Annotated in this window: 199 protein-coding genes, 1 rRNA gene, 7 pseudogenes and 1 riboswitch (1 of these 208 cut by a window edge); of the genes and pseudogenes, 72 read left to right on the top strand and 135 right to left on the bottom strand. The window is 71.4% G+C overall.

The genetic code is table 11. The annotated features are described in order from the left end of the window. Both AC5L36_RS25095 and AC5L36_RS25090 read right to left on the bottom strand, forming a co-directional pair. Positions 1 to 1,471: the 5' portion of an SNF2-related protein gene (locus AC5L36_RS25095; RefSeq protein WP_441220498.1), read on the bottom strand. The gene continues 5,135 nt to the left of window position 1, outside the view; only the first 1,471 of its 6,606 coding nucleotides appear in the window; its start codon is at positions 1,469 to 1,471; its stop codon lies beyond the left edge, outside the window. Beyond that, positions 1,464 to 6,677, bottom strand: coding sequence for a RecQ family ATP-dependent DNA helicase (locus tag AC5L36_RS25090; RefSeq protein WP_441220496.1), 5,214 nt, complete (start codon positions 6,675 to 6,677; stop codon positions 1,464 to 1,466). Before AC5L36_RS25090 ends, AC5L36_RS25095 begins: the two co-directional genes overlap by 8 nt. Before the next feature lie 515 nt (positions 6,678 to 7,192). Here AC5L36_RS25090 and AC5L36_RS25085 point away from each other — a divergent pair. Both AC5L36_RS25085 and AC5L36_RS25080 read left to right on the top strand, forming a co-directional pair. Continuing rightward, entirely contained in the window at positions 7,193 to 7,546 is a 354-nt protein-coding gene (locus AC5L36_RS25085; protein WP_441220494.1) for a hypothetical protein, read from the top strand. Next, positions 7,546 to 8,220, top strand: coding sequence for a nucleotidyl transferase AbiEii/AbiGii toxin family protein (locus AC5L36_RS25080; RefSeq protein ID WP_441220492.1), 675 nt, complete (start codon positions 7,546 to 7,548; stop codon positions 8,218 to 8,220). The genes AC5L36_RS25085 and AC5L36_RS25080 overlap by 1 nt, the downstream gene beginning before the upstream one ends. Before the next feature lie 26 nt (positions 8,221 to 8,246). On the opposite strand, the gene AC5L36_RS25075 is transcribed toward AC5L36_RS25080, so the two are convergent. The 3 genes and pseudogenes from AC5L36_RS25075 to AC5L36_RS25065 form a co-directional block, all read right to left on the bottom strand. After that, positions 8,247 to 8,444, bottom strand: coding sequence for an Lsr2 family DNA-binding protein (locus AC5L36_RS25075; protein ID WP_441220490.1), 198 nt, complete (start codon positions 8,442 to 8,444; stop codon positions 8,247 to 8,249). A 125-nt stretch (positions 8,445 to 8,569) separates the two neighbouring features. After that, positions 8,570 to 9,069: pseudogene (locus AC5L36_RS25070) on the bottom strand (DUF2637 domain-containing protein); the annotation flags it as partial. A gap of 440 nt (positions 9,070 to 9,509) precedes the next feature. Next, a complete protein-coding gene (locus tag AC5L36_RS25065; protein WP_441220488.1) occupies positions 9,510 to 9,848 on the bottom strand; it encodes a hypothetical protein in 339 nt (112 codons plus the stop codon). A 59-nt stretch (positions 9,849 to 9,907) separates the two neighbouring features. On the opposite strand from AC5L36_RS25065, the pseudogene AC5L36_RS25060 reads away from it, so the two are divergent. From AC5L36_RS25060 to AC5L36_RS25045, 4 genes and pseudogenes are all read left to right on the top strand, one after another. Continuing rightward, a pseudogene (locus tag AC5L36_RS25060) lies at positions 9,908 to 10,304 on the top strand (type II toxin-antitoxin system RelE/ParE family toxin). Then, positions 10,301 to 10,615 (top strand): helix-turn-helix domain-containing protein, encoded by a 315-nt coding sequence (locus AC5L36_RS25055; protein WP_441220486.1) that lies wholly within the window; start codon positions 10,301 to 10,303, stop codon positions 10,613 to 10,615. The pseudogene AC5L36_RS25060 and the gene AC5L36_RS25055 overlap by 4 nt, the downstream one beginning before the upstream one ends. Positions 10,616 to 10,967: 352 nt before the next feature. Beyond that, on the top strand, positions 10,968 to 11,780 hold the full coding sequence (locus AC5L36_RS25050) for a hypothetical protein (protein WP_441220484.1): 813 nt from the start codon (positions 10,968 to 10,970) through the stop codon (positions 11,778 to 11,780). Positions 11,781 to 12,251: 471 nt separating this feature from the next. Next, a complete protein-coding gene (locus AC5L36_RS25045) occupies positions 12,252 to 14,189 on the top strand; it encodes a helicase-associated domain-containing protein (protein WP_441220482.1) in 1,938 nt (645 codons plus the stop codon). 54 nt (positions 14,190 to 14,243) lie between these two features. On the opposite strand, the gene AC5L36_RS25040 is transcribed toward AC5L36_RS25045, so the two are convergent. Next, positions 14,244 to 15,302, bottom strand: coding sequence for a DUF2293 domain-containing protein (locus tag AC5L36_RS25040; protein ID WP_441220481.1), 1,059 nt, complete (start codon positions 15,300 to 15,302; stop codon positions 14,244 to 14,246). A 593-nt stretch (positions 15,303 to 15,895) separates the two neighbouring features. On the opposite strand from AC5L36_RS25040, the gene AC5L36_RS25035 reads away from it, so the two are divergent. Beyond that, positions 15,896 to 16,738 carry an alpha/beta fold hydrolase gene (locus AC5L36_RS25035; RefSeq protein WP_441220479.1) on the top strand — a complete coding sequence of 281 codons (843 nt, stop codon included), beginning with the start codon at positions 15,896 to 15,898 and terminating at the stop codon, positions 16,736 to 16,738. A gap of 223 nt (positions 16,739 to 16,961) precedes the next feature. Beyond that, positions 16,962 to 18,323, top strand: a complete 1,362-nt coding sequence (locus AC5L36_RS25030; protein WP_441220477.1) for a DUF2786 domain-containing protein — start codon at positions 16,962 to 16,964, stop codon at positions 18,321 to 18,323. Positions 18,324 to 18,381: 58 nt separating this feature from the next. Here the strand turns inward: AC5L36_RS25030 and AC5L36_RS25025 are convergent, their stop codons facing one another. Beyond that, positions 18,382 to 18,600, bottom strand: coding sequence for a hypothetical protein (locus tag AC5L36_RS25025; protein ID WP_441220475.1), 219 nt, complete (start codon positions 18,598 to 18,600; stop codon positions 18,382 to 18,384). Between the two features lie 146 nt (positions 18,601 to 18,746). Between AC5L36_RS25025 and AC5L36_RS25020 the strand changes: the two genes are divergently transcribed. Beyond that, complete coding sequence (locus AC5L36_RS25020) at positions 18,747 to 19,208, top strand: nuclear transport factor 2 family protein (protein ID WP_441220473.1); 462 nt, start codon at positions 18,747 to 18,749, stop codon at positions 19,206 to 19,208. Positions 19,209 to 19,213: 5 nt separating this feature from the next. Here the strand turns inward: AC5L36_RS25020 and AC5L36_RS25015 are convergent. Then, positions 19,214 to 19,603: pseudogene (locus tag AC5L36_RS25015) on the bottom strand (nuclear transport factor 2 family protein); the annotation flags it as partial. Positions 19,604 to 19,640: 37 nt separating this feature from the next. Continuing rightward, positions 19,641 to 20,699 carry a sigma-70 family RNA polymerase sigma factor gene (locus tag AC5L36_RS25010; protein WP_441220471.1) on the bottom strand — a complete coding sequence of 353 codons (1,059 nt, stop codon included), beginning with the start codon at positions 20,697 to 20,699 and terminating at the stop codon, positions 19,641 to 19,643. Between the two features lie 204 nt (positions 20,700 to 20,903). Here AC5L36_RS25010 and AC5L36_RS25005 point away from each other — a divergent pair, with 204 nt between their 5' ends. After that, positions 20,904 to 21,128 carry a hypothetical protein gene (locus AC5L36_RS25005; protein ID WP_441220469.1) on the top strand — a complete coding sequence of 75 codons (225 nt, stop codon included), beginning with the start codon at positions 20,904 to 20,906 and terminating at the stop codon, positions 21,126 to 21,128. 8 nt (positions 21,129 to 21,136) lie between these two features. Here the strand turns inward: AC5L36_RS25005 and AC5L36_RS25000 are convergent, their stop codons facing one another. After that, the gene (locus AC5L36_RS25000) at positions 21,137 to 21,940 is read right to left on the bottom strand and encodes a hypothetical protein (protein WP_441220467.1); all 804 of its coding nucleotides are present in this window, start codon (positions 21,938 to 21,940) and stop codon (positions 21,137 to 21,139) included. Positions 21,941 to 21,998: 58 nt separating this feature from the next. After that, positions 21,999 to 22,325: a hypothetical protein gene (locus AC5L36_RS24995; protein ID WP_441220465.1), complete on the bottom strand. Its 327-nt coding sequence runs from the start codon at positions 22,323 to 22,325 to the stop codon at positions 21,999 to 22,001. Between the two features lie 55 nt (positions 22,326 to 22,380). Here AC5L36_RS24995 and AC5L36_RS24990 point away from each other — a divergent pair, with 55 nt between their 5' ends. Then, entirely contained in the window at positions 22,381 to 23,256 is an 876-nt protein-coding gene (locus AC5L36_RS24990; RefSeq protein ID WP_441220464.1) for a hypothetical protein, read from the top strand. A 62-nt stretch (positions 23,257 to 23,318) separates the two neighbouring features. Here the strand turns inward: AC5L36_RS24990 and AC5L36_RS24985 are convergent, their stop codons facing one another. The 21 genes from AC5L36_RS24985 to AC5L36_RS24885 all read right to left on the bottom strand — a co-directional run bounded on the left by AC5L36_RS24985 (position 23,319) and on the right by AC5L36_RS24885 (position 48,069). After that, positions 23,319 to 24,605 (bottom strand): hypothetical protein, encoded by a 1,287-nt coding sequence (locus AC5L36_RS24985; RefSeq protein WP_441220462.1) that lies wholly within the window; start codon positions 24,603 to 24,605, stop codon positions 23,319 to 23,321. Continuing rightward, a complete protein-coding gene (locus AC5L36_RS24980) occupies positions 24,592 to 25,113 on the bottom strand; it encodes a SigE family RNA polymerase sigma factor (protein ID WP_441220460.1) in 522 nt (173 codons plus the stop codon). The genes AC5L36_RS24985 and AC5L36_RS24980 overlap by 14 nt, the downstream gene beginning before the upstream one ends. A gap of 63 nt (positions 25,114 to 25,176) precedes the next feature. Further along, entirely contained in the window at positions 25,177 to 26,019 is an 843-nt protein-coding gene (locus tag AC5L36_RS24975) for a sulfotransferase family protein (RefSeq protein WP_441220459.1), read from the bottom strand. An 88-nt stretch (positions 26,020 to 26,107) separates the two neighbouring features. Beyond that, positions 26,108 to 27,178, bottom strand: coding sequence for a polyprenyl synthetase family protein (locus tag AC5L36_RS24970; RefSeq protein ID WP_441220457.1), 1,071 nt, complete (start codon positions 27,176 to 27,178; stop codon positions 26,108 to 26,110). After that, positions 27,175 to 28,560 carry an alkaline phosphatase family protein gene (locus AC5L36_RS24965; protein ID WP_441220455.1) on the bottom strand — a complete coding sequence of 462 codons (1,386 nt, stop codon included), beginning with the start codon at positions 28,558 to 28,560 and terminating at the stop codon, positions 27,175 to 27,177. Before AC5L36_RS24965 ends, AC5L36_RS24970 begins: the two co-directional genes overlap by 4 nt. Continuing rightward, positions 28,557 to 29,654 carry a metabolite traffic protein EboE gene (eboE, locus tag AC5L36_RS24960; protein ID WP_441220453.1) on the bottom strand — a complete coding sequence of 366 codons (1,098 nt, stop codon included), beginning with the start codon at positions 29,652 to 29,654 and terminating at the stop codon, positions 28,557 to 28,559. The genes AC5L36_RS24965 and eboE overlap by 4 nt, the downstream gene beginning before the upstream one ends. Beyond that, on the bottom strand, positions 29,654 to 30,505 hold the full coding sequence (locus AC5L36_RS24955; protein ID WP_441220451.1) for a TatD family hydrolase: 852 nt from the start codon (positions 30,503 to 30,505) through the stop codon (positions 29,654 to 29,656). Before AC5L36_RS24955 ends, eboE begins: the two co-directional genes overlap by 1 nt. Then, on the bottom strand, positions 30,505 to 31,095 hold the full coding sequence (locus tag AC5L36_RS24950) for an EboA domain-containing protein (protein WP_441220449.1): 591 nt from the start codon (positions 31,093 to 31,095) through the stop codon (positions 30,505 to 30,507). The genes AC5L36_RS24955 and AC5L36_RS24950 overlap by 1 nt, the downstream gene beginning before the upstream one ends. Further along, on the bottom strand, positions 31,092 to 31,931 hold the full coding sequence (locus tag AC5L36_RS24945) for a sugar phosphate isomerase/epimerase family protein (RefSeq protein ID WP_441220447.1): 840 nt from the start codon (positions 31,929 to 31,931) through the stop codon (positions 31,092 to 31,094). Before AC5L36_RS24945 ends, AC5L36_RS24950 begins: the two co-directional genes overlap by 4 nt. Next, the gene (locus AC5L36_RS24940; protein ID WP_441220445.1) at positions 31,928 to 32,794 is read right to left on the bottom strand and encodes an SCO3242 family prenyltransferase; all 867 of its coding nucleotides are present in this window, start codon (positions 32,792 to 32,794) and stop codon (positions 31,928 to 31,930) included. The genes AC5L36_RS24945 and AC5L36_RS24940 overlap by 4 nt, the downstream gene beginning before the upstream one ends. Continuing rightward, on the bottom strand, positions 32,787 to 34,031 hold the full coding sequence (locus AC5L36_RS24935) for an inositol-3-phosphate synthase (protein WP_441220443.1): 1,245 nt from the start codon (positions 34,029 to 34,031) through the stop codon (positions 32,787 to 32,789). The genes AC5L36_RS24940 and AC5L36_RS24935 overlap by 8 nt, the downstream gene beginning before the upstream one ends. A 240-nt stretch (positions 34,032 to 34,271) precedes the next feature. Then, positions 34,272 to 37,556: a ThuA domain-containing protein gene (locus tag AC5L36_RS24930; RefSeq protein WP_441220441.1), complete on the bottom strand. Its 3,285-nt coding sequence runs from the start codon at positions 37,554 to 37,556 to the stop codon at positions 34,272 to 34,274. A 324-nt stretch (positions 37,557 to 37,880) separates the two neighbouring features. Beyond that, complete coding sequence (locus AC5L36_RS24925; RefSeq protein ID WP_441220439.1) at positions 37,881 to 39,074, bottom strand: Gfo/Idh/MocA family protein; 1,194 nt, start codon at positions 39,072 to 39,074, stop codon at positions 37,881 to 37,883. A 30-nt stretch (positions 39,075 to 39,104) separates the two neighbouring features. Further along, the gene (locus AC5L36_RS24920) at positions 39,105 to 40,160 is read right to left on the bottom strand and encodes a substrate-binding domain-containing protein (RefSeq protein ID WP_441220437.1); all 1,056 of its coding nucleotides are present in this window, start codon (positions 40,158 to 40,160) and stop codon (positions 39,105 to 39,107) included. Positions 40,161 to 40,238: 78 nt separating this feature from the next. Further along, complete coding sequence (locus AC5L36_RS24915) at positions 40,239 to 41,303, bottom strand: ABC transporter permease (RefSeq protein ID WP_441220435.1); 1,065 nt, start codon at positions 41,301 to 41,303, stop codon at positions 40,239 to 40,241. Continuing rightward, positions 41,300 to 42,847, bottom strand: coding sequence for a sugar ABC transporter ATP-binding protein (locus tag AC5L36_RS24910; protein ID WP_441220433.1), 1,548 nt, complete (start codon positions 42,845 to 42,847; stop codon positions 41,300 to 41,302). Before AC5L36_RS24910 ends, AC5L36_RS24915 begins: the two co-directional genes overlap by 4 nt. Then, the gene (locus tag AC5L36_RS24905; RefSeq protein ID WP_441220431.1) at positions 42,844 to 44,022 is read right to left on the bottom strand and encodes an ROK family protein; all 1,179 of its coding nucleotides are present in this window, start codon (positions 44,020 to 44,022) and stop codon (positions 42,844 to 42,846) included. The genes AC5L36_RS24910 and AC5L36_RS24905 overlap by 4 nt, the downstream gene beginning before the upstream one ends. Positions 44,023 to 44,201: 179 nt before the next feature. After that, complete coding sequence (locus AC5L36_RS24900; protein ID WP_441220429.1) at positions 44,202 to 45,287, bottom strand: sugar phosphate isomerase/epimerase family protein; 1,086 nt, start codon at positions 45,285 to 45,287, stop codon at positions 44,202 to 44,204. Positions 45,288 to 45,573: 286 nt separating this feature from the next. Beyond that, the gene (locus tag AC5L36_RS24895; RefSeq protein WP_441220427.1) at positions 45,574 to 46,383 is read right to left on the bottom strand and encodes an ABC transporter permease; all 810 of its coding nucleotides are present in this window, start codon (positions 46,381 to 46,383) and stop codon (positions 45,574 to 45,576) included. A 2-nt stretch (positions 46,384 to 46,385) separates the two neighbouring features. Then, complete coding sequence (locus AC5L36_RS24890) at positions 46,386 to 47,135, bottom strand: ABC transporter permease (protein WP_441220425.1); 750 nt, start codon at positions 47,133 to 47,135, stop codon at positions 46,386 to 46,388. Position 47,136: 1 nt separating this feature from the next. Then, positions 47,137 to 48,069 (bottom strand): ABC transporter ATP-binding protein, encoded by a 933-nt coding sequence (locus AC5L36_RS24885; RefSeq protein ID WP_441220423.1) that lies wholly within the window; start codon positions 48,067 to 48,069, stop codon positions 47,137 to 47,139. Positions 48,070 to 48,183: 114 nt separating this feature from the next. Here AC5L36_RS24885 and AC5L36_RS24880 point away from each other — a divergent pair, with 114 nt between their 5' ends. From AC5L36_RS24880 to AC5L36_RS24870, 3 genes are all read left to right on the top strand, one after another. Continuing rightward, positions 48,184 to 49,392, top strand: coding sequence for an ROK family transcriptional regulator (locus tag AC5L36_RS24880; RefSeq protein WP_441220421.1), 1,209 nt, complete (start codon positions 48,184 to 48,186; stop codon positions 49,390 to 49,392). Between the two features lie 258 nt (positions 49,393 to 49,650). Then, positions 49,651 to 50,319 (top strand): DUF433 domain-containing protein, encoded by a 669-nt coding sequence (locus tag AC5L36_RS24875; RefSeq protein WP_441220420.1) that lies wholly within the window; start codon positions 49,651 to 49,653, stop codon positions 50,317 to 50,319. Between the two features lie 19 nt (positions 50,320 to 50,338). After that, entirely contained in the window at positions 50,339 to 50,743 is a 405-nt protein-coding gene (locus AC5L36_RS24870; protein WP_441220418.1) for a PIN-like domain-containing protein, read from the top strand. A gap of 84 nt (positions 50,744 to 50,827) precedes the next feature. Here AC5L36_RS24870 and AC5L36_RS24865 read toward each other — a convergent pair whose 3' ends face one another. The 19 genes from AC5L36_RS24865 to AC5L36_RS24775 all read right to left on the bottom strand — a co-directional run bounded on the left by AC5L36_RS24865 (position 50,828) and on the right by AC5L36_RS24775 (position 73,153). Then, positions 50,828 to 51,337: a hypothetical protein gene (locus tag AC5L36_RS24865; RefSeq protein WP_441220416.1), complete on the bottom strand. Its 510-nt coding sequence runs from the start codon at positions 51,335 to 51,337 to the stop codon at positions 50,828 to 50,830. Next, positions 51,338 to 53,188 (bottom strand): DNA primase, encoded by a 1,851-nt coding sequence (gene dnaG / locus AC5L36_RS24860; protein ID WP_441220414.1) that lies wholly within the window; start codon positions 53,186 to 53,188, stop codon positions 51,338 to 51,340. 69 nt (positions 53,189 to 53,257) lie between these two features. Next, positions 53,258 to 54,583, bottom strand: coding sequence for a WxL protein peptidoglycan domain-containing protein (locus AC5L36_RS24855; protein ID WP_441220412.1), 1,326 nt, complete (start codon positions 54,581 to 54,583; stop codon positions 53,258 to 53,260). A 112-nt stretch (positions 54,584 to 54,695) separates the two neighbouring features. After that, the gene (locus tag AC5L36_RS24850) at positions 54,696 to 55,907 is read right to left on the bottom strand and encodes an Ig-like domain repeat protein (protein WP_441220410.1); all 1,212 of its coding nucleotides are present in this window, start codon (positions 55,905 to 55,907) and stop codon (positions 54,696 to 54,698) included. A gap of 229 nt (positions 55,908 to 56,136) precedes the next feature. Then, positions 56,137 to 56,337: a hypothetical protein gene (locus AC5L36_RS24845; RefSeq protein ID WP_441220408.1), complete on the bottom strand. Its 201-nt coding sequence runs from the start codon at positions 56,335 to 56,337 to the stop codon at positions 56,137 to 56,139. After that, entirely contained in the window at positions 56,334 to 56,624 is a 291-nt protein-coding gene (locus AC5L36_RS24840) for a hypothetical protein (RefSeq protein WP_441220406.1), read from the bottom strand. The genes AC5L36_RS24845 and AC5L36_RS24840 overlap by 4 nt, the downstream gene beginning before the upstream one ends. A gap of 54 nt (positions 56,625 to 56,678) precedes the next feature. Next, on the bottom strand, positions 56,679 to 57,512 hold the full coding sequence (locus tag AC5L36_RS24835) for a hypothetical protein (protein ID WP_441220404.1): 834 nt from the start codon (positions 57,510 to 57,512) through the stop codon (positions 56,679 to 56,681). Positions 57,513 to 57,658: 146 nt separating this feature from the next. Then, entirely contained in the window at positions 57,659 to 58,537 is an 879-nt protein-coding gene (locus tag AC5L36_RS24830) for a phosphate ABC transporter ATP-binding protein (RefSeq protein WP_441220402.1), read from the bottom strand. Between the two features lie 28 nt (positions 58,538 to 58,565). Beyond that, entirely contained in the window at positions 58,566 to 59,573 is a 1,008-nt protein-coding gene (locus AC5L36_RS24825; protein WP_441220400.1) for a sortase domain-containing protein, read from the bottom strand. Next, entirely contained in the window at positions 59,570 to 61,249 is a 1,680-nt protein-coding gene (locus AC5L36_RS24820) for an Ig-like domain-containing protein (RefSeq protein ID WP_441220398.1), read from the bottom strand. The genes AC5L36_RS24825 and AC5L36_RS24820 overlap by 4 nt, the downstream gene beginning before the upstream one ends. A gap of 88 nt (positions 61,250 to 61,337) precedes the next feature. Further along, a complete protein-coding gene (locus AC5L36_RS24815; protein WP_441220396.1) occupies positions 61,338 to 62,486 on the bottom strand; it encodes a hypothetical protein in 1,149 nt (382 codons plus the stop codon). A gap of 169 nt (positions 62,487 to 62,655) precedes the next feature. Further along, positions 62,656 to 65,229: a hypothetical protein gene (locus AC5L36_RS24810; protein WP_441220394.1), complete on the bottom strand. Its 2,574-nt coding sequence runs from the start codon at positions 65,227 to 65,229 to the stop codon at positions 62,656 to 62,658. Further along, complete coding sequence (locus AC5L36_RS24805; RefSeq protein ID WP_441220392.1) at positions 65,229 to 66,851, bottom strand: phosphate ABC transporter substrate-binding protein PstS; 1,623 nt, start codon at positions 66,849 to 66,851, stop codon at positions 65,229 to 65,231. Before AC5L36_RS24805 ends, AC5L36_RS24810 begins: the two co-directional genes overlap by 1 nt. After that, the gene (pstA, locus tag AC5L36_RS24800; RefSeq protein WP_441220390.1) at positions 66,848 to 68,068 is read right to left on the bottom strand and encodes a phosphate ABC transporter permease PstA; all 1,221 of its coding nucleotides are present in this window, start codon (positions 68,066 to 68,068) and stop codon (positions 66,848 to 66,850) included. The genes AC5L36_RS24805 and pstA overlap by 4 nt, the downstream gene beginning before the upstream one ends. A gap of 4 nt (positions 68,069 to 68,072) precedes the next feature. After that, positions 68,073 to 69,134, bottom strand: a complete 1,062-nt coding sequence (pstC, locus tag AC5L36_RS24795) for a phosphate ABC transporter permease subunit PstC (RefSeq protein ID WP_441220388.1) — start codon at positions 69,132 to 69,134, stop codon at positions 68,073 to 68,075. Then, the gene (locus tag AC5L36_RS24790; RefSeq protein ID WP_441220386.1) at positions 69,134 to 69,577 is read right to left on the bottom strand and encodes a hypothetical protein; all 444 of its coding nucleotides are present in this window, start codon (positions 69,575 to 69,577) and stop codon (positions 69,134 to 69,136) included. The genes pstC and AC5L36_RS24790 overlap by 1 nt, the downstream gene beginning before the upstream one ends. A gap of 269 nt (positions 69,578 to 69,846) precedes the next feature. Further along, complete coding sequence (locus tag AC5L36_RS24785; protein WP_441220384.1) at positions 69,847 to 70,578, bottom strand: hypothetical protein; 732 nt, start codon at positions 70,576 to 70,578, stop codon at positions 69,847 to 69,849. An 80-nt stretch (positions 70,579 to 70,658) separates the two neighbouring features. Beyond that, positions 70,659 to 71,525 carry a CHAD domain-containing protein gene (locus AC5L36_RS24780; RefSeq protein ID WP_441220382.1) on the bottom strand — a complete coding sequence of 289 codons (867 nt, stop codon included), beginning with the start codon at positions 71,523 to 71,525 and terminating at the stop codon, positions 70,659 to 70,661. A gap of 44 nt (positions 71,526 to 71,569) precedes the next feature. Beyond that, on the bottom strand, positions 71,570 to 73,153 hold the full coding sequence (locus AC5L36_RS24775; protein WP_441220380.1) for an alkaline phosphatase D family protein: 1,584 nt from the start codon (positions 73,151 to 73,153) through the stop codon (positions 71,570 to 71,572). 119 nt (positions 73,154 to 73,272) lie between these two features. Here AC5L36_RS24775 and AC5L36_RS24770 point away from each other — a divergent pair, with 119 nt between their 5' ends. From AC5L36_RS24770 to AC5L36_RS24755, 4 genes are all read left to right on the top strand, one after another. Then, positions 73,273 to 74,328, top strand: coding sequence for a hypothetical protein (locus tag AC5L36_RS24770; protein WP_441220378.1), 1,056 nt, complete (start codon positions 73,273 to 73,275; stop codon positions 74,326 to 74,328). 11 nt (positions 74,329 to 74,339) lie between these two features. Then, positions 74,340 to 75,959 carry an extracellular solute-binding protein gene (locus tag AC5L36_RS24765; RefSeq protein WP_441220377.1) on the top strand — a complete coding sequence of 540 codons (1,620 nt, stop codon included), beginning with the start codon at positions 74,340 to 74,342 and terminating at the stop codon, positions 75,957 to 75,959. A 247-nt stretch (positions 75,960 to 76,206) separates the two neighbouring features. Next, positions 76,207 to 78,435, top strand: a complete 2,229-nt coding sequence (locus AC5L36_RS24760; RefSeq protein ID WP_441220375.1) for an esterase-like activity of phytase family protein — start codon at positions 76,207 to 76,209, stop codon at positions 78,433 to 78,435. A gap of 24 nt (positions 78,436 to 78,459) precedes the next feature. Then, on the top strand, positions 78,460 to 78,789 hold the full coding sequence (locus AC5L36_RS24755; RefSeq protein ID WP_441220373.1) for a hypothetical protein: 330 nt from the start codon (positions 78,460 to 78,462) through the stop codon (positions 78,787 to 78,789). 24 nt (positions 78,790 to 78,813) lie between these two features. Here AC5L36_RS24755 and AC5L36_RS24750 read toward each other — a convergent pair whose 3' ends face one another. Beyond that, a complete protein-coding gene (locus AC5L36_RS24750) occupies positions 78,814 to 79,329 on the bottom strand; it encodes an FHA domain-containing protein (RefSeq protein WP_441220371.1) in 516 nt (171 codons plus the stop codon). Between the two features lie 146 nt (positions 79,330 to 79,475). Between AC5L36_RS24750 and AC5L36_RS24745 the strand changes: the two genes are divergently transcribed. Continuing rightward, positions 79,476 to 81,101, top strand: coding sequence for an alpha/beta fold hydrolase (locus AC5L36_RS24745; RefSeq protein WP_441220369.1), 1,626 nt, complete (start codon positions 79,476 to 79,478; stop codon positions 81,099 to 81,101). A gap of 34 nt (positions 81,102 to 81,135) precedes the next feature. Here the strand turns inward: AC5L36_RS24745 and AC5L36_RS24740 are convergent, their stop codons facing one another. The 4 genes from AC5L36_RS24740 to AC5L36_RS24725 form a co-directional block, all read right to left on the bottom strand. After that, on the bottom strand, positions 81,136 to 82,458 hold the full coding sequence (locus tag AC5L36_RS24740) for a jacalin-like lectin (RefSeq protein ID WP_441220367.1): 1,323 nt from the start codon (positions 82,456 to 82,458) through the stop codon (positions 81,136 to 81,138). A gap of 65 nt (positions 82,459 to 82,523) precedes the next feature. Then, the gene (locus AC5L36_RS24735) at positions 82,524 to 83,237 is read right to left on the bottom strand and encodes a HoxN/HupN/NixA family nickel/cobalt transporter (protein WP_441220365.1); all 714 of its coding nucleotides are present in this window, start codon (positions 83,235 to 83,237) and stop codon (positions 82,524 to 82,526) included. Beyond that, complete coding sequence (locus AC5L36_RS24730) at positions 83,234 to 83,839, bottom strand: hypothetical protein (protein ID WP_441220363.1); 606 nt, start codon at positions 83,837 to 83,839, stop codon at positions 83,234 to 83,236. The genes AC5L36_RS24735 and AC5L36_RS24730 overlap by 4 nt, the downstream gene beginning before the upstream one ends. A gap of 68 nt (positions 83,840 to 83,907) precedes the next feature. Further along, positions 83,908 to 85,578, bottom strand: a complete 1,671-nt coding sequence (locus AC5L36_RS24725; protein ID WP_441220362.1) for a purple acid phosphatase family protein — start codon at positions 85,576 to 85,578, stop codon at positions 83,908 to 83,910. A gap of 248 nt (positions 85,579 to 85,826) precedes the next feature. On the opposite strand from AC5L36_RS24725, the gene AC5L36_RS24720 reads away from it, so the two are divergent. Next, the gene (locus AC5L36_RS24720; RefSeq protein WP_441220360.1) at positions 85,827 to 86,300 is read left to right on the top strand and encodes a hypothetical protein; all 474 of its coding nucleotides are present in this window, start codon (positions 85,827 to 85,829) and stop codon (positions 86,298 to 86,300) included. A 684-nt stretch (positions 86,301 to 86,984) separates the two neighbouring features. Here AC5L36_RS24720 and AC5L36_RS24715 read toward each other — a convergent pair. Beyond that, the gene (locus AC5L36_RS24715) at positions 86,985 to 89,093 is read right to left on the bottom strand and encodes an MMPL family transporter (RefSeq protein ID WP_441220358.1); all 2,109 of its coding nucleotides are present in this window, start codon (positions 89,091 to 89,093) and stop codon (positions 86,985 to 86,987) included. 133 nt (positions 89,094 to 89,226) lie between these two features. Between AC5L36_RS24715 and AC5L36_RS24710 the strand changes: the two genes are divergently transcribed. Then, complete coding sequence (locus tag AC5L36_RS24710; RefSeq protein WP_441220356.1) at positions 89,227 to 90,528, top strand: sensor histidine kinase; 1,302 nt, start codon at positions 89,227 to 89,229, stop codon at positions 90,526 to 90,528. Continuing rightward, positions 90,480 to 91,124 (top strand): LuxR C-terminal-related transcriptional regulator, encoded by a 645-nt coding sequence (locus AC5L36_RS24705; protein WP_441220354.1) that lies wholly within the window; start codon positions 90,480 to 90,482, stop codon positions 91,122 to 91,124. The genes AC5L36_RS24710 and AC5L36_RS24705 overlap by 49 nt, the downstream gene beginning before the upstream one ends. Before the next feature lie 294 nt (positions 91,125 to 91,418). Here AC5L36_RS24705 and AC5L36_RS24700 read toward each other — a convergent pair whose 3' ends face one another. From AC5L36_RS24700 to AC5L36_RS24685, 4 genes are read right to left on the bottom strand one after another with little or no spacing between them, the layout of a single operon-like run. Beyond that, on the bottom strand, positions 91,419 to 93,566 hold the full coding sequence (locus tag AC5L36_RS24700; RefSeq protein ID WP_441220352.1) for an alpha/beta fold hydrolase: 2,148 nt from the start codon (positions 93,564 to 93,566) through the stop codon (positions 91,419 to 91,421). Further along, complete coding sequence (locus AC5L36_RS24695; RefSeq protein WP_441220350.1) at positions 93,563 to 94,534, bottom strand: beta-ketoacyl synthase N-terminal-like domain-containing protein; 972 nt, start codon at positions 94,532 to 94,534, stop codon at positions 93,563 to 93,565. The genes AC5L36_RS24700 and AC5L36_RS24695 overlap by 4 nt, the downstream gene beginning before the upstream one ends. A 1-nt stretch (position 94,535) precedes the next feature. Then, positions 94,536 to 95,744: a beta-ketoacyl synthase N-terminal-like domain-containing protein gene (locus AC5L36_RS24690; RefSeq protein ID WP_441220348.1), complete on the bottom strand. Its 1,209-nt coding sequence runs from the start codon at positions 95,742 to 95,744 to the stop codon at positions 94,536 to 94,538. Beyond that, positions 95,734 to 95,988 carry an acyl carrier protein gene (locus AC5L36_RS24685; RefSeq protein ID WP_441220347.1) on the bottom strand — a complete coding sequence of 85 codons (255 nt, stop codon included), beginning with the start codon at positions 95,986 to 95,988 and terminating at the stop codon, positions 95,734 to 95,736. The genes AC5L36_RS24690 and AC5L36_RS24685 overlap by 11 nt, the downstream gene beginning before the upstream one ends. Positions 95,989 to 96,265: 277 nt before the next feature. Between AC5L36_RS24685 and AC5L36_RS24680 the strand changes: the two genes are divergently transcribed. Both AC5L36_RS24680 and AC5L36_RS24675 read left to right on the top strand, forming a co-directional pair. After that, positions 96,266 to 96,703, top strand: coding sequence for a GNAT family N-acetyltransferase (locus tag AC5L36_RS24680; RefSeq protein WP_441220345.1), 438 nt, complete (start codon positions 96,266 to 96,268; stop codon positions 96,701 to 96,703). A 60-nt stretch (positions 96,704 to 96,763) separates the two neighbouring features. After that, entirely contained in the window at positions 96,764 to 97,426 is a 663-nt protein-coding gene (locus tag AC5L36_RS24675) for a hypothetical protein (protein ID WP_441220344.1), read from the top strand. Between the two features lie 22 nt (positions 97,427 to 97,448). On the opposite strand, the gene AC5L36_RS24670 is transcribed toward AC5L36_RS24675, so the two are convergent. The 8 genes from AC5L36_RS24670 to AC5L36_RS24635 form a co-directional block, all read right to left on the bottom strand. Then, positions 97,449 to 97,943, bottom strand: coding sequence for a hypothetical protein (locus AC5L36_RS24670; RefSeq protein WP_441220343.1), 495 nt, complete (start codon positions 97,941 to 97,943; stop codon positions 97,449 to 97,451). 118 nt (positions 97,944 to 98,061) lie between these two features. Further along, a complete protein-coding gene (secD, locus tag AC5L36_RS24665; RefSeq protein ID WP_441220342.1) occupies positions 98,062 to 100,251 on the bottom strand; it encodes a protein translocase subunit SecD in 2,190 nt (729 codons plus the stop codon). A gap of 51 nt (positions 100,252 to 100,302) precedes the next feature. Further along, entirely contained in the window at positions 100,303 to 100,665 is a 363-nt protein-coding gene (locus AC5L36_RS24660) for a hypothetical protein (RefSeq protein WP_441220341.1), read from the bottom strand. Between the two features lie 13 nt (positions 100,666 to 100,678). Beyond that, on the bottom strand, positions 100,679 to 101,854 hold the full coding sequence (locus tag AC5L36_RS24655; protein ID WP_441220569.1) for an acyltransferase family protein: 1,176 nt from the start codon (positions 101,852 to 101,854) through the stop codon (positions 100,679 to 100,681). Continuing rightward, positions 101,854 to 104,115: an ABC transporter permease gene (locus AC5L36_RS24650; protein WP_441220340.1), complete on the bottom strand. Its 2,262-nt coding sequence runs from the start codon at positions 104,113 to 104,115 to the stop codon at positions 101,854 to 101,856. Before AC5L36_RS24650 ends, AC5L36_RS24655 begins: the two co-directional genes overlap by 1 nt. A 3-nt stretch (positions 104,116 to 104,118) precedes the next feature. Next, positions 104,119 to 104,856: an ABC transporter ATP-binding protein gene (locus AC5L36_RS24645; RefSeq protein ID WP_441220339.1), complete on the bottom strand. Its 738-nt coding sequence runs from the start codon at positions 104,854 to 104,856 to the stop codon at positions 104,119 to 104,121. Then, positions 104,853 to 105,407, bottom strand: a complete 555-nt coding sequence (locus tag AC5L36_RS24640) for a PadR family transcriptional regulator (protein WP_441220338.1) — start codon at positions 105,405 to 105,407, stop codon at positions 104,853 to 104,855. The genes AC5L36_RS24645 and AC5L36_RS24640 overlap by 4 nt, the downstream gene beginning before the upstream one ends. 82 nt (positions 105,408 to 105,489) lie before the next feature. Continuing rightward, positions 105,490 to 107,094 carry a substrate-binding domain-containing protein gene (locus AC5L36_RS24635; RefSeq protein ID WP_441220337.1) on the bottom strand — a complete coding sequence of 535 codons (1,605 nt, stop codon included), beginning with the start codon at positions 107,092 to 107,094 and terminating at the stop codon, positions 105,490 to 105,492. A gap of 373 nt (positions 107,095 to 107,467) precedes the next feature. On the opposite strand from AC5L36_RS24635, the gene AC5L36_RS24630 reads away from it, so the two are divergent. Continuing rightward, a complete protein-coding gene (locus AC5L36_RS24630; RefSeq protein ID WP_441220336.1) occupies positions 107,468 to 111,442 on the top strand; it encodes a galactose-binding domain-containing protein in 3,975 nt (1,324 codons plus the stop codon). A gap of 110 nt (positions 111,443 to 111,552) precedes the next feature. Further along, positions 111,553 to 112,239: a LuxR C-terminal-related transcriptional regulator gene (locus AC5L36_RS24625; RefSeq protein WP_441220335.1), complete on the top strand. Its 687-nt coding sequence runs from the start codon at positions 111,553 to 111,555 to the stop codon at positions 112,237 to 112,239. A gap of 4 nt (positions 112,240 to 112,243) precedes the next feature. Here AC5L36_RS24625 and AC5L36_RS24620 read toward each other — a convergent pair whose 3' ends face one another. From AC5L36_RS24620 to AC5L36_RS24610, 3 genes are read right to left on the bottom strand one after another with little or no spacing between them, the layout of a single operon-like run. After that, the gene (locus AC5L36_RS24620; RefSeq protein ID WP_441220334.1) at positions 112,244 to 112,957 is read right to left on the bottom strand and encodes a 4'-phosphopantetheinyl transferase family protein; all 714 of its coding nucleotides are present in this window, start codon (positions 112,955 to 112,957) and stop codon (positions 112,244 to 112,246) included. Continuing rightward, on the bottom strand, positions 112,947 to 113,804 hold the full coding sequence (locus AC5L36_RS24615; protein ID WP_441220333.1) for a metallophosphoesterase family protein: 858 nt from the start codon (positions 113,802 to 113,804) through the stop codon (positions 112,947 to 112,949). Before AC5L36_RS24615 ends, AC5L36_RS24620 begins: the two co-directional genes overlap by 11 nt. Positions 113,805 to 113,835: 31 nt before the next feature. Next, positions 113,836 to 116,586 carry an AAA family ATPase gene (locus tag AC5L36_RS24610; protein WP_441220332.1) on the bottom strand — a complete coding sequence of 917 codons (2,751 nt, stop codon included), beginning with the start codon at positions 116,584 to 116,586 and terminating at the stop codon, positions 113,836 to 113,838. Between the two features lie 330 nt (positions 116,587 to 116,916). Here AC5L36_RS24610 and AC5L36_RS24605 point away from each other — a divergent pair, with 330 nt between their 5' ends. Beyond that, positions 116,917 to 117,054, top strand: coding sequence for a hypothetical protein (locus AC5L36_RS24605; RefSeq protein WP_441220331.1), 138 nt, complete (start codon positions 116,917 to 116,919; stop codon positions 117,052 to 117,054). 566 nt (positions 117,055 to 117,620) lie between these two features. Here AC5L36_RS24605 and AC5L36_RS24600 read toward each other — a convergent pair. From AC5L36_RS24600 to AC5L36_RS24590, 3 genes are read right to left on the bottom strand one after another with little or no spacing between them, the layout of a single operon-like run. Further along, a complete protein-coding gene (locus AC5L36_RS24600; RefSeq protein WP_441220330.1) occupies positions 117,621 to 118,862 on the bottom strand; it encodes an NAD(P)/FAD-dependent oxidoreductase in 1,242 nt (413 codons plus the stop codon). A 5-nt stretch (positions 118,863 to 118,867) separates the two neighbouring features. Further along, a complete protein-coding gene (locus tag AC5L36_RS24595) occupies positions 118,868 to 120,139 on the bottom strand; it encodes a deoxyguanosinetriphosphate triphosphohydrolase (RefSeq protein WP_441220329.1) in 1,272 nt (423 codons plus the stop codon). Between the two features lie 9 nt (positions 120,140 to 120,148). Next, entirely contained in the window at positions 120,149 to 120,502 is a 354-nt protein-coding gene (locus tag AC5L36_RS24590; RefSeq protein ID WP_441220328.1) for a VOC family protein, read from the bottom strand. Between the two features lie 328 nt (positions 120,503 to 120,830). Between AC5L36_RS24590 and AC5L36_RS24585 the strand changes: the two genes are divergently transcribed. Then, positions 120,831 to 121,268 (top strand): hypothetical protein, encoded by a 438-nt coding sequence (locus AC5L36_RS24585; RefSeq protein ID WP_441220327.1) that lies wholly within the window; start codon positions 120,831 to 120,833, stop codon positions 121,266 to 121,268. Between the two features lie 130 nt (positions 121,269 to 121,398). Next, positions 121,399 to 121,683: pseudogene (locus AC5L36_RS24580) on the top strand (hypothetical protein); the annotation flags it as partial. 57 nt (positions 121,684 to 121,740) lie between these two features. Here the strand turns inward: AC5L36_RS24580 and ppdK are convergent. Together ppdK and dusB are read right to left on the bottom strand one after the other, a co-directional pair. After that, a complete protein-coding gene (ppdK, locus tag AC5L36_RS24575; RefSeq protein WP_441220326.1) occupies positions 121,741 to 124,425 on the bottom strand; it encodes a pyruvate, phosphate dikinase in 2,685 nt (894 codons plus the stop codon). 178 nt (positions 124,426 to 124,603) lie between these two features. Beyond that, the gene (dusB, locus tag AC5L36_RS24570; protein ID WP_441220325.1) at positions 124,604 to 125,758 is read right to left on the bottom strand and encodes a tRNA dihydrouridine synthase DusB; all 1,155 of its coding nucleotides are present in this window, start codon (positions 125,756 to 125,758) and stop codon (positions 124,604 to 124,606) included. On the opposite strand from dusB, the gene AC5L36_RS24565 reads away from it, so the two are divergent. Beyond that, complete coding sequence (locus AC5L36_RS24565) at positions 125,749 to 126,273, top strand: XdhC family protein (protein ID WP_441220324.1); 525 nt, start codon at positions 125,749 to 125,751, stop codon at positions 126,271 to 126,273. The genes dusB and AC5L36_RS24565 overlap by 10 nt on opposite strands. Positions 126,274 to 126,358: 85 nt before the next feature. Here AC5L36_RS24565 and AC5L36_RS24560 read toward each other — a convergent pair whose 3' ends face one another. The 3 genes from AC5L36_RS24560 to AC5L36_RS24550 all read right to left on the bottom strand — a co-directional run bounded on the left by AC5L36_RS24560 (position 126,359) and on the right by AC5L36_RS24550 (position 128,719). Beyond that, positions 126,359 to 127,738: a glycine--tRNA ligase gene (locus tag AC5L36_RS24560; RefSeq protein WP_441220323.1), complete on the bottom strand. Its 1,380-nt coding sequence runs from the start codon at positions 127,736 to 127,738 to the stop codon at positions 126,359 to 126,361. Positions 127,739 to 127,848: 110 nt separating this feature from the next. After that, positions 127,849 to 128,361 carry an Rv0361 family membrane protein gene (locus AC5L36_RS24555; RefSeq protein WP_441220322.1) on the bottom strand — a complete coding sequence of 171 codons (513 nt, stop codon included), beginning with the start codon at positions 128,359 to 128,361 and terminating at the stop codon, positions 127,849 to 127,851. A 25-nt stretch (positions 128,362 to 128,386) separates the two neighbouring features. Beyond that, positions 128,387 to 128,719, bottom strand: a complete 333-nt coding sequence (locus tag AC5L36_RS24550) for an antibiotic biosynthesis monooxygenase family protein (RefSeq protein WP_441220321.1) — start codon at positions 128,717 to 128,719, stop codon at positions 128,387 to 128,389. Between the two features lie 24 nt (positions 128,720 to 128,743). Here AC5L36_RS24550 and AC5L36_RS24545 point away from each other — a divergent pair, with 24 nt between their 5' ends. The 7 genes and pseudogenes from AC5L36_RS24545 (at position 128,744) to AC5L36_RS24515 (ending at position 133,065) form a co-directional block, all read left to right on the top strand. Then, positions 128,744 to 128,992: a DUF6703 family protein gene (locus AC5L36_RS24545; RefSeq protein WP_441220320.1), complete on the top strand. Its 249-nt coding sequence runs from the start codon at positions 128,744 to 128,746 to the stop codon at positions 128,990 to 128,992. Positions 128,993 to 129,039: 47 nt separating this feature from the next. Next, the gene (locus AC5L36_RS24540) at positions 129,040 to 129,996 is read left to right on the top strand and encodes a metal ABC transporter substrate-binding protein (RefSeq protein ID WP_441220567.1); all 957 of its coding nucleotides are present in this window, start codon (positions 129,040 to 129,042) and stop codon (positions 129,994 to 129,996) included. Further along, positions 129,993 to 130,754 carry a metal ABC transporter ATP-binding protein gene (locus AC5L36_RS24535; protein WP_441220319.1) on the top strand — a complete coding sequence of 254 codons (762 nt, stop codon included), beginning with the start codon at positions 129,993 to 129,995 and terminating at the stop codon, positions 130,752 to 130,754. Before AC5L36_RS24540 ends, AC5L36_RS24535 begins: the two co-directional genes overlap by 4 nt. Beyond that, on the top strand, positions 130,751 to 131,626 hold the full coding sequence (locus tag AC5L36_RS24530; RefSeq protein ID WP_441220318.1) for a metal ABC transporter permease: 876 nt from the start codon (positions 130,751 to 130,753) through the stop codon (positions 131,624 to 131,626). The genes AC5L36_RS24535 and AC5L36_RS24530 overlap by 4 nt, the downstream gene beginning before the upstream one ends. 30 nt (positions 131,627 to 131,656) lie before the next feature. Continuing rightward, a pseudogene (locus AC5L36_RS24525) lies at positions 131,657 to 131,947 on the top strand (ArsR/SmtB family transcription factor); the annotation flags it as partial. A gap of 77 nt (positions 131,948 to 132,024) precedes the next feature. Next, complete coding sequence (locus tag AC5L36_RS24520) at positions 132,025 to 132,435, top strand: Fur family transcriptional regulator (protein WP_441220565.1); 411 nt, start codon at positions 132,025 to 132,027, stop codon at positions 132,433 to 132,435. A gap of 30 nt (positions 132,436 to 132,465) precedes the next feature. Beyond that, positions 132,466 to 133,065, top strand: coding sequence for a hypothetical protein (locus AC5L36_RS24515; RefSeq protein ID WP_441220317.1), 600 nt, complete (start codon positions 132,466 to 132,468; stop codon positions 133,063 to 133,065). A 232-nt stretch (positions 133,066 to 133,297) separates the two neighbouring features. Here AC5L36_RS24515 and AC5L36_RS24510 read toward each other — a convergent pair whose 3' ends face one another. The 5 genes from AC5L36_RS24510 to AC5L36_RS24490 form a co-directional block, all read right to left on the bottom strand. Further along, positions 133,298 to 135,184, bottom strand: coding sequence for an acyl-CoA dehydrogenase family protein (locus AC5L36_RS24510; RefSeq protein ID WP_441220316.1), 1,887 nt, complete (start codon positions 135,182 to 135,184; stop codon positions 133,298 to 133,300). A 49-nt stretch (positions 135,185 to 135,233) separates the two neighbouring features. Further along, on the bottom strand, positions 135,234 to 135,704 hold the full coding sequence (locus AC5L36_RS24505; protein WP_441220315.1) for a DUF6328 family protein: 471 nt from the start codon (positions 135,702 to 135,704) through the stop codon (positions 135,234 to 135,236). 402 nt (positions 135,705 to 136,106) lie between these two features. Beyond that, entirely contained in the window at positions 136,107 to 136,862 is a 756-nt protein-coding gene (locus AC5L36_RS24500) for a sugar isomerase domain-containing protein (RefSeq protein WP_441220314.1), read from the bottom strand. Beyond that, positions 136,855 to 137,589: a TIGR03943 family putative permease subunit gene (locus AC5L36_RS24495; protein ID WP_441220313.1), complete on the bottom strand. Its 735-nt coding sequence runs from the start codon at positions 137,587 to 137,589 to the stop codon at positions 136,855 to 136,857. Before AC5L36_RS24495 ends, AC5L36_RS24500 begins: the two co-directional genes overlap by 8 nt. After that, on the bottom strand, positions 137,586 to 138,542 hold the full coding sequence (locus AC5L36_RS24490) for a permease (protein ID WP_441220563.1): 957 nt from the start codon (positions 138,540 to 138,542) through the stop codon (positions 137,586 to 137,588). The genes AC5L36_RS24495 and AC5L36_RS24490 overlap by 4 nt, the downstream gene beginning before the upstream one ends. Before the next feature lie 158 nt (positions 138,543 to 138,700). Further along, a riboswitch (TPP riboswitch) is annotated at positions 138,701 to 138,818 on the top strand. 53 nt (positions 138,819 to 138,871) lie between these two features. Here AC5L36_RS24490 and AC5L36_RS24485 point away from each other — a divergent pair. The 3 genes from AC5L36_RS24485 to AC5L36_RS24475 are packed head-to-tail and all read left to right on the top strand — an operon-like array spanning position 138,872 to position 141,566. Then, positions 138,872 to 139,444, top strand: coding sequence for an ECF transporter S component (locus AC5L36_RS24485; RefSeq protein ID WP_441220312.1), 573 nt, complete (start codon positions 138,872 to 138,874; stop codon positions 139,442 to 139,444). Continuing rightward, positions 139,441 to 140,817 (top strand): ABC transporter ATP-binding protein, encoded by a 1,377-nt coding sequence (locus AC5L36_RS24480; RefSeq protein ID WP_441220311.1) that lies wholly within the window; start codon positions 139,441 to 139,443, stop codon positions 140,815 to 140,817. The genes AC5L36_RS24485 and AC5L36_RS24480 overlap by 4 nt, the downstream gene beginning before the upstream one ends. After that, positions 140,814 to 141,566 (top strand): energy-coupling factor transporter transmembrane component T family protein, encoded by a 753-nt coding sequence (locus tag AC5L36_RS24475; protein WP_441220310.1) that lies wholly within the window; start codon positions 140,814 to 140,816, stop codon positions 141,564 to 141,566. Before AC5L36_RS24480 ends, AC5L36_RS24475 begins: the two co-directional genes overlap by 4 nt. Before the next feature lie 9 nt (positions 141,567 to 141,575). On the opposite strand, the gene AC5L36_RS24470 is transcribed toward AC5L36_RS24475, so the two are convergent. Genes AC5L36_RS24470 through AC5L36_RS24460 form a run of 3 tightly spaced genes read right to left on the bottom strand, consistent with a single transcriptional unit; the run spans position 141,576 to position 143,617 of the window. Continuing rightward, a complete protein-coding gene (locus AC5L36_RS24470) occupies positions 141,576 to 142,628 on the bottom strand; it encodes a hypothetical protein (protein WP_441220309.1) in 1,053 nt (350 codons plus the stop codon). Between the two features lie 13 nt (positions 142,629 to 142,641). Then, positions 142,642 to 143,067 (bottom strand): hypothetical protein, encoded by a 426-nt coding sequence (locus AC5L36_RS24465; RefSeq protein ID WP_441220308.1) that lies wholly within the window; start codon positions 143,065 to 143,067, stop codon positions 142,642 to 142,644. A 31-nt stretch (positions 143,068 to 143,098) separates the two neighbouring features. Then, a complete protein-coding gene (locus AC5L36_RS24460) occupies positions 143,099 to 143,617 on the bottom strand; it encodes a hypothetical protein (protein WP_441220307.1) in 519 nt (172 codons plus the stop codon). A gap of 180 nt (positions 143,618 to 143,797) precedes the next feature. Between AC5L36_RS24460 and AC5L36_RS24455 the strand changes: the two genes are divergently transcribed. From AC5L36_RS24455 to AC5L36_RS24425, 7 genes are all read left to right on the top strand, one after another. Continuing rightward, entirely contained in the window at positions 143,798 to 144,562 is a 765-nt protein-coding gene (locus AC5L36_RS24455) for a hypothetical protein (protein WP_441220306.1), read from the top strand. 126 nt (positions 144,563 to 144,688) lie between these two features. Continuing rightward, positions 144,689 to 146,389 carry a CehA/McbA family metallohydrolase domain-containing protein gene (locus AC5L36_RS24450; RefSeq protein ID WP_441220305.1) on the top strand — a complete coding sequence of 567 codons (1,701 nt, stop codon included), beginning with the start codon at positions 144,689 to 144,691 and terminating at the stop codon, positions 146,387 to 146,389. Continuing rightward, positions 146,386 to 146,889 carry a hypothetical protein gene (locus tag AC5L36_RS24445; RefSeq protein ID WP_441220304.1) on the top strand — a complete coding sequence of 168 codons (504 nt, stop codon included), beginning with the start codon at positions 146,386 to 146,388 and terminating at the stop codon, positions 146,887 to 146,889. The genes AC5L36_RS24450 and AC5L36_RS24445 overlap by 4 nt, the downstream gene beginning before the upstream one ends. A 4-nt stretch (positions 146,890 to 146,893) precedes the next feature. After that, positions 146,894 to 147,592, top strand: coding sequence for an HAD family hydrolase (locus tag AC5L36_RS24440; protein WP_441220303.1), 699 nt, complete (start codon positions 146,894 to 146,896; stop codon positions 147,590 to 147,592). Positions 147,593 to 147,891: 299 nt separating this feature from the next. Further along, complete coding sequence (locus tag AC5L36_RS24435) at positions 147,892 to 149,298, top strand: peroxidase family protein (protein WP_441220302.1); 1,407 nt, start codon at positions 147,892 to 147,894, stop codon at positions 149,296 to 149,298. A gap of 742 nt (positions 149,299 to 150,040) precedes the next feature. Then, positions 150,041 to 150,568, top strand: a complete 528-nt coding sequence (locus AC5L36_RS24430; RefSeq protein WP_441220301.1) for a hypothetical protein — start codon at positions 150,041 to 150,043, stop codon at positions 150,566 to 150,568. Beyond that, entirely contained in the window at positions 150,565 to 151,482 is a 918-nt protein-coding gene (locus AC5L36_RS24425) for a hypothetical protein (protein WP_441220300.1), read from the top strand. Before AC5L36_RS24430 ends, AC5L36_RS24425 begins: the two co-directional genes overlap by 4 nt. Here the strand turns inward: AC5L36_RS24425 and AC5L36_RS24420 are convergent. Together AC5L36_RS24420 and recO are read right to left on the bottom strand one after the other, a co-directional pair. Continuing rightward, a complete protein-coding gene (locus AC5L36_RS24420; protein ID WP_441220299.1) occupies positions 151,475 to 152,257 on the bottom strand; it encodes an isoprenyl transferase in 783 nt (260 codons plus the stop codon). The genes AC5L36_RS24425 and AC5L36_RS24420 overlap by 8 nt on opposite strands. Before the next feature lie 26 nt (positions 152,258 to 152,283). Beyond that, positions 152,284 to 153,030, bottom strand: coding sequence for a DNA repair protein RecO (recO, locus tag AC5L36_RS24415; RefSeq protein ID WP_441220298.1), 747 nt, complete (start codon positions 153,028 to 153,030; stop codon positions 152,284 to 152,286). Between recO and AC5L36_RS24410 the strand changes: the two are divergent. Then, positions 152,948 to 153,823, top strand: a pseudogene (locus AC5L36_RS24410) (DUF4097 family beta strand repeat-containing protein); the annotation flags it as partial. The gene recO and the pseudogene AC5L36_RS24410 sit on opposite strands and share 83 nt — an antisense overlap. On the opposite strand, the gene AC5L36_RS24405 reads toward AC5L36_RS24410, so the two are convergent. The 9 genes from AC5L36_RS24405 to AC5L36_RS24365 form a co-directional block, all read right to left on the bottom strand. Beyond that, the gene (locus AC5L36_RS24405; RefSeq protein ID WP_441220297.1) at positions 153,775 to 154,863 is read right to left on the bottom strand and encodes an acyltransferase family protein; all 1,089 of its coding nucleotides are present in this window, start codon (positions 154,861 to 154,863) and stop codon (positions 153,775 to 153,777) included. The pseudogene AC5L36_RS24410 and the gene AC5L36_RS24405 sit on opposite strands and share 49 nt — an antisense overlap. 110 nt (positions 154,864 to 154,973) lie before the next feature. Continuing rightward, the gene (gene era / locus AC5L36_RS24400; protein WP_441220296.1) at positions 154,974 to 155,846 is read right to left on the bottom strand and encodes a GTPase Era; all 873 of its coding nucleotides are present in this window, start codon (positions 155,844 to 155,846) and stop codon (positions 154,974 to 154,976) included. After that, on the bottom strand, positions 155,843 to 156,172 hold the full coding sequence (locus tag AC5L36_RS24395) for a cytidine deaminase-like protein (RefSeq protein WP_441220561.1): 330 nt from the start codon (positions 156,170 to 156,172) through the stop codon (positions 155,843 to 155,845). Before AC5L36_RS24395 ends, era begins: the two co-directional genes overlap by 4 nt. A 139-nt stretch (positions 156,173 to 156,311) precedes the next feature. Then, positions 156,312 to 157,658: a hemolysin family protein gene (locus AC5L36_RS24390; RefSeq protein WP_441220295.1), complete on the bottom strand. Its 1,347-nt coding sequence runs from the start codon at positions 157,656 to 157,658 to the stop codon at positions 156,312 to 156,314. Further along, positions 157,655 to 158,122 carry an rRNA maturation RNase YbeY gene (gene ybeY, locus AC5L36_RS24385; RefSeq protein ID WP_441220294.1) on the bottom strand — a complete coding sequence of 156 codons (468 nt, stop codon included), beginning with the start codon at positions 158,120 to 158,122 and terminating at the stop codon, positions 157,655 to 157,657. The genes AC5L36_RS24390 and ybeY overlap by 4 nt, the downstream gene beginning before the upstream one ends. 23 nt (positions 158,123 to 158,145) lie before the next feature. Continuing rightward, a complete protein-coding gene (locus tag AC5L36_RS24380) occupies positions 158,146 to 159,186 on the bottom strand; it encodes a PhoH family protein (protein WP_441220293.1) in 1,041 nt (346 codons plus the stop codon). A 166-nt stretch (positions 159,187 to 159,352) separates the two neighbouring features. Beyond that, the gene (locus AC5L36_RS24375) at positions 159,353 to 159,877 is read right to left on the bottom strand and encodes a SigE family RNA polymerase sigma factor (protein WP_441220292.1); all 525 of its coding nucleotides are present in this window, start codon (positions 159,875 to 159,877) and stop codon (positions 159,353 to 159,355) included. After that, positions 159,874 to 160,959 carry a hypothetical protein gene (locus tag AC5L36_RS24370; protein WP_441220291.1) on the bottom strand — a complete coding sequence of 362 codons (1,086 nt, stop codon included), beginning with the start codon at positions 160,957 to 160,959 and terminating at the stop codon, positions 159,874 to 159,876. Before AC5L36_RS24370 ends, AC5L36_RS24375 begins: the two co-directional genes overlap by 4 nt. 54 nt (positions 160,960 to 161,013) lie before the next feature. Beyond that, the gene (locus AC5L36_RS24365) at positions 161,014 to 162,360 is read right to left on the bottom strand and encodes a serine hydrolase domain-containing protein (RefSeq protein ID WP_441220290.1); all 1,347 of its coding nucleotides are present in this window, start codon (positions 162,358 to 162,360) and stop codon (positions 161,014 to 161,016) included. A gap of 121 nt (positions 162,361 to 162,481) precedes the next feature. Here AC5L36_RS24365 and AC5L36_RS24360 point away from each other — a divergent pair, with 121 nt between their 5' ends. Genes AC5L36_RS24360 through AC5L36_RS24335 form a run of 6 tightly spaced genes read left to right on the top strand, consistent with a single transcriptional unit; the run spans position 162,482 to position 169,904 of the window. Continuing rightward, entirely contained in the window at positions 162,482 to 163,693 is a 1,212-nt protein-coding gene (locus AC5L36_RS24360; protein ID WP_441220289.1) for an ROK family protein, read from the top strand. Beyond that, complete coding sequence (locus AC5L36_RS24355) at positions 163,690 to 164,625, top strand: carbohydrate ABC transporter permease (RefSeq protein ID WP_441220288.1); 936 nt, start codon at positions 163,690 to 163,692, stop codon at positions 164,623 to 164,625. The genes AC5L36_RS24360 and AC5L36_RS24355 overlap by 4 nt, the downstream gene beginning before the upstream one ends. Then, on the top strand, positions 164,618 to 165,430 hold the full coding sequence (locus AC5L36_RS24350) for a carbohydrate ABC transporter permease (protein WP_441220287.1): 813 nt from the start codon (positions 164,618 to 164,620) through the stop codon (positions 165,428 to 165,430). Before AC5L36_RS24355 ends, AC5L36_RS24350 begins: the two co-directional genes overlap by 8 nt. 12 nt (positions 165,431 to 165,442) lie before the next feature. Beyond that, entirely contained in the window at positions 165,443 to 166,711 is a 1,269-nt protein-coding gene (locus AC5L36_RS24345; protein ID WP_441220286.1) for an ABC transporter substrate-binding protein, read from the top strand. Beyond that, a complete protein-coding gene (locus AC5L36_RS24340; RefSeq protein WP_441220285.1) occupies positions 166,708 to 167,748 on the top strand; it encodes a glycoside hydrolase family 15 protein in 1,041 nt (346 codons plus the stop codon). The genes AC5L36_RS24345 and AC5L36_RS24340 overlap by 4 nt, the downstream gene beginning before the upstream one ends. Next, positions 167,748 to 169,904 carry a glycoside hydrolase family 31 protein gene (locus AC5L36_RS24335; protein WP_441220284.1) on the top strand — a complete coding sequence of 719 codons (2,157 nt, stop codon included), beginning with the start codon at positions 167,748 to 167,750 and terminating at the stop codon, positions 169,902 to 169,904. The genes AC5L36_RS24340 and AC5L36_RS24335 overlap by 1 nt, the downstream gene beginning before the upstream one ends. Here AC5L36_RS24335 and AC5L36_RS24330 read toward each other — a convergent pair. Next, on the bottom strand, positions 169,881 to 170,234 hold the full coding sequence (locus AC5L36_RS24330; RefSeq protein ID WP_441220283.1) for an HIT domain-containing protein: 354 nt from the start codon (positions 170,232 to 170,234) through the stop codon (positions 169,881 to 169,883). The two genes, AC5L36_RS24335 and AC5L36_RS24330, sit on opposite strands and share 24 nt — an antisense overlap. Before the next feature lie 829 nt (positions 170,235 to 171,063). Beyond that, positions 171,064 to 171,906 (bottom strand): NAD-dependent epimerase/dehydratase family protein, encoded by an 843-nt coding sequence (locus AC5L36_RS24325; protein WP_441220282.1) that lies wholly within the window; start codon positions 171,904 to 171,906, stop codon positions 171,064 to 171,066. A 74-nt stretch (positions 171,907 to 171,980) separates the two neighbouring features. Here AC5L36_RS24325 and AC5L36_RS24320 point away from each other — a divergent pair, with 74 nt between their 5' ends. From AC5L36_RS24320 to AC5L36_RS24310, 3 genes are all read left to right on the top strand, one after another. Next, positions 171,981 to 172,406 (top strand): MarR family winged helix-turn-helix transcriptional regulator, encoded by a 426-nt coding sequence (locus tag AC5L36_RS24320; protein WP_441220281.1) that lies wholly within the window; start codon positions 171,981 to 171,983, stop codon positions 172,404 to 172,406. A 113-nt stretch (positions 172,407 to 172,519) separates the two neighbouring features. Then, positions 172,520 to 173,311, top strand: coding sequence for a S1 family peptidase (locus tag AC5L36_RS24315; RefSeq protein WP_441220280.1), 792 nt, complete (start codon positions 172,520 to 172,522; stop codon positions 173,309 to 173,311). 65 nt (positions 173,312 to 173,376) lie between these two features. Further along, complete coding sequence (locus AC5L36_RS24310; protein ID WP_441220279.1) at positions 173,377 to 175,800, top strand: beta-glucosidase family protein; 2,424 nt, start codon at positions 173,377 to 173,379, stop codon at positions 175,798 to 175,800. Positions 175,801 to 176,268: 468 nt separating this feature from the next. Here AC5L36_RS24310 and AC5L36_RS24305 read toward each other — a convergent pair whose 3' ends face one another. The 3 genes from AC5L36_RS24305 to hrcA are packed head-to-tail and all read right to left on the bottom strand — an operon-like array spanning position 176,269 to position 179,225. Further along, positions 176,269 to 176,982: a 16S rRNA (uracil(1498)-N(3))-methyltransferase gene (locus AC5L36_RS24305; RefSeq protein ID WP_441220278.1), complete on the bottom strand. Its 714-nt coding sequence runs from the start codon at positions 176,980 to 176,982 to the stop codon at positions 176,269 to 176,271. Positions 176,983 to 177,031: 49 nt separating this feature from the next. Continuing rightward, positions 177,032 to 178,165, bottom strand: a complete 1,134-nt coding sequence (gene dnaJ / locus AC5L36_RS24300) for a molecular chaperone DnaJ (protein ID WP_441220559.1) — start codon at positions 178,163 to 178,165, stop codon at positions 177,032 to 177,034. 37 nt (positions 178,166 to 178,202) lie between these two features. Beyond that, the gene (hrcA, locus tag AC5L36_RS24295; RefSeq protein ID WP_441220277.1) at positions 178,203 to 179,225 is read right to left on the bottom strand and encodes a heat-inducible transcriptional repressor HrcA; all 1,023 of its coding nucleotides are present in this window, start codon (positions 179,223 to 179,225) and stop codon (positions 178,203 to 178,205) included. 165 nt (positions 179,226 to 179,390) lie between these two features. On the opposite strand from hrcA, the gene AC5L36_RS24290 reads away from it, so the two are divergent. Further along, entirely contained in the window at positions 179,391 to 180,014 is a 624-nt protein-coding gene (locus AC5L36_RS24290; RefSeq protein ID WP_441220276.1) for a DUF4870 domain-containing protein, read from the top strand. A gap of 309 nt (positions 180,015 to 180,323) precedes the next feature. On the opposite strand, the gene hemW is transcribed toward AC5L36_RS24290, so the two are convergent. Continuing rightward, on the bottom strand, positions 180,324 to 181,523 hold the full coding sequence (gene hemW, locus AC5L36_RS24285) for a radical SAM family heme chaperone HemW (protein WP_441220275.1): 1,200 nt from the start codon (positions 181,521 to 181,523) through the stop codon (positions 180,324 to 180,326). A gap of 18 nt (positions 181,524 to 181,541) precedes the next feature. Here hemW and AC5L36_RS24280 point away from each other — a divergent pair, with 18 nt between their 5' ends. Beyond that, positions 181,542 to 182,339, top strand: a complete 798-nt coding sequence (locus AC5L36_RS24280; RefSeq protein WP_441220274.1) for an enoyl-CoA hydratase-related protein — start codon at positions 181,542 to 181,544, stop codon at positions 182,337 to 182,339. Positions 182,340 to 182,427: 88 nt separating this feature from the next. After that, positions 182,428 to 183,279 carry a hypothetical protein gene (locus AC5L36_RS24275; RefSeq protein WP_441220273.1) on the top strand — a complete coding sequence of 284 codons (852 nt, stop codon included), beginning with the start codon at positions 182,428 to 182,430 and terminating at the stop codon, positions 183,277 to 183,279. Between the two features lie 57 nt (positions 183,280 to 183,336). On the opposite strand, the gene AC5L36_RS24270 is transcribed toward AC5L36_RS24275, so the two are convergent. From AC5L36_RS24270 to AC5L36_RS24255, 4 genes are all read right to left on the bottom strand, one after another. Beyond that, entirely contained in the window at positions 183,337 to 183,615 is a 279-nt protein-coding gene (locus tag AC5L36_RS24270) for a GlsB/YeaQ/YmgE family stress response membrane protein (protein ID WP_441220272.1), read from the bottom strand. A 50-nt stretch (positions 183,616 to 183,665) separates the two neighbouring features. After that, a complete protein-coding gene (locus AC5L36_RS24265; protein WP_441220271.1) occupies positions 183,666 to 184,163 on the bottom strand; it encodes an NUDIX domain-containing protein in 498 nt (165 codons plus the stop codon). Positions 184,164 to 184,165: 2 nt separating this feature from the next. Continuing rightward, complete coding sequence (gene lepA, locus AC5L36_RS24260) at positions 184,166 to 186,022, bottom strand: translation elongation factor 4 (RefSeq protein WP_441220270.1); 1,857 nt, start codon at positions 186,020 to 186,022, stop codon at positions 184,166 to 184,168. Positions 186,023 to 186,180: 158 nt separating this feature from the next. Next, positions 186,181 to 186,711, bottom strand: coding sequence for a DUF4240 domain-containing protein (locus AC5L36_RS24255; protein ID WP_441220269.1), 531 nt, complete (start codon positions 186,709 to 186,711; stop codon positions 186,181 to 186,183). A 48-nt stretch (positions 186,712 to 186,759) separates the two neighbouring features. Between AC5L36_RS24255 and AC5L36_RS24250 the strand changes: the two genes are divergently transcribed. After that, positions 186,760 to 187,743 (top strand): phosphotransferase family protein, encoded by a 984-nt coding sequence (locus tag AC5L36_RS24250; RefSeq protein WP_441220268.1) that lies wholly within the window; start codon positions 186,760 to 186,762, stop codon positions 187,741 to 187,743. Positions 187,744 to 187,861: 118 nt separating this feature from the next. Further along, complete coding sequence (gene rpsT / locus AC5L36_RS24245; RefSeq protein ID WP_441220267.1) at positions 187,862 to 188,128, top strand: 30S ribosomal protein S20; 267 nt, start codon at positions 187,862 to 187,864, stop codon at positions 188,126 to 188,128. Positions 188,129 to 188,211: 83 nt separating this feature from the next. On the opposite strand, the gene AC5L36_RS24240 is transcribed toward rpsT, so the two are convergent. From AC5L36_RS24240 to pepN, 10 genes and pseudogenes are all read right to left on the bottom strand, one after another. Beyond that, a complete protein-coding gene (locus AC5L36_RS24240) occupies positions 188,212 to 189,237 on the bottom strand; it encodes a hypothetical protein (protein ID WP_441220266.1) in 1,026 nt (341 codons plus the stop codon). Positions 189,238 to 189,419: 182 nt separating this feature from the next. Continuing rightward, a pseudogene (gene holA / locus AC5L36_RS24235) lies at positions 189,420 to 190,394 on the bottom strand (DNA polymerase III subunit delta); the annotation flags it as partial. Between the two features lie 86 nt (positions 190,395 to 190,480). Continuing rightward, entirely contained in the window at positions 190,481 to 192,820 is a 2,340-nt protein-coding gene (locus AC5L36_RS24230) for a ComEC/Rec2 family competence protein (RefSeq protein ID WP_441220265.1), read from the bottom strand. A 161-nt stretch (positions 192,821 to 192,981) separates the two neighbouring features. Further along, positions 192,982 to 193,878: a ComEA family DNA-binding protein gene (locus AC5L36_RS24225; RefSeq protein WP_441220264.1), complete on the bottom strand. Its 897-nt coding sequence runs from the start codon at positions 193,876 to 193,878 to the stop codon at positions 192,982 to 192,984. 112 nt (positions 193,879 to 193,990) lie between these two features. After that, the gene (locus AC5L36_RS24220; RefSeq protein WP_441220263.1) at positions 193,991 to 194,827 is read right to left on the bottom strand and encodes a DegV family protein; all 837 of its coding nucleotides are present in this window, start codon (positions 194,825 to 194,827) and stop codon (positions 193,991 to 193,993) included. Positions 194,828 to 194,852: 25 nt separating this feature from the next. Next, a complete protein-coding gene (locus AC5L36_RS24215; protein WP_441220262.1) occupies positions 194,853 to 195,239 on the bottom strand; it encodes a hypothetical protein in 387 nt (128 codons plus the stop codon). A 35-nt stretch (positions 195,240 to 195,274) separates the two neighbouring features. Further along, positions 195,275 to 195,904: a histidine phosphatase family protein gene (locus tag AC5L36_RS24210; protein WP_441220261.1), complete on the bottom strand. Its 630-nt coding sequence runs from the start codon at positions 195,902 to 195,904 to the stop codon at positions 195,275 to 195,277. Then, positions 195,901 to 196,284, bottom strand: a complete 384-nt coding sequence (gene rsfS / locus AC5L36_RS24205) for a ribosome silencing factor (protein ID WP_173155653.1) — start codon at positions 196,282 to 196,284, stop codon at positions 195,901 to 195,903. Before rsfS ends, AC5L36_RS24210 begins: the two co-directional genes overlap by 4 nt. A gap of 53 nt (positions 196,285 to 196,337) precedes the next feature. Beyond that, on the bottom strand, positions 196,338 to 196,931 hold the full coding sequence (gene nadD, locus AC5L36_RS24200; RefSeq protein WP_441220260.1) for a nicotinate-nucleotide adenylyltransferase: 594 nt from the start codon (positions 196,929 to 196,931) through the stop codon (positions 196,338 to 196,340). A gap of 24 nt (positions 196,932 to 196,955) precedes the next feature. Continuing rightward, positions 196,956 to 199,409, bottom strand: a complete 2,454-nt coding sequence (gene pepN / locus AC5L36_RS24195) for an aminopeptidase N (protein WP_441220259.1) — start codon at positions 199,407 to 199,409, stop codon at positions 196,956 to 196,958. A gap of 94 nt (positions 199,410 to 199,503) precedes the next feature. On the opposite strand from pepN, the gene AC5L36_RS24190 reads away from it, so the two are divergent. Continuing rightward, positions 199,504 to 199,722 (top strand): DUF397 domain-containing protein, encoded by a 219-nt coding sequence (locus AC5L36_RS24190; RefSeq protein WP_441220258.1) that lies wholly within the window; start codon positions 199,504 to 199,506, stop codon positions 199,720 to 199,722. A 9-nt stretch (positions 199,723 to 199,731) separates the two neighbouring features. Here AC5L36_RS24190 and AC5L36_RS24185 read toward each other — a convergent pair whose 3' ends face one another. Next, positions 199,732 to 200,235 carry a helix-turn-helix transcriptional regulator gene (locus tag AC5L36_RS24185; protein ID WP_441220257.1) on the bottom strand — a complete coding sequence of 168 codons (504 nt, stop codon included), beginning with the start codon at positions 200,233 to 200,235 and terminating at the stop codon, positions 199,732 to 199,734. A 355-nt stretch (positions 200,236 to 200,590) separates the two neighbouring features. On the opposite strand from AC5L36_RS24185, the gene trpS reads away from it, so the two are divergent. Continuing rightward, positions 200,591 to 201,568, top strand: a complete 978-nt coding sequence (gene trpS / locus AC5L36_RS24180; protein WP_441220256.1) for a tryptophan--tRNA ligase — start codon at positions 200,591 to 200,593, stop codon at positions 201,566 to 201,568. A gap of 28 nt (positions 201,569 to 201,596) precedes the next feature. Beyond that, positions 201,597 to 203,237 carry a DHA2 family efflux MFS transporter permease subunit gene (locus tag AC5L36_RS24175; protein ID WP_441220255.1) on the top strand — a complete coding sequence of 547 codons (1,641 nt, stop codon included), beginning with the start codon at positions 201,597 to 201,599 and terminating at the stop codon, positions 203,235 to 203,237. A gap of 310 nt (positions 203,238 to 203,547) precedes the next feature. On the opposite strand, the gene AC5L36_RS24170 is transcribed toward AC5L36_RS24175, so the two are convergent. The 8 genes from AC5L36_RS24170 to AC5L36_RS24135 all read right to left on the bottom strand — a co-directional run bounded on the left by AC5L36_RS24170 (position 203,548) and on the right by AC5L36_RS24135 (position 212,322). Further along, the gene (locus AC5L36_RS24170; protein ID WP_441220254.1) at positions 203,548 to 203,958 is read right to left on the bottom strand and encodes a GNAT family N-acetyltransferase; all 411 of its coding nucleotides are present in this window, start codon (positions 203,956 to 203,958) and stop codon (positions 203,548 to 203,550) included. A 62-nt stretch (positions 203,959 to 204,020) separates the two neighbouring features. Further along, positions 204,021 to 205,460 carry a GTPase ObgE gene (gene obgE, locus AC5L36_RS24165; protein WP_441220253.1) on the bottom strand — a complete coding sequence of 480 codons (1,440 nt, stop codon included), beginning with the start codon at positions 205,458 to 205,460 and terminating at the stop codon, positions 204,021 to 204,023. A gap of 72 nt (positions 205,461 to 205,532) precedes the next feature. Beyond that, on the bottom strand, positions 205,533 to 205,790 hold the full coding sequence (rpmA, locus tag AC5L36_RS24160; protein ID WP_441220252.1) for a 50S ribosomal protein L27: 258 nt from the start codon (positions 205,788 to 205,790) through the stop codon (positions 205,533 to 205,535). 12 nt (positions 205,791 to 205,802) lie between these two features. Then, positions 205,803 to 206,117 carry a 50S ribosomal protein L21 gene (gene rplU / locus AC5L36_RS24155; protein ID WP_441220251.1) on the bottom strand — a complete coding sequence of 105 codons (315 nt, stop codon included), beginning with the start codon at positions 206,115 to 206,117 and terminating at the stop codon, positions 205,803 to 205,805. 108 nt (positions 206,118 to 206,225) lie between these two features. Next, positions 206,226 to 206,624 carry a hypothetical protein gene (locus AC5L36_RS24150; protein WP_441220250.1) on the bottom strand — a complete coding sequence of 133 codons (399 nt, stop codon included), beginning with the start codon at positions 206,622 to 206,624 and terminating at the stop codon, positions 206,226 to 206,228. A 127-nt stretch (positions 206,625 to 206,751) separates the two neighbouring features. After that, the gene (locus tag AC5L36_RS24145; RefSeq protein ID WP_441220249.1) at positions 206,752 to 209,457 is read right to left on the bottom strand and encodes an Rne/Rng family ribonuclease; all 2,706 of its coding nucleotides are present in this window, start codon (positions 209,455 to 209,457) and stop codon (positions 206,752 to 206,754) included. 134 nt (positions 209,458 to 209,591) lie between these two features. Further along, positions 209,592 to 210,329: a TIGR03936 family radical SAM-associated protein gene (locus AC5L36_RS24140; protein ID WP_441220248.1), complete on the bottom strand. Its 738-nt coding sequence runs from the start codon at positions 210,327 to 210,329 to the stop codon at positions 209,592 to 209,594. A gap of 58 nt (positions 210,330 to 210,387) precedes the next feature. Further along, positions 210,388 to 212,322 (bottom strand): TIGR03960 family B12-binding radical SAM protein, encoded by a 1,935-nt coding sequence (locus AC5L36_RS24135; protein WP_441220247.1) that lies wholly within the window; start codon positions 212,320 to 212,322, stop codon positions 210,388 to 210,390. A 165-nt stretch (positions 212,323 to 212,487) separates the two neighbouring features. Between AC5L36_RS24135 and AC5L36_RS24130 the strand changes: the two genes are divergently transcribed. The 3 genes from AC5L36_RS24130 (at position 212,488) to AC5L36_RS24120 (ending at position 215,925) form a co-directional block, all read left to right on the top strand. Further along, positions 212,488 to 213,660, top strand: a complete 1,173-nt coding sequence (locus AC5L36_RS24130) for a hypothetical protein (RefSeq protein ID WP_441220246.1) — start codon at positions 212,488 to 212,490, stop codon at positions 213,658 to 213,660. 88 nt (positions 213,661 to 213,748) lie between these two features. Then, complete coding sequence (locus AC5L36_RS24125) at positions 213,749 to 215,197, top strand: cryptochrome/photolyase family protein (protein ID WP_441220245.1); 1,449 nt, start codon at positions 213,749 to 213,751, stop codon at positions 215,195 to 215,197. Positions 215,198 to 215,217: 20 nt separating this feature from the next. Then, a complete protein-coding gene (locus AC5L36_RS24120) occupies positions 215,218 to 215,925 on the top strand; it encodes a hypothetical protein (protein WP_441220244.1) in 708 nt (235 codons plus the stop codon). 54 nt (positions 215,926 to 215,979) lie between these two features. On the opposite strand, the gene ileS is transcribed toward AC5L36_RS24120, so the two are convergent. Both ileS and AC5L36_RS24110 read right to left on the bottom strand, forming a co-directional pair. After that, positions 215,980 to 219,087: an isoleucine--tRNA ligase gene (ileS, locus tag AC5L36_RS24115; RefSeq protein WP_441220243.1), complete on the bottom strand. Its 3,108-nt coding sequence runs from the start codon at positions 219,085 to 219,087 to the stop codon at positions 215,980 to 215,982. 231 nt (positions 219,088 to 219,318) lie between these two features. Next, positions 219,319 to 220,833, bottom strand: coding sequence for an alkaline phosphatase D family protein (locus tag AC5L36_RS24110; protein ID WP_441220242.1), 1,515 nt, complete (start codon positions 220,831 to 220,833; stop codon positions 219,319 to 219,321). 122 nt (positions 220,834 to 220,955) lie between these two features. Here AC5L36_RS24110 and AC5L36_RS24105 point away from each other — a divergent pair, with 122 nt between their 5' ends. Both AC5L36_RS24105 and AC5L36_RS24100 read left to right on the top strand, forming a co-directional pair. Beyond that, positions 220,956 to 221,390 carry a carboxymuconolactone decarboxylase family protein gene (locus tag AC5L36_RS24105; protein WP_441220241.1) on the top strand — a complete coding sequence of 145 codons (435 nt, stop codon included), beginning with the start codon at positions 220,956 to 220,958 and terminating at the stop codon, positions 221,388 to 221,390. After that, on the top strand, positions 221,345 to 222,217 hold the full coding sequence (locus AC5L36_RS24100) for a sigma-70 family RNA polymerase sigma factor (protein WP_441220240.1): 873 nt from the start codon (positions 221,345 to 221,347) through the stop codon (positions 222,215 to 222,217). The genes AC5L36_RS24105 and AC5L36_RS24100 overlap by 46 nt, the downstream gene beginning before the upstream one ends. Here the strand turns inward: AC5L36_RS24100 and ndk are convergent. Further along, the gene (gene ndk / locus AC5L36_RS24095; protein WP_441220239.1) at positions 222,210 to 222,647 is read right to left on the bottom strand and encodes a nucleoside-diphosphate kinase; all 438 of its coding nucleotides are present in this window, start codon (positions 222,645 to 222,647) and stop codon (positions 222,210 to 222,212) included. The two genes, AC5L36_RS24100 and ndk, sit on opposite strands and share 8 nt — an antisense overlap. 74 nt (positions 222,648 to 222,721) lie before the next feature. Here ndk and AC5L36_RS24090 point away from each other — a divergent pair, with 74 nt between their 5' ends. Next, positions 222,722 to 224,020 carry a VOC family protein gene (locus tag AC5L36_RS24090; protein ID WP_441220238.1) on the top strand — a complete coding sequence of 433 codons (1,299 nt, stop codon included), beginning with the start codon at positions 222,722 to 222,724 and terminating at the stop codon, positions 224,018 to 224,020. A 205-nt stretch (positions 224,021 to 224,225) separates the two neighbouring features. Here AC5L36_RS24090 and AC5L36_RS24085 read toward each other — a convergent pair whose 3' ends face one another. Genes AC5L36_RS24085 through AC5L36_RS24075 form a run of 3 tightly spaced genes read right to left on the bottom strand, consistent with a single transcriptional unit; the run spans position 224,226 to position 228,608 of the window. Further along, positions 224,226 to 224,603, bottom strand: a complete 378-nt coding sequence (locus AC5L36_RS24085) for a DUF4233 domain-containing protein (protein ID WP_441220237.1) — start codon at positions 224,601 to 224,603, stop codon at positions 224,226 to 224,228. A gap of 40 nt (positions 224,604 to 224,643) precedes the next feature. Beyond that, complete coding sequence (locus AC5L36_RS24080; protein ID WP_441220236.1) at positions 224,644 to 225,981, bottom strand: bifunctional folylpolyglutamate synthase/dihydrofolate synthase; 1,338 nt, start codon at positions 225,979 to 225,981, stop codon at positions 224,644 to 224,646. Continuing rightward, positions 225,978 to 228,608 carry a valine--tRNA ligase gene (locus tag AC5L36_RS24075; protein ID WP_441220235.1) on the bottom strand — a complete coding sequence of 877 codons (2,631 nt, stop codon included), beginning with the start codon at positions 228,606 to 228,608 and terminating at the stop codon, positions 225,978 to 225,980. Before AC5L36_RS24075 ends, AC5L36_RS24080 begins: the two co-directional genes overlap by 4 nt. Before the next feature lie 71 nt (positions 228,609 to 228,679). On the opposite strand from AC5L36_RS24075, the gene AC5L36_RS24070 reads away from it, so the two are divergent. Then, entirely contained in the window at positions 228,680 to 229,309 is a 630-nt protein-coding gene (locus AC5L36_RS24070; RefSeq protein WP_441220234.1) for a hypothetical protein, read from the top strand. 78 nt (positions 229,310 to 229,387) lie between these two features. Here the strand turns inward: AC5L36_RS24070 and rrf are convergent. Continuing rightward, positions 229,388 to 229,459: ribosomal RNA gene (gene rrf, locus AC5L36_RS24065) — 5S ribosomal RNA — on the bottom strand; the annotation flags it as partial.

The following is a 229,459-nucleotide window of genomic DNA, read 5'->3' as shown; positions in this document are numbered from 1 at the left end:
CACGCATCAGCGGGTCGGGGTGCCCCTCGGCCATCCGCAGCGCGCTGCGGGACATGGCATGCGGAGACGCGGTGAGCTTGTGGGCCAGGCTCCTGCGCCGGCTGTGGTCACCGGGTGCAGTCATGCGGTGCCGGAGGGTGCGCAGGACCAGGTCGTAGAGCTGTCGCTCCGGCGGCGTCAGGTGGACGCCGTGATCCTGCGGAGGCATCCGGTGTACCTTGTCGACGCCGGCCTGCTGCCTGGTGGTGCGCACCACGACGCTGCTGACCAGCTTACGCAGCTCAGGCGCGTTGACTGGCCGGCGTGGATCGCTTCGATGGACGAAGCGGTCGCGAAAGTCACGCTCGGACCGGAACGTGCCCGGCCGCAACAGCTCGACCAGCCGGTACAGCTCCAGCAGGTTGTTCTGCACCGGCGTGGCGGTCAGAAACAGCGCCCGAGGCGCCTGCCGCACGAGTTGGCCGACGACCTCGCGGGTGCGGCGGGCACCGGATCCGGCCAGCCGGTGCGCCTCGTCAACGATGACCAGGTCGAACGGGGCGCCGAGGCGGTCAGCATTGCGCAGCAGAAGCTGCAGGGTCATGATCATGCGGATTTGGCTGAAGGCAGCGCTATCCTGGCCGCTGACAATCACGACGAAATCTTCGTCGAACTTGGTCTTCAGCTCGTCGCGCCATTGTTCGCGCAGCGGTGCCGGGCAGACGATCAGGACGCGCTCCGCAAGGCCGCGCAGCAACAGCTCCTTGAGGACCAGTCCACCCTCGACGGTCTTGCCCAAGCCAACCTCGTCGGCCAGTATGCCGCGTCCGTTCATGCGGGCCAGCACCGTGCGCGCCGCTGCCTCCTGGTGCGGCATGTGCTCGATGTGCGCCGCGTCCACGGCGAGCAACTCCTCGAACTGGTCCAGTGTGGCGAGCCGCTCGCCTTCCAGCCGCATCTGTACGGCGTCGGCCGGATCCCAGCCACGGCTGCGAAGCGCCTCCAGCAGGCTGGAACGGGCCTCCCGAAGGAAACCGACGTCGCCGTGCCACGCGTACTCCTCGCGTTGACGCAGCCGGTACCGCGCTCCGCTGCTCGCCCGCCGCCGCGCCCGAAGTTGACTGGCGCTCTCCCGCCGGGCGGGCTCCTCGCGTTGCGGCAGCGACCGCGACCAGTCACGGCCGCCTGCCGACAGTCCGCGGGCGGGGGTGCGCACCACCAGATCGATCGGGCCGTCGCCCTGCCGCTCCAGCCGGACCAGGTCACCGACTCGGCCGGTGTCCTGCAGGTGCTCAAGCAGCGCCTCGCCGGTCAGCCGGCGCCGGCCGGCAGTCCACACCGCCGGCACCTCGTCGCGGTCCGCGATGAGCACCAGGGCGGTTGAGTGATCGCCGAGCCGGAGGCGGCGCTGCTCGGCCGGGCCGAGCGGTATCTCACCGAGGTTGAGCATCTCCTCGGTGAGCGTGCGTTCGACGGTGACCCGCTCAGACATGCCGGACTCCCAGTCTCGTGCGGCCCGCGTCGGTGATCGTCAGGCTGGTGTAGGCCGTCTGCTCCCGCCGCGCGGCCTCGCGCGTCACCAGCCCGTCGCCGACGAGCCGGTCCACCGCTTCCGTCCACCGCCGGTCGGCCGCGCGTACGTATCGCAGGGCCCCGAACTGGGGGCATCTCCGCAGCCCCGCGCCGAGTGGATGGCCGCCAGGAGTGGTCTCTACACCCAGAACGGCTGCCTTCAGGCCCGTCTCGCCGTAGCGGCCGACCGGCACCGCAGTGGCCCAGGCGATCGCCTGAAGTGCTACTAGGTCCACATTGACCAGATGCTCAGGGTCGGGAACAGCTGAAGCGGGAAGGTCCAGCCACGCCGGCAGGCCGCCGCACGTGTCGCAGGGTTCATGTTCAGGGCCGCAGGCGTACGCGGGGAAGCCGAAGTACGCCACCATCGCCGAGCGGCGGCACCCGCCGTCCTGCGCGTACGAGATGATCGCGTCGAGCTGCCGTCGCTGCCAGGCGTTCCAGCGCCCGACCTCCTGGTCCAGCGCGGCGGCGTCCACTCGGTCGGCCAGTAGCCTGATCCGCCGATAGCGGCGCGACGACGAGAATGTGATCAGCCGGTCCAGCGACCACGCGATGAGATCCCGCTCCAGGTCGTCGGGGTCCAGGCCACGCTCGTCCTGCAGCCGGTCGAAGTCGATCCGGCTGGCGACCTTCGGGCGCAGGTTCAGGATGACCGACAGCTCACGGAACCTGCGGCGCTCGTCGGGGTCAGTCGGCTCGCGGGTGCCTACGTTCACCGTGCCCCGGGCCGAGCAGTCCGGCCGCTGTACGAGCGCGTCGGTGCGCTCCAGCCACGCCAGCAGCACGTTCAGCTCCTCGGGCTCTACGCCGACGGCCTCGGCTGCCTCGTCCGCATCGAAGACGATGTCACCGTTGCGCTTTCGCGCGCTCGCGAGCAGTGCCAACAGCCGGGTCGCCTGGGACAGCCGGGTCTGCCGCTCGGAATCGGTGGCCTGCGACCGCCGCCGCATCACGTCGCCGCCGCTGAACAGCAGCACGCACTCGCCGCGCAGCGCGGGATCGCGGGCGGCGCGGCCGGACTCCTGGACGTAGGCGTCGAGCGACTCCGGCAGGTCGTAGTGCACCACCCATCCGATGTCCGGCTTGTTCACCCCCATGCCGAACGCTTTGGTCGCCACGATGACCTGTGTGGTGCCGGCCAGGAAGTCGTCCTGTACGGCCTCTCGCTGTTCAGGGACCATGCCGGCGTGGTAATGGCGGGCGCCCACGCCGGTGCGCCGCAGCAGGGCGGCCACCTCCTCGGTCACCGCGCGCCGCGAGGCGTACACGATCCCGGGCTCCTTACCCATCGCGGTGACGATGCGCAGCAGCTCCCGGGCGCGTTCCCGTTCGCCGGCCACCCGGGTCACGTGGAATCTGAGGTTTGGGCGGTCCGCTGGCCGCACCACCCGGACGGGGTCGGCGAGCTCGAGCGTCTGTTCGATGTCCTGGCTGACCTGCGGTGCGGCTGTGGCGGTCAGGGCCAGCCGCGGTGCCCGGCCCAGGTGCGCCACCGCGGTGGCCACCCGGCGGAACTCGGGCCGAAAATCATGCCCCCAGGCGCTGACGCAGTGTGCCTCATCCACGACCAGCCCGGCGAGGTCCTGGCTTTCCAGCGCCACCCGCAGCACTGGGTCACGGACCAACCGTTCCGGGGACACGTACAGCAGGCGCACCTTGCCCTCGGCGAGGTCGCGCAGGATCTCCGTCCGCACACTCGACGGTGTGTTGGCCGTGATGCCCTGCACCCCGCGCAACCTGCGGCGCCCACGCAAGTCGTCGAGCTGGTCCTTGATCAGCGCAACGAGCGGGCTGACAACCACCGTCGCGCGGTCCTCCGGCCGTAGCAAGGCGGGAAGCTGGAAGCACAGCGACTTGCCGGCTCCGGTGGGCAGGATCCCGAGCGCGTCGTCGCCGCGTAGGTGCGCGACCATGAGCTGCAGCTGAGCGTCCCGCAGCTGCTCGATCCCGAACAGCAACTGGGCGGCCTCGCGCAGGTTGGCCTGTGGATCCTCGCCGTCGACCAGGCGCAGCCGGGCCACAGTCGCCTGTACGTCGTCGCCGGCCAGCTCCAGCGCCGCGGTCAGGTCCGGTTCGTCGCCGGTTACGAACCTGATGGCGTACCGCCAGGCGTCCTCGCGGTCCCGCGCATGGTGGATCTGAGGCCCACCGTCGTGCCTAGGTCCGGCCAGTGTGGAGAGCAGGATCTGGTTGGCTGCGCTGGGCGACTGCACGCGCCGGTCGCAGATCAGGGCCACACCTCGGTCGGTTTCGGTGCGGATCAGCCGACCGAAGCCCTGGGCCAGCAGGATGGCCGTCTTGGGCACCACGTACTCCAGGAACGGGTCGCCACCGCGGTCGGCGATGGCTCGCGCTCGTGCGCCGACGACCGGGTCGTCGACGTGCGGATAGGGCGGCTTCTCTATCACCAGGTAGCTCAACGTGTCGCCCGGCGCGTCGAAGCCCTGCCAGTAGGAGCGCAGCCCATAGACGACTGTTCCGGGCTCGGAACGGAAGCGCTGGGCGATCTCGGCGGCCCCGGCCTCCCCTTGTATGAGGAGCTGCACGCCTCGCCCGGCCAGCTCGTCGGCGCGCGCGCGTACCCGTTCCGCGACCGCCTGCATCCGGCGTCGGGCGGCGAACAGGGTCATCGCCCGACCGCCGGTCAGTGACAGCAGGCCGACCTGGTCGCGGGCGAGGTCCTCGACGAACTCCCGTTCCTGGCTGGGCACTGGGACCGGCAGGTGGCTGGTGAGCACGACGGCCGACTGGGTGGCGTGGTCGAACGGGCTGGCAAGTTGTCGGCCCTCGAAGATCTCTGGCTCGACACTGCCCGGCTCGATGCGGATACCCAGCCGGGACGCGAGGAAGTCGAAGGTGCCACCGGTGGTGAGGGTGGCACTGGTCAGCGTCACGCTGCGTGCCGGCCGCACGATGGCCTGCCCGAACGCCTCACCCACGTCGATCGGAATGCACTCGAAGGTCCAGTCCGCAGCTGCCGGTTCGTCCCCGCGTCCGTTCTCGTCGGTGGCTGGGATGGAGAGCAGGTAGACCCAGAGCTGCTCGTCGGGCAGCTCGCGGAGACGATCCAGAACTCGTGTGGCCTCCTCGGCGGCGGCCGCGGTCCCACCGGCACGCGCAGCCAGGCTCCTGAGCAGAGCCGACGTTTGCGGCGGCGCCCCGGCCGTGGCCTGACGCGCGGCGGACTCCACGGCAGTCAGCGCATCGGTCAACGGCCGAAGGCAGTCGATTACATCGCGCACCCGCTCGACCAGGTAGCGGAACTCCGGCCGGATCTGGACGATCCCGTAGCGCATTACCGCCGTGTCGTCGGCGCCGCCGTACTCGTGGAGATAGGTATGGGCGGCGCTGGACAGGTCCTCGCACGCCTGGCGCAACTGCCGCGCCAGTGCCGGCAGGTTCCGGCCGCGACGAAGGTCCGGCCCGATGCGCGCGATCCGGCGTAGCTGCCGGTCCAAGCCGGCCTTTCCGTCTAGCCGGGCGGCCAGCTTCAACAGTTCGCGTCGTCCAACCGCCTCGGTCCAGGCGCCGGTCAGGCTGTCTTCCAGCTCGTGGGCCTCGTCGAATACCAGGTCGCTGGCGCCGGCCGCCGACGCGTCGCCGGGGCTACGGCGGCCCTCAAACGCCAGTTTCGCCCACGTCGCCACGAGAGCGTGGTTCGCGACGACGACGCCGGGTCGTTCGCGCATGCTGGCCAGGCGGGTGTACAGGGGACACCGTGTGACCCAGTCACAGTCGTGCCGTTCACACGAGCCGGCGTCGGTGCGCAGCGTGTCCCGCGCTGCCCGGTATGCCGGCCGGGTGGCGGCCACGTCGTGGTCGCGAACGTCGTCCCACACACCGGTCGGGATGAGCGCGAGGGCCCGCACCGCGACGGCCAAGGCGAGCCAGTGGTTCTCATCCAGATCCGGTTCCGAGGTGTTGACCGCGGTGCCCACCTCGCGGGCGCAGATGTAGTTTCCCACCCCGAACAACTGGCGGAACGGCGCGCCGAACAGCCCGCTGCGCTGTAGCTTCTCGACGTCGCGTCGCAGCTGCTGTTGCAGCACCTTGGTGGCGGTAGCGATGACTACTGGCTGGCGGCCCCGACTTGCGCGCCCAGCGGCAGCCGCCAGGTAAGCGAGCGACTTGCCGGTGCCGGTGGGCGCCTCCACAGCAATCCGGCGACCCTCGTCCAGCACCTCAGCCACAGCGGCGGCCATCTCCTGCTGGGACCGTCGGGGGGTGAACGCCAACTCGTCGAGGCGGGACAGGACGTGCCGCACGCCTTCGCGCGCCGATCGATGCTCCGGCGCTTGGGCCGGCGGGCTCAGCAACGGATCGTCGGCGCAGCGCAAGCCCTCCGACGCGTCGGCTGGCAGCGACCCAGCTGGCACGAGCCGGGCGAGGTCGGACCCGCCAGCGACCAGACAAGCACGGGCGAGCTGCCACGAAGGGTCGCTGTGGTCGACCTTCTCGGTCAAGATCCGTACGCAGTCCGCAGCGGCCCGTGCCTGGGCCACGATGCCTCCACCCTCAAGCCCGATGGCGAGTGTGGCGCACAGTTCGCTCAACCCCGCGCTGGAATGGCCCGGACTATGCAGAAGCGCCAGCATGCGCAGGTCGATTCGGACAGCGGGCAGGGCTGCCGCGAGATCGTCGGCATTCGTGACGACACGATCCAGGCCGTAGCCAACGACCGCGGCTGATCCGTCCACGAACTGCCGCAAGGCTTCAGACTGTCCCGGGCCCGTGGATAGGGCAGCGGTCGCGCCGTCGCGCATCCGCACCGCGCCGATGTCGACCAAGCCTTCGGCGGCGTCGGCAACGTGCAGCACGACGATGTCGTCCAGCTGCAGCGGCGCGGGGGCGGGCACCTCATGCCAGGCGTGGCCGGTCGGTTCGTCGCTGTCGACCTGCGTAGCGTGCTCGGGCACTGGATCTTCCGCTTCGGGTGCATCCTCGCCCGCGCGGCGCGCCTGTGCGAGTTGGTAGCCAGCGACAAGCCGACCGGCGCCGTCGAAGGCGAAAACCTCCGGGTACCGCTGGGGAAGGTTGGCCAGGCGTTGCGTGCTGAGAATGACCCCCGCTTGGCGCAGTGCGGTGGCGAGGTCTTCTATCAGCAGCGGGCCCCGGTCGGACAACAGGTCCCGCGCACGTCCAATATTCGGGGGCAGGATTGCGGACAGTACGGCCCCCTCCGAAATTGAAGCAGCCGCATGACCCATTCATGTCGCGGCATCCACTTGCGCTGCGCGGACGGCGTTGTCCAGTGACTTGTTGGCTGGTGTCTTCGATGCGTTTGGCGTCGCCCGGGGCCGCTTACCCAGCGGCCGCGGTGACCGGCAAACCATCATCCCGACCTCGCGGTATCGAGCGTATGCGTTCTGTCGCGAAGCGGACTGCCGTGTCACCCAAGGATGACCGTCTTCTCACCCGGTGGAGCCCTGAAGTCCGATCCCGATCTCCACCCGGGCCGGCCGCGATCGGCCGCTTGACCGATCATCGGCCGGCCGCCCAGCGGGCACCGGCACGGTGGACGGTCCAGCGCAGGGTTCGGGCTTCCCCAGGCGTGTACGCCGCGTGTGGTGGACACCAGTTGCAGGTTGTCGTTTACCTTTGGACGAGACGGCGACGCCGAGGCGAAGGGGGTTTGGCAATGAGCGCGGAAGCAGCTCGTGCCCCGCTCGGCTCGCGCTACGCCGACCAGCGGCCCTACGCCGTGGCTTCACGCCTGGCTGACCTGCATGGGCCCACGAGCGGAGTGGTGCGGCTGGAGCGGCGGCTGAACTGGTCCGGGCAGGCCAGCTACGACCTGGCCAACCCGCGCCGGCTGGCAAGCATGTACGAGACCGTCCTCCGCGAGGCCACCCACCCGGAAGAGTTGGCCGAGTGGCTCGACGGGCCGACGCTGGTGCGCCTGTGGCCGAGCCTGGTAGTCCCGCCCGAGGTGCGGCGGCTGTGGGAGGCCCGGTTTCCTGAGTTGGCCGCTGGGCGCCGGCCAGCTGCGTAGTGAGAGCGGAAGACGCGGCCGTCCACCGGCGACTGGCGGAGATCGGGCTCAGCGCGGGCGGGCCGCACGGGTTCGCATTGGCGGGTGGCCACGCCGTCGCCGCGCATGGCATCCTGCAACGCCCGAGCGAGGATGTTGACCTGTTCGCCGACTGGCAACGGCGAGCGGACTTCCCGGCCGCCGTCGACGAGGTGATGGCCGCGTACCGTGGCGCGGGCTACCAGGTGGAGGTCGACCACCGGACGGAAACGTTCGTCCGGCTGTACCTCGCCGACCCGGCCGAGCCGAGCACGCAGTACCGGGTGGAGTTGGTGGCGAACTGGCGGATGCAGCCGCCGGTACAGATGGATATCGGCCCGGTGTTGCACGCCGACGATGTCCTGGCGGGCAAGATGGACGCTCTGTACAACCGCGCCGCCGCGCGTGACTTCCTGGACATCGACGCGGCGATCACGGCCGGCCGCTACACCCTCGATCGGTTGTGCGTGCTCGCGGAGACCGTCGATGCCGGCTTCGACCGCGCGATGTTCGCCGGCATGCTGCGCCACATCGAACGCTTCGACGATGAGGAATTCGCCGAGTACGGCCTCACGCCAGCGGAGGTGGCATTGCTGCGTGCCCGGGTGGATGCCTGGCGTGAGGACCTGACCTCGTCGCAGCCTCCTGACCAGTAGGCAGCTCGCGAAGCCCCCGGAGGCCGTCAGGTGTGTGCGTGGCGGTACGCCGCACGGATCTCGACGGGGATGCGCCCACCTGAGCTGATGGCCAGGCCCTCGCCGCGGGCCCAGGCGCGGATTTCCGCGTCGGTGGTGGGGTTGGCTCGGGCAGGTCGGCCAGCCGGTCCAGGCCGGGTGCGTCGTTGCCGGGCGTGGTAGCGAAGCTGTTGCGCGTACTGCACCAGCTCGCGCTTGAAGGGCTACCCCCAGCGCGGCCCAGCGGGTCCAGGAGCCGGTCCAGCTCCCCAAGACCTGGTCCCGGGGAGCTGGACCGGTCCGGACTCAGCCGGACTGCGCGGCCGCCAACCGCCGGTGCACGCGCCGGGCGTGCGAGATGTCGGCGCCGGCGGCCAGCGCCAACTCGCGATGATCGGGAGTCCGGCCTTGTTCGATGGCCGCGGCAAACGCCCGCCGCATAGCCTCGACCTTGGTCTCCGGTTCGTCCTGGACGGCCGTGGATTCAGCGGACCCGGCCACCGCCACGGTCCGGGCGAGCGCCAGCTTCACCATCGCCAGGAACCCGAGCGCCGGCAACGCCGCCGCGATCCAGCCGATTACCGACGGCTCGGCCTCGACGACCTGAGCGGCCAGCGAGAGGGCAACCGCGCAGACCAACACGGTCGAGGCGAACAGCACGGGCCGCCCCGCCCGGTGCCGGCGGCGGATCTCCAGGCCCGACGCGATCGACATCAACTCCAAGGTGACTGCATCGGCCCACGCAAGCCATCCCGGCTGGCCATGCCCTGCCGCGACGTCGTGAACGTGGGTGAAGCTCGCCGCTCCCGCCGCGGTGCCGATGACGAGCATGATGGCGACCTGCACCACACCTTCGAGGCGCTCACCGTACGCAGGTCGCGGGCGCTCGGCGGTCACCACGACACCTCCGCGAGCCGAGCCCACTCGATGAGACTGACGACCGTACGCAGAGTGGGGTCGATCGCGACGTACTCGTGTGCCTTCATGACATGGACCTCCGTCGTTCTGGAGGTCCCGAGCGAATGCTAGGGATCTTGCTAGGGAACGGCGCCGTTGCCGTCCGGACGATCCCGGACGGGGCCGGACGGCGATCAATGAAGCCGCACGTCACGGCCCCTGTCCGGGATCAAGCCGACTCAAGATTGATGATCTTGATTGGTCTCATAATCCCTCGGTCGCGGGTTCGAGTCCCGCCCGCCCCACAGAACGCGGAGCAGACGCGCCTGAGGTGCGAGTGGGGCGCAGGCTCTGGAGATAGGGCCGCATCGCGGTTAGGTGCGGACTGCCTGGAAGCCGGAGTCGTCACCGAGGTGGAAGTAGATATGCCCGTTGAGGGTGCGGTTGTCGGTCAGCATGGCCCAACCGCGGCCGTTGACGGGGTCGCCTTCGTCGTTGCCCTCCCAGGTGAACTCGACGCAGCCTTTCCCGTCGCGGGTGGCTTGGCGGCAGTCCATCCACCCCTCGACGGCGATGAATCCGAAGCGTCCGGTTTGGTCTCCGTCGAACTCGATGTAGGCGGGCTCCACCAGATCGATGGTGTCGCTGTCCCAGAGGTCCATGCTCACGATCCGCCACCGACCGGTCAGGCTCGTCGGACTTGCGCTGCTCATGTTGGGGACGGTAACTGACGCGGATCGCGTTGTTGTTTAGTTCGGGCTATAGTTGCTCGGTGCCTCCCGAACCGGCCCGCCGCTGGGCGATCAGGACGACAACCGACGTGCGTGACTGGCTGCGTGCGCTTCGCCAGGCCGACCCGGACACATACCGCTCGGTGAACGTCGCCATCGACATGCTCGCCAAGGTGGGCCCAGGGCTGGGGTGCCCGTTGGTCGACACATTGCAGGGTTCGAGCGTCAGCAATCTCAAGGAGTTGCGACCCCAGGTCCGGCCGTGATGTCGCGATCCGGGTTCTGTTCGTCTTCGATCCCTGGTCGCAGGCGGTACTGCTGGTCGCGGGTAACAAGGCCGGTGAGTGATCGGGGTGGTACAAGGTGGCGATCCCGGCAGCGGAGGTCGCCTACGAGGGCTGGCTGGCCCTCGAAAGAAAACGGCGGGAGGCGCCATGACCGAGTTTCACGACTGGGACGACATCCGTACCGAACTGCATGACGGGGACGACACCGCGCTGGCTGAGGAGCGCGCGCGTACCGAGGCATGGATCAGCGCCGTTCACCTCGCCGAGGAACGCAAGCGGCTGGGGCTCACCCAGCGTCAGGTCGCCGACCTGATGGGGGTAACACCGGGCCGAGTCAGCCAGATCGAAAACGGCGACCTGGACGTTAACGAGGTCGCGACGTTGAGCCGGTACGCGCGGGCGTTGGGCGCCCGGATGCGGATCATCTTCGACTACGGAAACGACCTTCGCCAGATCGCCTGAGCTGTCCCGGCCAGACCCTCATCAGACCCTCCGAAGGCTGCGTGATCTGGCCATCCCTACCGCCAACGGATCACCAGCGACGATCAGGACCGGTTCGCATTCTGCCGCGTCCGGCCCACAGCAAGCGCGTCCCCAACGAGGTCCGGGACGCAAAGGCAGGCGAAGGCTGGAGAGCGTCGCCGCCGCCCCAAGGCATGTGGCGCGAACCGTATGTCGTCGCTGACCTGCCCCCAGACTCGCCCATCGCTGGGCGAGGAGGAGATCTCACCAGTTCGGGCCATCCAGTTTCGCCTGCCTGTCGCCTCGATGACAGAGGCGGGCGGCGATCTGCGCTTGGCACGAGGGTGGGCGCATGTCTGTCATCTCCTCCCTCGGCCGCCGTGCGGCGGCCGTTGTACTGGCGGCGGCTCCGGCCGTCCTTCTCATCGGGGCGCCGGCCCAGGCCGCGATCCCGTCCGGATCCGGCTGGTCGACGTCCTGGCGCTACTACAGCACCAACAGCTTCGAATTCGAAGCCACGCTTCCCGGGGTTAAGGCCTCCGGCTTCGGGGTCGACGTCAACGGCGAGCGCGGCGCGATGGTCACCCTCACCGACACCGCCAACGACAACCGGTGCGCCCGGGTGGTCATGTCGGTTCCCGGTTGGGGCACGCTCGGCGCGGACACCGTCTGTACCACGGGCGACTCGGCGACCGTTGGCGACTTCAACGCCAAAGCCGAGGGGTACATCTACGTCACCATCTACCGCATGTACGTCTTCGGCGGGGACTGGGACAAGATCACCACCTTGGTCATCCCGCCGTCGAAGGACGACCCTGGGCTGCGGACGGTCGACACCGGCGCGTCGTGGAAGTACACATCGGGTTCCTCGTTCACGTACCAGGTGCGACGGCCGAACGTTTTCCTCACCGGCAACGGCCACCACCAGGGCAACAGCCGCTCGGCCTGGAGCGCGGTGCAGAAAACGTCGACCGACATCTTCATCTGCGCATCGGGCAAGGTGTCCGGCCCCGGTGCCACCAAGAGCGGCCAGACGTGCGCGAACAATGGCGTGCAAGCCTTCAACCAGGACGGGTTCACCAATGGCATCAGCGTCGAGGCGTGCAGCGTGCCGGCCTGGAGCGCCAAGCTGTGCCTCTCGACAATCGTGAGCAAGCCGATGTGACCGGATGGCATGACGCCCGGGTCCGCCGGCCGCGGCCGGCGGACCCGGCGCCGACAAAGCCTCCGTCGGCGTCAGCATCAACCACCGCGGCTACCCGCGGCCGCCGTGACGCCATCCGCACCGGCAACGGGACGCCGGCCACGGTCAGAGGCTGTTTCGCATTCCGCCGTGTCAGGCCCATCTCGTCTGCTACACCATTGCCGTCGGGGCGGGCGCGCCCTTGACCGGCTGTAGGCCGGAAATGCGTTAGTGATTCGCATCCGGCAGCACGTTTCCCTCGTACGGCGTACCGCCGCTTGCCGCCAGACGGGTACGCCGTAAGTTGTCCGGGTGCCGTCCCTCGCCGCTCACCTTCACACCCTGAGCCTGGACCAGCTCACCAGTCTTGTCGCGACCCGTCGCGACGCGACCCTCGAACCCGCGCCGAAGACCGCCGACCAACTCGCCGCACGGCTCCTGCACCCCTCGTCGATGGCGGCCGGCTGCGCGTTGCTCACCCTGCCGCAGCTACAGGTGGGCGAGGCCGCCGCCGCGCTGGGCGACGGGTGTACCGCCGTGCGGCTGGCGACGCTGCTGGGCGTACCGGCGGACGACCCGGACCTGGCCGCGGCGCTGCGCCGGCTCACCCAGCTCGCCCTCATCTGGCCGCACGCCGACGGCTTCGCCGCGGCACAACTGAGCGTGGTCTGGCCGCACCCGCTGAATCTCGGGCCCGGCGCCGCCGAGCTGCTCACCACACACAACATGACTGAGCTGCGCAGGCTGGCGAAGCTGTACGGCATCCCGGCCGCCGGCCACGGCAAGAACGAGTTGATCGCCGCGCTGGCCGGCTGGCTGGCACAGCCGGATAACGTGCGCCGCCTCGCGGCGCAGGCCCCCGCCGAAGTCCGTGTCCTGCTCGACATGCTCGCCCGCCGCCCGGCCTCGCCCTTTGGTATGCGAGGAATCATGTTCGGCGCACCCGGGATGCCGGTACCGTGGGCCGCCGAGCGTGGTCTCGTCGTCAGTTCCGGGTGGGGCAGCTGTGATATGCCCCGCGAGGTCGCTTTCGCGCTGCGGAGCGACTACGTCGCTCCGTTCGACCCGCGGCCACCCGCCGTATGTGTCACCCCGGTCGAGCCAGAGGCTGCCGAACAGGAGGCCGCAGCCGCCGCTGTCGAGACCCTCGCCGCGATCACCGCAACCGTCGAGACCATAAGCAGCGGCCCGGTGCCCTTGCTCAAGACCGGCGGCCTCGGCGTACGCGAACTTCGCCGGATCACCAAGTCGTCCGGCTACGACGAGGACCGCACCCGCTTGACTATTGAACTGCTCGCCGCCGGTGGCCTCACTGATGCCTCTGCCACCGGTCTCGCACCCTCCATGAGCTACGAGGAGTTCGCCGCGGCCGATCCCGCCGACCAACTGCTCGACATCGTTCAGACCTGGCTGACGATGCCCGCGTGCCCGCTCGCGCCGGCCGACCCGACCGCGACAACAACCCGTGTCCTCTACTGGGACGAGGCGGAGGAGATCGCCTTGGCCGGCCTGCGTGCCCTGATCTTGCGCACTCTCGTCGACACCGTTCCCGACGGGCAGGCTGCCGACCCCGGCACACTCGCCGACCGGCTGTCTTGGCAGAGCCCAGTCCTGACCGACCCGATCGACGAGGACTTGCAGCGATACGTCACGGGCATCTGGCGGGAGGCGCATCGGCTCGGCCTACTCGCCCAGGGAACAACGACCAGACTCTGCCGCAGCCTAGTGATCGGTGACTTCGACGCGGCCTATCGGCACGCCCAGGCCATGCTGCCCGGCACCCGAAGCTCGGCGATATTGCAGAACGACCTCACCGCGGTAGTGACCGGCATCCCGTCCGCCAATCTCCTGGCCCTGCTGGACACCGCAGCCGCGCCAGAGTCCCGCAGCGGCGCGTGGACCTGGCGTTTCTCGCCGGCCAGCATCCGCGCCGCGCTCGACGCCGGTAACAACGCAGCGGACCTGCTCACCCAGATCACCGAGGTAGCCGAAGGCGGCCGCGTACCCCAAACACTCGCCTACCTGATCGACGACGTAGCCCGCCGGTACGGCCGGGTTCAAGTGCACCCAACCGGCTGCTGCCTGTGCAGCGACGACGAAACCCTGCTCACCGAAATACTCAACACCCGCTCACTTCAGACCCTGCACCTGGTCCGGCTCGCCCCGACCGTGGTCGCCAGCGCGAAACCGCAGGCCGAAACGCTGGCCGCACTACGCGCCGCGGGCCACGCCCCCGCCGCATTCCGCACCGACGGCGGTCCGGCGATCGAGATCCCGCGACGTCGCCACGCCGCTCCACCACCCAACCAGCCAGACAGCGGCGGCATGGCCGCCTTACCACAACTGAACGACCCGGCGCAGGTCGCACGGGCCTTGCTCGGCAAACGCTGACGCCTTGACTCCGGGCTGTCGCAGAATTGGAAGGCCCAGGACGCAGTCCGACCGTCAAGCCGGGTGTCGCCACCGTTCGAGGACGCGGTCGATGTCGTCGCGAATCCGCTCCCGGGCCTGCTCACGTGGCACACCGGCCATCAGCAGTTCGTCGTACTCGGTGTCCTCGTGCCGTACCGAGGCGATCACGGCCAGGGTCACGGCGTCGGGGTCGAGCGCCCGACCAGCGGCGCTACGCCCCACCCGGCCGCTGCTGCGGGTACCGGTATGTCGGCTGATCGCCGCTGCCCGCCGCGGCGGGCAGCCGGGAAACAGCCGGCCGATCTGTTCGGCCAAATCCTGCTGGAACCGCTCGTCCGCGACCTCTCGCCGCTCCCGGTCCCGATCGCGGCGGCGGGCACGGGCCTCCTCATCGGACAGGCACTGCTGCTCCGCCTGCTCGACCGCGGCGTCCTCGACCAGCAGTCCCTGCCGCTCGTAGCGCTTGCGGGAGCGGCTGAACCGCACCACCACCGCCGAGAGCCGGCTGGCCTGTTTCGCACGACGGGTCAGTGCCGCGTCGCCGGCTGGCAGGAACACCAGGTGATCGAGGTCCGCACAGGTGAGGCAGGCTGGCCCGGCATCCTCCATCATCAGCATGTCGGCGTCGGTGCGCCCGCAGCCGACGCAGGTGAACACCTTCAATGGCTGCACCACCACCAGGTCCGGTGGCTTGCTCTGCCGGGTGGTCAGCCGCTCCCGCTGCCGCTCCGGCAGGTCCGCCGGCATCCAATGAGTGCGGTAGGTGAGCTCGAGCGCGGGATCACCGGCGGCGGTGAAGCGCAGCGGCCGCCGGTCGCGCGTGGCGGCCAGGTACTCGACCTCGCTGGGCCGCAGGCCACGGCCGGCCACCCAGCGGCGGAACACCTCCAGCGCGTCGGCGATCCGGTCGGCCGACACCGCCGAGATGGCCTCGAGGTGCGGCGCGCGGCCCTGCCGCCAGTCCGTCACCCGCCCGAGCGGCACCCAGCCCATCCCAGTCAGCACATCGAGCGGGCTCACGTAACGCTGGCGGGTCAGCGCCTGCTCGGCGGCGGTCACCACCCGGCGCTCCATCTTCGAAGCGGGCTGCACGGACGGCAGGCTACCCGGTGCGACGCTCAGCCGGCGATTGGATCGAGTCGTGCCGCCAAGCCATGGAATGCCACGACGCCCTGCCTGGGTACCGTGACTTCCTTGGCTTCGCCGCTGAGATCGGCGTGCCGCCGCTTGGACTCCACCTGGGGTTATGGGTAGACCCTCCTGACGCAGCGTCACCAGCCGCGGGGGGTCGGGCTTTGAGATCTAGGACGGTTAGGGTTGATATACCGCCCACTCTCCAAGATCTCGCATCGTGCGCCGTGCGTATCGTCGCGGCGGTCACTCACGGTCACGGCACCTCGATTCGATCTGTCGCCGCCGCCTCAGAGCGGGGCGTTGTGGACAAACGGCGACCGCGCGCGGTACGACCCGGGGTGAGCGGGACCAGCGGCGGACGGGTGAGGCCGCGGGAGCAACGGCATGGACCACGACGGACGTCGCGGTAGCTCAAATCTGCTCTTGAACTGAGGTTTCGGGGCCGCCGCGCTCCCTGGACAAGGTCGGGTGTTCTTCCGGTGGTCGTCAGAGCGGTGCGATGAGTTTCCGCGTGCTGATTCGTCTCAGTTGACGACTCGAAGGGAGCGGGAATGCGGATCAAGGTCAACGGTGTCGAGTTGTGCGTGGAGACCTCCGGAGACCCGGCGGATCCGCCGGTGCTACTGGTCGGCGTCACCGTGCTGAGCTGGCCGGACGAGCTGTGCGCGGCGCTGGCCGGGCGGTACGTGGTGCGCTACGACCTGCGCGACGCCGGCCAGTCGACGTTCGTCGACCCGGACGCGCCCGCCTACGACCTGCGCGACCTGGTGACCGACGCGTCCGAGCTGCTGGTGGCGCTGGATCTGGGGCGTGCGCACGTGGTCGGGATGGGCGTCGGCGGTTTCGTCGCGCAGCTGCTCGCGCTCGACCATCCGGATCAGGTCGCGTCGCTGACGTTGGTCTCCACCCGTCCGGTCGCGCCCGGTCCGGTCGATCCCGACCTGCCCGACCATGCGCCGGAGGTGATGGGGCAGCTGTTCGGGCGTCCCCAGCCGGACTGGACCGATCGGGACAGCGTGGTCGACTACATGACTGATGGCGCGCGGCTGATGGCCGGGTCGCGAGGATTCGACGAGCAGGACGTGCGCGCGGCCATCGGGTCGGTCTTCGACCGCGCGGGACGGACGGCGAAGGCGCAGCGTGCGAGCCACCTCGGCAGCATGTTCGCGGCCATCGACTGCCAGCCGCGGTGGCGCGAGCGGCTCGGCGGGATCACGGCGCCGACCCTGGTGGTGCACGGGGACGAGGATCCGTTCTTCCCGCACGGAAACGGGGTGGCGCTGGCCGCGGAGATCCCGGGCGCCACGCTGCTCACACTGCCCGGCATCGGTCAGGGCCTGCCGCGCGTGACGTGGCCGGCCGTGGTGGACGCCCTGTTGCGCCACACGTCCTGACCGCCGCTCTGGCCCGAGGGAGCGTGCGGCGTTGACCATCTGGTCGAGCGCTCGACCGGCGGGCGCTCCAGCTTCGCAGCGGGCCGCATGGCGGCAGGCATCCCGGCCCGGTCAGCAACGCGATCGTGGTAACCACCGGCGTTCCCTCGTTCGGGGCACCTGGGCCGGCGGGTCTGGTTGGTAGCTTTTTTGGGTTCGTGTCGTCGGGTGGGGGCAGTGGTCGATGGGCAAGAACAGCCGCGAACGGCACAAGGCCAAGCGGAAGGCCGCGGCGTCGGCACAGCGTCGAAGGGCCGCCGGGACGGCCGGCACTGACGATCCGTTGGGCATGTTCGGCGTGCCACATGTGCCGTCCCAGCGTCGGATCGCCGAGCAGATCATCGACGAGGCGGTCCATGCCCACGACCGGGAAGACACCGACGAGCTCGATCGCTGCCACGCTCTGCTGTCCGCCGGTCCTGGTGGTGCTACCGGCATCCAGGTGGTCAACCGCGCCTTGCTGGCCTCCCTGCTACGCGAGGTCGAGCGCGCGTGGCGGCGCGGCTGGCAGCCGGCCGAGCTGGCACGGGTGGCCCGCCGCCAGCACACCACGCGGCACGGCCGGCTCGTGGTCGACGCCATCGCGGCGCAGATGCGGAGTTACTCCAGGGCGGCCGTCCACCAGCAGTGGCAGTCGCAGTTGTCCACCCTTGACGCGCGGGTGTGGTGGGAGCACGACGACCACTACGTGACCGCGTGGGGCGAGCGGGAGGGCGTCGACCGCGCTGGGATGATCATCACCGTCATCGAGGTGCTCCATCTGCTCGCGACGTTGCCGCCGATCGCACCGGTTGGCCCTATGCCGGGCGATGCCGTCGCCGCCGCGGTGACACCCACCACCGACCTCGATCAGCGGTTGATCTCTCGGGTCCGTGCGTTGCTGGCCAAGGCGGAGTCGACCGAGTTCCCTGAGGAAGCCGACGCCTTCACGGCGAAGGCACAAGAGTTGATGGCCCGTCATCGCATCGATCACACCCTGCTCGTCGCGAAGACGGGCGTCCGTGATCAGCCATCGACCCGCCGCGTGATCATAGACAATCCGTACGAGGCGCCCAAGACATTGCTGCTACAGGTGGTCGCGGAGGCTAACAACTGCCGCGCGGTGTGGACGAAGGCGTTCGGCTTCACCACCATTGTGGGCTTCGCGGCCGATCTGGAGTCGACCGAGCTGCTGTTCACGTCACTGCTCGTACAGGCGACGAGGGCGATGACGCAGGCCAAGCCGAGCGTCGACAGGAGTGGGCACAACACGACCCGTTCGTTCCGGCAGTCATTCCTGACGGCATACGCGTCGCGAATCGGCGAACGGCTCAGCTCCGCCGCCGAGGAGGTCGTGGAAAGGGAAATGACCGCGTCGGCGGGCGCCGCCCAGCTGCTGCCGGTGCTCGCCGCGCGTGACGACGCGGTGCGTGCCGCCTTCGAAAAGCAGTTTCCCGACCGGACACGACAGACGACAGCCGTCAACAGCCGGGCCGGCTGGGCCTCGGGCCGGGCGGCGGCTGACCAGGCCTCGCTGCACGGGCGGCAGGCTGTCGCACACCAGTGATCGGCTGTGTCAGGCCGGCGCCGGGGAGCGACTGCCACACGGAGACGGCGATGTGGTGTCAGCCGGTGCGGCGGTTGCCCCATCGACGCTGACTCTGGACCGAGTCACGACCGCCCGGATACCCGCCCTGACGTTGCGACTGCGGCTGTGCCGACTTGCCCTTGCCCTTGGCACGCCGCTCGGCCCGGTTGGCGAAGACGGGAACGTCCGGCGTCTCCTCACCAGCGCCCGAAGCCTCGTCGGGCTCACCGTCTGGCGGCGTGGCGGTCTCAGGCATCGAAGCCTCCTGGAATAGCTCGGTGCGGCGGCGCGGACGACGCCGACCACAGCGTAACCCGCCGGTCAGCGCGCGGCGGCGCCGTGGCGGCGCGCCGCCTCACATTCCGATGGGCTGCGCCGTCGTACGCACAAAGGAGGAAACAGATGACTGACTTCCAGACCATCGCGGACCGCGTCGAGATCGAGGCGCTGCGCGGCGAGTTCAGCGACGCGGCGATGATGCGCGACCGCGTCCGCCTGGCGTCGCTGTTCATACCGGACGGCGCGCTGCGGATGCCCAACATCCCGGCCGAGCTGATCGGCCGCGAGGAGATCCGTGCCGGGGGCGAGCGCCTTCAGGCCCAGTGGGACTTCTTCGTGCAGAACACGCACCCCGGCACGATCCAGCTCGACGGCGACACAGCGACCGGCCGCACGTACATCCAGGAGATCGCGCGCACGCTCGACGGCCGCCAGGGGATCAACTTCGCCATCTATCACGACCGCTACCAGCGCACCCCGGAGGGCTGGAAGTTCGCCGAGCGGGTCTACGAGGTCAGGTATCTCGACGAGAGCCCGCTGGCGGGCTCGGCTCCCCGAGGTACCAGATCGTCCACAGTGGCCTAACTGGCGAGCGGGAACGAGTGGTGCTCATGGGTGACCACCCACCTGCCGTCCCGCTTGTGCAGGCCGAGCGTCAACCGCAGCCGGTTGGCGGGGTTGGCGGCGAACTCGTCCGCCGTGCCGCAACGCAGCAGCGCGTAGGCGAACGCGACCTCCTCGCCGGCGGTCACGTCCAGCGACTCGATGTCGAACGACGCCCCCTGCGCCTGCCACTCGAAGAAGGGCGGCCACGTCTCACGGTAGGCGTCGATCCCCCGCACGCCTTCGTGCGGCGGCGGCACGTCGAACATCACGATGTCGTCGGCGTGGTCGGCGAGCACGGCGTCGAGGTCGCCGCGGTGCACGGCCTCGGCCCAGCGTTCGATTAGGGTGCGGATCTGTTGTTGGTTGGTGGCCATGTGGGCTCTGTCCTTCCGGTTGCCATGTCGGTCAGGACTACAACCCGGGCCACCCGGCAAACTCATCGCGCGCCGGCGGGTCGTTTTCGGCGAGTTGAGCCGGCAGGCCGAAGCTGGTCAGGTCGGCTTCCAGAAACGAGACGACCTCGGCCACCCGCCGGCCGCGCAGCATGACCAGGTCCAGCCCACAGGGCATGAAGGCGGAGCGGGCGTCGTCCCACATGTACGTGCCGAACGCCAGCTGCCCGTTGGCCCAGACAGGCAGGAAGCGCCAGCGACGCCGGAGGACCCCGTCGAGGAGGAAGCCGCGGATCCCGTCGTGGCCCGTGTACCAGGCCGTGAGCGGCGGCATCGAGTACCGCGCGTCCTCGGTGAGCATGGCCACGATGCCCTCGATGTCGCCGGCCTCCCACGCCGTCGCGTACCGCCGGGCGACCTCCCGCTGCCCCGCGTCGCCGAGCGCGTCGAGGGTGCGTGCCTGGCTGGCCTCCGGCAGCAGGTCGGCGAGGACCTTGCGCGCGCGTTGCAGGGCGCTGTTGACGGCGGCGACCGAGGTGTCCAGCAGGCCGGCGGTTTCGCTCGCCGGATAGCCGAGGACCTCGCGCAGCAGGAGGACGGCCCGCTGCCGGGGCGACAGGTGCTGAAGCGCGGCGACGAACGCCAGCTCCACACTCTCCCGCGCGATCACCCGGGCCTCCGGGCTCAACCCCGCGGTCCAGTCCATCAACCGATCCGGGAACGGTTCGACCCATGCCGCCTCGACCAGCGGCGCGCCCTCCGGGCTCATGTCGGTGGGCAGCTCCCGCCGCTTCCGGCGCTCGACGAGCGTCAGCGCGCGGTTCGTCGCGATCTTGTACAGCCACGGTCTGATGTGCCCGCCGTGGTCGTCGAACCGCGCCAGGCTCCGCCACGCCCGATCGAGGGTGTCCTGGACCGCGTCGTCGGCGTCGTGGAGCGAGCCCAGCAGCCGGTAGCAGTGCGCACGCAACTCCCCGCGCAAGGGCCCGACCAGGCGCCCGAACGCGTCGCCGTCACCGGCTCGCGCCGCCTCCAGCAGCTCCGCCGTGCCGCGCCCGGCATCCGTGCCCTGTCCCATCAGCGCGAGGCTACGCCACCTCCGGCGGCTGGCGGCTGGGGATGAGCGTGGGAGGCCGAACCGTGCGAGCCGAAGCGCTCGACGAGATGGCGCACATGGCCGTCTTCCTGGCCCCCGACCGGGCGAGCGGGATGACCGGCACCACCGTCAACCTCACGATGGTCAGTCTCGACGACTGACCGCCGGGGATGGGACCATGCCGCTATGGCTGGTCCCGATGGTTTCGAATATTCGGTCCGCGCGGATGGCACCGTGCTCATCCGGCACCGGGGTCGGCCCGCCACCACGGTGCGCGGCGGCCGGGCGGCGGAGTTTCTGGCCGAGGTCGAGGAGGGCGACCCGCAGCAGGTCATGGCGCGGTGGACCGGGCAGTATCGCCGCGGCAACGAGCGCACGGCCAAGCACCACCCGCGCAACGCCGGCCGCTGAGCCGCCGCTCAGGTGAGCACGACGCGCGGGATCGGTGCGGTGTCGGCGTTCCACGCGGGCATCGGGCGCACGCTGCGCACCGGGCGGCGGGCCGGGCGGGTGCTGCGGGCTGGGCTCGACGCCTGCCGCACGCGCAGCGCGGCCGAGAGTGCCTCGCTGTCGAGGCTCCGCTTGGCGGCCACGGCGACCTCCGCCGCACGCCACGCCGCACGTTCTACTTCGGACAGTGTTTCGCACGCGCGGCGCAGCCGGTCGCGTCGGGCGACGCGCAGGCGGGTCTCCTGCTCGAACGGGTGGCGACGCGGATCCCATCCGCCCCGACCGGCGATCACGTCGCCAAACTCTTCTGCCGTAAGGTCTCCGCGGCGGTAGGCGGTCGCGGCGGCCCGCTCCAGGTAGCGACGGCGCGCCACGAGCTCATCCACTGTGGATGGTGTATCCGGTACACCAAAGGCCTCCGCCTGAATTGACCGTCGCGCCGCCTCGGTCGCGTCGTCGTAGGCCCGCCACGCGGCCTGCTGGGTGCGTGACACCGCGGCCCACTCGGCGCGCCGCCGCTCCGCCGTGACCGCGGCCCGGCTCGCCGCGACGGCGACCTCCTCCGCGTACCGGCGCAGCTCGGCCTCGCGCGCGGCGGGTGACTCGCGCCGCGCCCTGACCCGCCGCTCAGGTCGCGGCCGGGTCCGCCGCCAGCGGCGCTGGGCGGACACCGCCATCGCCACGAACGGGGCCGCGCCGATCACGATGAGCGCCAGCCAGATGAGGGCGGCGCCACGGACGTCGATCAGGAAACCATGGAAGTCGATATTCACGGAATACACCTCACCCACGGGATAGAGGGGTAACGGGAGGAGGGTCGTGTGCCGGGGGTCAGCGAGCCGGCCGCGGCGGGGCACGCTGGCCCGTCGCCGACCGGTCGGCACTGGTGGCCGTGACCTGCCCGGCGGGCACCGGCGCCTGCGCGACCCGCGGCTCGGCCTCGGGCGCGACAGCGGCGGGAGCCTCGGCCACGGCCGCCGCATCGATCTCTGTGGACACTCCAACCTCGACGCAGACGCTCACCGGCGTCGACACGTCGGGCGGGGTGGCCGCGTGGGCGGACCCCGGAATGGCCAGCACGCCCAGGAGGGCGAGACCCACGGCCAGACGTCCGCGCAGGCGACCCCGCTCGCGGCGGGTGGGCGCGGCGTCGGACATCCATACACGTTATCGCAGTCGGGAACCGGACACGCCACAACGCCGTCAAAAGGAGATGACCATCGCACCCGGCTTTCGCGCGGCTGCCGCCGCATCCCTGTTTTTGCTGGTCGCGTGCGCCCAGGATGGCGGTAACAGCACGCTACCGGCCGGCGCGCCGGAGCCGCGCGACCCGGACACCGTCGCGCTGCGGATCGACCACACCGGCGGCTTCACGACTCCGGGCGACAACGTCGCACGGTTACCCATCGTGACGATCTACGGCGACGGGCGCGCGATCGTCCAGGGCCCGCAGCCCGCGATCTACCCCGGTCCGGCGCTGCCCAACCTCCAGGTGATCAAGATCTCGAGCGCGGACGTGGACAAGCTCGTCGCCCGCGCCACTGGCGCCGGTGTCGGCACCGCCAAAGACCTGGGACAGCCGCCCATCGCCGACGCGCCCTCGACGCGCTTCACCGTCGGCGCCGAGGGTGGTCCGGCCATCACCGAGGTGTACGCGCTGAGCGAGGCCGACAACGCCAGCGGCCTGACCGCCGACCAGGTGGCCGCCCGCACCAAGCTGCGTGACCTACTCACGGCGGTCAGCGACCTGCCCACCACCCTGGGCATCAAGGCCGGTTCGGAGCAGGCGTACGAGCCGGTCACGCTGGCGGCCATCGCCTCGCCGTACGTCGCGCCCGACCCGGCCACCGTCGGCAAGGAGCAGACGGCGGTCGCGTGGCCCGGGCCGGCACTGCCCGGCACCTCGGTCGGCAAGGGCCTGGAGACCGGCTGCGTCACGGTCACCGGCGCCGACACCGCCAAGGTGCTCGCCGCGGCCGGCAAGGCCAACGCCGCCACACCGTGGACATCGGACGGTCGCAAGTGGACGGTCATCCTCCGCCCGCTCCTTCCCGACGAGGCCGGCTGCGCCGACCTGCTCAACCGGTAGGAGCGCGCCAAGGTCTCCGTGAGCGTCGGCGGGCCCACGGAGACCCTCGTGCGCGCCGTGCGTCAGAGCTGGCACTTCCAGATGCCGGGCTTCGGCGCCTTCTCCTCCGGTGACCCGTTGGCGAGCACGGTCAGCTCGTGCCCCACCTCTTGTGCCCACACCGCACCCTCGCCGATGACGGGCACCGGGATCGCCTCGCCCTTCGGACCTTTCCGGTCGGGGTCGGCCGTCGGCACCGGCCCTCGCCGGATCCGGCCGTCGACGTAGGTCAGCACCGTCGGCGACCACCCGGTGGGCACCGTGAGGGCGCTGAACCAGCCGGTGTTACCGACGGCGTTCAGGGTGTCGGTCGGCTCCCCCAGGATCTGGGCGGGGCCGCCCTTGAGCCTCCAGCGCACCGGTGCCATCTCCTGGGTCTGGAAACCCTTGTCCATCTTGGCGCGGACGACGAACCCCAGGACCCAACCGTCGTGAACGGTGAGCGCGCCGCCGCCGTCCCAACCGGTCGGCACCTTCAGCTCGCGGGCACGGCCCTCCTTGGTCCAGAGGTACGGCCGGCCGGGCTGGTGCTCGCCCTTGAGTTTCCCGACCACCGGCCGGGTCTCGCCCACCACGGTGCCGTCGGCGCCTATCCCGTGCGCGAGCGCGTTTTCCGGAGCGGCGAGGACGCGTGGCCTGTCCAGTGCGCCAGCCGGCCACACGACGGCGTGCCACCGGTCGCCCGATCGCGCCGTGCCGACGACATCCCCACGATCGTTGAGCGCGCTCGCCGAGGGATCCTGGAAGCCCTTCGGTGCCGCCAAATTCACGAACCGGCCGTCCCGATACAGCCACACCTGCGCCGGCCGCTTCGGGTCCCCGGTCCGCATCAGCCACGGGCTCCCGAGGACATCGCCCCGGCTGTTGACCGCGACGGCGGCCGAGTCTCCGACCGGCACGCCACTGAGCACCGTGGGAACCTTGTCCTTCCAGAGCACCGCCTGTGCCGCCACCTCCTCCTGGCTGGCCCGGGCATATCCGACGGCATAGCGGCCGGAACCGTCCGCGCCGGCCACCCCACCGGTCGTGGCCCCGGGCGGGAGCGCCAGCGTCTCCACCAACCGGCAGGACACGGGGCGGTCGTCCGCGACCAGTTCCACCGGGTCATCCCGGCGCAGCGTCGCGGCGGCCACCGCGGAGGTCCCGGTGACGATCACCGTCACGGCCGCGGCCACCGCCGCGCGGCGGCTGATCGTCTGGCGACGGCCGGTGCGCCGGGCGCGCTCCACGTCGGAGCCGATCGGCGGGACGTCGGTGTCCCGCATCAACGTACGCAGGGCCTCGCCGGCCCGCTCTTCATCCCACTGCATCTTTCCTCCCCGGTGTGTGAATCTGAACGTCGAGGAGATCCCGCAGGGCGGCCAGGCCTCTGCTCGTGTGGCTCTTGACGTTGCCGGGCGAAGTGCGCAGCGCCGCCGCCACGTCGTCGACCGACATGTCGCAGGCGAAGCGGAGCACGAGCACCGTGCGCTGCGCCCGGGGCAGCCGGGCGAGCGCGGTGCGCAGCGAGTCCCGCTCCTCGACACCGGCCGGCGGCGAGGCGGCGACGCGTTCCGGTGGCTCGGACATCAGCCGCACCCGCGCCCAGCCGAGCCGCTTTTCGGCCAGGTAGGCCCGGACGAGCATCCGGTGCACGTACGCGTCGAGGTTGTCCGCCTCTCGGGCACGCCGCCACTTTCGGTAAAGCGCCGTCATCGTGGCCTGCACGATGTCGTCGGCCCGATGCTGGTCGCCGCACATCAGGTACGCGGCGCGGTGCAGTACGGGTCGGCGTGTGGTCACGAACTCGACGTACTCGCGCTCTTCCTCACCTCGCACGGAACCCTCCCCATCTCCTCACTCCGGAGATGCGGTCGCCGCCGCGTGCGGTTGCAGTGTGGATCAGTCGGGCAAATCGGAAGCAGGCCATGGATCGGACCAGCCCAGCAGCTCGGCCAGCCGCGCGTTGTACGGCACGAAGTAGTCACGCAGCGCCCGAGCCACCTCCTCCGGCGGCCCGCCCCGCTCCACGCGCCGGGTGTGCTGGGCGAACCGCGGCGGCAGGAACGGCTCCAGGTCGAGAAACTCCAGCAGCTCCGCGTACGTCGTCGCGGGATCGGCGTAGAAGTCCTCGCTGCGCACGACCATGATGCGGTCGCGCGGCACGTGGCGAAACCACCGCTCCAGCTGCTCGGCGTACCGCCCGCGGGCCGCGTACGAGTACCGGCGGAGCACCGTGTGGGCGGCCCGGCTGTCCGGACCGGCGCGCAAGGCCCACGCCAGCCGGTCGTGCTCGGCCGCGATCGCCTCGGCGAACGTGAGCGACTCCGCGCCGTACGAACGGGTTTGCAGGTAGTGCGAATACGCCCGTTCGACCGGGTCGCGCAGCAGCGCGATGTACCTCCCGTACGGCAGTGTGGCCGCCGCCCGCTCGGCCGCGCGCGGGTGGAAGAGGTAGTACGGGCTCGCCTCGAAGCTCAGCCGCCCGGCCATCGGCGCCGGGAAGTGCCCGCGGTACCAGCGCTCTCCGCGTCCATAGTGGATGCTGAAGAACTGGATCTCCTTGCCGGTCGCGGCACGGACCTGCGGGTGCTCGGCGAGGTACCGGTGCAGCGATGTGGTGCCGCACCGCTGGCCGCCGATGACGAGGAAGTCGGGCAGCGCGCCGGGGGCGACCGCGCGCGCCCAGGCCCGCGTGCTGCGCACGGCCCGCCGCACGGTGTCGACGGTGGGGCGGCGGCTCATGACACCCACGCCGCTACCATCCGTAGCGCCATGGTCACCTCCCGAACCGTCCCGGAACGGACGGCTCAGAGTCTGCCATACAACGGCGTCAGCGCTGCCTGTTGATCGCCGATCCGGCCAGCCCCACGAGCGCCTCGCGCGCCTCGACGGGGATCGGGGCGTCGGCGAGGGCGGCGACGGCCGCGTCGGCGCGTACCCGGATCATCTGCTCGATGCGCTCCAGGGCGCCGGTGTCGACGATGATGGCGCGCAGCTCCTCGGCGCCGCCGGCGTCGAGATCGGGGTTGCCGAAGAGGTCGCGCAGCCGGGCGGCCTGCGCCCGGTCGGCGCCGCTGCGCGCCAGCGCCATCATCACGGTCGGCTTGCCCTCACGTAGATCGTCCAGGATGGACTTGCCGGTGAGCGCGGGATCGCCGAAGACGCCGAGCACGTCGTCGCGGAGCTGGAACGCGTCGCCGAGCGGGTCGCCGAACGCGGTGTACGCGGCGTGCAGCTCCTGGCCTCCCCCGGCCAGCCCGGCGCCGATCTGGAGCGGCCGGGTCACCGTGTATCGCGCGGCCTTCATCCTGATCACGGTGAGCGCGCTCGCCACCGAGCCGTCGCCGACCCCGGAGACCAGATCGAGGTACTGGCCGGCGATCACCTCGGTGCGCATGTGCGCGAAGACGCCGTATCCGCGGTGGATCTGCTCGGGCGGCAGGCCGCACTCGTGGAACATCTGGTCGGCCCACGCCGCGCAGAGGTCGCCGCAGAGCAGCGCGGTGTTGCGCCCGAAGGAGGCCGAGTCCCCGCGCCACATCGACTTGGTATGCAGCTCCGCGAAGACCTTGTGCACGGACGGCTCGCCCCGGCGCCGGTCGCTGCCGTCCATGATGTCGTCGTGGATGAGCGCGAACGCGTGGAACAGCTCCAGCGCCGCGGCCGCGACCACCACCTCGGGACGGTCGAGGCCGCCGGCGCCGCGCCAGCCCCAGTAGCAGAACATCGGCCGCAGCCGCTTGCCACCCGCGAGCACGAACCGCCGCAGCGTCGCCAGCACCCCGCGCGGCGCGCCGTCCGGCCAGTCCGGGTCCTGCCGGCCGATGAACGCCGCGAGCTCGGCGTCGAAACGCCTGCGCAGATCGTCCAGTTCGGACTCCCGGGCGACCTCGACCGTCATGGCTTCAGCCCGGCCAGGCTGAGCAGGAAGCGCTTGACCTCCGTCGCCGCGAGGTGTGGGCGGGCGGCCGAGCGGTCCGAGCAGATGAGCACCGGCGCGTCGTTCGGGTGGGCCGGGAGGCGGCCGTGCGTGCCGCGCACCGCCTTCGCGCCGGCGTCGAGGCCGACCGCACTCATCAGGTATCGCATGCCGAGCTTTTTGCGGGCCAGAGCGGCGCCCGCCCGCCGCTTGGCCGCGCCCGGATTGGCCGGGTCGAAGAAGAGCTCCGCGGGGTCGTAGCCGGGCTTGCGGTGGATCTCGACAAGGCGGGCGAAGTCGGGAGCGCGGTCGTCGTCGAGCCAGTAGTAGTACGTGAACCAGGCGTCCGGCTCGGCCACCAGCACCAGCTCGCCGGAGCGCTCGTGGTCGAGCCCGTGCGCCGCCTTGCCCGCCTCGTCGAGCACCTCGTCGACACCCTCCAGATTGGAGCAGAGCTTCGCGACGGCGGGGATGTCGGCCGGGTCCTTGACGTACACGTGGGCGATCTGGTGGTCCGCGACGGCGAACGCCCGCGAGGTCCACGGGTCCAGGTACTCCATACCGTCCTGTGTGTACACCCGCAGGAAGCCCTCGCTACGCAGCGTCCGGTTGATGTCCACGGGGCGCCGGGCGTCGGTGATGCCGTACTCGGAGAGGGCCACCACCGTCGCGCCCCGTGCGGCGGCCGCGTCGAGCAGCGGCGCGAGCACTCGGTCGAGTGCCGACGCGGCGGCGGCCGCCTTCGGCGCCGACGGCCCGAAGCGCTGGAGGTCGTAGTCGAGGTGCGGCACGTACACGAGGGTCAGGTCGGGGTTGTGGTCCGCCATGATCTTCTCGGCGGCCTTGCAGATCCACTCCGACGACGGCAGGCCGGCCGTCGGGCCCCAGTAGGTGAAGAGCGGAAAGCCGCCCAGCGCGCCGACGAGGTCGTCGTGCAGCTCGGGCGGATCCGTGTAGCAGTCGGGCTCCTTGCGCCCGTCGGCGTAGTAGATGGGGCGCGGCGTGACCGTCCAGTTGACGTCCGCGCCCATCGCGTACCACCAGCAGACGTTGGCCACGGTGTAGCCGGGCTGGGCCTTGCGGGCCGCGTGCCACAGCTTCTCGCCGCCGACGAGTGCGTTGTGCTGGCGCCACAGCAGCACCTCGCCGAGGTCCCGGAAGTACCAGCCGTTGCCCACGATGCCGTGCCCGGCGGGTGTCTCCCCGGTCAGAAACGTGGACTGCACGCTGCACGTGACCGCCGGCAGCACGGTGCCGAGCGAGGCGTGGAAGCCGGCGTCGGCGACGGCCTTGAGCTTCGGCATGTGTGCCAGCAGCCGGGGCGTCAACCCCACCACGTCGATGACGACCAGTGGCGTGGTCATCGTGCCTCCTCATTCATCAGGGAACGGGCGAAAGCCAGCTCCGCCGCGATGCCCGCGGCCACGTCGGCGTCCGTGCGCGGCCGCTGTTCTTCCGGTAGTACACCCCAGGTGTACGTCTCCACGTCGAAGTGGTCGCAGTATTCACCCGCCAGGAGCTCACGCATCGCGGTGCGCAGGACCGGGACGGTGGAGGTGAGCGGCGCGGCCGGCTCGGCGTGCAGCGGCACGTGGTAGTGCACCCGCCAGGGGCCCTTGAACTCCCGCTCCAGCGCCTCGTCGAGGTCGTCGGCCGCGTCTCCGTGCGCGGAACGGGTCTGGTGCAGGAAGCGCGGCTCGACGTACCCCCGCAGCACGTCCGCCGCGGCGACCGGGTCCGCGGCCTCCAGCGCGGCGGAGACCTGCACCTTCACGATCGGCAGGCCAGCGGCCCGGAGCCGAGCCAGCGCCTCGACCGGCTCCTCCCAGGCGCAGGCCAGGTGGGCCAGGTCGAGGCAGACGCCGAGCCGATCGGTGTCCACACCGGACAGCGCGGCGGCGGCCTGCGCGGTGTTTTCCACGACGCAGCCCGGCTCGGGCTCGAAGGCGACCCGCACCGGCCGGCCGGACCGCTCGGCGATCCCGGCGAGGCCGGCGGCCAGCTCGTCGAGCGTGCGGTTGGCGGCGTCCGCGCGGCCGGAGTCCCACGGCTCCCGCCAGGCCAGCGGCAGCGTGGAGATCGAGCCGCGCGCCGCCCGGTCCGGTAGCAGGTCGACGAGCACACGAGCGAGGTTCAACGTGTAGTCGAGCCGGCGGCGGTCGGTCCAGTCCGGGTAGTAGACGCCGAGCTTGACCACCGGCGCCTGAAACGCCTCGTACGGGAAGCCGTTGAGGGTCACCACTTCCAGCCCGCGCGTGTCCAGCTCGCGGCGCAGGCGCTGCCGCAGCGCGGCGTCGGTGGCCAGCTCGGCGGCGAGCGGAGCGGCCAGCCACAGCCCCAGCCCGAGCACGTCGGCGTCGAGGTGGCGGCGGATGGCGGCGGCGTACGTGTCGAACTGCCGCACGATCCCGTCGAAGTCTTCCGCCGGGTGCACGTTGGTGCAGTAGCTCAGGTGCATCAGCTGCCTCCCCGGAGGATGGAGTTGCCGGCGAAGGTCGCTTCCTTCTCCTCCACATCGGACAAGTCGAGCCGGCCGGACTGGCCGTAGAACGCAACGGGGTTGCGCCACAGCACGAGGTCGACGTCGTCTTCGCTGAAGCCGGCGGCGAGCATCGCGTCGGCGGTGGTGCGGGTCAGCAGCGGGTCGGAGCGGCCCCAGTCGGCGGCGGAGTTGACAAGCATCCGCTCCAGCCCGTACTCCTCCAGGATCTTCACCATGCGCGGCGGCGACATCTTGGTATCCGGGTAGATGGAGAAGGCCAGCCAGCACCCGCTGTCGCGGACCAGCCCGACGGTGACCTCGTTGAGGTGGTCGATGACGACCCGCCCCGGGTCGATGCCCGACTCGGCCACGACCGCCAGGCTCCGCTCGGTGCCCCGCGCCTTGTCGCGGTGCGGCGTGTGGACCAGCGCGGGCAGCTCGTGCTCCACCGCGAGGGCGAGCTGCGCGGCGAAGACCTCGTCCTCCTCGGGCGTCATCGAGTCGTAGCCCACCTCGCCGACCGCGACCACGCCGTCCTTCTCCAGGTAGCGCGGGAGGAGGTCAAGCACCTCGCGGCAGCGCGGGTCGTTGGCCTCCTTGGGGTTGAGCGCGATCGTGGCGTGGTGACGCACGCCGAACTGGCTGGCCCGAAACGGCTCCCACCCGACCAGCGAGTCGAAGTAGTCGGTGAACGAGCCGGCGCTCGTCCGCGGCTGCCCGAGCCAGAACGCCGGTTCGACGATCACGGTGATGCCGGCGGCCGCCATCCGCTCGTAGTCGTCGGTGGTCCGCGAGGTCATGTGGATGTGCGGGTCGAAGATGCGCATCAGAGTCCCTTCAACCGGTCGAGCAGGGCGAGCGCGTCGGGGGCCATGTCGCGGCCGGCCGCCCGGCGCTCCTCGACGAGGCCGGCGAGCATCGTGGCGAGCTCGGCGTCCGCGCGCTCGTCAAGACTGTCCACACTGGAGAGCGGCACGCCCATGAAGACGCATTTGAGCACCGCCTGCCGCCAGGCCGCGTCGTCGAGGTGCCGGGCGTACGGCCCGAGTGCGGCGGCCACCAGACGCGTGTCGTTGGTGCGGATCGCGTCGCGCAGCAGTGGCACGCCCTCGTCCGCGATGGGCAGCAGCGGCAGCGCCTTGAGCACGGCCCGCTTTTCGGCCGCGTCGCCGTAGCGGTACAGCCCTTCCGCCTCGGCCACGACCCGATCCTTCGGTAGCGCGGCGAGCAGCAGCGCCCGCGCCGCCTCGTCGGTGGTCCAGCCGGATGGATCCGCGAGCGGCTCGCGCCCGACCCGGCGCCCGGCGGCGGGAAAGAGCCGCCCGATCGCGCCTGGATCCGCCGCTACGCGCTCCAGCGCCTCGCCGAGCCAGCCCTGCGCGGGTACGGCCGCCCGAAGCTCGGTCACAGTGGTCACGAAGCCTCCCCATCCCGCTCTGCCTTGCGGAGGAACTCGATGGAGTGAGCGGCGACCGTGGGCGCGGCGTGCGAGTGGCGGGGCAGCTCGACGGCGACCAGGCCGCGGTAGCCGGCCTCGGTCAGCGCCCGCAGTACCGGTGGGAAGTCGATCTCGCCGGTGCCGAACTCCAGGTGCTCGTGCACACCCCGGCGCATGTCGTCGATCTGCACGTTGACGAGGTGGTCGGCCACCGCGGTCACGCACTCCGGCACGGACACCGGCTCCAGACACCGGCAGTGTCCGATGTCGAGCGTGATGCCGAAGCCGGGCGGGGCGCCGAGGTCGGCGTGCAGCCGGCGCCACGCGGCGATGTCGTCGACCAGCATGCCGGGCTCGGGTTCGAAGCCGAGCGTCACGCCGGCCGCCGCGGCGAACTCCACGATCTCGGCGCAGCCGCGCACCAGGCGGCTCCACGGGTCGACGACGCCGGCCGGTGTGACGCCGGACCAGAACGAGACCGCCTCGGCGCCCAGGTCGGCACCGACGCGTACGGCCCGGCGCAGGAACTCCAGGCGCTTGCCCGGCTCGTCGTGCAGCAGCGTCGGCGCGTGCTTGTGCCACGGGTCGAGCAGGTACCGGGCACCGGTCTCGATGACCGTCGACAGGCCGAGCCGGTCCAGTGTGGACGCCACGTCGTCGGTGCGGCGCGCCAGGTCGGGCCCGAACGGGTCGAGGTGGTCGGTGTCGAGCGTCAGCGCCACGCCCTCGTAGCCCAGGTCGGCGATGACCGCCAGCGCGTCGGTGAGCCGATGGTTGGCGAAGCCGTTGGTGCCGTACCCGAATCGAAGCGTCATGTCGGTGACACCATCCGGGCGAGACGGCGGGCGAGCGGCGCGATGGCGGCGACCACCACGCCGGCGGCCGGTGCGCCGGCACCGGCGGCGAGCGCGCCCTGGAGCGGTGGCAGGCCGGTGATGCCGGCGCCGACGGCCGCGCGTACCCGGGCGGCGGACGGGTCTGCGGCGACCCGGGCCTGTGCGGCGCCGTAGCCGGCCGCGTACCAGGCGGCGAGCGCGCCCGGCACCGCGGCGGCCGCACCCCGCCCGTTGCGCGCGGCGGGCAGGCCGGCCGACAGCGCCACCGCGGCCGTGCCGGCCAGGGTGGCGGCGGGCAGCGTGCGGTCGGCGCCGGAGACCTCACGGCGGGAGAGCGCCGTCACCGTGTACGTGTGCGCGGCGACCGTCAGCGCCGCCGGCAGCGCCCGGACCACGTTGCCCCGCGACGCGCCGAGCAGCACGTCGAGCCCCCGGCAGGCGGCCATGACGGCAGGGCCGGCGGGGGTGTTCTTGGCCCGCAGGTCGTACGCCCACACCGCGCCGGCCAGCGGGAGTGCGACGGACAGCGCGCGGCGGCCGCCGGCGAGAGCGGCGAGCGCGACGCCGGCGGCGGTCAGGCCGGCCGCGACACCCAGCGCCTGCGGCGGCGTGACCCGGCCGGACGGGATCGGCCGCTCCGGGCGCTCCACCGCGTCGAGCTCGCGGTCGGCCCAGTCGTTGGCGGCCATGCCGGACCAGTAGAGGCACACCGACGCGGCGGCGAGCCCCGCCGTGCGCGGCCCGAGCACGCCTCCCGCCGCGGCGCCCGCGACGACGTCGCCGGGCACGGAGAGCGCGGCCGGCGCCCGGACCAGCTCGGCGAACGCACGGAAGCTAGGCATCGGCGAGCCCGCGGACGAACGACGCCAGCAGCGCCCACTGCTCGGCCAGCGCGTGCGGCACCGTGCCAGCCGGCGCTCGCTCCGCTCGCGCTGGGTCCTGGGCAGATCCGGCTTCGTCCGTCCTCGCCGCTTCGCTCCTCGGATCGGATGTCGCCGGCCCCAGGACCGCACCCAGCGGGTCTTTGAAGAAGAACGCCAGCTCGGTCAGCGGGCCGGTGCGGCCGGACTTGTGCGCGGCGGCGGTGAGCCGGGCCAGGTCGAGCACGAGCGGCGCGGCGAGCGCGGAGTCGCATCCGTGCCAGGTGAACTCCATCCGCATCGACGTGCCGAGGAAGCCGCTGAACGTGATGAGGTCCCACGCCGTCTTGAAGTCGCCGATGTCGTCCACGTACTCGATGCGGGTGTTGCCCTGCGGCTCGTAGCCGAGCGTCTCGCCGAGCACGCGCTGCTTGCTGGTGGCCTTGGCCGCGTTGGCGCCCGGGTCGGCGAGGTTGGCGCCGTCGCCGCCGCCCAGCAGGTTGGTGCCGGACCAGGTGCGCACCCGCAGGTGGCGCATGGCGAACATCGGCGCGAGCACCGACTTGACGAGCGTCTCGCCGGTCTTGCCGTCGTGCCCGGCGTACGGGACGGCGTGGCGGTGGGCGAGGCTGTCGAGTGCCGGCAGCCGGGCACCGGTCGACGGGGTGAAGTCGACGTACGAGCAGCCGGAGGTGAAGGCCGCGTAGGCGTAGAGCGAGCTGGCCGGCAGCACCGTGCCGGGCTCGCCGAGCGCCTGCCGCAGCGCGTCGGCGTCGGCGTGCGCGGGGTGGGCGGCCGCAGCCGGCTCGGTGGACGAGACATTGACCACCACTACGCGTTCCAGGCCGTGGCGGAAGCGAAACGCGGCGATGTCTTCCGCGATGAGCGCGGCGGTCTCGAGCTGGGTGGCGGCCGCCGGCACCGGGCGGATCTCCGGCTCGACGGCCGCCAGCTCGTCGGTGAGCGCGGCGACGAGGCGCGCGGGCACCACGCCGGCGTCGGCCAGCGCCTCGGCCTTCTTGCACAGCCGGGTGGACGCCGGGTCGTGACCGCCGAAGACCAGGTCGGTGAGGGCTGGCAGCGCCGGGCTGCGCAGCTGCTCCAGCTCGGTGACGCAGCCGGTGGGGTCGGCCAGCCCGGCCTTGATCGCCGTCGCGCCAACGATGCTGGTCACGGCGACTGAACCGCGCCCGCCAGCGAGCCATACACCTGTCGCCATAGTGACCTCCCAACCTTGATTAGATACCAGACGATCATTCCCTACCCGGGCGTGCTAGAGGTCGTCTGGGGAAACGTGTAGCGATGCTTTTGGGCCCCGCCCACCCGCCTGCCGAGATGGCACCACCGCGACGGCGTCGGAGTCGGCGGCAACGACGCTGTCCCGGCCCGGCGGGCAGGGCGGACGGGGCTGTGGTGAGCGGGACCGGTCGGCGTCCGTTCCCGCCCTCCACGTCTTGGGTTACGGCGCTGCCGCGCCGAACTCCACCCAGTTGAGGTTGACCAGCGCGGTGGTCGGGCCGCCCGACACCGCACCGAATACCAGGTAGAGCCGCTGCGTGCCGGCCGGGTAGCTGACCGGGAGGCTCTGGCTCGCCCAGGAGTTGGTGCCGCTGGTCGCGTTGAGCGTGGCCGTGGCCACGACCGGGCCGGTAGGCGAACCCGACCGGAGCTCGACCGTGGCTCGAGGCGTGCCGGCGGTAGCGGTGGCACCGCTGGCGTAACGGAAGGTGACCGTGCTGACGCCACCCAGGTTGATCGGGTCGAACGCGATGTGGTCACCCGCGTCGACGCCGGTCACGTGCTGGCCGCCGCCCGTGTCGCCCGTGTTGGCCAGCGTCACGCCCTGCTGGACCTGGGCGAACTCGGCCTGCTGCCGGTGCACCTGGATGACCGCCTGGCCGATCGTGGTCAGCGCCGGCTGCCCGTTGCCGCCCAGGTCGGTGTACGAGGCGCTGATCCCGCCGTACAGGTAGCCGCCCGCGTGGTCGGCGCCGTCGGCCGGGGTGGGCAGCGTACCCGTGCACCCGGTGGTGGAGGTCATCTCGTGGCCGTGCGTGTCGTGGCCGAGCACGAAGGAGACCTTGACCCGGGAGCAGTCGACGGTGCCGTCTTCGGGGTCGGTGACCGACACCGTGAACGGGATCGTGTCGCCCCAGTTGAAGAACGTGCCGGAGACCGGCGACGTCACCGTCACCGACGGCGCCGTGTTGCCCACCACGATCTCGCGGGTCAGCACCGCGGTCTTGCCGGTGGAGTCGGTCACCGTGAACTTCGCGGTGTAGACCCCGTTGGCGGTGTACGTGTACGACGGATTGGGGTCGGCCGAGTCGACCGTGCCGTCACTCGTGAAGTCCCAGGCGTAGGAGATGGACTCGCCCGGGTCCGGGTCGTGCGTGCCCGCGCTGCTGAACTGCACCGTGAGCGGCGCCTGGCCGGACGTCGGGGTGGCGGTCAGCTTGGCGACCGGCGCCCGCGTGCCCTTCACGTACCGAATCATGGCGAGCTGCGCGTCCGGGTTGGCCCGGAAGAAGCCGTCGCCGTACTCCAGGAAGTAGATGTTGCCCTCCGGACCGATCTCCATCTCCATCAGGTTGTCGAAGACGAAGCCGGGCAGGAACTGCTCGACGCCGGTCAGGTTGCCCTTACCGTCGGTCTGCATCACGAACATCTTGTCCCGGGTGAACTCGCCGAAGAAGACCGCGTTGTCGTAGTACTCCGGCAGCTTGGTCTGCGAGTCGAGCTCGGCGTCGTACTTGTAGATCGGGCCGCCGTGCGGGCCGACGCCGCCGGTGCCGATCACCGGCCACTTGAAGTCACACGTGGTCGGCGGGGTGGACAGGTACGCGCCCGCGCACGGGGTCAGGGCGTTGTAGGTGTACCAGAACTGCGGCTGCTGCACCGCCGGCAGCACGCCGCGGCCGGTGTTGCGCGGCGAGTTGTTCACCGGCGCGCCGCAATTGAACGGCTGGCCCGAGGTGCGGGTCACGAAGTCGAAGTCGATGTACGGCAGGCTCGGCGAGTAGCAGTACGGCCAGCCGTAGTTGCCCGCCGTCTTGGTGGCGAACCACCGGCCGGTGCCCTCCGGGCCACGCGTCGCGCTCGGCACCCGCGAGTCCGGCGAGTAGTCACCGACGTACACCATGCCGCTCGCGTCGACGTCGAAGCGGAACGGGTTGCGCAGGCCCATCAGGAAGATCTCCGGACGGGTCTTGTTGTCGTAGTCCTCGGTCTCCGGGAACAGGTTGCCGCTCGGGATCGTGTACGTCCCGTTCGCCCTCACCTTGATCCGGAGCACCTTGCCACGCAGGTCGTTGGTGTTGGCCGAGGAACGCTGCGCGTCGTAGCCGGGGCCCTGGGTGGGCGACTCGTTGATCGGCACGTACCCGTCCGAGCCGCCGGCGTTGGTGTCGTCACCGGTGATCAGGAACAGGTTGCCCTTGCCGTCGAACTTGACCTTGCCGGCGACGTGGCAGCAGATGCCGCGGTCCACGTTCACCCGGATGATCTGCTGCTCGCTGGCGAGGTCGAGGTGCGGCGTCGGCTCCTCCACGAACTTGAACCGGGACAGCTGGTTGTACCCCTTGAACTTGTCCCAGACCGTCGGGTCGGTGCTCGTGGCCGGCGCGTCGCCCTCGTTGACACCGGGCGTGGCCGGGTTGTCGACGGGCGTGTCGAGCTTGGGCGAGTAGTAGACGTAGACCCACTTGTTGTTGGCGAAGTCGGGGTCGATCGTCAGCGTCTGGAGGCCGTCCTCGTCGTGCGTGTAGACCGGGACGGTCGTGATGACCGGGCTGGCGCCGCTCTTCGGGTCGTACAGGCGGATCTCGCCGCCGCGGGTGTTGTGCAGCACGCGGCCGTCCGGCAGCACCGACAGCGACATCGGCTCGCCCGGCTCGTCGTTGAGCGTGACCTTCTCGTAGTTGGCGAGCACTGTCGCGCCGCAGTCGCCCTCGACCACGCCGGCGGACCACTGGATGCCGCCCAGCAGGTGCTTCTTGAAGCTGCCATTGCGGTAGCTCTCGATGGAGTGGCCAAGCCCGGTGTACCACGAGCGGCCGCCCTGGTAGTCCTTGCACCAGGCCACCGGGTGGTCGAAGCCCATCGAGCCACCGGCGTAGCTCTTTTCGTCCACAGTGGCCAGTACGTGTGAGGTGCCGCGGACGTTGGTGGTGTAGTTGTACCACTCCTCGTTCAGCGACAGCTCGCGCGGCACCGTCTCGGTCGACGGGTGCGCCCGGTCGGCGACCTTCACGGTCGCGCTGTCCACCGCCGAGGCGCCGGAGACGCCGGTGCCGAGCACGTTGCGGTAGAACGTCCAGTCCTGCTCGGTCTCGGCCGCGGCGTGCACGCCGACGTAGCCGCCACCGGCCCGGAAGTAGGCCTCGAACGCGGCCTCCTGCGTGGGGTTGAGCACGTTGCCGGTGGTGTTGAGGAAGACCACCGCGCGGTAGTTGGCGAGGTTGTCCGCGGTGAACGCGCCGCCGTCCTGGGTGACGTTAACGGTGAACCCGTTTTCCTGGCCCAGCGCGCGGATCACCCGTACACCGTCCTGGATGGACGCGCGGCGGTTGCCGTCGGTCTTGGTGAAGACGAGCACCTTGTACGACTCGGGCGCGCGAGCGTCGGAGCGCAGCGCCTCGGGGCCGTTTTCCTCCGCCGTGAGGACCTCAGGTGAAGGCGGAGGTGCGGCGGTCGCTGGCACGGCGGCCACCAGCGGGATGGACAGCGCGGTAACAGCGGCCACGGACAGCCACTGAAAGCGGGGCCCCCGCGAAAACGTTCCGCGAAGCCTCACGTTTTCGTGGGGTGCTCTATCGGATGGAGCCATGTAACCCTCCGGGGTCTGGGTGTGGGTTCCCTACCCCTGGCGCGGTGCCATGCCCGCCAAGGTCGTGCGAGCGCGCAGCTTGCTGGTCGTACGGCGCGGCTGATTCTGGGCTCAACCGCGCCGTACGGCCGCCCCGGTGCCCGACCATCCGGACGCGGGGCGCAACCGCGTCCGGACCCTCGCGGGCGGGCCCGAGGTGTCGAAGGTGGGCGCGCGCCACCGCGCCCACGGTGGGTGTGGTCAGGCGGCGACTTCGGCGAGCGCCGGCGCCACCTCTGTCCACGCCGAACCCTGCTCCGCCGAGCGGGTCACGGCGTCCATCACGAGCTGCACCTGAAGGGCGTCGACGAACGAGGGCGTGGGGTCCGCCCCGTTGCCGACGGCCTCCAGGAAGTCGCGCATCTCGTGGGTGAACGTGTGCTCGTACCCGATGATGTGCCCCGGCGGCCACCAGGCCGACAGGTACGGGTGGTCGGACTCGGTCACCAGGATCTTGGTGAAGCCTTGTTCGGTGCTGGACGTGCTGGCGTCGTAGAACTCCAGCTCGTTCATTCGCTCGAAGTCGAACGCGACCGAGCCGAGCGACCCGTTGATCTCCACGCGCACGGCGTTCTTGCGCCCAGTGGCGAAGCGGGTGGCCTCGTACGTGGCCACCGCCCCGCCGTCGAGCCGGGCCAGGAAGAGGGCCGCGTCGTCCACTGTGACCAGTCCGGTCGCCGAGCCGTCCGCCGAGGCGGCCAGACCGGCGGCCGCCGACGGCAGCGGGCGCTCCTTGATGAACGTCTCGGTGAGCCCGCTGACGCCGGTGATCCGCTGTCCCGTGACGAACTGGGTCAGGTCGATGATGTGCGCGCCGATGTCGCCCAGCGCGCCGGAGCCCGCCTTGTCCCGCTGCAACCGCCAGACGAGCGGAAACTGCGGATCCACGATCCAGTCCTGGAGGTACGCCGCGCGGACGTGCCGAACCACGCCCAACCGTCCACTCTCGACGAGGTGGCGCATGAGGGCCACGGCCGGCACCCGGCGGTAGTTGAACCCGCACATGGACCGGACGCCGGCCGACTGGGCCTGGATCGCCGCGGCGACCATGGCCCGCGCCTCCTCGACCGTGTTGGCGAGGGGTTTCTCGCACAGGACGTGCTTGCCCGCCTCGAGCGCTGCGATCGCGATCTCGGCGTGGCTGTCGCCCGGCGTGCACACGTCGATCACGTCGACGTCGTCGCGGGTGATGAGCTCACGCCAGTCGGTCGTATACGCCTCCCAGCCGAGCCGCTCGGCGGCCTCGGCCACCTTCGACTCGTCACGGCCACAGATGACGGACATGCGGGCGCGTGCCGGTAGGTCGTAGACGCGGTTCACGGTGCGCCACGCCTGCGAGTGCGCGGCGCCCATGAACGCGTAGCCGACCATGCCGACCCGCAGCTCTTTATCCATGGTGGACAAGGTGGGTCTCCCCCCGTTACGTCAGAACCCGAGCTTGAGGTAGTTGCTCGCGTTCTCCTTGGTGATGGTCTCGGAGGCGAGGATGATCTCCTTCGGGACCTGTAGCTCGACCAGGTCGGACATGCCCTTGTTCTGGGCGATGAGCCGGGCGAGCGAGATCGCCGACGATGCCATCGAGGGGCTGTACGTGACGGTTGCCTTGAGGACGCCGCTGTCGGCCTGGATCGCCTCGATCGCGGCCTTGGAGCCGGCGCCGCCGACCATGATGAATTCCTTGCGGTTGGCCTGCGTGATGGCGGCCAGGACACCGATGCCCTGGTCGTCGTCGTGGTTCCACAGCGCGTCCATCTTGGGCAGCGCCTGGAGCAGGCTGGCGGCCTCCTGCTGGCCGGAGTCCGCGGTGAACCGGGCGGCACGCCGGTTGGCCACCTTGAAACCGGCCTGGGCCAGCGTGTCGGTGAAGCCCTTCGACCGCTCCTGGGTCAGCTCCAGCTCGTCCATGCCGGCGATCTCGCCGATGATCGGGCTGGCGACGCTCTTCGCCTTCATCTGGTCGATGATGTAGTGCGCCGCGGAGACGCCCATGCCGTAGTTGTCGCCCTTGATCTGGAGGCGGTAGGCGAGCGGGTCGGGGAACGCGCGGTCGAGGTTGACCACCGGGATCCCGGCCTTCATCGCCTCCAGGCCGAACGCGTTGAGCTCCTTGCCGTCGTGCGGCAGCAGCACGATGATGTTCGGCTTCTGCGCGACGAGCGTCTGCAACGCCGCCCGCTGGGCCGCCGCGTCGGCGCCGGCCTCGACGGTCTTGAACTCGACGTCCGAGTACGCACCGGCCTGCGCCTTGGCGTTGCTGGTGATCGCGGCGATCCAGCCGTGGTCGGCCGCCGGCGCGGAGAAGCCGATGGTCACCTTCTGGCCGGGCGCGGCGTTCTGGTTGTTGCCGGCGGCGGCCGTCTGCGGGCCGCCGCTCGGCTCGTCCGGCTCGTTGCTGGTGCATGCGGTGAGCAGGGCTCCCGCGCCGAGCGCGGCCCCACCGAGCAGCATCCGGCGACGAGTCAGGTCGGACGCGTGTTTCATGACGACCTCCGGTATTGGTGTGCAAGGGATCCGGCGGCCGTCCCGGTATCGGACGGTCACCAAGGGTTTATTGGGGTACTAACTGGTGGTGATCTTGCTGTTTTTGGCGAAGAACTGCGTGAGCGACTTGAACTGGATCTGCTGGATCAGAACGGCGAGGACGATGATGCCGCCCTTGACCATGTTCTGGACCTCGGTGGAGAGGTTGTTGATGGCGAACAGGTTGGTGATGGTGGAGAACACCAGCACGCCCAGGAGCGAGCCGATGATCGTGCCGCGGCCGCCGCTGAGCAGCGTGCCACCGATGATCGCCGCGGCGATCGCGTCGAGTTCGTACAGGTTGGCCATAGCCGCCTGGGCGGAGTTGGCCTGCGAGGTGAGCATGACGGCCGCGATGCCGCAGCAGAGGCCGGACAGCGCGTACAGCAGCAGGGTGTGCCGCTTGACGTTGATGCCGGCCAGCCGGGCCGCCTCGGGGTTGCCGCCGACCGCGACGGTACGCCGTCCGAAGGTTGTGCGGTTGAGCAACACCCAGCCGGCCGCGACGACGGCGGCGAGGATGTAGACCAGCAGCGGCACGCCGAGGAAGTCGTTGGCGGCGATGTCGTTGATGAATGTGCTGGTCGATACCTGGGTCTGCTTGTTGGAGATCTGCGCCGCCAGGCCGCGGGCCGCCACGAGCATGGCGAGCGTGGCGATGAAGGCGACCAATCGCCCGTACGAGATGAGGATGCCGTTGACGACGCCGACCCCGATGCCGACCGCGAGCGCACAGAAGATCATGCCGCCGGCGCCGTACTCCTGAGTGGCGAGCGTGGTGCTCCACACCCCGGCGAGCGCGATGATCGCGCCGACCGAGAGGTCGATGCCGCCGCCGATGATCACGAAGGTCATGCCGACGGTGACGACGCCGATGACGGAGGCGAGCTCGAGGATCGTGAAGATGTTGTTGCGCACCCAGGTGCCGTCACTGTAAAGATCTGGCTTGGTGACGATGCCCGCGATGATCAGGATGGCGAGCACGCCGACGAGGGCCAGGTTGCGCCACAGCCCGTCCGTCGAGTCGACTCGCCACCAGCGCCGCTCCTCGGCAGCGGGCTTCTCCGGCTCCTTCACCGGCGCGGCCGTGGTCTGCGCTGTCATATGGTGACCTCCTCAACTTGCAACGATCCCGCCATCACGAGGTCAAGTACGGTCTCTTCGTCGAGCTCGCCGGCCGGTGCCTCGCGGATCACGCGGCCTTCCCGCATGACAAGCACGCGGTCCGACAGGCCCAGCACCTCGGGCACCTCGCTGGAGACCAGGAGGACACCCACCCCCTGGGCGGCGAGGTCGCGGATCACCTTGTAGAGCTCGGCCCGGGCGCCCACGTCGACGCCCCGCGTGGGCTCGTCGAGCAGGAGCAGCTTCGTGTCGCCGAGCAGCCAGCGGCCCACGACCACCTTCTGCTGGTTGCCACCGGAGAGCGTGCGGACGGCCCGGCGCACCTCGCGCGGACGCAGGTCGAGCCGCTCCGCGATCCGGTTGGCCTCGGCCACTTCCCGCCCGACGTTGGTGAAACCGACCCGGGCGTACTCGCTGAAGGTGGAGAGCGTGACGTTTCGATAGATCGGCTCGCCGAGCAGCAGCGCCTGGCTCTTGCGCTCTTCGGGAGCCATGCCGAGACCCGCGCGGACCGCCGCGCCGACATTGCCGGGCCGCAGCACCTTGCCGCCCATCCGCACCGAGCCGGCCTCGGCGCGCCGGGCGCCGAAGATGGTCTCCAGCAGCTCCGAGCGGCCGGAACCGACCAGGCCCGCGATGCCCACGATCTCACCACTGTGGACACTCAGCGAGATGTCGGCGAACTCGTTGGTGCGGGTCAGGCCCTCGACCCTGAGCAGCTCCTCGGCGCCGGTGACCTCGGGCGCGGGCTCCGGGAAGACGTACTCGATGGTGCGGCCGGTCATCCGGCTGACCAGGTCGCGGGTCGGCGTGGTGCGGGCCGGCAGGTTGGCCGCGGTGGTGCGGCCGTCCTTGAGCACCGTCACGCGGTCGCCGATCTCGCGGATCTCCTCCAGGCGGTGCGAGATGTAGATGACCGCGATGCCCTGCGCGGTCAGGCCGCGGATGATCCGGAAGAGGTTGGCCACCTCGTCGTGCGCGAGCACCGCGCTCGGCTCGTCCATGATGATCAGGCGGGCGTCGTGCGACAGCGCCCGCGCCATGCTGACCACCTGCTTGCCGGCCGCGGGCAGCGAGCGGACCAGGCGGCGCGGCGGGATCTCGGCGTGCCCGAGCTTGCCGAGGATCTCGCGGGTGTGGCGGGCCATGTAACCGCGCCGCACGAACCCGAGGACCTTCGGCTCGTGGCCGAGGAAGGTGTTTTCACCGACCGAGAGGTCTTCGACGAGGTCGAGCTCCTGGTAGATGGTGGCGATGCCGGCCTTCATCGCGGCCTGCGGGTTGGCCGGCGCGAAGTCCTGGCCGAGCCACTCGATCTGGCCCTCGTCCGGGCGGTGGACGCCGGCGAGCACCTTGATGAGGGTCGACTTGCCGGCGCCGTTCTGCCCGAGCAGGCAGTGCACCTCGCCGGCGCGCACCTCAAGCTGCACGCCGTCGAGCGCGCGCACGCCCGGGAACGTCTTGACGACGTCGGTGAGGCGGAGGACGACCTCGGCCTCCTCAGGGGTCGTGGGCTCGGTCATGACGCCTGCTCGAAGGCCACGTCGGAACCGAGGACGGCGGCGCCGGTGACGCCTGCCCTGGGTCCCAGTTCGGAGAGGACCACGGGAAGGTTGCCGGTCGCCAGCGGCAGCGAGCGGCGGTAGACGACGCTGCGAATCTCGGCGAGGAGGATGTGCCCGAGGTGGGCGAGGCCGCCGCCGATCACGATCATCGACGGGTTGGCGAAGCTCACCAGCCCGGCCAGTACGCCCCCGACCCGCCTCCCCCCGTCGCGGATGAGGCGGATACAGGTGACGTCGCCCTCGCTGGCGGCCTCGGCGACGTCGCGCGCGGTCACCGCGCCGTTGGCGGCGAAACGCTCGGCGAGTGCGGGCGAAGTGCCGTTGCGCGCGGCGAGCGTGGCGTCCTTGGCGAGCGCCGCGCCGCTGAAGAGCGCCTCGAGGCAGCCGACGTTGCCACAGCTGCACATCGGACCGTGCGAGTCGACCTGGATGTGTCCGATGTCGCCGGCGCAGCCGTCGGTGCCCCGGTAGACGTCGCCGCTGAGGTAGATGCCGCAGCCGATGCCGGTGCCGATCTTCACGAACAGGAAGTCGTCGACCGAGTGGGCCACACCGCCGTGCCGCTCGCCGACCGCCATGATGTTGACGTCGTTGTCCACCACGGCGGGGCAGCCGTGCTCGCGGGTGAGCAGCTCGCGCACCGGAAAGCGGTCCCACCCCGGCATGATCGGCGGGGATACCGGCACGCCGTCGCGGAAGCTCACCGGACCGGGCACGCCGATGCCGACCGCGTCCAGCTTCTCGTACGCACCGTCCACTTTGGCCTTGGCGAGCAGCTCGTTGACCCGCTGGAGGATCACCTTGGGGCCGGAGCGGATGTCGGCGCTCTCGGTGTATGCCGCGACCGGCTCCAGCCGGCCGTTGGTCACCTCGACGTCGACCGAGCTCGCGCCCAGGTCGACCGCGGCGAAGCGCAGCCGAGGGTTGAGCTCTACCAGCGTGGAGCGCCGGCCGCCGCGGGAAGCCGCCATGCCGGCCTCGGCCACGTAGCCGAGCGTGACCAGCCGGTCGAGCTCGCCCAGCAGCCGCGGGCGCGGGATCTCCAGCCGGTCGGCGAGCTCGGCGCGGGAGATCGTGCCGTGGTCGCGCAACAGGCGAAGAAGCCGCAGGTGCAGAGGTTCGGCCGTACGCACGGAGCCCTCCCTCGCAAGGGGTTCACATCGATGCAACGTCGGGGTGTTGTGTCCGACACACTAGGAGCCTTCCGCTCCCAATGTCCAGACCTTTACTCGTTCTGTGACACAACTTTTTTCAAAATCAGCAGAAGTTTTTTGTTACCGGGACGCCCCGTGGGACGTCCCGGCGACGCCCATTACTGCCTGTAGATGGTCAACTCGGACATGTTCTTGTAGCTGATGTCCGCGAACGCCATGGACTGACCGGGGTTGGCCGTGCCGCCGGGCGCGGTGTCCTGCTCCCAGTTGGCGTGGTGGTACTCCTGCTCCCCGATCACCTCGAAGAACTGCTGGAACTGGATGTCACCCTCGCCGAACGGCACCATGTTGTAGCCGTTGGGGACCTCGGGCGCCTTGTCGCCGTCCTTGGCGTGGAAGAGCGGGAAACGCTTGGTCCGCCGCGCCACGGTCAGGATCGGGTCGAAGATGTCCGTCTTCACCTGGCCGGCCGAGTTCGTGTACGTCTTGTGCTTGAACTTCGCCACGTGCGCCCAGAAGATGTCCATCTCGAAGAAGACGTACTTCGGGTCGGTCTTGGCGAAGAAGTACTCCAGGCGCCGCACGCCGGAGGAGCGCGTGGGCCGGCCGTTGGCGTCCAGCGGGCCGGCGTCGAGCAGGAAGCTGTACGCCGCGTCGTGGTTGTGCGTGTAGAGCTTGATGCCCCGCTCCTTGGCCTGCCGGCCGAGCTCGTTCCACGTGTCGGCGGCCGCGTCCCAGTCGGACTGGTAGGCGCTGTTGGTCGGGTCGGAGCCGGTGCCGATGTGCTTCATGCCGAGCGTCTCGGCGATGTCCAGCTGCGCCTGGAACGTGTCGGCGCGGATCTGGGTGTGCGTGCCGTTGGCGACCAGGCCGTTGTCGTCGAGGATCTTGCGGATCTCGGCGGGCGTGATCTGCCGGCCCAGGATCGAGGTGTGCTGGTTGTACCCGGCGAACTCGATCTCCTTGTATCCGATCTCGGCGAGCCGGGCGAGGACCCGCTCGAAGCCGTACGGAATCCCACTGTCGTCGGGCGCGGCGCCGATGCGGTCGCGGACGCTGTACAGGATGATGCCGCGGTTCTGGCTCGGGATCAGCGGCTCCACCGTGAGCTTCTTGTCGCCGAGTGCCGGCGTGTTGGTCTGTAGCACCGGAAGGCCGACGGCGCCGATCGCCGCGGCGGTGCCGGCCGAGGCCTGGAGCAGGCGCCGGCGGGTCAGCGCTTTCTTGGACTGTGGCTCGGTCATATGCCTTCTCCACCTTTCTTCGGCGGCCGGGACCGCCGTCGACGACGAGAGCAGAGGTGTTTAGGACGTGTGAACGGAGAGCGGGTGCGGACGACCCAGCCCAAGCGCCGCCGACGCGCCGGACCTGCATGAATAGGGGGACTCAGAACCGTTTGTGTCTCACGTGTTACGCCTGAGAGCAGACGCTAGCCCGCGTTGTCGCCGAAAGATAGTCCCCAAAGCAACAAACTTTTGATCGGACGGACGAAAGATAGCGCTAGCGTTTGAGAAAGCGCTCTCAACCCACTCACTTGCACAACAAGGCGGCCATCCTGCGCGAAGCGATGGCGAGGCCGGCGACCATCACCGCCAGCAGGTACGCCACATCGAGCCAACCGGTCGCGCCGAGCGTGCCGGTCGTGATGCCGCGCAGCAGGTCGACCGCGCGGTAGAGCGGGGTCACCTCGATCACCCACCGCAGCACGGACGGATACGACTCGGCCGGGACAAAAGTGCCGGAGAAGAGGAACAGGGCGAACTGCGCCGAACCGACAATGTCGAAATCCTGCCAACCGCGCATGAACGTGGAAAGCACCATGCCCAGCGCTCCGAACGCGAACCCGACGAGCACCGCCGCCGGAAACGCGGCCAACGCCCGCAGGCCCGTGGTGAGGTCGAGCGCGAACATGACGACGAGGAACGCGGCCGAGTAGAGCGAGCCACGCACCATGGCCCAGCCGAGCTCACCGAGCGCGATCTCGAAGGGCTGCACGGGAGTGGCGAGCACCCCGTCGTACAGCTTCATGTACTTCATCTTTCCGAAGAAGTTGAACGTGGTCTCCGACAGCGCACCGGACATGGCGGCGGAGGCGAGCATCGCGGGCGCGACGAACGCCGCGTACTCGACCACCTGGCCGCTCGGCAGCGTGAGGTCGCCGACCAGGCCGCCCACGCCGACGCCGATCGACAGCAGATACAGCAGCGGCTCGAAGAAGCCGGAGATCATCACGATCCAGTACGCCGACTTGAGCGCGGCGACATTGCGCTCGGCGACCGAGGCCGAGCGGCGGCCGGCGCCCTCGAAGCTGACCAGCCGGGGCAGCACCAGCGTGACCATCGTCAGACCACCAACCGCTTCTTGAACCGGACGCGGGCGATCGCGTAGCCGCCGCCCGCCCAGAGGGCCAGATAGAGCACGTGCCCGGTAACCGACCACTCGGCCGGCCCGCCGAGCGTGGCGGCGCGGGACAGGTCGACGCCGTGCCACAGCGGCGACGCGTACGCCAGCCAGCGCAGCCCCACCGGCAGCGACTCGACCGGGAAGAACACGCCGGCGAACAGCGACATCGGGATCACCGCGAACCGGAACAGCAGCGCGAGGTAACTGTCGCTGGGTACCGAGGAGCTGTAGGCGAACGCGGGGGCCGCGAACGCCAGCGCCAGCAGCAGCGAGATCGGCAGCACGGCCAGCGCCCACCACGAGTGCAGCGCACCGAACACCGCCGCCACCACCAGGAACGCGACCGCGCCGGTCAGCGCGCGGAAGAGCACGTAGAGCAGGTTTCCGCCGAGAATGCCGTCGAGGCGCACGGGCGTGGCGGCCTGCCCCTCGTACGAACGAACCCAGTTGAAGCTGCTCAGCACCGGCCAGGTCGACTCGAAGATGGCCACCTGCATGACGGTCGAGGCGATCAGGCCGGGCACGATCCAGTCGAGGTAGCGCACGCCGTCCACGCCACCGTCGATGTACTCCCCCACGCCGAGGCCGAAGCCGAGCACGGTGAGCAGCGGCAGCACGAACGTGGAGAGCGCGCTGCCCCGCCACACCCGCTTGTACGTCGTCAGGTGGTACTCGAACACGGCGAGCATGTCAGTCCACCAGCGTACGGCCGGTCAGGTGGAGGAAGACGTCCTCCAGGGAGCTGCGGCGCACCAGCACGCTCGCCGGGGTCAGCCCGCGGCCGTGCACGTCGGCGACCGCGGTGTCGCCGTCGCCCACGTACAGCAGGATGCGGTCGGGCAGCACCTCGATCCGCTCGCCGAGCCCGGTCAGCTTGCCGGCGAAGTCGTCCTGCGAGTCGGCGACGAAACGGAGCTCGACCACCTCGCGCGTGGAGTGGCGCTCGATCAGCTCGCGGGGTGAGCCCTCGGCGACGATGCGGCCGCCGTCCATCACCACGAGCCGGTCGCACAGCTGCTCGGCCTCGTCCATGTAATGGGTGGTCAGCACCAGCGTCACGCCCTGCCGCTTGAGCCGGAACAGGCGCTCCCACACAAGGTGGCGGGCCTGCGGGTCGAGGCCGGTGGTGGGCTCGTCGAGCAGCACGATGTCGGGCTCGTTGACCAGCGCGCGGGCGATCGTGAGCCGCCGCTTCATGCCGCCGGACAGCGGCTCGACCTTGCTGCCGGCCCGCTCGGCAAGCTGCACGAAGTCGAGCAGCTCGGCGGCCCGCTCGCGGGCGACCCGGCGCGGTATGCCGAAGTAGCGGGCGTAGGTCGTGAGGTTTTCCTGGACCGTCAGCTCGGGGTCGAGGTTGTCCAGCTGGGGACAGACGCCGAGCCGCGCGCGGATGGCCGGCCCGTCGCGGGTCGGATCCTTGCCGAGGATGCGCAGCGTGCCGCCGGTGGGCGGCGAGACGCAGCCGATCATGCGCATCGTCGAGCTCTTGCCCGCGCCGTTGGGACCCAGGAAACCGAACGCCTCGCCCGGCCGCACGTCGACGTCGATGCCATCGACGGCCGTGAAGTCGCCGAACCGCTTCACCAGCCCCCGCGCTTGGATGAGTGGTTGGAGTGCAGTCACGACGGGCACCCTAACCCCGCCCTCCGACACGTCCCCAACCACTTTTTGAGGACTTTTGACGCCTCGGGAGAAAGTTCTCTCGGGAGCGACCAAACTTTGCGCTATCTTGGCCGAATGGTTGGAGTGTGGCCCGACAATCGGCACCAGGCGGCGGTACTCCGCCTCCTGCGCGACGGCGGGCCCCGCTCCCGCGCCGAGCTCGTCGACGCGGTCGGACTGTCCCGGTCCAAGCTGGCCGTGGAGATCGACCGCCTCATCGACCGCGGTCTCGTCGACACCGCCGGGCCGGCCGCCTCTCGGGGCGGCCGCCGTTCGTCGGTCGTACGGATCGCCGCGGCCACCCGCTTCCTCGGCATCGACATCGGCGCCACCACACTCGACCTCGCGGTGACCGACGGCGAGATGCGCGTCCTCGGCCGGGTCACCGAGCGCACCGACCTGCGCAAGGGCCCGACCGCCGTGATCAGTCAGGCGCTGGAGATGGTCAACAAGCTGCGCGTGGAGACCGGCACCAAGCGGTTCACCGGCGCCGGCGTGGGCATCCCCGGCCCGGTGAGCTTCCGCGAGGGCATGCCGGTGTCGCCGCCCTTCATGCCCGGGTGGCACCGCTTCCCCGTGCGCGAGACGCTGGCCGCCGAGCTGAGCTGCCCGGTGCTCGTCGACAACGACGTCAACATCATGGCGCTCGGCGAGATGCACGCCGGGATCGCCCGCTCGTTCGAAGACTTCCTGTTCGTGAAGATCGGCGCCGGCATCGGCTGCGGCATCGTCGCGGCCGGCGAGGTCTACCGCGGCGCGACCGGCAGCGCCGGCGACATCGGCCACACGTCCGTCGACCCGCACGGCCCGGTCTGCGTGTGCGGCAACACCGGCTGCCTCGAAGCTTTCTTCGGCGGCGCCGCCCTGACCCGCGACGCACTCGCCGCCGCCCGCTCCGGCCGCTCACCCCATCTGGCCGACCGCCTCCGCGAAGCCGGCGCGGTCACCCCGATCGACGTCTCGGTGGCCGCCGCCGACGGCGACCCGTTCGCGATGGGCATGGTCCGCGACGGCGCACGCCGCGTGGGCCAGGTCCTGGCCGGCCTGGTCAGCTTCTTCAACCCCGGCCTGATCGTGATCGGCGGCGGCGTCGCGGGCATCGGCCACGCGCTGCTCGCCGAGATCCGCTCGGTCGTCTACCGCTCGTCGCTACCCCTGGCCACCGGCGACATGCCGATCGCCCTATCCGAGATGGGCGACGAGGCCGGCCTGGTCGGCGCGGCTCGCATGATCAGCGACCACATCTGCCACGACCAAGGCAGCCCCGCCCTCCGCCCCGCCTGAGCGCAGAGATGGTGTACGCCGGCCCGCTCATGCGGGCGGGAGTACTTGTCGAAGCACCGATGCGGTGGCAATCGCGGTCGATGGCGTACGACGGGCAGGGCGAGCATGTCGGCAGCTCAGCACTTTTGTGATGCCAGCCGAGGCGCAGCCCGGCCACCAACTTGACCTTGAACCGTTGTGAAATGTATTGAATTGAATCCCGGGCGGGCAATGCCGCAGCGGGTAGCGTGTGGCGCAGTACAGGAGGGGGCGATTTGCGTGCCAACGACCGATGCCCGCTTCACTGACGGTCTACTGAACCTCGCGCAGGCCGGCAGGTACCTCCGCGTGCCACAGCAGACCTTCCACAGGTGGGCGCGCGGCTACGTGCGGGGCAAGCCCTTGCTGCATGTCCTAAACCAAGATGCGACACCCCTGCCGGTGACCTTCATCGCGCTCGCCGAGGGCCACGTTCTCGAAGGCCTGCGCGACGCAGGTGTTCGGACGCAGAAGATCCGCCCCGCCCTGGAGAAGCTCCGGCAAGAGTTCGGTCGGGATTATGTCCTCGTGGCGCCTGAGCTGGCCACGGACGGCATCGATGTGCTCTGGGATTTCTCGAAGAGCAGGGCCGGTCAAGGCCTGATCGCCGGGGACACCGGGCAACACGTCTTCAAGGAGATAGTTCAGGACTATCTCCAGTACGTGGCCTGGGACAACGACGGATTCCCGATCAACCTAGTACTTCGCCACTGGCAGCCATCGAAGGTTGCCGTTGACATACGCCGCTCGTTCGGTCAGCCGATCTTCGCCGGCACCGGCGCCCGCGTGGCAGACGTCGCCGGCATGTTGAAGGCGGGTGAGGAAGCTGAGACCGTCGCGGAGGAGTTCGGGATCTCCATCAACGACGTCCGCACCGCCGCCCGCATCCTCCTGGGCCGCGCCGCCTGAGTTCTACATCGACGAGAACATGGCTGGCCGCACGGTACGGCGGTTCGTCAGCGATCTCGGCTACGTCGTCCACACACCATCTTCTGTCTTCGGCCGCACGCGCCTCGACGACGGGCTTGAGGACGAAGACTGGCTGCCCGTCGTCGGAGCGGCCGGTTGGGTCGTCTTTGGGCGGGATCAGCACATCCTCGTCCGCGAGCGCGAGCTCAAGGCCTACCTCGACGCAAAGGTGCACCTGTTCTTGCTACCGGGTGAGGCGACCAGGCAGCAGATCCTCGACCTACTTACCTTCAACCTGGCCGACATCGGCGCACTGGCCGTGGCGCGCCGCCCGGACGTCTACTGGCTGACGCATTCGGGCGTTGTTGACTACCAGACTCGGATCACAGAGCGTGCCCGCAAGCGCCGCCAACGCCGGAAGTAGCGCGGTGCGCTCGGGTGGGTGCCAAGTGACTGCTACCGAGGCCCGGCCCGCTGATGATCTTTCAGTCGGGTTGGGCCCCAAGGGTCAGGCCGGGGTGGAGGCGGCGCTGGCGGCGGCTACCAGGTCGTCTACCGTCGCCTCGTCGGGGGCGGTGCCGGGGTCGTAGCGGACGGTCCAGGTCAGGCCGTCTACGCCGCTGACCCGGCGGGCCACCACGCGGACGCCGCCGCCCTCGGGCAGTGGGTGGTGCTCGGTGTACGCGACCGAGCGGGTCACCCGGGTGCGGACCTGGTCGGGCAGGTCGCCGGGCTCCAGCAGGAGCGTGGAGAGGATGGGCTGGTCGGCGACCACGGTGTAGCCCTCGCGTTCGTCGACGACCGAGGCCGGAGTGACCACCAGCTCGCGGCCGGACCAGACGGCCTTGTGGATTTCGTGCCAGCCGAGGCGGTGGAGGCCGGGGAGCCAGAGGCCGCGGTTTGTCGCCACCACCACGCCGTCGCCGCTCGCCGGGGCCCAGGCGAGGACGCGCTCGTCCTGCTCCAGGGCCGGGCGCTGGCCGGCCGGCAGCTTCGGCTTGCGCCTGAAGAGTGCCACCTACAGACCCCCGACCGCCTGCTCGCGGAGCGCGCGGGCGTGCTGCTCCAGCGAGAAGAGTTCCCCGGCGAGCGCCAGGTACTCGTCCTTGTTGGTCACCGGGTTGACGCGCTGCACCTTCGACTTCAGCTCGCGGATGCGGGCGGCCACCGAGCCGAGCTGGAGGCGGGCCAACGCCACCGAGACGTAGCGGGGGTCGGGCTCGGTGTCGAGGCGTAGCGGCTCCACCGCGAGCTCGCCGACCAGGGCCTTGGCGGCCAGGTCGCCGCAGGCGTCGCGTACCCCCTCGATCCAGACGGCGCCGGCCACCGCGGAGGCCGCGCCGCCCGCGGCGGTGATGGCTTCACGGACCACCACGTGTACCGGGTGGCGGTAGACGTCGGCGGCCAGCGCGTCGAACATCGGGCCGGCCAGCGCCGGCATCTGGAGGGCCAGCTTGAGGCACTCCCGCTCCACCATCGCCTGCGGACTGTCTACAACGGACTCCACCGGAGCGGGGCGGCCGGTCGCGGGCTCGGCACGGCCGGAGGCGGCCGACACCGCGCGCTGCACCGGCTCGATCTCCATGCCGAGGTCGCCGGCGAGCTTCCGGATGTACTCGGGGCGCTTTTCCCGGTCTTTGATTTTGGCGACCAGCGGCGCGGCCCGGCGCATCGCGTCTACCCGGCCCTCGACGGTGTCCAGGTCATGGCGGGAGAGGACCTGCCGCAGCGCGAAGTCGACCAACGGCTCGCGGCGGGCGACGAGGTCGCGCACCGCGAGGTCGCCCTTGGCCAGCCGCAGCTCGCAGGGGTCCATGTTGTCCGGGGAGATCGCGATGAACGTGCGGCCGACGAACTTCTGGTCTTCTTCGAACGCGCGCAGCGCCGCCTTCTGCCCGGCCGCGTCGCCGTCGAAGGTGAAGATGATCTCGCCGGTGAAGCCGTCGGTGTCCATCAGCAGGCGCCGCAGCACGCCGATATGGTCGCTGCCGAACGATGTGCCACAGGTCGCCACCGCCGTGGGCACGTCGGCGAGGTGGCAGGCCATCACGTCGGTGTACCCCTCGACGATCACCACCCGGCCCTGCTTGGCGATCTCACGCTTGGCCAGGTCGACGCCGTAGAGCACGTGCGACTTCTTGTAGATGGGCGTCTCGGGGGTGTTCAGGTACTTCGGGCCGTCGTCCTTCTCGAAGAGCCTGCGCGCGCCGAAGCCGATCACGTCGCCGGTGAGGTCTTTGATCGGCCACAGCAGCCGGCCCCGGAAGCGGTCGATGAGCGAGCCCGAGCGTGCCTCCCGGACCAAGCCCGCGGTGATCAGCTCCTGCGCGTTGTAGCCCTTCTGCCGCAGGTGCTTGGCGAGGTGGTCCCAGGCGTCCGGCGCGAAGCCGCAGCCGTACTGCTGGGCGGTGGCCCGGTCGAAGCCGCGCTCGGCGAGGAACTCGCGGGCCTTCTGCGCGGGCCCGGTGCCGAGCTGCTCGGCGTAGAACTCGGCCGCGGCGGCGTGCGCGGCGACGAGGCGCTGCCGCTGCCCCTGCTGCTGCCGCACCGGCGCCGGGCCGGCCTCGATGTAGCGCAGCTGGATGCCGGCCCGGCCGGCCAGCCGCTCGACCGACTCGACGAACGAGAGGTGGTCGATGTCCATGAGGAACTTGATCGCGTCGCCGCCCTGCCCACACCCGTGGCAGAAATACACGTTTCGGCCCGGCGCGACGGTGAACGACGCCGTCTTCTCGTCGTGGAACGGGCACAGCCCCTTGAGGTTGCCGCCGCCGGCCGCCTTCAGCGTGACGTGCTCGGAGATGACGTCGGCGATCGCGGTGCGCTCGCGAACCAGCGCGATGTCCTCGTCCCGGATGCGGCCAGCCATGACCTACATCCTGCCTCACCCGTCGCGGCCGCCGCCGCACCTCCCTCGCGGGCCCGGCGGCCGCATGGATCAGGCCGGGCGGCGTCGACGGCCGAGTACGCGCAGGCCGGCGCCGCCGCCCACGAGCGCGGCGCCGGCGACCACGAACGCGCCGATCGCCAGGCCGGTGCGAGGCAGGTCACCGCCGCCCCCGCCACCGCCGGGAGGTGGAGAGGTGGTCGGGGTCGGCGAAGCGGTCGGCGTAGGTGTCGCGGCCGGCGCGATCGACACCTGGATCTCCACCTCGGCCGTCGGGCTCGGCTCGATCGCTCCGGGCGCGGCCAGCGCGCCGAGGGCGACGGCGGCCAGCACCACACCCCGGGCGCGTGACCCGGCACCCACGGCCTCGGTCGCGCCGATCAGCTCGGCCTCGGCCGCGAGCCGGCGGGAGCGGCGCCGCCGCCACAGCCAGAGGACGAGCGCGGCCACGATCAGCAGGACGAGGACGACGATCAGCCACGGCATCGCCCACATCGACCGGGATTCGCTCAGCGAGGCCATGTTCTGCCCTTCCAGCTGGGGGTTGACGGTGACCTCGGCGGAAAGCCGGCCAGCCGGAAACACACCCTCCAGCTTGCGGGTGATCCGCACTTCGGAGTCGGGCAGCAGCTCCGGCACGTCGATCACGTCGCTGTTGGCCACGCGCACACCGAGGGGGCCGCGCACCTGGATCCGCGCCTTGCCGGAGAAGCGCACGTTGCCGGTGTTCGCCACGTGGTAGGTCACGGTCATGTCGCCGCCGCCGAACGGGATCGCCGGGTTGGCGTACGCCACGTCGATCTTGGTGATCTGTGCCACCGGCCGCACCGGACCGTCGACCCGCAGGTAGATACGGGAGGCCACCCGGCGCTCGACGTTGACCTGCTGGCCCTCCGCGTTGGTGGTGCTCTCGGTGGCCGAGGCGATCAGGCCGCCGATGTGGTCGCCGGGTTCGGCGTTCGCCGGGATCTTCACCTTGAACGGGATGTCCACCCGCTTGCCCACCGGCACGGTGTACTCCTTGCGGGGCAGCGTGACCCAGGCGCCGACGTCCTTGGGCGGCTGGTTGGCGGGCAGCAGCGCGAAGCCACCGTCGTCGGCGTTGAACGCGTCGGTCGCGTACACCGCGACCTTGAGGGCCTTCTTGCCGAGGTTGCTCACCGCGACCCAGTCGGCCACCTCCTCGCCGGGCTTGAGCCCGTACTCGAACCGGCTGCGCACGGTCGGCCCCTTGGGGCTCGATGGGACGACGCTCCACTTGAAGTCGTCCCCCGGTGCTCTGGCCGCGGCGGCGGCCGGGCTGGCCGGGAGCGCGGCGACGAGCGCCAGCAGGGCGAGTGGCGCCAGCATGGCGCGGCGCATCGATACGAAAGGCATCTCGGTGGCTCCTCGACGGGGTCCGGAAACGGGCATGCGGCGGAGGTGCCGGGGCTCTCGCCCACGACACCTCCGCCTATGTCACCCGTGGCGGGCTCGACCTGTGGTCAGGTCAGGCCAGCGTCAGGGTCAGGGTGGCGGCGTACGAACCCGGCGCCGCGGTGTCCGGCACCGACAGGGTCAGATCGGCACCGCAGGTGAACACACCGGCGCTGCTCGCCGAGGCGGCCGAGCACAGCGTCTTGGTGTCGCCGAGGTTGCTGGTGGCGCCCTCGGTGACCGTGCCCGAACCGCTGGTCTTCGCGGCGGACGGGTCCCAGGTGAGGTTGCCGGCCGGGATCGGCGTCGTGGCCGGGGTGGTGTTGAAGTCCTCCATCTGGCCGGTCAGCGACCAACCCGCGTTGCTGCCGCGGAGGTCGGTCACCGTGGCCGCCTGGAGGTCACCGGTGGCCGAGCCACCGACCGTGCCACCCGCGAGCAGCGTCGTGTTGCCCGCCACCGCGAGGGAGAACGCACCCGGGGTCACGTCGGTGACGATCTCCTGGGTCGCGCCCGGGCCCTCGCCCTCGACCGTGATGGAGGTCGCGGCGGAGGTGGAGGTCTTGAACGCGGCCGCGTCGGCCGGCACGAACGTCGCGGTGATCGAGTGGGTCCCGACCGGGAGCGACGTGGTGGTCAGCGTGGCGATCGCCTCCGCGCCCGACACCGGCGCCGAGCCGATGACAGTGCTGCCCCGCTTGAAGTCCACGGTGCCGGCGGCGTTGTTCGGGTTGACGTTGGCGGTGAGGGTGACCTCGGTGCCCAGGTCGACCGGGCCCGCCGGCGCGACGGTGAGGGCGGTCGTGGTGTCCACGGCCGGGTTGACTGCCGTGGTCGACCAGTTCGCGCCGGTGACGAAGACCGAGGCGCGGAACTCGTCGGCGTGCCGGCCCGCGGTCAGGCTGAAGCACTCCACCACGATCCACCACTCACCGCTGGCCGGCGCGGTGCCGCCCAGCGCCGTGGTGAACGAGCGGGTCGCCCCGACCTCGACCGGCGCCGTGTCGAACCCGCCACCGCCGAGCGACGGCGACAGGTTGTTGTACGGCCCGCCCGGACGCCCGATGCGCAGTGCGGCGTTCTCTCCGAAGCCCGCCGGGCAGGCCGCTGAGGTGGTGCCGCTGGCGAACATCGGGTTGTCGCTCACCGTGCCGCTGGTCTGCGACAGGTTGACGGTGCCGAGTGAGGCAGCCTGAGCCGGGGACGCGACAGCCACGAGTACGCCCGCCGACACGGTGGCTGCGCCCAGCAGCGCGGCCGCGCGAGCGAACCAACGCTTGCTCATGAATCACTTCCTCTCATTGAGGATGATGCCCGGCCGGATCCTGTTGACCCGACCGGCAATCAGGCTGTACACGGGCTGTGACCCGGCAGGCAGGCCAATCTCTCCGCCGAACGTGCGGGAGGCGAATTCTCGGTGTCCGTTCATCAGGCAAAAGTCGTCGTCGGTGACCCGTTCGGACGGTCGGGCATGGGCCGATTTCTCGGACCACGCCCGACGTATCCACAAACGCCTATCGGCGGGTCACCGTGTACGGCACGGCGGCCGACGTCGAGGCATCGAACGCGGCCGTGTAGTCCGGTGTGAACGTGACGAACTCGTCGACGTGCTTGCCCTCGGTGAGGCTGAAGCACTGCACGACGATCCACCATTCACCGGCGGCCGGAGCGGCGCCGACCGCGGTGGCGAATGACCGGTTGGGCTCGACGGTCACGGCACGGTGTCGTATCCGCCGCCACCCAGCGACGGCGCCAGTTTGACGTATTGGCCGCCCGGCTGGCCGATGCGCAGTGCGGCGTTCTCGCCGTACCCGGCCGGGCACGGCGCACTTGTCGCGCTGGCGAAGATGGGGTTGTCGGTGACGCTTCCCTCCACTTGCGACAGGACGACCTCGCCCAGCGACGCGGCCTGAGCCGGTGCGGCGATGCCGACCAGCACACTCGCCGCTACCGCGACCGCACCCGCCAGGGCACCGGCGCGTGCGAGCAGTCGCTTGGTCATTGCGTTTCCTCTCTTGGGAATGACTGGAGAGTGTGGACACTCTCGCGGAAGACGTCAGGCGGACACGGTCCAGGTGTCACCGGCAACGATGATCGGGGTGACGAACCGGTCCGGGTGCTGGCCCTGGGTCGCGCTGAAGCACTCGACGACGACCCACCACTCGCCTTCACCGGGCGCCACACCGCCCAGCGCCGTGGTGAACGAACGGTTCGGCTCGATCGTCACCGGCGCGGTGTCGTAGCCGCCGGCACCCAGCGCCGCCCGCAGGTTGGAGAACGGGCCCTCCGGCCGCCCGACCCGCAGCGCCACGTTGTCGCCGTACCCGGACGGGCACGCCGCCGACGTGGTGCCACTGGCGAACACCGGCGTGTCGGACACCAGGCCGGTCGACTGCGACAGCGTCACCGTGCCCAGGTGCACCACCGGCGCCGGCGGGAGCTCCCATGTGGACCCGGTGACCGTGATGGAGGTGACGAAGCGGTCGGGATGCTGGCCGAGCGTCGCGCTGAAGCACTCCACCACGACCCACCACTCGCCGCTACCCGGCGCCACACCGCCCAGTGCCGTGGCGAAGGAACGGTTCGGCTCGATCGTCACCGGCGCGGTGTCGTAGCCGCCGGCACCCAGCGCCGCCCGCAGGTTGGAGAACGGGCCCTCCGGCCGCCCGATCCGCAGCGCCACGTTGTCGCCGTACCCGGACGGGCACGCCGCCGACGTGGTGCCACTGGCGAACATCGGCGAGTCCGACACCGAGCCGCTCGACTGCGACAGGTTCACTGTGCCGAGCGGTGCGGCCTGCGCCGGTGAGGCCACGCCGACGAGTGCCGTGGCGGTGGCCGCGGCGGTCGCCAGCAGGGCCGCGACGCGCGCGATGAGAGGCTTGCTCATGGACACTTCCCCTCGAAGAGGTTGACTCCCGGGCCAGCCTTTTGGCCGACCCCGGGGTCAAGCGTTCACATGAGCCGTGACTCCGCATGCAGGTCGATGTCTACGCCGAACGTGCGAAAGGGAAACAATCGGTAGACGGCCATCAATCAGCCGAACCGCCCGTGCACGTAGTCGGCGGTACGCGGGTCCTGCGGGTGGTCGAACATGGCCGACGTGGCGCCGTGTTCGACGATGACGCCGGGCGTGCCGTGCGAGGCGAGGAAGAACGCGCACTGGTGCGATACCCGGGCCGCCTGCTGCATGTTGTGCGTGACGATGACGATGGTGACCTCGGACGCCAGCTCGGCGATCGTCTCCTCGATCCGGCGGGTGGAGGTCGGGTCGAGCGCCGAGCACGGCTCGTCCATGAGGAGCACGCGCGGGCGCACGGCGAGCGACCGGGCGATGCACAGGCGCTGCTGCTGGCCGCCGGAGAGCGCGCCACCGGGCGCGCGCAGGCGGTCGCGGACCTCCTTCCAGAGGCCGGCCTTGGTGAGCGTCTCCTCGACGAGGTCGTCGCGCTCACGCCGGGACACCTTGGTGCCGGTCAGCTTGAGGCCGGCCACCACGTTGTCGTAGATGGACATCGCCGGAAACGGGTTGGGCTTCTGGAACACCATGCCGACCTGGCGGCGGGCGTCGGTGATGCGGCGGTCGGCCGAGTAGAGGTCGCGCCCGTCGAGCAGTACCTCGCCCGCCAGGGACGCGCTGGGCACGAGCTCGTGCATCCGGTTGAGGATGCGCAGGAACGTCGACTTGCCACAGCCCGAGGGCCCGATCAGCGCGGTGACCCGGCCGGCCGGCATGGTGAGCGACACGCGGTCGAGCACCTTGTGGTCGCCGAACCAGGCCGAGATCGACTTTGCGTCCAGGGTGGCCAGGCCGTCGCGGACCGGGCCGGTGGCCAGCGCCGTGGCGGTCAACGGCGCCGGCGCGGGAGCCTGCGGCGCCAGGTCGACCAGGGTGGGGTCTCGCAACTCGGTCACGGCACTGTCCTCACTGGAGTTTCCGGGTTCACAGCAGGTTCGGCAGCAGGCGCGCCGCCTGGTCGGCGATCGCGAAGCCGAAGGCGCCCAGCACGGGCGCGCCGACGATCCAGGTCTGCCAGCCGCCCCACCGCGCCCGCAGGTAGGTGACCGCGAGCGTGCCCAGCAGCAGCGCCTGGCCCCACAGCATCAACGGCGTCCACGCCGCCGGGTCGGTGGCCATCGCCGCCTCCGCGGGCGGCAGCGCCGCGGCACCGAACTTGCGCGGCGGCGCGGGCTGGGCCGGCGTGACGAGGTCGGCGTCCACCCGCAGGATGTCGCGCGGTATGAACGGGTCGCCGTCAGCCGTCGTCAGCGTCAGCCGCCCCTGCCCCGCGGCCAGCGGAGCCGGCGCCGGCTCGCCGGGATGGCGCAACCCGCGGACCACGTACGTGTGCTCGCCCTGCCCGGTGACCACCTTTATCTGGTCGCCGGGCAGCAGCAGGTCGAGGTCGCGGAACGGGCCGCCGTACGACGAGCGGCGTCCCATGAGGACACTCGTGCCGGCCTGCCCCGGCAGCACGCTGTCGCGGCGATGGCCCGGACCCTGGCGTAGGTTCTCGCCGCTGGTGCCCTCGACGACGACCGCGCGCAGCCCGATCGCCCTGATTTGCAGCACCGCCACCGGCGAGCCGGGCTCCACCACCGTCTCCTTGGCGACCTCACCGCTGTCGGTGAACTCCGCCCGGGTCTGGCCCACCGGTGCCGTGCCGCGCGCCAGCTCGGCCCGGAAGTCGGCGAACGCGGTCTGCTGGTTGCGCTGGTACTGCAACTGCGACACGAGGATCAGGTGTACGACGAAGCCGAGGGCGACCACGGCGAGGATGCTCAACGCGATGCCCGGCACCTGAAGGGCGAGCCGGATCGACGGCTGGGACGCCGGTGGCGGCGTCGCGGCCGGCTGGGGCACGGCCGCCGGTGTACTGGGCGGCGGCACGGGAGCCGCCGGCTCGCGAGGAGGGCTCGCGGCCGGCGACGGTTGGATCGTGACCGTCATTCGCGCTCGTCCGGCCAGTTCACCGGCTCGGGCTGCGGGCGGCGGCGCCGGGTCAGGACCATCGCGCCGGCACCGGCGCCGATGAGCAGCAGTCCGGAGGCGCCGATCGTGATGAGCGGGGTACCGGTGCTGGCCAGCGAGCCGCCACCACCACCGTCGCCATCCCCGTCACCGTCACCGTCACCGTCACCGTCGTCATCGTCCGGCGTGACGATCTCGTACTGGACCGCGGCCGAGGTCGACGCCGTGAACTTGTCGGCGCTTTCCGTGGCGGGTGTGAAGGCGGCCGTCAGCGTGTGCTGGCCCAGTGCGAGCGCACTCGTCTTGAACTCGACCGTGCCGTTGCTGATCGGGCTGGCCTCGAGCACCGTGGTGCCGTCGCGGAACTGGACCGTGCCGGTCGCGCCCGCCGGGGTGACCGTCGCCTTCATGGTGACTTCACTCGCCTCTTCCGCCGAGTTCTCCGGCGTGACCACGAGCGTGGTGGTCGTCGTGGCGGGACCGCTCGGCGCCTCCCCGATCTGGTACGCGTTCTCGATGTCGGTGCTCGTCCCCTGTTCCGCGGGTGTCGTGGGTTGGAAGGTGGCCTGGAAGTCGTACCTGCCGTCCGGCAGCCCACCCGCCGCGATGGTGTGCGTGGCGGACCCGCTGGCGACCGCGACGGCAGAAATCTCCGTCCACTGTGCACCGGAGACGCCGTTCGGCCGCCGCTCGAACCTGACCGACCCCGCCGCCGCGACGCCGGGCTCGTCGATCGTGACGGCCGCGGTCAGCGTGACGGCGGCGCCGGACGGAGCGGGACCGGTGGGAGCCACGGTCAGCACCGTGTCCGACGGCTGCGCCACCGTGCCGCGCTTGACGGTGACCGGCACGCCCGGCGACGACGACTCCTGGAACGCGTTGGCATCGGTGGGGCGGAACGTCGCGGTCAACGTGTGCTCGGCCACGGCGTTGGGGTCCGGGCCGGGGTTGCCCGGCAGGGTCACCTCCAGGGTCGCCGACCCGCTGGCCACCGGGCCCTCGCCCAGCTTGACGACCTCACTGCCGCCACTGCCGTCCGAGGTGGTTCGGAAGAACTCCACCTTGCCGGCGGCCGTGCCGGGCGTCACCGTGGCGGTCAGGGTCGCCGGGTCGCCCTCCGTGATGTCGCCCTGGGGCGACACGGCCAGCGTGGTGGTGGTCGGCTGGGCGTTGTTGCCCGCCTCGGTCGACCAGTTCGCGCCGGAAACGAAGATCGACGTGCGGAACTCGTCGGCGTGCCGGGTCGGCTCCACGAGCCGGAAGCACTCCACGACGATCCACCACTCACCGTCCGCGGGGGGTGTGCCGCCGAGCGCGGTGGTGAACGAACGGGTGGCACCGACCTCCACGGGAGCGGCGTCGAACCCGCCGCCACCGAGCGACGGCGCCAGGTTGGCGTACGGCCCGCCCGGCTTGCCGATGCGCAGCGCCGCGTTTTCCCCGAAGCCGGTCGGGCAGGGCGCCGAGGTGGTCGCGCTGGCGAACATCGGGTTGGCGCCGACCGTACCGCTGGACTGCGACAGCGTGATCGTGCCGAGCGACGCGGCCCGCGCCGGCGTGGCCGGTCCGATGAGCACGCCGGTCACCAGCACGCAGGCGGAGACCAGGGCACCCGCGGCGAGCGCGAGCCAGCGGCGATGCCGTTGCCTGCTCATTGCTTCACTCCTCCGTTCGACGGCGGTCCGGGACGCCAGCGTCCGGGCGACCGCGTGCGGCCGCCCGGACCCTTGGCTGAGCTACGGGTCAGGAGTTGAACCGGAGCTGGTCGTAGCCGCAGGCGGCGTCGAGCGGCGCCACCTGGGTGGTGCGCCGGCCGAAGCCGAACAGCTCGACGACGTTGAACGTGTTGCCACCGCTCGTGACGGTCGCGGAGCAGACGTCCGAGCCGGGACCGACGAACGTGTCGGCGATCTCGGCGTTGCCCAGGTCCGCGGTCGGCACCACGTTGTACACGTCGCGGCGCAGCGTGAAGTTGGTGTTGACCACGAGGGTGGTGCGGTTGAACGGCTGCTCCGCGGCGCTGAGGCCGGTCAGGTAGACCTCACCGCGGCGGTCGGCCACGGTGACGCCCGTCGCCGCCTGGATCGTCGCGGCCCGGCTCTGCGCGATGAACTGCCCGGCCGAGAACGGCACCACCTGGTTGAGGTTGCCGTTGAGGACCGTGCCGTCGTGCTCCTGCACGCGCGGGAGCACCGGCGTCACGGGGCTGCCGGTGGCGAGGCAGGGGTAGTCACCCAGGGCGATCTCCGCCTCGGTGAGCTGCATCCGCTGGGTCCAGAACTGCCAGGTGCCCGAGTCGGCCTGGATCATCCGCGGCTGCACCGGGATGCCGGTGATGTTGGTCGAGAAGCACCGGTAGACCCGCTGCATCTGGGCGAACGAGATGTTGCGCGGCAGGTCGCCGTTCACGTTGATGCCCAGCGTCATCGCGTCCACGCCGAACGGGATGTACGTCAGCGAACCGGTGTTCTGCGGGTTGGTGCCGCCGCCGTAGCTCGACGACCGCGCGAAGTCCACGCAGCCCACGACGTTTGCGCCCTGGTAGAAGCCGGCGCCACCGTGCGTGCCGCCCAGGTCCTCACCCTCCGAGGCGCGCAGCGACTGGCGGCCGGCGCCCGAGCCGTTGGGCCGGTTGAACGTGCAGTTCGTCGCCTTGGTCTTGATCGTGGAGGGCTGCGGGCGGGCGTCCCAGGAGGCGATGGTAGCGCCGCCCTCGACCGCGACACCCAGCCCGTTCAGGACGTCCTGTGTGGTGTCCGAGCCGGTGCCGGCCAGGGTCCGGTAGTTCGTGACCGGCGACGGGTCGGCGACGGCCGGGGTGGCCGCCATCGCGACGGCGACCGCGGCGCAGAAGCCGACCACCACCGCGTTGCCGATCGTCTTGACCTTCATGTGTGCTCCCTTTCTGCGGGGCAAAACACTCGAGCCCGCCTCCATGCCAGACGAGCCGGGGTTATCGTCGCTTCGCGTGTCCGACCGCCGAAACCGATGCCAGACAAACGTTTCGCCGGTGCTGTCTCTCGCCAACACGTAGGCCGGATGAACGAGTCTTGGCCAATAGTCATTTCGGGCCCGCCTTGCCTCTTCGCGCCGCGAGGCGCTGCATGACAGGGCCGGCGACGCCACCCACGAGGCCGACGATCAGCGCCACGACGAGCAGAAACCGGATCATCCCCAGTGGACTGCCGAGCGTCGTCTGCGCCACCGGCGCCGCGGGCGGCTGGGTGGCCGGCGTGGTCAGCGACGCCGACGGCGGCAGCCCGCTCGCAGGTACGCTCGCCGGCGCGGTCGGCTCCGGGCTGGTCGAGGTCTGGTCGCTCGGCGCCGGCGTCGTGGGTTGGACCCAGTTCTCCAGCTTGTCGGCCGCGATCATCGTCTGTTCGCGCATGGCCTGGGTCAGCGGCACGTACCCTTCGGGCAGCTGCCCGTCGGTCGGCCCGGGCGTCTGCCCCGCACCGGCGGCGTACCGCAGGAGCTTGGCGTAGTCCTTGCGCGCGTCCGCCGGGTCGCTGGTGTCGGCCACCGCGTACGTGATGGTGGTCAGCGGGTACGCGTCCGGGGTGGCCCACGCCTTGGCCGGATCGACGACGCGGACGCCGGGCACCTGGCCCTCCACCGCCGTCGCGACGGCCGCGGTCATGCCCTGGGCGTCCGGGCGGCGGCAGTCGGTGGTGGCGAACTTTCCGTCCGCGCCGCGCACCGCCTTGCAGAGCTGTGCCGTGAAAAGACCGTAGCGGGCGGCGGAGGCGGAGTCCGTTATGGACATCGCGAGCCGCGCACCCGGCTGCTGGCGCGGGATCGCGTCGAAACGCGGGTTGTTCGGGTCGAAGTTGGGGTTGGCCGAACCCGTCGTCATGGTGCTGCCGGCGGCCTTCACGTCCGCGCGCAGGGTTTGCAGCGCCGCCTCGGTCATGCTGCCCATGTAGGGGCGGTAGCCGAAGGTGCAGTTTTGCACGTGGTCGTAGTCCGGCGCCGGGCCGGTGAAACACCGCGTGTCAAGCTTCGGGTACGTGTCGAGCGTCGAGAACGACACGCCCTTGTACGCCGGGTTGACGACCATGCCCTTCTCGTCCGGGACACCGGACAGCCACGCCTTCGCCGCCGGGTCGGCTTCGATCCACCGCCACATGTCCCGCGCGGCGATGGAGCTGCCGACCGACACCATCAGGCCGTTGAGTGTCGCGGCCTTCCGGGCGGTCCAGTACGCGAACGTCGGGTTGAGGTCGACGAACTCGGGGTCGAACCTGATCGACTGGAAGTTGTTCGCCAGCTCGTTGGGCGGCGTCTGGCTGGCCACGTCGAGCGTGTACGAGAAGGTCAGCATCTTCGCGACCAGGCGCGGTGTGAGCTTGATGTCGGAGATGGCCAACCCGGCGAGCGCGTTGACGTCGGGCGGCAGGTCGCCCTCGACGAGATCCCGCAGGTTCGCGTCGACGTTCACGGCGATGACCGGTGCGCTGACCGCCACCGGCGCGTGCAGGACCGCGGGAGTGCTGGACTGCACCCCCTCGGCGGTGAACCCGACACCCGGCCCGCCGGTGCCGGGCGCCAGCACGCGCGGCCCGACCTCGAAGTCGCTGATGCCGGAGTAGCCGAAGACCGGCCCGTCACCGGCGCAGAGCACCGGCTGCCACGAGGTGATCGCCTCGGCGATGAGCTCGGTGCCCGCGGTGGCACGCTCGGCCTTGGTGAGCGAGCACGGGCTGGCGACCGGGTCGAACTCCAGCGGGACGACGATCCGGTTCTTCCACAGCGCCGGCACGAACGGGCTGCCGTGCACGGCGGTGGCCGGCTTGCCGTCGTACGGCTGCTGGTGGCCGCGGGGCACGATGACGATCGAGCACTTCGGTGCCGGCTGCTGCTTGTTCTCCAGGTCGGTGTATCCGGCGCCGCAGCCCAGGTGCGGCGCGAGCGCCGCGTTCTGCACCTCGAAGACGGCCCGGCCGTTGCCTGAGCCGTCGCTCAGCGCGTAGGGCACCTCGTTCGTGGTCGTCGTCGAGAAGTACTGGGCCAGCACCTCCACGTCCGTCGCGGTCCGCTCGGTGAACGGCGGGACCGGGCTCTTGATGACCGGGAACGGTTCGTTCGGACCGCCGTTGGGGGTGGCCCGACCGCCGATCGGCCGGAACGGCACGACCTGGGCTTCCTTGGGAAGCTGCTCGTCGGTGTCGTCGGCCGGGTAGCCGGCGACCAGGCTCTGGTACCGGGCGCGGCTGCTCGCCTCGAGGCTCGTGCTCGAGTTGACGCCGGTGCTGTTGGGGATGGCCGGCGGGGTGAACTCGACGCCGAACTGGCACGTCTCGCGAAGCTTGAGCCCCTTCGGATCGTCCGCCGCGTCAGGGTCGCCGTAGCACTGCATGATCTGGAAGTAGTCCGACGCGAGCAGGCGGTTGCGCGGCGTCGGCGTGGCGCCGGTCCACGTGATCACGATGGCCTGGTTGGCCAGGTCACGGGTCTGCGAGACGGTGATCTGCAAGCCTTTGAACTCGCCTTCGCCGACCGTCACCGTCACGGCCGACGAGCCGGCGGCGCCACCACCGCCGCCCACCTCCACCTGGCCGCGCGCCGGCTCCACCACGAAGAGCAGGCTGGCGGCGACGAGCGCGACCATGACGGCCGCCACCCTCCGGCGCATCAGGTCCGCTCCTGCCGGTCACGGCGGCCACGCAGCGAGGCGGCCAGAAATGGCGGGCCGAGCACGAGACCCACGAGGAGCACCCCGGCGATCAGCATCATCGTGTGCCGCATCCGCCAGCCGCCCTCACCGTCCAACGCCACCGGCACGGCCGCGACCTGCTCGCCGTCGCCGGCGCCCGCCCCGTCACCGGCGGGCAGGCCGGTGTCCGGATCGACCGCGCCGGCGCTCGCCGTGGGGTTGGCTCCGGGCGCGGTGGGAGCGGTCGTCGCACCGTTGTTGTTGGTGTTGTTGCCGCCGCCGCTGCCGGCGCACCGGGCCGACGCGACGACGGGCGTCGCCACGTTTCGCGCTCCCGCGGTGCCCTCCGGGTTCTGCCGCGGGCCCTTGCGGTCGCAGTCGGACGGTTGCTTCGCGTTCTGTACCAGCGTGTTGGCGCCGCTGCGGGAGAACGTCGGGTTGTTGCAGTTGGCGATGACGATGCTCGACTTCGGTGCGCCGGGAATCCGCTTCACCTGCTGCATCCCCGCGTCGACAAGGTTGATCGGCAGCGGCGAGTAGCCGAGCACCTCCGCCTGCTGCTGGCCCTCGCAGAGGAAGTAGTTCGCGAACGAGCTCAGCGTGTAGCCCCGGTCCTGGTCGACGCCGAGTCCTTCGGTGACCGGGATCAGCATGTACGAGTACGACGACAGCGGGTAGGTCCGCTTGTCGGTCGAGGTGTAGACGCCGTCGAGGATCTGGGTCAGGTAGTTCGCGGTGCCCCTGTTGGTGTTGATCCGCGCCTTGGTCAGGGCGACGGCCACATTGGACGCGGTCGGCTCGATGTAGTAGCCGGCCGCGTTCAGCAGCTTCACCACCGGAAAGCGCGCGTTGAGGGCGTACGAGTACTCGACGTACGTGATCGAGCCCTCGGCGTTGTCCTGCGCCACGTACCCGGCGACACCGGTCGAGCCGCTCTGCCCGATGAAGCCGTCGCTGGCCCGGAACGGGTAGTTCGACGTGAGGCCGCAGGGCGCCGGCTTGTTGAACTTCCGGCAGTACGCGTTCCAGATCGACGAGTGCTGCTTGCTCATCCAGAGGGTGAACTGCGCGCTCGTGCCGGAGCCGTCCTGCCGCACCACCGGCCGGATGGCGCGGGCCGGCAGGTTGAGGCCGGGGTTGTCGGCCTTGATGGCGGGATCGTTCCACCGCTTGATCTGGCCGGTGAAGATGCGCGACACCACCTCGCCGGAGAGCCGCAGGTTGGTGACCCGGCGGCCGCCGATCTTGAGGTTGTACATGAACGCGGTGCCGCCCGCGACGATCGGCATGTACGCGTACTGGCGGCTGGGTGGTGCGTCCACGCCGCCGAACGCGTCCTTCAGGCCGTACGGGATCTCCGATACTCCGAAGTGGACGGTGCCGCTGCGGAACTGCGCCCGGCCGTCACTGGAACCCGTGGATGCGTAGTTGATGTATATGCCGCGCTGCTGGACGTTGCGCCGCCAGTTGTCGATGGCGTTGGCGCTCCACGTCGAGCCCGCGCCGTTGATCGGCACGAACTTGGGCGCGGCCGCCGCGGGCGGTGCCGCCCCGAGCACGATGGCGACCGTCGCGACAGCGGCCATCAGTGTTCTCTTCATGACCCAGCCTTGTCGGTGTGGAGGAGGTCGGGCCGCCGGGCGTTGTCCCGAGCGGCGAAGCGCACCGCGTCACGCCGGGACCCGCGGGCACGGCGGCGGCGTTGGCCGCGGCTGAGCTGCCCGGGCGCCCGGCCGCCAATCAGGCGGGCGAACACGAAGAGGAGCAACACCAGGACCATCAGCACCGCCGCCGCGCCGAACGCGCGGGCGATGAGGCCGGGCTCGCCGGTCCGCACCATCTGGAACGTGTACAGCGGCAGCGAGGTCTGTGCCCCGCTGGCCGGGTTGGCGTTCAACGTCTGGGCGAAGCCGGCGGTGAGCAGCACCGGTGACGTCTCGCCGATGCCCCGCGCGGTGCCCAGGATCACCGCGGTCGTGATGCCGGACCGGGCGGTGGGCAGCACGACGTGCCAGATGGTCCGCCACTGCGACGCGCCGAGGGCGAGCGCCGCCTCGCGGAGAGTACCCGGCACGAGCCGGATCACCACGTCCGCGGCGCGGATGATGATGGGCAGCATCATGACGCTCAGCGCCAGCCCGGCGGCCATCCCCGACTTGTCCACGCCGAGGCCGAGAATCACCATCGCGAAGATGAACAGACCGGCCACAATGGACGGCAGGGCGGTCATCGCCTCGACGATGATCCGGACGAACCGGCTGAACGGGCCGGGCACCTCGCTGAGAAACACCGCGCCGACGATGCCGAGCGGGATCGTGATGGCCAGTGCGATGCCGATCTGCTCCAGCGTGCCGACGATGGCGTGTTTGACGCCGCCCACGCTCAGCGGCTGGAGTGGCCCGGCCAGGCCCATGTCCTCGTAGTAGAAGTTGAGGTGCACCAGGGCCTGGCGGCCGCGCCAGAACGTGTACCCGACGACCAGGACGAGGCCGATCAGCATGACGAACGCCAGGCTGTGGATGAGCGCCGCCGCCAGCCGGTCGCGCACGGTGGGCCCGGACTCGTCGAGCGAGACAAGCAGCGTGTAGATGCCGAGGAACAGCAGGTACGACACCACGACAAAGCCGAGGATCGCGTCGAACGGCGCCAGCTGGGTGAAGATCACGGAGGAAAGCGCGATCGCGGAGGCGGCCGCCCCGATGACGGCGAACACGCCGCTGCGCCGGGTGTTGCTGATCGTCCGGCGCACCTCGGGCACCGCCGGCTCGTCCCGCCGGGGCAGGTGGGTCTCGGCCACGCGCACGTCGGTCACGGTCATGTCCTCACGCCTCGCTCGCCGCGCCCGAACGGCTGCGGCTGATGATGATTCCGGCCGCGAAGTTGACGATCAGCGTCATGCCGAAGAGCACCAGGCCGGCCGCCATCAGCGCCGACAGCGCGATACCGGCGTCGTCCGAGTACCGCAGGGCGATCAGCGCCGCGATGGAACCGCCGCCGGTCTGCAAGATGTGGGGCTGGATCACGAACACCATGGAGATGACCAGGAAGACGCCGATCGTCTCGCCGAGCGCGCGGCCCAGGCCGAGCATCGTGCCGCCGATCATCCCGCCCCGGCCGAACGGCAGCACGACCGAGCGGATCATGCCCCACTTCGTGGCGCCCAGCGCGAACGCGCCCTCCCGCTCGCCGAGCGGCGCCTGGGAGAAGACCTCCCGCATGACCGAAGCGATGATCGGTGTGACCATCATCGAGACGATGATCCCGGCGACGAACGTGGACGAGGTCAGCGCCGTCGGGCTGGCCGAGGGGTCGCGGGGGTTGTAGTCGTCCACCTGGAAGAGCGGGATCCACCCGAGGTAGGTGGTCAGGAACCGGGGCAGCCCGTCGCCCAGCTCGCCGCGGACCAGGATGTGCGGCTGGAGCAAGAAGAAACCCCAGATCCCGTACACCACGCTCGGCACCGCGGCCATCAGGTCGACGAGGTTGACGAGGACCGGCTGGAGCCGGCTCGGCGCGTACTCCGAGATGTACAGCGCCGCGCCGCCGGCCAGCGGGACCGCGATGCTGATCGCTACGAGCGCGATGAGCACGGTGCCGACGAGCACGCCGGCCACGCCGAAGTTGAGCTGCGCCGGCACCCAGTCCTGGGTGGTGAGGAAGCCGAAACCGACTGCCCGCACCGCCGGCACCGCCCGTACGCCGAGGAAGAGGCCGACGAGCAGCATGACCGCCAGCACCACGCTGCCACCGGCTCGCGCGATCACGCGAAACAGCACGTCGGACCGGGCGCGGCGCAGGCGGATCCGGCGCGGCGAGTCCTCTGGGCCGTCCGGTGTGGACGGTGTGACGGTGACGGAGGACAGGTCGCTGAGCGCTGCGGTCATCAGCCCGCGTTCCGCAGCTCTCGGCCGGGCGGCGGCTCGGCGACGCTGGCCCGGCGGCGTCCACGTCGGACACTCCGGGTGCCGGCGATCACCTGCGCGCTCGGCACCGCCTCCAGAAACCGTTCCAGGTTGTACGTGCACTCCCGGGCCCGCAGGTAGGAGCGGCTCGACACGGCGACCGGCTCACCGTCCAGGTCGATCCGCCAGGTCCACTGCCCGGTCAGGTCGACGGTGGTCTCCACCGGCTTCGCGCGCTCGTAGTTGGCCTGCAAATCAAGCACCGACTGGCGGCAGGCGCCGTACGTCGCGTGGTAGGTGGTGCCGCGACCAAGCGGACGGTTGTTGGGCGAGACCAGCATCCACAGGATGCCCTCCCCCTCGTCACCGTCCTTCGACTCGGGCATGGGCGCGGCAAGAAACACGAACCGTGAATGCTGCACCATGATCCCTTCCGAGGTGCGCCACAGAGGGCGCGTGGCTGACCGCCTCCCCAACTGACTCGCAACGGTCAGTGAGATCAGCCTCGACATGAACGATGACTCACCGAGCAGTCCTGTACTCACGCCGGACATGCAAGAAGTGAACAGCGGGTAAGGCAGCATCCACCGTTCGGATCATCTCGTTGGCCAACCGCACGTCTGCCTGCCGTTTCGTCGCGGTTTTAGTAGTTTTTCTTCGGCTGACATCGACGCGCTGGCATCTGATGCCGGGCTCAGGACATCCGCCGGCGCCAGCTGAACAGGGCCACGCCGCCTACGAGCGCGAGCACCAGAAGCACGCCGCCGGTCCACAGCACGCTCGACAGCGGCGAGCCCTCACCGGAGCGGTCGTTGCTGGCGAGGCGCGGATCGACGGTCGCGCCACCGGTCACGTCCGGACCCGGCGCGCCCTCCGTGCCGACCGGCGCGGCACCGGTCACCTCCGGTCCCGGGACGGTCGGCGGCACGGGCTGGCCCTGCGGGGGCGCGTCCAGCGGCGCCGCGCCTTTGACCGGCGGGCCGAGCTTCCATCTGCGCCCGTTCACCGTGATCGGGGTGATGAAGCGTTCCTGGTGCATGCCCAGCGTCTCGCTGTAGCACTCGACGACGACCCACCATTCGCCGCTCTTCGGCGCGCCGGCGAGCGCGGTGGTGAACGAACGGTTCGGCTTGACGGAAACCGCCTTCTTGTCGTATCCGCCGTCGGTGACCGGCTTGGCCACGTTCGAGTAGGGCCCGCCGGGCGGGCCGATGCGCACCATCGCGTCGCTGCCGTAGCCGGTCGGGCACGGCCTGGACGCCGACGCGCTGCCGAAGATCGGGTTCTGGTCGACGGTGCCGGTGCTCTTCGAGAGCTTCACCGAACCCAGTGGCGCCGCGCCGGCCGGTGCCGGAAAGGCGATCGCGGCAAGGGCGGCGACGGCGATGGCGGACAGGGCTGCGAGGCTGGCGCGGGCTCGAGTCACACCGACGGTCTATTCACCCCGCGCTACCGCCATGTCAATGCCAATCGCGCGCCGGACACACAACAGGTGAACGGGATCGGTCAGGCGAGCCAGCCGCGGACCTTCTTGCGCCGGGCGCGCTTGGCGGCGTCGGGCAGGTCGGCCAGCGCCGTCTCCCCCGCGACCTGCTGACGGGCGTGCAGCAGCCCGTACGTGAACGCGTTGCCGCCCTCCCGGAACGCGCGCATGCCGAGGTCGCGCAGGACCGCGCGGGTGACCACCGTGTCCTGGTGAACGCCGAGCACGTCCTGGAGCGCCTTGAGCTGCTTGGCCAGCTGCTGGGCCGGCTTGCGGTCGAGTGGCTCGGCCGCGTACCGGGCCCGCTTGTAGGCCTTTCGCGCCTCGTGCAGCTGGACGTCCCGCTCGTGGTCGTCGGCCGCGTCCGCGCCGTCGAGCATGCGGTCGGCCCGGCGCACCGCCTTGCGGACCCGCTTGCGCACCCACCCGTTACCCCGATCCGCCGCGGCGCCGACCATCGCGTCGACCTCCCCGAGGAGCTTGGCGTACCGGTCGCCGTCGAGCGCGCCGCGGACCCGTTCCATCGCGTCCGAGGTGTCGTGGCCGAGGTGCTGCTGTATCCGCGCCTCGACCGGGCCGACGACGAGCTGGCGCGGCTCGGCCCGCACGGCTCCGGCGAGCCGGGCCGCCATCACCTGGCCGTCGCGCACCGGCCCGAGCTTGTCGGCGAGCCACTTGAGCTCGCCGCGCAGCGCGTCCACCCGCTCGCGCTCCCACATGCCACGGAACGACCGGAGCGTGCTGCGCAGCCGCCGGATCGCCACGCGCATGTCGTGTACGGCGTCCTCGTCGCCGTCGCGTACCCCCGGCTCGTTGGCGGCGATGGCGTCGCGCTGGGCGCGGAGATAGGCCACGACGGCGCCCGCCGCGCCCGATGGTGTGGCGGTCATTCCGATCACATACCCGACCGGAACACCCGCCACACCATGCTCCGTCAGGCAGCCACCACTCCCGGGCGACCCGCCTCGACGGCGAACGACGCGCTCGTGCGGACCGGGGCCTCACGGACCTCGATGGTGTCCACCACCCGCACGTCGGTGCGCCACGACTCGCGGGTCACGTCGCAGCGCAGGTAGCCGCGCTTGAGCCCGTCGAAGTAGCGCACGTGCGGGTTGAGGATCGGGTTGGCCTGCTTGAGCGGCGCGTCGAACGCGACCGGGAAGTCCGAGCTGATGGAGGTGCCCACGAACTCGGCCGCGACCACCGGGGAGGCCGGGTCGTCGAAGTCGAGCTTGAGGTCGCTGATCCAGGTGGAGTGGATGTCACCCGCGAGGACGACGGGGTTGTCCACCCGCTCGTCGGCGAGCAGCCGCAGCAGCCGCTCCCGCTGCGGCATGTACCCGTCCCACTGGTCGAGGTTGACCACCGTGGGCGGCGGCTGGCCGGTCGGGTTGGGAAAGCGGGTGCGGCTCATCATCACCTGCTGGGCGATGACGTTCCACCGGGCCGGCGAGTGCACGAGGCCACGCGCCAGCCACCGTTCCTGCTCGTCGCCGGTGAGCGTGCCGGCGGTGTTGCCGGCGCCGAAGGGCTCCGGACCGAGGTCGCCGGGACCGGGCTGGTCGGTGCGGTACTGCCGGGTGTCGAGCACGTTGACCCGGGCGAGCAGCCCGAAGTCGAAGCGCCGGTAGATGCGCATCCGGTCGCGCCCCGGGCGCAGGTGGGCCCGGATCGGCATGTGCTCGTAGTACGCCTGGTACGCGGCGGCCCGCTGCCGGGAGAACTCGTCCGGCGTCTGGTGCGCCGCGCCCGAGTCGAGCTCGTCGACAAGATCCGCGTAGTTGTTTTCGGTCTCGTGGTCGTCCCAGGTCACCACCCAGGCGCCGGCGGCGTGGGCGGCGCGCAGGGCCGGGTCGCCCTTGTACTGCGCGTGCCGGTTGCGGTAATCGTCCAATGTGCGCAGTTGGTCCAGGCCGAGCGTCTCCGGCGTGGTGTGCCGCCGGTCCGCGAAGCGGCTGTCCGGGTCGTACTCGTAGATGTAGTCGCCGAGGTGGAACACCACGTCGAAGTCTTCGCCGGCGAGGCCGTTGTAGGCCGGCCAGTACCCGTTCTGGAGGTCCTGGCAGCTGGCCACGCCGAACCGCAGCCGGTGCGGCCGGGCGTGGGGATGCGGCGCGGTCTTGGTCCGGCCGACCGGGCTGAGGTGGCCCTGCGCCTTGAAGCGGTAGAAGTACTCGCGTCCGGGCTCCAGCCCGCGCGCGTCCACGTGTACCGAGTGTGCGAGCTCCGGCCGCGCCCACGCCGTGCCGGAGCGCACGACGCGGCGGAAGCGCTCGTCCTTGGCCACCTGCCAACCCACCTGGACCGGGCGGGACAGCCCGCGGTCGCGGACCAGCCGCGTCCACAGGACCACCGCGTCCGGCAGCGGGTCGCCGCTGGCCACGCCGAGTGGGAACGGCGTCGCCGTGTCTGAACCATGCGCCGACGCGGGGAGTGCCGAGCCGGCCGCGAGGGTGGAGGCACCCACCGCCGCGACCGCGCCCGCCAGCACCTGACGCCGGTTAGCTGTAAGATCCATTACGCCAATATCGCGAGTGGAAATGAGCCGGCACAACCGCGCGGCGCCCAATTATCCGTTCATTGGGAATTCACCATCTGTCCACTGTCGGGGTTGACCGCTCCGACCACCATCGGGCCGTGAAGCGCCGTCTCTGGATCATCGTCGCGACCGTTGTCGTGCTGGCCGTCGTGGGTGCCGGCATCGGGTGGCACCTGGGCATGGACCGCCTCGACACCGTGCGCGGCGTGGTCGGTTCCGAGAAGGCGGCGTTCTTCGCCGACCAGCGGGTGAAAGACGCCCTCGCCAGCCACGGGCTGCGCGTGGAGATCGACCCGCGCGGCTCCCGCGAGATGGCCACCACCGTGCCCCTCGACCGGTACGACTTCGCGTTTCCCGGCAGCGAGCAGTCCGCGGAGCAGGTAAAGCGGGCCCGTGCGGCCACCGGCACGTACACGCCGTTCTGGTCGCCGCTCGCCGTCGCCACGTTCACGCCGATCGCCGACCTGCTGGCGGCGGAGGGCGTGGCCAGCCGGGCGTCCGAGGGGCACTGGGTGCTCGACTTCGGCAAGGTCCTCGACCTTGCCCGGCGCGACGTGCGCTGGGACCAGCTCGAGGGCAACGTGGCCTACCCGGCCCGGCGCGACGTGCTGGTGACCACGACCCACCCCGGCGACTCCAACTCCGCGGGCGTGTACGCCTGGCTCGCCCTCCAGCAGCTCGGTGGCGGCGCCAAGGCGCTCGACGAGGTGGTCAAGCTCTTCACCGACCAGGGCGGGCTGGAGCGGTCCACGGAGGACCCGTTCGAAAAGTACCTCTCCCAGGGGCTCAACTACGCGCCGCTCGTGCTCGTCTACGAGGCGCAGTACGTCGACGCCGGACAAGCCGGCACGCTGCCGCCGAACGCGACGCTCGTCTACCTCTCGCCCACCACGCCCAGCGCGCACACGGTCGTCGCCTTCGACGGCGCCGGCGACGAGGTGGGCCGCCTGCTCGCCAACGACCCGGAGCTGCTCCGCCTCGCCGCCGAGCACGGCTTTCGTACCGCCGACGAGGCCGCCATCGCGTCGGTGCTGGCCCGCGTGCCGGCCGGCGGCGCGGCGCTCCCGGCGAAGCTCACCGACATCGTCCCCGCGCCCGCGCCCGAGGTCGTCGACTCCCTCCTCGCGACGCTCGACCAGCGCCTTCGACCATGACAAGGACTTCCGTGCGACGTTTTCTGGCTCCAATACTGGGTTTGGCGCTGCTGGCCGGCGCTTGCGACACCCCGACACCGCAAGCCTCCGAGGGCCCGTTCAAGAAGGGCTCCGGCACCCTCCGCGTGCTCGCCGGCAGTGAGCTGCACGACCTCCAGGCGATCCTCGACGACGTCAAGGCCGCCACCGGCGTGACCGTCAAGCTCACCGAGATCGGCACGCTCGACGGGATCGAGCGCGTGGCCAGCGGTGCCGCCGTGCGCGACCAGGACGCGATCTGGTTTTCCAACAACCGCTATCTGGAGCTGCACCCGCAGGCCTCCGGCCGCATCGACGTGAGCACCAAGGTGGCCAACTCCCCCGTCGTGCTCGGCCTACGCGCCAGCAAGGCCAAGGCGCTCGGCTGGGACCAGCACCGTCCAACATGGAGCGAGATCGCCGAGGCCGCCGGCGCGGGCAAGTTCACGTACGGCATGACCAACCCGGCCGCCTCCAACTCCGGCTACTCGGCGCTCGTCGGTGTCGCCGCCGCGCTGGCCGGCACCGGGCGGGCGCTGACGAGTGCCGAGATCTCCGCGCTGACGCCGCGGTTGCAGTCCTTCTTCGCGGGTCAGTCGCTCACCGCCGGTTCGTCCGGCTGGCTCGCCGACGCGTACGTGCAGCGGCAGTCCGGCGGCGCACCGATCGACGGCCTCGTCAACTACGAGTCGGTGCTGCTGTCGCTCAACGAGGGCGGCAAGCTCAAGGAGCCGCTCACGGTGGTCTACCCTGCCGACGGCGTCGTCACCGCCGACTACCCGCTCACGCTGCTGGCCGGCGCCAACGAGCAGGCCCGCACCAACTACGCGGCGGTCGCCGACTACCTGCGCCGCCCCTCCACCCAACGCAAGATCATGGAGACCACGTTCCGCCGGCCGGCCGTGCCCGGCATCGCGCTGAGCAAGTCGTTCGGCCCCGCCGACGGCGGCCTTGTCGAGCTGCCGTTCCCGGCCCGGTACGACGACGCGACCGCGCTGGTGACCGGCTTCGGCGACAGCCTGCGCAAGCCGGCCCGCACCATCTACGTGCTCGACACCTCCGGCTCGATGAAGGGCGCTCGCATCAAGGGCCTACAGAGCGCGCTGCTCGGCCTCTCCGGCGCGGACAACTCGCTCTCCGGTGAGCTGACCCGCTTCAACGGCCGCGAGCAGGTCATCATGCTGCCCTTCAGCACCACGCCGAAGGCACCCCGCCGCTTCGACCTGCCGGCCACCAACCGCCAGCCGGTCACCAACCAGATCCGCGGGTACGTGCGTGGTCTCGCCGCGGCCGGCGACACCGCCATCTACGACGCGCTCACCCGCGCGCTGGAGCTGGCCAAGCAGCTCGACGGCGCCGACCCCAACCGCTTCACCTCGATCGTGCTGCTCACCGACGGCGAGCGGACGGTCGGCCCGAAGCTGCCGGCCTTCAAGACCTACCACGCCAAGCTGCCCGCGAAGGTCAAGGCGATCCCGATCTTCACCCTGCTCTTCGGCGAGGGCAACGTCCAGGAGATGACCGAGGTGGCCCGCGTCAGCGGCGGCCGCACATTCGACGCCCGCGGCGGTTCGCTGGCCGGCGTCTTCAAACAGATCCGCGGCTACCAATAGTTTTGAGCTACCGCGATGTCCGCCGTGGTCCGGACCGTCGCTCCCGCGGCCTCGCCCTCCGCGTGCGGTCCCGCTCACCCCGGCGGCTGCGCCGGGCCTACAGGGTGGGCTTTCGACGACTGGAACACCAGTGCTGTCAAAACGGCCGGATAACAGCACTGGTGTTCCAGTCGTGCGCGCAGAGTTCACGTGGCGTTTGGCACGGTGTTCCACCGAGGCGGACGGAGGGGGTTTGCATCAGGCCGTGATGACCTCCTCGAAACGCGTCCGGGCCGCCGTGTTTGCGGTGGCCACGGCCGCGACACTCCCGGTGCTGCCGGCGTCCTCCGCCTCGGCGGGGTGGGCGGCGCCCGGCGCGTCTTGCGCGCCGGACGCTTCGCTGATCGGTTTCTCCGACGCCCTCGACAAGACCACCTTCGCCGGCACGCCCGTGTCCGGCCTGTCGGCGCTCGCGCTGACCCGTTCCTCGCGCGGGCTCGCGCTGGTCGACAACATCGGCACGACGCCGGCCCGGGTGTACGACGTGGACCTGGACGCGGGCCGGCGCGGGGTCTCGGCCGAGGTGCGCGGCATGACCGTGCTGACCCGGCCGGACGGCACGCCCTACAACGGCGGCGACTTCGACGGTGAAGGCCTTGTCGCCGAGCGTGGCGGCAAGACGGTCCTGGCCAGCTCCGAGCGGGAGCCGTCGATCCGGCGCTTCCGGCTCTCCGACGGGCGCGAGATCGCCAGCCTGCCGGTACCGGCGCGCTTCCAGGTCACGCCGGCCGGCGAGGCGGCGGTCAACCAGACCTTCGAGGCGCTGACCGCCACCCCGGACCACCGCACGCTCTACGCCGGGATGGAGGGGCCGCTGTCCGGCGACGGGCGCGACGCACAAGGGCGTGGCCTCCAGCGCGTCATCCAGTACGCGGGCCGCGAGGGCGCCGGCTACACGCCGGTCTCCCAGCTGGCGTACCGGACCGACCCCAACCTCGGCCTCGTCGAGCTCGTGGCGCTCGGTGACGACCAGCTACTCGCCATGGAGCGCGGCTTCACCGCGGGCGTGGGCAACACCGTGCGGCTGTACCGCGTCACCGCGACCGGCGTGCCCGACGTCACGGGTGTGGCCTCGCTGTCTACGCTCTCCGACCCGCGTGCGTGGCTGGGCAAGGAGCTGCTCGTCGACATCGCCGACTGCCCGCCCTCCGGCGCGGTGGCCAAGCAGCCGCAGCCCAACCCGCTGCTGGACAACATCGAGGCGATGGCGCTCGGCGAGGCGCTGCCCGGCGGCCGCCGGCTGCTGTGGCTGATGTCCGACGACAACGGCGGTGCCACCCAGATCACCCGGGTGTACGCGCTGTCGGTCAAGCTCCGCCCGCAGCCGGAGCTTCGCAGCCGGGCCATCCTGTCCGCGACCGCGTACCAGCCGGGCCCGATCTCCGGCACGCAGCTCGCGCCCACCCCGGTCAACGGCATCACGCCACCGTTCCCCGGTCAGCCGATCCCCGGCTTCTCCGCGGTGATACAGGGGAACGACGGGCGCCTGCTCGCCATGCCCGACAACGGCTTCGGCGCGAAGAACAACTCGGCCGACTTCCTGCTGCGGGCCTACTCCGTCGAGCCCCGGTGGGGCAGCAACGAGGTGAAGGTCAAGGGGTTCATCAGCTTCCGCGACCCGTCGCACAAGGTGCCGTTCCCGATCGTCAACGAGAACACCGCCGACCGCCTCCTGACCGGCGCCGACTTCGACATCGAGTCGCTGGCCCGGGACTACCGCGGCGACCTGTGGATCGGTGACGAGTTCGGGCCGTACCTCGTCCGCACCGACCGGACCGGCAAGGTGCTCCAGGCGCCGATCCCGCTGCCGGACGGGGCCAAGTCGCCGCAGTCGCCCGACCTGGCGCCGGGTGAGACGCCGACCGTGCCGGCCAGCCGCGGCTTCGAGGCGATGGCGGTGAGCCGCGACGGCAAGTGGCTGTACCCGATCCTGGAGGGCGCCAAGACCGACGACGCCGACCAGCGGCGCCGCATCGTGTACGAGTTCGACGTGCGGGCCAACCGCTACACCGGCCGCACGTGGTGGTTCCGGGTCGCCGATCCGTCCCTTGTGGTCGGTGACGCGGGCGTGCTCGACGGCCGCCGGCTCGTACTGATCGAGCGGGACAACGCGATGGGCCCGCAGTCGGTGGTCAAGCGTCTCATGGTCACCGACCTCGACGAGGTGGGCGCCGACGGCTACCTGGGCCGGCGCACCGCGGTCGACCTGATGCGCGTCGCCGACCCGCACGGCGTCTCCTCCCCGGCGCGTCCCAACGAGTACGGCGTGGGCGAGCTCTTCAGCTTCCCGCTCCAGTCGGTCGAGTCGGTGCTCCCGCTCGGCGGCGACCGCGTGCTGGTGGCCAACGACAACAACTTCCCCGGCAACGACGGCCGCATCCCCGGCCGCGCGGACGACACCGAGCTGATCGTCCTGGACGTTCCCGGACTGCGGTAGGTCCACGATGGACGGCCCCGGCGGGTGCGCCGGGGCCGTTCCGTCTCCTACGCTGGACGCGTCGGTCACGACGATCGACGCGGACCTGGGGGCGCGCTCTCCGCCGATCTGCCGCTGCGCGAGCTGGTCATCCGCAACCGCGCCGACGACCGCGGGCTGCTGGGCATCAGCCGCTTCGCCCAGCTGGAGCGGCTACATATGGCCGGGGTGCCGAGCGACGAGGAGATCGCCGAGTTGCGACAGCTCCCGCGGCTCGCCCGCCTCACCATCGCCGATCCGGAGAGTGTGGCGGCGCTGGCCCGGCTGGAAAGCCTCGACGTCACGGTCGACGTCGCCGATCCGCCGCCCGCCTGACGGGCCGCAGCCTGGCGAGGCCGGTCAGGCGACCACGCGGAGGCGCTGTAGGCCGAGGTCGAGCACGTCGCCGGGGCGGAGCGGGGTCTGCACCTGGAGGCGCCAGCCGTTGATCCGGGTGCCGTTGGTCGAGCCGAGGTCGACCACCATCCACTGCCCCTCGACCGAGGTGAGCATGGCGTGCCGCCGGGACACCGAGTCGTGGGCCAGCCGCAGGTCGCAGCCGAAGTCGCGGCCGATCACGTAGCGCCCCGGCGCGGGCGGCAGCCGCAGGTCGAGCTGGGCCGCCTGCCGGGCCCCGAACGTGCGCTCCCACCAGGTCTGGAAGGCTGCCTCGGCGCGGGCCCAGAAGCCGGCGGGCGGCAGGTCGCCGACCGCGGCGTCGAGGTCACGGCGGCGGCGGGCGTCGATCACCACGCGTAGCCGGTGGAGGAACGTGACGTCGGACAACCGCCCCTCACGAGCGCTGTCACGCAGCGCGCGGACCGCCCGCAACCGCTCGCGGTGGGATATCCGCGCCTGCTCGGGGTCGGCCGTCATCGCCCCATTATCGACGCTGCCCTCTGTCAAGCCCACCCCCGATTTCCGGGGTTGTCAATTCCGCGTCACCGTTTTCACTTACGCCACGCATACGGCGGCGCCGATGTACTTTCGCCGACTCCTTTCTCGAAGTTGGAGGTCTGCGAATGGCTCAACGTGCGTCCCTGACCACGCGCGCGGCCGCGGTGGCGGTCGTCGCCGGGCTCGGGCTGACGGCGCCGGTCACCGTCGCGCCAGCCGCTGCCGCGGAGAGGCCACCCACGACGGTCGACTGGAAGCCGTGTCCCACCTACTCCGACGAGGCGCTCCGCGCCATGGTCCCGCCGGACCGGCTGGAGCGCTTCACGGCGCTGCTGGCCCGGCTGGAATGCGGCACGGTCAGCGTCCCGCTGGACTACCGCCGACCGCACGGCCGCACGATCACGGTAGCGCTCACCCGGCTCAAGGCTCGTGACCAGGCACACCGGCTGGGCAGCCTCGCGCTCAACCCGGGTGGGCCGGGCGGCAGCGGATACCTCATGCCGGTCGAGCTGCTGACCATGACCGACACGAACGCCGGGCTCAACGAGCGGTACGACCTGATCGGCTTCGACCCGCGCGGCGTCGGCTACAGCACCAACATCAACTGCCCGCCGCCGAGCGGGGACCCGGGCCCGCGGCCGGTCGGCCCGATCACGAAGGAGGCCGCCCGCCGCCTCTACGACCTGGAGGTGAGCGCCAACGCCGCCTGCGGGCGGTCGGACCCGGACTTCCTGGGCCAGCTCACCACCGCCAACGTGGCCCGCGACCTCGACCGCATCCGGGCCGCGCTAGGTGAGCGAAAGCTCAACTTCCTGGGCGTCTCGTGGGGCACCTGGCTCGGCGTGGTCTACCGCAGCCAACACCCCGGCAACGTCGGCCGCATGTTCCTGGACAGCGTCGCCATCCCCAGGTTCAGCCTCGTGGCTTTCGAGGACGGTCGCCAGGCGGCGGCCGAGCGCAACGCGCGGCGGATGGCGGCGTGGATCGCCCAGCACCACGACACGTACGGCTTCGGCACGACGGCGGAGCAGGTGCGTGCCGCGATCATCGCCCTCCGCGCGGACTACGACGCGAACCCGCGGCGGTTCACCGATGTGGACATGCCCGTCGACGGCTCGTTCATCGCGCTGTCCGCCAGCCAGGACGCGCCGATCTGGCCGCTGGCCAGCCAGGTGCTCAAGGAGCTGCGGGACGCGACCGGCCCGACCGCGCCACCTACGGTCAAGGAGGTGCTCGGCGGGGAGCCGGAGGGCGAGCCGACCGAGCCGCCGGCGGACCTGCCGGAGCGGTTCAACCGGACGATGAACCAGGCCGCGTTCTGCAACGAGGACCCCAGCCGGCTCGGCTTCGACGCCGCCTGGGCCGCGTACCAGGAGCGCCTCGCGCGCAATCCGCTGACCGCGCGGGCCGGCGGCTTCTCGGCGGGGTGTGCCGGCTGGCCGCTGCCGGTGCAGACCGTCCAGCTCCGTCCCGGCGGCGGTTCGCTGGTGCTGTCCGGGCACCGGTGGGAGACACCGTCTCCGTACGAGTGGACGCTGGAGACCAAGGCCATCGTCGGCGGCAAGGTGTACACAGTGGACGACGACGTGCACGGCTCGGCGCTGATGGAGCCGGCCTGCGCCACCGATGTCGTGTCCTATTTCGACACCGGCCGGATCGACGGCGGCTGCGCCGGCGTGCCGGTGCCGACCGGCCCCGAGGACCGGTCGGCGCAGTCCCTGCGAAGTGCCGGCGTCGAGTCCCGGATCTGACGCCGTAACGGCTGAGGGCGGTGGAAAGCCGCCCTCAGCCCGCGGCCGGCACGCGGGTGTAGATCACGCCGAGCTTGTCGACCTCCGCACCCGACCGGCCGTGGAAACCGGCGATCTGCCAGCCCGCCGGCGCGGTGTAGGTGACGATGTTCGCGGTCGTGGAGCCGCCCGTGAGGGTACGGCCGAGGTTCGTCGTGAAGCGGGCGTAGAAGATCCGGGTGCGACCGTCCTTCTGTCCCGAGTGGAGGGTGGCGGAGGCAATGTGCTCGCCGGCGCCCAGCGTCAGGGTGCCCAGCGTGCCGCCGGAGCCGCCGTGGTCGAACGCGACACCACCCGCCGTCGTGAGCCCGACCGCGTCCACTCTGGCACCGGCGCGCAGGCGTAGCTGGCCGACCCGCTGGCCCACGGGCACGGCGGCGACGTCGGTGAACGGGGTGCCGTGCGGCCCGCCGGACACGTCGCTGAGCGACAGGTCAGGGTGGAGCGTCCACCGGAACCCGGCCGCGATCGGGTAGTGGTCGGAGAGCATCTCGCCGTCGGTGGTGCGGAAGCCCGCGTTCTCGTTCCGGTACCAGTCGAGGCCGAGCGTGACGTACCGGCTTCCCCGGTAGAGGATCTTGTCGACCACCTCGCACGCGTCCGTGACGCTCGCGTCGTCGCACACTAGCGCCGGGCTGCCGGCCGCCGGCGGGACGCCCCCGCGCTCCTCCTGGACCCACGCGTCGGTAAGGCCGTTGGCCGCCACAAGGTCCCGGATGTTGTCGCCGGCGCGGGTGTACCGGGTGTTCGTGTCGCCCGCGACCACGACCGCGTTACCCGCCGAGTTGGCCGCGATGAACGCGGAGAGCTCGGAGATGTTCGACCGGCGGGCGGCCAGGTCGGCGTCCGTGGTGCCCGCGTTCGGGTGGAGGTTGTAGAAGTCGACGTACACGCCCTCCGCGAGCCGCTTCCGCGACCAGGTGAAGCCCTTCGGGGTCAGGCAGTCGGTGCCGTTGCACGCGTTCCAGTCGTCGCGGGTCAGGTCGGAGTACGGGAAGTCGGAGAGCGTGTTCAGACCATCGCCGAACCCTGCGCCGCCGCTGGTCGGCGTGCGGTGCGGGTGCGTGTCGTTCGCGTACAGCGCGGCGTGGTAGTTGAAGTCCTCCTGGACGTGCACGATGTCGTACGCCCCGATCCGCTGGCCGATGATCGGCGTGTTCTGCTCCGGGTTTCCGTCTCCCAGGCCCAGCGGCAGGCCCGCGACGTTGTAGGTCAGCACCGAGAAGGTGCCCGAGGCCGGTGGCACGGCGGCGGCCGGTGCGGCGGTAAGGCCGGCGACGCCGAGCGCCGCTACGCCGACCATGGAAACGAGCTTCATCGCCGCACGCTATCAAGTATGTGAATATTTCTCACTACCACTGGGTGACGAAAGGGTGGCGCCGGTCAGGCGGCGAGCACGGAGACGGCGGCGACAAGGTAGAGGGCGCCGCCGAAGCAGACCCCGGCGCCGGCCAGTGCCGGCACCCAGGCCGTCGACCATTTCCGGGCACGGCCGGACAGCAGCGACCACCCGCGCAGGCTGAGCACGCCGACGGCGGTGAGGGTGGCGGCCATGCCGGCGCCGAACGCGATCACCAGCACCACCGCGCCGAGCGCGCGGCCGGTGAGCAGCCCGCTCACCAGCACCACGAACGCGGACGGCGACGGCAGCAGGCCGCCGGAGAGGCCTAGCGCCACAAGCCCGCGCCGCGACCACGGAGCCTCCGTCACGTGGTGATGGTGATGATGATGGTGGCGGCGGTGGCGAACGTGGCGCCACAGCAGGTGGGCGCCGACGGCGATCACCACCACACCCGCGACCACCTGCATCCACGCGGTGACCGTCTCCGTGCCCAGGGCGGCGGCGCTCGACAGGCCCACCCAGACCAGCGCGAGCACCAGCACCGAGAACGTGTGCATCAGCGCCACGATCAGGCCGAGCCGCAGGGCGTCGCGATAGCGGGCGTGGGTGCCCACGAGGTACGCGGCGGTGACGCTCTTGCCGTGGCCGGGCGCGACCGCGTGGGCGGCGCCGACGGCGAGCGCGGTGACCAGTGCCAGCCAGAAGACGGCCCGCCCGTCGAAGAGCGTCACGAGCCGGTTGTCGAAGGCGCTCATGCCCGCCGCCGCCGGAGCGCGACCAGCAGGACGAGGCCGAGCAGGAGCACGGCCCCCGTCCCTGCGGCGAGGGTGAGGACCGAGCGCCGCACGCCCCCGCCCGAGGCGTTGAACGTGATGTGCTGCATCGGTGCCGCGGCGGTGAAGAGCGCCTGGTCCGGCGATGCCGGGGTGTCGGCGCGGAGCATCGTGCGGTACGCGTCGTTGAGGTCCGTCAGCGCGGTCACCGTGATGTCGACGTCGACCACCGGGCCGGGGCAGTCGAACGTGAGCCGGGCGCCGTCGGCCAGCACGTCGCCGAGCGCGGCCAGGTCACCGGCGCACTTCCGTCCACTTTGGCTGACCGCGATGCGGCCGAGCAGGTAGTCGCGTACACCCGGCGAGCGCCGCAGCAGCTCCGCGCCGGTCACGTCCGGGCTGGCGCCGTCGAACGCGCCGACGTGGCGGCCGAGCGCCACCCAGTCGTCTTCGGCGGCGTGCCAGGACACGGCGACCCGCGAGCCGTCGGCACTGACCCGCGCGGTCGAGGGCGGGCCGAAGGGGTGTGCGCTGGCGGGAGTGGCGGCGAAAAGGACCGCCGCGGCGACGAACGCGAGCTTCAACCGGACCTCCGTCCAGGATGGACACGCGTGGACCCGCCGCCACACACCGGCGGCGGGCCCACGGCGCGTCACTTCGTTACGGTGATGACCGGGCTGGTGATCTGCTGGTTGGGGCTGTCCAGGTAGACCACGTGGGTGCTGCCGGCCTTGGCGCTCGGCGGCAGCTCGAACGTGTACGACAGTCGGCCCAGCTCGTCCGCCGTCTTGTAGCCGACGAAGACGCCGTTCTTGCCCTCTTCGGCCTTGGTGTTGCGCAGGTAGACGGTCACCTTCTCGCCCGGGTCGTACCCGTACGCGGTGACCTTGAGGCGACCCTGCGTCTCGACGGTGGTCTTGTTGACCACGACCTGCTCGCCGACGGTGTTCTGCGGCGTGCGGATCTCGTTGACCGTGCGCTCACCGTCGTCGTTCTTGCGGATGAGCACGCCGTCGTGGTGCTGGCCGTTGGCGTAGCGGGCCTCGTAGCGGATCGTGTCGGCGGTGACGTCGACGAGCTGGTAGAGCTGCGTGTCCTGGCTCTTGCTCATGATGTCGGCGCCGTTGCCCGTCCACACCGAACCGTCCACGTCGTACATCTTGCCGCCGGAGACGGAGACGGCGTAGACGGTGCTGTCGTGCACGGTCACCGACTTGCGCGACGCCGTCGTGCTGCCCCGGCCGTACGTGTGGTCGTGGCCCTGGAGCACGAGGTCCACGCCGTACTTCTCGAACAGCGGGCCCCACTGCGCCCGGACGATCGGGTTGTTGCGCCCGGAAGCCGTCGAGTACACCGGGTGGTGGAACGTGACGACCGTCCACTTGTGCGGGTTGGTCGCGAGCACGCTCTCCAGCCACGCGGTCTGCGCGGCCATCACGTCGGGGATGCTCTGCACGTTGCTGTTCAGGCCGACGAAGCGCACGCCCTGGTAGTCCACGTAGTACGCGGTGCGGTCCAGCGCCGGGTTGTCACCCCACGCCGGGCCGTTCTTCGGGTACGGGAACTGCGGCGCCCAGAACGACGACAGCGAGCTTCCGCTGTACTCGTGGTTGCCGGTGATCGAGATGTTGTTGATCTGGCCGTCGATGAAGCTGCCGGCCTTGTACCACTGGCCCCACTGCTCCTCGCTGTTGGCGGAGTCGATGAGGTCACCGGCGTTGACGATCGCCTTGGCCTGCGGGCGGTCGGCGAAGGCCTGGCGGAAGACGCGCGGCACCGCGGTGTCGATGTAGTTCTGCGCGTCGCCGTAGTAGATGAACGAGAACGGCTGGAAGTCGGCGGCCGCGGTGGTGAAGTCGATCCACTCGCTCCAGTTGGTGCCGTCGCCGACCCGGTACGTGTAGCGGGTGTTCGGCTTCAGGTTGGTGAACTCGGCGGTGTGGTACGTCGAGGCGTACCCGAGCGAGGTGTTGACCGGCGTCGTGGCGATCGCCTTGACGTTGGTCACCGCCCCGGTCGGAGGCGCCACCTGGCCGAGCGCCTTGGGCGCTTCGAGGATCTCCGCCTGCGCCCACTCGGCGGTGGCCTCGGCACGCCAGGTGACCCGCTGCGAGGTCGCCGGCGTCTCGGTCGGCGTGAGCATGATGCGGTCCGGCACCGGCGACGGCTTGTGGATCTCGGCCGCCGGGTGCTTGCCCGGCGCCGCCTCACCGAACGCCGACGGCCCGATCGCGAAGCCGCCCGCGAGCAGCGCGGCGGCGCCGATGCCGGCGAGCATCGCGCGCCGTGGCCCGGTCGCCCACGGTCTTCTCTGGTCAGACAATGCTGGTTCACCCCTCGGGGTAGAAGGACAGCGGCCACCACCAGCAAGCGGTGGCTCGACGGGCATTGAGCCAGCGGCAGCCAACGGCTCCGCGACAGGCGCCTGGCCGAACGGTGAACTCATGATCGACACCAGCAGCCCGTATGCCCGTTTCGACCGATTTTCCAGTACTGTTCATCCGGCGGCGAGCGGCACGCCGTCGGGCCGTGATGCCATGTTCGAAGATCGATTTCTAGGATGCGGTCGCGATGGTCACCTCACTAGGCGCGCGGGCCGCGGGCCTCCTGCTCTCCGCCGCGCTGCTCGGCGCGTTCGTCACCGGCGCGTCCCGCCCCGACGCGACGGTCAAGGGCGACGGCTTCATCGACGCGGAGACGCCCGGCGTCCTCAACATCGAGGCCGGCGAGTGCTTCGACGACCCGACCTACGACGTCTCCTTCGCCGACGTGATCGTGGTCTACCGCCCCTGCGTCGAGGGCGCGCAAAACCAGTCGTTCGGCTTTTTCCAGGTCCCCGACGGCCCCTGGGACGAGCCGGCACTGCGAGCGCTCGCCTGGGACGGCTGTCGCGCGGCCCAAACCCGCCGCTGGCCCGCCGGCGACCCGGGCGTCTCGCTCTACCCCGTGCTCCCGACGGCCGAAACCTGGGCCGACGGCGACCGCACGGTGATGTGCGTCCGCTACCGCCCGACCGGCCGCCTCTCCCCCGCCGACACCCGCTGAGACCCCATTCTTGGAAGCAGATTTGCCCACGTCCGCGTCAGCTGCGGACCGCACGCTCCCGCGGGCCGCCAGGTCCGCGGTTCAAGCCCACAACCTTCCGCGTAGCGCCAGCTCGGAGAAGCTGCCAGGCCGCCGCTCCCACAGCCTCACCCGTCACGCTCACCCCGGGTCAAGCCGCGCACGGTTCGTTTGTCCACAATGCCCCTTACCGAGGCGCCAGGCGCCGGACCGGACAGAGGTGCCGTCACCGCGAGTAACCGCGACAACCACACCTACCCCGCAGGCAGCCGTCCGACAAGGTCCGGCCCCCCATGGGCTTGCGACGCGGACCTGGCAGTGCGGGTCGGGGATCTCGGCGAGCGCCAGCTCGCCGCCGACCCGCGCGTACTCCGGCGGGAGCGGCGGTCCGCAGCTGACATGAACCCGGGCAAACTCCAACTCGAGGCACACCACGACGGCGCCACCCTGAACCCGAAAGATCTTTAGAACAGTTAGGGTCGATACTTGATCGGCGGGCCACCTTGCAGATCGCGGTCACCTGGACCCCCTCCAGGGGGACTAAACGACCACGATCGCCAGGACCTCGCCGATCAAGGCCTCGCGACAAACACGCTGGCAGTCTCTTGTCTGGCCGGTCTTTCCGGGTCCGCGCGCGTGGCGGGCGGACCCGGAAGGCGTGTGGCGTCAGACGCGGCTGAGCATGGGCGGCGCCGGTGTTTCGGCCGAGGGTGCGGCGGCCGGGCGGCTGGGCCACCAGATCTTCTTGCCCAGGTGCACCGACAGTGCGGGGATCAGCAGGCTGCGGACCACGAACGTGTCGAGCAGTACGCCGGCCGCGACGATCACGCCGATCTGCACCGACGGCACGAGTGGGAGGATCGACAGGGCGGCGAACGTCGCGGCGAGCACCAGGCCGGCGCTTGTGATCACGCCGCCGGTGACGGTCAGGGCGTGCAGCACGCCGCGTTTGTGGCCTAGCTGGCCGACCTCCTCGCGGGCGCGGGTCATCAGGAAGATGGTGTAGTCGACGCCGAGCGCCACCAGGAAGAGGAACGTCTGGAGCGGTAGGCCGTCGAAGAGCTTGGTGTAGCCCATCGCGTCCAGGACGAAGGCGGCGGCACCCATCGCGGCCGCGTAGGAGAGGACCACGCTGCCGATCAGCAGTAGCGGGGCCACCAGCGCGCGCAGCAGCACCACGAGGATCAGGAACACCACCGCGAGGATCAGTGGGATCACCACCCGCTCGTCCCGCCGGGACGCGGCCGCGGTGTCGAGCTGGATCGCGGTCTCGCCGCCGACGAGGGCTTCCGCCCCGGGGACCGCGTGCACGGCGTCCCGGATCCGTTCCACGGTGTCCTTGGCGGCCGGGCTGTCCGGTTCGGCGGCCAGCACCGCGCGGACCATCGTCCACTGCCCGTCGGAGGAGCGTTCGTGCGCCTGCACCGACGCCACGCCCTCGACGCCACGTATGGCCGCGGTCACGCCGTCCGCCGTGGCGGATCGCGCGGTGATTTCCGCCGGTGCGGCCGAGCCCTCCGGGAAGTGCTGCGCGATGAGCTTCTGGCCGGTGACCGAGCCGACCTCATTGGTGAACGTCTCGCCTCCGGGCAGCCCCATGCTGAGGTTGCCGACGCCGAGCGTGAGCACCGCGAGCGCGACGGCGGTGCCGACCCACACGGCGCGCGGACGCCGCCCGACGAACGCCGCCACGCGTCCCCACACGCGGTGGTCCTCCGCCACGTCGTGGCCGACCGCGTCCGGGGTGTAGCGCGGCACGAACGGCCAGAAGAGCCACCGTCCGAAGAGGACGAGCACGGCCGGCAGCAGCAGCGTCATGACGAGGAACGCGGCGGCGATGCCGATCGCGCCGACCGGGCCGAGGCTGCGGGTCGAGTTGAGGTCCGCGGCGAGCAGGCAGAGCAGGGCGAGCGCGACCGTCGCCGCGGAGGCCAGGATCGCCGGGAACGAGCGGCGCAGCGCGACGCCCATCGCCTGGTGCCGGTCGCGGTGGCGGCGCAGCTCCTCGCGGTAGCGGGCGATCAGCAGCAGCGCGTAGTCGACGCCGACGCCGAAGACAAGCACGGTGAGCACGCTCTGCCCCTGGAAGTCGACGGTCAGCCCGGCGTGCTTGGCCAGCAGGTAGACCACCGCGCTCGCCACCTGGCTGGCCACGCCGACGCAGATCAGCGGCACCAGCCACAGGATCGGGCTGCGGTAGGTGAAGAGCAGCAGCAGCGCGACCACGCCGGCGGTGACCAGCACGAGCGTGATGTCCATCCCGCCGAACGCGTCGAACAGGTCGTCGGTGGCGCCGGCCGAGCCGGTCAGGCCGGTACGCAGGCCGGCCGGTGGCGCGTTGGCGAGCTGGTCGCGTACCGCGCCGGTCGAGTCGGTCTGCTGGTCCTCGTCTCCGGCGAGCGGGAAGGAGATCAGCAGCGCCTTGCCGTCGTCGCTCACGATGGCCGGCGGCACCTCGCCGCCCTCGGCGTACCGGGCGAACGCGGTGCGGTCCGCCTCGGCCTTGGCCCGGTCGGCGCCGGTGAGGCCGCTGTCCCGGGCGTAGACCGCGACCGCGACGAGCCGGTCGGAGCCGGGGAAGGCCGCCTCGGCGCGTTCGTACGCCTGCGTGGCCTCGGCGGTGCGCGGCAGCCACGCCACCGCGTCGTCGGTGACCACGTCGGCGAGCTTGACGGCGAGCGGCCCGACCGCGGAGGCGATGGCGAGCCACAGCGCGAGGGCCAGAAACTTCGTACGCCGGCCGGACGGCAGTCTGGTGATCCAGTGCCACGACATTTTGGGTTCCTCCTCTGGATGACTGCCTCCGATCCTTCGGCCGGTGCCGCCGCCGGACACTGGGCACAGCACCCCGAGGGGGGTGGGCCTAGCCCTACCGGCAATCGCCGGCCGGTCGGCCAGAATGGGTGGCGTGAACGAGGAGCTGACCCGCTTTGTGAGCCGCGGCCTGGCCGCGAGCGTCCGGAGCTTCGTGGTGGGTCTGGTCTTCTACGTCGGCGGGATCGTGCTCCTCGTCCTGTCGATCGTCTCGATCTCGTTCATCTCGGTCTTCGGCGTCGGCATCTTCCTCGTGCCGCTGGTCACCGTCGCGGTCCGCGGGCTCGCCAACGAGCGGCGCAAGCTGGCCGGCCAGTGGTCCGGCGTGGAGATCCCCGCGCCGTACAAGCCGCGGCCGCCGATGGAGTCCTTCGGCGTGGTCGGGGCCTGGCAGCGCTGCCGGTGGATGCTCGGCGACCCGGCCACCTGGCGCGACCTGCTGTGGCTGCTCAGCTCCCCGATCACGCTGGCGCTCGGCATCCTGCCGGCGGCCATCGTCGGATACGGGGTCGAGGGCATCCTGGTCATGCCGACCGTGCTCCAGTTCGTCGACGGCTACCACTACGGGCCGGGCTGGCTGATCGACATCCCGTTCGAGGGCATCGTGGCGATCCCGCAGGGCGTCCTCGTCCTCGCGCTCGGCCTGGCCGCCGCGCCGGCGATCCTGCGGCTGCACGACCGGTTCGCCAAGCTGCTGCTCGGCCCCACCCGCCAGGCGGTGCTCGACCAGCGGGTCCGGGTGCTCACCCGGACCCGCGCGGAGACCGTCGACGCGCAGGCCGCCGAGCTGCGCCGCATCGAGCGCGACCTGCACGACGGCGCGCAGGCCCGGATCGTGTCGCTGGGCATGAGCCTGGGCCTGGCCGAAGACCTTGTCACCCGCGACCCGGTCGCCGCGCAAAAGCTGCTGGCCGAGGCACGCGACGCCAGCGACAAGGCCCTGTCCGAGCTGCGCGACCTGGTCCGCGGCATCCACCCGCCGGTGCTCGCCGAGCGCGGCCTCGACGGCGCGGTGCGCGCGCTCGCGCTCACCCTGCCCATCCCGGTCGAGGTCGACATCGAGCTGGCCGGGCGCCCGCAGGCGCCGGTCGAGTCGGCCGGCTACTTCGCGGTCGCCGAGGCCCTCGCCAACGTGGTCAAGCACAGCCACGCCACCCGCGCCTGGGTGCTGGTCCGGCACGACGGCCGCAGCCTCGGCATGACGGTCAGTGACGACGGGATCGGCGGCGCCAACCCCGAGGGAGGCACCGGCCTGCGCGGGATGGAACGGCGCCTGGCAGCATTCGATGGAACGGTCGCCGTGAGCAGCCCGCCCGGCGGCCCGACCGTCGTGACCATGGAGCTGCCGTGCGAGTTGTCATCGCCGAAGACCTTGCCCTCCTCCGGGACGGGCTGATCCGGCTGCTCAACGCGTACGACTTCGAGGTCGTCGAGGCGGTCGACAACGGCCCCTCCCTGCTCCCCGCGCTCCTCAAGCACCGCCCGGACGTCGCCGTCGTCGACGTGCGCCTGCCACCCACGTTTACCGACGAGGGACTCCGGGCGGCGATCGCCGCCCGCGAGCAGGTGCCCGGCATGCCGGTGCTCGTGCTGTCCCAGCACGTCGAACAGCTGTACGCCCGCGAGCTGCTCTCCGACCGCACGGGCGGCGTCGGCTACCTGCTGAAGGACCGCGTCTCGCACGTGAGCCAGTTCGTCGACGCGGTCAAGCGCGTGGCCGCCGGCGGCACCGCGCTCGACCCCGAGGTGGTGGGCCAGCTGCTCGCCCGCCGCTCGGCCGAGGAGCCACTGAAGGCACTCACGCCGCGTGAGCGCGAGGTGCTGGGCCTGATGGCCGAGGGACGCTCCAACAACGCGATCGCGAGCCGCCTCTTCGTCACGGACAAGGCGGTCGGCAAGCACATCAACAACATCTTCACCAAGCTCGGCCTGCCACCGTCGGACGACGACAACCGCCGCGTGCTCGCCGTGGTCGCCTACCTGAACGCCTGAACCCCAATCACAGTTTTGGCGGGAGCGCAAGCAAAACCGGTCGTCCGTTCGCACGAAGCGTTCCGGGCTTCCAGGTGCGATGTTCGAGGGGCCAGTCGCTGCGTCTGGGCTTACCGCCGGAGCGGCCGGCGGCGACCGTGGGCGAGACCACGCCACGGGCCCTCGCCCACGGTCCCCAATGGCGAAACCCGGCGTGCGTTAACCGGCGCTGTGCCCACGAAGTGAAGCCAGGTCCCGCCCGCCCGCCGCGGCAACGGCGGGCGGGCGGGGGGCCTCTTCCCGCGCCCCGCCGGTCTACGGGTAGAGGCCAGCCAGCACGGTGGCGGTCTGCACCGGGTTGGTCACCACAAAGTAGTGACCGCCGTCGACCACATGCGTGCTGGCGACCATCGACGGGCGGAGGCGGGCGGCGACGCCGGGCAGCGTGCAGAGTGTGTCCTCGGCACCGACCAGCACGTGCACCGGCGTTTCCAGCGACGGCGTCCACTCGTCCGGCACCAGCGACAAGTCACGCCGAAAGCGCGGGAGCAGCAGCCGCCCGACCTCGTCCGCCGTTAGCGTGGTCGGCGGCATCAGCCCGCTGCGGGTCAGGTCGGCCACCAGCTCCGCGTCGTCCTGCGCGCGGATCGCCTTGGCGGTCGCACCGGACAGCGGCGGGGCGGAGAGCACCACGTGCGCCGGCTCCAGACCGGCGCCGGCGCGGTTGGCGACCTCGGCCGCGACGAGCGCGCCCAGGCTGTGTCCGAAGAGGACGGTGCCTTCCGTCAGATAGGGCGTGATCGCCTTCCACCAGGCGTCGGCCACGTCCGGCACGGTGACCGGGCCGCGCAGGTTCGCCTCGCCGGCGACCACCCGCCACGACTCCGGCAGGTGCTTGGCCAGCCGGGTGTACGAGCCGGCCGAGCCCCCCGCGTACGGCAGGCAGATCACGGTCCGCCCCTGCCCCTCGCGGAGCACCCGCAGCGTGACGTCGACCTCGCCGGTACGCAGCTTGAAGCGGGCCAGCTTGCCGGTCGACGTGACCGGGAGCTGGTCGACGACCTCGATGACGGCCGGGCGCTTGAAGACCGGCAGCTGGTCGCGGAAGGCGCGGCGGGCGGCCGAGCGCAGCACGGCCCGGTCGACGCCGTTCTCCGGCACCAGGTACGCGACCGCCTGCTCCAGCCCGCTCGTGTCCCGCGCGCCCACGACAGCGACCTGGGAGAGCCCGTCCACATCGCGGGCGGCGGCCTCCACCTCGAACGGCGACACCTTGAACCCGCCCACGTTGATGAGGTCGTCACGCCGGCAGATGTACTCCAGGTCGCCGTCCGCGGCGCGGCGCACGATGTCGCCGGTGTACGCGCCGCCGTCGGCGAACGTGCGGGCGGTGGCCTCCGGGCGGTCGAGGTAGCCGGCCGCGACCGAGCCACCGGAGACGTGCAGCCGCCCCTCGACACCGTCGCGCACGATCTCGCCCTGGTCGTCCCGCACGGTGATCCGCACGCCCGGCACAGGTATGCCGGTCGATCCGGGACGGCTGCCGTTGGTCGCCACCACGATGTGCAGCACCTCGGTCGCGCCGAGCCCGTTGACCAGCGGGGCGCTGCACACCTGGGCGAACTCGCCGCACATCGGCGCGGGCAGGTGCTCACCGGCCGAGACGGCGAGCCGCAGCGAGTCGAACGCGAGCGCCTCGCCGTGCCGGACCCGCTCCAGCAGCGCGGCGTACACCCGGGGCACCGAGCACAGCACGGTCGGCCGGTGCGCGGCGAGCGTGGCGGCGACCCGGAAGACGTCCGGCGGGCCGGCGCTGAGCACCGTGCGGGCGCCCGCGGCGAGCGGGAAGAGCAGCGAGTTGCCGAAGCCGTACCCGAAGGAGAGCTTGGCGGTGGAGAGCACGGTGTCGGCCGGCGAGAGCGCGAGGATCCGGCCGAATCCACTGAGGACACTGTCGATGCCGGCGCGTGTGTGCAGCACGCCCTTGGGCTGGCCGGTGCTGCCGGACGTGTACTGGATCAGCACGACGTCGCCGTCGCCCTGGTGCGCGGGCGCGGGGATCTCGCCGTCGTAGGGCGCCATCCGGTCGGCCCGGCCGCGGGGCAGGTCGAGGGCGCCCGTGGCGGGCAGGCGCTCTTCGGCCCGCTCGTCCAGGTGCAGGTACGTGGCGGAGCAGTCGGCCGCGATGAACTCGATCTCGGCCGGGGTGAGCATCGGGCTGACCGGCACCGGTACGCCACCGGCCCACCACACGCCGAGGATCGCCACGACCGTGGCGATCGAGTCGTCGGCGACGATCAGCGCGTGGCTGCCCGGCCGGAAGGCGGAGCCGTCGAGCCGTGCCGCGTACGCGTGCACCGCCCGGGCCAGCTCGGCATACGTGACCTGCCCGCCGGCGTCCACGTACGCGGTCGCGTCGGGCTTACCGGCGGAGAGCAGGTGCTCGACGATGTTGTTGTTCACGATGACGAAACCTCCAAGCTGGCCGTGCTCCCGCACGGCTCGACCGCGAGGGCGAGGATGTTCGTGGGGCCTGAAGCGGTGGCGCAGATGGCGGCGGCACCCACCACCGCGAGAAACCCGCCCGCCGCGCCGAGGTCGCCGAGCACCCGCTCGACGTGCCAGACGGGGAAGGGTTGTCCGGACGCGAGCGCGTCGACGAGCTGCGTGTCCAATGTGGATATGACGAGGCCGTCCGGGCGGGTCTCCGGCCGTGCGGCGGCCTGTATCACGCGGGCTGTCGCGCGGACGAGGTCGGTGCGGTGGCAGTCGCGCAGCGTGACGCCGGGCCCGCCGGCCGGGTCCAGCGCGAGGCAGGCGGCGCCCTCGGCCGGGGTGAGGTGGTCCTGGGCGGCGGTCAGGCTCCAGCGGGTCACGGCCGCCGAAGCGCCGACGACCGCGGCGCCGGCGTCGCCGGAGGCGATGAGCCGCATCGCCTCCGCGATCGCCGAGATGCCCGCCGTGGCACCGCCGGTGAGGGTGAGGTTGGGCCCGGCGAGGCCGAGGCGGATGGAGACGGTGGCGGCCGGCCAGTTGTACGCGGACGCCGGCCCGAGCGCGGGCGCGACGAAGCCAGGATCCAATGTGGACGCTTCGGCGCACACGGTGGCGTACTCCGGCAGCCCGGCCGTGGAGCTGGCCCACACCACCGCCGTGGTGTCGTTTCGCGCCTGCGCCTCAGGGGTGTCCGCGGCCGACCCGAGGGCGAGCAGCGACTCGTGCGGCACGCTGCGCAGCCCGCGGGAGCCGGCGCGGGCCGGCACGCGGGGTTCGACCGGCCCGTACACGGCCCGCTCCACCGGTGCCAGCACGGTGTCCGGCGCGGTGAACCGGCGCACCGGGGCGGTGACCGGTGCGGCGGAAAGGCAGCGGGCGAGCCCCGCCAGATCGTCCACTTCGGACAGCCGGAGGCCGGCGCCGCGAACTGTCACGCTAGCCGGCATCGGGCGTCCCCTTCCCCAGGAGCACGGTGCAGACCGCACCGCCGAAGCCGTACGCCTGGCTCAGCACCCGGCGCACCGGTCCCCGCCGGCCACCCGGCTCCACGAGGTCGACGCCGGCGCACTCCGGGTCGGGGTCGAGCAGCGTGACGTTGCCGGGCACGAGGTCATGCGCGAGCGCACGTACCCCGATAACGGCCTCGAGCACGGCGGCCGCGCCCTCCGCGTGGCCCAGCTGTCCCTTGACCGAGGAGACCACCGGGCGCCGCCGGCCGCCGAGCGCCTTGGCGACCGCCCGGGCCTCCACCGCGTCGTTGGCCGGGGTTCCCGTGCCGTGCGCGCAGACCCAGTCGACGTCGTCGGGCTCGACCCGCGCGCGGTCGAGGCAGTTCTGGATCGTGACGATCAGGCCGGCGCCGTCCGGGTGCGGCTGGGTCAGGTTGTGCGCGTCGGCGGCGGACGCGGTGGCGAGCACCCGGGCGAGTGGCCGGCGCCCCCGGCGGGCGACCCGTTCCGCCCGCTCCAGCACGAGCACCGCGGCGCCCTCGCCCGGCATCGTGCCCCTGCGTCCCGCGTCGAACGGCCGGATCTCGTCGCCGGCGAGCGCCCGCATCGACGTGAAGAACGCGAACACCTCCAGCGACAGCTCGTCCGCCCCGCCACAGATCGCCACGTCGACCTCGCCGGAGGCCACCGCGGCGGCACCGGCGGCGATCGCCTCGTTGCCGGCGGAGCAGCCCGGCGCGAGCAGCACCGCGGGACCGTCCACTGTGACCACCTGGCGGACGGCGGCGAGCAGCTCGTCGGGGCGCGCCCAGGCCCGGTCGGCCACGCCGAGCGGTCCGCGCCCGATCGCCCGGTCCAGCAGCGGCCGGGTGCCCATGACCGTCCCCACGAACAGTCCCAGCCGTCCCCGCCGCCGGTGCGCCGGCAGGCCCGCGTCGCCGAGCGCCTCCAGCGTGGCGGCGGCCAGGTAGCGGGCGGCGAGCGACTCGTGCGGCGGCACCAGCGAGTCGAGCGCCGCCACCGCGCCGGGTGGCACCTCGGCCGCCCGTTGCGTCGGGTAGCCGGACAGGTCGTATCGCGTTACGGGCCCGGTGAGCACCCGGCGGTCTTCGATGGCGCGCCACAACGCGTGCACGCCCAGCCCGGCGGGCGAGACCGCGCCCACGCCGGACACCGCGACGCCGTCACGGTCCAACGCTCAGTCCCCGGCTGCGCAGTATGGCGATGGCCCCGCCGAGGTCCCGCATGCCGGCCGCCTCGTCGTCGGTGAGCTTCAGACCGAGCTGCCGCTCCATCCGTACGACGAAGTCGACCTTCTGAAGCGAGTCGACGCCGAGATCCTCGTAGAAGGCCGCGCCGTCGGTGATCTCCTCCGCCGGTACGTCGAACACCTCGGCCGCCATCGCGCGCAGCCGCGTTGCGGACGTCTCCTGTGGCATGGTCTCTCTCCCCTTACCGCGTACTGCCTCCCCAGGCCCGGTACTTGCGGTCAACCGTCTTTGGGAGCGGCCAGATTCGCCGGAACGATCAACCCCGGGGATCAGACAACGGGGCCGCCGCGGCCGGTCGCACACGGCGTGCGTCGTTTGGGGTGCGGAGCCGCGACCAGGGCGCGTCCCGCGGTTTGGTCTTGCACACCGGACATGGCGGCGGAGGTCGGGGATTTTGGCGCACGCGTCCTCGACATACAGGGCGCCGCCGGGCAAGAGTGTAGTGATGAAGATCCGCGCCGGCCGGCTGGACGACGCCGAGCGACTGCTCGCTTTCTGGACCGCGGCGGCCCATGGCCGCAGCGTGAGCGACGACCTTGCCGGCGTTACCCGGCTGCTGCGCCACGACCCGGAGTCGGTGCTGATCGCCGAGTCGGACGGCGCGTTCGTCGGCACGGTGATCGCCGCATGGGACGGGTGGCGCTGCCACATCTACCGGCTCGCGGTCTCCCCCGACCACCGCCGCCAGGGCATCGGCCGCGCGCTGCTCACCGCCGCCGAGGAACGCTTCGTCGAGCTGGGCGGCCGCCGCTCCGACGCGATGGTTGACGACGGCAACCCGGGCGCCCACGAGCTCTACCGCACCGCCGGTTATATGCCTGATTCATCCTGGACGCGATGGATTCGCCCACTAGTCCGGGCGGACGGTAATGCCCGTGACTAGAGCGGCCACAAGGGGGAAACTGAGAGGAGTCTGACCCGCACCTGTGGCTTGGAGGTGCCCATGACGACCGACGTCCACCTGCCCGACTCGATGCCGCTGCTGTCCCGCGGCCGCCACCGCAACCCACGCAAGGGTGCCTGCTTCATGGAGATGGCGTCCTACCTCGCCGGAGAGCGGTGGAGCGACCACCCGGCCTGCACACACCCGCTGCTCGCCTCGCTCGCCCGCCTGGTCAACGACCACACCAGCGACCCCGGCCGCCAGCGCCTCGCCGAGCTGATCCCCTCGGTGATCGGCCTGACCAGCGACGACGTCCGGTGGGACGCGCTGATCGCGCTGCGCGCCGCCGAGACCGCCCTCCCGGTCGTCTCCGCCGAGATGCAAAACGCGATGGCCGTCTCGGTGCTGAGCGGAAACCGCCTGCTGGCGGGCCTCGACGGCCGCCCGCCGGACACGCTCAGGCCGTCCAGCCGGGGTGCGTTGCTCCGCGCGCCACTCGCGGCACGCTGGGCACACCGGTTCACCTACGACGTCTCCGTGTCCCGGAGGATGTACCAGCGGCATGGCGCGCCGCGCACCGTCGAGTTCGCGGTGCAGGGCATCGCCAAGGCGTGCATCCCCGACCCCGACACGACGCTCCGCGACCTGCTCGCCGGCGCGATCGACGACGTGGTGGCGGCCCGGCCCGCGGCGACCGTGAGCCACTCCGCGGTGCGCGCCTGACGCGGGCGACGCCGCGGTCGGGTCAGGAGTCGTCTTCCTCCTCCTGCTGAGGGGTGTCCCCCTTACGGAGGAGCGCTTCTGGGCGGGCCAGGACGGTGACGCGGTAGGAGAGACCGACGTTCGACCAGATCTCCCCGTGGAGGCTCAGGCATAGGCCGACGCCGTCGAGGCCGACCGGGTGCTCGAAGAAGTCGACCTCGGGCTCCCCGATCGCGCCGACCAGGCCCTGCGTGCCGCGGTCGGTGGCGGGCACCTGCACCAGCCCGACCGTGAGCTGCACCTCGACGTCGTCGAGGGCGTCCACGTCGTACCAGTGGGTGTCGGGCAGAAAGAGCTGCGAGTCGACCATGCGGCGCCGGTAGTTGGGGCCCATCATGCCGGTCTCGCCGTCCGGCTCTTCGCCGATCCAGGCCATCCCGGCGTAGTCACTACGCAGCCGCCGGCTCTCCGTGTGGAAGTCCGTCACGACGGTGTCGATGCGCGGCTGGGCGACGAGGTGCACGTCAGCGTCGGTCACTGTGTCTCCTGGTTCGCTCGTTCGCGTGGCGCGGAAGGCGCCCCCGCTCACGTGCGGCACCCTAGCAGGGTCGCGGCGGCGCCCCGCCCCCGCCGCGACCCGCACCGCTCCGGTCCGTCTAGGGCTCCAGTTCGACGGCCAGTGGGGTGGCTACGAACACCGACGAGTAGGTCCCGACGACCACGCCGATCAGCAGGGCCAGCGCGAAGTCGAACAGCGAGTCGCCGCCGAGCGCGACGAGCGCGACAAGCACGAAGATCGCGCCCAGGCCGGTGCTCACCGTGCGCGGCACGGTCTGTAGGCAGGCCCGGTTGGCGAGCGTCGCGAACGCCGGCCGTTTGCGGCCGCGGGGGCCGGCCCGGACCAGCTCGCGGACCCGGTCGAAGACGACCACCGAGTCGTTGACCGAGTAGCCGATGACGGTGAGCAGCGCGGCGAGGAAAACGCCGTCGACCGGACGGCCCAGCCAGGCGAAGACGCCCAGCAACAGCAGCACGTCGTGCGCCATCGCCGCCACCGCGGACAGGCCCCACCGCCAGTGGAAGCGCACCGCCAGGTATGCCAGCTGCGCGGCGAGCGCGACTACCAGGGCGACCACGGCCTTGCGGCGCAGCTCCTCGCCGAGGCTGGGGCCGATGCGGTCGTCCCGCTCGCGCCGGACGTCGCCTCCCCCGGCCTCGGACAGCTCCTGCCGCACGCGTGCCTCGGTCGCGTCGTCGAACGAGCCGGCGCGAACGCTCACCCCCGATGTGCCCTGAGCGTTCACGACAGCACGTGGCAGGCCGGCCCCGACCACCGCGGCCCGCGCGGCCTCGGGGCTCAACGACGCGCTCGTCGTGTACGTGACGAGCCGGCCACCGGTGAACTCGACACCGAGGTTGAGCCCGCGCACGGCGATGCCGGTCACCGCGAGCGCGACGGCCAGCGCCGAGATCGCGAGCCAGCGGCGCCGGCGGCCCATGATGTCGGGTTCGCGGCGGGCGAGGGCGCGGCGCACCCAGCCGGTGTGTGCCAGGCCGGTCCACCGCGGCCGGCGGGCGAGGCCGAGCGCGCCCTCGGTGAGCACGCGGCTCAGCACGAGCGCGGTGAACATCGACACGAGCACGCCCACGGACAGCGTGACGCCGAAGCCGCGTACCGGCCCCGCGGCGAGGAAGAACAGCAGTCCGGCCGCGAGCAGCGTGGTCACGTTGGCGTCCGCGATCGCCGACCAGGCTTTGGTGAACCCGGTCCGCAGCGCGGAGCGTGGCGTGCGCCGGCCGGTCGCGTACTCCTCGCGGGCCCGCTCGAACACGAGTACGTTGGCGTCGATCGCCATGCCGATCGCCAGGACGAAGCCGGCCAGTCCCGGCAGGGTGAGGGTCGCGCCGAAGGCGAGCAGGGTGGCGTACGAGATCAGCCCGTAGGCGCCCAGGGCCAGCGCTGCCATGAGGCCGACCAGCCGGTACGCCGCGACGACGAACAGCGCGGTGGCCAGCACCCCGATGATCGCCGCCCGCGCGGAGGCCTCGATCGCCTCCTGGCCGAGCGTGGGCCCGACCGTGCGCTGCTCGATGATCTCGACCGGCGTGGGCAGCGCGCCGGCCCGGACCAGCAGGGCGAGCTCGCGCGCCTCGGCCGCGGTGAACGTACCGGTGATGCGGGCCCGGCCGCTGGCGTTGCCGGTGCCGCACGGGGTCTCGGTGTCCACCTCGGCGGACACCAGGACCCGGTCGTCCAGCACGACGGCCACGCGCCGGGTCGGGTCGCCCTGCGGTGCGCAGGCGGCGGTGCCGGTCAGCTTCGCCCACGCGGCCTTCCCGGCGTCGCGGAAGTCGAGTTGTACCTCCCAGCCACTGAACTGTCCGCGCCCGGCGACCGCGTCGGCCACCTGGTTGCCGGTGAGCGCGGCCGGCCCGAGCTGGAGCTGCTGCCCCCGCTCGTCCGGCAGCGTCTGCCCGCCGTCCACAGTGGATCCTGGAGCGAGTACCGGGCGGAAGGTGAGCTGGGCGGTGCGGCCGATCACCTCGGTCGCCTGGCGCGGATCGCTGACGCCGGGCAGCTCGACGATGATGCGGCGTTCGCCGGCCCGGGCCAGCGTCGGCTCGGACAGGCCGAGCGCGTCGACGCGGCGGCGGAGCACCTCGACCGCCTCGTCCGTGGTTTCGGCGGTGGCCTTGGCCAGCTCGCCGTCTCTCGTTTCCAGCACTATCTGGGTGCCGCCGCGCAGATCCAGCCCGAGCCGCGCCGGCCGGACGGCGATGAGCCATCCGGACACGACGATGACGACAAGGGCGAGGACGGCGCGCGCGGCATTGGCGCGCGACACGATGACTCTCCTCGCTTGGGTGAAAGGGTGAAGTGGACTCGACGCGTGCCGTCAGGCAGGCGGAGCCCGGCCCCGGAAGGCGAGGAGTGGCGCGCCGACCGCTCGCTCCACTGTGGAGCGCAGCGGGACGGACCAGCCGGCCACGGGTGGCGCGAGCGTCGCGATCGCGGCGGCCGTGACGGCGCCCGACACCGGTGCGGACGCGGCGGCGGACCCGATCGCCGCGACGACGGCGAACGCGCTCGGCCAGGCGGAGGTCGCCGCGAACCGCCCGGAAGCGGCGACGCCCGCGCCGGCGGCTGTCGACGCGGGCGATGCGGGCCGCGCGGTGGGCGGCGGGACGAGGAGCGTGACGAAGAGGGCCAGGAGCAGGGGCAGCGCGGCGACCCGTCGCGGGTGCGCCGAATCCGTCACGCTCGTGAATGTATCAAGCGCGCAGGCCGAAAAGGAACCTTGTGGGGCGCGTGCGCCGCACGAGCAGCTCGTAGGCGGCCACCGTGATGGCGTACGTGACCGTGACGAGCACCGCATACTTGATCGGGATCCCCGCGTCCCAGCGCACGACGACATAGGCGACGGCGACGAGGATCGGCTGGTGCAGCAGGTACAGCGGCAGCGCCGCCGTGCTCACGTAGCCGGACAAGCGCCCGCCTCCCGGCGTGTCCGATGTGGAGCGCGTTGGGCGGTCGAGGAAGCCGGCGATGGCGACGAGGGCGCACCAGCCGGTCAGCCCGTAGAGCGTTCGGGCGGCGATCGCCACCCCGGTCATGTCGGTGAACGGGTCGTCCGCCGACATGAACGCCACCGCGCCGACCGAGAAGAGGGCGATCGCCAGCACACCGGCCAGCCCGGCCGCGCGGCGCATCGCCTCGCGAAATCGCCGGTCGGCGGCCAGCACCACGCCGTACACGAAGAACAGCAGGTATGCCCAGCGGCTCCAGCCCGCGTAGGACTCTTCGAGCCCCACCAGCGCGCAGAGCACCGCGACCGGCACGGCCGGCAGCAGGATCGCGCCGCGGCGCCGCGCCGCGGTGGCCAGCCGATCCAGGACCTGGCGGCCGGAGTCGCGCGGGAGCCAGGCCGCGACCGGCGCCAGCATCAGCGAGAACGCGAGCAGCAGCACCACGAACCACAGGTGACCGGTCTCGAAGTGCTCGCCCTGTAGGACGAACGGAAACTCGGACAGGTCCAGGTGTACGTCGAAGAACCGGGGCAGGAAGCGCGGGTACGACTCGTCGGAGCCGGTCTCGCCGCGCAGCCGGAGCCACTGCGGCAGCGGGACGAGCGCGACCGTCACGAACACCAGCGGCACACCGAGCCGGCGCAACCGCTCCGCCGCCATGCCCGCTGGGCCGCGGCGGCGCAGCGAGTGCCACACGCCGAGGCCGGCGACCATGAAGAGCATCGGCATCGCCCACACGACGGCCAGCCCGGCGAAGATGGTGATCGCGCCGGTCGTCTCGGGGTTCTTGACGTAGAAGTCGTCGCGCGCGTCGAAGACCAGCGCCGAGTGGAAGAACACGAGCCCCATCACCACGAACGCGCGGATCGCGTCCAACTCGGACCGGCGCGCCGGTCGCACCACGTCGACGGCCATCGCCATCACTCCCACCGGACCAGCGTGGAAGCCGCCGTGCCGGCCAGGCGGCGGGTCACCGCGGCACCGGCGAGGGCGCCGACGAGCGCCGCCACCGGCACGGTCAGGACGAGCACCACCCACGAGGGGTTTCGGGCAAGCCCCGGCCCGGCCCCGATGCCGATGGTCATCTGGTCGGAGAGCACCTGGAAGAGGGCGAGCCCCGCGGGCAGGCCGACGATGCCGGCGGCGAGACCGAGCGCGGCCCCGCCGCTCGCCGACTGGGCGAGCGTCTGCCGCACGGTGAACCCGACCGTGCGCAGCACGCCGAGCACGCGGGCCCGCTCCCGCGCGCCGCTGAGCAGTGCGGCGGCCAGGTTGGCGAGGCTCACGACGAGCACCAGCCCGGCCATGACGAGCATCGAATAGGTGAAGAGGGCGAGCTCGTCGGGGTCTGACTCGATGGGGCGCACGATCGCGGCCGGGCCGAGCTTGTCGCGCAGCGCGGTCGCGAGCCGCTCCGGCGTGCCGCTCCCGGCGGAGACGAGGAACGCGTCGGGTGTGGCGCCGGGGAGCATCTCGGCCCGGTACATCAGCACCTCGCCGGTGTCCTCGGTCTCGCTGTACCAGCCGACGATCCTCAGCGAGAGCGGTGTCTCGCCGGCGCGGATGTCGACGGTGTCGCCGACGTCGAGGTCGAAGCGCTTCAGGAAGCCGTATCCGGCGAGCGCCTCCCCCGCCGCCCGCAGCGGCTGGCCCTCGCGGAGCACGAAGCCCGCCCGGGCCGGGTCGCCTCCGATCGCCCGGGCCAGAAACGTCGCGTCGCCGAGGGTCGCCCGCCGGTCGGTCTGGGTGTACCAGCTCGCGACCTCGGGCATCGCCGACAGCGCGGCGGCTGTGCCCGCACCGTCCGTGCCGTCGCCGGCCACCACCGCGTCGTACGGGTCGCCGGAGCGGGCCGGGTCGGTGACGAACCTGTCCATCGTGGACAGGAAACCGGCGGCCACCACGACCGCGGCCACGGCGATGGCGAGCGCGGCGGCGGTCAGCGCCGACCGGGCCGGCCGGGCCAGCACGCTGCCGAGCCCGAAGCGGGTGGCCGGCCCCAGCCGCGTCCGCTCCAGCAGCCGGGCGACGCGGGCCGGCGCGGCCGAACGCGGCGGCGCGTCGCGGAGCACGTCGGTGACCGGCTGGCGGGCGGCCCGGCGCGCGGGCAGCACGGTCGCGGCGGTCAGGATCACGCCGACGAACGCGACCGCGACAAGCAGCGACACCACGCTCACCCGAAAGCCGCCGCGGCCCATCGCCGCGGAGAGCCCCACTTGCAGGGACGGTGCGATCAGCGTGCCCGCCACCCAGCCGAGGACCGCGCCGGCGACACCGAGGATCAGCGTCTCGCCGAGGAGGCCGCCGATGATCTGCCGGTTGGTGTATCCGACCGCCTGGAGCAGCGCGATCTCGCGGCGCCGGGCCAGCAGCCGCGCGGCCGCCGTGCCGGCCACGACGAACGCGGCGGCGAGCAGGACGAAGACGCCGAACGCGGCGAGTGAGGCACCGAAGATGAGCTCCCGCGCGAGGATGTCGGCGCGGGTGTCCGGCCACGGCTGCACGCCGTCGACGCCGGCGCTGCCGCCGAGCCGGGCGGCGGCCGCGTCGGCTGCGTCCGGGTCGGTGAGCCGGGCGATGAGCAGCGTGTGCCGGTCGGCCACGTCGGGCGCGAGCGCCCGCAGCCCGGCCTGGTCGACGAAGAGGCGGATGGGGTCGCAGTCGGGATAGAAGCAGTCGGTGAGGTCGACGGCGGTGCCGACCACGGTCAGGGTCGCCGGGCGGCCGGCCACGTTGACCTGTACCCGATCGCCGTCGCGGACCCCGGCCTCGACGGCGGCCGCGCGGTCGAACACGACCTCGCCCGGCGCCGACGGCCAGCGTCCGGTGCGCAGCTGGGGCGCGCCCGGCGCGGAGGCCGGCGGGAGCGTGTCGACGCGTGCCTCGACCGATCCGTCGCCGAGCGTGACGTCGCCCGTGGTGTAGGTGGTGACCGGGCCGGTCGCGGCGAAGGCGGCGTCGCCGCGCAGCCCCTCCAGCACGACCGGCTCGCCGTAGACCACCAGGTCGGGGCGGCCGGAGTCGCGGTAGATGTCGTCGACTTGCGGGCCGCCCTGGCTCTGCACGGACAGCCCGGCGACGACGGCAGCCGCGGCGAGCGCGGCCACCAGCGCGGTGGCGCCGGCGGCGACCTTGCTCCGCCCGCGCAGCCCGGACATCGCCAGGCGAAGGGTGGCCGACACGGCTCAGCCCTCCAGGTTGATCAGGTTGGCGTACGTGGGGCGCTGCTTGGTGCCGCTGAGGTCGCGCTCGTCGACGATCTCGCCGTCGAGCATCGTCACCACCCGGTCGGCCGCGGCCGCGACGCGGTGGTCGTGGGTGACCAGCACGATGCTCTGGCCGCCGTCGTGGCGGCGGCGAAGCAGGTCGAGCACGACTTCGGCCGACGCCGAGTCGAGGGCGCCGGTCGGCTCGTCGGCGAGGAGCACGTCGGGGCCGTGCACGACCGCACGGGCCAGCGCCACCCGCTGCTGCTGGCCACCGGAGAGCTCGGCGGGCGCGGCGTCGGCGGCGTCGCCGACACCCAGCTCCTCGAGCACCTCCAATGAGCGGCCGCGCGCCTCGCGGCGCCCGACGCCCTGGAGCACCAGGGGCAGCTCGACGTTGCCGATCACGGTCATCGTCGGCACGAGGTTGAGGAACTGGAACACGAAGCCGACGTGCCGCCGGCGCAGCAGGGCCCGGCCACTCTCGTCGCGGTCGTCCAGGCGGGTGCCGGCCAGCCACACCTCGCCGCTGTCCGGTCTGTCGAGGCCACCGAGCAGGTGCAGCAGCGTCGACTTGCCGCAGCCGCTCGGCCCGGTGATGGCCACCCAGTCGCCGGGGGCCACGGTCAGGGAAACGTCTCGCAGGGCGGCGTGCTCCCGGGCTCCGCCGCGGTAGGTCCGCTTGAGCGCGCTGGCGCGCAGCAACGGGTCGGTCATGGCTGGTCTCCGTCCGGCTTCGTCTGGGGAAGGATCTGGGTGAGCTGCTGCTCGCACGCCTCCAGCCAGCGCAGCTCGGCCTGAAGGTGCAGCGCGGTCGCCTGGAGGAGCAGGCCGCTCACGCTGCCCGGCGCGGCCTGCCCGGCCTGGCGGTCGAGGTCGCGCAGCGCCTCGTAGCACCGCTGCCGGTGATCGGCGATGATCGCGCGCGCGTCGATGCCCGGGATCACACTCGCGGCGAGCCGGGCCGTGACCAGCCTGAGCAGCACGTCCGGCTTGACGATCGGGGTGTCGGGGCGCTCGGCCAGGAACTCGCGCAGCGCCTTGGTGCCGGTGTCGGTGAGCCGGTAGACCTTGCGGTCTCGCCGATCTCCGCCCGACGCGGGTGTGTAGGTGACGAGGCCGTCCTTTTCCAGGCGACCGAGCGTGATGTAGATCTGCCCGACGTTGACCTCCACGCCGGCGCCGGCGAAGAGCTCGTCGTAGCGCCGACGCACCTCGTACCCATGCGCGGGGCCGGCCGCCAACAGGCCGAGCACGACGTGTTTCATGGACGCTCCTCCAATACCTAACAGCTAGAGTTTAGCTGTTAGGTATCCCCTGTCAACGGGGCACTCACCTGCGAAAACGGCCTTAGTCGCCGTGGAGACCGCCAGCCGCGGTGTGGATGAACACCGCCGTCACCTCTTCGGCCGTGGCGAGATCCGCGACGTACCCGTCGACCGGTTTGACCGCGCCCGCCAGCAGCTTCGCCTCCCGCCGCTGGCCGAAAGCGACCACGCTGAGGTGGATCGGGCGGGCCGGATCCTTCGCCCGCTGGAGCCCCGCGGTCAGCTGCGCCAGGGTCATGCCCTGCGCGTCGCCCTCGTTGCGCCCGTCGGTAAAGATCAGCACCTGCGTCGACACACCCGGTTCGGCGGCGTCCCGCCCGGCGATGTACGCGGCCAGGATGGTGTCGTAGAGGCCGGTGCCGGTCTGCCGCGCGGCCAGCCGGCTGACGGCCGCGTCCATCGCGGCGCGATGCCCCGCGGCCAGTGGAGCGGTGGGGAGCACCACCCGGTAGTCACGTGGCGGGTCCAGCGCCAGGCCGAACTCCCAGATCCCCACCCGGCTGTCGTCCGGGAGCAGCCGGCCCAGCGCGCGGCAGCCCTCGCGCACGAGGTCGATCAGCTTGGCACCAGAGCCGGGCGCCTGCTGCCCCATCGATCCGGACACATCCACGACGGCCAGCAGGTTGGTCCGCCGATCGGGCGCGTACCAGGTGGCCAGGACGTGGTCCACATGGTGCGGACCGAGCACGCCCATCCGGGCGCGAGCCAACGCCGGCAACTGGACGTCGGCGCCCGGCGGCGTGTCCGCGCCCGGCGCGCGCAGCCGGGCGTCGTCCAGCGCGGCAGCGCCGGCCTCGCCGGCAAGCAGCGTCCGGAAGCGGTCCAGCGCGGCCACCCGGGCGAGGTCCTTCACAGCCGCCCTCGTGGGCAGCCAGGTGTAGCGCAGCACGACCGCGTAGTCGCTGCCGGGAAGCACCGCCGGTGGCGCCGAGCCGAGGCGCGGCAGCAGCGCGTACTCGGGCACCAGCCCGACCTCGCCGCGCCCCGCCGGCAGTGCCGGATCGCGGCCGGTCACCGTGCGGGTGACGCGCATGGCACGAGCCAGCGCCAGCGCCGAGGCGTCCATGCCTTTCGCCAGCCACACCGCCTCGGCGACACCACCGGCGCCCACCATGCCGTCGCCCGAGCCCGCCGGGTCGCGCACCGCGAGGCGGACACCGGAATCCGACGCGACGAGGTTGGCCAGCGCCAGCCACGAGCCGCCCGCCGCGCGAAGCCGATCCGCCGTGGCGGCGTCGGTGACCATGTAGATGGGCGTCTCCGCCAGCACGGTGCCGGAGCCGGCCACCTCCTTGGCGGCGAGAAGCCCGCCACCGGCGACCGCGGCCCACGACGAGTCGTCGGGTATCCACACGTCAGCGTCGATCCGCTCGACAGCCTCCGGCGCCGCGCGCCCGTCCGCGACCGCGACTTGAAGGTTGACGCAGCTGTCGTCCGCCCTCGTCCCGGGAGCCAGCGCGTCCAGCACCGGGGCGAACGAGGAGGCCGTCACCACGCGCACGGTGTGCGGGCAGGCCGAGGTCAGCCGGGTCGCGCCGCCCGGCTCGTCACGAACACGGATGTACAGGCCGGTGGCGACCAGCAACGCCACCGCACCCAACGCGGCAACGGCCAGAACCGGTCGCACCCGCGCTATGCCGCTCGCCGAATGTCTCCCCATCGGTACCCCCGGCCACACGGACCTCCCGACGGCCCCCGACGGCGTCCCCACCGCCCTCGTCGTGGGATCAACGCCGTTCAGCATCGCATCGACCCTCGTGCCGCGCTCATCCGAGAACGGACAACTGGCGGATCGGCGCCGCACTGGGACCACCTGGGCGAGCTAGTTGGCCAAGTTGATTTTTTGCAGGCTGTTGATTCGCTTCTTGCGTTGATCAGTCTGTATTTGTATCGTCATCGTCACGAAACAAGCGCACGGCGGTACGCCCCACGCGCCCGGGCGTGGCGACGTCACCGGTCTGGCCCCCTCTGTCGCCCACGGAAGTAGGTGCCGCACCGCCATGTCCCGCAGATCCCCGAGAGCATTGGTCGCCGCCCTCCTGCTGGTGGCGGGTGTCGCGGTCGCGACGCCCGCCGAAGCCGCCGGCGGTCCCAACCTCGCCGCCGGCCACCCGGCCGCGGCCAGCGCCAGCGACGGCGCCTTCCCCGTCGCCAACCTCACCGACGGCAACCAGGCCACCTACTGGCAGGGCTCCGGCGCCTTCCCGCAGTGGGCACAGGTCGACCTCGGCAGCAGCCGGAGCATCGACCAGGTGCAGCTCAAGCTCCCGGCGGGCTGGAGCCAGCGCAACCAGACGCTGTCCGTGCAGGGCAGCCCCAACGGCAGCACGTTCGCCACGATCGTCTCCTCGGCCACGTACACGTTCGCGCCGGGCAGCGGCAACACCGTCACGATCAACTTCGGCGCCACCACCGCGCGGTACGTCCGGGTGAACATCACCGCCAACACCGGGGCGGCGGCCGGCCAGCTATCCACATTGGACGTCTTCGCCGTCGCCGCCGCGGGCCCCAACCTCGCCGCGGGTAAGGCGATCCAGGTCAGCAGCTCCCAGGGTGGCTACCCCGGCGGCAACGCCAACGACGCCAACCAGGGCAGTTACTGGGAGAGCGCGAACAACGCGTTTCCACAGTGGATCCAGGTGGACCTCGGCTCGTCGGTGAGCGTCAACCAGCTGGTGCTCAAGCTGCCGGCCGGCTGGGGCACCCGCACCCAGACGCTGACCGTGCAGTCGAGCACCAACGGCTCGTCGTTCGGCACGCTCGTCGCCTCCGCCGGCTACGTCTTCAACCCGGCGAGCGGCAACACCGTGACGATCGACTTCACCGCGACCACCACGCGCTACGTGCGGCTGAACATCACCGCCAACACCGGCTGGCCGGCCGGGCAGATCTCCGAGCTCGAGGTGTACGGCCCGGCGACCGGTGACACCGAGGCGCCGAGCACGCCCGGCAACCTCGCGTACACCCAGCCGGGCACCGGCCAGATCCGGCTCACCTGGGGCGCGTCGACCGACAACGTCGGCGTCACCGCCTACGACGTCTACGCCAACAACGAGCTGCGCACGAGCGTGGCCGGCAACGTCACCACGTTCACCGACAACCAGCCGGACGGCACCACGGTCTCGTACCACGTGCGGGCCCGGGACGCGGCCGGCAACCAGTCGGGCAACAGCAACACGGTCACCCGGCCGGGCGGCCCCACCGGCGGCACCAACCTCGCCGTGGGCAAGCCGGTCACCGCGTCCGGCCACGTGCACACGTTCGTCGCGACCAACGCCAACGACGACAACGTGGGCACCTACTGGGAGTCCAACGGGTTCCCCGGCACGCTGACCGTGCAGCTCGGCTCGAACGCCAGCGTCAACTCGGTCGTGCTGCGGCTCAACCCGGACCCGATCTGGGGCACCCGGACGCAGACGCTCCAGGTGCTCGGGCGGGAGCAGAGCGCGTCCGGCTTCACCAACCTGGTGTCCCAGCAGACGTACACGTTCAACCCCGCCTCCAGCAACAGCGTGACGATCCCGGTCACCGCGACCGTCGCGGACGTGCAGCTGCGCTTCACCGCCAACTCGGGCGCGCCGGGAGGGCAGGTCGCGGAGTTCCAGGTGATCGGCTCGCCGGCACCCAACCCGGACCTGACCGTCACCGGCATCACGTCGAGCCCGGCCGCGCCGGTGGAGACCAGCGCCATCACCCTCTCCGCCACCGTGCGCAACGCGGGCACCGCGGCCTCCGGTGCCACGGACGTCAACTTCTACCTGGGTACGACGCGTGCCGGCACCGCCGCCGTCGGTGGGCTCGCCGCTGGCGCCTCCGCGACGGTGTCGGCGAACATCGGCCCGCGTGACGCCGGCACCTACCAGGTGACGGCCAAGGTGGACGAGGACAACGACATCATCGAGCAGAACGACGCCAACAACGCCTTCACCAGCCCGACGTCCCTTGTGGTCACTCCGGTGTCCAGTTCGGACCTGGTCGCCGCGGCGGTCGGTTGGACGCCGAACAACCCGTCCAACGGCAACACGGTCACGTTCACCGCGTCTATCCGCAACCAGGGCAACATCGCCTCGGCGGCGGGCGCGCACGGCGTCACGCTGACCGTGCTCGACGACTCCGGCACGGTGGTGCGGACGCTCACCGGCTCGCACAGCGGCGCGATCGCGGCCGGGGCCACCACGCCGGTGCTCAACCTCGGCACGTGGACCGCCGCCAACGGCCGGTACACGGTGCGGGTGGTGCTCGCCAACGACGGCAACGAGCTGCCGGTCAAGCAGGCCAACAACACCAGCGAGCGGCCGCTCTTCGTGGGCCGGGGCGCGAACATGCCGTTCGACATCCTGGAGGCCGAGGACGGCGCGGTCGGTGGCGGCGCGGCCGTCGTCGGTCCGAACCGGACGATCGGCGACCTCGCCGGCGAGGCGTCCGGCCGGCGCGCGGTCACGCTCAACCAGAACGGCGCGTCCGTCCAGTTCACCACGCGCGGAGACACCAACACGCTGGTCACCCGCTTCTCCATCCCGGACGGCACCACCAGCACGCTCAACGTGTACGTCAACGACGTGTTCCACAAGGCGATCCCGCTGACCTCGAAGTACGCCTGGCTGTACGGCGCCGAGGCCAGTCCCGGCAACTCGCCGGGCGCGGGCAGCCCGCGGCACATCTACGACGAGGCGAACATCTTCCTCAACTCGACCGTGCCCGCCGGCAGCCGCATCAAGCTCCAGAAGGACGCGGCCAACAGCGGCACGTTCGCGATCGACTTCATCAGCACCGAGCAGGTGTCGCAGGTGGGCAACCCGGACCCGGCGCGGTACACGACGCCGGCCGGCTTCACCCACCAGGACGTGCAGAACGCGCTCGACCGGGTGCGGATGGACACCACCGGCAACCTGATCGGCGTCTACCTGCCCGCCGGCGAGTACCCGACGTCGAGCAAGTTCCAGGTGTACGGCAAGGCCGTGCGCGTGGTCGGCGCCGGCGCCTGGTACACCCGGTTCGTCGCGCCGCAGAACCAGGAGAACACCGACGTCGGCTTCCGCGTGGAAGGCGCGTCGGGCGGCTCGCTGTTTACCGGGTTCTCGTACTTCGGCAACTACACCCAGCGCAACGACGGTCCGGGCAAGGTCTTCGACCTGCAAAACGTCTCCGGAATCACCATCGACGGGATCTGGGCCGAGCACCAGATGTGCCTCTTCTGGGGCCTCAACACCGACAACACGACGATCCGGAACACCCGCTCGCGCAACCTCTTCGCCGACGCCATCAACATGACGAACGGCAGCACGGGCAACCTGGTGAGCAACAACGAGTCGCGGGCGTCCGGCGACGACAGCTTCGCGCTCTTCGCGGCCACCGACGGCGGCGGCGGTGAGCAGCGGGACAACGTGTTCGAAAACCTCACCTCGGTCCTGACCTGGCGCGCCGCCGGTGTCGCGGTCTACGGCGGGTTCAACAACCAGTTCCGCAACATCTACGTCGCGGACACGTTGGTGTACTCCGGCATCACCATCAGCTCGCTCGACTTCGGCATCCCGATGGACGGCTTCGGCGCCAGCCCGCCGACCGTCTTCGACGGGCTCTCGATCGTCCGGGCCGGTGGTCACTTCTGGGGCGCGCAGACCTTCCCCGGCATCTGGGTCTACTCGGCCAGCAAGGTCTTCCAAGGAATCCGGGTCAACAACGTCGACATCGTCGACCCGACGTACCACGGCATCATGTTCCAGACCGACTACGTGGGCGGCCAGCCGCTGTTCCCCGTGACGGACACCGTCTTCACGAACGTCTCCATCTCGGGGGCGCAGCGCAGCGGCGACGCGTTCGACGCCAAGTCCGGCTTCGGCATCTGGGCGAACGAGCTGCCCGAGCCGGGTGAGGGCCCGGCGCGCGGCTCGGTGACCTTCAACAACCTGCGGTTCAGCAACAACGCGCAGAACATCCGAAACACGACGTCAACATTCACCATCAACGTCAACTAGTTCCCCACCGGGACAGGGTCTTCGCGGTTACGCGAGGGCCCTGTCCCGTCCCTGCTTTAGGGGTCATCTACGGGTGTCCCCTAAGGGGAACACCCGACAATCATGGGTCCGTGACCCAAGCCATTGCCGAACCCACCAATGAGATCCGCCACCCGGCGGGCCCCTCACCGGCACACCGGCACGCGAACGCATACCGGTCGCTCTTCGAGCGTTCCGGCATCTGCATGGCCACCGTCGACCTGGCGCTGCGGGTCCAGGAGGCCAACGAACCGTTTCGCCGGGAGCTCGGCGGGGCCGAGGAGACCGTCGGGCGGGAGCTGTTCGACTACCTCCGGGTGAGCAGCCAGAGCACGCTCCGCCGCCAGTTCGTACGCCTCATCGAGGGGCGCAGCGAGCGGATCAACGAGCGGGTGCTGGGGCTGCGCTCGGAAGAGTGCCTGATGCCCGCGCAGCTGACCGCCGTGTCCATCCGGGACCGTTCGCCGCTGGTGTCGAGCATCCTGGTCATGCTCCAGTGGGACGAGTCGGCGGCCGACGCGGCCACCCGCTCGACCCGCCACAAGGTCCTCACCGAGCTCGACGCCCGCATCCTGCTGGGTGTGGCGATGGGCATGTCCACCGTCAACCTGGCCGCCAAGCTCTACCTGAGCCGCCAAGGCGTGGAGTACCACGTCGCGACCATGATGAAGAAGCTCAAGGCACCCAACCGGGCGGCGCTGGTGTCACGCGCCTACGCGATGGGCGTGCTCACCGCCGGCGTGTGGCCCCCTGTCGTAGCGCAAGATTTCATCAAGTAACCCCCTATCCGGGTTGCCTCTCCGCCGGTGCGGGGGCCGTGGAAGCGCCATCCGTCGCGGACGGTGCGGTGACCACGATGGACGCGAGCAGCAGCCCGCGCCGGCTCAGCCACCGGCCGGAGAAGCCGGCCAGCGGCCCCTCGGGCGTCACCGGACCGGGCACGAGCAGCGTCGCTTCGAATGTGCCCGCGTCGGGGTCGATCGCGATCCGCGCCTCGCTGAAGTCGAGCCACTTGGCGGCGAGCGGAAACCAGGCCTTGTAGACGGCCTCCTTGGCGCTGAAGAGCAGCCTGTCCCAGTGCACGCCCCTGCTCCGCGTGTCGAGGTCGCGGAGCATGGCCAGCTCGTCGGTGAGCGCGATCGCCTCCAGCACGCCCTCGGGGAGCGGCGCGTCGGGCTCGGCGTCGACACCGAGCGTCCGCACGTCGCGGTCGAGCGCGAGCGCGCAGGCCCGGTATCCCTCGCAGTGGGTCATCGTGCCGACGATCCCGGCCGGCCACTGGGGCGCGCCGCGCTGGCCGGGCAGGATCGGCGCCGGACCGTAGCCGAGGCGGGCCAACGCCTGGCGGGCGCAGCCACGCACGGTCGTAAACTCCCGCCGTCGCTTGTCGACGGCCCGCGCGACGATGGCCTGCTCCTCCGGGAAGAGCTCGACCGGCGCCGAGTCGTCGTACGCCTCGACGGCCACCACGGCCGTCGGGAGCAGCTCAGCCAACACGGGCACCATCCACAGTGGGCAGGATCTGGCGCGGCCCCCGCGGTGGCGCGGCGCGCGCCCGCCACTCGCGCGGGTAGCCGAGCGAGACCTCCTCGAACCGCACGCCGTCGAACCAGCTGACCCGCGGGATGTGCAGGTGTCCGTACACGACGGCCGCGGAGTCGAACCGCACGTGCCAGTCGGCGGTGTGCACGGTGCCGCACCACTGGGCGAACTCGGGATGGCGCAGGATGTCGGTCACCGCGCGCACGAGCGGGAAGTGGTTGACGAACACGGTCGGCAGCTCGGGCCGCTCGCGCTCGGCGAGCCGCCGCAGCGTCAGCTCCAGCCGGGCCGCGCACCAGGCGTCGCGCGTCGGGTAGGGGTCGGGGTGGAGCATGAACTCGTCGGTGCACACCACGCCCACGTCGTACGCATTCGCGAGGGACGCCTCCTTGGTGGTGAACTGCGGCATCCGGAACGTGTAGTCGTACAACAGGAAAAGTGGCACGACGGTGACCGGCCCGCCCTCGCCCTCCCAGATCGGGTAGGGGTCTTCCGGCGTCACCACACCCAGGCCGCGGCACAGCTCGACAAGGTGCTTGTAGCGTGCCTCGCCACGCAGCTGGACGCTGTCTTCCTTGGGCGTCCACAGCTCGTGGTTGCCCGGCGCCCACACCACCTTGCGAAACCGGCTGGCGAGCAGCCGCAGGGCCCACTCGACGTCTTTCACCATCTCGCCGACGTCACCGGCGACGAGCAGCCAGTCGTCGTCGGTCTCCGGACGGTAGCCCTCCACGAGCTGGCGGTTGTCCGCATACGCCACGTGCAGGTCACTGATGGCCAGGAGCTTCGGCTGTACGGGCACCCAACGATGGTATCCGCGAGGGCTCGAGCGTTCAGGCGGTGTTGCGCAGCCCCGCAACCAGACTGAAGGGCAGATCCGACCGGCGGTTGATGCGCAGTTTCCGGTACACCCTGGTCAGATGTTGCTCGACGGTGCTGACGGTGATGAAGAGCTGGCGGGCGATCTGCTGGTTGGTGTTGCCTTGCGCCGCGAGCGCGGCGACCCGCCGCTCGGCGTCGCTCAGCTCGTCGATGGCCGACACCTCCGTGGACTCCGGCTCTCCGTCGTCCGGGGTCGCGCCGGCCGAGACCAGGTCCGCCACCTCGTGTCTGGTGGCGAGCTGCTGCGCCCGGCGGGTGGTGAGGCGGGCCTTGGCGTGCTCGCCGAGCGCGTGCTGCGCCTCCCCGAGCTCGGCCATCACCTCGACGAGCTGGAGCTGGTCGCCGCCGGCCCGCAGCTCTTCGACCGCGTCGTGCAGCAGGCCGGCGCGCTGCTCCAACTCCGCGGTGGCGGCCAGCTCGCGCAGCGAGATGCCCCGGGTGCGCCGGTTGTACGGCCCCAGCTTGGCCATCTGCTCGGCGGCGAGGTCGCGGGCCTGGATGCCGAGGCCGCGCCGGGCCTCGGCGAGGTCGGTGCGCCACGGCGCGAGGCCGGGCACGTCGAGACCCCACCGCACCATCAGCTCGCCACACGCCTCGAAGTCTTCGATCGCCTCCCGGTGGCTGCCCCTGGCCAGGTGGAAGCGGCCGCGGGCGCGCAGGTAGGGCAGCCCGAACGGGGTCTGGAACATCGCCTCCGGCACCGGCATCGCGAGCAGGCGCAGCGCCTCGTCGAACTGGCCGCGGCGGGTGGCGGCCAGCAGCAGCACCGAGAGCGGGCCGCCGACGAAGACACCCAGCCCTTTCGGCGGGATGTGCGAGAGCGCGGCCTGTGCGTGCCGCTCCGCCTCGGGCAGGTTGCCCTGCCGGAAGCTGATCGTGGCGCGCATCGCGGACAGCAGCGCCCGCCAGGTGGGTACCCGCCGGTCTTCCGCCTCCTTCAGCAGCCCGTCGCACAGGTCGGCCGCCTTGTCGAGGCACTCGGCCAGCACCATCGCCTCCAGCGAGACGATGATCGACTCCCAGGTGTGGTCGTCGAGCCGGTACTGCTGGAGGATCGCCTGCGCGTCGGCGACCGCCTCCTCGGTGACGCCGTCGCGGTGTACCGCGTCGATGATGTTGGCGGTGCGGACCCGCAGCCGGCCGGACGAGGCGGTGAGGGCCGAGGCCCGCCGCAGCGGGGCATCGCCGGTGTGGCCGGCGGCGGTGCCGGGATAGAAGTAGCCGAAGCGGATCCGCACGCAGGAGGTGGCGAGCGCGGCGCCCGGGCTGGCCGAGCTGTCGATGCTGTCGAGCACCTCGACCGCCTCGGCCGACCGGCCAAACCACATCAGGTGCTTGACCAGCATCAACGCTAGGTCGGGCCGGAGCATCCCGGCCCGCGCGACCGGCAGGAGCTCGCGCGCGTGCCGCTCGGCGGACGTCGGGTCGAGCCGCCACTTGGCCCGCAGCAGCGCGGCGTGGATGCCCGCCCGCTCGGACACGTCGACGCGGCTGCGCTCGGCCAGGCGCAGGCAGTCGAGCGCCATGCCGGTGTCGTCCTGCGCCATCGCCTGCTCGGCGGCCTCCCGCAACAGGGACACCGACCAGGGCGCCTCGGTGCGGCTGGCGGCGACCGCGTGCCGGGCCACCGTGACGGCGGCGGCGCCGTTGCGGTACAGCACGTGCGCGACCCGGTCGTGCAGCTCCGTGCGATCGTGCGTGCTCATCGCCTCCAGCACGGCAACCGCTGAGCGCGGGTGGCGGAAGCGGCCGGCGTCGACGATGCCGGCGTCGGTGGCCGCCGCGAGCCCGCTGGCCGCCGACGGGCAGGCGTCGCCCAGCAGCTCGCTGAGCAGGGTGGGCGAGGCCGGCTCGCCGAGCACCGCGAGGGCCTGCGCGACCGGCAGCATGGAGTCGTCGCCGCGGTACAGGGCCGTCTGCACGGCCTGGCTGAACGCCTCGCCGGCCATGCCCTCCACCCGGTAGTCCTCGACCAGCGCGCCGAGCAGCAACGGGCTCCCTCCGCTGAGCCTGTGCCATGACTCGGGCTCGGTGTCGCCGAGGCCGGTGCGGCCGGCGAGCAGCGAGGCCACCCCATCCGGCGAGAGCAGGCTGAGCCGCAGCCGCCGGCAGTTGGGCTGGCTCAGCAGCTCGGCGGCCAGCCGCGGCCACGGCGTGCGCACACCCGCGGTGCTGGTCAGCACGACGAGCACGCGGGCGCTCTCGATCCGGCGGATCAGGTAGAGCAGGCAGTGCATCGACTCCGCGTCGGCGAAGTGGGTGTCGTCGACGCTGATCAGCAGCGGCGCCCGCTCGGCCAGCTCCAGCAGCACCCCGGCCAATCCGCGCCGCACCCGCATGTCGACCTGCTCGACCGACTCGTCGTCACGGTCGCGCAGCATCGCGGTCAGCGCGGCGTCGTCGAGCAGCCGCATGACCCTCTCGGCGGCCTCCTCCGGCAGCTGGGCGCCGCCGAGGAGCTGGCCCATCACGCCCATCGGTGCGCGGCGCTCGGCGCGGGACGCTTTGGCACTGAGGTGCGCGAAACCCGATTGCACGGCGCGATGGGTGAATTGCCGGAGCAATGCGGTCTTACCGGCACCGACCGGACCGCTGACGGTAACCACGCCGCCCTTACCGCTTAAGCATTCCGACAACGAGGACGCCAGCTGCGCTGACTCCCTGTCGCGTTCAACCAGCTCTCTGCCTCGTCCGACAAGCATGAAACCCCCCATAAGCTTGGGCTCGGCAAAACCACCAAGGGGCGATTCAATTCGCAAGGTCGCTTACAGATACACGGCATACAAGGCACGTGCACGACCAGCCGCACACGGAAACGCACATCCCGCGACGCTGCGGCATCAGCGTCTCCATGGCGTCGTGCGCGACAACCATTCACACATGAAACGCTATGGATGCAATCCCAGCAAGGTTCGTTAGATCACGCGCAGGTAACGGGCTGCCTAACTGAGCACTTCTCGCGTAAACCGCACCGACCCGCGGATGTCATAAGTGATAAGAGATCTGGGAGCTACGCGCCCGACGGCCGGTGCGTGCGGACGTTCCGGCGGGTCGAGTTCCACGACGGCGCGGCCGTGCTGCCGATCACGCCGCAGCGCACCAAGGTCCACCGCCACCCCCACGTGCGCGTAACCCCGAAGACCGGCACCGCCGTCGACGTCACCCTCTAGGAGACCTTCCGGAGTCGTGGTGGCTTCGACCCACCTATTTAGACAGAGATTTGGGCTACCGCGATGTCCGTCGTGGTCCAGACCGCTGCTCCCGCGGCCTCACCCGTCCGCCGCTGGTCGCGCTCCCCAGGCGCGCCACCGGCGGGGAGTGAATCGAGCTCCCGCCAGGCGGTGGTCGACGTTTGTCCACAATGCCCGTTGCCGGATCGGCAATCTGGGAAAGCAGCGGGGGTTTCGTCGCCGCCAGTAAACCGCTCCGGCCGTGCGAGCGGCGCGAGATTCGAGATCTAGGAGAGTTAGCGCTATTTCAACCCTAAGTCTGCTAGATCTCGACGTACCGATCCTGGGCTGGTCACGCTGTGTCGACTGCCCACGAAGACCGCCCAAGGGCTTGTCCCGCGGACCCGGCAGCGGACGGCCGGGGATCTCGGCTCGGTCTACGAGCCGCCGGCCGGGAGCGGTGCCCGCGGGAGCATACGGTCTGCACGTGACGCGGACGTGGGCAAATATGTCTCCGGCCACTCACGAAGCGGAAACACCCGAATCCGAAAGGTTTCCCGCGATCGTTACGCCGCCAGGGAGTCCAGGGGCACGGACGGGTCGGCGAGGCGGTCGAGGTCGGCGGTGCGGCCGGCGTATCCGGCGCGTACGAGGGCCTGGAGCTGCTCCTGCACGTCCCAGATGTTGACGTTCATGCCGGCGAGCACGCGGCCCTCCTTTGTCCAGAAGGCGAGGAACTCCGGGGTCTTGCCGTCCACGATGGACGGATCGCCACGGAATACGACGCGGTCGTAGCCGCCGGGTGGCACCCAGCCGGCGTACTCCATGCCCAGGTCGTACTGGTCGGTGAAAAAGTACGGGACGCGGTCGTAGGAGACGGGCTGGCCGAGCATCGAGCGGGCCGCGGCCGGGCCGCCGTTGAGGGCGTTGGACCAGTGTTCGACGCGGATCCGCTCGCCGACCAACGGGCTGAGGAAGCGGGCCACGTCGCCGCAGGCGTAGACGTCGGGGTCGGCGGTGCGCAGTGACGCGTCGGTCAGCACGCCGTCGTCAACCGCCAGGCCGGCCGTCTCGGCCAGCTCGGTCGAGGGGCGGATGCCGACGCCGAGTACGGCGAGGTCGGCCGGGATCTCGGTGCCGTCGTCGAGGACCACATTGGACAGCTGGCCGCCGGCGGTGCCGAACTCGCGCAGGCCGGTCTCGAAGTGGAATCGCACGCCGTGGGCCTCGTGCAGGTCGCGGAAGACGGCGGCCACCTCGTGGCCGAGCACGTTGTGCAGTGGGAGGGGCGCCATCTCCACGACGGTGACGGTGCAGCCGTGCTCGCGCGCGGCCGCGGCGACCTCCAGGCCGATCCAGCCGGCGCCGACCACGACCACGTTGCCGCCCGTGCGCAGGCCGGCGAGCAGCGCCTCGGCCTCGTCCATCGTGCGCAGGTAGCGGATGCCGTGTGCGTCGGCGCCGGGCAGGTCGAGGGTGCGCACCCGCGAGCCGGTGGCCAGCAACAGCTTGTCGTAGCGCAGCTGGTCAACCCCGTCGAGCGTGACCGCGTGGTTGAGGGTGTCGAGGTGGGTGGCGCGGCGGCCGAGGATCAGCTCGACGTCATGCTCCTCGTACCACCCCGCGTCGTGCACGAACGCCTTTTCCCGCGGCTCCTTGCCGTTCATGTAGCCCTTGGAGAGCGGAGGGCGCTCGTACGGCCGCACGATCTCCTCACCCACCAGCACCAGCCGCCCCGCGTAACCCTCCTCGCGCAGCGTCTGCGCGGCTTTCGCCCCGGCGAGTGACGCGCCGATGATCAGATACATGCCGCTCATCCTCCGGTCAGTCGCTGGTGCCAGGCCACGGCGGCAGGATCGGTCAGAGAGGCCACCTGGTCGATGACCACTCTAAGCCGGCTGGCGTCGTCGGGCGCGGCCTTCCACAATGGTGCGAAGATCGGGTCGAGCCCTTCTGGAGCCCGGGTGGCGAGCGCGCCGACCAGGTCGGTGAGGATCTCCCGCTGCCGCTCGTACCAGAGCTCGGCGCCTTCTCGGCGCATCACATATCGCAGGGCCATGCCCTTGAGGAGCGCGCACTGCGCCCGGATCAGGCGCGGCACGACGAGGTCGGCGGCGTACCGGCGCAGCGGCCCCACACTTGCTTTCTCCGGCTGTTCGTCTCGTCGCGGGCCCGCGACGAGACGAACAGCATCTGGGGGAATCTCATACTCCGCCTTGGTGGCTTCCACGGCGGTGGCCACGAAGCGGCCGATCTGTACGCTCGTGGCGCCCTTGAGCGCGGCCTGGGCGCGGTAGCTGCCGTCGTATCCGGCCAGCGGCGCGAGCGCGGGGTCGGCGAGCAGGTCGGTGAGCACCTCGGCCAGGTCGCCGGGCGTCTCGGCGGAGTAGGTGGCCGCCACGTCCGCGCAGAGCGCCGCCCGCTCGCCCGCGTCGGCCAGCAGGCGGCCGAACGCGATGTAGCCGCCGAACACGCCGTCTTCGACGTCGTGCACCGAATAGGCCACGTCGTCGGCCCAGTCCATGACCTGGGCCTCCAGGCAACGGGCCGCGCCGGCCGCGCCTTCGCGCACCCAGGCGAAGATCTCCGCGTCGTCGGCGTACACGCCGAACTTGCGCCGCCCCTCCGCACGGGGCCAGGGGTATTTGCAGGTCGCGTCGAGCGAGGCCCGGGTGAGATTGAGCCCGGCGCCGTCGACCTTGGCCTCCAGGCGCGTGAGCACACGCAGCGTCTGGGCGTTGCCCTCGAACCCGCCGCACTCCTGCGCGACCGCGTCGAGCGCGTCTTCGCCGTTGTGGCCGAACGGCGGGTGCCCAAGGTCGTGGGCGAGCCCGGCCACGTCGACGACGTCCGGGTCGCACCCCAGCCGGGCGCCCATCTCCCGCGCGATCTGGGCGACCTCGAGCGAGTGGGTCAGCCTGGTACGCAGGAAGTCGTCGGAGCCCGCGGTGTGCACCTGGGTCTTGGCGGCCAGCCGGCGAAACGCCGCGGAGTGCAGCACCCGCGCCCGATCCCGCTCGAACGGGCTGCGCCCGTGTCCCGTGTCCTTGCGCGGCTCGGGCACGAACCGCTCGGCCTCGATCACGCGAAGAGTCTATTCGCGCTGCTTCAGGACGCAGAACTCATTGCCCTCGGGGTCGGCCAGCACCACCCATCCGGCGGCACCGCCCTGGCCCACGTCGACGTGCCGGGCACCCATGTTGACCAAGCGCTCGACCTCGGCCTCCTGGTCGGCGGGGCGAAGGTCGACGTGCAGGCGGTTTTTGCCGGCCTTGGCGTCCGGCACGGGCACGAAGATCAAGCCGGGCAGCTCGTCGGGCTTGCGGCGGATCTCCACCTCGTCGGGCCGCTCGTAGGTGATCTGGTAGCCGAGCGCCTCGGCCCACCAGCGCGCGAGGCGCGCCGGATCGAGCGCGTCGACGACCAGGTGCTCCCAACGGCTGCCCATAGGTACGCCTCCCGTTTTGCCCCAGTTGTCGCCTGACGACGCCTTATCGCCAGACGTCGCCAAAGTGACGACCACGTTACGCCCAGGATCATCATTGCGGGTGTCGGCGGTACGCGGGACCCCGGCGGAGGGCGAACGGCAACCACCGATCATCCGAGACATGCTGACCGATCGCCGGCCGTATTCGCTTCGCCGCACGCGGTAACGTGCTCGCGCGACAACGACCGGACCGGCGTGGCGGCTGCTGGTCGACATATATCTATGCCCGAGCTCGACACCCACCAGGCCGGACTGGGTGGCGGGCGCACTTCCGGGCCGAGGAGCAAACGTGTCCGGCATTGACGACTGCCTCACGCAGGCGATGGCCATCCACGGTGCCATCGGCGCGAGCCTCATCGACCACACCACCGGCTTCGCCGTCGGCGCGGTCGGCCGCGCGCCCACCGACGACCCCGACGCCACCTGGGCCGGCGCCGCCGAGATCGTCAACGTCGCGGTCACGGGTGCGCCGTTCGCCTCCGCTCGGCCGGGTGACCGTGTCGAAGACGTCATCATCACCACCCTCGACGGTTACCACCTGATCCAGCAGGTGCACACGGTTTTCGACAGCCGGCTGGTGCTCTACCTGTGGCTCGACCGCGCGCAGGGCAACCTGGCGGTGGCCCGCCGGCGGCTGCGGCAGCTCGCCGACGGCCTGTCCGGCGCGCCGGCTCCGGTGGCCGCGCGGGCCACGGCCGCTGTTCCGGTCCCGTCCGCCGGGCGGTAGGCGGTGAAGACCGCGCGCACGGGCCGAGCCGTGCCTCCTCGCCGCACCCTCACCCAGCTGGCCGCCGCCGGCGAGACCGGCGCGCTGTACGTGGAGGGCGAGCCGGGCGGCATCGTGTACCTGACTGACGGCGCTCGGTACCATCGGCGGCACCAAAGACCTCGACCTGGGCGTCGCCGCCGCCGGCAACACCGACGTGGTGCGGGCCAAGCTGCGCGCGATGGAGATGCTCAACATCAAGGAAACCATCGAAGATATCTTGATTACTTTGGACACTCAGTACCACATGATCCGGCCGCTCACCGGGCGTGCCGGCAAGGGCCTGTTCCTGTACGTGGCGCTGCTGAAGAGCCGTGCCAACCTCGCCATGGCCCGCCACCAGCTGCGCCAGATCGAAGAAAACATGGACGTCTGAGCGGGTCGAGACGTCCGCCGGTCGGGGAGCACGCCCTCCCCGGCCGGCGGACCACCGTCAGCGGCTGTCGGAGGCGGCCGCGGTCTCGATCGCGGCGCGGCCGGCTTCGAGCCGTGCGATCGGCACGCGGAAAGGCGAGCAGGAGACGTAGTCGAGCCCGACCTCGTGGAAGAAATGCACCGACTCGGGGTCGCCGCCGTGTTCGCCGCAGACGCCGAGCTTGAGATCCGGGCGCGCGGCGCGGCCCTCGTCCACCGCGATGCGCACCAGGCGGCCGACGCCGTCCCGGTCGATCGACTCGAAGGGCGAGATGCCGAAGATGCCCAGCTCGAGGTAGCGCCAGAAGAACGCGCCCTCGACGTCGTCGCGGGAGAAGCCCCACGCCATCTGGGTGAGGTCGTTGGTGCCGAAGGAGAAGAACTCGGCCGCCTCGGCGATCTGCCCCGAGGTCAGCGCGGCGCGCGGCACCTCGATCATCGTGCCGATCGACACCTCCCTGGCACCCGCCTCGGAAATGATGCGCTCGGCCTCGGCGCGTACCGTCTCCAGCTCCTGCACGGCGCCCACGAGCGGCACCATGATTTCCGGACGGGGGTTTCCGCCGCGGCGTGCGCACTCGGCGGCGGCTTGGGCGATCGCGCGTACCTGCATGCCGAACAGGCCCGGGATGACCAGGCCGAGCCGGACGCCACGCAGTCCCAGCATCGGGTTGGACTCGTGCATCCGGCGTACGGCCGCGAGCAGTGCCTCGGTCTTGCCGGCCTTCTCGCCGCGCTCGTGGGCGACGGCGACGCTCACCGCCAGCTCCTCCAGCGACGGCAGGAACTCGTGCAGCGGCGGGTCGATCAGCCGCACCGTCACCGGCAGCCCGTCCATCGCCTCGAAGATCTCGACGAAGTCGGCCCGCTGCAAGGGAAGCAGCGCGTCCAGTGCCGCCTGCCGCTCGGTATCGGTGCGGGCGAGGATGAGCCGCTCGACGAGCTCGCGCCGGTCGCCCAGGAACATGTGCTCGGTGCGGCACAGGCCGATCCCCTCGGCACCGAAGCGCCGTGCCCGTGCCGCGTCCTGCCCGGTGTCGGCGTTCGTCCGCACCCGCAGCCGCCGCTTTTCGTCGGCGTGCGTCATGATCCGGTGTACGGCCGTCACGAGCGGGTCCTCCGTGGACGTCGACTCTCCTTCGAAGTAGCGCACCACTTCGGACGGTCGCACGGGGACCTCGCCCAGGTACACCCGACCGGTGGTGCCGTCGACGGAGATCACGTCTCCCTCGGCGACCTCCTGACCATCCACTGTGAACTTCTTCGCGCGAGTGTCCACTTCGAGCGTGTCCGCGCCGCAGACGCACGTCTTGCCCATGCCGCGCGCCACGACCGCCGCGTGGCTCGTCTTGCCGCCGCGCGAGGTGAGGATGCCCTGCGCCGCGATCATGCCGGGCAGGTCGTCGGGGTTGGTCTCCCGGCGTACCAGGATGACGGCCTCGCCCTCCTTGGCCAGCTCGACCGCGCGGGCCGCGTCGAAGACCACCTTGCCGACCGCCGCCCCCGGTGAGGCGCCGACGCCCTTGGCGAGCGACTTCGGCTTACCCGAGAGGTCGAAGCGGGGGAACATCAGCTGGCCGAGCTGGGCGCCGCTGACCCGCCGCGCGGCCTCGTCGAGGTCGATCAGCCCTTCGTCGACGAGCTGGCCGGCGATGATGAACGCCGCGGCCGCCGTGCGCTTGCCCACCCGGGTCTGGAGCATCCACAGCTTGCCCTGCTCGATCGTGAACTCGATGTCGCACAGGTCGCGGTAGTGACCCTCCAATGTGGCCATGATGCCGAGGAGGTCGTCGTACGACTTCTTGTCCAGCCGTTCCAGCTCTTGCAGCGGGATCGTGTTACGGATGCCGGCGACCACGTCTTCGCCCTGCGCGTTGGCGAGGTAGTCGCCGTAGATGCCCTGCGTGCCCGAGGCGGGGTCGCGGGTGAAGGCGACGCCCGTGCCGGAGTCGGGGCCGAGGTTGCCGAAGACCATCGCCACCACGCTCACCGCGGTGCCGAGGTCGGCCGGGATGCGCTCCTGGCGCCGGTACAGCACGGCCCGGTCCGCGTTCCACGACTCGAAGACCGCGCGGATCGCGAGGTCCATCTGCTCGCGCGCGTCCTGGGGGAACTCACGCCCGGCGTGCTTGGCGAAGATCTTCTTGTACTCGTCGACCAGCGCCCGCAGGTCGCCCGCGTCGAGGTCGAGGTCGTTTTCCGTGCCGCGGGCCCGCTTGGCCTCGTCGAGCGCGTGCTCGAACTCCTCGCCCGGCACCTCGCACACGGTCTTGCCGAACATCTGGATCAGCCGCCGGTACGAGTCCCACGCGAAGCGCTCGTCGCCACCGGCCTGCGCGGCGAGGCCGGCCACGCTCTCGTCGTTGAGCCCCACGTTGAGGACGGTCTCCATCATGCCCGGCATCGAGAAGCGGGCACCCGAGCGCACCGACACCAGCAGCGGGTCGGCCGCGTCGCCGAGGCGCTTGCCGCGCGCCTCCTCCAGGGTCGCCAGGTGGGTCTCGACCTGCTCGCGCAGCCCGTCGGGCTCACGCCCGGTGGAAAGGTAGGCGCGGCACGCCTCGGTGGTGATCGTGAAGCCGGGCGGCACCGGCAGCCCCAGGTTTGTCATCTCGGCGAGGTTGGCCCCCTTGCCGCCGAGGAGGTCCGCCATGTCCTTGTTGCCTTCGGCGAAGTCGTACACGTAGACGTCGTTCGCTGCCACCTGAGCCTCCTGCCACCCGCGTTCACCATTGAACGAGGGTTTAGTACCCAATGGTGGGCGAAGGTTAAGCGAGATACGCCACGTCTCGGGAGGGTTCGGTGACCATCGGCACACGCGCCGGGAGTGTGACGTTCACGCCCGTTTCTGGGTACGCTCCCACGCTCAGATTCGCGCGCGGTCAGCCGCCGGAGTCGTCGTGTTCGGCGTCGTCCGGGACGGCTTCGGAGTCGCGGTCGTCGAGCCACCCGTACGGGAGGACGACCCGGGCCGGCGCGTTGGTGCGGCCGCGGGGCAGGCCCAGGACGTCGGTCGGAAACGGCTCGTCGGCGTCGACCTTGCCCAGCAGGTCGTCGAGCTCGGCCAGCGACGAGGCCATCGCCATCGCCCGGCGCAGCTCGGCGCCGACCGGAAAGCCCTTCAGGTACCAGGCGACGTGCTTGCGGAAGTCGGTGACCGCCTCCCGCTCGGCGCCCCACCAGTCGACGAGCAGCTCGGCGTGGCGGCGCATGACCCGGGCGACCTCGCCCAGCTTGGGCAGCACGCGCTCGTCGCGGCCCGCGAACCCGGCGGCCAGGTCGGCGAAGAGCCACGGGCGGCCCAGGCAGCCCCGTCCGACGACGACACCGTCACACCCGGTCTCGGCCACCATGCGCAGGGCGTCGTCGGCCTCCCAGATGTCGCCATTGCCCAGCACCGGCACGTCGAGCGCCTGCTTGAGGGTGGCGATCGCCTCCCAGTCGGCCGCGCCGGAGTAGCGCTGGGCGGCCGTGCGCGCGTGCAGGGCGACCCAGGCGACCCCCGCGTCCTGGGCGGTCAACCCCGCCTCCACGTAGGTCAGGTGATCGTCGTCGATGCCCTTGCGCATCTTGACGGTGACCGGCAGCCCGGCCGCGTTGTCGACGGCCGCGCGCACGATCGCGCCGAAGAGGCGCCGCTTCCACGGGATCGCCGAGCCGCCGCCCTTGCTGGTGATCTTTTTGACGCTGCACCCGAAGTTGAGGTCGATGTGGTCGGCCAGGCCCTCGTCGACCACCCGGCGCACGGCCTTGGCGGTGATCTCCGGGTCGACGCCGTAGAGCTGCATGCTGCGCGGATATTCGTCGGGCCCGAACTGGATCAGCCGCTCGGTCTTCGGGTTGCGGTGATGCAGGGCGACCGTCGTGATCATCTCGCAGACGTAGAGGCCCGCACCGTACTCGCGGCAGAGCTGGCGAAACGCCACGTTGGTGATGCCGGCCATCGGCGCCAGCACCACCGGCGGGTCGATCCCGTGCCGACCCAACGTCAACGTTCCACTCACGGCAACCAGGGTAGTTTGGTCAGGTGACCACATCCGATCCGGCGTGCGCCACGGCACACGGCGACCTCCCGCCCGATCATGGACCACGCACGCTCGTCGCCGTCTTCGAGACGCCCGTCGCCGAGCATCTGATCCGCTTCGCCGCCGACCTGGGCTACCGCACGGTGCTCGTGGAGCCCCAGCCACGGCTGCTGGCCGGCACCCCTAAGCCACACGGAGACCAGACCGTCGCCAGCGTGAGCGCCGCCGGGCTCGACGAGCACACCGACGTCGTCATCACCGACCACGACCGGCCCGAGCTGGGCACCCTGCTGCGCGACGCGCTCGACGGCAAGGCGCGCTGGATCGGCGTGATGGGCGCCAAACGCCACTCCGCCCCGCACATCGAGGCGCTGCGGGGCCTCGGCGTCGACGAAGACTCGATCGCCCGGGTCCACCGCCCGATCGGCCTCAACATCGGCTCCAAGACCCCCGCCGAGATCGCCCTCGCCACGCTGGCCGGCCTGATCGCCGACCGCAACGGCCGCCCCGGCGGCTTCACCTTCTGATTCCCGCCCGCGTCCGCCGCCGCGCTTTTCCCAAGAGGGCAGCCCTCTTGGGGCAGCAAAGGGCGTAGTGGGGGTAAGGCGCAGGTCAGCAGCCGGGGAGGCGGTCGAGTAGGTAGCGCTCGACCTCCGCCAGCGGCACCCGCTCCTGCTGCATCGTGTCGCGGTCGCGGATCGTCACGGCGTCGTCCTGGAGGGTGTCGAAGTCGACCGTTACGCAGAACGGGGTGCCGATTTCGTCCTGGCGGCGGTAGCGGCGGCCGATCGCCTGCGAGTCGTCGAACTCGACGATCCAGCGCTTGCGCAGCGTGGCGGCCAGCTCGCGGGCCTTGGGCGAGAGCTCGGGGTTGCGGGAGAGCGGAAGCACCGCGACCTTGATCGGCGCCAGCCGCGGGTCGAAGCGCATCACCGTGCGCTTGTCGACGCCGCCCTTGGTGTTGGGCGCCTCGTCCTCGTCGTACGCCTCGAGCAGGAAGGCCAGCACCGCGCGGGTGAGGCCGGCGGCCGGCTCGATCACGTACGGCACCCAGCGCTCCTTCTTCTCCTGGTCGAAGTAGGAGAGGTCGATGCCGGAGTGCTTGCTGTGCGTGGTGAGGTCGAAGTCGGTGCGGTTGGCGATGCCTTCGAGCTCGGAGAACTCGGTGCCGCCGAACTGGAAGCGGTACTCGATGTCGACGGTCCGCTTCGAATAGTGCGAGAGCTTTTCCTTCGGGTGCTCGTAGAAGCGCAGGTTTTCGGGCGAGAGGCCGAGGTCGATATACCAGTCCCACCGCTGCTGGAGCCAGTACTCGTGCCACTGCTCGTCGGTGCCGGGCTCGACGAAGTACTCCATCTCCATCTGCTCGAACTCGCGCGTGCGGAAGATGAAGTTACCCGGGGTGATCTCGTTGCGGAACGACTTGCCGACCTGCGCGATGCCGAACGGCGGCTTTTTGCGGGCGGCCGTCTCCACGTTGCGGTAGTTGACGAAGATGCCCTGCGCGGTCTCGGGCCGCAGGTAGTGCAGGCCCTCCTCGCTCTCGACCGGGCCGAGGTAGGTCTTCATCAGGCCGTTGAACATGCGCGGCTCGGTGAAGGTGCCCTTGTTGCCGCAGTTGGGACAGTTGATCTCGGAGAGGCCGGCCGGCGGGCGGCCGTGCTTGTGCTCGAACGCCTCCTCCAGGTGGTCGGCGCGGAAGCGCTTGTGGCAGGAGAGGCACTCGGTCAGCGGGTCGACGAACGCGTCGAGGTGGCCCGAGGCGGCCCACACGTCTTTGGCCAGGATCACGGCGGAGTCGAGGCCGACGATGTCGTCGCGCTGCTGGACCATCGTGCGCCACCACTGGCGGCGGACGTTTTCCTTGAGCTCGACGCCTAGCGGGCCGTAATCCCAGGCCGACCGGGTGCCCCCGTAGATCTCGCTGGAGGGGAAGACGAAGCCCCGGCGCTTGGCGAGGCTGACAACGGCGTCGATGCGGTCGGCTGGCATGTGAGTTCCTCCTGCGCCGGCTGGCGGTCGGCGGGGACAAAGGTGCTTCGGACGGGATTTACAACGGCTACCGACACCGTACGGTTACCGGCTGCCCAAACCCCAGCAGATTACCCCGCGACGCCGCACACCTCGAACTCGCCGGTGCCCCTGTCCTGGGCCAGCGTGATCTCCAGCCGGTCACTCCCGCCGGTGGCGTACGTGACGTCGGCCGGCACGGTCAGGCTGGTCAGCTTGAACTCGCCCACCTGGTACGACGTGATGCGCGGCTCCCGGGACACCCGCGCGGTGAACTGGGCGGGCGTCTCGTCCTCCTGCCGCTGGTCGCAGAGCAGCTTGTACGCGTCTTCGTAATTCTGGTCGGAGAGCGCGTCGAAATAGTCGCCGACGATCGTCTGGGCCTGCTCGTTGAGCGCGTCGGCCTGGGTCACGACGAGCCCGACCAGCGCGGTGCCCCCGGCGCCGCAGCACAGCACCGCGGCGAGGCCGGCCACACCCAGGGACAGCCACATGCGCGCGGTGCGCCCCTCGGTCGGCGGCGCCGCGAACGGCGGCGTCACGCCCGGACCGGGTGGTGGCGGTGGCGCGTGGGTGGGCGAGGGGGCGCCGGCTGCCAGCGTCATGACCGCAAGAGTAGTGCGCGCGGGGTCACTCGGTCGCGCGGTCGCTGGCGGCCGTGACGACCTCGCCGCCGGGTGCCGCTTCGGCCAGCGCCTCGTACGCCGAGGGCTCGTCCAGTGACTCGGCGAGCAGCGGCGTCGCGTACACCTTGACGTCGAAGGCGCCGAGGGCCCGCCGGTAGGTGCCGACCGACTCCCACTCGGTGACCAGGCACCAGTGCGCGGGCTCGTCGAGCGAGCGGGTGAGCCGGCCGCGCCGGTAGCCGGGACGTGCGGCAAGGGCGGCCAGGGCGGCGTGTGCCCGCTCGGTGAACGAACCCGCCGCGTCCTCCTCGACCACGAACCGGTTGAGGACGAGCACGCGCGCCTCCTTAGAGTGAGTCCCATGAAGGGTACGCGTGACGCCCGGCTGGCCCGGGTCAACCCGACCGCCGCGTTCCTCGGGGCTCTGGTCGTCGTGCTCGTGGGCCTCTTCGCGCCCGGGGTGATCGGCGGGGTGGTGCTGCTGGCACTGGCGGCGGGGATGATCTACCTGATGACCCGCACCTGGCCGATTACGGCGCAGCGGACCCGCACGATCCGGGTCGTGATGCTCGGCGTGCTGCTCCTCGTGGCCCTCTTCAAGATCCTGTAACCCATGCGCTTTTGACAATCATTGTCATGTCGGCGGAGAGTGGGTACATGCGAAACCGCCCCACCCCTCGGGCACTCCTCGCCGCGGCTCTCGTGATCGGCACGCTCACCGCGTGTGGCGACGACGCCCCGGACGCCGGCACTGCCCCGACCAAGCTCGACGTCGTGGCCGCCTTCTACCCGCTCCAGTTCGTCGCGGAGAAGGTCGGCGGCGACGCGGTGAGCGTGACCAACCTCGCCAAGCCTGGCGCCGAGCCGCACGACCTGGAGCTCAACGCCGACCAGGTCGCCCAGATCGCCGACGCCAAGGTCGTCGTCTACCTCAAGGGCTTCCAGCCGGCCGTCGACGAGGCGGTGGAGCAGCAGGGCGCCGACCGGGCGTTCGACGTCTCGACAGCCGTGCCGCTGCTCGACGCCTCCGCCGGCCACGAGCACGAGGGCGAGGAGGCCGGTGCCGAGGAGGGGCACGAGGAAGAGGCGACCGGCGGCAAGGACCCGCACGTCTGGCTCGACCCCACCCGCCTGGCCACCATCGGCGAGAAGGTCGCCGAGCGCCTCGGGCAGGCCGACCCGGACCACGCCGCCGACTACACCGCCCGCGCGGCCACGCTCCGCACCGACCTCGACGCGCTGGACAAGGAGTACGCGGCGGGCCTCAAGACCTGCCAGCGCCGGGAGATCGTGACCAGCCACTCCGCGTTCGGTTACCTGGCCGACCGGTACGACCTGGACCAGATCGGCATCACCGGTCTCACTCCGGAGGACGAGCCCTCGCCCGCCCGCCTGGCCGAGGTGGCCAACGAGGCGCGCGAGCACAAGGCGACCACGATCTTCTTCGAGACGCTGGTGAGCCCCAAGGTCGCCGAGACCATCGCGAGCGAGGTCGGCGCGAAGACCGCGGTGCTCGATCCGATCGAAGGGCTGCAACCGGGCAGCTCGGACGACTACTTTTCGGTAATGCGGAAAAACCTCGCAGCGCTCAAGCCGGCGCTCGGCTGCACATGACCGACAACGTCGTCGACGTTTCGCACGGGGTGGTCGCATACGGCGACCGCCCCGTCCTGCGTGACGTCTCCCTCCGCGTCACCGCCGGCGAGGTGGTGGCGATCCTCGGCGCCAACGGTTCGGGCAAGTCGACGCTGATCCGCGCGATCCTCGGGCTCATCCCGCTCCGCCAGGGCACGATCGCGCTCTTCGGCACGCCGCTGCGTCGCTTCCGGCAGTGGCACCGCATCGGGTACGTGCCGCAGCGGGTCGGCGCCGGCAGCGGCGTGCCCGCCACGGTGCGCGAGGTCGTCGCCTCGGGCCGCCTCGCCCGCCGCGGCGTGCTCCGCCCGCCGGGTGCCGCGGACAAGGCCGCGGTGGTCGCCGCGCTGGCGGCCGTCGGCCTCGCCGAGCGGGCCGGCGACCCGGTGGCCACCCTCTCCGGCGGCCAGCAGCAGCGCACGCTGATCGCCCGCGCGCTGGCCGGCGGGCCCGAGCTGCTGGTGCTCGACGAGCCGACGGCCGGCGTCGACGCGGCCAGCCAGGAGGCGTTCGCGGAGGCGCTGCGCGGCTTCGTGGCCGCCGGCGGCACGGTGCTGCTCGTCGCGCACGAGCTCGGGCCGCTCCAGCCGCTGGTGGGGCGCGCGGTGGTCGTACACGATGGACAGATCGCGCACGACGGCGCGTGCCCGCCGCCGGCCGGCCATCACGCCCTCCCGGGCCACGACCACGTCCACCCGCACGAACATCCGGCGCCGCACGGGGTGTTCCAGACGTGAGCATGTTCCAGTACGACTTCATGATCCGCGCGCTGATCGGCGCGCTGGTCATCGGGCTGTCCGCGCCCGCGCTCGGCATCTACCTCGTGCAGCGGCGGATGTCCCTGATCGGCGACGGCATCGGCCACGTGGCGCTCACCGGCGTCGGCGTGGGCCTGCTGCTCGACCGCTCCCCCGTGCTCACCGCGGTGATCGTCGCCACAATCGGCGCCGTCGCGATCGAGCTGCTCCGCGAGCGCGGCCGCACCTCCGGCGACCAGGCGCTCGCGCTGCTCTTCTACGGCGGCATCGCGGGCGGTGTGATGCTTGTCGGCCTCTCCAGCAACCGCAGCAACGCCAACCTCATGGCGTACCTCTTCGGCTCGCTCACCACCACCTCTCGCGACGACCTCGTGGTGATCGTCGTGCTGGGTGCGGCGGTGCTCGCCGCGATGCTGCTGCTGCGCCCGGCGCTCTTCGCGATCTGCCACGACGAGGAGTACGCCCGCGTCTCCGGCCTGCCCGTCCGCACCCTCAACGTGCTGATCGCGGTCACCGCCGCGGTCACCGTCACGATCGCCATGCGCACGGTCGGTTTGCTGCTGGTCAGCGCGCTGATGGTGGTGCCGGTGGCGGCCGCGCAGCAGGTCACCCGCGGCTTCCGCGGCACGATGGCGCTCGCGATGGGGCTGGGCGTGCTCTCCGCCGGCACCGGAGTCTGGCTGGCCGGCGAGGCGGACACCGCCGCCGGCGCGACGATCGTGGTGCTGGCCATCGGCGGGTTCATCGCGATCGCCGCCGGGGCCGCCGCCTGGCGGCTGCTGCGTCGCCGCGTCCAGGCTTTCCCCCAAACCGCCGACGTGGAACCCCCTGACGTCGTGCTCGAGCGCTGATCCCGCGCCGATTTGGTCTACGGTTGCGGGATGACCACGACGGCCGGATACGAGGCGTACGAAGGTGCGGGCGAGTTGCTCCGCGCCCTGTCCGCCCCTATCCGGGTCGCGATCGTCACCGAGCTCGCGGGCGGCGAGCGCTGCGTGCACGAGCTGGTTGACAAGCTCGGCGCGCCGCAGCCGCTCGTCTCCCAGCACCTGCGCGTCCTGCGTGGCGCCGGCGTGGTGCGAGGCGCCCGGCGCGGCCGTGAGATCGCATACACGCTGGTCGACGAGCACATCGCGCACATCGTGGCGGACGCCGTCAGCCACGCGCGGGAGGCACACGTGAGAGAGCGTGGCCCGACGGCGGCGGCGCACGACGGCGGTGAGCGAGCGATCGAGGAGAAGCATTGACCATCGAGGAGGGGACCGGGGCCGCGGTCCGCAATACGCGCCAGCGCACGGCCGTGAGCTCCCTGCTGGGTGAGGTGGAGGGCTTCCACAGCGCGCAGGAGCTGCACGCGATGCTGCGCGAGCGGGGTGAGCGGGTCGGCCTGACCACGGTCTACCGCACGCTTCAGGGCCTGGCCGACTCGGGCGAGGTCGACGTGATGCGGCCGCCGGGCGGCGAGCACCTCTACCGCCGGTGCAGCGAGGGCCACCATCACCACCTGGTCTGCCGCTCCTGCGGCCGCACCGTCGAGGTCGAGGGTCCCGCGGTGGAGAGCTGGGCCGACCGCGTGGCCGCACAGCACGGTTTCGTCGGTGTGAGCCACACGCTCGAAATCTTCGGCACCTGCCCGGAGTGCGCCATTCGCACCGGGTGATCTTGGAGGGCGTGCGGGACGCTGGTTCCCGTGAAGATTTACGCCGACCGCGCCCCCACCGCCGCACGCCAAATAGTCACCGATGTACTCGTCGCCGCCTGGGTGTACGCGGCCATCCGGGCCGCGATGTGGCTGCACGACCTGGTGCAAAAGCTGGCGATACCCGGCCAGCGCCTGGAGGGGGCGAGCACCGGGCTCGCCGACGGCCTGTCCGATGTGGGCAGCAAAATCGGCCGCGTCCCGCTCGTTGGTGACGAGCTGACCGCACCCTTCAACGGCGCGGCCGACGCCGCCCGTTCGATGGCCGACGCCGGGCAGCAGCAACAGAGCATCGTCGACGACCTGTCGCTCGCCCTCTCGTTGGGCCTGCTCGTCTTCCCGCTGGGCCTGGTGCTCTTCGTGTGGCTGCCGCTGCGGGTCCGCTGGATCCGCCGGGCCGGTGCCGCGGCGAGCCTGCGCGCGGCCCCCGCGGGACGCGACCTGCTGGCCCTACGCGCGCTGGCGACCCAGCCCTTGCGCAAGCTGACGAAGATCGACCCCGATGTCGCGCAAGCCTGGCGCCGCGGCGACGAAGACGCGGTGGCGGCGCTGGCCGCGCTCGAACTCAAGGGTCTCGGCCTCCGTGGTTGACCCTTGAAACAGATGAGCTACCGCGATGTCCGCGGTGGTACGGACCGTCGCTCCCGCGGCCTCACCCTGATCGTCTGGTCACGCCCCACCCCCAAGAGGGCTGCCCTCTTGGCGGCGGGCCTGCACAGTGCCGGAGGCGAAAGGTGAGCGCGACCAACCGCGCAGGGTGAGGCCGCGGGAGCAGCGGTCTGGACCACCGCGAACGTCGCGGTAGCTCGAATCGGTTTTGAACTCAGCTGGGTGGCGGGATGCGGCGCCGAACGTCTTCCGCGGTCGAAGGGCCGGGCTCCCAGGTCGCGACCCAGGCCGCGTCCGATGTGGACGTCACCACGCCCTCTTCCAGGAAGGTGTAGCGGCCTTCGAGGACGCGCTTCGCGACCTTGGTGTCGAGCGAGTCGGTGTTGTCCCACAGCGCCGCGAAGAGCGCCTCCGCACGCAGCCGCGCCTGGCGGCAGAAGAGGTCGGCCAGCTCGACACCCTCGGGCCGCGTCTCGCGCTCGGAGCGGGCGCGCACGCACACCGCCGACATCGCGAACAGCTCCGCGCCGATGTCGACGATCCGGCCGAGGAAGCCCTGCTTGCGCTCCAGCTTTCCCTGCCAGCGGGACATCGCGTAGAACGTCGAGCGGGCCAGCTTGCGGGAAGCGCGCTCCACGTACCGCAGGTGGCTGGCCAGCGGGCCGAACTCGCCGTAGCCGTTGGGGACCTGCCCGCGCCCGACGGCGAGGGTGGGGAGCCACTTGGCGTAGAAGGCGCCGGCCTTCGCGCCCGCCCGGGCCTTGCGCCCCAGGCCGGCGTCCGGGTCGATGATGTCGCCGGCGACGGAGAGGTGGGCGTCGACCGCCTCGCGGGCGATCAGCAGGTGCATGATCTCGGTGGAGCCCTCGAAGATCCGGTTGATCCGCAGGTCGCGGAGGAGCTGCTCGACCTCGACCGCGCGCTCGCCGCGGGCGGCCAGCGAGTCGGCCGTCTCGTATCCCCGGCCGCCGCGCACCTGGATCAGCTCGTCGGCGACCTGCCAGGCCATCTCGCTCGCGAAGAGCTTGACCAGCGCGGCCTCGATGCGGATGTCGTTGCGGTCGTCGTCGGCGATGAGGCAGCAGAGGTCCAACATGGACTCCATCGCGTACGTGGTGGCGGCGATGAAGGCGATCTTCTTGGCCACCGCCTCGTGCTTGCCGACCGCCCGCCCCCACTGCACCCGCTCCGCGGACCACTCGCGGGCCACGTTGAGCGACCACTTGCCGGCGCCGACGCACATCGCGGGGAGGGAGAGGCGGCCCGTGTTCAGGGTCGTGAGGGCGATCTTGAGCCCTTTGCCCAGCCCACCGATGACGTTTTCCGCGGGCACGAACACGTCGTGGAAGCGGGTGACGCTGTTTTCCAGCCCGCGCAGGCCGAGGAACGCGTTGCGCCGCTCGATCGTGATGCCCTCGGCGTCGCCCTCGACCACGAACGCGGTGATGCCCTTGTCGGGCACCCGCGCCATCACGACGAGCAGCGTGGCGACCGTGCCGTTGGTGGCCCAGAGCTTGACGCCGTTGAGCTTGTACCCACCCTCGACCGGCTCGGCGATGGTGCCGAGGCGGGCCGGGTCGGAGCCGACGTCGGGCTCGGTGAGCAGAAAAGCGGAGACCTCGCCGCCGGCCAGCCGGGGCAGGTACTTCTGCTTCTGCTCGTCGGTGCCGAAGATCTTGAGGGGCTGCGGCACGCCGATCGACTGGTGCGCCGAGAGGAGCGCGCCGATCGAGGGGTTGACCGAGCCGGCGAGCGTGAGCGCCTTGCAGTAGTGCAAATTGGACAGCCCGAGCCCGCCGTACTTCTTGTCGATCTTCATGCCGAACGCGCCGAGCCCGGCCAGCCCCTGGAAGACCTCGTCCGGGATGCGCGCCTCACGCTCGATCCGCGGGCCATCCACATCGGACCGCACGTAGGCGTCGAGCTTGGCCAGGAACTCCTCGGCGTCGGGCCGCTCCTCCGCAGCCGGCCAGGGATCGATCAGGTCCAACCGGAAGCGCCCGAGAAAGAGCTCCTTGCCGAAGCTCGGCTTGCGCCACTCCGACTCGCGCGCGGCCTCGGCGACCTGCCTGGCCTGCTTTTCCGAAACGGTCGCGGTCACGGCTAACCCCCTTGGCGAGGACGGCTTAGTGCCACGCTACCCGTAGGTACTACTGGGCGGTAGGGTTCTCGTCCCGATCGTCCCGGCGCAGCAGTGGAAGCACGAGCCACAACAACAGGAACCACGCCCCCGTGAGCCCGCTGAGCAGGCACGCCACCCACCGGTCGAGGATGAAGTCGGTGATCAGCAGTACCGCGCTCACCATCGCCACCAGCATGAACACGAGCCCGATGGAGGCCATCCGGTGCGCCGACCGGACCAGCTCCGGCTTACGCCCGCGCTGGAAGAGCACCCGGTGGTACGCGACCGGCGCGATGAGCGTGGCGGCAGCGCCGGCGGCGGCGAGCAGCGAGACGATGTACACGTCGCGCTGGAACTCGTTCACCTTGTCGAAGCCCGCGCTGAACGGCAGCGTCAGCAGGAAGGCGAAGAGGATCTGCACACCGGTCTGCGCCACCCGCAGTTCCTGAAGCAGGTCGGCGAAGTTGCGCTCATAGCGCTCCTTGTCGGTCTCCGGCACGCCGCCGACAGTGCCCCGGCCACCCCAAGATCAAACCCGCTCCTGATCAAGGCCGTTCGGTCAGGACGAACAGAGCGTGAAACCGAATGCTTCGTTCCCGGGTCCGCGTCAGCGGCAGACCGCCGCTCCCGCCGGAGACCGCTCCGGCCGGCGGCGAGCTGGCGCTCGCCGAGATCCCCGACCTCCGCTGCCACGTCCGCGAGACAAGTGCCACCCCTGAACCGCCCGGTCGCCGCCCGGACGCACAAACGGGGCAGCTCGACAGGCGAAGCGGCGACCGCGACCAACAGCGGACGGGTGAGGCCGCGGGAGCAACGGTCTGGACCACGACGGACATCGCGGTAGCCCAAAGATTTGGAAATGGCCTCGACGCCAGCGGGCCCTCGATCCTGAAAGCAGGCCCTAGGCGCCGCGGCGGAGGCGGCCTTCGTAGCGGGCTTCGAGGGCGTGGTTGTGCTCGTCGCCGCCGGGGATGTTGGCGGAGAGGTAGACCGGTGGGGCCTCGCCGGCGTCGAGCATCCGGCGCACCACCTCGACCACCATCTGCTGGGCGAGCAGCGCGGCGGTGATCGAGGAGATCGCGCCGACCGCGCCGCCACCGGCCAGCGGGAGCGTGGCGTCGCCGTAGGGGGCGCCGTTGTCGAGCACCACGTCCGCGATGTCGGAGAGCTTGCGCCCGGACGGGTGGCGGGAGTCGACGCCGGCCGAGTGGGCCAGCGAGGTGACCGCGATCAGCGCGTGGCCGCGCTCCTTGACCAGCGTGGCGAGCTCGACGATGGAGCCGTTGACGCCCGAGTTGGAGGCGAAGACGAAGGCGTCGGCGGGCCGCACCGGCGCCAGCGCGTACAGGCGGTGGGCCACCGACGGGTCGCGCTCCAGCATCGGGCCGAGCACGCTCGGTGGCTCGCCGCCGAAGAGCACGAGGTCACGCAGCGCGATGCGGTTGGTGGGTACGAGGCCGCCGGCCCGTCCGGCGATCTCCATCGCGAACGCCTCGGAATGGCCGCTCCCGAACGCGTGGACCACCCCGCCGGCCCGCAGCGCCGCGACGATGAGGTCGGCCGCCACGGCGACCTGGGAGCGCTGGCTGGCCGCGACCTTTTCCATGGTCGAGACAGCCGTGCGCAGGAAGCCGTCCGCGCTCAGCTCCTCACTCATACTGCTGTTTCGGCGGGTCGATCTGGGTCCAGGTCTCGACCTCGATGTACGGGATGCTCTCCTCGTTGACCGGGTCGGTGACGGTCTGGTCGGTGTACTTGCCGACGACCTCGACCCAGGTGTCGTTGGCCAGCCCGGCGGGCGCGTTGCCCGACATGCCCACCTTGATCGGGCGCCCGTCGGCCGCGCAGCAGCTCAGGATGATCCGGGCCAGGATGGGCTCGCCGTTGGGGCCCTGCGCCACGAAGCCGGTCAGCTGCACCGTGCGGTCGCCGAGCGAGACGCCCTTGTCGAAGACCGCCCGCGACGCGTAGTCGAGCACGCTGATCTTGGCGGGGTCGCCGGCCGGCAGCGGTGGGTAGTCGGATATCTGCTGGCTGGAGAGGGCGGTGCCGGCCTGGCCCGCCGCGTACGACCCGAGGGCCGGTGGGGCGACCAGCAGCAGGCCCAGCACCGGCAGGATGAGCAGCCAGGCCACCCACGGTTCGCGGTGCGGCTTGCCGTCACCGTGGTCGTGGTCGGCGTGCTCGCCGGCGGAGGCGTCCCGGGGCCGGAGCACCTCGTGCACCAGCGTCATCACCGCGGCCGCGATCAGCACGAGACCAGCCGCGATCAGGAAGGGCCGGAGCGACTCCTTCACGTACCGCAGGTACATGTCGGTCACGCTGGCCCGGACGATCGCGCCGCCGAACAGCAGCATGACCACCGCCTGCGCCTGCTTGTTCATAGAACCACCGCCCCTACGCCGACGGCCGCGAGGACGCAGATCGCGAACGTCGCCGGGGCGAACCGGGACGCGAACCGGCGGCCGAACACCCCGGTCTGCATCGAGATCAGCTTGAGGTCGACCATCGGGCCGACCACCAGGAAGACCAGCCGCGACGTGAGCGAGAACTGGGAGAGCGAAGCGGCCACGAACGCGTCGGCCTCCGAACAGATCGACAGGAGCACGGCCAGCACGGCGAGCGCCAGCACGGAGAGCACCGGGTTGTCGGCGAGGGTTTGCAGCCAGCGCTCGGGCACCACGACGTTGATGGTCGCGGCGGCCATCGCGCCGAGCACGAGGAAGCCGCCGGCGTGCACGACGTCGTGCCGCACCGACGCCCAGAACGCCCGCGCCTTCGGCATGCCGTCGATGTCGGGACGGTGTGGCAGGCGGATCCACTCGGCCTTGCCGAGACGCAGCCAGAGCCACCCCATGATCATGGCGACGATCAGGCTGGCCACCCCTCGGCCAACCACCATCTCCGGGTTGTTCGGGAACGCGACGGCGGTGGCGGCCAGCACGATCGGGTTGATCGCCGGGGCGGCGAGCAGGAAGGCCAGCGCGGCCGCGGGCGTGACCCCGCGGCGGATCAGCGAGCCGGCGATCGGCACGGCACCGCACTCGCAGCCAGGCAGCACCACGCCCGCGCAGCTCGCCACCGGCACGGCGAGCGCGGGGTGGCGGGGCAGCGCGCGGGCCCAGAAGGAGCGCGGCACGTACACGGCGATGATGGCGGAGAGCACCACCCCGAAGACGAGGAACGGCACCGCCTGCACCATCACCGACACGAACACGGTGGTCCAGGTCTGTAGGCGCGGGTTGGAGATGGCGTCGGCGACCGGGCCCCGGAAGAGCACGAGCAGGACGAGCAGCACCGCCAGGATCTCGACCGAACCGATGCGGTCGCCGAAGATCCGCCGGCGCGGCTGAGGCTCTTCGGGTGGTGGCGGGGGCGTCCAGTCGATCTCGTCGCCGTCGGGCTGCACAGTCGCGCGGTCTGCGGCAGTCACAGCAGGTGGTTCCCTTCACTCGCGCGGCCCGCCTCAGGGTAGCCGGTGTTAACGTTGGCGGAAACAACCGACAGGGGAGCGCACAGCGCTGAGAGTGCGGTTGCCGCAGGACCGAGGCGGCCGCAGACCCTCGAACCTGATCTGGGTAATGCCAGCGCAGGGAGTCGATTCTCAGGCTCGCCGATCGCCGGCGTGCGTCTTCTCCTGGTTCGCGAGGACTGGGAGGTTTTCACATGAACAACAACCGTTGGCGCACCGTCGACGTCGTGGTCGCGGCCGTGCTCGGCGTCGCGTTCGGCGTCATCTTCTGGGCCTGGGGCCTGCTGTGGGACGGCCCGGCCAGCGCCATCCCGCTGCCCGGCCGCGCGCTCGTCTACGGCATCTGGCTGGTCCCGGCCGTGCTCGGCCCGCTGGTCATCCGCAAGCCGGGCGCCGGCGTCTTCACCGAGCTGGTGGCCGCCACCGTCTCGACGTTCTTCGGCTCACCGTGGGGCCTGGAGACACTGCTCTACGGGCTGTTTCAGGGCGCGGCGGGCGAGTTCGCGTTCGCGGCGACCGGCTACCGGAGCTGGCGCCTGCCCACCGCGATCGTCGGCGGGGCGCTGGCCGGCGTCGCGGCCACTCTGCTCGACTTGAGCAGGTACTACCCCGACACGAGCGCCGCCTGGAAGTGGGCCTACGCCGCCCTCCTCGTGCTCAGCTCGGCGGTCATCGCAGGCGTGGGCGCCTGGGCGCTGACCAGGGCGCTGGCCCAGACGGGCGTGCTCGACCGCTTCCCGGCGGGGCGCGACCGAGCACTGGTGTGATCCGGGCCAAGGGCTTCGGCTGGCGGCACGCGGGGCGCAAGGCGTGGGCCGTCCGGGGGCTCGACCTGCGCGTCGAGCGCGGCGAGCGGGTGCTGCTGCTGGGACCGTCCGGCGCCGGCAAGAGCACGCTGCTGGCCGCGCTCGCCGGGCTGCTCGCCGCCGACTCGGGCGAGTCCGAGGGCACGGTAGAGGTCGACGGGCGGGTCGGCATCGTCTTCCAGGACCCGGAGACCCAGCTCGTGATGGCGCGGGCCGGCGACGACGTGGCCTTCGGGCTGGAAAACCACGCCGTGCCGGCCGCGGAGATCTGGCCCCGGGTCGACGAGGCGCTGGCCCGGGTCGGCTTTCCCTACGGCCGCGACCGCTCCACCGCCGCCCTGTCCGGCGGCGAGCAGCAGCGGCTGGCGCTGGCCGGCGCGCTCGCCCTCCGCCCCGAGGTGCTGCTGCTGGACGAGCCCACCGCCAACCTCGATCCGGCCGGCGCCGACCTGGTACGTGGCGCCCTCCGCGAAGCCCTCGACGCCGGCACCACCGTCGTCCTTGTCGAGCACCGGGTCGCCGAGGCACTCCCGCTCGTCGACCGGGTCGTCGTCCTCGATCCCGGCGGCGGGCTCCGCGCCGACGGCCCGCCGGACGAGGTCTTCGCCAACCACGGCGACCGCTTGGCCGCCGAGGGCGTGTGGGTGCCGGGCCATCCGGTGGCGCCCCGGCGCGCTGACGCGCCGCCGGGAGAAGGGCTGCTCGCCGCGAAACGGGCCACCGTCCGCGGTCGGTTGCCCGCCGTCGATCTTCTGGTACGAGACGGCGAGGCACTCGCCATCCTCGGTCCGAACGGCACGGGCAAGTCGACGCTGGCCCTCCTCCTCGGCGGGCTCCTCAAGCCGGACGGCGGTCGGATCGCGGCCACCGCCGCGCTCGCCGGCCCCGACGTGGCCACTCCCCCGCACCGCTGGCGCGCGCCCGCCCTGGCGCGGCGGATCGGATCGGTGTTTCAGGACCCCGAGCACCAGTTCGTCACGTCCACTGTGTACGACGAGCTGGCGTTCGGCCCCCGGCGAACGGGACTGCCTGACGCCACGGTCAGGTCCACAGTGGACGGGCTGCTCGCCCGCCTGCGACTGGAACGGCTGGCCGGCGCCAACCCGTACACCCTCTCCGGTGGTGAGGCGCGGCGGCTGAGCGTGGCGACGGCGCTGGCGGCAGCCCCGGCACTGCTGGTTTTGGACGAGCCTACGTTCGGGCAGGACAGGCGCACCTGGATCGAGCTCGTCGACCTGCTCGCCGGCCTGCGCGACGAGGGCCGCGGGATCGTGACGGTGACGCACGACCCGGACTTCGTGGCGGCCCTGGCTGACCGGACGGTCAGGCTGTGAAACGCACCCCGCACGCCGTCCTCGCGCGGCGTAACCCGGTCGCCAAGGTGGCCGCGGCGCTCGTCTTCACCGTCGCACTCGTCACCACCCTCGACCCGGTGCCACCGGCCGCGGCGATCGCGATCGAGCTCGCGCTGGTGCCGCTCTTCGGCGTCCGCTACCGCACGCTCGCCCGCCGCGCCTGGCCGCTGCTGATCAGCGCCGCCGGCATCGCGCTGACGATGGTGCTCTTCGCCGCCGAGCGCACCGGCGACACGGTCGTGCAGGCCGGGCCCATCGAGGTCACGACGAGCGTGCTCAACGGTGCGCTCGGGCTGGCGCTGCGGGTGATCGCGATCGCCCTGCCCGGTGTGCTCGTCTTCGCCTCCATCGACCCGACCGACCTCGCCGACGCCCTGGTGCAGAACGTGCGCGCGCCGTACCGCTTCGCGATCGGCGCGCTCGCCGCGTTCCGCCTGGTGCCGCTGCTCGGCCAGGAGTGGCAGATGCTCCGCCTCGCCCGCCGAGCGAGGGGCGTCGACGCCGGCCGCAACCCGGTCGCCGCGGCGCGCCTGTTCGTCTCGACCGCGTTCGGGCTCCTCGTGGGCGCGATCCGGCGCGGCACGCGGCTGGCGGTGGCCATGGACGCGCGCGGATTCGACCGGGGCGGCCCGCGCAGCCAGGCCCGCACGCAGCGCTTTCGGGCCGCCGACGCGGCGCTCGTGTTCGGCGCGGTCGTACTCGCCGCGGCGGTGCTCTCCCTGGCGTGACCAGGGCACCTACAAGCCTTGGTAGTCGGTCTCCCGCTTGATGTCGCTGTCGCTCATGGCCAGGACGCCGGGCCGGGGCACCAGGTAGACCTTGGCGGACTCGCCGCTGGAGATGACGCTGAACATCTCGTTCAACGCCGTCACCATCTGCTGCTCTTTGCCGGAGATCTCCGTCGAGATGCGGATGACCGCGTCGACGGCCTTGGACAGCACGCCGTCGACGGTGTCGGCGTTGAGCGGGGTGTCCTCTTTCTTGCCGAGGTCCTGCGAGCCGATGCCGGAGGAGACGCCGGCGATGATGGTGAACGTGGCCACCCCGGCCGGTGCGAGCGAGGCACCACCGGTCACCGGGATGGCGGCGACACCGGCCGCGACCGTCGCCACCGCGCCGATGACGGTAAAGACGTTCTTGACCGTGTCCGGGTTGCAGTAGTTGCTCTGCTCCACCGCCGTGGTCGCCTTGGTGGCGTTGTCCAGCAGGTCTACCCGCTGGGCCAGGAACATGTCCCGGTTGCCCTGCACCGCGTGGGCGAGCGCGGCGGCCAGGTAGGCCTGCGCCTGCGCGGCGTCCGGGATCTTCAGCATGAAGTTGTTGCGGAAAGCGACGGCCGCGGCGCCTATCCACTCGTCGAGCGCGGCCTCGGTCGGTCTGAGGAGCCCTCCGATCGGGTCCGTGGGCGCCGAGGGTGCGGCACCCGGGCTCGCCGTCGGTGCGAAATACAGCTTGCTCGACACCGACTTCATCGTATTGATCAACTGCTCCATACCGGACGGTTCGGGCCCGATGCTGTGGCCGTAGAAGTCGGGAATCCAGCTGTACTGCGAGTCGAGCTCGGCCCAGTGGGCGTCGGTGCCCATGTAGTTGCCATTTTCGTCGATCGCGTAGGCGTGCCCTTGGTAGTCCGAGGCGCTCTTGCCCACGATGCTGCGCGCCGGGTGGTCGGGGTCGCGCGGGATGTAACGCAGCTCCATCTCGCCTTTGACCTTGATGGCCGCGTCACGAAGCTTTTCGGCCTGCGCCACGATCTGATCCCGGCTCACGTACGGAATCTCTCCGGACATGGGTTTCTCTCCCCTACTCGTCCGGCTGGTCCGGCTCTTGCCGGGAGTGCGGGTCCACCAGCTTGAATTCTGGGTCGCCCTGGTATTTGGCGACTTCGGCCCGGAAGCCGGCCGCGATCTCCTGATCTTCGCTCGCGAACAACTCGGCAACCCGGATGACCAGGTCTCCGGCGTCGTAGAGGTTGGTGGCCGACTCCGCCAATATCCCCTGGAACTGGTCGCGGACCTTCTCCCACACCGGAAAGACCGGACCGGGAAACGTGCCGCTGACCGGCGTCCCCGGGATGGTGCCGTATCGCTCGAACCTCGCCCCGGCGTTGTCCGAGCCGCCCGCTTCCTTGCTCAGGCCGGCGTAGTGGTCACCGGCCTGCGGAAGATACGAACTGCCAGCGAGCCACATCTCGCCAAGTGTCAGCGACACCTGGTGTTTGTCGGTCATCTCTCGTCCTCCCCGTTGAACCGACCTCCGGTCACGCCGAGATCCGGCCATCCGCCCATGGGTCGAAGAAGCGGCTTTCCGGCCGGCCGTAGTGCTCGTCTTTCAACTCGCGCACCTGGGCGAAGAAGTCGTCGAGCGTCGCCCGGCCCACGGCGAGGAGCTCCTGGCGAAACTCCTCCTCGCTCAACGCCCGCACGGTGCCCGGGCTGATCTCGAAGTCCCACCGGACCAGCGCCGTGGTAGTCGCGCGGATGCGCCCGCTCGGTGACCGGCGGTCGGCGACGACGGCCGCGACCGCCTCCCGGTAACCCTGGCTGTCCCGCTCGCTGTCCAGCTCTTGCCCGTCGCCTCGAGCCGGCTCGCCCAGCGCCTCGCTCAGCGCGGCCAGGAAGCCGCGCCGGTGCCCCGCCCACAGACCGGTCGCCACCGCGGCCAGCTGGCGCTCCAGCGTGTCCTCCCGATAGCGGCCGTAGCATCCAGGGGTGAACGTCACGTCCAACTCGGACGGATGGGTCAGCACCGCGCTGACGCACCCGTCAGGTGACGTCACGCGAACGACAAGACGCTCCATTTGCTCAGCCAGAACACCCACAGCGGTCCCCTCGTAAATCCGCTCGGTCCGACATCATGGCAGTGGTCGATATGATTCAACCACGTCGCGCCAATTGGCATGGGGGGTCGGATGTCCGTCAGGTCGGCAATCCGCAGTTTCCGCGTGGCCACACTGGCCGTGCTGGCCTGCGCGACCGTGGGATTGACAGCGGCGAGTTGCGACGACACACCAGCACCCGGCGAAAGCCCTCAGGCCACCGGCGGTCAGGTCCCGGCAGCGCCGGTCAAAGGCGCCCAAGCGCCCGGCGGCGGCGGCCTCAAAGTGGTCGAGTCGGGCGTTTCCATGACCACCGACGGTCGCGGCGACACGATGGCGACATACGGGTTGCTGCTGGAAAATACGAGTCGCGACCACCTCGCCTACGACGCGGAAATCTCCGTCACCATGCTCGACGCCAGTGGGCAGCCGGTCAGCGATCGCCTCGAAAAGTCCACCCGGGTCACCAAGACGCTGCGGTTCTCCGCCCCTCAACAACGCGTTGGCCTAGGCCAATACGTTTATGTTGATCGTGGCCGCGCTGTTACCAGCCTAAAAGTCGAGATCGGCGAATCGTGGTGGCTGCCGGCTTCGGCCGCGCGGATCGCCCCACTCACCACGTCCGGCGTGACGGCCACCACCGACGACGTGGTGCACGTCCGGTTCACCGTCGACAATGGATACCCGGTCCCGGTCAAGCGCGTCGCGATGGCACTGCTCCGCGACGCGGCCGGTGCGATCGTCGGCGGCACCGGGCCGGACGAGGCACAGGCGAGCCTCGGCGACTTCCCGCCCGGCCGGTCGCCGGGTGAGATCGAGAGCATCGGCGGCGCGCCGGCGGGCGTCGACCTGGGCCGCACCGAGGTGTACGTCTATCCGACGCCCGAGGCGTTTCGCGCGCGTTGAGAATGCCCTGATCACGGAGTGTACGAGTGCGCATGTTCGCATGTGCGCAGCCGTGAGGCCACCTCCTGTTCTCCGATGAGGACGAGATTGAGCGCTGGATCATCGGGCAACACGAGGAGTAATCGCATGGGCCACGGCCACCACCATCACGATGTCGGCGGGCAGCCCGCCGACGTACCCGAGGCTCTTGATCTGTCCATCCCGGACAGTGAGCTTTCGCCCGCGGACGTCTCGCGGCGCGGCTTCCTGCGCGGTGCCGGTCTGCTGGGTGCCGGTGCGGCGGCGAGTGTCCTGGCGACGCCCGGCGCGGCGCAGGCGCACGGCGACGACCACGATCACGGCCCCGGCGGCGACCACGGCCGCAAGGGCGGCTTCCGCTGGCTCGCCGGCGACCACCACATCCACACGCAGTACAGCTCGGACGCCATGTACCGGGTGTACGACCAGGCCCGGCACGGGCGGGCGTACGGCCTGGACTGGATGGTCATCACGGACCACGGCAGCGTGACGCACGCCAAGATCGGCGTGGAGAAGGTGAACCCGGACATCGTCTCCACCCGTGAGGAGCTCAAGGACCTGCTGGTCTTCCAGGGCCTGGAGTGGAACATCCCGGCCGCCGAGCACGCGACGGTCTTCGTCCACCCCGGCCGCAACGAGGTCGCGGTGCTCAAGGAGTTCGAAAACGCGTACGACGGCTCGGTGAAGGGCGCCGGCGCGAACACCCCGGAAAACGAGGCGCTCGCGATCGCCGGCATCCAGTTCCTGGGCGAGCAGGTCCGCAAGCGGCGCGTCCAGGGTGCGCTCTTCCTCGCCAACCACCCGGCCCGCCGGGGCATCGACTCGCCGCACGAGATCCGGGCCTGGCGCGACGCCGACCCGAGCGTCGCGGTGGGCTTCGAGGGCGCGCCCGGCCACCAGGCCGCCGGCCTGCCCGGCCCGATCGGCAACGCCGGCGGCCGCGGCTTCTACGAGGGCAGCCCCTCGGCGGCCTCGTTTCCCGGATACCCGCTGGAGAGCTACCGCACCTGGGGCGGTTTCGACTGGATGACCTCCACCGTCGGCGGTCTCTGGGACAGCCTGCTCGCCGAGGGCAAGGCGTGGTGGATCAGCGCCAACTCGGACTCGCACAGCAACTACCTCGACACGGCCCAGCGCGGGCCGGAGAGCAACTTCGAGCTCAACGGCCGGTACAACGACCCGGTGTACGGCCCGCTGCTCACCGAGGCCGGCGACTACTGGCCCGGCCAGTACAGCCGGACGCACGTGGGCTCGACCTCGTTCTCGTACCGCGCGGTCATGGACGGCCTCCGTGCCGGCCGGGTGTGGGTCGACCACGGTGGCTTGATCAGCGGCCTCGACGTCCGCGCCCGCGTGGCCGGCGACCGGCACCCCGGCACCGGCGTCCCGCTCGGCGGCGTGCTGCGCGTGCGCAAGGGCGCCAAGGTCGAGCTCACCATCGACATCGACCTGGCGAACCGCCCCAACTGGGCGCAGTTCGTGCCGGTACTGGCCCGCGTCGACGTGATCGCCGGCTCGGTCACCGGTCCGGCGACCGACCGTGACACCTTCACCGCCCCGAACACCAAGGTGGTCAAGTCGTTCGAGGTCGACAAGGGCACCGGCAAGGCCTCGTTCACGTACTCCTTCGGCCGCGTGGACGAGCCGTTCTACGTGCGCGTGCGGGGCACCGACGGCAAGCGCGGCGCGCCCGGCTTCATGGGTGCGGCCGTCGACCCGGCCGGCCCGGCCATGGACGTGATCGGCGACGCCGACCCGTGGCTCGACCTGTGGTTCTACGGCAACCCCATCTGGGTGCTCCCCAGTTGAGATACGTCGGATTGAGCCTCGGTCACGGGGCCAACCGGGAGGCTGAGCACTGGCTTCACTCGCTCGGCCTCCCGGCCGGTGTCGAGGCGTGCACGCACCTGGCGCGCACGCCGTACCCCCATGTGGTGGTGAGCCTCGCGCTGCCGGACGGGGTCGACGCCGAGCTACCCCAGACCCCGGACGACCTGTCGAAGGCGGCGGCCGAGGCGGCCGCCGACCACGCCGCGCGGCGCGGCGGCCGGGCGTTTCTCTTCGCCGGCGTCGAGGCCCTCACCGGCACCGTGACGGTCGCCGACCTGCTCGCCAAGAGCGCGATCTCCCGGGTCAGGGTGCTCGGCGGTCCCGACCCCGATCCCGCGACGGAGGTCGTCACGCGCGACTTCGTCCGTCCAGAGTGGACAGAGGGCGAGCTGACGCTGGTCACCTCGCCGGCGCCGGGTGGCCGGCTCGCGCCGTTCGAGTTCCCCAATCCGACACCATGTTGCGGTGGGGCACACTGAATCCATGTCTCGTGGCACCCGCTTGGTCATGTGGGACGTCGACCGCACGCTGTTGAACGCCGGGGGCGTCGCCCAGCTCGCGTACGCCCCCGCGTTCACCGCGGTCACCGGCGTCGAGTGGCGCGACATGGCGTTCGCGGCCGGGCGCACCGACTGGGACATCGCGGTGGAGACGTTCGCGATGCACGGCATCGACGACTGCGAGCCGCACCTCGACGCGTTCTTCACGGTCTTCGCGGCCGAGTTCGCCGCCCGCCGCGACATGCTGCTCCGCCAGGGCTTCGTGCTGCCCGGCGTCCGCGAGGTCCTGGCCGCGCTCGGCACCCGCCCGCACGTGGTGCAGACGCTGGTGACGGGCAACATCCGGCCGGTCGCCGTCGACAAGCTCGCCGCCTTCGACCTGGCCGAGCTGGTGGATTTCGACATCGGTGGATACGGCACCGACGACGTCGTCCGGGCCACGCTGGTGCGCCGCTCGCTGGAGCGGGCGGCGGCCAAGCACGGCCGCGCGTTCGACCCGTCCGAGGTGATCGTCGTCGGCGACACCGCGCACGACGTCAACGCCGCGCTGGCCAACGGCGTCACCTGCGTGGCCGTCGCCACGGGCGGCACATCTGCCGAGGCACTCGCGGCGGCCGGCGCACACGTCGTCCTCGACGATCTGAGCGACGTCGATGCGGTCGTGACCTTGCTCGCCGGATAGGAGCCTGATCGCCTAAAACCCCCTTGGGGTCCTGTGCGCGTTGTGGGAGCGGTTCCAAACTCTAGAAGGAATCCAGTTGGCTAATCCCTTTAGCCCGATCTCACAATGCTCCGGAAAGGCGGCAGCGCATGCCTACGCGACGTCGACCCCGGTCCGACTCGACCCCCTCCGTCAGCCGACGGGGATTCATCACGCGCGTTGGCGGGGCGGCAGCCGGTGCCGTTGCTATCGGCGCGGCACCCCCGTTCGCCGGCTCACACGCCGCCTACGCGGCGACTCCGCCTGACCGCTTCGGGCGCATGTTCCCCGACCTCGGGCCCTTCATCCCAGCGGACGACCGCCGGCGCGCGGCGCTCATGGACATCGGACGTCCCGGCGGGATCCTGGACGCCAAGGACCCCCTCGCGGAGGGGCCGGTCCGGCTGATCACCAACCCCGAACTCAGCCCGAACAACCGCGACAGCCAGGACGGCACGACCATCCACATGACGGCGGGCGTGACGTTCTTCGGGCAGTTCCTCGACCACGACATGACGTTCGACACGACCTCGCCGCTGGGCATCCCCACGACTCCGGAGTCGTCGCCGAACAGCCGCACCCCCTCCTTCGACCTCGACACCGTGTACGGCGGCGGCCCGGTCGCGAGCCCGGCTTTTTACGAGCCCGACCGCGTCAAGCTGCGCATCGAAAACGGCGGGCTCTTCGAGGACGTGCCCCGCCAGTCGAACGGCACCGCGATCATCGGCGACCCGCGCAACGACGAGAACACGATGATCTCCGGCTTCCAGAGCGCGTTCATCCTCGCCCACAACCGGATCGTCGACCAGTTACGCAGCCAGGGCGTGCCGGCCGACCAGCAGTTCGCGCAGGCCCGGCGGATCCTCACCTGGCACTACCACTGGATCATCCTCAAAGAGTTCCTGCCGAACATCGTGGGCCAGCCGATGGTCAACACAGTGCTCAATGGGGGCCGTCGCTGGTTCCGTCCGGACCCGTCGCCGGCGTTCATCCCGGTAGAGTTCCAGATCGCGTACCGCTTCGGGCACAGCATGATCCGCCCCTCGTACCGGCTCAACCTCGCCGGAAACCCCGACGGCACGCCGTTCTTCGGCTTCATCTTCGAACCGGCCGGCGAGGGCCAGGCCGATCCGGTCGACCTGCGTGGCGGCGCGCGGGCCCGGCGGCGCTTCGTGGGGTGGCAGACGTTCTTCGACTTCGGCGGCGACCAGACCCAGCACGTACGCCCCAACAAGCGGATCGACACCAAGATCTCGACGCCGCTGTTCAACCTGCCGCTCGGCGCCATCGCGAGCGGCGACCCGCCGACCTCCCTGGCGACCCGCAACCTGCTGCGCACGATGACCTGGGGTGTGCCGGCCGGGCAGCTGATCGCCCAGCGCATGGGCTACCCGCAGCTGCTGCTGCAAGAGCTCGCCCACTACGGGGTCGCGCTGGAAAACCACACCCCGCTCTGGTACTACGTGCTGGCCGAAGCCGAGCGCATGACCAACGGCGTCACCCTCGGCCCGTGCGGCGGCCGGATCATCGCCGAGGTATTCATCGGCCTGCTCCAGCTGGACCCCAACAGCTGGGTGCGCACACAGCCCAACTGGAGGCCCACCCTGCCCTCCGCGACACCCGGCACCTTCAGGATGACCGACCTGCTCCGTTGGGCTCGCGTCGACCCGGCGAGCCGCGGCCAGTAAACCTGGCCGTAAACAGGGACGCGGGTGCGCCCGGCGTGGGGCCGGGCGCACCCGCCCGTCATCTCGACCGCGAGCTCACCACCCCCCGGGGGGGTGAACAAATGATGCCGGGATTTGACCCAGCTTGCCTTGGCGATCTAGAGACCTTTCGGGATCAGGGTGGCTCCACCCGGGGCAATGCCCCTGGGTCTCCTAGATCTCACAGTCCGGCTCCCGACGCTGGTGACGCTACGTCAGGATGTCGCCGGTAGGCGCCCGCGACTGGACCCGAGGCCTTGCCGCGCGCAGCCTTCGCACGCTGCCTGCGGCTTCCGGGGTTGGCTGGACCGCGAAACGCGATGGTCAACGGATCGCCGGGCACCTTTGCACTGTTCGGGAGAATCTGCTCGGCCATTGGGCGGCGTCATGATCGTTAGCCCGGAACCCGTGTGACACACGGGCGAGAACGCGGGATTCGGGCTAACGATCATCGAAGCGTGGTGGACGCCCGGGGCTCGCGGAGCCTTGCTCGGCCCGGCCACAAGCCGGCCAAGATCGCGAAAGTCGAGTGGCCCAGCCCGGGGCCATCGCGTACCAAGATCTGCTCGCGTCCCCACAGCGGACGGGTGAGGCCGCGGGAGCAACGGCATGGACCACGACGAACATCGCGGTAGCTCGATATCCTTTCCCAGAATTGGGTTTGGGCACGCCGATGCGGCACCCACGCGCACACCCTGAGTGTCGATCATGTTTGGATGGGCTTATGCCCAACCCCGACCGCCGTGACCTGCCGGCTCGTCGCCGTGGGCCGCGTGACCGGTGGGTGCCGGTGGCGGAGCTCTCCCCGATGGCCCGCGCCTTGCTCAGCGACGACCTCGGTGGCCGGGACGTCGTGCCTGGGCACGTGGCGGACCGGGTCGCCGAGCGGGCGGACGAGTGGCTCGCGCACGGCTTCACCGTCGAGACCGTGCGGGCCTGGCAGGATCTGCCGCCGGCCGCCGCCGCGTACCTGGCCGAGCGAGGGGTCGAGCCGCGGGTGCTCGACCTGCCGGTGGACGCCTTTCCGGGCGCCGCCACGCCGGTGCCGCTGCGGATCGCGATCAGCACCGAGCGGATCCCGGTCGAGCGGGCGTACCAGCTACTGGTCCTGACCGGCGAGCACCAGCCGGCCGCACCGCCGCCGGCACCGCCACCACCGCCGCCGCCACCGCCGTCCGAGAAGCCGGCTCGCCCGGTCGCTCCGGTCCTCTTCTCGCACGCCCGCCCCGAGGAGGAACATAAACGCTCGTGAGCGCCGTCGACGTCCTGCTGCGTTCGGAAGAGCCGTCCATCAGGTGGAAGGTGCGCACGGGGGTGCTCGGCGAGCCCACGGACGGCAAGGCCGCCCGCCGGCTGCGCGAGGAGATCCGCCAATCGCCGCGGGTGCGCCGGCTCCTCGCGGCCCGCGACGCCGACGGGCGGATTACCAACCCCAAGCAGGTGTACGCCAAGTGGCGCGGCGCCCACTGGGTGCTCGCCACCCTCGCCGACCTCGGCTACCCGCCCGGCGACGAGTCCCTCCATCCGCTGCGCGACCAGGTGCTGCGCCGGTGGCTGCGAGACGTGGAGGTGCCGGTCGTGCAAGGGCGATACCGGCGCTGCGCCTCCCAGCAGGGCAACGCCCTGCGCTACCTGACCGCGCTCGGCATCCTCGACGACACCGACGCGCGCACGCTGACCGAGCGCCTGGTCAAGTGGCAGTGGCCGGACGGCGGGTGGAACTGTGACCGCAACCCCACCGCGCGGACCTCGTCGTTCATGGAGACGCTGCTGCCTATGCGCGGGCTGGCGCCACACGACGCCGGCGCCGCCAGGCGTGCCGCGGAGGTATTCCTGGCCCGCGGGCTGGCCTGGCGGCGCACGACGGGCACGCTGATCCATCCCGACTTCGCCCGGTTGCACCACCGGCTCTACTGGCACTACGACGTGCTCGGCGGCCTGGTCGGCATGGTCGAGGTGGGCACGATCGGCGATCCCCGGTGCGCGGGCGCGCTCGACCTCCTCGAGTCCAAGCGGCTGCCGGACGGCGGCTGGCCGGCCGAGAAGGTGTATGCCACGAAGGCGGGCGATCCGCTCGACTGGGGCGTCACCGGCGCCGGCCGTTCGAACGAATGGGTCACCGCCGACGCGCTGGCCGTCCTCGGGGCCGCCGGCCGGCTCAGCTAGGCGGCGCGACCGGGTTGGGCAGCGCCCCGCCGAAGCGGCGGTCGCGCTGGGCGTAGAGCTCGCAGGCGTACCAGAGGTGGCGCCGGTCGAAGTCGGGCCAGAGCGTGTCGAGGAAGACCATCTCCGCGTACGCCGACTGCCACAGCAGGAAGTTTGACGTGCGCTGCTCGCCGGAGGGGCGGAGGAAGAGGTCGACCTCGGGCACCTCGGGGTGGTAGAGGTACCGCGAGATCATCTTCTCGTTCACCTTGTCGGGTGAAACTTTGCCCGCCGCGACGTCGCGGGCGATCGCGGCGGCCGCGTCGGCGATCTCGGCCTGCCCGCCGTAGTTGACGCAGAACTGGAGCGTCAGCGTCGAGTTGCCGCGGGACATCTCCTCCGCGGTGACCAGCTCGGAGATCACGCTCTTCCACAGCCGGCCGGCCCGTCCGGACCACACCACCCGCACGCCGAGGTCGACAAGCTGGTCGCGGCGGCGGCGGATCACGTCGCGGTTGAAGCCCATGAGGAAGCGGACCTCCTCCGGCGACCGCCGCCAGTTTTCGGTCGAGAACGCGTACGACGACAGGTACGGGATGCCCAGCTCGATCGCGCCCTCGATCGCGTCGAACAGGGAGTATTCGCCCCTTTCATGCCCCTTCGTCCGGGGTAGGCCGCGCTCCTTGGCCCAGCGCCCGTTGCCGTCCATCACGATCGCGACGTGCCGCGGCAGGCTCTCCTTGGGCAGCGCGGGCGGACGCGCACCGGACGGATGCGGCGTCGGCGCCACCGGCACCCGACGTCGTAACGAACGAACCACAATCAACCCCTATCAACCAGCGGCAGCGAGCGTAGCGCGCGCTCAAGGTGCCACTGCAAATGCGCCGCCACCAGCCCGCTGCACTCGCGGCGGCTGGCCGCCTCGGCGATGTCGGCCACGCGCCAGTCGCCCGACGTGAGGGCGGACATCAGGTCGATCGTGGCCGGCGCCGGGTGGGCCGCTCCCGGCGGCCGGCAATCCGGGCACACACAACCCCCCGCTGGTACGGAGAAGGCGCCGTGCCGCCCCGGCGAACCGCACACCGCGCACTCGGCGAGCGCCGGCGCCCACCCGGCCACACCCATGCTCCGCAGCAGGTACGCGTCGAGGACCAGCGTGCTCGCGTGCGCCCCCTCGGCCAGCGCGCGCAGGGCACCGAGCGTGAGCAGGAAGAGCCGCAGCGAGGGCTCGAGCTCGACCGGGGTGAGCCGCTCGGCGGTCTCCGCGATCGCGCTCGCCGCCGTGTAGCGGGGATAGTCTTCGAGGAACCGCTTGCCGTACAGCTCGATGCCCTCGACCTGGCTCACCGTGTGCAGCGACGGCCCCTCGGCGAGCTGGAGATCGATGTGGCCAAACGGCTCCAGCCGCGCGCCGAAGCGGGAGCTCGTGCGGCGCACCCCCCGAGCCACCGCCCGCACCCGGCCGTGCCGGCGGGTCAGCAACGTGATGATGCGATCCGATTCGCCCAGTTTCTGCACGCGCAGCACCACCGCGTCGTCGCGGTACAGCGGGCGGCGAAATCCGGGCACCGGCCCATTCTCCCCTACGCCGTCTCAGGGTCGTCTCGGTGACCACTCCGGATGTGTCCCGGGGTCGGGCGCCCGTAGCGTGCACAGCATGGATCCCCGAAAGCTGCTCGCGGTGGTCGGCGTGGTCGCGTTCGCCGGCCTGGTCGGCTGCGACGACGTCGCCCGGTCCCGCCTTGACTACAGCAACACCGAGAAGGTGGCGATCAAAGAGATCGTCGTCGAGCCGGGCTCGGGTGACGTGACGGTGACCACCAGCGACACGCAGCAGGTCGACATCCGCCGCGTGGTCCACTACAACGGTGACGAGCCCGACACGTCGTACCAGATCAACGGGGCGGTGCTACAGCTCGCCACCGACTGCGGGCGCATCGACTTCTGCCGAGTCGACTACGAGATCGTGGCCCCTAAGGGTGTCGCCGTCCGCGGCAAGCTCGGCTCCGGCGACCTCTCGCTGAGCGGTGTGTCCACGGTGGACCTGGACGCCGGCTCGGGCAACGTGGGCATCACCGAGGCCTCCGGCAAGGTAAAGGTGCAGACCGGCTCCGGCGACATGGTGATCACTGACGTCGCCGGCGAGCTGGACGCCCGCACCGGCTCGGGCAACATCGACGCCACCGGCCTGTCCGGCCCGCTGAACACGGCCCGCACCGGCTCCGGCGACGTCACGCTGTCGCTCGACAAGAGCGGCGCGGTGCGCACCCACACCGGCAGCGGCAACGTCGACGTCGCCGTACCGGCCGGCTCCTACCGGGTGGACGCGCGCACTGGTTCCGGGGACAAGACGCTCGGGGTGGCGAGCTCGCCCACCGGCACATTCCTGCTGGACCTGGAGACCGGCAGCGGCGACATCACCCTGCGGGAGGTGTGAGGCACCGGCAGCAGCACCGGCCGGCGGCGTGCCGACACGTCCTCCACCCAGCCGAAGAGCGCGACGGCGACGGCCACCAACGCCGTCACGACGGCTAGCCGCGCGGCCATGCCGAGCGGGAGCACCGCGGTCACGCCGATGACGATCGGCATGTGCCACAGGTAGATCGTGAGCGCGCGGCTGTTGAGCACCGTGACGGCGCGGAGCAGGCCGGCCCGGCATTCCAGCCAGGCCGTGGTCGCCGGCGCGAAGCCGAGCAGCGCGACAACGAACGCGGCGGACCACAGGGCGTTGCCGAGCCGGATGTCGTTGAGGTCGTAGCCGCGCGGGCCCGGGTGGGTGAGCCACCAGGCCGCGCCCGCCACCGCCAGCGCGGCCACGCACGGCACCAGCACCCGCCAGGACAGGCGGCGCAGCATGCCGTCGTGGTGCGCGAAGCCGAGCAGCCACGCGCCGAAGTAGAGACCCACGTCCTTGAGCACCGTGTGTGCCGGCATGACACCGAACTCGATGAGCACCAGCAGCAGGTACGGCGCGGCGAGCGTGGGGATCGGAAAGCGCCGGAAGAGCGGCAGCGCCAGCGGTGAGAGGAGCACGAACCACAGGTAGTCCCGCAGGTACCAGATCGCGCTGAGCGCCAGCGCGCCCCACGCGTTGGACGGCGGGTCGAGCAGCGGCAGTCCCCAGTAGAGCAGCCGCCAGTCCACGGCCAGCCCGGTGAGCAGCATGGCCGGCACGAACACCGCGGCGAGCACCCACAGCGCGGGCAGCAGCCGGCGCAGCCGCCGCCCGACCGCGCGCACGCCGTGACTGTCCAAAGAGGCCGCCATGAGCGAGCCGGCGAGCGCGAACATCACCGACATGGCCGGGAAAGCGATCGTGAGGAACGCCCAGTGAGTGGTGTGGTAGACGACGACTCGGACGATGGCCAGCGCGCGCAGCAGATCCACGTATCTGTTTCGCATGGGTCCAATCGGGAGGCCGGGGCTCGGGGGTAGCTACCGCCCTACCCCGCTGACCAACCGATGAACCCGCCCACCCGGAAACGTCCGCGTGACGAAGCGCACAAAGCCCGTCAGAAGCCGAGCTTGCGCAGCTGCCTCGGGTCGCGCTGCCAATCCTTCGCCACGCGAACGTGCAGATCGAGGTAGACCCTGGTGCCGAGCAGCGCCTCGATCTCGGTGCGGGCGCGGGTGCCGACGTCTTTGAGCCGGCTGCCCTTGGCCCCGATCACGATGGCCTTCTGGCTGGTGCGCTCGACGTACACGTCGGCGTAGATCTTCGTCAGCCCGCCCTCGCGAAGCATCTCCTCGACCACGACGGCGATCGAGTGGGGCAGCTCGTCGCGCACGCCCTCCAGCGCCGCCTCGCGGACCAGCTCGGCGATCATCACCTGCTCGGGCTCGTCGGTGAGCATGTCGTCGGGGTAGAGCTGGGGCGACTCCGGAAGGTACTTGGTCATCACGTCGACGAGCCTGTCGACCTGGTATCCGGAGACCGCGCTAACCGGCACCACCTCGGCGAAGTCAGCGAGCTCGCTGACCGCGAGGAGCTGCTCCGCCAGCCGCTTCTTGTCGACGAGGTCGGCCTTGGTCACGACCGCGATCACCGCGGCCTTCAGCTCGGACAGCTCGCCGGTGATGAAGCGGTCGCCCCGCCCGATCTCCTCGTCGGCCGGCACGCACAGGCCGATCACGTCGACCTCGCTCCAGGTCTGCCGCACGAGGTCGTTGAGGCGCTCGCCGAGGAGCGTGCGCGGCCGGTGCAGGCCGGGGGTGTCGACGAGTACGAGCTGCGAGTCTTCCCGGTGCAGCACGCCCCGGATCACATGGCGGGTGGTCTGCGGCTTGCTGGAGGTGATGGCGATCTTCTGCCCGACGATCGCGTTCATCAGCGTGGACTTGCCGGCGTTGGGCCGGCCCACGAAGCAGGCGAATCCGGCCTTCACTCGACGACCGTGCCGATGAGCTTGCCGTCCGGCCCGGCGACGTGGACCGGCGCGTCGGCGGACAGGTCACGGACGGCGGCGTAGCCGGCGCCGTCCAGAGTGGACGCTTCGGTGACGACGGCCGCCGCTTCCAGCCGCTTCGCACCGGCCGCCGCGGCGGAGGCCACGGCGAGCTGGAGCGCGGTGACCGTCAGCGAGGGGAGCGAGACGCTCGCCGCCGCGTACGTGCGGCCGTCCTGGTCGCGCACCGCGGCGCCTTCGACAGCGCCGATCCGGGCCCGCGCACCGCGCGCCAACAGGACCAGCTTCGCGTCTTCGGCGTCCAGGTCGGTGGGCGCGCCGACGGTTGCCCTGCTGGCCGCGCTCGCTCCGCTCGCTGTCGCCCCGGGCGGCCGGATCGGTCCGCCCTCGTCGCTACGCTCCTCGCGTGCGGACCTCGCCGGCCCCGGGACGATGGACGACGGCTCAGGCATCGGCGGTTTGCCTCTCTTGCTCGGGTGTATCGGCGGGGACGTCGCCCTTAGACGCGGGGCGGACCAGGACCGAGTCGATCCTGTTGCGCCGGCCCGTGGTGCCCTCGGCGACCATGTGCAGCCCGCTCACCGTAGCCTCCGCACCGGGGATGGGCACGCGCCCCAGCGACTGGGCGAGCAGGCCGCCGACGGTCTCCACCTCGTCGTCGGGCAGCTCGACGCCAAACAGCTCGCCGAGGTCTTCGACGGGCAGGCGGGCGGTCACCCGCACGGCGCCGTCGGCGAGCCGCTCGACCGGCGGGCGCTCGACGTCGTACTCGTCGGTGATCTCGCCGACGATCTCTTCGAGGATGTCTTCGATCGTGACGAGGCCGCCGGTGCCGCCGTACTCGTCGACCACGATCACCAGGTGGGTGCGGGCGGCCTGCATCTCGGAGAGCAGGTCGTCGACGGGCTTGGACTCCGGCACGAAGGTCGCCTCGCGCATGAGGTCGGCCACCGCGGTCGCGTCGGCCCCCGGGTCGCCGCTCTGTGCGCGCCGCACGACGTCCTTGAGGTAGAGCACGCCGAGCACGTCGTCGACGCTCTCGCCGATCACCGGGATGCGGGAGAAGCCGGAGCGCAGGAAGAGCACCAGCGCCTGCCGCAGCGACTTGTGCGACTCGATCCACACCATCTCGGTACGCGGCACCATCACCTCGCGGGCGATGGTGTCGCCGAGCGCGAAGACCGAGTGGATCATCTGGCGCTCGCCGTGCTCGACCACGCCCCGCTGCTCGGCGAGGTCGACGAGCTCGCGCAGCTCGATCTGGGTGGCGAAGGGGCCCTCCCGGAAGCCCTTGCCGGGCGTGACCATATTGCCGATCAGGATCAGCAGCGAGGCGAGCGGGCCGAGCGCCCGGCCCAGCCAGCGCACCAGCGGCGCGGTGGCGCGGCCCACGGCGTACGCGTGCTGGCGGCCGATCGTGCGCGGGCCGACGCCCACGACGACGAAGCTGACCACGGTCATCGCGCCGGCCGTGACCAGCGCAGCCGTCCATCCGGCGCTGAACGTGTCGACGGCCACCAGCGCCACGAGCGTGGTGGCGGTCAGCTCGCAGAGCAGCCGCAGCAGCAGGAGCAGGTTGAGGTGGCGGACCACGTCGGAGGCGACGATCTGGAGGGCGCGGGCGCCGCGTACCCCCTCGCGGGCCAGCTCGGCGGCGCGCGCGGGCGAGACGGCGGCGAGCGCGGCGTCGGTCATCGCCACGATGCCGGCCAGGACGACGAGCCCGGCCGCGAAGATCAGCAGTTGTAAGTCGGGTAACCCGCCGCCGGCGGCGGCCGCCGCGGAAGTCACTGGCCTCGGGAGGCCCGCCAGCTGGACAGCAGCCGGGCCTGAAGCGCGAACATCTCCCGCTCCTCCTCCGGCTCGGCGTGGTCGTAGCCGAGCAGGTGCAGGGCGCCGTGGACGGTCAGCAGGTGCAGCTCGTCGGCCGCGGAATGGCCGGCGGTGGCCGCCTGCTTGGCCGCCACCTCGGGGCACAGCACGATGTCGCCGAGCAGCGCCGGCTCACCCGCGCCCGCCTCACCCGGCCCGTGGTCGACGCTCCCCTCGTCCATCGGGAACGCGAGCACGTCGGTCGGGCCGTCACTGCCCATCCAGCGGTGGTTGAGCTCGGTCATGTAGTCGACGTCGACGAGCAGGACGGATAGCTCGGCGAGCGGGTTGACACCCATCTCGTCGAGGGCGTGCCGGGCCACCGCCAGCACGGCGTCGGTGTCGACGTCGACGCCGGACTCGTTGGCGATTTCTATGGACAACGTGCTTTCCCCCAGAAGACGGACTACCGGCGACGGCCGGCGCGGGCGGTGCGGTCGGGCACCGCGTGCACATTTTGCGTCTCGCGCTCCGCGTCGTACCGGGCGTACGCGTCGACGATGTCGCTGACCAGCTTGTGGCGCACCACGTCGGAGCTGCCCAGCTGCGCGAAGTGGACGTCTTCGACGCCTTCGAGGATCCCGCGCACGACCTTGAGGCCACTCGTGGTGCCCCCGGGCAGGTCGACCTGCGTGACGTCACCGGTGACCACGATCTTGGAACCGAAGCCGAGCCGGGTCAGGAACATCTTCATCTGCTCGGGCGTGGTGTTTTGCGCCTCGTCGAGGATGATGAACGCGTCGTTGAGCGTGCGACCCCGCATGTACGCCAGGGGCGCGACCTCGATCGTGCCGGCCTGCATCAGCCGCGGGATCGACTCGGGGTCGAGCATGTCGTGCAGCGCGTCGTAGAGCGGCCGCAGGTAAGGATCGATCTTCTCGTAGAGCGTGCCGGGCAGGAAGCCGAGCCGCTCGCCCGCCTCGACGGCCGGCCGGGTCAGGATGATCCGGTTGACCTGCTTGGCCTGGAGCGCCTGCACGGCCTTGGCCATGGCCAGGTAGGTCTTACCCGTGCCGGCGGGGCCGATGCCGAAGACGATGGTGTGCCCGTCGATCGCGTCGACGTAGCGCTTTTGCCCCAGCGTCTTGGGGCGGATGGTGCGCCCGCGCCGGGACAGGATATTGAGCGTGAGGACCTCGGCGGGCCGCTCGGCCGTGCCCTGCTCGAGCATGCCGACGGTGCGCCGGACAGCGTCGGTGGTCAGTGTTTCACCCTTTTCGATCAACTCGAGCAGCTCGGCGAAGAGGCGCTCGGCCAGCGCGTTGTCGGCCGGTGCGCCGGTGACGGTGATCTCGTTGCCCCGCACGTGCACGTCACTCGCGAGAGAACGCTCGACGAGCCGGAGAATCTCATCCCCGGCGCCGAGCAGGTTCACCATGATCTGCGAGTTAGGAACCGTGATCTTGGTCTGCACGCGGGTCTGCTCGGTGGGGGATGTCGTGGTCATAGATCGGCCCGCGGGCCAACGCCACCTGCTCTCGGTCTCGGTGCCGCGCCCCGTGGCGCGACATGCGGAACTGCTCCATCGTATCGGCTCAACGCCCTGACCACCGCGCCCATTTCCGCGCGCGCGACCGGTTGGTTGCGGATTTCCGAAACGGACAAACGAGCAGTTACCGGATGTCGGCCGTGACGAACGCGTCGGCCAGCGGCCCGCCACCCCGCCGGAGGGTCGCGACCGCCCGGCTGGCCCGGCTTTTCACCGTCCCCACCGAGCAGCCCAGGTCGGCCGCGATCTCCTGCTCGGACAGCCCGCCCCAGTAGCGCAGCACCAGCACCACACGCTGCTGGGCGGGGAGCGTCCGCAGCGCCTGGAGGACGAGGTGGGCGGTGTCCGCGCCGTCGTACGGGTCGGAGCCGGCGCGTTCGGGCGGCGCCTCGGTCGGCACCTCCCCCCGCCACAGCCGCCGCCCGGCCCGCCAGGCCGCCCGCACCATCACCCGCCGGGTGTACGCCTCCGGATCGCCGTCCGGGTGCAGCCGCCGCCACGCGCGGTACGTCTTGACCAGTGCCTCCTGGGCGAGGTCCTCGCCGTGACCTGGGTCGCCGGTGAGGATCGCGCCGTGCCGGACCAGCGCCGTGTACCGGTCGCGGACGAACTCGGCGAACCCCTCCGGCCCTCGACTAGCCCCGGTCACGGCAACTCCACTCCGAAGAGGTCGCCCAGCTCGGCGAGGCTCGCGCCGTCGAGGCGCACCCGCCCGCCCTCCTCGGAGACGACCTCGTGGCAACCGTCCGCAAGACCGATCAGGAAGGACGACAGCACCGGGTTCTTCACGAAGTCCTGTTGCGGCGGGGCCGGGACGCCGGGCGGCAGGCCGATCTCCAGCTCGACCGTCGGCTGGTCCTCGCGGGCGCAGCTGTCGCCCTGTGCCACCTTGGGCGCCTGGCGCAGCAGCTCCATCGCACGCCGCACCTTCGCCTGGTCGGTGAGCTCGTGCTCGCGCGCCCGCTCGGCGTCGGTCGAGACGGTGAGCTTGGCGTACTCGGCACGCAGGGGCAGCGCGAGGGCAGCCGTCGCCCAGCGGCCGGTCTCGAGGGAGTCGAGGACCTGTTGCCGCAGGTCCGCGCCGGCACGGATCCGCACCTCGACCCGTGACCACGGCAGCACGAGCCAGTACACACCGTCGGCGTCGGTCCGCAGCCAGGCCGACTCGCCGCCGTCCAGCGTCATCATCCGGGGCGGGACGATGGGCGTCGTGGCGTCACCGGACCGCGTGTAGACGTACGGGCGGAAGTCGTAGAGGCTCTGCACCTCGATCTCGCCGGTCGTACACCAGATTGGCGGTCCATCCGGGTTTCCGCCCTCGCCGACCAGGACCGTCCGGGCGTAGTGGGCGCCGCATCCAGGGTCGGACGGCGGCGGCGTGTACTCGGGGTACGGGGGATACACCTTCCAGCCGTCCGGGACCGCCAGGCTCACGTTCCCCGCTACCACCCGACCCTTCACCTCGCGCGGCGCCGGCGGCCGGTCGGGGCGCGTGGCGGGCTTGGCGGCGGCCGTCGTCTCCGTCGCCGGCTCCGGCGGCGAATTGTCGAGCAGGCGCGTCCCGGCGACGGTGCCCCCCGTGAGCACCGTGACCACGGCCAGCGCCGCGGCGGCGATGGCCCTGACCCGCCCGGCCCGGCCGCGGCGCACCACCGCCGCCACCGGATCGGGGCTGCGCGGCTCGATCCCTGCGCACGCCTCGTCCAGCAGGTCCTTCACTCGATGCGACATGCCGCACCTCCCTCGTCACCACCCCAAAGGCAGCCGGGGCGGCGCGGGGTTCCCTCAGTCTCCGGAGAACGTCTGCTGGTCGCGGGTGAAGCGGTAGGTGGCCCAGTGCATGCGTACCACGGTGCCGCCGGCGTCGCGGGTGAGCCGCAGCAGCTCGCCGACCTCGCGGCCGGCGACACCGCGCAGCACGTCGGGGCGGTCCGGCACGGGCGCGAAGGTGGCCGGCGGGCGGCTGGGCGGGTCGTCCGCCCCGCGGGCCCGCAGGGCGCCGTCCCGCCAGAAGAAGACGTACTCGAAGCCCTCGCCCCACCAGCGGCCCAGCACCGACCGGTACGCCTCCGGGGCCGGCTCACCCGGTGTCCACGGCGCGATCTCGGCCGGGTCTTCCTCGACAGCCGCGGCGAGCAGCTTGTGCGGCAGGTCGATGGTGGCGACCGCGGTGCCGGACGAGCCGAGCACGGCGCAGCCCATGGCCCGCGGCGTGCCGTCGCCGACGCCGGCGGGCGCGGGGCGGCGTCCGTACACGCCGGCGAGGAAGCCGGGCATCGCGCCGTCGTGTCCGACGTGGACGATGCGCTCCCCTTGCGGGATCAGGATCAGTCCGAGCCCGAACCCGGCCGCCCACAACGCCTCGTCGGTGGCGGTCAGCGGCCAACGCATCTCGTCCAGAGTGGACGGAGCGAGCACGTCCGCTCCCGGGTCGAGCGCGGCCGGGTCGGCGAGGAACGCGGCCCAGCGCGCCATGTCGCCGGCAGTGCTCCAGAGCTGCCCCGCTGGGCCCACGCCACCGAAGTCGGTCGACGGCTCCGGGCGGGTGTGGTCGCTGTACGCGTCGACGAGGTAGCCGGTCACCGCGTGGCCGGTGGGCTGGACCGTCGTAGCGGAGAGGCCGAGCGGGCGCAGGATGCGATCTTCCAACACCTCGCCCCAGGTGCCGCCGCGCAGCCGGGCGACCGCGTGCCCGAGTAGCGAAACGCCCAGGTTGGAGTAGTGGTACCGCCGGGCCGGCGGGAGCACCCGCTCGGCCCGGTCGATCTCGGCGAGCAGCCGGTCGGCGTCGGGCGCGAGCAGCGTGTCCCATACGTCGCCGTACGGCTCGCGCTGGAGCCCGGAGGTGTGCGAGAGGAGCCGCCGCAGCGGCAGGTCGCCGTGCGCCGGCAGGTCGAGATGGCGGCCGATCGGGTCGTCCAGGTCGAGCAGGCCGTCGTCGCGGGCCTGGAGCACGAGCACGGCGGTGAACGTCTTCGTCACCGACCCGATCCGGAACTGGCTCTCCGCGCCGGCCGCGCCGGCCTGCACCTGCCAGAGCGGCCGGTCGGCCCGGTGCAGCGCCGCCGACAGCGCCGGCACCCGCGCCTCGGCCTGCACCTGCTGTGCGAGCCTCGCCAGCTTCTTCGACATCCGCGGCTCCTCCCCGAAATCCCGGCGATCGTATCGCCCGAATGGACCTTGACACGGGACACAAACATTCGGAAACTTTCTTCAGCCACCTAACAAAGGTACTGAAGGAAGGATGCCGCCGATGACCTCCGCCACGTCGGGACCGCGGTTGCGAGACGTCAACCGCGTCGCGGTGCTCGCCCTCGTCGGCCGGCACGGCCCGATCTCGCGGGCGGACATCGCGCGCCGGCTCGGGCTCAGCCCGCCCACCGTCACCGCGGTGAGCCGGGCACTCATGGAGGCCGGCGTGATCCGCAAGGTCGACGACGCCGAGCCGCGCGGCGGCCGCCCCGGCGAGCTGCTGGCGGTCGTCGGTTCGGCCGCCGTGGCGATCGGCGTCAAGGTCACCTCCGACCGGGTCACCGGCATCCGCGCCGACCTCGACGGCACCGTGCTGGCCGAGTTCTCGGCGCCGTTCGACGCGATCGCGGCCAACCCGTTCGACGCGCTCTCCGAGCTGCTCCGGCCGTACGTGGCGGAGGCCGCCGACACCCCGCTGCTCGGCGTGGGGCTGGGCGTGCCCGGCTTCGTCGACGGCCGCAGCGGGCTCGTCGAGGCGCCTCTGATCGGGTGGCGGCACATGCCCCTCCCGCAATACCTGAGCCGCCTGCTCGACGTGCCGGTGCTCGTCGACAACGACGTCAACACGCTGGCGGCCTACGAGCACCTGTACGGCATCGGCCGCCCCTACGACGACTTCCTCACCGTCACGCTCGGGCAGGGCGTCGGTGCGGCCGTGGTCAGCGGCGGTGACCTGCGCCGCGGCGGGCACGGCGCGGCGGGCGAGCTGGGCCACCTGCCGGTCGACCCGGCCGGGCCGCCCTGCCACTGCGGCAAGCGCGGCTGCCTGGAGACCTACGTGTCCGACGCCGCCCTCGTCGAGCGGGCCCGCGCCGCCGGGGTGGCCGCGAACGGTCCCGCCGACCTGCGCGCGGCCGCCGACGCGGGCGACCGGGGCGCCCGCGAGGTCTACCGGGAAGCCGGCGCCCGCCTGGGTGGCATCACCGCCGGCCTGGCCGCGGTGCTCGACCCACAGGCCGTGCTGGTCAGCGGCGAGGGCACGCTCGCCTGGGCACACCTGTCCGAGGGCTTCCTGCGGGCGTTCCGCGAGGGGATGTTTCCGCCGCTCGCCGACGCGGTGGGCGTGCACGTCGACCCGTGGGACGACGCGAAGTGGGCGCTCGGCGCGGCCGCCCTTGTGCTCCGCACGCCGTTCACGCTGAGCGCCGAGCCACAGGCCTACGCGGTGCGCGCGCGGATGGCCGCGTTTCCCGGCGCGGAGCTTGCGCAATGACCGCCGTCGCCACCCGGCCGCCGGCGACGAAGCCGGCCGCACGGCGCAAGCCGGGCCGGGCCCGGCGGTGGCGGACCGCGGGCGCGGCCGCCGCGTTCCTCTCCCCCAGCCTGGTGCTGCTGCTCGCATTCTGGATCGGCCCGATGGTCGGCACGCTCTGGGTCAGCCTCCAGGACTGGAACCTGATCGGCACCGCCGAGTTCGTCGGACTGGACAACTACACCGAGCTCGCCGGCGACGCCGACTTCCGCGCCGCGCTCGGGCACACACTGCTCTACCTCGCCGGCTACCTGCCGCTCGTGCTGGTCTTCGGGCTGGCCGTGGCGCTGCTGCTCGACGCCAAGCTGCCGGCGATGACGCTCTACCGGGCCACCTTCTTCCTGCCGGTGATCAGCAGCTGGGTGGCCGTGTCGTTGCTCTGGAAGTGGCTGCTCAACCCGGCCGACGGGCTCGTCAACCGGGCGCTCGGCTGGGTCGGCGTGGCGGGGCCCGGCTGGTGGACCGACCCGGACTGGGCGATGCCCTCGGTCGTGCTCGCCTCGGTGTGGAAGGACGTCGGCTTCGTCGCGGTCATCCTCCTCGCCGGGCTCCAGGCGATCCCCCGCGACCTGCTCGAAGCGGCCTCGCTGGACGGTGCCGGCCCGTGGCGCAAGCTGCGCGGCATCACGCTCCCGATGCTCTCGCCGTCGCTGTTCTTCGTCACGGTCATCAGCCTCATCAACGGATTCCAGGTCTTCGACCAGGTCTGGGTGATGACCGAGGGCGGGCCGGGCGGCGCGTCCACCGTCGTGGTCCAGCAGATCGTCGAGTACGCGTTCTCGTACGGCCGGGTCGGCTACGCCTCGGCGATGAGCATCGTGCTCTTCCTCGTGATCCTGGCCGTCACCGCGGTACAACTCCGCCTCCAGCGCCGGTGGGTGCACTATGAGTAAGACGATCCTGCGGTACGCGGCGCTGACGTTTGGCGCGCTCGCGATGGTGGGCCCGTTCGTGTGGATGGTGCTCACCAGCGTCACCGGCGACGCCCAACTGGGCCGGGCCGGCGCGCCGCTGCTGCCCGATCCGGCCACAGTGGACACCTACGGGCGGCTTGGTGACGCGTTTCCGTTCTGGCGGTTCGCGGCCAACAGCATCGGCGTGGCGATCGCCTCGACGCTGCTCCAGCTCTTCACCAGCGCCACGGCGGCGTACGCGTTCAGTCGCCTCCGCTTCCGCGGCAGCAACCTCGTCTTCCTCCTCTACCTGGCCACCATGATGATCCCGATGCAGGTCATCATCGTGCCGCTCTTCATCGAGATGCGGTACCTCGGCCTCGTCGACAGCTACGCCGGCCTGCTGCTGCCCACCGTGGTCTCCAGCTTCGGCGTGTTCATGCTCCGCCAGGCGTTCCTGGCCCTGCCCAAGGAGCTGGACGAGGCGGCTTATGTGGACGGTGCCGGGCACGTGCGGGTCTTCGCCCAGGTGCTGCTCCCGCTCGTCGCCCCGGCGCTCGCCACCTTCGCCGTCTTCGCGTTCATGTCCAGCTGGAACGCGTTTCTGTGGCCGCTCGTCATCGCGCAGACCGAGGCGCACATGACGCTGCCCGTGGGCCTGTCGCTGCTCCAGGGCCGGTACAGCACCGCCTGGAACGTCGTCATGGCCGGCTCGACGGTCTCCGTCCTGCCCATCCTCGCGCTCTACGTCTTCGCGCAGCGGTACGTCGTGCGCGGCATCACGTTCACCGGAATCAAGTCCTAAGGAGAACCACCAATGGGCACGTTCAGGAAGGTCGCGGCGCTCGTCGCGGCGGCGGGTCTGCTCGCCGCGTGCGGCGACGGCGGCGACTCCGGCGACTCGGGCGACAGCGGCGCCACGGGCACGGTCACGTACTTCACCTTCTCCGCCGCCCCCGACCACCTCAAGGACCTCGACACCATCAAGGCCGAGTTCGAGAAGCAGAACCCCGGCATCACGGTGCAGGTGCAGACCGCGGCCTACGACGACTACTTCACCAAGCTACAGACCGCGATCGCGGGCGGGAGCGCGCCGGACACGTTCGAGCTCAACTACGAGAACTTCGTGACGTACGCCCGCTCGGGCGCGCTGCTCAACCTCGACAAGCTCGCCGGCCAGGACGACGGCTACGACCCGGCGCGGGTCTACCCGAAGGCGCTGGAGGCGTTCAAGCACGACGGCAAGCAGTACGCGGTGCCGACGACGTTCTCCGACGTCGTGCTCTTCTACAACAAGAAGCTCTTCGACGCCGCCGGCGTGGCGTACCCGACCGCCGACTGGACCTGGGCCGACGAGAAGGCGGCGGCGGAGAAGCTGACCGACAAGGCCAAGGGCGTCTACGGCGACTACCAGCCGGTGACGTTCCACGAGTTCTACAAGGCGCTGGCCCAGGCCGGCGGCTCGTTCTTCTCCGCCGACGGCAAGAAGGCGACATTCAACGACGCCAAGGGCCTTGAAGCGGCCAACTGGCTGCTGGGCAAGCCGGGCACGGTGCAGCCGACCGTGGCGGAGATCGGTGGCAAGGCCGACTACGACACGGCGCTCTTCAAGTCGGGCAAGCTCGCCATGTGGCACAACGGGATCTGGCAGTTCGCCGGGCTGGCCGGCGCCGGCCTCGACTACGACGTCGTCACCGAGCCGGGCAACACGGCCAAGGCGAACGCGGTCTTCATGAACGCGACCGCCGTGTCGGCCAAGACGTCCAAGGGCGCCGCGGCGTGGAAGTGGGCCCGCTTCCTGTCCACCTCGCAGACGACGGTGCAGACCCGGCTCGCCTCCAACTGGGAGCTTCCGGCGGTCAACGACCAGGCCGCGTTCGACACGTATCTGAAGCAGACCCCGCCGGCGAACCGGAAGGCGGTCTTCGACGCGCTGGACGCGATCGCGCTGCCGCCGGTCGTCGACACCCAGCAGGCCAAGATGCAGGACATCGTGACCGAGGCGCTGGAGAAGGCGGCGTCCGGGCAGGCGACCGCGCAGGAGGCTCTCGACGAGGCCGCCAAGTCGGTGGACGCGCTGCTGTGACCGACACCGCCCGCCGCGCCGACCTGCGCACGCTCGCCGAGTCCAGCGTCGCGCTGATCGCCGCGCACCAGCACCCGTCCGGGGCGTACCCGGCCTGCCCGACCTATCCCGTCTACCGGTACTGCTGGTTGCGGGACGGGGCGTTCATCGCCGACGCGATGAGCCGGGCGGGCCGGCCGGAGAGCGCCGAGGCGTTCTTCGCGTGGTGCGCGGGGGTCATCGAGGCCCGGTCCGGCCGGATCGCGGAGCTCGTGGCGCTGGGCGAGGCGGCGCCGGTCGAGCGCATGCTGCCGACCCGATACACGCTGGAGGGCGGCGACGGCGACGAGCCGTGGTGGGACTTCCAGCTCGACGGGTACGGCACGTGGCTGTGGGCGCTGCACGCGCACGCGGCGCGGCACGGGCGGTCGGTGGAGCCCTACGCCGGCGCGATCAAGTCTACTGTGGACTACCTGGTCGCGTTCGGCGACCGGCCCTGCTACGACTGGTGGGAGGAGCACGCCGAGCACCGGCACGTCGCCACGCTCGGTGCGGTCTCGGCGGGGCTCCGCGCCGCCGGGGCCGCCAGCCCGGCGGTCGACGCGCTCATCCCGGCCGGCGGCCACCTGAGCAAGTGGGTGGGCAGCACGGCGGTGGACGGCAGCCTGCTGGCCTGCCTGACACCGTTCGAAGTGGTCGACCCGGCCGGGCCGGCCGCCGAGCGCACGTACCAGCGGGTGGTGAGCGACCTGCTGCGCGGCGGCGTGTACCGGTACCTCGGCGACACGTTCTACGGCGGCGGCGAGTGGCTCATCCTGACCGCCTGGCTCGGCTGGCACGAGGCACGCACGGGCCGCCGTGACCTGGCACTGTCCAGGCTGGACTGGGTCGCCGCTCAGGCCACACCGGAGGGTCACCTGCCGGAGCAGGTGAGCGGGGCGACCCAGCGGCCGGAGTTCATCGCGGAGTGGACCGCGCGGTGGGGGCCGGTGGCCACTCCCCTGCTGTGGTCGCACGCCATGTACGTGACGCTCGCCGTCGAACTGGGAGTCCTGTGATGCGCCATCGTCCCTTCGGTACCGAGCACCCGTACCGGTACGACCTCGACCAGCGGGTGCCGGCCCGGCCCTCGGCCGGCGACGAATACGAGATTCGCGTGCTCGCCTCGCCCGACGTCGACGCGGTGGAGGTGTCCTTTGCGAGTGGCAAGATCGCAAAAGCCGAGCGGGTCGATCCCGCGACGCTGACCCTCGACTTCGGGGCGCGGCCGGCACCGCCCGCCCGTAGCGCGGGTGGTCATCTCGCGGATGCCGCGGCGGCGGCTCCGGCCACCGGAGGCGACGCCGTATGGATCGCCCGCGCGGTGGCGAGCGGCGACGACTCGTACACGATCAGCGGTGGGACCACGACGGTGGGCCCGTTCGAGGTAAGGCCGCTGGACTGGCGCCGCGACGGCGGGCGGCTCGACGTAACCGGGCCAGGCGCGGTGTCCGATGTGGAATGGCTGGTGGGGAGCGAGGGGCCGCGACGGGTGCGGTTCGCCCTGGCGCTGGCGCCGGGCGCGCACGTGGTCGGCTTCGGCGAGCGGTTTCACGGCCTCGACCAGCGCGGCGAGATCCTCGACGCCACCGTCTTCGAGCAGTACAAGCGGCAGGGGCACCGCACCTACCTGCCGATGCCGTTCGCGCTCGTCGTCGGCGCCGAGGGATGCTGGGGGTTCCACGTCGCGACGAGCCGCCGCACCTGGTACGACGTCGGCGCCACCGCTCCCGACCGGCTGCTGGTCGAGGCGGAGATCGACCCGATCGACCCGGTGCTGCCGCTGCGCTTTTACGCCGGCACACCGTCCGATGTGGTGAGCGCGTTTCTCGCCGACACGGGACGGCCGAGCCTGCCGCCGGAGTGGGTGTTCCGGCCGTGGATGAGCGGCAACGAGTGGAACACCCAGGAGCGCGTGCTGGCCGAGGTGCGCCGCAGCCTAGCCGAGGACGTGCCGGTGGGCGCCGTGGTCATCGAGGCGTGGAGCGACGAGGAGACGTTCGTCGCGTTCCGCGACGCCAAGTACGAGGTGCACCCGGACGGCGCGCCGCACCGGCTGGCCGACTTCGACTTCCCACCCGACGGCGCCTGGCCCGACCCCAAGGCGATGGTCGACGAGCTGCACGCGGCCGGCGTCAAGGTGCTGCTGTGGCAGATCCCGCTCGTGCCCGTCGATCGGGGCTCCACCGGGCAGGTGGCGGCGGATCTGTCCACGATGGAGGAGCGCGGCTACGCGGTCCGCGAGGCCGACGGCTCCGCCCACCACAACCGCGGCTGGTGGTTTCCCGGCGCGCTGCTGCCCGACTGGACCAACCCGGACGCCCGCCGGTGGTGGCTGGACAAGCGCCGCTATCTCGTCGAGGACCTCGGGATCGACGGGTTCAAGACGGATGGTGGAGAGCATCCGTGGGGTCACGACCTGCGCTACTTCGACGGCTCCCGGGGCGACGCGGCCAACAACCTGTACGCCGTGCGGTACGCCGCCGCCTACCACGAGCTCGCGCCCGTCACGTTCAGCCGGGCCGGGTTCACCGGGTCGGCGGCGTTTCCCACGCACTGGGCCGGCGACGAAGACTCCACATGGGAGGGCTTCCGCGCCTCCATCACGGCCGGGCTGACCGCGGGTGTCGGCGGCATCTTCTTCTGGGGCTGGGACCTCGGCGGCTTCTCCGGCGAGATCCCGGACGCCGAGCTCTACCTGCGGTCGGCGGCCGCGGCCTGCTTCGCGCCGCTGATGCAGTACCACTCGGAGTTCAACCACCACCGCGTGCCATCGCGCGACCGCACGCCGTGGAACATCGCCGCGCGGACCGGAGACGCGAGCGTGCTGGCGGTGTACCGCCGGTTCGCCAAGCTCCGCGACGACCTCGTGCCGTACCTTGTCCAGCAGGCGCGAGTGTCCGTCGAGAGTGGACGTCCCCTGATGCGGCCGCTCTTCTTCGACCACCCGGGCGACGAGCGGGTGTGGGACTTTCCGCTCCAGTACCGCCTCGGCGACGATCTGCTCGTCGCGCCGGTCACCTCACCCGGTGCCACGACGTGGCCGGTGTACCTGCCGGCGGGTAAGTGGGTGGACTACTTCACCGGCGAGCACCACACCGGACCGGTCACTGTGGACCGGCCGGTGCCGCTCGACGAGATCCCGGTCTACCTATTTGGAGATCATCGGGCCTAGCGGCTCGCCGCCGAGCACGTGCGCGTGCACGTGGAAGACTTCCTGGCCGGCGTACGGCCCGGTGTTGAAGATGACCCGAAAGCCGCCGTCGAGCAGCCCTTCGGCCTCGGCCACGGCGGCGGCCGCGGTCAGCACCTCGCCGGCGAGCGCCGGGTCCGCGTTGGCGAGCGCGGCGACGTCGGCGTGGTGCGCCTTCGGGATCACCAACACGTGCACGGCCGCCTTCGGCCCGATGTCCCGAAACGCGAACGTCGTCGCCGTCTCGTGCACCTTGGCGGCGGGGATGTCGCCCGCGACGATCTTGCAAAACAGGCAGTCTGTGGTGGTCATCCGCTGAATGCTAGTGCGGCGGCCTTCGGCCCGCCGCTCACCCGGGCCGACCAAGCCGGCCAACGTTTTGGCCGCCACACTTGAGATCTTCCGGGATCAGGGGTGACGCCGCCGTCGTGTTCCTCGAGCTTGAGTTCGCCCGGGTCCGTGTCAGCTGCGGACCGCCGCTCCCGCCGGAGACCGCGCCGGTCGGCGGCGAGCTGGCGCTCGCCGAGGTCCCCGACCCACGCTGCGAGGCCCGCGGTGCAAGCCCACGGCGCGAACCCTTGTCGGATCGGTGCCCCCGGGTGTGTCGGCTCAGTCGACGCGCCGCCGGCCGGGCGATGGCGAAACCCCCGAATCCGAAAGGCCTCCAGAGACCCTTCGGAGCCAAGGTCGCTGCGGTCTCGAAACTCAGTTTGCCCCGTCCGTGTCAGTTGCGGGCCGCTTACTCCCCGCGGGCACCGCTGCGGTCGGCGGCTCGCCGGGGCTCGCCGACCTTCGCTGCCGGCGAGGGGGTAGATCTTGGTATGAAGGTGCCCCTCTGGGGGCCAATTCGTACCAAGATCTGCTGTGCCGGGGAGCCCGCCGTGGCTGGGTTCCTTGATGTGTGGGTCCAGGTCTTGTGCGAAAGTCAGATCAGTGGCTCAGCCGGGGGCCAGCCGCCGAGCATGGTCTTGCCCGAGGGCTTGCACCGCGGGCCTGGCAGTGGACGGCCGGGGGTTTCGGCTCGGTCTGCGAGCCGCCGGCCGGGAGCGGTGCCCGCGGGAGCATACGGTCTACAGCTGACGCGGGCGTGGGCAAAATCTGCCCTGGAAGTAACGTCCCGGCAGGCGGCGACCCTAGCTCCCTAGAGCGCGCCGGCGGCCTGGGCGACGAAGAGGGTCGGGTAGAGCGGGCGGTAGCCCAGCTCGGTGCGGATGCGGCAGGTGTCGACGATGCCCACCCACGGATCGTCGAGCGGGCGGTCGGCGGCCGCCGGGTCCGGCTCCTCCTTGTTGGCCCGGAGCAGCTCCAGCGCGGTCACCGGCGCGTCGTCGGCCACGTTGAAGATCTGCCCGTCGACTCCCTCGGCCGCGAGGATGCGATCGAGGGCCTGCGCCACGTCGGCGTGGTGCACCAGGTGCAGCCGCTGGTGCGGGGGCCAGCGGCGGGCCCACATCAGCGACTCGGCCAGGTGCGGGTCGCCGTCGCCGTACACGAACGCGAGCCGGGCGACGCGCACCGGCAGGCCCTGCTCGCGGTGCATCCGGAGCAGCTCCACCTCGGCGGCCGCCTTGCCGGTCGGGTAGGCGCCCGCCGGCCGGGGCTCGTCGCGCTCGTCGCACGGCCGGCCGCGTCCCGGGCCGTACACGAGATTGGTGCTGACGAAGACGAACCGGCGCACACCGGCGTCGAGCGCGGCTCGGGCCAGCGCGATGGTGGCATCGCGGTTGACCGCGTAGGCCTCGTCGTCGGGCACGCCCCGGAACGCCGCCGCGATGTGCACCACCGTGTCGACGCCCTCGACCGCCAGCCGGGACGTCTCCGGCTCACGCAGGTCGCCGACGACGACCTCGGCCCCGCCGTTCCACCAGGGGGTGACCTGGGCCTCGGTCCGCACCAGCACCCGCACCGGCCGATGCAGGTCGAGCTGGCGCCGCACGTAGCGGCTGCCCACCCGTCCGGTGGGCCCGGTGATGAGGGTGCGCACGACCCTCTCCCTCCGTAGGTATCATTAGCCAGACAATGATAATACGTTAGCCGGCTAATGACTGTGGGGCAAGGGTGGGCGGTGAGTTCCAGGCCGCGTTCTGGGCGGCGAAGCGGGCAATCGGCGCCGCCTCCGAGGAGGCCTACCAGCGGCACGGCGTGCGGGCCGGCCAGCAGTTCCTCCTCTACGAGCTGTGGGCCGAAGACGGCCTCACCCCGGGCGAGCTGGCCAAGCGACTGGGCCTCGCCGTGCCCACCGTCACCCGCACCGCCACCCGACTGGAGGCCGCCGGCATCCTGCGCCGCGAGCCGCACCCCACCGACGCCCGGCTGGTCCAGCTCCGCCTCACCGACCGGGGCCGCGAGCTCAAGGACATCATGGCCGCCGAGGTGGCAAAGCTCACCGAAAAGGCACTGCACACATTGGACGAGGCCGACCGTGAGCGCTTCATCGGATACCTGAACGAGGTCCGGGCAAACCTCACGACCCCGACGGTATGACGTAGCTGGGATGGCATCGACTCATTGCCATTCGTAAATCACGATCCGTACGCTCCCGACATCCGTGACATGTGCGCGCTCACGAGGTGCGCCATCCGTGTGGGGAGGATCCTATGGTTCGCTGGCGCAAAGTCGTGGGGGCGTTCGCTGCGGCACTGGCGGTTGGCGGCTTCACCGTCGCCGCACCGGTGGCACCGGCCGCCGCGGCCGACGTGACGCCGTTCGTCGTGGGTGGCACGCGTGCCGCGCAGGGCGAGTTCCCGTTCATGGTCCGGCTGTCGATGGGCTGTGGCGGGGCGCTCTACAGCCCGCGCCTGGTGCTGACCGCCGCGCACTGCGTGGGCCGGACGGGCACCAACACAAGCATCACGGCGACGCTCGGCGTCGTCGACCTACAGTCGACCTCGGGCCGCATCCAGGTGCGCTCGAACTACGTCTACCGGGCACCCGGCTACAACGGCAACGGCGACGACTGGGCGCTGATCCGGCTCGCCAGCCCGGTCACCGGCCTGGCCACGCTGCCGATCGCGACGAGCACCGCGTACAACAGCGGCACGTTCACCATCGCCGGCTGGGGCGCCACCCGTGAGGGCGGCGGGCAGTCGCGGTACCTGCTGAAGGCGCAGGTGCCGTTCGTCAGCGACTCGACCTGCGACTCGATGTACGGCGGCGACGTCATCGTGGCCGAAGAGATCTGCGCCGGGTACACGGCCGGCGGCGTGGACACCTGCCAGGGCGACTCGGGTGGCCCGATGTTCCGCCGGGACGCCAGCAACGCGTGGATCCAGGTCGGCATCACGAGCTGGGGCAACGGCTGCGCCCGCCCCAACTTCCCCGGTGTCTACACCGAGGTGAGCACGTTCGCCTCCGGGATCCAGTCGGCGGCGGCGAGCCTGGGCGGCTGACCCCCACCGCCCGAATGCGAGGCGTCCCCACTGCGGGGCGCCTCGCGCGCGTCTAAGATCAAACGATGTCGGTCATCGAGGAAGCGCTGGCGGCCCTGGACCTCGAGACCAAGGTCAAGCTGCTGTCCGGCAAGGATTTCTGGACCCTCCCCGCCATCCCCGAGATCGGCCTGCGCTCGCTGGTGATGTCCGACGGCCCGATCGGGTTGCGCGGCATCGGGTGGCGCCCCGACGACCCGTCCGTCGCCCTGCCCAGCCCCACCGCGCTCGCGGCGACGTGGGATCCGGCCCTGGCCCGCACCGCCGGTCAGGTGCTCGGGCAGGAGGCCCGCCGCAAGGGCGTGCACGTGCTGCTCGCCCCGACCGTCAACCTGCACCGCAGCCCGCTCGGCGGCCGCCATTTCGAGTGCTACTCCGAAGACCCGCTGCTGACCGGCGAGATCGGCGCGGCGTACATGACGGGCGTGCAGGAGCAGGGCGTGGGCACGACGGTCAAGCACTTCGTGGCCAACGACGCGGAGACCGACCGGTTCACGGTGGACATACGGGTCGGCGAGCGGGCGCTGCGCGAGCTCTACCTGGCGCCGTTCGAGCGGATCGTCGGTGCCGGCGCGTGGGGCGTGATGGCCGCCTACAACGGGGTCAACGGCAGCACCATGACCGAGCACGCCGACCTCCAGCTCGGAGTGCTCAAGCGGGAGTGGGGCTTCGACGGCTTCATCGTCTCCGACTGGACCGCCGCCCGCACCACCGCACCCGCGGCGAACGGCGGGCTCGACGTGGTGATGCCGGCGGTCGGCGACCCGTGGGGCGAGGCACTGGTCGCCGCGGTCCGCTCCGGCGCCGTCCCGGAAGAGGTGGTCGACGACAAGGTACGCCGGGTGCTTCGCCTCGCCGCCCGCGTCGGCATCCTCGACGGCGCCACACCCGCGGTCGTCCCGCCTTCCACACTCGACGGTGCGGCGGTCGCCCGCGAGATCGCCGCCCGCTCGTTCGTGCTCGTCCGCAACGAGGGCGACCTCCTCCCCCTCGACCCGGCGCGCCTGCGCACGGTCGCCGTCTCGGGTGCGCTCGCCGCCGACGCGCGGGTACAGGGCGGCGGGAGCGCGCTGGTCCAGCCGGCCCGCGTCGTCTCACCGCTCGACGGGCTGACCGCGGCGCTCGCCGGTGAGCCCACGCTGGCTGTCCCCGGCGAAGGCTCGGCCTACGCGGCTGTGCTCAACGCGGCCACGGTCACCTACGCGGTGGGCGCCGACCCCCGCCAGCGGGTGCCGTTCGCCGCCGCTCCACAGTGGAGCGACATCACCGGTGTCCTCCGCGCGGCCGGTGGGCGCGAGCTCTACCGCACCCCGCTGCGCTCGGCGTACGTGCGCTGGATGGGCGACCCGCCCCCCGGCGTCGATCCGGACGAGATCGAGGTGCTGTCCCTCTCCGCACGCCTCACTCCGGCCGAGAGCGGCACGCACGAGCTGGCCATCGTGGGCTTCGGCGAGTTCGTGCTGACCGCCGGCGACCACACCCTCTTCGAAGGCCCGGTCTACCGCGCCAACGACGAGTCGGACGTCTTCCGCGGCGCGGGCGAGCGACGCTTCCCGCTCGAACTCACCGCGGGCCAAGCGATCGACGTGGTGCTCACCCAGCGTGGCGGCAACCCGGGCTTCGTGTCGTTCGCGATCGGCCACGCACCACCGTCCCCCGGCCCCGACGCCCTGCTCGACGAGGCGGCGAACGCCGCAGCCGAGGCCGACGTCGCCGTCGTGGTGGTGGGCACGACCGAGGAGGTCGAGTCGGAGGGCTTCGACCGCACCACGCTCGCACTGCCCGGCCGGCAGGACGAGCTCGTCTCCCGCGTCGCCGCCGCCAACCCGCGCACGGTGGTCGTCGTCAACGCCGGCTCCCCCGTCCTGATGCCGTGGGCCGACGAGGTCGCCGCGATCCTGCTCACCTGGTTTCCCGGCCAGGAGGCCGGCGCCGCACTGGCCGACGTGCTACTCGGCGCGGCCGAGCCGGGCGGCCGCCTGCCCACGACCTGGCCCCGCCGCGACGCCGACGCGCTGCCGGTCACGCCGACCGACGGCGCCCTGGCCTACGACGAGGGCGTCTTTCTGGGCTATCGCGCGGACCCGGCCGACCCGCTGTTCCCGTTCGGCCACGGCCTCGGCTACACCGAGTGGGCCTACGAATCACTGTCCATCGAGGACCGCGCGGCGGTGGTGACCGTACGCAACACCGGCCCGCGCCCCGGCCGCGAGGTGGTCCAGCTCTACATCGGACCCTCCACACCGGACGCTTCACGGCCACGCCGCTGGCTGGCCGGCTTCGCGACGGCCGCGGCCGAGCCGGGCGAGGCGGTCACGCTACGGATCCCCCTGCCCGATCGCGCCTTCCAGGTGTGGGACGGCGGCTGGCAGACGGTGCCCGGCACCTACACGGTCGAGGCAGCACACAGCGTCATCGACCGCCGCCTCACCGAGCCCCTCAGCATCTAGGGAGCTTTCGAATTCAGGGTCGCCGCCCGTCGTGACGTCACTTCGAACCAGATTTGCCCGCGTCCGCGTCAGCGGCGGACCGTATGCTCCCGCGGGCACCGCTCCCGGCCGGCGGCTCGCGGGGCGAGCCGAAACCCCCGGCCGTCCCCTGCCAGGTCCGCGGGACCAGCCCCAAGGAGTCTTCCCGCCGCGCTCGGGCCCCCGACATCCTGTAGCAGCGTCACCAGCCCCGGGCTCGAGACCTCGAGATCTAGGAGACTCAGGGTTGAAATAGCGCACTATCTCCCCTAGATCTCAACTCACGCGCCGCTCACACCCTCACGGCCGTTACTCCTGGCGGCGAAAGCCCGCAGTTCGCCCTCACCACCGATCCAGCAACAGACAATGTGGACAAACCGTCTCCCCCAGAAGGAGTAACCACAACCAACCGCGAAGGGTGAGGCCGTGGGAGCAAGGGTGCGGAGCCGGCTACCAGCGGCCGAGGCGGGCGGAGAGCACGGCGAGGGCGGCCACGCCGGCGGTGGACGTGCGGAGCACCGCGTCGCCCAGGCGGACCGGCCTTGCGTCCGCTGCCTCGAAGGTCGCCAGCTCCTCCGGCGCTATGCCGCCCTCCGGGCCCACCACCAGCGCGATCTCGCCGGTGGGTGGGAGGTCGACCGTGGTCAGGCGGTCCTTGGCCTCCTCGTGGAGCACCAGCGTGGCGCGGGCCGCCGCCTCGCGGGTGGTGGACGCCGGCGCGACGAGTGGAAGCCAGGGGCGGCGGGCCTGCTTGGCGGCCTCGCGGGCCGTGGTCACCCAGCGGTCGCGGGCGCGGTCGCCGCGGTCGCCGCGCCACTGGACCACCGAGCGGGAGGCCGCCCAGGGCACGATCTCGTCTACGCCGGCCTCGGTCATCGCTTGCACGGCCAGCTCGCCGCGCTCGCCCTTGGCGATGCCCTGGATCACCACGAGCCGGGGGTCGGGTGCTTTCACGTACCCGGTGCTGACGATCCGCAGATCGAGGGTGCCGCGGCCGGCGGCGGTGACCACCGCGGTGGCCGTGCCGCCCCGCCCGTCGGCCAGCAGCAGCTCCTCACCGACCCGCAGCCGCTGGACGGTGGCCGCGTGGTGTCCCTCCGGACCGTCGAGGACGTGGGTCGACCCGGTGGGCAGCGCATCGACCAGAAAGAGCGGGAGGCTCACGCCGCCCCCTTCGACCGCTCGCTCACCGCCGCGGGCGAGCTCCGCTCACTCACGCGTGGCCGTTGAAGGCGTCCCGCATCCGGGAGAAGAAGCCGCCCTGCTTGGTGAGCTCGGCGACCTCCTCGCCGCGGGTCTTGGCGAACTCGCGCAGGATGCGCTCCTGCTCCGGGTCGAGCTTGGTGGGCGTGCGTACGTCGAGGTGGACGAAGAGGTCACCCCGGCCGGTGCCGCGCAGGTGGGGCACGCCGCGGGCGCGCAGCCGCAACGTCGCGCCGGGCTGGGTGCCGGCCTTGACATCGAGCTGCTCCTCGCTGTCGAGCGTCTTGATGGTCAGGCGGGTGCCGAGCGCCGCCGCGGTCATCGGGACGGTGACGCGGCAGTGCAGGTCGTCGCCCTTGCGGGAGTACACGTCGTGCGGGCGCTCGTGGATCTCGACGTAGAGGTCGCCGGCCGTGCCGCCGCCGGGGCCGACCTCGCCCTGCTGGGCCAGGCGAATGCGCATGCCGTCTTCGACGCCGGCCGGGATCTTCACGGTCAGCGAGCGGCGGGTGCGGACCCGGCCGTCACCGCCGCAGGTGGCGCAGGGGTGCGGGATCACGGTGCCGTAGCCCTGGCAGACGGTGCACGGCCGGGACGAGACGACCTGGCCGAGGAACGTGCGCTGCACCGACTGCACCTCGCCGCGCCCGCCGCAGGCCTCGCACGTGGCCAGGTGGGTGCCGGCGGCGGTGCCGGCGCCGGAGCACGTGGTGCAGAGCACGGCGGTGTCCACCGTGATCGGCGCCTCCACCCCGAACGCGGTCTCGGTCAGCTCGAGCTCCAGCCGCAGGATCGCGTCGGCACCCGGCCGGGTGCGCGAACGCGGACCGCGCGCCCCGGCAGCCGTGCCGAAGAACGCGTCCATGATGTCCTGGAATCCGACGAATGGCCCCGCGCCGGGACCACCACCCGGCCCACCGCCACCAGGGGCGAGAGGGTCGCCGCCGAGGTCGACGATCTGCCGCTTTTGGTCGTCTGAAAGCACCTCGTACGCGGCGTTGATGTCCTTGAACTTCTCGTGCGCATCCGGATCCGGGTTGACGTCCGGATGGTACTGGCGGGCCAGCTTCCGGTAGGCGCGCTTGATCTCGTCGTCGGATGCGTCTCGGCTCACGCCGAGAATCCCGTAGTAGTCCTTGGCCACTGCGTTCCGTGTCCTCATGCTCTCGCGCTGTCCCGGGCTAGTTGTTTCCCAACAGGTCGCCTACGTAGCGTGCCACGGCGCGCACGGTGGCGATGGTGCCGGGGTAGTCCATCCTCGTCGGCCCGAGGACGCCGAGACCACCCACGATTGTCGCGCCTGGACCGTAGCCCGTGCTGACAACCGAGGTGGACCGGAGATTGTCGATCTCGTTTTCGTCGCCGATGCGGATCAGGAGGGTGTCCGCGTCGACCTCGCCGAGGAGCTTGAGCAGGATGACCTCCTCCTCGAGCGCCTCGAGGATCGGGCGCAGGGAGCCCTGGAAGTCGAGCAGGCCGCCGCGGGTCAGATTGGCCCGGCCGGCCAGCGCGATCCGCTCGTCGTGCCGCTCGACGAGCGTCTCCAGCAAGACCGTGGCGAGGGTGGCCATGGTGTTTCGGGCATCCGGCGCGACCTCCTCGACCAGCGCCTGGACCAGCGGCGGCGCGTCCGACAGCCGCTTGCCCACGAGCTTTTCGTTTAACAGGCGGCGGAGGTCGGTGACGGCGTCGACGGGCACGGGCGCAGGCAGCTCGACGAGCCGCTGCTCCACCCGACCGGTGTCGGCGATCATCACGAGCATGACCCTCGTCGTGGAGATCGGCACCAGCTCCAGGTGGCGCACCGAGGAGCGGGACAGGCTTGGGTACTGCACCACGGCGACCTGGCGGGTGAGCTGGGCGAGCAGGCGCACCGTGCGGTGCACCACGTCGTCGAGGTCGAGCGCCCCGGCCAGAAACCGCTCGATCGCCCGCCGCTCGGCGGGGCTCAGCGGCTTGACCCGGGAGAGCCGGTCGACGAAGAGCCGGTAGCCACGGTCGGTCGGCACGCGGCCGGCGCTGGTGTGCGGCTGCCGGATGTAGCCCTCCTCTTCGAGAACGGCCATGTCGTTTCGCACTGTCGCGGGCGAGACGCCCAACTGGTGTCGCTCCACAAGAGCCTTGCTGCCGACCGGCTCCTGGGTGGCGACGTAATCCTCGACGATCGCTCGGAGCACGTCGAGCTTGCGGTCATCGAGACTCACTGTCACCCCCTGCCGCACCAGATGAAGAGACTGGCACTCGACTGTAGCGAGTGCCAGTCTACGTCGCACCCCCACACGACCGCGATGATCTCTTTGGGCACAATGTCCGCAACTGGTAAGTGTGTTGTGTGGCGTCGGTTGATCCGTGCCCCTACCGTGACCTTCATGACAGAACCACCTCGCCCTCCCGGAGGGGACGAGCCTGGCGCCACGCCGCCGGAGCCGACCTCTCCGCCGACACCCCCAGCGTCCTACTCGATGCCGGGCGAGGCACCCTCTCCCGGTTACTCACCCCCACCGAGTGACGCTCCACCGCCACCCCCGCCGCCCACGAGCGGGGCCGGCTACCCACCGCCCGGAGCGGGTTACCAGCCACCGCCCGGCTACCCGCCGCAGGGTCCGCCCGGCGGCTACTACGCGGCCGGCCCGGCGCCGGCGGGATACGCCAACAACGACGAGAAGACGTGGGCACTCGTCGCCCACTTCGGCGGCGCGGCCGGCGCGTTCATCGGCGGCGGCACGCTGGGCTGGGTTGGCCCGCTGGTGTCACTGCTGGCCAAGGGCAGCCAGTCGCCGACCGTGCGCGCGCACGCGGTCGCGGCGCTCAACTTCCAGCTGCTGTGGTCGATCATCACGGTGATCTGCTGGATCCTGGTCTGCGCGCTGATCGGCTTCATCCTCGCGCCGGTCGCGATGATCATCGCGATCGTCTTCGGCATCATCGGCGGCGTGAAGGCCAACGACGGCCAGCTGTACAACTACCCGATGAGCATCTCGATCATCAAGTGACAGCGCGAGACCCCGGTGATCCACTCGGTCACCGGGGTCTCGCAGCATCAAAGATCCAACCCAATACTCGATATCTGAGCTACCGCGATGTCCGTCGTGGTCCAGACCGTCGCTCCCGCGGCCTCACCCGTCCGCTGTTGGTTGAAGCGTCGCTTTCGCGACGCCCGAAAGGGCTTGAACCGCGGACCTGGCAGCGGGGGTTGGGGATTTCGGCTCGCCCCGCGAGCCGCCGACCTCCGCGGTCTCCGGCGGGAGCGGCGGTCCGCAGGTGGCGCGGATCCGGGCAAGTCTGCTTCTGGGTCTCGGGTCCTAGGGCAGGAGGTCGCGGACGACGGCGTCGGCGAGTAGGCGGCCACGCAGGGTCAGCACCGCCCGCCCGTCGCGTGTCTCCAGCAGGCCATCCGCCGCCGCCCTCGCGGCCGCCTCGCGGCCCGGACCGTCGAGCACGGAAAGCGGCAGGCCGGACGCGAGCCGCAGGCGCAGCATCACGTCTTCCACGTGCCGGTCGCCGGCCGACAGCACCTCCCGCGCGTAACCCGGTGACTCGCCCGCGGCCAGGCGCGACGCGTACGCGGACGGGTGCTTGACGTTCCACCAACGCACGCCGCCCACGTGGCTGTGCGCGCCCGGCCCGAGGCCCCACCAGTCGCCACCGGTCCAATACAGCAGGTTGTGCCGGCAGCGCGCCGCCGGGCCGGCCGCCCAGTTGGAGACCTCGTACCAGGAGAGGCCGGCCGCGCCCAGGGCGGCGTCCGCGGCCAGGTAGCGGTCGGCGGCCACGTCGTCGTCCGGGTACGGCAGGTCGCCGCGGCGTATCCGGGTGGCCAGCCGGGTGCCGTCTTCCACGATCAGCGAGTACGCGCTGACGTGGTCGACGCCCGCGCGCACGGCCGCCGCCAGCGAGGCGGCGAAGTCGTCCGCGGTCTCGCCCGGCGTGCCGTAGATCAGGTCGAGGTTGACGTGGTCGAAGCCGGCTTCGCGGGCCTCGGCCGCCGCGGCCGGCGCCCGGCCCGCGGTGTGCCGGCGCTCCAGCACCTGGAGCACACCCGGGGAGATCGACTGCATGCCCAGCGACACCCGCGTGAAGCCGGCCTTGCGCAGGCGCTGGAGCGACGCCGGCGTGACCGACTCCGGGTTGGCCTCGGTGGTGACCTCGGCGTCGGCGGCGAGGCCCCAGGTGCGGTCGATCGCCTCCAGGATGCGGGCGAGGTCGTCCGGGTCGAGCAGCGTGGGCGTCCCGCCGCCGACGAACACCGTGTCGACCCGCGCGGGTGACACCACCCGACGCGCGAGGTCGAGCTCGGCGAGCACGGTGTCCGGATACTCGTCGCGGCTCGCCCCGCCGCCCAGCTCGGCCGCGGTGTAGGTGTTGAAGTCGCAGTAGCCGCACCGGCTCGCGCAGAAGGGCACGTGCACGTACACGCCGAAGCCGCGCCCGCCCAGGCTCGTGCCCGGCGGCAGGGCGCCGTCGCGGGGGACGGCCTCGCCTTCTGGGAGTGCTCCGGGCATGGGTTCTAGTCTGCCCGCATGACTTCTGACGGTGAGTCGCTGGTCCGGGTCGAGACCGGGCAGGGCGTGGCGACGCTCACACTCGACAGCCCGCACAACCGCAACGCGCTCTCCACCCCGCTGATGACCCAGCTGATGGCGGCGCTGGAGGCGGCGGAGGGCGACGAAGCGGTGCGGGTGGTGGTGCTCTCCCACACCGGCCCGGTCTTCTGCTCCGGCGCCGATCTCAAGGAGACCGCCGAGGCAGTCACAAGCGGGCGGATCCCGGTGGGGATGCTCGGCGACGTGCTCGCGGCCATCTGGGAGTGCCCCAAGCCGGTGGTGGCCCGGGTGGGTGGGCCGGCGCGGGCCGGCGGCCTCGGCCTCGTGGCGGCGGCCGACATCGCGATCTGCGCCGAGGAGGCCACGTTCGCCTTCTCCGAGGTACGGCTGGGCGTGGTGCCCGCGGTCATCTCCGCCACCGTGCTCCCCCGCCTCACCCCGCGGGCGGCGGCCGAGCTCTTCCTGACCGGAGACACCTTCGACGGGCGGAGGGCGGCGCAGATCGGGCTCGTCACGGCCGCCGCGCCGGCGGCGACGCTGGACGCCACCGTCGCGGCCTACTGCGGCGCGCTGGTGCTCGGCGGCCCGGAGGCACTCGCCGGCACGAAAGGCGTCCTGCACCGGAGATCGACCGCTACCGTACGTGAAGAACTGGCGGAACTCTCCGCCCTTTCGGTGGGCTACTTCCAGTCAGAAGAGGGGCGGGAGGGGGTCCGGGCGTTTCGGGAGAAACGCCACGCGTCGTGGGTGCCCGCAGGGCCGGAAGGGGCTTGACTCCCCCTTCCGCGCCAAACCGCCCATGGGTACGGTCGCCGGCAGGTTGAGGTCGTACCCTGGACGGACAACTCACTGAGGGGTGACGGTGCGTATTCGGGCAGGGGTAGTGGCAGCCGTCGGCCTTGCACTCGTGGCCGTGCTCGGGCTGGTCGTCGGCAGGCACGACTGGAGCCGCGACCTCAAGCTTCCCCGGCCGCACAGCCGCGCCTGCACCGTGCAGGCCGACGGCGAGGTCGCCCTCAATCCGGAGCAGATGGCACACGCCGCCACGATCGCCGCGATCGGCATGCAGCGAAAGATGCCCGAGCGGGCGGTCGTGGTGGCGCTGGCCACCGCGTTCCAGGAGTCAAAGCTGGAAAACCTCTCCGGTGGCGACCGTGACTCGATCGGTCTCTTCCAGCAGCGGCCCAGCCAGGGGTGGGGCACGCCGGAGCAGATCAGCGACCCGCGCTACGCGGCCAACAAGTTCTACGCCGCGCTCAAGAAGGTGCGCGGCTGGGAAAAGATGCGGGTCACCGACGCGGCGCAGCGGGTGCAGCGCTCGGCCTACCCGGGCGCGTACCAGAAGTGGGCCGACGAGTCGACGGTGCTCGCCAAGGCGCTGCTCGGCAACGCGACCGGCGCGGTGGCGTGCACCGTCGACGGTGAGCCGGCGATGCGGGGCGCCGCGGCGGCCGAGGCGCTGGGCACCGGGCTGCGCCTCGACTGGGGTCGCCTTGAGACGTCCGCCCAGGTCACCGGCCTGACCGTGCCGGCGGCAAGCCCGCAGGCCGGCTGGCGATACGCGCACTGGCTGGTCTCGCACGCCACCGACCACGGGGTAAAGCGGGTGCGGTTCGGGGGTCTCGAGTGGACGGCCGACGAGGGCGCCTGGGCCCAGATGACGCAGGGCGACCAGGCCCAGCAGGTGGTGGCGGAGGTCTTCGCGGAGCCGTGACACACGGATGGGGCCCCGTTGCCGGGACCCCATCCACAGTGTTCAGTTCTCAGCGTTTTAATACCTACTGACGCCGCGGCGCCCGGTGACACCCACCACCAGGGCCACGCCGATCGCTGCCAGCACGACCTGGATGAAGATCTCCGTCCAGTCGAGCCCGGACGTGTTAGACACGCCCGCGGCACGCGCGATCACGGTGCCGAGCAGTGCGGCGCCCACGCCGATCAGCATGGTGAGCCAGATGGGGATGTTCTGGCGGCCGGGAACTACCAGCCGCCCCAGCGCACCGATGATCAGCCCGATGATGAGCGCTGAGATGATGCCGGTTGCGGTCACGGTCGTCCTCCAATCGGGGGTTCGTTCTGACCGCAAAGGTGCCCGGCACTTCACCGGCCTAAACGCCGGGCCGCCTCGGCCACCGCCCGGTCCATCGTCTCGAACGCGAGCGGCGGGGGTTGGTCGAGGTCGAACCAGGCCATCGCCGACGACTCTCGCGGATCCAACGTCACCTGGGCCCCGTCGTCGAACGTGGCGAGGAAGAAGCAGTCGAGTACCGGCAAGCGCTCGCCCTGGTAGTCGTAGCTGCCCACGTACATGCCAACGAAGTCACCGAGGGTGACCTGCACGCCGAGCTCCTCACGGCCCTCGCGCAGGGCGGCGACCGCCGGCTCCTCCCACCCGTCGCAGAAGCCGCCCGGCACCTCCCAGAGCCCCGCCCGCGGCTCCATCGCCCGCCTCAGCGCGAGGAAACGCCGTCCATCGTGGACGATGAGGCTGGCGGTGGGGCGAGCGTTGACGAAGAGCGCGTAACCGCACGCCGCACACGTGGTGGGCGGCTTGTCGTCCAGGCCAGCACCGCAGCGCGGACAGAACCGCGCCTCCACGGTCACTTCTTGGCCTTGCCGTCCCCGCTGTCCGAGGTGGACAGTGCCGCGATGAACGCCTCCTGGGGCACCTCGACGCGGCCCACCATCTTCATCCGCTTCTTGCCTTCCTTCTGCTTTTCCAGCAGCTTGCGCTTACGCGTGATGTCACCGCCGTAGCACTTGGCCAGCACGTCCTTGCGGATCGCCCGGATCGTCTCGCGCGCGATGACCCGGTTTCCGATCGCGGCCTGGATCGGCACCTCGAACTGCTGGCGCGGGATCAGGCCGCGCAGCTTGGCGGCGATCGTGACGCCGTAGTTGTACGCCTTGTCCTTGTGGACGATCGCGCTGAACGCGTCGACCGCCTCGCCGTGCAGCAGGATGTCGACCTTGACGAGGTCGGCCATCTGCTCGCCGCTGGGCTCGTAGTCGAGGCTCGCGTACCCCTTCGTGCGGCTCTTGAGCTGGTCGAAGAAGTCGTAGATGATCTCGGCGAGCGGGAGCGTGTAGCGCAGCTCCACCCGGTCGGCCGACAGGTAGTCCATGCCCAGCAGCGAGCCGCGCCGTCCCTGGCAGAGCTCCATCACGGCGCCGACGTAGTCGTTGGGGGTCAATACCGTCGCCCGGACCACCGGCTCGTACACCTCGGCGATCTTGCCGTCGGGGTACTCGCTCGGGTTGGTGACGGTGTGCTCGGTGCCGTCCTCCATGATCACGCGGTAGACCACGTTGGGCGCGGTGGATATCAGGTCCAGATCGAACTCTCGCTCCAGCCGCTCCCGGATGATCTCCAGGTGGAGCAGGCCGAGGAAGCCACACCGGAACCCGAAGCCCAGCGCCGCACTGGTCTCCGGCTCGTAGTTGAGCGCGGCGTCGTTGAGCTTGAGCTTGTCGAGCGCGTCGCGGAAGTCGGGGTAGTCGGAGCCGTCGATCGGGTAGAGCCCGGAGTAGACCATCGGCTTCGGGTCCTTGTAGCCGCCGAGCGCCGCCTTGGCGGGCCGCGAGTTGATCGTCACCGTGTCGCCGACCCGGGACTGGCGCACGTCCTTCACGCCGGTGATGAGGTAGCCCACCTCGCCGACGCCGAGCGCCTGCGCCTTTTGCATCTCGGGTGAGATGACGCCGATCTCCAGCAGCTCGTGGACGGCGCCGGTGGACATCATCTTGATCCGGTCGCGCGCCTCGATCCGCCCGTCGATTACCCGGACGTAGGTGACCACGCCCCGGTACACGTCGTAGACCGAGTCGAAGATCATCGCGCGGGCCGGCGCCTCCGCCTCACCCTTGGGCGGGATGAACTGCCGCACGATCTCGTCGAGCAGGTGGGGCACACCCTCCCCGGTCTTGCCGGACACGCGCAGGCAGTCTTCGGGAGCGCAGCCGATGAGGTGGGCCAGCTCCTCCGCGTACTTGTCGGGCTGGGCGGCCGGCAGGTCGATCTTGTTGAGCACGGGGATGACGTGCAGGTCGTTTTCCAGCGCCAGGTAGAGGTTGGCCAGCGTCTGCGCCTCGATGCCCTGTGCGGCGTCGACGAGCAGCACGGCGCCCTCGCAGGCGGCGAGGCTGCGCGACACCTCGTACGTGAAGTCGACGTGCCCCGGCGTGTCGATCATGTTGAGCACGGCCGCCTCGCCCTTGAGGTCGCCCTCCCGCACGGCCCACGGCATGCGCACGGCCTGGCTCTTGATCGTGATGCCGCGCTCGCGCTCGATATCCATGCGGTCGAGGTACTGATCGCGCATCTGCCGCGCGTCGACCACGCCCGTGAGCTGCAACATCCGGTCGGCCAGCGTCGACTTGCCGTGGTCGATGTGGGCGATGATGCAGAAGTTACGGATGCGGCCGGGGTCGGTCGCGCCCGGGCTGTTCGCGCTCATCGGTGGCACAGTCGTCCGTTCTCGTTCAACCTGCGGGAACGGCCGGCGAGTGGCCGGCCGTTCTCTATGGTCCCACGTCTTCTTCGGTTACTCCGCTGGCGCCTCGGTGAAGAGGGCCGCCAGGCCCGGGAAGCGGCGGCGAACCTCGTCTTCCTCGGCTACTCCGCCGGCGCCTCGGTGAAGAGGGCCGCCAGGCCCGGGAAGCGGCGGCGAACCTCGTCTTCGTCGTCGAAATCCCAGAAGTCGTCCGTATTGGGGCGCTTTGCGGCGGGTTCTTCCGGTAGCTCCAGCCCGGTCGCGCGGCGGTGTGCCTCCGCGGCGGCCGCCAGCATCTTTTCCGAGGCGAGCTCCTCACCGGTGAGCGCGGCCCGCTTTACCGCCGGCAGCTCCGCGAGCGCGTCGGGCTCACCCACCGCCCGCGCGAACGCGTCGCGCCCCTGCACCATCAACCATCCGCGGAACGCGTCGAAGCCCTCGTCGGAACAGCCACCGTTGATCAGGTACGCGGCCCCGAAGAGATCCACTTTGTACGACGCGTCGAGCACCCGCCGCAGGTGGCGCTCGAAGCCGACGATCTCGCCCGCGTCGAGGCCGGCCAGCGCCGTGGTGGCCCGCTCGGCCACCGTGTCCGGGGTGCCGCCGTCGCGTGCCGCGTCGCCGATCAGCGCCCAGAACTCGTTCGTGTTCATGGGGTCCGACTGTGCCAGACAGGTGTGACACCAGGGCACTATGGGGCTATGTCGAGGATGCCGATGCCGGCGGTCCCGTATGCGTCCACCGCTGTCCGCCCCTCCTGGGCCGACCTGCCCACCGACCTGCGCGCGGCGATCAGCGCGCGGCTGGGCTCGCAGGTGACCTGGGCCACGACGGCCGGCGGTGGCTTCACCCGCGGCTTCGCGGCCGTACTCGACACCGCCGACGGGCAGCGCGTCTTCGTCAAGGCGGCGTCGCTGGCCACGCAGCGCCACCTCACCGACTGGTACGCGCGGGAGGTCGCGGTCACCGCCGCGCTGCCCGCATCGGTCCCGGCGGCCCGCCCGCGGTGGACGCTCACCGCGGCCGGCCACTACGTGATCTGCCTGGACGCCATCGAGGGGCGGATGCCCGCGTTGCCGTGGCAGCCGGCCGAGCTCGACGCCGCGCTGGCCGCCTGGGCGGTGGCCGCCGATGCGTTGCGTGAGCCGCCGCCCGAGCTTGTGGCGGTAGGCCTCCCGGCGCTCTCCGACCTCATCCGGAGCGACCTGTCGTGGTGGCGGGAGATCGCCGCCGGTCGCGAGGCGATGCCCCCGGCGCCACCCTGGGTCGACAAGCAGCTAGACGACCTCGTGGCGCTGGAGGCCGCCCTCCCCGGATACGTCTACACCGACGCCGCCACCCACTGCGACCTGCGCCTCGACAACGTCATCATCGATCCGACCGGCGCCGCCCACCTGTGCGACTGGACCTGGATCTGCTTCGGCCCGGCCTGGTGGGATACGGCCTCGCTGCTCATCACCGCGTACGCGAGCGGCCTGGACGCGGACGCGCTCTTCGCCGCCCACCCCACGGCCCGGGATGCCCCGGCGGACGGCTTGGACGCGGCGCTGGCCGCGCTGGGCGGATACTTGCTGACCCGTGCGGAGGCGGGCCCGACCGGCGCGTCGCCGCACATCGTGGCCCATCAGCGGTGGACGGGTGAGGTGGCGCTGGCCTGGCTGGCGTCGCGTCGCGGCTGGGCGTGAGGGCCGTTTTGGCTGTGCGCGTGGGTGGCTGCTAGCCTGGTATGTCGCGCATGGTGGCGAGAAGGTGCTACCTGTGCTCTGAAACCCGAAACCTGAAGGACAAGGACGAGGCTGTCGCGTGGCGAACATCAAGTCCCAGATCAAGCGCAACCGGCAGAACGAGAAGCGCCGGATGCGTAACAAGTCGGTCAAGTCGTCGCTGAAGACCGCCATTCGCAAGTTCCACGAGGCGAGCGCGGCCGGCGAGACCGAGACCGCGGCCGCCCTGATGCGTGACGCCTCGCGCAAGCTCGACCAGGCCGTCAGCAAGGGCGTCATCCACAAAAACCAGGCCGCCAACCGCAAGTCGGCGATCGCCAAGCGCCTCCAGACGCTGGCCTCCTGACTCTCGCACCACCCTTCGGGCACCGCCGGAGCCAAGACGCTCCCTGAGCGGTGCCCGTTGCTATGCCCGTTTTGCGCGGCTTGTTACTCGTATCGCCAGCTAGCTGATTGGCGCTCGCGCTGGCTGCCGTGCTCGGCGTGGTCGGCTGGGCTTGCCATCGCGGCCTGGTGCGCCATAGCGCCCTGATCTGCCATCGCGGCCCGATCTGCCATTGCGCCCTGGTGTGCCATCGTGGCCTGACCTGCCGTTGCGGCCTGGTGCGCCATCGCGGCCCGATCTGCCATCGCGGCCTGGTTTGCCATCGCGGCCTGGTTTGCCATCGCGTGGGCGTGCTGCCGCCACGCCGCGTCCAGATATTCCCCAGCGGCCGCATACCGCCGAGCCGCATCCCGGCGCCCCGCGGCGGCGCCCTCAGCATGCTGATCGCGGTCGCCCTCTTGGCTGGCGATCAGCTCGTGCGCCTGGGTCGCGTCCAGATCGCGCGCCTCGTCCTTGGCCGGATCGCGCGGCTGGCCAGGGACCAGGTCGTGCGCCGCGGTCGCGGTCAAGTCGTGGCGGTGGGCGGCGGCCGCATCATGCGCAGCGGTCGCGGTCAAACCGTGGCCGTCGCCGGCGGCCGCATCCTGCGCAGCGGTCGCGGTCAAACCGTGGCCGTCGCCGGCGGCCGCATCCTGCCCAGCGGTCGCGGTCAAATCGTGGCCGTCGCCGGCGGTCTCGGCGACGGCCGGACGTCGCACGTGTGCGGGCGCCGGATCGCGCCCTCGCCCTGCCGTCCGAGCGTGCGCCTGGGTCGCGGCCGGATCGCCGGTGCTGGGGGTTGAGTCGTCGCTCAGCGCGTCGCCGGTATGCGAAGCCTGTGGCGGCACCACGACGCTGGCGCGCCCGACCACCGGCATGAACGCGCTGACCTCGCGCCGCACCCGCTCCCGCTCACGCTCCGGGATCCGCGCGGCCGAACGCGCCACCGCGCCGGCGACCAGGTCGTTGACCTTGACCATCAGCGCGACCGACACCGGCAGGATCAGCACCACCCACCAGCTCACCAGCTCGGCCAGCGCCAGCAGCAGGCTGAGCGCGACCGCGCCCTCCAGGTAGACGAAGCAGAGCATGCCGCCGGGCTGGAGGTAGCGCAGCCCAAGCGCGCGGGCGTACAGCGGGCGGTATCGCACCCCCACCGCGCCCGGCTCCGTCTCGCGCGCGACCGTCCGTTTGCTCATCGGGAGCCACCCCCTCGCCGCGCGCCATGCCCCGCCGTGCCGGGTGAGACCGCGCCAGCACCGGGTCGAGCCGAGGACGCACCCTGCCGGGCGGCGGCCACGGCGAATATGGCCCGCTCAAGCGCGTACCCGCGGTCGTCGGAGCCACCCTTGACCTCGGCGTTGCAGTCGGCGGCCGCCCGCATCGCGTCGACCAGGCCCTCCGGGGTCCAGCCACGTCCCTGGCGCTGTGCTCGCTCGATCTTCCATGCGGGCATGCCGAGGCTGCTCGCGAGCTGGTACGCGCTGCCCCGCCCGGCCGAAGCGACCCGCGCGACCGTGCGCACGCCGTCGGCGATGGCGTCGGCGATCGGCACAGGGTCGACGCCGACGTGCAGCGCCCACCGCAGCGCCTCCAGCGCGCCCGGCACGTCGCCGACCATCGCCGCGTCAGCGACGGTGAAACCGCTGACCTCGGCGCGCCCCCGGTAGTAGCGGGCCACCGTGTCGGCGCCTATCCGACCGCCCGTGTCGGCCACGAGCTGCGAGCAGGCGGCGGCGAGCTCGCGCAGGTCGTTGCCGACGGCGGCGAGCAGTGCCTCGGCCGCGTCGTCGGTGCACCGCCCGCCCAGCCGCCTGAACTCGTCGCGCACGAACGCGACCCGCTCGCGGTTGCCCTTGAGCTTCATCGCCTGGACCACCGTGGCACCGGCCGACTTGAGACCGTCGGCGAGCGCCTTGCCCTTCGCCGCGCCAGGATGCGTGACCACGAGCGTGACGTCGGGCTCGGGCTGCTTCGCGTACGCCAGCAGGGCCGCCGTCAGATCCTTTTTGGCGTCCTGCCCATTGCGGATCACGAGCACCCGGCGCCCGCCGAAGAGCGAGGGACTGATCATCTCCGCGATCTCGCCGGGACTGAGCGCACCACCCTCGTACTCCCGCAAGTCGGCACCGGGATCGGCGGCCCGTGCGGTCTCGACGGCGTGAGCCACGGCTCGGGTGACCAGTAGCTCCTCGTCTCCAGAGACGAGCACGATCGAGTCGGTGGCTCCTACAGTCACGCAGCCCATACTTGCACGGCTGATCGTTTGAGTATCACGTTCGCTCACTCGATCGGGTTGTCGACGCATCGCTCACCGCCAAAGCGGACAAATCACTACGGCGGACCGCGTCCTCGGGTCGCGACGGCGAGCTGCCCCGTGGCGGTACGCACCGCCGCAAGGTCACCGTCCACATCGGTGCGCAGCACCCGCGCGCCGCCGCGTGCCAGGCGGCCGAGCACTGCCGGGCTGGGATGGCCGTATCCGTTGTCGACGCCCACCGAGACGAGCGCGAGCGCGGGATCCACCGCGTCGAGGAACTCGGGATCCTGGTAGCTCGAACCGTGGTGGGCGACCTTCAGCACATCCGCGCGCACGCCCGCCGCACCCATCTGGTCGAGGAGCGCGCGCTGCTCCTCGCTCTCCGCGTCACCGGCCAGCAGCACGCTCAGCCCGCCGGCCGAGACGCGCACGACCAAGGAGTTGTTGTTGGGATCGGAACGCGTGCCGCGCATCTCGTGTGGCGGCCCGACCACCTCGACCCGCACCCGGCCCACCATGCGGGACCAACCCGCGGTCGCCGCCTCGACCGGCACCCGCTTGACGGCGGCGGCCCGCGTCACGAGGTCGCGCCCATACGCCGGCTCGTGCCACGCCGTGGTCACCACCGTGCCGACCGACCGTCCACGCAGGACGCCCTCGAGCCCGCCGACGTGGTCGGCGTGGAAGTGGGTGACCGCCAGCAGGGGCACCGCGCGCACGCCGTGACGCCGGAGGCATTGATCGGCGGAAGCCGGCTCGGGCCCCGCGTCGATCACCACCGCCTGCCCCGGGGCGACCGGCACCAGGGCCATGTCGCCCTGCCCCACCGAGCACACCGCGATGAACCAGCCGCCGGGTGGCCAGCCGGACGCCACGAGTCGCACGGGCAGCGCGCCGATCACGACCGCCACCGCCACCACCGCCGTGAGCCGGCGCACGAGCCGGCGGCGCGCCGCGATCAGGAATGCCACCGACAGCGCACCGAGCAGCAGCGCGCCCGACAAGCCGTCAGGCCACGGGAGGTTGCCGGAGGGGACGCGGGCTCCGAAGCGGGCAACCGTCACCAGCCACCACGCCGGCCAGCCACCGAGCCAGGCGGCGAACTCCGCGCCCGCCGGCCAGACCGGCGAGACGACCGCCGCGCCCACGCCGAGGAGCGTCGCGGGTGCGATCGCGGGGACAGCGAGCAGGTTTGCCGGCACCGCCACCAGGCTCACCGTGCCGGAAAGCCCGGCCACGACCGGCCCGCAGGCGAACTGCGCGGCGGCCGGGACGGCGAGCGCCTCCGCGGCCCCGGCTGGCACACCCGCCCGGCGCAGCCCGTCGCGCCAGCGCGGCGCCAGCAGGAGGAGGCCGCCGGTGGCCAGCACCGAGAGCGCGAACCCGGCGTCGCCGGCCAACTCGGGATCCCACACCAGGAGCACCGTCACCGCCGCCGCCAGAGCGGGCACGGCAGCGCGGGGTCGCCCGCTGGCGAGGGCGATCAGGCCGATGGCGCCCATCGCGCCCGCACGCACGACGCTTGGCGATGGGCGGGCCAGGATCACGAAGCCGGCGAGCGCGACCGCGCACAGCGCCGCCGAGAGCCACGGGCTGGCGCGCGCCCATCGCGCCAGCAACAGCACCGCGCCGATGACGATCGCTACATTGGCGCCGCTGACCGCGACAAGATGCGTCATGCCGGTGGCCCGGAAGTCGTCGTCGACGGCCGGCTCCAGCCGGCTGGTGTCGCCGACCACGAGGCCGGGCAACAGCCCGCCAGGATCGTCGGGCAGCGGCTCGCAGGCGCGCTGGAGACCGGCGCGGAGCGCTCCGGCGGCCCGCTGCGCCCACGACGGCTGGCCGTCGCGCACCGGCGGGCCGGTGGCCGAGAGCATCGCCGCGCTGAGGTCGCCGCGGCCGGCCGGGAGCAGCCGCCCGGTCGCCGACAACCGCTGGCCCGGCAGGAGGTCACGCCACTGTGGATCGCTGGCGAGCACGATGACCCGCGTCCGCACGGCGATCGCCCGATCAGCCGAACGCGCCTCCCCCGATAGGCGTAGGCCCCGGAGATGGGCGGCGACAAGGTAGGTCTGCGGACGGCCGGCGAGCGAACGGACCGGCCGCGGATCGTCGCGGACGACCAACTCGGCGTCGACGCGCGTGTGCTCGCGGACCAGCGCGGCGACGGGCTCGGCGTCGCGGGTGGCCACCCGGGCCGCGGTCGCGGCGCTCCCGCACACGACGCCGAGCAGCACGCTCGCGACGATCCAGCCGTGCGGCAACGCCCGCCGCCGCATGACCACGGCCACGGCGACGGCGGCCAGCGCGGCGGCAGCGGCGGCAGCGACGGCGCCGCGCACCGGGATGTAGAGGGCGGCCAGTGCGGACAGCCACGTCGCCATCGCCAGACCGGCCAGCCGCAGATCCGGCACCCGGTCATCCCGAGCGCCGGAACCGCCCGGCCCAGACGGCAGCCGCCCGTCAACGGAGCGGACACCGCCCGGCCAAGACCGTGGCCGCCCACCACCGGAGCGGGAACCACCCGGCCCAGGCTGCTGCCGCCCACCGTCGGGGCTGGGCCTGTCTGGGCCGCTCACACCGTCACCAGGTCCTTGAGCTGCTCGTAGCGCGTGTCGCCGATGCCCTCGACCTGTCGCAGGTCGCTCACCGTGCGAAACGGGCCGTTCTTTTCGCGGTGGTCGAGGATGCGCTGTGCGAGCACCGGACCGACGCCGGGCAGGGAGTCGAGCTGGGCGAGCGTGGCGGTATTGAGGTTGACCTTGCCGCCCGCGGCGGCACCACCGGGCGGGCCGGCGGGTGGTGCCTCGCCGGGAGCGCCCGGCGGAGCGGACACGCCGACCAGGATCAGCTCGCCGTCGGTCACCTTGCGGGCGAGGTTGAGCAGCGCGATGTCGGTGCCGGGCAGCACGCCGCCGGCCGCGGTGAGCGCGTCGGCCACGCGGGCGCCCTCGGGGAGCCGCACGAGGCCGGGCTTGCGGACCTTGCCGGCCACGGCCACCACGACCTCGGCGCCGCCCGCGGACGAAGCCGCCTGCGCCGGCTCGGCGCCTCCGGTGGCCGCGGGCACCGGCTCGGCGGCGACGGGCTCGGCGCGCGGCCGGGAAAACCAGGCGATGGCCCCCGCGACGAGCACGACGACGGCCGCCACCGCCGCGAGCGCCCGCACCCCGCGCCGCCCAGGATCGAAGGCCGACCCACCACCCGCTCGGCTCGGCCGCCCAGGCTCCAAGACCGACCCACCGGCTCGGCTCGGCCGCCCGGAACCAACGGCCGACCCACCAACCCCGCTCGGCCGCCCAGACTCGCCATCTTCTGCTCCAGCGGACAGTGCGGCAGCGCGGCCGGCCGCGGCAGGCGGCGGCACCGGCGCTCGGCCACTCGCCGCGACCGCTGAGGGCTCGTCACTCAGGCGCATGAGCCGCTGCCGCACGGCCGCTTGGTCTTCGCTCGATCCCCTGGGCACGGCCATGACGCTAGGCCCGGCACACCGTCCGGCGTGGCGCCGTCAGCGTCGTCTGTGGACAACGAGCCCGGTTGTGGAAAAGCGCCTGATCAACGCCGAACGTGCTATGAGCAAAGCCCTAGCCGCCGCGATGGATGACGATGCCGAGCAAGCCGGGGCCCACGTGGGCGGCGACGACGGCGCCCACCTCCGTCACGTACCGCTCGTGGAGGCGCTCCCCAAGCCGCTCGCTCAGCGCGTCGGCCAGCGCCGCCGCACGGTCGCCGGCGCCAAGGTGGTGCACCGCGGCGTCCACATCGGACTCTCCGGCCGTCTCCACCGCCAGGTCGACCAGGCGGGCCAGGCCGCGGCTGGCCGTGCGAACCTTGTCGCGGAGCACGATCGCGCCGTCCGAGACGTGCAGGATCGGCTTGACCGACAGCGCGGTGCCGAGCAGCGCCGAGGCGGGCCCGATGCGGCCACTGCGGCGGATGAACTCAAGCGTGTCGACGTACAGCAGCGTGGTGGTGCGGTCGATGGCGTCGGCGGCCGCGCGGCGTACCCCATCCAGGTCGGCGCCCTCGGCGGCGGCCGCGGCGGCCGCGAGCACCGGGAAGCCCAGGCCCATGCCCGTCGATCGTGCGTCGACGACCGCGACGCGCTCGCCCACCTCGGCCGCGGCGAGGGTGGCGGACTCGACCGTGCCGGACAGTGCGGCGGAGAGGTGCACCGAGACGACGCCCGGGGCGCCCGCGTCGAGCAAGCGGCGGTACGCGGAGACGAACAGCTCCGGCGACGGCCGCGAGGTCGTCACGGCGACCCGCCGCGCGCCCAGTGCCCGGGCCACCTCGGCGGGCGTGGCGTCCAGGCCCTCGCGGCCCTCGACCCCGTTGATCACGACGGTGAGCGGGACGACCGTGACGTCGTGCCCGGCGGGAAGGTACGCGGTGGAATCGGTGACAACCGCGACGCGCATGCGGGCACCGTAGCGGATCAGATGGTCAACGCGACACGATCTCGGTGACCTCGAACGGCGTCCCCTGCTGGCACGTGGACATCATGTCCTTCCGCACCTGCCCACGGACCGTGAGGGTGGCGCCGATCCGCAGGTCGTCGCGGTTGATCCCGGGGCCGGGCATCAGCAGGTACTGGTCGATCAACCGGCACCCCATCTCGACGCCCTGCACGACCGTGCCGCTGATCTCGATCGTCGTGCCGCCCGAGCGCTTGCCCGACGGAGTGGGCGTCGGCAGGTCTTCGGGAAAGGACGGGCTAGCGGACGGGCTCACCGTGCCTCCTCCTCCGGGATCGTCCGAGTCGGTGCCGGCACAGCCGCCGAGCAACGCGGCGGCCACTACGAGAACGGCGAGAGCCCGGCGAATACCCATGTCAGATGCGACGCTGCCCGACCGCACGTGGTTCCTCAGACGGGAGACGGAGTCGGGCGGTGCGCGGACGGCCCGGTGTTGTGGGCGCGCAGCCACCACCCGCGCACGTGGTCATGGCCGAGCTCGGTCCAGTGGCAGTTTTGCAACGGTCCGACCCGGCGCAGCACCTCGCTCGACCAGCCGAGCAGAAAGCCGCACCCCTGCCGCGCCGCCCCGCCGTGGGTGGCCACGACCACCGTGCCGCCGGGCACCTGGTCGGCCGCCTCCTGGAGCGCCTGCCCCACCCGTTTGCCCAGGTCGTCGAGGGTCTCCACGTCGCAGCCCTGTGGCTGCTCACCGGCCCGCCAGCGGGCGTGCTCGGTCGGGAAACGCTCGGCCACCTCGGCCATCGTGAGGCCCTGCCACTTGCCGTACGAACGCTCGCGCAGCCGCGCGTCGGTGCGCACCGGCAGGCCGGTCAGCGCGGCCAGCGCGGCGGCGGTGTCGGCGGCCCGCCGCAGGTCGCTCGCCACGATCGCGTCGGGGTGAAAGCCGGCCAGCAGCGGCGCGGCCGACTCCGCCTGCTCACGACCGAGGTCATTGAGAGGAGTGTCCGTCTGGCCTTGGACGCGATCTGTCGCGTTCCAGTCGGTATTGCCGTGGCGCCAGACGATCAGACGGGTCATTCCGCCTCTACCAGGGCGCGATCCACGAACGGGATCGTCGGGCAGTCCTTCCACAACCGGTCGAGGGCGTAGAACTCGCGCTCCTCGGTGTGCTGCACGTGCACCACGATGTCGACGTAGTCGAGCAGGACCCAGCGCCCGGACCGCTCGCCCTCACGCCGCACCGGCTTGGCCTTTTCCGGGAGGCTGACGAGAGCCTCCTCGATCGCGTCCACGATCGCCTGGACCTGCCGCTCGTTGGGCGCGGAGGCGAGCACGAAGGCGTCGGTGATGACCATCTGCTCGGCCACGTCGATGATGACGATGTCCTGCGCCTTCTTGTCGGCGGCGGCCTGGGCGGCGCTCAGCGCCATCTCACGGGCGCGCTCGGATGCACTCACCCGACTAGCCTCTCACACCGGCTCTCGTACCGCGCAGCGGTAAAGGCGACAAATCATCTGTAAAGGCGCCTCTTGGCGATGTACTGCACCACACCGTCGGGCACGAGGTACCAGACCGGCTTGCCCATCGCGACGCGCGCCCGGCAGTCGGTCGACGAGATGGCCATGGCCGGCACCTGCACCAGGCTGACCGTGTCGGCGGGCAGGTGGTCGTCGGAGAGCGCGAACCCGGGCCGCGTGACCCCGATGAAGTGCGCCATCTCGAACATCTGGTCGGTGTCTTTCCAGGACAGCATCTTCTGAAGCGCGTCGGCCCCGGTGATGAAGTAGAGCTGGGCCTTGGGGCCGTACTCGGCACGCAGGTCACGGAGGGTGTCAACGGTGTAGGTGGGGCCATCGCGGTCGATGTCGACGCGGCTGACGTGAAACTGCGGGTTGGAGGCGGTGGCGATCACCGTCATGAGGTAGCGGTCTTCGGCGGGGCTCACCGCGACGTCCGCCTTCTGCCACGGCTCGCCGGTGGGCACGAAGACCACCTCGTCGAGCGAAAACCGGTTGGCCACCTCGCTCGCCGCCACGAGGTGCCCGTGGTGGATCGGGTCGAATGTGCCACCCATGATGCCGATCCGCCGCGTATCGTCCGCCATGGCCGAAATCGTAAGCGCGGTCGGTCAGCCGCGGGCGGCGAGGGCGCGACGCAGGTCGTCGTCGGCGTCGATCACCACCCGGCGGAGTCCCGGCTCCAGGTCGTCGCGGGCCAGCAGCGCCGCGGCCGCTTTCCGGGTGGACGCCGCCACGGCGTAACGGGGAAACGCGCGCTTGGCGACCGCGTCGGCGACCCATGGGGTACGCCGCCGCGCGGCGGCCGGCATGTCGGCGAAGTAACGCTCCACATAGGACTGGGTGAGGTCGGCCTGCTCCGGATGCCAGAAGCCCTCGGCGTGCGCCTCGACGAGCCGGTTGGAGAGCGCGGTCTCTTCGGCGATGACCCGCCAGGCCCGCTCCTTGGCGGCCGCGTCGGGCAGTGCGGCACGGCACCGCGCGGCCCACTGCTCACCGGTCGCGCTGTGGTCGGCGGCCAGCTCCGCGTCGATCTTGTCGGGACCGGCCGCGCCAAGCACCACCAGCCGGTAGCACAGGGCCCACCGCAGGTCGGTGTCGATCCGCAGCCCCTCGGGCACGCCCTTGCGCTTGAGCCAGCCGGCGAGGCGGCGCGCGTCGGTGCTCGCCTCGATCAGCCCACGCGCCGCGGCGAGCTGGAGCGACCCGCCGGGCGGCGCGCTGGTGAGCAGCCGGTCGCAGGCCATCGCCACCGGCTGGAGCGCGATCTCCCGCGGCACCGGATCGAGGTAGCGGTCGAGCAGGTCACGAGCCATGCCCAGCACCCCTTCGACCACCACGGGCTCGGTCTCCAGCGGCAGCGCGGTCACCACGAGCGCGACGAGGTCGGCGGGTGAGCTTTCGCCGTCGCGTACCGAGTCGACGACGGTGGACCACAGCACGGCACGGTCGAGCGAGTCGTCGAGCCCCGGCAGGATCCGCGTGGCCGCGGCGCCCGACGCGGCGTCGAGGCGCACCTTGGCGAACGTCAGGTCGCCGGAGTTGACGAGCAGCAGATCGGCCACCGGCTCGCCGGCCAGCTCGGCCACGGAGGTGCGCTCGCCCGCGACGTCGACGGGCACCACCCGGCGCAGCACCGATCCGTCGTACACGCCGAGGCCCACCCGGTGTGGCCGGGGCGCGCCCGTCTGTGCGATGTGGACGCTCTGGTATCGACCATCCACAGTGGCCACGTCGATGCGCAGCGTGTCGACGCCCGACCGCCGCAGCCACACGTCGGCCCAGCCGCTCAGGTCGCGACCGCTGGCCGCGGAGAGCGCGGCGAGCAGGTCGGCGAGCGTCGCGTTGCCGAACCGGTGGGCGGCGAAGTGCGCCCGCAGGCCGGCGAAGAACGCCTCGTCGCCCAGCGAGGCGACAAGCTGGCGGAGCACCGAGGCGCCCTTGGCGTACGAGATGCCGTCGAAGTTGAGCAGCGCGTGCGCCGCGTCGACGACGTCCTCCGGCGCCACCGGATGGGTGGACGGGCGCTGGTCGGCGGCGTAGCCGGAAGCCTTGCGCCGCAGGCCGAACGTGGTCCACGCCCGGTCGAAGCGGGTCGACTCGGCGGTCACCCGCACCCCGAGGTACTCCGCGAAGGACTCGTTGAGCCAGAGATCGTCCCACCACCGCATGGTCACCAGGTCGCCGAACCACTGGTGTGCCATCTCGTGCGCGATCACCACGGCGCGCCACTCGCGGTCGCCGTCGGTCACCGCCGAGCGGAAGAGGTAATCGTCGCGGAACGTCACCAGGCCCGGGTTTTCCATCGCGCCCGCGTTGAACTCCGGCACGAACGCCTGGTCGTACTTGCCGAACGGGTAGCGCACCCCGAAGAGCTCGTGAAACCGGTCGAAGCACGCCTTGGTGATCGCGAAGATCTCTTCGGCGTCCTTGTCGAGGTGGGCCGCGAGCGAACGCCGGCAGAAGAGCCCGAGCGGGATGCCGTCATGCTCGTCGTGGCGCGCGTGGTAAGGCCCGGCGATCAGCGACATGAAGTAGGTGGCCAGCGGCGGCGTGGTCACGAACCGCCCGGCGCCGTCGCTCGCCCCGTTTGCCGCCACGAGCCAGCCCTCCGGCGCGCGCACGGAGAGGGTGAGCGGCGCCTTGAGGTCGGGCTGGTCGAAGCAGGCGAAGATCCGCTGTGCGGCGTCCAGGAAGGACATCGCGTACAGGTAGGTCTCGCCGTCGGCCGGATCGACGAAGCGGTGCAGCCCTTCGCCGGTGTTGGAATACGCCATCTCGGCCTCGACCACCAGCTCGTTGGCCTCGGCGAGCCCGGGCAGCGTCAGCCTGTTGCCGTCGAGCGTGGCTATGTCGAGCGCGGTGCCGTTGAGCCGCGCCGATCGCAGCTCGGCCGGCCTGATCTCGGCGAACGTCGAGGCGCCCGCCCGAGCCGCGCGGAACCGCACCGTCACGACGGAGTGGAACCGCTCTGGACCGCCGGTCACGTCCAGCTCCACGGTGTACGACTCGACGGTGAGCAGCTCTGCTCGCTCGGCCGCCTCGGCCCGGGTGAGGCTTCGCATCCGCTCATCCTGCCCGATCACGCGCGGTATAGCCTTCCTCGCGAACCGCCCTCGCGCGACGAGCGCAGCGAGGGCCAGGACAAAGGAGTACGCGATGGCCCAGCACCCCAAGGGTGATTTCGACCTGAGCCGGGCGGTGTGGCAGCGGGCCAAGGGCGACGAGTCGGAGAGCGCGGTCGAGGTCGCCTTCGTCGACGACCTCATCGGACTGCGCAACGCGGGTGAGCCGGACGGCCCGGTGCTGGTCTTCACCAAGGACGAGTGGGACGCTTTCGTGGGCGGCGCCCAGGACGGCGAGTTTGACATCGACTGACGGCCGCGCTCATCCCACGAGCTCGCGCACCGCGTGCATGCCGCTGATCCGGGGCGCGAGCCGGCGCAGCTGGAGCGCGAGGTTCATCGCGACGAGCACCGGCTCCTCGTCGGGCAGCTCGTATCCCATCCGGCGGCGCAGCCACTGCACGATCTCGGCCCAGCTGTAGAACGACGTCTCGCACCCCGGGTTGAGCGGCGGCGGAAAGCCACCCGGGCCCTGCCGCCCGACCGACCACAGCCGCACGATCTCGCGGGACCGCCCGATCCGGGCCGCGACGTCGGCGAGCGTGACCCAGTCGCCGGCGGCCACCCGCACCGGGCGCAGCCCGGCCGACTCGACGTCGCGCACGGCCGCCGTGACCGCCTCCGCCAGGCCGGGCGCGTGCCGCCGGACCACCACCGCGCCGACGCCCTCACGGAAGCCCGGTGCCGGGGCGAGCCCCTCGCACGACCGCAGGACGGCCTTACCCGGCACGCCCGCCACCACGAGCACGAACTCCTGAAGCGCCACAACCCACCTCCGGAATTTCCGGCCACCACGGCCTGGGTGCGCGGGCCTGGTCGAGCCGAGACGGGCGCCCGGCTGCTATCCGGGCCCGTCGCGGCCCGGCCATGCCCCTTCGAACCGACCACCAGCAAAGCCCACCCCCACGCCCCACCGGAGGAGCCAACACAGGGGCCAGCACCTGGCCCCCTGCTACTGTTGACGACATGCGTACGACGCTCCGGCACCTCGGCTGGTGGACCGCCTGACGGGCGGCCCACACGCGTTCACGCAGACCCAGACACTCGACGGCCGCCCCTCCGGGCGGCCGTTTCGCGTGCCCGGAGAAGGGCGGCTCCAGTACCCAGAAAAGGAGCTCGTCATGACGACCACCGCGACCCTCACCGGTTTCCAGCCCACCGGCCACCTCCACCTCGGCAACCTGCTCGGCGCCGTCCGTCCGGTCGTCGCCGCGCAGCGGCGGACGCGACCGGTGACCTTCGTGGCCGACCTGCACGCGATGACCATGCCCCACGATCCGGGCGAGCTGCGCCAGCTCACGCTCGAGGTGGCGACGCTGCTGCTCGCCGCCGGCGTCGACCCGGACCGGAGCCTCTTCTACCTGCAATCCCAGGTGCCCGAACACACCGAGCTGCACTACCTGCTGGAGTGCGCCACCCGCTACGGCGAGGCGCATCGCATGATCCAGTTCAAGGAGCGCGGGCGGGGGCGGAGCACCCGGCTGAGCCTGCTCACGTATCCCGTGCTGATGGCGGCCGACATCCTGCTGCACGACACGGCGGAGGTGCCGGTCGGCGACGACCAGCGCCAGCACGTGGAGCTGGCGCGCGACGTGGCGACCCGGTTCAACACCCACTATGGACAGACGTTCGTGGTGCCACGCGCGGTGAAACCCGAGGTCGCCGCGCGGGTGATGGATCTGTCGGACCCGAGCGCGAAGATGAGCAAGTCCAGGGGTGCGGCGGGCACGCTCTTCGTGCTCGACCCGCCTGAGGTGATCGAGCGAAAGGTGATGCGGGCGGTCACCGATTCGGGTGACACGGTCAGCTACGAGCCCGATGCCAGGCCGGGCGTGGCAAACCTGCTGGAGATCCTCGCCGGCTGCGCGGGCGGGTCACCCGCCGCGCTCGCGTCCGGCTTCACGTCGTACGGCGCGCTCAAGCGCGCCGCCGCCGAGGCCGTGGTAGCCACCGTCCGGCCGGTCCAGGCCCGTTTCACCGAGCTCTCGCGCGATCCGGGGTACGTGCGGAGGGTGCTCGCCGACGGCGCGGAGCGGGCCCGGGAGGTGACCGCCGACACGGTGCACCGGGCGCGCAAGGCAGTGGGATTGATCGCGTGACGCCGCCGAGATGGGGTACGCATGGGCCATGAGCAAGTCTCAGGACGCCGCTGAACGGCAGCACAGCCCCTGGCTGGTCCTCGCCACGCTCTGCCTCGGCTTCTTCATGATCTTGCTCGACACCACGATCGTCAACATCGCGATCCCGGACATGAGCGCCAGCCTCGACGCGTCGCTCGACCAGATCCTGTGGATCGTCAACGCCTACGTGCTGGTCTACGCCATCCTCCTGATCACCGCCGGCCGGCTCGGTGACCTGTATGGCCCCAAGCAGCTGTTCATCGTCGGCCTGGTGGTGTTCACGCTGGCCTCGGCCGCGTGCGGGTTCGCCACCAGCCCGGGGCAGCTCGTGGCCGCCCGCGTCGTACAGGGCGTGGGCGGCGCGCTGCTCACCCCGCAGACGCTCTCGGTGATCACGGTGATCTTCCCGCCGGAAAAGCGCGGCGCCGCGTTCGGCATCTGGGGCGGCGTGGCCGGCGTCGCGACGGTCACCGGCCCGACGCTCGGCGGCTACCTGGTCACCGACTGGGGCTGGGAGTGGATCTTCTTCGTCAACGTGCCGGTCGGCGCGGTCACCATCGCCCTCGCCGCGGTCGTGATGCCAAACCTCAAGCTCAACCGCCGCCACCGGCTCGACTGGACCGGCACCCTGCTGGCCACGGTCGGGCTTTTCCTCATCACCTACGGGCTGATCGAGGGCGAGTCACACCACTGGGGCGACGTGTGGGGGCCGATCACGATCCCGGAGGTGATCGGCGCCGGCGTGCTGGTGATGGTGGCCTTCTTCGTCCACCAGTACATGACCCGGGCGCAGGAGCCGCTCGTCCCCTTCTCGATCTTCTCGGACCGAAACTTCTCGCTGATGAACTGGGTTGTCGGCGCCATCGCGTTCGGCATGCTCGGGCTCTTCCTGCCCCTGGTCATCTACCTCCAGTCGGTGATCGGGCTGAGCGCGCTGCAAGCCGGCGTCGCGGTGGCGCCGATGTCGCTGCTCTCGATGGTGATCGCCCCGTTCGCCGGGCGCGCCGCCGACCGGATGGGCGGCAAGTGGATCCTGTTCACCGGGCTCACGCTGTGGTCGGTCGGCATGGGGCTGGTGGTCTGGCTGGCCCGGGCCGACGCCGGGCAGTGGAGCCTGCTGCCCGGCCTGCTCGTCGCCGGCGTCGGCCTCGGCATGACCTTCGCGCCGCTCCAGACGATCGCGATGCGCGACATCGCGCCGCAGGTCGCCGGCGCCGCCTCCGGCCTGATCAACACCAGCCGCCAGCTCGGCGGCGTGATCGGCTCGGCGGCCGTCGGCGCGCTGCTGCAAGCCCGGCTGGCGACCGACCTGCCCCAGGCCGCCCGAAACGAGGCCGGGACGCTGCCCCAGCGGTACCGCGACCAGTTCGTCGACGGTTTCAGCAACGCCAGCACGGGCAGCCTGCACGTCGGCGCGGGGCAGACCGGCGTGCCGCTGCCGCCCGGCCTTCCCGACCAGGTGCGGCAGGTGATCGCCGGGGCCGCGGAGAGGGCTTTCCGGGACGGCTTCACCCACGCGATGCGGCTGACGCTGATCCTCCCGCTGGTGATCCTCGCCACGGCGGCACTCTCCTGCCTCCTCATCCGCCGCCGCGCCCGCGCCGCCGAGCGCGAGCAGGACACCGCGCCGGCCGCGGTCGGCGGCTGACGCTCCTTCCCGGCGGCTTCTGCCTTCGTGACCCCGAAGCCCAATCCCGAAGATGTGAGCTACCGCGATGTCCGTCGTGGCCCCAGACCGCTGCTCCCGCGGCCTCACCCGTCCGCTGTTGCTCACGCTCACCCCGCCGGCTGCGCCGGCCCTCCGGGCCGGCGAGGTGTGCGCGCCCAACAGCGGAGGGCGGCTGTACGTCCGTGGCGATTTTTGGCCCCTGGAGGGGCATGTTTTCGCCACGGACACTCGTGTCCGGTGACCCCCGTCCCTGAGCCCGCACGCCATCGGGGCCGGGCGGCCGGCGGGGTCAGGCGGCGACGAGGATGCGCTTTTCGAAGCCGTGCGCGGGCGTCTCGCCGTAGCCGGCCGAGCGGAGCAGCGCCAAAGCGGCCGGAAGGTAAACAGCCGCCTCCAGGCGCAGCACCACGTGCCCCGCGTCGAGGGCCATCTCCTCCAGGGCGGCGAGCATCTGGCGCGCGATGCCCCGGCCCCGGAAGGCGGGCCGCACGTACATCCGGCGGATGGCGCCGACCTGCTTGTCGAGAGGCTGGAGCGCGCCGCATGCCACGGCCCGCCCGTCGACCACGCCGACGAGATGCTGGGCACCGTCTCCGAACGTGGGATCCAGCCCGCCGCCGGCCTCGCGGAGCTCCCGCTGCAACGCCGTAATCAATGTGCCCAACTCGGCGTCATCGACGGGGCGGGCTTCTATCAACACCAGTCCAAAGTAGCCGGACGCGATTTCCGACAGGTTTCGTGCATGTGGACCGGATACGGACACTATTCGTCCGTGGAGTCCGACTCCAAAACGGCGCCGCTGGTCGGGTCGCGTTGGGGCTGGCGGGCCTGGTGCGCGGCCAGGCGCTCCGCCGCGGTGGCCCGGGTCGAGGGCTCCTCCAGCCGGATGTCGGTGCCCCGCGGGCCGGACGTGTAGGCCCCGGCGGTCGGCTGCCAGTCGAACTCCCGCGCGCCGATCCGCACCAGGTCGCCAGGCTCGGCGCCGGCCTTGGCCAGCGCTTCCTCGACGCCGAGCCGCTCCAGCCGGTCGGCGAGGAAGCCCACCGCCTCGTCGTTGTCGAAGTTGGTCTGCCGCACCCACCGCTCGGGCCGCGGGCCGCGTACGACGTACGCCCCGTCCTCCTCGGTGACCGTGAACCCGGCGTCGTCGACCGCCGTCGGGCGGATCACGATGCGGGTCGGCTCGGGCGCGGGCGCCAGCTCACGGGCCTGCCGCACCAGGCCGGCCAGCGCGTACGTCAGCTCCTTGAGCCCCTCGCGCGTCGCCGTGCTCACCTCGTAGACGGGCAGCCCGCGCGCCTCGATGTCGGGGCGGGTGATCTCGGCGAGGTCGCGGGCGTCCGGCACGTCGATCTTGTTGAGCACCACCAGGCGGGGGCGGTCGGCGAGCCCTCCGTACTCGGCGAGCTCCGCCTCGATCGCGTCGATGTCGCTGAGCGGGTCACGGCCCGGCTCCAGCGTGGCGGCATCGACCACGTGCACGAGCACGGCGCACCGCTCGATGTGGCGCAGGAACTCGAGCCCGAGGCCCTTGCCCGTCGCCGCGCCCGGGATAAGCCCTGGCACGTCGGCGATGGTGAACGTGCTGTCGTCCACCCGCACCACGCCGAGGTTGGGCACGAGCGTGGTGAACGGGTAGTCGGCGATCTTGGGTTTGGCCGCGGAGATCACGGAGATCAGCGACGACTTGCCCGCCGACGGAAAGCCGACCAAGCCGACGTCGGCGACGCTCTTCAGCTCCAGCACCACGTCGAGCCGGTCGCCGGGCTCGCCAAGCTCCGCGAAGCCCGGCGCCTTGCGGCGGGAGCTGGCGAGCGCCGCGTTGCCCCGCCCGCCCCGGCCGCCGCGCGCGATCTCGATCGTCGTGCCGGCGCCGACCAGGTCGGCGATCGTCTCGCCGCCCGTGGTCTGCACCACCGTGCCGTCCGGCACCTTCAACACCAGGTCGGCACCCTTGGCGCCGTCACGGTTGGAGCCCTGCCCGCCCTTGCCGTTTTCCGCCTTGACGTGCGGCCGGAAGTGGAAGTCGAGCAGCGTGTGCACCTGCGGGTCGACGACGAACGACACGCTGCCGCCGTGCCCGCCGTCGCCGCCGTCAGGACCGCCGAACGGCTTGAACTTCTCCCGGTGGATGGAGACGCAACCGTGCCCACCGTCACCCGCCTGGAGGTGCAGCGTGACCCGGTCGACGAAGGTCGCCACGTCCCTATCCTTTCAACAAACACGACGAAGCGGGCCGGACACCAGCCCGGCCCGCTTCGGAAGCTGACGCTGTTACTGCTGCACCGGCACGATGCTGACGGTCTTGCGCCCGCGCTTGGTGCCGAACTGGACCGAACCCGCCGCCAGCGCGAAGAGCGTGTCGTCGCCGCCGCGGCCGACCAGGTCGCCGGGGTGGAACTTGGTGCCGCGCTGGCGGATCAGAATCTCACCCGCGCTGACGACCTGCCCGCCGAAACGCTTCACGCCGAGGCGCTTTGCCTCCGAGTCGCGACCGTTGCGCGAGCTGGAGGCACCCTTTTTGTGAGCCATGTCGCCTCGTCCTTACTTCCCGCTCGAGATGCCGGTCACCTTGACCTGGGTCAGCGGCTGACGGTGGCCCTGGCGCTTGTGGTAACCGGTCTTGTTCTTGAACTTGTGGATCCGGATCTTCGGGCCCTTGGTGTGGGCGGCGATCTCGGCGGAGACCGAGACCTTCGCCAGCTTGGCCGCGTCGGTGACCAGGTCGTCACCGTCGACGAGGAGCAGCGCGGGGAGCGTCACCGCATCGCCGGGCTCGCCGACGAGCTTCTCGACCTCGATCACGTCGCCCTCGGCGACCTTGTACTGCTTGCCGCCGGTCTTGACGATCGCGTACATCGGACGCGGACTCCCTGTCGCTAAGCGGATGATTTACGGGCACAAAAACCGGGCGCACTCAACGTGCGCCACCGGCAAGAATACGTCACCCACCCGCGCCGGACCAAATCAGCTGGCGCACAAGGTGTCGAGGCGCTGCTGGAGCTGGTCGAGCTTGGCACTGTTGACGCTGTCGATGTCGGCGCGCATCGTGCCGACCTCGTTGCCGATCTCGGTGAGCACCGTCCGCAGCCGCCCGTCGGTGGCCTTGGCCGCCTGCTCCTTCATCGCGTTGGACCACGTGGCGAGTGCCGCCTCGGCCTTCTGCCGGGCCTCGTACTCGGCCTTGCCGTCGCCCTCCCCGGCCGCCTTGAGCATCTTGCCCAGCTCGGCCAGGAACGTCGTGACCCCCTTGCCACTGGCCGCCAGCGCGTCGGCGCACACCTGCTTGGCGTTGCCGGCGGCCGGCCCGGTCTCGGTCACGTCCGGGGAGCCGCCGGTCGCGGCCGGCGTCGGGTCCGGCGCCACGGAAGCACCGCCACCCGAGGCCGACGCGGATGGCGAGGCGTCCGGCCGATCAGCCGAACACCCCGCCCCCGCCAATACGAGTGCGACTACGACCGCCAGCAGAGGGGATCGACCCATGGGGCAGAGCCTACGGGCGGGTACGCCGCCGGGCACCACCGCGCCGGGTGCGCCGCCGGCCACCCGAGCCGCCGGCCTCCTCGGCGTCGTCTTCCTCGTCGAACGCGTCGGGGTCGTCCGGGCCGGCCAGGCGCAACGGCTCGACCGCCTCGGTCACCACCGGCACGTCCTCCTCCAACGCGGTTTCGTAGCGCGACAGGTCGTACCCCATCGTCTCGTCCTCGTCGAAAGCCGGCGCCGCCTCGACCGGCTCGGCCGAGACGGAGGTGGCGGCGCCCTTGCGACCCCGCCGGCGCCCGCTGGTCACGCCCGAGGCGCCGTTGGCCGGCGGCTCGGTGCGCGGCGCCGCCGCGACCGCCTTGACCTTGTCGCCGGCCCCGGAGTTGGACGAGCCCGAGGGGTTCTTCACCGGCACCGGCTCGGTGTGGATGATCAGCCCACGACCCTTGCAGTGCTCGCAGGTCTCGCTGAACGCCTCCAGCAGCCCCGCGCCGATCCGCTTGCGGGTCATCTGCACGAGGCCGAGCGAGGTGATCTCGGTGACCTGGTGCTTGGTGCGGTCGCGCCCGAGGCATTCGGTGAGGCGGCGCAGCACGAGCTCGCGGTTGGACTCCAGCACCATGTCGATGAAGTCGATCACGACGATGCCGCCCAGGTCGCGCAGCCGCAGCTGGCGCACGATCTCCTCGGCCGCCTCCAGGTTGTTGCGGGTGACGGTCTCCTCGAGGTTGCCGCCCGCGCCGGTGTACTTGCCGGTGTTGACGTCGATGACCGTCATCGCCTCGGTGCGGTCGATGACCAGGTGGCCGCCGGAGGGCAGGAACACCTTGCGGTCGAGCCCCTTGAGGATCTGCTCGTCGATCCGCTTTTCGGCGAAGACGTCGACCGCACCGGCGTGCCGCCGCAGCCGCGCGACGAGGTCGGGCGAGACGTGTTGCAGGTACGACTCGACCATGTCGTACGCGCCGTCGCCCTGCACCACGAGCTCGCGGAAGTCTTCGTTGAACAGGTCGCGGACGACCCGGATGACCAGGTCGGGCTCCTCGTAGAGCAGCGCCGGAGCGCCACCCTCGGCGGCCCGCGCCTGGATCTCCTCCCACTGCGCCTGGAGGCGCTTGACGTCGCGGGCCAGCTCGTCTTCGCTGGCGCCCTCGGCGGCGGTGCGAACGATCACGCCGGCGCCGTCCGGCACGAGCTTCTTGAGCACGTCACGCAGGCGCTTGCGCTCGTTGTCGGGCAGTTTGCGGCTGATGCCGGAGGCGTTGCCGTGCGGCACGTACACGAGGTGTCGCCCGGAGAGGGCGATGTGGCTGGTGAGGCGCGCGCCCTTGTGGCCGATCGGGTCCTTGGTGACCTGCACGAGCACCGAGTCGCCGGACCGCAGGGCCTGCTCGATCGAGCGGGCCCGCCCCTCCAGGCCGGTGGCGTCCCAGTTGACCTCGCCCGCGTACAGCACGGCGTTGCGCCCGCGCCCCACGTCGACGAAGGCCGCCTCCATGCTGGGCAGGACGTTTTGCACCTTGCCGAGGTAGACGTTGCCGGCCATCGTGCCGGCCGAGGCGCGGGTCACGTAGTGCTCGACCAGCACGCCGTCTTCGAGCACGGCGATCTGGGTGCGGTCGCCGCGCTGGCGCACGACCATGACCCGGTCGACCGCCTCGCGGCGGGCCAGGAACTCCGACTCGCTCAGGATCGGCGGGCGGGTGCGGCGCTGCTCGCGCCCGTCGCGGCGGCGCTGGCGCTTGGCCTCGAGGCGGGTCGAGCCGGAGACGCCCTGCACCTCGTCGGAGCCGCGCCGCGGTTCGCGGATCTTGACGACCGTGGGCACGCCGTCGTCGGCGCCCGAGTCGACCTCGCTGGAGCCCTTGCGGCGCCGCCGGCGCCGGCGGCGGGTCAGCGGCTCGCCGTCGTCGTCCTCGTCGTCCTCCTCGTCGGCCGCCTCGGCCGCGGCCTCGTCCTCGTCGGCCTCGTCGTCGGCGGGGCCGCGCCCGCGGCCCCGGCCACGCCGACCACGGCGCCGCCGGCGGCGGCCGGCGGCGTCTTCGTCCTCGTCGTCTTCCTCGTCTTCCTCGGCCTCCGCGGTGGTGCTCTCCGCGGTGACCTCCGGCTCCGCGTCCACCGTTTCGGTGGTACGCCGTCCGCGGCGCCGCCGGCGCGAGGGCTCGGCGGTCTCGGTGGCCTCCTCGGTGGCGGCCGCCACGGGGGCGGGCTCGGGCTCGGCGGCGGGCTCCACGACCTTCTCCGCGCGCGCCTTGCGGGTGGCCTTGGCGGGCGGCTGGTCCTCCACCTCGGGCGGCATGAAGAGCACGGTCGGTGCGGACAGCGCGGCCCGGCGGCGCCGGCTCGACGACTCTTCGGCGGGGGGCGCCTCGACCTCCGCCGGCTCGGTAACCACGGCCTCGGCGGCCGGCTCGGTCAGCGGCTCGGCCGCGGGGGCTGCCTTCTTCCGCCTGGTACGCGTGGTCTTGGCCGGGGCGGCCTCTTCGACAACCGGCGCGGCTTCCGCCACGACTTGTGGCGCCGCGTCCGATTCATCCGGTACGACCGCCTTGCGCCGCCTCCGGGTCGGTGTGGCCGCCTCCGTGCCCGGCTCGGCGGGCTCGGCCGCCTTGCGCCGGGTTGTCCGGGTGCGCTTGGTAGGGGTGCTGCTTTCGGCGGTATCGCCGGCCGGCTCTGAACCGGTCCGGTCACCGCCCTCTGGCTCGTTGTCGAGCATGGGCGTTCTCCAGTTCTGGCGGCCCCGGGCGCGGGTGAGCGCTGCCACGCAGGGTCGCCGCAAAGTGTTTCCGGCGGCTCGCCCTCTCGGGCTGGCCACCGAAGTCTGCCTGCTGAGCGCTGGCCGGAGGCCGGCTAGCGTTCACCGATGGGTATCTCGTCGCGATCCGCCTCCAACGGATCGACGATCGCCCCCTGCGCGGTCAGCGTGCCCTGCGCCAGCCGGGTCGCCCGAGGGGGCACCGGCGGCTCCAGGTCGGCCACCACGCGGAGGCCGGCAAGAACGTCATCGGGCCGTACGGACGGGGTGACCTGCCGTACGACTAGGTCGAGTATCGCACACGGTACGGCCGTGACCTCGCTAGGTGCCGCCGACTGAGAGATCACAGAGATGGCGGCCACTGCCCCGCGCGTGTCGAACGTGCGGCGGCCCTGCTTTGTGAGGCGCTCCACGAGCACCTCCTCGGCGGCCGTGAACGCGGCCACCGCGTGCCCCAGCGTGTCGGGTGCGACACCGGGGAGCTCGATCCGCCACGACGAGGCGTCGATCCGGTCGGCGAGGCTGGTGCCCGGCCGCGCCTCGACCGCGTCGAGCACGTCCAGGCCGGGCGAGAGGGCGGCGTCGAGCGACTCGCGGACCACGGCCGGGTCGGTCGCCGCCTGGAGGCCGATCTCCAGGTACTCCGCCTCGCTGGCCACCCCGGTCGGCGCTGCCGAGGCGTACGAGATCTTGGGGTGCGGGGTGAAGCCCTGCGAGAAGGCGATCGGCACTCCGGCCCGGCGTACCGCCCGCTCGAACGCGCGGGCGAAGTCGCGGTGCGAGGTGAACCGGAGCGGGCCACGCTTGGCGTACCGGATCCGGATCCGCTGCACGACCGGCGCCTGGCCCCCTTCCGGCTGTGGTTTCCTGCTGATCGGATAGCTCCTCGGGTCAGCGCGCGGTGGCGACTGGCGTCAGCGGCAGCAGCTTGCGGCCGGTGGGACCGATCTGGATCTCGGTGTCCATCGCCGGGCAGACGCCGCAGTCGAAGCACGGGGTCCAGCGGCAGTCGTCCTGCTCGTACTCGGACAGCGAATCCTGCCAGTCCTGCCAGAGCCAGTCTTTGTCGAGGCCGGAGTCGAGGTGATCCCAGGGCAGCACCTCGGTCTCGTCCCGCTCGCGGGTCGTGTACCAGTCGAGGTCGACGCCGAAGGCGGGCAGCACCGCGGCGGCCGCGTCGACCCAGCGCTGGTACGAGAAGTGCTCGCTCCACCCGTCGAATCGACCACCCTGCTCCCACACCTGGCGGATGACCGCGCCGACGCGCCGGTCACCGCGGGAGAGCAGCCCTTCGATCAGCGAGGGTTCGCCGTCGTGGTAGCGGAAGCCGATCGCCCGGCCCAGCGACCGGTCCGAGTTGATCTCGGCCTTCAGCTTTCGCAGTCGGCTGTCGATCACTTCCGGGGTACACATCGAGGCCCACTGGAACGGCGTGTGCGGCTTGGGCACGAACCCGCCGATCGACACCGTGCAGCGGATGTCCTTCGAACCCGTGGCGGCCCGCCCGGCCTTGATCACCTCGTGCGCGAGGCGGGCGATCTGGAGCACGTCGTCGTCGGTCTCGGTGGGCAGGCCGCACATGAAGTAGAGCTTCACCTGGCGCCAGCCGTTGCTGTACGCGGTGACGACGGTGCGGATGAGGTCTTCCTCCGACACCATCTTGTTGATCACCTTGCGGATCCGCTCGGAGCCGCCCTCCGGGGCGAACGTGAGCCCGGTGCGCCGCCCGTTGCGGGACAGCTCCTGGGCCAGCGTGATGTTGAACGCGTCGACCCGGGTCGAGGGGAGCGAGAGCGAGACGTTGGTGCCCTCGTACTGCTGCGCGAGCCCGGAGCAGATGTCGCCGATCTCGGAGTGGTCGGCGGACGAGAGCGAGAGCAGCCCCACCTCGGAGAAGCCGGAGAACTCCAGCCCCTCCTTGACCATCTGCCCGACCGTCGTGATCGACCGCTCGCGCACCGGCCGCGTGATCATGCCGGCCTGGCAGAACCGGCACCCGCGCGTGCACCCCCGGAAGATCTCCACCGCGTATCGCTCGTGGACGGTCTCGGCGAGCGGGACCAGCGGCTTTTTCGGGTAGGGCCACTCGTCGAGGTTCATGGTCGTGCGCTTGTGTACCCGAAATGGCACGTCCGCCCGGTTTGGCACCACCCGCTGGATCCGGCCGTCGGGCAGGTAGTCGACATCGTAGAAGCGCGGCACGTACACGCTCTCGGTGCGGGCGAGGCGCAGCAGCAGCTCGTCGCGGCCGCCCGGGCAGCCCTCGACCTTCCACTGCCGGACGATCTTGGTGATCTCCAGGACGGCTTCCTCGCCGTCGCCGAGCACCGCCGCGTCGACGAAGTCGGCGATCGGCTCGGGGTTGAACGCCGCGTGCCCGCCGGCCACCACCACCGGGTGGGCCATAGTGCGGTCACGGGCGTGGAGCGGGATGCCGGCCAGGTCGAGCGCGGTGAGCAGGTTGGTGTAGCCCAGCTCGGTGGCGAACGAGACGCCCATCAGGTCGAAGGCGCCGACCGGCCGGTGCGCGTCGACCGTGAACTGCGGCACGCCGTGCTCACGCATCAGCCGCTCGAGGTCGGGCCAGACCGCGTAGGTGCGCTCGGCCAGCACGTCGGGCAGCTCGTTGAGCACCTCGTACAGGATCTGGACGCCCTGGTTGGGCAGGCCCACCTCGTACGCGTCCGGGTACATCAGCGCCCACCGCACGGTCGCCGAGTCCCAGTCTTTGACGACCGCGCCAAGCTCGCCGCCGACGTACTGGATCGGCTTGCTGATACGCGGCAGCAACTGCTCCAGCTGCGGAAAGACGGACGGGACGCTCACGTAACCTCCTGGGTGCGCTCCAAGGTCCACCCCAAAACGCTCCGCTTCGCTCCACGTTTCCCCGGGGACCCCGGATTGCCCAGAATACGCGGCACCCCGGCGGGTGGTGCCGCGGTATTAGCCTCGGAGGAGTCACGAGGCGTTGTGGAGGGAGTGCACGGAAAGATGCCGGGATCGGATCCCGACCCCACCCGACCGGAGCCCCGGGAGGACGAGCCGACGGCCGTGACTCCGCCCGCCGACGACGATGGCGTGAGCGGCCTCAAGCCCACCCGCAAGGAGCCACCGCGGTGGTCCGGCTCCGCCGCCGTGCCGCCGCCCACCGAGAAGAAGCGCAAGCGCTGGCTCGCCACGGTCCACGACCTGGAAGCGCCCGGTCTGGCGCCGTCGCCACCGCCTCGCGACCCGACCATGCAGCTGCCGGAGGAGGAGCGCCGGGCGTACGAGAGCGGCGCACCGGTCGACCCCTGGGCCGACGCCGACCCGCTCGACCAGCCGTACCCGCAGACCCTGCTGGACGTGCCCCACGCGCCGCCGCCGGCGCTCCCACCCGCACCACCGCCGCCGCCCGTGGCCCGGCGGCCGGCAGCGGCGCCGCCGCCCCCACCACCGCCGCCACCCGCGAACCTCCCCGCCCGGCAGGTCCGCCAGGCGCTGCCCGACGTGCGCAAGCCGCCCAAGACCAAAAAGCAGAAGTCGCGCCGGGGCCCGCCACCACCACCGCCGCCACAGGCACCACCGCCCGGCTGGCGGCCCCCGCAGGGGTACGTGCCGGTCGCGGTCCGGCGGCGCCGGCGCAAGTGGCCGTGGGTGCTCCTGCTCTTCACGCTCGCCTGCTGCTGCGGCTGCCCGGCGTACTTCGGCAAGCCGATGTGGGAGCAGTACCCGGCCTCCGCGTCCCTGCCCGCCGAGGTCTCCGACCTCGACCTCCGCGACGACGCGGCCAGCCGTCGGGTCGCCACCCAGCTGAAGGCCGACCTGCGCGGCACGCACATGCTCGCCGAAGACACTTTCGCCGGGGTGTACGCGGACGGCGCCGGCAAGCGGGTGACGCTCTTCGGCACCACCGGCTTCCGCTTCTCCCCCGAGTCCGACCTGGAAAAGGAGATCAGCAGGCTTAGCGAGCGCTACGGGCTGCGGCAGGTGAAGTCGATCGACACCGGCACCCGCGGCGAGTACCTGCGCTGCGGCGTGGGCAAAGACGGCCAGGCCGTGGTGGCCGTGTGCGGGTGGGCCGACCACGGCAGCCTGGCCACCGGGGTCTTCACCCGCCGCTCGGTCGACGACAGCGCCGCCCTCCTGGAGCGCCTCCGCGGCACGATCGTCAGCCGCGGGTAGTCGGTAGTCAGGAGCGAGTGAAAACCGACAGGTAATCAATGGGGCGTCCGGATGGCCACAACCAGGCATTACGAGGCAGAATCTGGACATGCGGCGATGGCTCTTCGCTGACCAGCTGGGGCCGCACTTCCTCGACGGGGCGCACCAGCCGGTGTTGTTGATCGAGTCCAAGGCGGTCTTCCGTCGTCGTGCCTTCCATCGGCAAAAGGCGCACCTGGTCCTCTCCGCGATCCGCCACCGCGCCGCCGAGTTGGGCGATCGCGCTCTGCACCTCAAGACCGAGACCTACCGCGAGGCACTGCGCCGCTACGGCGAGGTGGTCGAGGTGTGCCACCCGACCTCCCGCCGGGCCCGTGATTTCGTCCGCGCCCAGGAGAAGGTGACCGTGCTGCCGCCGCGCGGCTTCGTCACCAGCCACGAAGACTTCGCCGCCTGGGCCGACGGCCGGCGCGGCGCGGCCCGGCTCGACGACTTCTACCGCCACGCCCGCCAGGCCCACCGCGTGCTCATGGATGGCGACGAGCCGGCCGGCGGCCGCTGGCAGGCCCGGTTCGCCGACGTCCCGCGCCCGACCGAGCTGCCGCCACCGCCCGCGCCGGTCGAGGACGACATCGACGCCGAGGTCCGCGACGACCTCGACCGGTGGGCCGCGGAGGGCATCGAGTTCATCGGGCGTGACGGCCCGCGCCGGTTTCCGGCCACCCGCGACGAGGCGCTGTACCGGCAGCAGCACTTCCTCATCCACCGGCTGCCGCACTTCGGCCGGGCCGACGACATGCTCGCCGACGATCCCTGGCTCAGCCACAGTGGACTGTCCACATCGTTCAACATGGGGCTGCTGGAGCCGCTGCCGGCCGTGCGCCAGGCGGAGGAGGAGTTTCGGGCGGGCCACGCCCCACTGTCCAGCGTGGAGCGCTTCGTCCGCCAGGTGATCGGCTGGCGCGACTACCTGTGGCACCTGTACTGGTACCTCGACGCGGGCTACCCGGCCGGCGCACACACCCGTGGCCGGAGCTCCATCCCCGACTGGTTCGCCACGCTCGACGCCGAGTCGGTGCACGCCCGCTGCCTGTCCGCCGCGCTCGCGGCGGTGCGCGACCGGGGCTGGACCCACCACGCGGTGCGGCAGGCCGTGCTCGGCAACTACGCGGTGCAGCGCGGCTGGCGGCCGACCGACCTCGTCGACTGGTTCGAGCGCGCCTTCGTCGACGGCCACGAGTGGGCGATGATCGGCAACGTCGTCGGCATGGCCCGCCACGCCGAGCTCAGTGCGGTCACCACCGACGCGTACGCGGTGAGCGGCGGCCACATCAACCGCACGAGCGACTTCTGCACCGGCTGCCGCTACGACCCGAAGCAGCGTCTGGGCGCGGACGCCTGCCCCTTCACCGGCGGTTACTGGGCCTACCTGCACCGCACGCGCGAGCGCCTGCACGGCAACGTGCGGATGACCAGGGCGCTCAAGCAGCTCGCCCAGATCCCCGACCTCCGCGAGATCGTTGCGCAGGAGCGCAGCCGCGGCGACGACGCGCCGTAGTCCGGGGTACGGTCGCGTCGATGGATGCCGACGAAGACTCCACGGCCGGCCCGGCGAGCCCGCCGGCGGCTGAGCAGCCGCTCGGCGAGTACGCCCCGGCGCTCCTGGCGGCCGAGCACTGGAGCCTGCTCGCGTCGCGGTCGCTGATCTGGAGCGAGGCGCAGAGCCGTGCCACGGTCTTCTTGACCACCCTGTCCGCCACGATCATCGCGCTGGCGCTGATGGCCGACGCGACCGGCTTCGGCGGGCAGACCACGACGCTGGCGCTGATGCTGCTGCCGGTGGTGTTCCTGCTGGGGCTCGCCGCCTACGTGCGCCTGGTGCACATCAACGCCGAGGAGTTCCAGCTGGTGCAGGCGATGAACCGGCTCCGGCGCGGCTACCTGGCCCTGGAGCCCGGCCTGGAGCGATACCTCAGCACCGGCTACCACGACGACGAGCGGGGCGTGTTCGCCACCTACATGGTGGAGCGCCACTCCCAGCGTTCACTGTGGATGCACTTCCTGATCAACACGCCGAACATCGTCGCGACGGTGAACGCGGCGGTGGCCGCGGCCATGGTCGGGATCGGCCTACAGGCCGCCGAGGCGGCGACGGCCGTGGTGGCGGTCGGCGGGGCGGCGGCGTTCCTGCTGGTCTGGGTGACGCTCTACCTGCTCCAGCGGCGGACCCTTCGCCCATTCCGCCCGCAGACGGCGAGATTTCCCACCCCGCCGGACCAGCCCTGAGCGGGCCGCCGGGGGTCCCTCAGGCCGTGGAGACCTGAGAGACCCCTCGATCGGTCAGACCCGCGCGACGGAGACGGCCACCTTCTCGCCGTCGCCGACCTCGCCCTCGAAGCCGGCCGCCGCCGAGTCGAAGCGGAGGTCGGTGGCGAGCACCTCGGCCGCCACGAAGTCGCGGTGTGCCTCCACCGCAGCGACCACCTCGGGCGAGCCGGCGAGCGAGACGGCGACCCGGTCGGTCACGTCGAGCTGGGCGTCGCGGCGGGCCTGCTGCACGACGCGTACCACGTCGCGGGCGAGCCCCTCCGCGGCGAGCTCGGGTGTGACGGCGGTGTCGAGGACCACCACGCCCTCGCCGCCGGGGAGCGGCGCCGAGTGTTCGGCGTCAGCGGCCACGAGCTTCAGCTCGTACTCGCCGTCTTCCAGGGCCACGCCGGCCGCGACCGGGCGGCCGTCGACGAGCGACCAGTCGCCCGCCTTGACCGCCTTGATCACCTGCTGCACCGCGCCGCCGACCCGCGGGCCGAGCGCCCTCGGTACGACGGTCAACACCTGCTCGCAGTAGGAGGACAGCTCGTCGGTGAACTCCACCGACTTCACGTTGACCTCGTCGGCGACGAGGGCGGTGAACGGCCGCAGCGCGCCGGCCGCCGGCGTGGCCACGGTCAGCCGCGCCAGCGGCAGCCGCACCCGCAGGCCCCGCGCCTTGCGCAGCGACAGCGCCGCCGAGCTGACCCCGCGCACCGCGTCCATCGCGGCGACGAGGTCGTGGTCGGCGGGGAACTCCGCCGCGTCCGGCCAGTCGGTCAGGTGCACCGAGCGCTCACCGGTGAGGCCGCGCCAGATCTCCTCCGCGGTCAGCGGCGCCAGCGGCGCCACCACCCGGCTGAGCGTCTCCAGCACGGTGTACAGCGTGTCGAACGCGTCGACGTCGCCGCCCCAAAACCGGTCGCGCGACCGCCGCACGTACCAGTTCGTCAGCGCGTCCAGATAGGACCGCACCGACGCGCAGGCACCGGAGATGTCGTACTCGTCCATCTGCCGCCGCACCGTGGACACCAGCTCGCCGGTCTTCGCCAGCACGTAGCGGTCGAGCAGGTGGGTGGAGTCGACCCGCCGCCGTGCCTCGTGGTTGGACGCGTTGGCGTAGAGCGAGAAGAAGTACCAGACGTTCCACAGTGGAAGCAGCACCTGCCGCACGGCGTCCCGGATCGCGCTCTCGGTCACCGGCATGTCCCCGCCCCGCAGCACCGGCGACGACATCAGCATCCACCGCATGGCGTCGGAGCCGTGCGAGTTGAAGACGCCGTACACGTCCGGGTAGTTGCGCAGGCTCTTGGACATCTTCCGCCCGTCTTCGCCCAGCAGGATGCCGTGGCTCAGGCAGTTGCGGAACGCCGGCCGGTCGAACAGCGCGGTCGCCAGCACGTGCATGGTGTAGAACCAGCCCCGCGTCTGTCCGATGTACTCGACGATGAAGTCGCCCGGGTAGTGGTGCTCGAACCACTCGCGGTTTTCGAACGGGTAGTGCACCTGGGCGAACGGCATCGAGCCCGACTCGAACCAGCAGTCGAGCACCTCCGGCACGCGGCGCATCATCGACTTGCCGGTGGGGTCGTCGGGGTTTGGCCGCACCAGCTCGTCGACGCCCGGCCGGTGCAGGTCGGTCACCGCGACGCCGAAGTCGCGCCGCAGATCCTCGAGCGAGCCGTAGACGTCCACCCGCGGGTAGGCCGGGTCGTCCGACTTCCACACTGGGATCGGCGAGCCCCAGAAGCGGTTGCGGGAGATCGACCAGTCGCGGGCGCCGGCCAGCCACTTGCCGAACGAGCCGTCCTTCACGTGCGCCGGCGTCCAGTTGATCTGCTGGTTGAGCTCGACCATCCGGTCGCGGAACTGGGTCACCGCGACGAACCACGACGACACCGCCTTGTACACCAGCGGGGTGTCGCAGCGCCAGCAGTGCGGGTAGGAGTGGGTGTAGGTCTCCTGCCGCACCACGACGCCCCGCTCGCGCAGCTCGCGCGCGATCGGCTTGTTGGTGTCGAAGACCTGCTCCCCCTGGTACGGCGGGACGAGCGAGGTGAACCGGGTGTGCTCGTCGACCGTGACGACCGTGGGGATGCCGGCGGCGTTGCACGCGTTCTGGTCGTCTTCGCCGAACGCGGGCGCCATGTGCACGACCCCGGTGCCGTCCTCAGTGGACACGAAGTCGGCACCGAGCACCTGGAACGCGTTGGGCGTGTCGGCCAGGAAGTCGAACAGCGGCGTGTAGCGGCGCCCGACCAGCTCGGCCCCACGCACGGTGCCGAGCCGGGTGAGGTGGCCCAGCTCCTTCTCGTACGCGGCGAGCCGCGCGGCACCGACGAGGTACCGCTGCCCGTCGGCGTCGGCGAGCATCGCGTACTCGATGTCGGGGCCCACGGCCAGGGCCAGGTTGGACGGCAGCGTCCACGGCGTGGTCGTCCAGACCGCGACCTTCTCCCCGCTGTCCAATGTGAACCAGACGGTGAGCGACGGGTCCTGCCGGTCGCGGTAGACGTCGTCCATCCGGGTTTCCGTGTTGGACAGCGGCGTCTCGCACCGCCAGCAGTACGCCAGCACGCGAAAGCCTTCGTATACGAGACCCTTGTCGTGCAGGGTCTTGAAGGCCCACATGACGCTTTCCATGTAGTCGAGGTCGAGCGTCTTGTAGTCGTTGGTGAAGTCGACCCAGCGCGCCTGGCGGGTGACGTACCGCTCCCAGTCCTGGGTGTACGTCAGCACCGACGTGCGGCACACGTCGTTGAACCGGGCCACGCCGAGGTCGAGGATCTCCGCCTTGGTGGAGATGCCGAGCTGCTTTTCCGCCTCCACCTCGGCCGGCAGGCCGTGCGTGTCCCAGCCGAAGCGGCGCTCCACCTTGCGGCCGCGCATGGTCTGGTAGCGCGGCACCACGTCCTTCACGTAGCCGGTGAACAGGTGGCCGTAGTGCGGCAGCCCGTTGGCGAAGGGCGGGCCGTCGTAGAACACGTACTCGTTGGACCCGTTGCGGCCCGCGTCCCGGGCGTCGACCGACGCCTGGAACGTCTTGTCCGCCGCCCAATGGTCGAGCACACGACGCTCGACCGCGGGCAGGTCGGGGCTCGCCGGTACGCCGGCCTTCGGGTCGGTCTTGGGGTACACCGTCGTATCTCCTCGCAGCTGACAAAGCTCATGTTGTCCACTGCGAGGACGAGCCTGACAGGCCCGCGGTACCACCCCGCTTGGCGACCCCATGATCAGGGCCGCCCGCTCGTTGGCCGGCTGTGACGGGCCGGACCCGTCCGGTTCTACTGAGGCTCGCGCCCGTTCTTCCGGAGGCTCACCGGTGATGGCCGGGTCAACGCCTTTACGACCGTCAAGGGTACCCGACGACTACGGAAGCAGCGTCGTATTGAACAGCGACGCCCCGTCCGCGTCCCGCAGGTCCACCCGGAAGGCGCCTGTCTCGCCGTCGATCAGGACCTCGCCGAAGTGCTGGAAGCCCTCGGCCGGCGACGTGTTGGCCCGGGGCGGGGCGTGTACGAACACGGCTCGCGGCCCGAACGTGCCGTCCAGCGCGTTGGGCCCGAAGGCGCCCGCGTGGGCCGGCCCCGACACGAACTCCCAGAACGGGGTGAAGTCCGCCACCGCCGCCCGCGCCGGGTCGTAGTGATGGGCGGCCGTGTAGTGGACGTCCGCGGTCAGGAACACGATCCCCTTCACGCCGGCCCGGTGCGCCGCACCCAGGACCTCGGCGAACTCGAGCTCGCGACCCTTCGGCGCGCCCGGGTCGCCCTGCGCGACACCCTCCTGGGCGGCCGCCCCGTCCGGCACGACCAAGCCGAGCGGCAGGTCGGCGGCGATCACCTTCCAGGTCGCCCGGGAACGCTTCAGCTCGCGGATCAGCCAGGCCCGCTGCTCCGAGCCGAGCAGGCCGCGGCGCGGGTCGGCGTACGTGTTGCCGTCGTTGACGTCCTTGTACGTGCGCATGTCCAGCACGAACAGGTCCAGCCGCGGCCCGTACGACAGCTTGCGGTAGATCTTGGCCTCGCCGGTCGGCAGCCACTCGTGGAACGCCTGCCGGGCCCGGCCGGTCAGCACGTCGACCCGCCGCTCGGTGTACCGGGCGTCCTCCAGCACCTCGCCGGGGTACCAGTTGTTGGTCACCTCGTGGTCGTCCCACTGGTTGACCTGCGGCACCTCGGCCGCGAAGGCGCGCAGGTGCTCGTCGAGCAGGTTGTACGCGAACTGCCCCCGGTACTCGGCGAGCGTCTCGGCCACCTTCGACTTCTCCGGCGTGACGAGGTTGCGCCAGACCCGCCCGTCCGGCAGCGTGACCGTCTCGGCGAGCGGCCCGTCCGCGTACACGGTGTCACCGCTGCACAGGAAGAAGTCCGGCCGGGCCGCCCGCATCGCCCGGAAGATCTTCATGCCGCCGAGGTCGGGCGCGATGCCCCAGCCCTGGCCGGCGATGTCACCGGTCCAGACAAACCGCACACCACCCTTGCGCGGCGCGGTGCGCAGCGACCCGACCAGCGGCTCGGCGCACAGCCCGTGGCGGTCGAGGCTCTCCGCCCGTACCCGGTAGTGCAGGCGCTCGCCCGCGGGCAGGCCGCCCAGGCGGACCTTGCCGGTGAAGTCGGTGTCCGGGCCGAGCAGCGGCCCGCGCACGAGGCGGGCCCCGCGGAAGTCGGGGCGGCGGCTGACCTCGACGAGCATCCGCGACGCGCGGTCCGCGCGGGTCCAGAGCACCGCGCCGTCGGCGGTCGCCTCGCCGCTCTGCACGCCGTGCGTGAGCACCGGGCGTCCGGTCGGCCTCAGGGTGGCGCTGGCGCGGCCGGGTCCGAGCAGGGGAACGGCGGCGAGCCCGGCACCGGTGGCCAGCCCGAGAAGGGAACGTCGATCCATGTACCCCTGCCTATCGGCCGGAAATGACCGTGGCGCAAAGCCGGGGTTGCGTCCTAGGTCACACCGCCTTTCTGTCACGCCGGACCGTGGCCGCGCTGTCGTCCTGGCGAAGGAGGTAGGTCATGCAACGCATCAACCTGGGAGAGGTGGCACCGGAGGGCTTCGAGCTGGTGCTGAAGCTCGAGGGCTACATCCGGCGGCGGGTCGAGAAGAAGCTTCTCCACCTGGTGAAGCTGCGCGCTTCGATCATCAACGGCTGCACGTACTGCGTGGACATGCACTCGCGGGACGCCATCGAGGAGGGCGAGTCGACCCGGCGCCTCTTCGCGGTCGCGGCCTGGCACGAGGCCCCGTTCTTCGACGAGCGGGAACGGGCCGCGCTGGCCCTGACCGACTCGGTCACCCGTCTGGGTGAAGGTGGCGTGCCGGACGACGTGTGGGACGGCGCGGCCAAGGTCTTCACCGAGGAGGAAGTGGCCGACCTGCTGATCGCGATCGCCACCATTAACGTGTGGAACCGCATCGCGATACCCAGCCGGACCCCGCCGCCGGCGTGACCACCGACGCGGCCGCCGACCTCGTCGCGCACCGCCCCATGCTGTACGGGCTGGCCTACCGCCTGCTCGGAAGCGGGCACGACGCGGACGACGTGCTACAGGAGGCGTACCTGCGCTGGCTGCGCGCCGACCGCGTGTCGGTTACCGAGCCGCGCAGGTACCTCTCCCGCATCGTCACCCACCTGGCGCTCGACCGGCTGCGCGCGCGGCAGGCCGAGCCGTACGTCGGCCCGTGGCTGCCCGAACCGCTGGTGGAAGGTGAGGTCGACCCGGCCGAGCGCCGCGACTCGCTCTCGCTCGCGATGCTGCACCTGCTGGAGCGCCTCACACCCCCGGAGCGCGCGGTGTACGTGCTGCGCACCGCGTTCGACCTGCCCTACCCGGAGATCGCCGAGATCCTCGACCGTACGCCCGAGGACTGTCGCCAACTGCACCACCGGGCCGTCCGGCACCTGCCCGCGGCGCCCCGGTTCACCGCCGAGCCGGTCGAGCGGGAAAGGCTGCTCGACCGGTTTCTGGCCGCTGCCCGCGAGGGCGACCTGCCGGCGTTGAAACGGCTGCTCGCCGCCGACGCGACCGCCTGGTCGGACGGGGGTGGGCGGGTCAAGGCGGCGCCGCGGCCGGTCGTTGGCAGAGACCGGGTGGCCCGGTTCTTCACCGGGATCTACCCCGCGCCGCTGCTCGCCCAGCCGATCGCGCTCACCGGCGAGACGGCCGCACTGCTGAGCTGCGGCTGGCGCCTGCTCGCGATCGGTGTCGCCGACGGCCTGATCACCGACCTCTACCTGGTCGGCAACCCGGACAAACTACGCAGGGTCCTCAGCTGAGCTCGGGAAACCAGAGCGCGATCTCACGCTTCGCGCTGTCCGGCGAGTCGGAGGCGTGCACGAGATTTTCCCGGTTGGAGAGCGAGAGGTCGCCGCGGATCGTGCCCGCCGCGGCCTTGCGCCCGTCGGTGGCGCCGACGAGTGCCCGCACCACCTCGATCGCCTGGTCGCCGGAGAGCACCGCGGCCACCAGCGGACCGCCGGTCATGAACTCCTTCAGCGGCGGGTAGAACGCCTTGTCGACGTGCTCGGCGTAGTGCTGGTCGGCCAGCGCGGCGTCCATGCCGCGCAGCACCAGCGCCTCGATCGCCAAGCCCTTACGCTCGAACCGGCCGAGGATCTCGCCGAGCAGGCCCCGCCGGAGGGCATCCGGCTTGATCAGGACCAACGTGCGTTCGGACACGCTTCCTCCATCGCGGGGAGTGGACACCGCCCTAGGGTATCGGTCTTCCCATCACTGGCCCGGCCGGCCTAGCCTGGCGGGTAACCCGAGGGAGGTCCACTGTGGCTGACGCTCGTCGGAGGCCGATCGCACCGGTCCGCAAGCTCGTCGCCGCGGTGCTGGGCACGTTCGCCGTGTTCGTGATGCTCTTCGGCGCCGGCATGCAGAGCTGGGCGATCGTGGCTGTCGGCCTGGCGGTGCTCGTGCTGGCGATCAGCATGGTGCTGGTCACCACCATCCGCGGCGGCGCCCGCGCGTGGGTGGCCGGCACCGCGCACGTGATGACGGCCAGCGAGCCGCCCGCCTCGTCCACGTATGGCCGCTGCGAGCTCCAGATCGTCATCGACGCGCCCGGCCTGCCCGCCGCCTCGATCAAGGTGCGGGAGTCCCGCGTACCGGTCGCCAAGTGGCCGCTCCCCGGCGTGACGCTGCCGATCATGGTGGCGGTCGACGACCTGCGGCACGTCCGGATCCTGTGGGACGACGCGCTCACCCATGCCGAGGCGGCCGCGACGATGGCGCCGGATCCGGGCGACTACCTGCCGGAGTCCGACGACATCCTGTTCGAGGAAGACGAGCCGCCATGGTCGCGCCGCGGCCCGGACGAGCCGGTCACCGCCGACCTCACCGACGACCTGGGCGGCGGCATCCGCGACGAGCCGGTGGTGGTGCACCAGCCCACGCCCGGCGGCCCGATCGTGCTGGAGGGCACGGTCGTGGAGCAGGGCCCGACCGACCCGCGCACGGTCCCGCTGCCCCGGCGCGCGCGCTCCAAGCGCGACAAGGGCAAGGGCAACGGCAACGGCGCGACCACCGCGGTCGCCGAGCCGGCGCCCGTAGACGACCCGATCGAGCCGGAGCCGGTCGAGCCGGTCGCGGAGGAGACCCCCGTCGACGACGGTGACCTCGACGACCTCATCACCGCTTACCCGAGCGCCCACCCCGGCCCGAGCGGCTCGATCCACGGCGTCGGCGTGACCGTGCTCGTCACCGACCTCGCCCGGTCGATCGAGTTCTACCGCGACATGCTGGGCTTCTACGAGATCGACGGCGGCGACGGCAACGCGGTGCTCGCCTCCGGCGATACCCGCCTCGTGCTCCGCGTCATCAGCGACGTCTCACCGGCCGGCCCGCGCACCGTCCACCTCAACCTCGAGGTCGGCGACATCCAGACCACCCACGAGGAGCTGAAGGCCAAGGGCGTCAAGTTCACGTACGGCCCGCGCCCGGTCAACAAAGGCGCCAAGCTGGAGCTGTGGGCGGCCGCCTTCAAAGACCCGGACGGGCACGGCATCGCGATCACCCAGTGGCGCAACCGCCCCGACGAGCCCGACCAGCAAGCGATGTACGACGGCGCCTAAAAATCCCCAAGACAAAGACTTTGAGCTACCGCGACGTCCGCCCAGAGGGCTGCCCTCTTGGGGCCAAGCGGGTGGGGCTTGGGGCGCGGAGGTGGCAGCGGAGGTCGGGGATCTCGGCGAGCCCTGGCGAGCCGCCGACCTGCGCGGTCTCCGGCGGGAGCGGCGGTCTGCCGCTGACGCGGACCCGGGCGATATCGGAGGGTCTTCAGTCGGTGGGCGGCTCGTCGCGCTTGGGCGGGGCCAGGATCGTGCGGCGTACGTTGAGCACGTAGAGCCAGGCCAGGCCGAAGAGCAGCCCCACGCCGGCGAGCGCCCAGTGCAGAAAGCCGGCCAGCATGAGCAGCCCTTGGAGCACGGCCACCGCGTACCAGGCCCAGTCGCGGCGCAGCAGGCCGGCCAGCGCCACGCAGGCGACCGCCGCGCCGAGGATCACGCCGATCGTGGCGCCGCTCAGGTCGCCGCCGAGCATGCGCATCGGCTGGATGGCGAGCAGCAGCACGACCGTCTCGAGGATCAACGTGCCGGCGCCCAGCCCGCGCGCGGCGCCGGCGGGGTTGCGGAGTCCGGAACGCTGTTCGCTCATGGCTGTCCTCGCCTCGCCACGGGCGGCCTGGTGCGGTCGCTCATCGCTTCAGCAACCGCCGCGCGTCGGCCACCGTCGCCACCGAGCCGGTGATCAGCACGCCGACACCGGCGAGCTCGCGCTCCACATCGGACTCGGCGAGCGCGACCGCCGCCTCGATCGCGTCGGGCATGTCGGCCGCCACCTCGACCCGCTCCTCGCCGAAGATCTCCTCGGCCACGGCGGCGAGCTGGTCGACGGGCATGGCCCGCGGCGAGGTGTTGCGGGTGACGACAAGCGCGTCGACCACCGGCTCCAGCAGCTCCAGCAGGCCGGCCGCGTCTTTGTCGGCGAGCACCGCGACGACCGCGACAAGCCGGCTGAACGAGAACTCCTCCTGAAGCGCGGTCACCGTCGCGGCCATGCCGTGCGGGTTGTGCGCGCCGTCGAGCAGGATCGTCGGCGCGTTGCGCACCCGCTCCAGCCGCCCCGGCGAGGAGGTGCCGGCGAAGCCCTCCCGCACCACCTCGGGTTCGAGCTGGCGGGACGCGCCGGCGCCGAGGAACGCCTCCACCGCGGCGAGCGCCACCGCCGCGTTTTGCGCCTGGTGCGCGCCGTGCAGCGGGATGAACACTTCTTCGTACACGCCGCCGAGGCCCTGGATCGTGAGCACCTGCCCGCCGACCGCGACGGCCCGGCGGAGCACGCCGAACTCGCCGCCCTCACGCGCGATCGTGGCACCGACTTCCGCCGTACGCTCCAGGATCGGCCGCGCGGCGTCTTCCTCCTGGGCCGCCGCGATCACGGTCGCTCCCTTGTGGATGATGCCGGACTTGGCGAACGCGATGTCTTCGATCGTGTCGCCGAGCCACTCGGTGTGGTCGAGCCCGATCGGCGTGATCACCGCGATACCCGCGTCGAGCACGTTCGTCGAGTCTTCGGCGCCGCCCAGCCCCACCTCGACGACCGCCACGTCGACGGGCGCGTCGGCGAACGTCGCGAACGCCAGTGCCGTCGTCATGTCGAAGTAGGTCAGCGGCTCGTCGGACTGCCCGTCGACGAGCGCGGCCAGCGGTGCCACCTCGCGGTAGGCCGCGACGAACCGACGCTCGCTGACCGGCTCGCCGTCGAGGCTGATCCGCTCGCGCACGGTCTCCAGGTGGGGGCTCGTGTATCGCCCGGTGTGCAACCCGTGGGCCCGCAACAGCGAGTCGATCATCCGCGCCGTCGACGTCTTGCCGTTGGTGCCGGTCAGGTGGATCGCCGGGTACGCCCGCTGGGGGCTGCCCAGCAGGTCGAGAAGCTCCTTGATGCGGCCGAGGTCGAAGACCATCCGGGTGTACCCCCGGCTGTTGAGCTCCGCCTCGACCTGCTCGAACTCGCTGCGTTCGGTACTCATGCCGGCGGCAACGCCTCCAGTGCCGTAGCGATGCGCGCCAGGTCGGCCTCGGCGGCGGCCAGGCGGTCCTTGATCTTGCGGACCACCGGCTCGGGCGCCTTGCCGACGAACGCGGGGTTGTCGAGCTTGGCGCGGGTCTGCTCGGCCTCCTTGAGCGCGGCGGCCCGGTCCTTCTCCAGGCGGGCCCGCTCGGCGGCGACGTCGATCGCACCGCGCGTGTCGAGCGCGACCGAGACGTCGCCGGTGACCGCGAGCTGGGCCGTCGCGCTGAAGCCGTCGCCGGCCTCGTCGAGCCGCACCAGCGAACGGATCAGCGGCTCGTGCACCCCGATGCCCGCCGCGGCCAGCCCGTCGAGCCGCGCCGCCACCCGCTGCGCCGGCCGCAGCCCCTGGTCGGAGCGGAACCGGCGGATCTCGGTGACCACCCGCTGAAGCGTGGCCAGCTCGGCCTCCGCGGCGTCGTCCACAAGCGCTGGTGCGACCGCGGGCCAGGCCGCCGTCATGACCGTCTTTCCACTGGTCAGCGCGATCCACAGCTCGTCGGTGACGAAGGGGATCACCGGGTGCAGCAGACGCAGCAGCTGGTCGAGCACGTGGCCCAGCACCCGCTTGGTACGCTCGGCCGCCGCGCCGCCGCCGGCGAGCACCGGCTTGGCCAGCTCGACGTACCAGTCGCAGACGTCGTCCCACGCGAAGTGGTAGAGCACGTCGCAGACCTTGGCCACCTCGTACGCCCCGGACAGCTCGTCGACCTCGCCGATCACGTGCTGCAACCGGGAGAGGATCCACCGGTCGACCGGGCTCAGCTCGGCGGGCAGGTCACCCTGGACGTGGGCGCCGTTGAGAAGGGCGAAGCGGGTCGCGTTCCACAGTTTGTTGCAGAAGTTGCGGGAGCCCTGGGTCCAGTCTTCGCTGACCGGCACGTCACCGCCGGGGTTGGCGCCCCGCGCCAGCGTGAAGCGGGTGGCATCCGCGCCGTACCGCTCGATCCAGTCGAGCGGGTCGACCACGTTGCCGAACGACTTGGACATCTTCTTGCCGTGCTCGTCGCGGACCATGCCGTGCAGCGCGATCACCCTGAAAGGCACGGCATGGCTGTCAGGTTGCTCTTTCATGGCGTACAGCCCGAACATCATCATCCGGGCGACCCAGAAGAAGAGGATGTCGTAGCCGGTCACCAGCACGCTGGTCGGGTAGAACTTGGCCAGGTCGGGCGTCTGCTCCGGCCAGCCCAGCGTGGAAAAGGGCCACAAGGCGCTGGAAAACCAGGTGTCCAGCACGTCTTCGTCCTGGGTCCACCCGTCGCCGGCCGGCGGCTGCTCGTCGGGCCCGACGCAGACGACCTCGCCATCCGGCCCGTACCACACCGGGATGCGGTGGCCCCACCACAGCTGGCGGGAGATGCACCAGTCGTGCATGTTGTCGACCCAGGCGAAGTAGCGCTTGGCGAGCTCGGCCGGCTCGATCCGCACCCGCCCGTCGCGCACCGCGTCGCCGGCGGCCTTGGCGAGCGGCTCGGTCTTGACGAACCACTGGAGCGACAGCCGCGGCTCCACCGTGGTCTTGCAGCGCGAGCAGTGGCCGACGGCGTGCACGTACGGACGCTTTTCCGCCACGATCAGGCCCTGCGCGCGCAGCGCCGCGACGATCGCCGGCCGCGCCTCGAACCGGTCGAGCCCCTGGAACGGACCGTGCGCCGTGATCACGCCGCGCTCGTCCATGATCGTGAGGCTCGGCAGGGCGTGCCGCTGGCCGATCTCGAAGTCGTTGGGGTCGTGCGCCGGCGTCACCTTCACCGCGCCGGTGCCGAACGCCGGGTCGACGTGCTCGTCGGCCACCACGGGGATACGCCGCCCGGTGAGCGGCAGCTCCACCTCGGTGCCGATCAGATGCTTGTATCGCTCGTCGTCCGGGTGCACGGCCACCGCGGTGTCACCGAGCATCGTCTCGGAGCGGGTGGTGGCGACCACGATCTCTTCGCTGTATCGGATCGAGACGAGCTCGCCCTCGTCGTCGCTGTGCTCCACCTCGATGTCGGAGAGGGCGGTGAGGCAGCGCGGGCACCAGTTGATGATGCGCTCGGCGCGGTAGATCAGCCCGTCTTCGTACAGCCGCTTGAAAATCGTGAGCACGGCCCGGGACAGGCCCTCGTCCATCGTGAACCGCTCGCGGTCCCAGTCGACCGAGTCGCCCAGCCGGCGCATCTGGCCGAGGATCGCGCCACCGGACTCGGCCTTCCACTGCCACACCCGCTCGACGAACTTTTCGCGGCCGAGGTCGTGGCGGGACAGCCCTTCGCGGGCGAGCTGGCGCTCCACCACGTTTTGGGTGGCGATGCCGGCGTGGTCCATGCCGGGCAGCCACAGCGCCTCGTAGCCCTGCATCCGCCTCTGGCGGGTGAGCCAATCCTGGATGGTGTGGTCGAGCGCGTGTCCCATGTGCAGGGAGCCGGTCACGTTGGGCGGGGGGATGACGATCGTGAACGGCGGCTTTTCACTTGTGGCGCTGGCCTTGAAGTAACCCGCGCGTACCCACTCCTCGTACCGCCGCTGCTCTACCTCGCCCGGCTGGTACTGGGCGGCCAACGTCGGTGTCGCGGAGCTGTGGGTCTGCGGTGTTTCGGTCACCCGTAGAGTCTACGGAGGCGTCGTGTGTCGGCTCCGCCCGGAGTCACCCATCCCTACGCTACGGTGGCGCAATGCAGCCGATCGACGTCACGCCCCCGCCCGGCGAGCCGGTGGAGGAGCAAGAGGCCACCACACCGCGCCGCCGTCGCACCCGGATGATCGTGCTGGGTTCGCTGCTGGCTGTCGGCCTGGTCGGCGCGGCGGTCGTGGGCACGTTCGGGTGGCGCGTCATGCAGCAGAAGGACGCGAGCCTCGAGACGCCGCCGGAGCTCGCCGGCCTGCGCCTCGACCAGAGCACGCGCGCCCAGGAGACAGCCGAGTACCTGCGGACCGCGATCGGCGCCCGCATCGACCTCGACGAGAGCATCGGCGTCGTCTACACCGATCCGGCGAGCGCGGACCGCAGTGTGCTGCTCTTCGGCGGCACGACGCTGATCTGGACCCCCGGCAGCGACCTCGACACGCTCTTCGAGTTGCTCTCCGACGACAACGGCGCGGTCAACAACCTGCACGAGGTCGACGCCGGCGACCTGGGCGGCGTGATGAAGTGCGGTGAGAGCGTGGCCCCGGAGGGCAATACGACCGTCTGCGGCTGGGCTGACCACGGGAGCGTGGTGCTGGCGCTGCTCCCCGGCCGCAGCCAGGACGAGGGCGCCGAGCTGCTGCGCGACATCCGCGGCACGATCCAGTCCCGCGAGTAGCGGGGCTGGTGCTCTCCTTCGAGAGTCCCGGAAATACATCGAGGCCGTCCCCGAAGGGACGGCCTCGATTGTTAAGAAGTCCGGCGGTGTCCTACTCTCCCACACCCTCCCGGGTGCAGTACCATCGGCGCTGGAAGGCTTAGCTTCCGG

It is taken from the genome of Phytohabitans sp. LZ39 (genome assembly GCF_059359075.1).
The sequence above is the reverse complement of the archived record's forward strand: the minus strand, read 5'-3'. Positions and strand labels throughout refer to the sequence as shown.

What these genes read in the sequence shown, in the direction of transcription:
- AC5L36_RS25085 (WP_441220494.1), top strand. Translation starts at nt 7,193, where the DNA reads ATGAGCGCGGAAGCAGCTCGTGCCCCGCTCGGCTCGCGCTACGCCGAC.
- AC5L36_RS25065 (WP_441220488.1), bottom strand. Translation starts at nt 9,848, where the DNA reads ATGAGCAGCGCAAGTCCGACGAGCCTGACCGGTCGGTGGCGGATCGTG.
- AC5L36_RS25055 (WP_441220486.1), top strand. Translation starts at nt 10,301, where the DNA reads ATGACCGAGTTTCACGACTGGGACGACATCCGTACCGAACTGCATGAC.
- AC5L36_RS25050 (WP_441220484.1), top strand. Translation starts at nt 10,968, where the DNA reads ATGTCTGTCATCTCCTCCCTCGGCCGCCGTGCGGCGGCCGTTGTACTG.
- AC5L36_RS25045 (WP_441220482.1), top strand. Translation starts at nt 12,252, where the DNA reads ATGGCGGCCGGCTGCGCGTTGCTCACCCTGCCGCAGCTACAGGTGGGC.
- AC5L36_RS25035 (WP_441220479.1), top strand. Translation starts at nt 15,896, where the DNA reads ATGCGGATCAAGGTCAACGGTGTCGAGTTGTGCGTGGAGACCTCCGGA.
- AC5L36_RS25030 (WP_441220477.1), top strand. Translation starts at nt 16,962, where the DNA reads ATGGGCAAGAACAGCCGCGAACGGCACAAGGCCAAGCGGAAGGCCGCG.
- AC5L36_RS25025 (WP_441220475.1), bottom strand. Translation starts at nt 18,600, where the DNA reads ATGCCTGAGACCGCCACGCCGCCAGACGGTGAGCCCGACGAGGCTTCG.
- AC5L36_RS25020 (WP_441220473.1), top strand. Translation starts at nt 18,747, where the DNA reads ATGACTGACTTCCAGACCATCGCGGACCGCGTCGAGATCGAGGCGCTG.
- AC5L36_RS25010 (WP_441220471.1), bottom strand. Translation starts at nt 20,699, where the DNA reads ATGGGACAGGGCACGGATGCCGGGCGCGGCACGGCGGAGCTGCTGGAG.
- AC5L36_RS25005 (WP_441220469.1), top strand. Translation starts at nt 20,904, where the DNA reads ATGGCTGGTCCCGATGGTTTCGAATATTCGGTCCGCGCGGATGGCACC.
- AC5L36_RS24995 (WP_441220465.1), bottom strand. Translation starts at nt 22,325, where the DNA reads ATGTCCGACGCCGCGCCCACCCGCCGCGAGCGGGGTCGCCTGCGCGGA.
- AC5L36_RS24990 (WP_441220464.1), top strand. Translation starts at nt 22,381, where the DNA reads ATGACCATCGCACCCGGCTTTCGCGCGGCTGCCGCCGCATCCCTGTTT.
- AC5L36_RS24985 (WP_441220462.1), bottom strand. Translation starts at nt 24,605, where the DNA reads ATGCAGTGGGATGAAGAGCGGGCCGGCGAGGCCCTGCGTACGTTGATG.
- AC5L36_RS24975 (WP_441220459.1), bottom strand. Translation starts at nt 26,019, where the DNA reads ATGAGCCGCCGCCCCACCGTCGACACCGTGCGGCGGGCCGTGCGCAGC.
- AC5L36_RS24970 (WP_441220457.1), bottom strand. Translation starts at nt 27,178, where the DNA reads ATGACGGTCGAGGTCGCCCGGGAGTCCGAACTGGACGATCTGCGCAGG.
- AC5L36_RS24965 (WP_441220455.1), bottom strand. Translation starts at nt 28,560, where the DNA reads ATGACCACGCCACTGGTCGTCATCGACGTGGTGGGGTTGACGCCCCGG.
- eboE (WP_441220453.1), bottom strand. Translation starts at nt 29,654, where the DNA reads ATGCACCTGAGCTACTGCACCAACGTGCACCCGGCGGAAGACTTCGAC.
- AC5L36_RS24955 (WP_441220451.1), bottom strand. Translation starts at nt 30,505, where the DNA reads ATGCGCATCTTCGACCCGCACATCCACATGACCTCGCGGACCACCGAC.
- AC5L36_RS24945 (WP_441220447.1), bottom strand. Translation starts at nt 31,931, where the DNA reads ATGACGCTTCGATTCGGGTACGGCACCAACGGCTTCGCCAACCATCGG.
- AC5L36_RS24940 (WP_441220445.1), bottom strand. Translation starts at nt 32,794, where the DNA reads ATGCCTAGCTTCCGTGCGTTCGCCGAGCTGGTCCGGGCGCCGGCCGCG.
- AC5L36_RS24935 (WP_441220443.1), bottom strand. Translation starts at nt 34,031, where the DNA reads ATGGCGACAGGTGTATGGCTCGCTGGCGGGCGCGGTTCAGTCGCCGTG.
- AC5L36_RS24925 (WP_441220439.1), bottom strand. Translation starts at nt 39,074, where the DNA reads ATGGATAAAGAGCTGCGGGTCGGCATGGTCGGCTACGCGTTCATGGGC.
- AC5L36_RS24920 (WP_441220437.1), bottom strand. Translation starts at nt 40,160, where the DNA reads ATGAAACACGCGTCCGACCTGACTCGTCGCCGGATGCTGCTCGGTGGG.
- AC5L36_RS24915 (WP_441220435.1), bottom strand. Translation starts at nt 41,303, where the DNA reads ATGACAGCGCAGACCACGGCCGCGCCGGTGAAGGAGCCGGAGAAGCCC.
- AC5L36_RS24910 (WP_441220433.1), bottom strand. Translation starts at nt 42,847, where the DNA reads ATGACCGAGCCCACGACCCCTGAGGAGGCCGAGGTCGTCCTCCGCCTC.
- AC5L36_RS24900 (WP_441220429.1), bottom strand. Translation starts at nt 45,287, where the DNA reads ATGACCGAGCCACAGTCCAAGAAAGCGCTGACCCGCCGGCGCCTGCTC.
- AC5L36_RS24895 (WP_441220427.1), bottom strand. Translation starts at nt 46,383, where the DNA reads ATGGTCACGCTGGTGCTGCCCCGGCTGGTCAGCTTCGAGGGCGCCGGC.
- AC5L36_RS24890 (WP_441220425.1), bottom strand. Translation starts at nt 47,135, where the DNA reads ATGCTCGCCGTGTTCGAGTACCACCTGACGACGTACAAGCGGGTGTGG.
- AC5L36_RS24880 (WP_441220421.1), top strand. Translation starts at nt 48,184, where the DNA reads ATGGTTGGAGTGTGGCCCGACAATCGGCACCAGGCGGCGGTACTCCGC.
- AC5L36_RS24870 (WP_441220418.1), top strand. Translation starts at nt 50,339, where the DNA reads ATGGCTGGCCGCACGGTACGGCGGTTCGTCAGCGATCTCGGCTACGTC.
- dnaG (WP_441220414.1), bottom strand. Translation starts at nt 53,188, where the DNA reads ATGGCTGGCCGCATCCGGGACGAGGACATCGCGCTGGTTCGCGAGCGC.
- AC5L36_RS24855 (WP_441220412.1), bottom strand. Translation starts at nt 54,583, where the DNA reads ATGCCTTTCGTATCGATGCGCCGCGCCATGCTGGCGCCACTCGCCCTG.
- AC5L36_RS24850 (WP_441220410.1), bottom strand. Translation starts at nt 55,907, where the DNA reads ATGAGCAAGCGTTGGTTCGCTCGCGCGGCCGCGCTGCTGGGCGCAGCC.
- AC5L36_RS24840 (WP_441220406.1), bottom strand. Translation starts at nt 56,624, where the DNA reads ATGACCAAGCGACTGCTCGCACGCGCCGGTGCCCTGGCGGGTGCGGTC.
- AC5L36_RS24835 (WP_441220404.1), bottom strand. Translation starts at nt 57,512, where the DNA reads ATGAGCAAGCCTCTCATCGCGCGCGTCGCGGCCCTGCTGGCGACCGCC.
- AC5L36_RS24825 (WP_441220400.1), bottom strand. Translation starts at nt 59,573, where the DNA reads ATGACGGTCACGATCCAACCGTCGCCGGCCGCGAGCCCTCCTCGCGAG.
- AC5L36_RS24820 (WP_441220398.1), bottom strand. Translation starts at nt 61,249, where the DNA reads ATGAGCAGGCAACGGCATCGCCGCTGGCTCGCGCTCGCCGCGGGTGCC.
- AC5L36_RS24815 (WP_441220396.1), bottom strand. Translation starts at nt 62,486, where the DNA reads ATGAAGGTCAAGACGATCGGCAACGCGGTGGTGGTCGGCTTCTGCGCC.
- AC5L36_RS24810 (WP_441220394.1), bottom strand. Translation starts at nt 65,229, where the DNA reads ATGCGCCGGAGGGTGGCGGCCGTCATGGTCGCGCTCGTCGCCGCCAGC.
- AC5L36_RS24805 (WP_441220392.1), bottom strand. Translation starts at nt 66,851, where the DNA reads ATGAAGAGAACACTGATGGCCGCTGTCGCGACGGTCGCCATCGTGCTC.
- pstA (WP_441220390.1), bottom strand. Translation starts at nt 68,068, where the DNA reads ATGACCGTGACCGACGTGCGCGTGGCCGAGACCCACCTGCCCCGGCGG.
- pstC (WP_441220388.1), bottom strand. Translation starts at nt 69,134, where the DNA reads ATGACCGCAGCGCTCAGCGACCTGTCCTCCGTCACCGTCACACCGTCC.
- AC5L36_RS24790 (WP_441220386.1), bottom strand. Translation starts at nt 69,577, where the DNA reads ATGGTGCAGCATTCACGGTTCGTGTTTCTTGCCGCGCCCATGCCCGAG.
- AC5L36_RS24780 (WP_441220382.1), bottom strand. Translation starts at nt 71,525, where the DNA reads ATGACCGCCACACCATCGGGCGCGGCGGGCGCCGTCGTGGCCTATCTC.
- AC5L36_RS24775 (WP_441220380.1), bottom strand. Translation starts at nt 73,153, where the DNA reads ATGGATCTTACAGCTAACCGGCGTCAGGTGCTGGCGGGCGCGGTCGCG.
- AC5L36_RS24760 (WP_441220375.1), top strand. Translation starts at nt 76,207, where the DNA reads ATGACCTCCTCGAAACGCGTCCGGGCCGCCGTGTTTGCGGTGGCCACG.
- AC5L36_RS24750 (WP_441220371.1), bottom strand. Translation starts at nt 79,329, where the DNA reads ATGACGGCCGACCCCGAGCAGGCGCGGATATCCCACCGCGAGCGGTTG.
- AC5L36_RS24745 (WP_441220369.1), top strand. Translation starts at nt 79,476, where the DNA reads ATGGCTCAACGTGCGTCCCTGACCACGCGCGCGGCCGCGGTGGCGGTC.
- AC5L36_RS24740 (WP_441220367.1), bottom strand. Translation starts at nt 82,458, where the DNA reads ATGAAGCTCGTTTCCATGGTCGGCGTAGCGGCGCTCGGCGTCGCCGGC.
- AC5L36_RS24735 (WP_441220365.1), bottom strand. Translation starts at nt 83,237, where the DNA reads ATGAGCGCCTTCGACAACCGGCTCGTGACGCTCTTCGACGGGCGGGCC.
- AC5L36_RS24720 (WP_441220360.1), top strand. Translation starts at nt 85,827, where the DNA reads ATGGTCACCTCACTAGGCGCGCGGGCCGCGGGCCTCCTGCTCTCCGCC.
- AC5L36_RS24715 (WP_441220358.1), bottom strand. Translation starts at nt 89,093, where the DNA reads ATGTCGTGGCACTGGATCACCAGACTGCCGTCCGGCCGGCGTACGAAG.
- AC5L36_RS24685 (WP_441220347.1), bottom strand. Translation starts at nt 95,988, where the DNA reads ATGCCACAGGAGACGTCCGCAACGCGGCTGCGCGCGATGGCGGCCGAG.
- AC5L36_RS24680 (WP_441220345.1), top strand. Translation starts at nt 96,266, where the DNA reads ATGAAGATCCGCGCCGGCCGGCTGGACGACGCCGAGCGACTGCTCGCT.
- AC5L36_RS24675 (WP_441220344.1), top strand. Translation starts at nt 96,764, where the DNA reads ATGACGACCGACGTCCACCTGCCCGACTCGATGCCGCTGCTGTCCCGC.
- AC5L36_RS24655 (WP_441220569.1), bottom strand. Translation starts at nt 101,854, where the DNA reads ATGGCGATGGCCGTCGACGTGGTGCGACCGGCGCGCCGGTCCGAGTTG.
- AC5L36_RS24645 (WP_441220339.1), bottom strand. Translation starts at nt 104,856, where the DNA reads ATGACCGACCCGTTGCTGCGCGCCAGCGCGCTCAAGCGGACCTACCGC.
- AC5L36_RS24640 (WP_441220338.1), bottom strand. Translation starts at nt 105,407, where the DNA reads ATGAAACACGTCGTGCTCGGCCTGTTGGCGGCCGGCCCCGCGCATGGG.
- AC5L36_RS24630 (WP_441220336.1), top strand. Translation starts at nt 107,468, where the DNA reads ATGTCCCGCAGATCCCCGAGAGCATTGGTCGCCGCCCTCCTGCTGGTG.
- AC5L36_RS24610 (WP_441220332.1), bottom strand. Translation starts at nt 116,586, where the DNA reads ATGCTTGTCGGACGAGGCAGAGAGCTGGTTGAACGCGACAGGGAGTCA.
- AC5L36_RS24600 (WP_441220330.1), bottom strand. Translation starts at nt 118,862, where the DNA reads ATGTATCTGATCATCGGCGCGTCACTCGCCGGGGCGAAAGCCGCGCAG.
- AC5L36_RS24590 (WP_441220328.1), bottom strand. Translation starts at nt 120,502, where the DNA reads ATGGGCAGCCGTTGGGAGCACCTGGTCGTCGACGCGCTCGATCCGGCG.
- dusB (WP_441220325.1), bottom strand. Translation starts at nt 125,758, where the DNA reads ATGTGGTCACCTGACCAAACTACCCTGGTTGCCGTGAGTGGAACGTTG.
- AC5L36_RS24560 (WP_441220323.1), bottom strand. Translation starts at nt 127,738, where the DNA reads ATGCCAGCCGACCGCATCGACGCCGTTGTCAGCCTCGCCAAGCGCCGG.
- AC5L36_RS24555 (WP_441220322.1), bottom strand. Translation starts at nt 128,361, where the DNA reads ATGACGCTGGCAGCCGGCGCCCCCTCGCCCACCCACGCGCCACCGCCA.
- AC5L36_RS24545 (WP_441220320.1), top strand. Translation starts at nt 128,744, where the DNA reads ATGAAGGGTACGCGTGACGCCCGGCTGGCCCGGGTCAACCCGACCGCC.
- AC5L36_RS24540 (WP_441220567.1), top strand. Translation starts at nt 129,040, where the DNA reads ATGCGAAACCGCCCCACCCCTCGGGCACTCCTCGCCGCGGCTCTCGTG.
- AC5L36_RS24535 (WP_441220319.1), top strand. Translation starts at nt 129,993, where the DNA reads ATGACCGACAACGTCGTCGACGTTTCGCACGGGGTGGTCGCATACGGC.
- AC5L36_RS24500 (WP_441220314.1), bottom strand. Translation starts at nt 136,862, where the DNA reads ATGAGTGAGGAGCTGAGCGCGGACGGCTTCCTGCGCACGGCTGTCTCG.
- AC5L36_RS24495 (WP_441220313.1), bottom strand. Translation starts at nt 137,589, where the DNA reads ATGAACAAGCAGGCGCAGGCGGTGGTCATGCTGCTGTTCGGCGGCGCG.
- AC5L36_RS24485 (WP_441220312.1), top strand. Translation starts at nt 138,872, where the DNA reads ATGAACAACAACCGTTGGCGCACCGTCGACGTCGTGGTCGCGGCCGTG.
- AC5L36_RS24470 (WP_441220309.1), bottom strand. Translation starts at nt 142,628, where the DNA reads ATGTCCGGAGAGATTCCGTACGTGAGCCGGGATCAGATCGTGGCGCAG.
- AC5L36_RS24465 (WP_441220308.1), bottom strand. Translation starts at nt 143,067, where the DNA reads ATGACCGACAAACACCAGGTGTCGCTGACACTTGGCGAGATGTGGCTC.
- AC5L36_RS24450 (WP_441220305.1), top strand. Translation starts at nt 144,689, where the DNA reads ATGGGCCACGGCCACCACCATCACGATGTCGGCGGGCAGCCCGCCGAC.
- AC5L36_RS24440 (WP_441220303.1), top strand. Translation starts at nt 146,894, where the DNA reads ATGTCTCGTGGCACCCGCTTGGTCATGTGGGACGTCGACCGCACGCTG.
- AC5L36_RS24435 (WP_441220302.1), top strand. Translation starts at nt 147,892, where the DNA reads ATGTTCCCCGACCTCGGGCCCTTCATCCCAGCGGACGACCGCCGGCGC.
- AC5L36_RS24430 (WP_441220301.1), top strand. Translation starts at nt 150,041, where the DNA reads ATGCCCAACCCCGACCGCCGTGACCTGCCGGCTCGTCGCCGTGGGCCG.
- AC5L36_RS24405 (WP_441220297.1), bottom strand. Translation starts at nt 154,863, where the DNA reads ATGCGAAACAGATACGTGGATCTGCTGCGCGCGCTGGCCATCGTCCGA.
- AC5L36_RS24380 (WP_441220293.1), bottom strand. Translation starts at nt 159,186, where the DNA reads ATGACCACGACATCCCCCACCGAGCAGACCCGCGTGCAGACCAAGATC.
- AC5L36_RS24370 (WP_441220291.1), bottom strand. Translation starts at nt 160,959, where the DNA reads ATGTCGCATCGAGTGAAGGACCTGCTGGACGAGGCGTGCGCAGGGATC.
- AC5L36_RS24365 (WP_441220290.1), bottom strand. Translation starts at nt 162,360, where the DNA reads ATGTCGAAGAAGCTGGCGAGGCTCGCACAGCAGGTGCAGGCCGAGGCG.
- AC5L36_RS24360 (WP_441220289.1), top strand. Translation starts at nt 162,482, where the DNA reads ATGACCTCCGCCACGTCGGGACCGCGGTTGCGAGACGTCAACCGCGTC.
- AC5L36_RS24355 (WP_441220288.1), top strand. Translation starts at nt 163,690, where the DNA reads ATGACCGCCGTCGCCACCCGGCCGCCGGCGACGAAGCCGGCCGCACGG.
- AC5L36_RS24350 (WP_441220287.1), top strand. Translation starts at nt 164,618, where the DNA reads ATGAGTAAGACGATCCTGCGGTACGCGGCGCTGACGTTTGGCGCGCTC.
- AC5L36_RS24345 (WP_441220286.1), top strand. Translation starts at nt 165,443, where the DNA reads ATGGGCACGTTCAGGAAGGTCGCGGCGCTCGTCGCGGCGGCGGGTCTG.
- AC5L36_RS24335 (WP_441220284.1), top strand. Translation starts at nt 167,748, where the DNA reads ATGCGCCATCGTCCCTTCGGTACCGAGCACCCGTACCGGTACGACCTC.
- AC5L36_RS24330 (WP_441220283.1), bottom strand. Translation starts at nt 170,234, where the DNA reads ATGACCACCACAGACTGCCTGTTTTGCAAGATCGTCGCGGGCGACATC.
- AC5L36_RS24315 (WP_441220280.1), top strand. Translation starts at nt 172,520, where the DNA reads ATGGTTCGCTGGCGCAAAGTCGTGGGGGCGTTCGCTGCGGCACTGGCG.
- AC5L36_RS24310 (WP_441220279.1), top strand. Translation starts at nt 173,377, where the DNA reads ATGTCGGTCATCGAGGAAGCGCTGGCGGCCCTGGACCTCGAGACCAAG.
- AC5L36_RS24290 (WP_441220276.1), top strand. Translation starts at nt 179,391, where the DNA reads ATGACAGAACCACCTCGCCCTCCCGGAGGGGACGAGCCTGGCGCCACG.
- hemW (WP_441220275.1), bottom strand. Translation starts at nt 181,523, where the DNA reads ATGCCCGGAGCACTCCCAGAAGGCGAGGCCGTCCCCCGCGACGGCGCC.
- AC5L36_RS24280 (WP_441220274.1), top strand. Translation starts at nt 181,542, where the DNA reads ATGACTTCTGACGGTGAGTCGCTGGTCCGGGTCGAGACCGGGCAGGGC.
- lepA (WP_441220270.1), bottom strand. Translation starts at nt 186,022, where the DNA reads ATGAGCGCGAACAGCCCGGGCGCGACCGACCCCGGCCGCATCCGTAAC.
- AC5L36_RS24255 (WP_441220269.1), bottom strand. Translation starts at nt 186,711, where the DNA reads ATGAACACGAACGAGTTCTGGGCGCTGATCGGCGACGCGGCACGCGAC.
- AC5L36_RS24250 (WP_441220268.1), top strand. Translation starts at nt 186,760, where the DNA reads ATGTCGAGGATGCCGATGCCGGCGGTCCCGTATGCGTCCACCGCTGTC.
- AC5L36_RS24240 (WP_441220266.1), bottom strand. Translation starts at nt 189,237, where the DNA reads ATGCTCTGCTTCGTCTACCTGGAGGGCGCGGTCGCGCTCAGCCTGCTG.
- AC5L36_RS24225 (WP_441220264.1), bottom strand. Translation starts at nt 193,878, where the DNA reads ATGGCCGTGCCCAGGGGATCGAGCGAAGACCAAGCGGCCGTGCGGCAG.
- AC5L36_RS24220 (WP_441220263.1), bottom strand. Translation starts at nt 194,827, where the DNA reads ATGCGCGTCGCGGTTGTCACCGATTCCACCGCGTACCTTCCCGCCGGG.
- AC5L36_RS24215 (WP_441220262.1), bottom strand. Translation starts at nt 195,239, where the DNA reads ATGGGTATTCGCCGGGCTCTCGCCGTTCTCGTAGTGGCCGCCGCGTTG.
- AC5L36_RS24210 (WP_441220261.1), bottom strand. Translation starts at nt 195,904, where the DNA reads ATGACCCGTCTGATCGTCTGGCGCCACGGCAATACCGACTGGAACGCG.
- nadD (WP_441220260.1), bottom strand. Translation starts at nt 196,931, where the DNA reads ATGGCGGACGATACGCGGCGGATCGGCATCATGGGTGGCACATTCGAC.
- pepN (WP_441220259.1), bottom strand. Translation starts at nt 199,409, where the DNA reads ATGCGAAGCCTCACCCGGGCCGAGGCGGCCGAGCGAGCAGAGCTGCTC.
- AC5L36_RS24190 (WP_441220258.1), top strand. Translation starts at nt 199,504, where the DNA reads ATGGCCCAGCACCCCAAGGGTGATTTCGACCTGAGCCGGGCGGTGTGG.
- trpS (WP_441220256.1), top strand. Translation starts at nt 200,591, where the DNA reads ATGACGACCACCGCGACCCTCACCGGTTTCCAGCCCACCGGCCACCTC.
- AC5L36_RS24175 (WP_441220255.1), top strand. Translation starts at nt 201,597, where the DNA reads ATGAGCAAGTCTCAGGACGCCGCTGAACGGCAGCACAGCCCCTGGCTG.
- rpmA (WP_441220252.1), bottom strand. Translation starts at nt 205,790, where the DNA reads ATGGCTCACAAAAAGGGTGCCTCCAGCTCGCGCAACGGTCGCGACTCG.
- rplU (WP_441220251.1), bottom strand. Translation starts at nt 206,117, where the DNA reads ATGTACGCGATCGTCAAGACCGGCGGCAAGCAGTACAAGGTCGCCGAG.
- AC5L36_RS24145 (WP_441220249.1), bottom strand. Translation starts at nt 209,457, where the DNA reads ATGCTCGACAACGAGCCAGAGGGCGGTGACCGGACCGGTTCAGAGCCG.
- AC5L36_RS24130 (WP_441220246.1), top strand. Translation starts at nt 212,488, where the DNA reads ATGCCGGGATCGGATCCCGACCCCACCCGACCGGAGCCCCGGGAGGAC.
- AC5L36_RS24125 (WP_441220245.1), top strand. Translation starts at nt 213,749, where the DNA reads ATGCGGCGATGGCTCTTCGCTGACCAGCTGGGGCCGCACTTCCTCGAC.
- AC5L36_RS24120 (WP_441220244.1), top strand. Translation starts at nt 215,218, where the DNA reads ATGGATGCCGACGAAGACTCCACGGCCGGCCCGGCGAGCCCGCCGGCG.
- AC5L36_RS24110 (WP_441220242.1), bottom strand. Translation starts at nt 220,833, where the DNA reads ATGGATCGACGTTCCCTTCTCGGGCTGGCCACCGGTGCCGGGCTCGCC.
- AC5L36_RS24105 (WP_441220241.1), top strand. Translation starts at nt 220,956, where the DNA reads ATGCAACGCATCAACCTGGGAGAGGTGGCACCGGAGGGCTTCGAGCTG.
- AC5L36_RS24085 (WP_441220237.1), bottom strand. Translation starts at nt 224,603, where the DNA reads ATGAGCGAACAGCGTTCCGGACTCCGCAACCCCGCCGGCGCCGCGCGC.
- AC5L36_RS24080 (WP_441220236.1), bottom strand. Translation starts at nt 225,981, where the DNA reads ATGAGTACCGAACGCAGCGAGTTCGAGCAGGTCGAGGCGGAGCTCAAC.
- AC5L36_RS24070 (WP_441220234.1), top strand. Translation starts at nt 228,680, where the DNA reads ATGCAGCCGATCGACGTCACGCCCCCGCCCGGCGAGCCGGTGGAGGAG.